Consider the following 230,686-nt stretch of genomic DNA (forward strand, 5'->3'; position numbering starts at 1 on the left):
AGCCGTATACTTTGGCCATGATGCTCCTAAAATACATGCCGCCCTCCCAATTCAGTATTTTGGCGACCGATATTGATGATATCGTCCTAAATCATGCGAAAGTTGGCCGCTATGATGAACGATCGCTAAAAGAGCTGCCGGTTGAATATAGGCAGAAACACTTTACACAAAACGGCCATTTTTATACCGTAAATGACGATGTGAAAAGATGCATAACGTTTAAGAAGCAAAATCTATTACGTGACCCTTTTGAGTCTGATTTTGATTTAATAGTATGCAGAAACGTCCTCATTTATTTCACGGAGGAAGCTAAGGATATGCTTTATAAAAAATTCAGTACTTCTCTTAAGAGCAATGGCGTCCTTTTTGTTGGGAGCACGGAGCAAATTTTTAATGCCGGACAGTATCAGTTAGAAAGTGAAGAAACCTTTTTTTATAAAAAGATATAATGGATTACATATTAATTAAATGACAATAGGGAAAGACCTATGTTATATTGTTACATAAAAGCTTTAAAGCACTAAAAGGAGATGGATAATTTGCGATATTTAACAGCGGGGGAATCGCATGGACCACAGTTGACGACCATTATAGAAGGAATGCCGGCTGGGCTTCCTGTTACGTCTGAAGATATTAACAAAGACTTGGTGCGGCGCCAAAAAGGACATGGCCGCGGCAGGAGAATGAAGATTGAAAAAGACCAGGCTCTGATTACATCAGGGATCAGGCATGGTAAAACCCTTGGTTCCCCAATTGCACTTGTAGTCGAAAATAATGACTGGAAGCATTGGACGAAAATCATGGGAATTGAGCCGGTTGAGGAAAAGGACATGGAGGATATGGCGCGTGTTGTTACCCGTCCCCGTCCTGGACATGCAGATTTAAACGGAGGATTAAAGTATGGACATAGGGATTTGAGAAATGTCCTGGAACGATCTTCTGCCCGTGAGACAACAGTTCGTGTCGCTGCTGGCGCCTTGGCTAAAACCTTGCTGGCCCATTTAGGGATAAAAGTAGGTTCGCAAGTGGTGAAAATCGGGGGTATCCAGTCGAATGTGACAGCTTATAGTTCGATTGAGGAGCTGCAGCGAATTACAGAAGAATCTCCAGTCCGTTGCCTTGATCCAGAAGCTGGGCAAAAGATGATGGATGCAATCGATGCAGCCAAAGAAGCTGGCGATTCCATCGGTGGAATCGTCGAGGTTGTTGTTGAAGGGATGCCAGCGGGCGTAGGCAGCTATGTACACTATGACCGCAAGCTTGATTCCAAATTAGCTGCAGCCATATTAAGCATCAATGCATTTAAAGGGGCTGAAATCGGCATTGGTTTTGAAGCTGCTGACCGTTTTGGTTCGGAAATCCATGATGAAATTGCGTGGAGCGAGGAAAAAGGATACTATCGCCTTTCCAACAGGCTCGGCGGCATAGAAGGCGGAATGTCAACAGGGATGCCGATTGTAGTAAGAGGGGTCATGAAGCCTATTCCTACCCTGTATAAGCCCTTAAAGAGTGTTGATATTAATACAAAAGAAGTTTTCCAGGCGAGTGTTGAACGATCTGATAGCTGTGCCGTACCGGCAGCTGCTGTGGTTGCGGAGGCTGCTGTGGCATGGGAATTGGCGAATGCCATCATGGAACAGTTCCCAAGCGACAACTTTGACGGTTTGAGAGATTATCTGCAGGTATACAGAAAACAGCAAAAGGAGTTTTAAACATGATGAAAGAACTTGCCATTGAAACATCCGACAAAACATATCCCGTCTTTGTTGGCCGGGAAGCGTTGGGTCATTTGCCTGCGTTTTTGAAGGAACAGATGGCAGATGCCTCAAAAATTTGGATCATAGCGGATGAAAAAGTAGCATCTCTGTATATGGATAAATTGATTCATGTTTTATCGCCTGCCTATAGCGATAAAATGGTCATTACCATTGTTCCGCCAGGGGAATATGCCAAAACGTTTGCCGTGTATGAAAGCTGCCATAAGGAAGGCTTAGAGCATCAAATTAACAGAAAATCTGTTGTGCTGGCTTTTGGCGGGGGAGCAGTCGGAGACCTGGCAGGATTCGTAGCGGCAACTTATATGAGAGGTATTCGCTTTATCGGCATACCAACCACGCTATTGGCACATGACAGTGCAGTAGGGGGAAAGACGGCCATCAATCATCCGCTCGGAAAAAATATGGTGGGGGCCTTCCATCAGCCTGAAGCCGTTTTTTATGACTGGAGTTTTATCCATAGCCTTCCTGAAAAGGAATTACGCTCTGGTTTTGCCGAGGCTGTCAAGCATGGGCTTATTCTCGATGAAGAATTTTACTACGAAATGATGGATAATGTTTCTGCAATGGATGACCTGAAGGGGGGCTTCCTGGCCTATATTCTCACAACTGGAATTTCGATCAAGGCTTCAATTGTCAAACAAGATGAAAAAGAACAGGGTGTAAGGGCTTTTCTGAATTTTGGCCATACGCTGGGACATAGTATAGAGGCAAATGCAGGTTATGGAAAGGTGACACATGGCGAAGCAGTTTGGATCGGAATGCTATTCGCACTTCATTTAAGCATGGAAAAAACAGGCCTTAAGTTTGACTTGGATCATTTTATAGATTGGAGTAAACAGTTGGGATACAGCCTGTCGGTGCCTGAATGCAGGTTCGAAGATTTGGTTGAAAGCATGAAAAAGGACAAAAAAACAACGGGCGAAGAAATTACGTTTGTTCTACTGGAGGCATTAGGGAAACCGGTGCTGGTGACATTGCCGGAGGATGAAGTGTTACATAGTTTGCAGACATTCTTTAGATGAAGAGGGGGAGAACGCATGACACGAGGTGTTAGAGGAGCGACAACTGTAGAAGAGGACAAAGAGCAGGTTATCGTTAGACAAACGGAGGATCTGCTTAGGGAGTTGATCGGGCAAAACGGGATAGAAGCAGAACATGTCTGCTCTGTAATCATTTCGGCAACGTCTGATTTGACGGCAGCTTTCCCTGCAAAGGCATTAAGAAATATAGATGGTTGGACTTATGTTCCGGTTATGTGCGTACGTGAAATAGAAGTGCCTGGTTCATTGGAGAAATGCATTAGAATCATGCTGCATTGGAATACGGAGAAAAGCCAGCAGGATATTAACCATGTATATTTAAACAGAGCAGTTTCACTGCGTCCTGATTTGATTAAATGAATGAAGGAATAAAACACCCCTTTATGGGTGTTTTGCTATATAGTTAAAGAAAAAATATTTAGTATCTTCAGTCAACATGTACATCCGTTTTTGTTGCCGCTTAAGAGGGGCAGTTATATGGTTGTTTGAAAACTATGATTAAAAGGGGAAGATGAAAATGAAATGGAAACAAAAAATTATTGGTTTGAATTCCTACCAGCCAGGAAGAACTATCGACGAAGTGAAAAAAGAGTATGGCCTCGATAAAATTAGTAAACTGGCAAGCAATGAAAACCCATATGGTTACTCGCCGCTCGTTTCTGAAGCGCTTCGGCAAGGAACTACACATTTCGAATTATACCCCGATGGTGCAGCTTCAAATCTAAAACAAGCCCTATCCAAATATACGGGCCTTCCGAAAAGCCAGTTGATTTTGGGCAATGGCTCTGATGATTTGCTTAGCATTATTTCAAGAAGCTTGCTGCAACCAGGCAATAATACGGTAATGGCAGCTCCATCCTTCTCACAATATAAACATAATGCCTTAGTGGAAGGAACCGAAATTAGAGAAATTCCGCTTATCGATGGTAAGCATGATTTAAATGCCATGCTGGCAGCAATAGATGAAGAGACAGCTGTTGTATGGGTCTGTACGCCTAATAACCCTACCGGTGTCTATATCACTGAATCTGAGTTGATTCCATTCCTTGAAGCAGTGCCTGAAGATGTCCTTGTGGTATTGGATGAGGCTTACCGTGAATATGTAGTGGCGGATGATTACCCGGATAGTCTTGAATTAATCAAACAATATCCAAATGTTATTGCACTCCGGACATTTTCTAAAATCTACGGCCTGGCATCTTTCCGTGTCGGCTACGGTTACGGAAATGAAGCCATCATCAGCCAATTGGAGCCAGTCCGGCAACCATTCAATGTCAATACACTTGGCCAGGCGGTAGCTGAAATTGCATTGGAGGATCAGTCTTTCATCAGCCAATGCTCCTCCTTAAACCGTAAAGGTATGGAAAAGCTATATGCCTTCTGTGAAGAAGAAGGACTTCATTATTTTCCATCTCAGGCGAATTTCATTTTAATGGATGTTAAAAAAGACGCAAATGAAGCATTTGAATATCTTATGAGCAAAGGATTCATTATCCGTAGCGGCCAGGCGCTCGGCTATCCGACCTATATCCGCGTAACGGTAGGGACAGAGGAAGAGACAGAAGGATTCTTATCGGAGCTTCGCGGTTTTTTGGAAAAACAGAAACAAGCAAACTAGCATAATAAAGGAGTTGGCTTCAGTGAGAGGAAGAGTCTTTATCATCGGCCTTGGTTTAATCGGCAGCTCAGTGGCGCTGGCCATTAAGAACACCCATCGTGATGTTGTCATGAGCGGTTATGATATAAACCAAAACAGTATGCAGCTTGCCAAAGCTCTTGGTATAATCGATCTCATTCCCTCTACGGTCCAGGAAGGTGCGGAAGAAGCAGATCTTATAATCATTGGGACCCCGGTTAAGCAAACAGAGGAAATATTGAACACATTAGCGGAGTGCTCCCTTAAGGAACGGTGCATAATCACTGACGTAGGCAGCACAAAACAAAAAATCACAGAGACTGCACAGATATTGGAAGTGACTGGGGCCACTTTCATTGGAGGCCATCCAATGGCGGGGTCCCATAAAACGGGCCCTGCGGCAGCGAAGGCTCATCTTTTTGAAAATGCCTTTTACTTATTGACCCCGGGAGAAAAGGTGGAAGAAAAAAAGACAGCCGAATTAAAAGCATGGCTTCGCGGTACAAAAGCGAACTTTTTGGTTGTCCCACCAGAAATGCATGACCAATTGACTGGCGTCATATCCCATTTCCCGCATATTATCGCAGCAGGACTCGTTCATCAGGCCAAAAAGACCACTATCGGAAATAATCTGGTAACTCGTCTGGCTGCTGGCGGATTCAGGGATATTACCCGGATAGCCTCCAGCAGTCCTGAAATGTGGAGAGACATCCTCTTGCATAATAGAGAAAATCTATTACAATTAATGGACGAATGGGTGGACGGAATGCAAGCTGTCAAAGGGTATTTGTTGGAAGAAGATAGCGACAGCATCTATTCCTTTTTTGAAGATGCTAAGACTTTTCGGGATGATCTGCCGATCCGCTCCCAAGGAGCTATTCCTTCCTTTTATGATCTGTACGTAGATGTGCCCGACTATTCAGGTGTCATCTCAGAAATAACAGGCTACTTGGCGAAAGAGCATATTTCCATAACCAATATTCGTATTTTGGAGACTCGTGAAGAACTATATGGAGTGCTTGTTATTTCTTTCCAAAACGAGGATGATCGAAAAGAAGCGGAAGCCTGCATCGAAAAATATACAAATTATGGCGTTTATATAGCCTGAGGAAAGTGTTGGGGTAAAATGACAAATCAAGTCCTACAAACAAGAGTGAAAGAACTCAATGGAACGGTGTCCGTCCCTGGTGATAAATCGATTTCCCATAGGGCAATCATGTTTGGTTCGCTAGCTGATGGACAAACAGTAGTCGATCATTTTTTAGAGGGTGAGGATTGCCTGAGTACGATATCCTGCTTCAAAAAATTAGGGGTCGATATTGAACGAGAAGGCTCGAAAGTGGTCATTAACGGAAAAGGATTCGGCCAGCTGAAGGAATCCAAAGAGGTACTGGATGTCGGCAATAGCGGTACAACCATTCGCCTAATATCGGGTATTTTGGCTTCGCTTCCTTTTCATTCTATCTTGATCGGTGATTCATCCATCGGAAAACGCCCGATGTCTAGAGTGGTAGACCCGCTTAGGGAAATGGGCGCACTGATTGATGGAAGGGAGAATGGCAAGTATACGCCTCTCAGCATCCGTGGAGGTTTGTTAAAAGGCATCACATATGAGATGCCTGTAGCGAGCGCTCAGGTTAAATCTGCAATCCTTTTAGCGGGGTTGCAGGCAGAAGGCAAGACGACAGTCATTGAAAAAGAATCGACCCGGGACCATACTGAACGAATGCTCCGCAATTTTGGAGTGGATGTCCATAAAGAAGGGAAGTCCATTACTCTTGCAGGAAAGCAGACATTGAGGGGCACTGCTATTAAGGTGCCTGGAGATATTTCTTCAGCTGCATTTTTTATGGTTGCTGCCGCCATTGCGCCAAAGGGGTCCATCAAGCTGGAAAATGTAGGTCTTAACGATACAAGAGCGGGCATTATAGAGGTGTTAAAGGCAATGGGGTCCCACATAATTGTTCAACAAATGTCGGGCGAAAATGAAATGGAACCGTATGGAACGATAACCGTACATTCTTCCACATTGACAAGTACTGATATAAATGGAGATTTGATCCCTCGCTTGATTGATGAAATTCCTATTATTGCCTTGCTGGCCACGCAAGCAAAAGGACGGACAGTCATAGCTGATGCAAAAGAATTAAAGGTTAAAGAGACAAATAGAATCGATACGGTCGTTTCTGAGCTTCGGAAAATGGGGGCTGATATAACCGCAACTGAAGATGGCATGGTGATCAATGGTCCGACACCTTTGCACGGGGCGGAAGTGGATAGCCATGGCGACCATCGGATAGGAATGATGCTTTCTATCGCTGCGTTGTTTGCTGATGGAGATGTCAATCTTCAAAGAGCGGAAAGTATCGCAGTTTCATATCCTACTTTCTTTGAAGATCTAAAACGAATTACAGATGAAGAAAAGAAGAACCAATAGGGGTTCTTCTTTTCTTTCATTATGCAGTTCCTGTTTTTAGGTATTTATAACCTGTCCGAAAAGTGTTATCCTGTTAAAAGCTTTTCGTAATCAGATATAATTGAAATGAATAGGATTCCTGTTTTTTTGAATAATGGGAAAGCTACGTTCATATATTGACATATAACCGAAAGGGAGCGGTCATATGTCGTATATTGTTGAGCAATTATCTCTTTATGAAAACGGCCAAGTGAGAAAAACAAATTTGGTGATGAAGGATGACTTGGTATACGCAAGAGACATACCGGTAAATAGAATGAGTTTTATGCGGCTAAATTTGGACAACCACATTTTACTTGCGGCAGAGACAATCTTCGGAAGTGTGGAACAATGGCTTCATGGAGGAAACAGATATGCGGATGCTTGTATCCGCATGGGGGCAACAACTGTCATATTTGCTATGGAAATAGACTATGAACGCCAGTTTGACAATCTGTTAAAGAAAACCAGGAAAGCTCTGGCTTCCTTTCCTTTGGACTATGTCATTATCGCTAAGGTGCCTATGGCACTGGTCAGGCCTTCTCTTTTAAGGCGCTGCAAACAAAACCATATTCCAGCTGTAATTGTAGCAATTGAAGCAGGGGGAGAAATAGGGAAAGTGGCTTGGAGCAGAATGAGAGAAGCCATTTTTCCGTACAAAATGGTTTTTGTTCCTGAATATGCAGTATGTTCGGACAAGCAGAAATATGATTGGCAGACATGCATGCAAAAGGATAAGCTTCCGCATTTGCAAGAACCGCTAAGACTAAATGAACATTTGCCAAAGGATGCGCTCAAAAAATTCGGCATCTACCCTTTTAAAGGAATTATTCGCAACAATGGAGAAATATCGTATAATGTCATCAAAGAAAATGACCTGAATTGTTTAATTCCATTGAAAACGACGTATCATGATTATATACAATATACAGTATTCCACAATAAAGTTATCCGGGCTGGCAATGAAACGTTTATCCCAGAAAAGCCAGGTGCACAAATGGACATTGCCGTACCCGGTTTTTTTCAATAAGATATGTTAACCGCGGTTGTTGATCTTCTGAAAAAAGACCAGGCGGAAACCTTGGCGGTTGCTTAACCGAAACCGTTGTTTGGGTCAGGGATCGACAATTGAACACTACAAAATAGAAGCCGATGGCAGGGAAGGATATATATGATAACAGTTGATAAAGTAATAGAAAAAATAAATAATGGCGAATTTGAAGAAGCATATAAACATATACATACAATACAAAACAGCGGACTTGAAGAAGATATATTTGTATTGGCAGAAAAACTTTCCGAGATGGGATTTCTTGAACAAGCCTCTGCGCTTTATGAGCAATTATTGGCAACGCATCCCGATGAAGGCGAATTATTATTGTCGCTCGCAGAAATACAAATTGAAATGGACCATGAGGATGAAGCGCTTGAGCTGGTGAAGAAGGTTGGAAAAGAAGACCCTGTTTATCCAAGTGCCCTGCTTTTGGAGGCGGATCTGTATGCTCTGACTGGAATGGAAGAAGTGGCATACAACAAATTAAAAGAAGCAAAAAAAATCATGCCCGATGAACCGTTGATTGATTTCGCCTTAGGTGAACAATGTTATATGCAAGGAAGTTTTTTAGAAGCAATCGAGTGCTATCAAAATGTTCTTAATACAGAAAAAGAAGTGGCCGGGATTAGCATTCACCAGAGAATAGCTGAGTCATACAGCAATATGGGCCAATTTGAAGAAGCATTGCCATACTATGAAAAAAGCTTGAAGCAGAAAACGGAACTGCATACTTTGTTCCAATACGGGTTGACAGCATTCCAAGCAGGTCAGTACCAGACAGCTGTTGACAAGTTTACGGAATTGAAGGAAATGGATCATGAATACCATTCCCTCTATTTATATCTTGCATCTTCATATGAGCAATTGAACGATTATAAGAATGCATACAACACCGTCAAAGAAGGAATTAAACAGGATGAATTCAATAAAGAACTTTATTTTAAAGCGGGAAAAATGTCATTGAAGCTGCAGAAAGAAGAGCAGGCGGTCTCTTATTTCCGTGAAGCAATTGCTATTGATCCAGGTTATTTGGAAGCAAACATTACTCTTTCCAAATTCTTAATAGCGAAGGAAATGTTTGAAGAATGCATTGAAACAATTGAAAGTGTACAGGAATATGGTGAAAATGATCCTCAGTTTGCTTGGCTGCTAGCGTTGAGCTATAACGGGCTTGAGGAATACGGCCGAGCAGAAAGTTGTTATAAGGAAGCTTATGAAACATATAAAGAAAATGATGATTTTCTTCGTGATTACGGATATTTTTCAATGGAAGAAGGAAACCGGGCAATGACTCTCGAACTATTTAAGAAATTGCTTGAAAATGATCCTTGGAATGAAGAATACCTTTCTGTTATCGAACAGTTTGAGAATAGGTAAAAAAGGTTGAATAAAGCTGGCAAGGCTGCATGGATACCAATCCAATTAATTCTGCAGAGGAGGGAAATACAATGGCAGCCCCTGTTTCTGTTAATGAGAAAAAGGAATTTATCCGATGGTTTCTCAACCATTACCAGTTAAAAAGACGTGAATGTGTTTGGATTTTAAACTATTTGATGAGCCATGACCAGTTGATGAAAAATGTGCACTTTGTGGAAGATGCGCAATATTGTCCACGAGGTCTTGTGATGGCAGCTCATTGTGTAGAAGAAGCTCCGTTCAAGTTTTATAAATCGAATGTCATGACAACAGATGCGGAGAAATCCTTCCATGATATCCGGTTAAACCGCGATGAAGATATTTATATTACCCTGCATTTCCGTTCGGCATATTCTTCATATCACTATGCAGCAGTATTGGAGAAGAATCCCTACCTTCCAGAGAAGGCGGAAAGCAATGAAAAAGACAAGATGATCGCGGAACAATTGCTTGAGCAATCATTGACACAGTATCAGCAAAATCTTTTATTGCAGCAAATTGACGATGCGCTGGACCGTAATGATATTGATGCGTTCAAACAATTGACCGACCGTCTAAAACAATTCCAGTCAAAATAAATGAGTAATGAGCCTTTTCATGGCAGCATGAAGGGCTCATTTTTTGTTTCTTTTTCTTTTACTATTTTGGCATAGCACCAAGAAGGAAAACTATTTTTCTTTCTTGATAATAATATATTTTCTGGATAGAAAGTGTTATTATGGAATTGTTTTACAATGTCAGGAGGGAAACTTTATGAAATGGACAGCAAAAGACGTGGAATTGTATTTGAATACGAAAGAATACGTAGACACCGCTATCATTCCCTTAAACGGGATCGATTTTCAGGAACAGGCCATCATGAGCGGCTCCATGCATGAATATACCGCTATCATAGTGCAGGAAGTGGAAAGGCAGTTTAAAGGAAGAGTCCTCTTGCTGCCGCCATTGACATATAGTATGGAATGGGACGAAGTGAAAAAAATACACTTTTTCACAGAGTGGCTCGATACATTAAAAAAACAGGAGATTCCGTTTATCTTTTTTATCACTTGCGATACAGAGTGGAAGAAGGTAAGCGCTGGCATGTCAGATCATCTAATAACAGTCCCTTTGTTGCCGTTGGATACGATGGAAGATGAGTATAAGCAGGACCTTATCGGAGGGCAGGTAAAAAAAGTATTGAATACGATCATTGACTCCTGGGCAAATTGATTATTTATGGAAAATAATACATATGACACATTCTTGCCATTTATTGTGTTATCAGAATATTGACCAAATATTCATATTGATATAAGATTGTAATGTCCTAGTTTTATAGAATAATTTGGTAAAGATGGGTAGTATTAGTTTTTTGACGGAAGGGGGAAAATGTATGAGCAAACAACGTGTTTCCAGACGTCAGTTCCTTAATTATACTCTAACTGGAGTAGGCGGTTTCATGGCTGCTGGAATGCTGATGCCAATGGTTCGCTTCGCCGTTGATCCCGTTTTGAAAACGGATGCAAAAGGAAGCTTTGTGGCTACAAAGTTGAAGGAAAGCGAATTGACTGAAGAGCCGCAGCGTGTGAATTTCAAGGTTGACCAAGTGGATGCCTGGTATGAATCCGAAGAAACGCGGACGGCTTGGGTGTATAAGAAATCAGATGGTGAAATCGTTGCGCTGTCACCTGTCTGCAAGCATCTTGGCTGTACGGTCGATTGGAATACGGACAAGAATAACCCGAACGAGTTCTTTTGTCCTTGCCATTATGGCCGCTACAAGAAAAATGGCAAAAATATTCCTGGTACACCGCCGACCGGACCGCTGGATATGTACGAAGTTAAGGTGAAAAAGGGAATTCTTAATTTAGGACCGATCATCCCTAATAAGGAGGTGTAATCTTTGCTGAACAAAATATATGATTGGGTCGATGAACGATTGGAAATTACGCCGTTATGGCGAGATGTGGCTGACCATGAGGTACCTGAGCACGTCAATCCAGCCCACCATTTTTCTGCTTTTGTGTATTGCTTCGGAGGTTTAACTTTTTTCGTTACAGTCATTCAGATACTATCAGGGATGTTTTTGACCATGTATTATGTACCTGATATCAAAAATGCCTGGGAATCCGTTTATTATCTTCAGAATGAAGTTGCATTCGGACAAATTGTCCGCGGGATGCACCACTGGGGTGCCAGTCTGGTTATAGTCATGATGTTTTTACATACTTTACGTGTATTCTTCCAAGGAGCTTATAAAAAACCGCGTGAACTGAACTGGATCGTAGGCGTACTCATTTTCTTCATTATGTTAGGTCTCGGTTTTACAGGTTACTTATTGCCTTGGGATATGAAAGCGCTGTTCGCAACAAAAGTTGGTTTGCAAATTGCCGGTTCCGTACCTTTGATTGGCGAGCAGATCAAGATCCTGCTGGCGGGCGATTCGACTATTATCGGAGCCCAGACATTGACTAGGTTTTTTGCCATCCATGTATTCTTTTTGCCGGCAGCATTGCTTGCTTTAGTGGCGGCGCACTTCCTGATGATTCGTAAACAAGGTATTTCCGGACCGTTGTAAAATGTTAGAATGTTTTGATTTTAATTAATAACCTTTTATGAACAAAGGAGGGGATTATCCTATGCATCGCGGTAAAGGGATGAAGTTCGTAGGGGACTCTCGTGTCCCAGTTGAACGAAAACCTAATATTCCAAAGGATTATTCGGAATATCCCGGGAAGACGGAAGCTTTTTGGCCAAACTTTCTACTGAAAGAATGGATGGTTGGAGCTGTTTTCCTGGTAGGTTTTTTATGCTTGACGGTTGCACATGAGCCTCCGTTAGAAAAGATGGCAGATCCATCTGCCAGTGGATATATTCCACTGCCTGACTGGTACTTTTTATTTTTGTATCAGTTGTTGAAATACTCGTATGCTTCAGGACCGTACAATATCGTCGGTACTTTGATTATTCCTGGCTTGGCATTCGGTTCCTTAATGCTTGCGCCTTTCTTGGACCGGGGGCCGGAACGGCGTCCTTCCAAGCGGCCATTTGCAACTGGCTTTATGCTGTTGGCGATCGTGGCGATTTTTTATCTAACTTGGTCTTCTGTTGCCCATCATGACTGGGCAGCTGCCAAAAAACAGGGTGAAATCGTCAAAGGCCCAGAGATCAATAAAGATGATCCTGGCTACCAAGTCTTCCAGGCTCAGAGCTGCATTGGCTGCCATGGCACTAATTTAGAAGGTTCTGCTATGGCTCCGAAACTAAGCGGCACAGGTTTGCCTGCCGATGAAGTGGCTAAGATAGCCAAAGAAGGTAAGGGATCAATGCCTAAAGATCAGTTTAAAGGCACAGATGAGGAATTGAAAAGCTTGTCCGAGTTTATTGCCAACTTAAAAGACAAATAAGAAAAAAAGCCGATGATGCCTTAAACTGTACCCTATAAGATAGACACTTTAAAAAAGTCTATCTTATAGGGTACTTTTGTTTATAATGAGAAAAAAGATATCGGAGCGGGATGAAATGGCAAAGAGATATTTTACTAAAAAAGAACAAGAACAATTAAAATGCAATCCGTATGTGCAAGCAGTTAGTGAGAAAGCAATTACGTATAGTGATGAATTTAAACGTCACTTTATTGCGGAAAATGAAAAAGGTAGATTACCAAGAGAAATTTTTGAAGAGGCCGGCTTAGATGTTGAATTAATCGGTATAAAACGAATCCAATCTTCAGGGAAACGTTGGCGATCTGCTTATCGCCGAGCGGGGATAGAAGGTTTACAAGATACACGGAAATTGAATTCAGGCACACCATCTGAGCGTGAATTGACATTGGAAGAGAAAATTGCACGATTAGAGGCGAAAAATAAATTATTACAAGCAGAGAATGAACTCTTAAAAAAGCTCGATCTACTCGAAAGGCAGATGTTGAAGAAGAAATCATAATCCCAACAAAATTAAGGTTTGAACTGATTTACAAAACGATCCAAAAGTATAAATTAAAACGACTCGTTAATTATTTATGTGAACTAATGAGTGTATCACGTTCAGGCTACTACAATTATTTTAGTAATCACTCGGTTCAAAAAAGGATGGAACGTGAATTAGCAGATGAAGCAGTGAAAGAAATCATTTTAAAGGCGTATCAATTCAGAGGACGTAAAAAAGGAACACGCCAAATAAAAATGACATTACAAAATCAATATGGGATTACGTATAACTTAAAACGTATTCGCCGCATTATGAAGAAATTTGACATCATCTGTCCGATTCGAAAAGCAAATCCAGCGCGACGTATGGCAAAAGCGACAAAAGAACATCGCACGTGTCCAAATGAACTACAACGCAACTTTAAACAAGGTGTGGCAGGAAAAGTATTATTGACGGATATTACGTATTTAACGTACGGAGGCGGTAAACGTGCTTATTTATCCACGATTAAGGACGCAGAAACGAATGAAATTTTGGCGTATGAAACGTCGTCTTCGTTAAGTTTGGACATTGCCCTCGATACGCTTCGTAAATTGAAGAAACACCGCCATTTAACAGAAGATGCCTTTATTCATTCAGATCAAGGGTTCCACTACACCAATCCACACTATCAAAAACTTGTGAAGAAAATGAAATTAGGACAATCTATGTCACGTCGCGGGAACTGTTGGGATAATGCCCCCCAAGAATCATTCTTTGGACATTTTAAAGATGAAACGAGTATAAAAGAATGTCAAACACTAGAAGAAGTAAAGCAAGAAATTAAGAGTTATATGATTTATTACAATCATTATCGGGGGCAATGGAACTTGAAAAAGCTGCCGCCTGCAAAATACAGACAGCAGCTTCTAGAAGTTGCCTAGCTTTTTTCAAAATGTCCTTTACAAAGGGTACAGTTTACCTAGTCATCGGCTTTTTTGATATGTTAGATGGTTGTTTTCCAGTAACGGGAAGGGACATTCTATAGTGAGTTGGGGATAACGGTTTAAGAAGGAATTCTTAGGACTTATTCGGAGAGGAGTTTCTTTTTAGGTTATGGTTGTTTTATGATGGAATAGAGGATGTAGAATTCTTATTTTCAAGTTGAAAAGAGAGAAATACATAAAGATAACCTGAAAGGAAGAGGAATGCAGCAATGATGAACATTTTAGTAGCGGATGATGACCGCCCAATCCGAGAATTAGTGGCACAATTCCTTAGAAGTGAAGGATATAACGTTTTTGAAGCAAGTGATGGACAAGGGGGGATGGAAATTCTAGAGGAAAAAACAGTCCATTTAGCGGTGGTCGATATTATGATGCCCAACAAAGATGGCTATCAAATGTGTAAAGAAATCAGGGAAGATTTCGATATACCGGTAATTCTTTTAACGGCAAAGGATCAATTAATAGATAAGGAGAAGGGTTATCTGGTAGGTACAGATGATTATTTAACCAAACCGTTCGAACCAAAAGAGCTATTGTTTCGGATTAAGGCGTTGCTGAGAAGATACGAAATGGCAAGCGCCGAAAAAATAAAAATGAACCAAGTGGTTATCGACCGTAAAAGTTATGAAGTCAATTGTCATGGAAGGATTTTAATGCTTCCAATGAAGGAATTTGAATTACTCTATCAATTGGCAAGCTATCCAGACCGTGTTTTTACTCGTGAAGAATTAATAGAGTTAATTTGGGGGCAGGATTTTGAAGGGGATGACCGAACTGTTGACGTACATATAAAACGCTTGCGTGAGCGTTTTGCACAGTATGATGATTTTAGAATTCAAACCGTTCGCGGTGTCGGCTATAAAATGGAGGTATCGTGAAGTGAAGACGCTGTACCATCGGATCATAGTGACGACATTTGTCGTCATGCTGGGGAGTTCGACATTAGCATTTATTATTTCCAATGCCTATTTTCAATACAATCTTAAACCGCAGAATGATAAGAAGGTTACAAGAATGGCCAGTGATATCGCTGATTTTTATCATGATAATCCAGAGGTATCCCCCCGTGATTATTTCGATAGTGTCGGAAAATTGGGTTATCAGTTGTATTTGACCGGTAAAGACAATGAAGGAACCTTTTATGGAGGATCATTCAGGGTAAAACATATAGACCAGAAGGTGATTTCTAAAGTCATTTCTGGAGAGATCTACCATGGAATAGCTAATTTTCCTTCCAGTGTCTTTATTACTGGTTTCTTTGATAATACGCTTGCAAATACTGTTGGCGTACCAATTACAATCGATGGGCAAAAGTATGCATTGTTTGTCCGCTCCGATACAGAGGTGCAATTTGGCGAGCTGCGCGTGTTTTTTGCTTTGTTGATGGCTTTGACAGCTATTTTTAGCATAATGGCATTTGTAGTGAATACACGGTACATTGTCAAACCAATCACAAAATTAACGGCTGCAACAAAAAAAATTGCAAAAGGCCAGTATGATATTCAACTGCAAGTAAACCGGAATGATGAAATAGGCGCTCTTGGCGAACAGTTTTCTAAGATGGCCAATGAATTAAGGCAAGTGGAGGCCATGAGGCAGGAATTTGTTTCAAATGTTTCACATGAAATCCAAACGCCTCTCTCATCCATAAAAGGGTATGCAAATATGCTTCAAGATGACCAAATCAATGATGAACACCGAAAAAAATATCTGTCCATCATTGAGTCCGAAAGTGCCCGGCTGTCACAGTTAAGCAGGCAATTGCTTGTCCTTGCATCGCTTGATAAGGAAGATCATTATCTGGATAAAAGAGAATTTAATTTGTCTGATCAGATCAAACAGGTAGTCTCAATGACAGAATGGGCTTGGCGGGATAAAGAAATGATGCTCGAACTTGATTTGGAGCCCGTCACATACAAGGGAGACCAACAATTGCTTTATCAGGTTTGGGCGAATTTGATAACAAACAGCATTAAATACAGCAATGAAGGGGGCAGTCTCTATCTTGCTGTCCGATCGCTCAAAGGCTCTTGCTCTGTTGTGATTAAGGATACAGGAATCGGCATATCTAAAGAAGAGCTTCCGCATATATTTACCCGGTTTTATAAAGCAGACAAGGCAAGGAGCCGAAGCAATGAAAACAGCAGTGGATTGGGGCTTGCTATCGTCAAAAAAATCATCGATTTACATGGCGGCCAAATATTAGTTGATAGTGAATTAGGCAAAGGAACAACCTTCCAAATCCTTCTGCCTAAATGTAACTGACCGTTCATGCTCCGTTCATATTCAATTTATATACTGTAGTCAAGTTAGAAAATACTACTTTTTATAAAGCAGTGCACTTACTTGAATGTATATAAATAGAAATGGAGATGAATATGCATGTTTCTGGCAATCAGAGAAATGAAACATAGTAAATTCCGATATCTATTAATCGGATTAATCATGGTGCTGATTTCGTTTCTTGTCTTATTCGTAACTGGGTTGGCAAATGGATTATCGGCAGATAACGCATCCGCACTTCAAGAAATGAAGGCAAGCCACTTTGCGGTGGATAAAAATGCCGACCAACGCTTAACCCGTTCCCAGATTTCAGAAGGGCAAAAAGCCAAACTTGAGAAAATGGCTGGAAAAAACAATGCGGTACCGTTGAATGTATCGATGACAACTGTTACAAAAGGATCTAAAAAAATGGATGCCACCTTTTTTGCTATCGATACGAACAGTGATTTAATGCCAAAAATCACTGAAGGAGAAGGGATAACCAATTCAACCAAAAAGGAAGTCGTGGCTGATGCTTCTCTAAAAGAGTCCGGATTAAGGATTGGCGATAAAATAAAGGATCAACGAACAGGTAAGGAATTTATGATCAGCGGTTTTACAGAGAATGCCTCTTTTTCACATTCTCCCGTTATATTCATGAACTTTGATGAATGGCAGCAGTTACAGCAAAGCCAAACAGTCCAAGGGCAGGATCAAATGGTTAACACTGTTGTTCTTCAGATTAGTGATGAAAAAGCCGACAAGCTGGCGAAAGAGAATAAACATATTGAAATCATTACAAAGGATCAGGCACTTAAGGGCATTCCGGGTTATTCGGAAGAACAAGGGTCACTATTAATGATGATTGCCTTTTTATTCGTCATAGCTGCATTTGTGCTGGCTGTATTCTTCTACGTGATTACGATCCAAAAATTAAACCAGTTTGGCGTTTTGAAGGCGATTGGGGCAAAAACAAAGTATTTGGCTGCAAATTTGATTTCACAGGTTTTATTAGTCACTGTTATTTCATTGGCTGTCAGTATCGCGTTAACCTATGGAGTAGCATACTTGCTGCCGGCATCCATGCCTTTCCAGTTAGGCCTGTCTCTAGTCGGTTGGTGTTCATTGTTATTCTTGTCAGTATCGATAATCGGTTCGTTGATTTCGCTCTATAAAGTGGCGAAAATTGATGCAATCGAAGCTATTGGGAGGGCTGCATAATGTCTGCGAAATTAGTATTGGAGCATGTGACGAAAGAATATGGCGACGGCCAATCAACCATCAAAGTGTTGAATGATGTCAATCTTGAAGTGAAAGAAGCGGAGTTCATTGCGGTGGTTGGCCCATCCGGATCCGGAAAAAGTACATTCCTATCTATCGCGGGAGCTCTATTATCACCTACCAAAGGATCTGTTCTATTGGACGGTAAGGAAATACAGCACATGTCAGATAAACAATTGAACGATATGCGCTTAAGCCAAATTGGTTTCATTTTTCAATCGGCTAATTTGATTCCATATCTGACTGTCAAGGATCAGTTGTTATTGATCAGTAAACTGGATGGGGAAAAATCCCGAGATGCTGAAAAGAGGGCTGATGATTTAATGCAACGGCTCGGTTTGGCCCATCGCCAACACCAATACCCTGAAATGCTGTCAGGAGGGGAACGCCAAAGAGTTGCAATTGCCCGTGCATGGATGAATAATCCAGAAATCATTCTAGCGGATGAACCGACTGCCAGCTTGGATTCAGAACGTGGGCGAGATGTTGTGGAGATGCTTGCCCAGGAAGTAAAGCGGAGCAAAAAAGCTGCAGTCATGGTTACCCATGACCATCGTATGCTTGATTTATGCGACCGTGTCCTTTACATGGAAGATGGACGACTTACACCATACGATCCAGAAAAAATAGAAAAGCATTAAAGTAAAGAGATAACCAGAAGCGGAAAGCGCGCCTACTCCCGAAAAGGGTGAGATCTCGAGGGGGTGGAGCTTGCAGCTGGTTGAAAATAAACTTTCAATTGAAAGTTTTATAAAAATCCAAACAATGTGAAAGTGTGTTTTGATTCATTCAAAGCACACTTTTTTTCTCCTTTTAATCGAAGACAAACGGGTTCCGGTTGGCGATGGAACTAATTTGGTATATTATGCAAGTAGGCTCAATCTTCATTTAGGGGCTTAGATAGGAGTATAGGATGAAAGAGAGAAAATCTAAAGGGGAATAATGAAAGGAATAATTCGTGGAAAGAGGTTGGCTGTATGACGTTGATTTATACTGTGTTAAGGAAAAAATCAGTAGTTTGGCTGTTGCTGGTTATCAATATAGTGGGCACTGTGTACGGATATTACTGGTATAAGGATCAATTAGCCTTCAGCAAGGGCATTTTTATGCCATTTATCCCTGACAGTCCAACGGCCTGTTTATTTTTTGTTTTAGTATTGATCGCATTTTTGCTGGGGCGGAATTGGGGATTGTTCGAAGCGCTGGCTTTGTCTTCTTTATTCAAGTATGGGGTCTGGGCGGTAATCATGAACCTATTGATGTTAAAAGTCACCGGGTCCCTGCATTGGATGAATTATATGCTGATGTTTTCCCATTTGGCTATGGCTATACAAGGGTTGCTTTATGCGCCGTTTTACCGGATAAAGCCATGGCATTTGGTTGTCGCAGCCATTTTTACTGTACATAATGAAATGATCGACTATGTTTTTCAACAAATGCCTTGGTATGGGGATTTGGATATCTATTTAAGGGAAATTGGCTATGGAACTTTTTGGCTTAGTATTGTCTCCTTGTTTATCTGTTATTATGTCGGAATGAAATTGCCACGCTGGAAATTGAAATTCTAGCATTTGATTTGGTCTACTCTTGTCCTTCCTTTCATATAAGTAGAATGAAAGAGGAGGGACGCAGAAATGCCCAAAAAAAGGATTGTTGTCGTTTTGCTTGTTTTTCTAACGTTATTGCCAAAAGTCGATGTCAGTGCCTCTTCGCAATTGGAAATATTCGATAAAAAAAGTGATGAAGCATTGCAATTGGCAAAATTGCAAAGGTATGAAGATAGCCTAGCTGTTCTACAGAGCTATTCGGATGGATCTGTCGGAAAAATTGCCAAGCAAGCAGGGTTAAGCAAAGAGGTGCAGGAAGTTGTGGATGCCGCTTATGTTCAAGCGGTTGAAAGCTTGCAAAATAATAATGTGGAAATGGATGGAAAAGTAACCTCGCTTACTCGCCTCCGGCTAGCTGCTGATGCTGCCCATTCTGTCCGCCATCCATTATGGACGGAAATGGAAGGAGAAATGATGGAAACGTTTAACCAAGCGAAACAAGCATTGGATGAAAAAAATAAGCAGCAATTCAATCAATCGCTTAATTCACTGATGCTTCAATACAGTCTCATATATGATGGGATGAAAGTGAATTTAAATAAAGAAACCATCCAAAGCCTTGACCAGCAGTTTGCCTATCTGGATGCGTTTCGGCCGCAATTGTTAAAGCAGGCCCCAAATCAAAAGGAACTGAGCACGTTACAGTATGATATGAAAACCATTTTCGATAAAATGAAAGAAGATGATGCGGATCCATCTTTATGGTGGGTTATTTTCACAACCGGAGGGATCATCATTTCCACATTATCTTATGTAGGTTGGAGAAAATATAAAGGGACGAAGGAAAAGGTTAAGGGAGAAAATGATTTGAATGATTGACATCATGAATACTTTATTACTAGAATAGTGTTAATATCTTTTTTAGGAGGTTACAATGGGTAGCTATCTAATTTACTTGGCGATCATCATTTTGATTCCAATCTATGCACAAGCTAAAGTAAAAGGAACATATAATAAATACTCTAAGGTTGCTTCTTCAACCGGAATGACTGGGGCTGAGGTAGCAAGAAGGATACTGGATGAAAACGGCCTTTACAATGTTCATGTGGAAGAAACAAGAGGGTTTTTAAGTGACCACTACGACCCGCGCTCGAAAGTAGTACGGCTATCCTCAGGGAACTACCATGGCCATTCATTGGCTGCTACAGCCGTATCTGCCCATGAAGTCGGACATGCCATCCAAGACCAACATGATTACGCATTCCTTCGTTTTCGTGCAGCGATGGTACCGGTAGCCAACTTTGGCTCTAATATCTCATGGGTACTGCTCTTGATTGGCTTTTTAGCTAACATTACAGGATTGGTTTTGCTGGGAATCTTTGCGATGCTTGCAGCAGTGTTATTCCAGGTAGTCACACTTCCTGTTGAATTCAATGCTTCGAGCAGGGCTATGGATCAGGTGGTTTCATTGGGGATCATCTCGAACCGCGAAGAAAGAGAAACGAAGAAGGTCCTGAATGCAGCGGCAATGACGTATGTTGCAGCAGCAGCAGTAGCCATTTTGGAATTAGTGAGATTGGTATTGATTTATACCGGCATGACTAGAGACGAATAGACCTGTATATATGCAAAAAGCCTGCGGCCATCCAAGTTAGGATAGTGCAGGCTTTTTTGTTCATGCATTTACCGCTCAATCGGATTTTTGTTTTCATCGAGGGTGAATCCTTCACCGAGCACATCATGGACAATCGAAACCGAAACAAATGCATGCGGATCAACTGCCATGATGCAGTTGCGAAGGCGGACAATTTCATTCTTGCCGACAACGCAATAAAGCACTTCACGGTCTTGTTTGGAATATGAGCCATATCCCTTTAGGACAGTTACTCCGCGTTCCATTTCCTTCATGATGGTATCAGCAATTTCATTGTTCTTTTCAGATATGATCATCGCTCCACGCGCTGCATAAGAACCTTCCTGCATGAAGTCAATTAAGCGGGCGCCGATGAATACTGCAATCAATGTATACATGCCTTGGCGCAGTGATAGGTATGTGACCAAAGAGAGAGTGATAACGCATGCATCAAACATAAACATCGTTTTTCCCATTCCCCAGCCTACATACTTATGGACAAGCCGGGCGATAATATCCACGCCTCCAGTAGTCCCTCCATACCGGAATATGATTCCTAGCCCAATACCGATAAAGCTTCCTGCAAATAATGAAACAAGCATCAAGTCATTTTCCAACGGGATATGGAATTGATATTTTTGGAAAATCCATAACCAAACAGATAATCCAACCGTTCCAAGTATGGTATAAATAAACGAAGTCCTTCCTAAATACTTCCATCCGATGAAGAATATCGGAACATTCAGTATGATGTTCGAATAGGAAGGGTCGATTTTAAACAATTGATACAGAATAAGGGTAATCCCTGTAAAGCCGCCTTCCGCCAAATGATTCTGCATGTTGAAATGCACAAGGCCGAACCCAAAAATGCCGGCGCCCAAAATAATAAAAAAGATGTTTTTGAATCGTAAACCAAATACCATAGACATTACCTCCTGACCGTCAACGTTGCAATGCAATACGATCATCATTATATAGGAAAAAACATGAAATAGCCAATGCGAGGGGTCACTTGGTTGTGGCGCCATACATATTGCCTGCCGCTGCTTGGCTCTTTCTGGGCAGTTTATGCATATGTAACTGAAGAAATAGAAAAAAGAATCTTACTATAGTTTAAGGATTATTGCATATTTCATGCGTTACGTTCTTAAGTTGGTGTGAAGATTTGCTATAATGGTCATGGATGCTTTTCTTTCGTAAGAGGGATTCTGAATAGAGAATGCGAATAAGAATAAGATGCACCGGATTTGGGTTTTATTTCCGGTTGAAAAGGGTGTTTAATATGGCGAAAAGCATGGAGGAATTACAAAAAGAAGTAGATGAATATATCGGCCAGTTCAAGGAAGGATATTTCAGCCCATTGGCAATGCTAGCCCGAATGACTGAAGAACTCGGTGAATTGGCCCGGGAAGTGAACCATTATTATGGTGAGAAGCCTAAGAAAAAGAGTGAAGGTGAAAAGGAAATAAAAGAAGAAGTAGGCGATATGCTATTTGTTCTTATTTGCTTTGCGAATGCTCTTCAAATAGATTTGGCTGAAGCCCATGATCTTGTCATGGAGAAATTTCGAACACGCGACAAAGATAGATGGACAAAAATAGAAGATGGGAAAGGATTGAGCTAATAGTGGAAACAGTAAGAATCATTGTGGCCGGCCCAAGAGGGCGAATGGGACAAGAAGCGGTTTTACTCGTACATAATACCGAAGAATTTGAATTAGCTGCAGTAATCGACAGGCAAAATAATGGAATGGATCTTGCTGAAATCAATGGTTTCGAAGGAATTGCCGCACCGATCTACAGTGATATCGACCAATGCTTGTCAGAAGTGGATGCTGATGTATTGATTGATTTGACAACTCCTGAAGTTGGCATGAAGCATACTGTTTCAGCTCTTTCACATGGAGTCCGCCCGGTTGTTGGAACAACAGGTTTTACAAAGGAAAACCTAGCTGAATTGGATGCTCTGTGCGAAGAGAAAGGACTAGGATGCATTATTGCGCCGAATTTCGCTGTTGGAGCAGTTTTGATGATGAAGTTTTCTCAAATGGCTGCTAAATATTTCCCGGATGTTGAAATTATCGAAATGCACCATGACCGTAAGCTGGATGCGCCATCAGGCACTGCAGTCAAAACAGCAGAAATGATTGCAGAAGTGCGTGAAACGAAAGAGCAGGGTCATCCGGATGAAAAGGAATTGATGAAAGGAGCAAGAGGAGCCAATTTAGATGGCATGCATATACATAGTGTCCGATTGCCGGGATTGGTTGCCCACCAGCAGGTTATGTTCGGAGCCGATGGGCAAACTCTTACATTGCGCCATGATTCCTATAACAGGGCTTCATTCATGTCAGGGGTCAAGCTTGCGGTCAATGAAGTAATGAAAATCCAGGTACTTGTTTACGGACTTGAAAATATTATTGATTAATTCAAGGGAGTGAAGCTTCATGAATATCGCCTTAATAGCACATGACCAGAAAAAAGAGGACTTGGTAGGATTTGTGACAGCCTATCAACATATTTTTAAGAAACATACTTTATTCGCTACAGGAACGACCGGCTTACGTATACAGGAGGCCACAGGACTTCCAATCACCCGGTTCCAATCAGGGCCGCTCGGTGGAGATCAGCAGATAGGGGCCAGGATCGCTCAGGATGATATGGATATCATCCTGTTCTTCCGCGATCCATTGACTGCACAGCCGCATGAACCTGACGTCTCTGCACTTATTCGTTTGTGCGATGTGTATTCAGTACCCTTAGCGACCAATATGGGGACAGCTGAAGTACTCATCCGCGGTTTGGAAGAGGGAGATATCGATTGGAGACAGATTAAAAAGTAAGGTGAGATAGAATATGCATACAGATATAGACATCCTTGCGTTCGGAGCGCATGCCGATGATGTAGAAATCGGCATGGCTGGCACGATCGCCAAGTACACCAAACAAGGGAAAAAAGTGGTCATTTGCGATTTGACCAAGGCGGAGATGTCCTCTAACGGGACAGTCCAGCGCCGATTAGAGGAAGCGGAAAAGGCGCGGAATGTACTCGGTGTGGAGGAGCGGATCAATGCGCAACTTCCGGATAGGGGGCTATTCCTGACAGACGATCATATAGCTGTAGCTGCCAGTGTCATCCGAAAATATAAGCCTAAGATCATATTTGTTCCGTATACAGTTGACCGCCACCCAGACCACGGGAATTGCGCCAAAATTGTGGAGGAAGCTTACTTTTCGGCAGGAGTGCGCAAATATGTGGACAAGGAAGACCAAGCGCCTCATAAAGCGGAAGCCCTATACTATTATATGATTAACGGATTCCATAAACCGGATTTTGCCATTGATATATCAGCACATATAGATGAAAAGATCAATAGTCTTAAATCCTTCAGAAGCCAATTTGAAATAAATGATAACAGTTACCAAACCCCTTTGGTCGGCGATTATATCGATAGTGTCGTATCGAGGGAAAAAATGATTGGAAAAGAAGTAGGCGTCAACTATGCAGAGGGTTTTTTCAGTACTAAGCCACTTTTACTTTCAAATGATTTATTAGGAGGAATCAAATGAGTTTAAATATAGGAATTATCTGTTACCCTTCAGTAGGGGGTTCGGGAGTAGTGGCAACAGAATTGGGAAGATTGCTTGCGGATAAAGGCCATAATATTCATTTTATCTCAAGTTCGATGCCGTTTCGTTTGAAAAAAGTGCATCCCCGCATTTTCTTTCATGCAGTTGATATGAATTTTTATTCTGTTTTTCAGTATCCGCCCTACGACCTGTCGTTAGCAAGCAAAATTGCCGAAGTGGCCAAGCGTGAAGAACTGGATATCCTTCACGCCCATTATGCGATTCCACATGCAGTTTGTGCCATTTTGGCAAAACAAATGGTGGACCATGAACTCAAAATTGTAACTACTCTGCATGGTACGGATATTACCGTACTTGGACTTGAACATAATATGCAATCGCTCATTAAATATGGAATAGAGAAATCCGATTATGTGACTGCTGTATCCGATGCATTGGTTGAAGAAACAAAGGAATTAATCCAGCCTGATAAAGAAATACATACTGTGTATAACTTTATTGATGAAAATGTTTATAAGAAACAGCCGTCAAGCTCATTGAAAGCCGATCTTGGGATGAGCGACGAGAAAGTGCTCATACATGTTTCCAACTTCCGTGAAGTGAAACGGGTCCATGATATAGTCCGCGTTTTTGCCCAAGTTCAACAAAGAGTCCCTTCTAAACTGATGCTCGTTGGCGATGGCCCAGAAATGACATCCGTTTGTGAATTGGTCGATGAACTGGGGATCCGTGATTCAGTATTGTTCATGGGCAAGCAGGATAATTTACAGGAATTATACAGTATAGCCGATTTGATGCTCCTTCTTTCTGAAAAAGAAAGTTTTGGGCTTGTTTTATTAGAAGCAATGGCATGTGGTGTGCCTTGCATTGGAACAGATATAGGCGGGATTCCCGAGGTTATAGAACATAACCGCACAGGATTCATTTGTGATTTAGGGGATATAGACCAGATTGCGGACCACGCGGTACGTTTGTTGATGGATGAAGAAATGCATGCCCGTTTTTCAGAGGCATGTATGGACAGTGTCCATAACCATTTTAAATCTCACCGAATTATTGAACAGTATGAAGGCATATATCACTCCTTGCTGTCTGGAACGGAAGTGGGAAATGTTGAATGATTTGTTTCTGAAGGCAGTGCCGCTGCTTAAAGCGATTGAGGCAAGAGGATTTGAAGCAGTCTTTGTCGGAGGGTCTGTCAGGGACTATATTCTTGGCAGGGACATCCATGATGTTGACATCGCTACTTCCGCGCTCCCTGAAGAAGTAAAAGCCATTTTTCCTTCCACCATTGATATCGGCATCCAGCATGGGACTGTCATGGTCCTGTACGGGGGTGATTCATATGAAATAACAACCTACCGTACAGAGGGTGAATATAGCGATTTTAGAAAACCGAATGAAGTCACGTTCATCCGTTCGTTAAAAGAAGATCTGAAACGTCGTGATTTTACGATGAACAGTATGGCTCTGGACAAGGCTGGCGAATTATATGATCCGTTCGGCGGCAAGAAGGCTATTCTGGAAAAGAGGATAGATACCGTCGGAAAGGCGAGTGAGCGATTCAGCGAGGATGCATTAAGAATGCTGAGGGCTCTGCGGTTTGCAAGCCAGCTGTCTTTTTCGTGTTCAGGTGAAATAGTGCATTCTTTGAAAGAAAACCATGCCCTGCTTGATCATATTTCCGTCGAAAGAATCACTTCGGAATTTGAAAAATTGATAGATGGCAGAAATGCCATTCAAGCCTTCAAATTGTTGATTGAAACGGACCTGTATATGCATCTTCCCGGGTTTGCCAAAAAGAAAGAGGCGCTAATAAGCGCTTCTCAAATCCCATTTCATCATTTATCGACTGTGAATGAAAAGTGGGCCATCCTTCTGTACAAGATGGTACAAAGCGATGAGGTGGAGTCTCTATTGCGGCAATGGAAACTTCCGGTCAAACAAATCCGTACAATACGAACGATTGTCCAATTGCTGGAAGAGTCATTTTCCGGGGACCCCTACAGCATGATCATGAAAGGGATTGAAGCTTCTCAAAGTGCAATCCGCATCAATTGTCTCCTTAAGAATGAAAAGGAAGATGAAGCACTTGCCCATTTACAAAAGAAGTGGCAGGCTTTGCCGATTCGTTCCGCCGCTGAACTGGCTGTCAACGGCAGAGACTTGATTGAATGGTCTGAAAAGAAACAAGGGCCGTGGATGAAGGATGTCCTGCATGAACTCGTGAAACGGGTTGTGGAGGGCCATGTGGGCAACACGAAAGAAGAGATCTTCAGGGAGGTGCGGAAATGCAATCTCATATAAGGAAAAAATTAATTGAAGCTCTATCCCAAGGAGATCAATATGTATCAGGGCAGCACATTGCTGAATTGACGGGAGCTACCAGGACTGCTGTTTGGAAACATATCGAAGATCTTCGTAAGGATGGGTATGAAATTGAAGCTGTCAGACGTAAAGGCTATCGCATTATTTCCGTTCCTTCTGCCATGTCAGCGGACAGTATCCGTATGCACATTCAAAGCGATGTATTTGGACAATTGATCGATTATGAGGATTCAATTGGTTCCACACAAAAAAAAGCGATTGAAATGGCCAATGAAGGCGCGCCGGAAGGAACGATTGTCGTCGCGGATGAACAAACAGGCGGGAGAGGCCGTATGGCCAGAAAATGGCATTCTGCGAAGAGAACCGGCATTTGGATGAGTGTATTGGCAAAGCCGAATATTCCGATACAGCAAGCCCCACAGTTGACTTTACTGACTGCAGTCGCAGTAGTGCAGGCAATAGAGGATGTAACTGGTGTCCAAGCTGAAATCAAATGGCCTAATGATATCTTGATCAAGGGCAAAAAAATGACAGGCATATTGACTGAAATGCAGGCTGAGGCGGATGGCATACATTCGATAGTGATTGGCATCGGGATCAATGTCAATCAATCCATTGAGGATTTCCCGGAAGAACTTCAGGAAAAAGCCACTTCCCTTCGAGTTCAATGTGGACAGATGGTATCCCGTGAAGCGCTTATCGGAAGCGTCTTGAAAAGATTTGAATCATTGTACCAAATCTATCAATCAAAGGGTTTTAAAGTGATCAAAACCCTTTGGGAAAGCTATGCGGTTAGCATCGGCAAAACAATCACAGCTACCACTCTTCAAGCGAGGGTGACCGGCATCGCAATGGGGATAACCGATGAAGGTGTCCTTCTCATTAAAGACGGGAGTGGAACCGTCCATTCGATTTATTCAGCCGATATTGACATTTAACTATTCAATGAAAAACGGGCTGGAACAAAAGCTAGGCCAAACTGTTATCGGTTCGGCCTAGCTTTTGTTATGTATAGGAATCGTAATGAGGGTAAGCAATTGATATAGCCATTTTTTCGGTTGATTGTTATACTGAGTGTGGGCAGTATCAAAAATTGAACTGCACCTAGCGCTGTTTGTCTGTTTAAAATGTACATGACAAGTCTGCCTAGATCCGTTTAAAGGACAAGGACAGAGGGATGAAACGTATGCTTTTGGCCAACAATCCTTCTGTTTTGCAGAAGGTTTTTTTGTTGCATAAAGCGGCATAGTTTTGTTTTATCTCCTCTCATCAAAAAGGAGGAAGGAATTATGAAACTCAGTGGAAAGTTCATGAAAATGAAGGAACGCAATGAAAAGATTGTAATGCTGACGGCTTATGATTACCCATCGGCATTGCTTGCGGAAGAAGCGGGGGTGGATATGATCCTCGTCGGTGATTCCTTAGGTATGGTCGTACTCGGATATGATTCTACTATACCGGTAACTGTTGAGGATATGATCCACCATACGAAGGCGGTCAAAAGAGGAGCGAAGTCTACGTTCACTGTGACAGACATGCCATTCATGAGCTATCATTTATCCATTGACGAAACCCTGAAAAATGCAGCACGCATCATGCAGGATGGGCAAGCGGACGCTGTAAAAGTCGAGGGCGCTGGTGAAGTGCTGTATAAGATAGAAGCCTTGACGAATGCAGGAGTTCCAGTTGTTGCCCACTTAGGGCTGACACCCCAATCCGTAGGTGTGCTGGGAGGTTATAAAGTACAGGGGAAAAATGCAGAAGAGGCCAAAGCGCTGATTGAGGACAGCAAGAAATGTGAGAAGGCTGGTGCAGTGGCTTTGGTGCTGGAATGTGTGCCTCATCAGATAGCAGCAAAAATTAGCGAAGAATTAAACATCCCGACCATCGGCATCGGTGCCGGAATAGGTACAGACGGCCAAGTGTTGGTTTATCATGATGTCATTCAATACGGAGTGAAGCGATTGCCAAAGTTCGTTAAGCCTTTTGCGGATGTGAATGAGAAGATTCTTTCAGGGCTGACAGCTTATGTGAATGAAGTTAAATCAGAAAAATTCCCATCTTTAGAAGAATCTTTTTCCATGAAAGAGGAAGAGCTTACGACACTATATGGAGGCAAATAATGAAAATAGTAACGAAAGTCAGAGATATACAGAGTGATATGATGCTGTTGAAGAACAATGGCATGAGAATAGGTTTTGTTCCGACAATGGGCTATCTTCATGAAGGCCATGAAGCATTGTTGGCGGAAGCCAGAAGGGAAAATGACATTGTTGTGCTGAGCATTTTTGTGAATCCTCTTCAATTCGGGAAAGATGAAGATTTGGAGAAATACCCGCGGGATATTGTAAGGGATGAACAAGCAGCCCAGAAACACGGTGTTGATTATATATTCTATCCAACCGTCCAAGAAATGTACCCCGATCATATGTCGGTCGGTGTAACCGTATTTAGAGGAACAGATGTATTATGCGGGAAATCACGGCCAGGGCACTTTGATGGAGTAGCGACTGTTTTGACGAAACTATTCAATATCGTCCAGCCAAATAAGGCTTATTTTGGAATGAAGGATGCACAGCAAGTCGCAGTCGTAAAAGGCATGGTACGCGATTTCAATATTCCCGTAGAAATTGTTCCGGTCGATATTGTCAGGGAAGAGGACGGCTTGGCCAAAAGCTCCAGAAATGTTTATTTATTGCAGGAGGAACGGCAAGAAGCCGCTCAATTATTCCAAAGTCTTCAATTGGCTGTGCGCTTGATTGAGGAAGGGGAAAGAGAGCCGGCCAAGGTGATTGCAACCATTAAACACCATATAGAACAAAATACAGCCGGTAAAATTGATTATGTGGAAATTTACAGCTATCCGGCTTTGGATGCAGTGGAAAAGTTGAAGGGTGAAACCATTATTGCCATTGCTGTCCGTTTTGCTCATGCAAGATTAATAGATAATGTAACCATACAACTATAAGTCGTAACAGAACTGAGGGAGGAATCACAGTGTTTCGGACAATGATGAAGGGGAAAATCCATCGCGCTACAGTAACGGAGGCAAACCTCAATTATGTCGGCAGTATCACAATCGATGAGGATATTATTGATGCGGTGGATATGCTGCCCAATGAAAAAGTGGCTATTGTAAATAATAATAATGGTGCCCGTCTGGAAACGTATATAATTGCGGGTGAACGTGGCAGCGGTGTTGTCTGCCTAAATGGGGCAGCGGCCCGGCTAGTCCAACCGGGAGATGTAGTCATCATTATTTCGTATGCCATGTTAACAGAGGATGAGGTACAGAGCCACCGACCGAGAGTAGCAATCATGGGTGAAGGAAATAAGATCGAACAGATGATGAACCACGAACCGGAAGCGACGGTCCTATAAAGATTTGGATGGATCGTTAAACTTTATAATGCTTTATCGAAGCTGACTGCATTGTATTAAAGCCTTATAATCTGTATTATAGATTATAAGGCTTTAAACGCTTTGCGGCCGGCTTTTTAAGCTTGCCATATGATAGAAATATTAGATTGCTGTTTTAGAGCGGAAGGCTAAGAAAGCCCTCAATTAGGACAGCCAGCGATTTTGAGGTGTACATTCATGACGCAACGTTATGTTGTTGTGGATCTAGAAACTACCGGAAATGCGGTGAAGAAAGGCGATAAAATCATTCAGTTTGCAGCAGTGGCTATTGAGGATGATTGTATTGTTGAAACGTATTCCACATTGATTAATCCACAACAACCCATATCACCATTTATAGAAGAATTGACAGGAATTAAAGAAGAAGACGTGGTCGGCGCACCACTATTTGAAGATGTCGCGCCGAAAATTATGGAGTGGCTGCGGCATTCCACTTTTGTGGCGCATAATGTATTGTTTGATCTCACGTTTTTACAGGATCAATTACAAGAGGCTGGTTACCATGGTTTTTACGGCTCGACCGTGGATACTGTGGAACTGGCAAAAATCATGCGGCCATCTGCAACAAGCTATAAATTATCACACCTTGCGGAAAGGGAAGGATATGAACATGACCGTCCACATCAAGCGGATAGTGATGCTTATGTGACAGCAGAGTTATTTCTTTTATTCAAGAAGGAATTGAGCGACTTGCCGCTTGTCACCTTGAAGCAGATGCATAAGTTATCTTATTCATTAAAGAGTGATTTGAATGAATTGCTCGAGCATCTTTTGCAGCAAAGGATGACTAAGAGCCCTATCCATCATCCATATTTATTGATCAATAAAGGGATTGCTTTCTCCAAGCCGGAGCAGGAAGCTATTTTAATGGAGAATGATGGACAAGTCTATCCTGAAAACGATATAGAGAAAATAGAGTTGCTTTCGGACGCTTTTCGGCCTTTTGAATTGCGTGAAGACCAGCTGAAAATGATGGATCTTGTTTATAAAGCGATGAATGATGGGCAAATTTCTTTGATTGAAGCGGGAACAGGGCTGGGAAAAACGATCGGATATTTAGTGCCGGCTGCTTATTACGCGATACAGCATTCTGAAAGCATTATGATCAGCACATATACGATTGATTTACAGAATCAGCTTTTACATAAAGAACTCGCTAATTTGAAGCGGATTTTGCCATTCCCTGTCAGGTCTGTTGTTCTTAAAGGACGTGCAAATTATTTATCATTGGCCAAATTTGACCGTGCATTAAGAGCCAAGGATGATAACTATGATAGTGCATTGACAAAGATGCAAATACTGGTTTGGCTGCTTCGGACTGAAACAGGCGATAAAGATGAACTGAATCTTTCCAGCGGAGGGGAGCTTTTTTGGGAGAAGCTCCATTGTGCACCCGGCCTTGCAAGCGAACACCAGAGTGCTTGGGAGCACTATGATTTTTATGAGCGGGCCATAAAAAAAGCGGCTGGAGCGCATATCATCATTACGAATCATTCCTATTTGATGTCTGATTATTTTTCCAAGAAAGCTCCACAGCTGCAGTCAACTACATTGATCATTGATGAGGCCCATCACTTAGAAAATGCCGCATTAAAGCATCTGGGTGCTTCCATAGATTATGTAAGTATTAAAATGATGATCAATAAAATGGGGTCATTGGACCACAACCAATTATTATTCAAACTTGAAAAAATGATCCTTGACATTAATGATGGCCAAAAAAAGACCATCGGAATGCTTGATCGGCTTGTGCAGGAATCGATTTATGAATTAGAGCAATTTTTTCAGCTGCTATCGATTGTATGCGAACAGGCAGGGACGAATCAAGCTGCTAAACAGGCAATGCCATTGCAGACAATTCTTGAAGGAAAGAAAGAGGCACAGCCATTATTTATGCTGGCGGAGCGTCTGGCAGAGCATTTTAAGCGTGTTGCTTCGATATTAACTGAGCAAGTTCGGTATATTATGGAAAATGGGCAGCCTGGAAAGGTGCAGCTGTATTATTTAACTGAAATAGAAAATATCGCTTCGTCACTGATAGAATATGGCCGTTTGTTGAGAGAATTCATTATGAACAATAAAGAGGATGTTCTCTATTGGGTTGAGTGGAACAGGAATAGCCCAAGCCAGTATGTCTATTTATTTTCACAGCCGATATCTGGAGGAAGCGAAATGTGGCACCGCTATTTCTCTAAACTGCGCTCGGCGGTATTGACCTCTTCTACATTAACTGTAAAAGGGACATTTGACTATATGGAGAAGAAGCTCGGCCTAAATGGGCAAAAGGTGGAAAAGGCGATTTATCCTTCTCCTTTCGACTATGAGAAAAAAGTGAAATTGCTTGTTGCGGATGATATACCGGATGTGAGCACAGTGACGGCAGATCAATATGCTTCCCATATCGCCTCGTATATCGAAAAATCTGCAATCGCAACGAAAGGAAGAATGCTCGTTCTGTTCACGTCCCATGAAATGCTGAAGTTGACCAATGATCATTTAAGGCAGAATCAGGAGCTTCTCGACTTTACTATTCTATCCCAGGGAATTTCCAGTAAAAGTAAAACACGGCTTATTAAGTACTTTCAAAACTATGATAAATCTATCCTATTAGGGACTGCGAGCTTTTGGGATGGCTTGGATTTGCCGGGAGAAGCGCTGCAATGCCTGATGGTAGTGAGGTTGCCGTTTTCTCCTCCCAATGAACCGATTACGGAAGCAAGGTTGAAGAAGTTAAAAGAGAAAGGGGAAAACCCATTCCTTTCTTATTCATTGCCTGAAGCGATCGTCCGTTTTCGCCAAGGATTTGGACGATTGATCAGGACTGCCGAGGATAAAGGGGTATGCATTATTTGCGACCGCCGCATCCTTTCCGGTTACTATGGGGAAGATTTCCTTCGGTCCATCCCGAAAGTGGAAGTGGAGACGACCGTTGAAAATCAATTGCAGGAAAAAGTGAAAGCTTGGCTCTATGGATCTAAATGATGAAGTGGTGATAAGGAAAGGGAGTAGGGAGGATTTTTAGCGGGCAATGCAATTTTTTGATTAAATTTTTATTTTTTCAACAGAAAAACTGTTATAATGTTCACAGAATCATCATGTAAGTAGATGAAGGAATAGGGATACATATTTCTGTTGCCGGGGGGCATTTATCATGCAAGATAAACCAGAAGTGATTTCAACGGTCAAGGTTCAATATCAACCAGATCTTTATAAGATCGTCGATACATTGAATCGGAGCTTGAAATATGATCAACTCATGTTCGGCTTGGCTCTTGACCGGGAGAATCAAGAACAGGCTGTCATTACGATCTATCGAACATAAAAGTGAGTGGTATTTTTGAAAAAATGGATTTGGATTATCAGTTTTATCATTATTCTGATTATTGGATATGTGATTGCAAGTTATATGGTCGGAGTGAATGCCCAGACCAAAGATGAAGAAAAAGGCGCTGCAATTGCCAAAGATGAAGGCGGCCTTGCAAGCGTTAGCGAAAGTTATGTATTCCGCGGCAAAAAAGCCTATTATATTGTTACTGGCAAAGATTCCGAGAGCGTCAAGCAAGTACTGTGGATCCCAAAGGATGGAAAGAATACCCATATTGCAAAAAGGAAATATTCTGAGGGTGCCACCCGTAGCGAGATCTTGGAAAAAGTAAAGTCTACCGGACTTCCGGTGTCAATCGTTTCGGCTAAGATCGGTATGATTGAATTCAATAAAGACAAGAATAGAGAAATTTGGGAAGTCGTCTTTAAAGATGAAAAAGGAAAACTGAATTATTATTATTATGATTTCTTTACTGGAGACATGTTAAGAAATTATGAAAACATATAAATTGGGGGAGAATTTAGAATGAAATTGGCAAAACGTGTTCAAGCTCTTACACCATCATCTACACTTGCAATTACTGCTAAAGCGAAGGAGCTGAAAGCACAAGGACTTGACGTCATAGGATTGGGGGCAGGGGAACCTGACTTCAACACACCGCAGCACATTATTGATCAAGCGGCAGCATCGATGAATGAAGGCCAAACGAAATATACCCCTTCTGCAGGCCTGCCAAGATTAAAGCAAGCGATAGTCGATAAGCTGAAGCGAGACCAACACCTGGATTACAAGACTTCGGAAGTGATTGTCACAACGGGTGCCAAGCATGCTCTTTACACGTTATTCCAAGCTATTCTGGATGAAGGGGACGAAGTAATCATCCCGACTCCATACTGGGTCAGCTATCCTGAACAAGTGAAGCTTGCTGGAGGGAAACCTGTTTATTGCGAAGGGAAAGAAGAGAATCAGTTTAAAATTACACCTGAAGCTCTTGAGGCTTGTCTCTCAGAAAGTACTAAAGCGGTTATATTGAATTCGCCAAGCAATCCTACCGGGATGCTCTATACTAAAGATGAATTGAAAGCCCTTGGAGAGGTTTGCTTAAAGCATGATTTGCTAATCGTTTCGGACGAAATTTATGAAAAACTTGTTTATGGCGAAAATAAACATAGTTCGATTGCCGAATTATCCCCAGAACTAAAAGAACATACAATCATCATTAATGGTGTATCAAAATCGCATAGTATGACAGGCTGGAGAATTGGCTATGCTGTTGGAAATGAAATGATCATTAAAGCTATGACAAACCTTGCAAGCCACAGTACTTCCAATCCGACTACACCAGCCCAATTTGGGGCTATTGCAGCCTACGAAGGGCCTCAGGATGCAGTTGAAGAGATGAGGCAGGCATTTGCTGAACGATTATCCATTATTTATGAGCAATTGACTGCTATACCTGGCTTTACATGCATTAAGCCTCAAGGAGCCTTCTATTTGTTCCCGAACGTCAAGGAGGCGGCATCTTCCTGCGGATACAGCTCTGTGGATGAATTTGCTTCAGCACTTCTAGAAGAAGCGCTTGTTGCGGTTATCCCTGGATCTGGATTTGGAGCTCCGGAAAACATTCGGCTGTCGTATGCTACATCATTGGAACAATTGGAAAAAGCAGTAGAACGCATGTCAACATTTGTCCATTCAAAAATGAATGGCTGAGCAGGTTCTTGAAAGCTAAGCGGATGCTTAGCTTTTCCTTTGCCCTGCGTTTTTGACCAAAATAGAAGGAAACTGTTATGACAATCATTGATTGAAGGAAGACACAAAGGTATAATGGTATAGGTAAAGAAGTGCTTTTGTAAAATTTGGAGGGAATATTGCATTGAAAACAACTATTTCGCAAGTATATAAATACGTAGATCAAGAAGTGACAATCGGTTGCTGGATCGCCAATAAACGTTCCAGCGGTAAAATCGCTTTCTTGCAGCTTCGTGATGGAACTGGATTCATCCAAGGTGTTGTAGTAAAAGCGGAAGTAAGTGAAGAATTATTCCAAAAAGCAAAATCGGTCACACAGGAAACATCACTGTATGTGACAGGTAAAGTGGCTGTCGATGAACGCTCGCCATTTGGCTACGAATTGCAAGTAACGGGCCTGGAAATCATCCATGAAGCGACTGATTATCCGATCACACCAAAAGCCCATGGTACAGAGTTTCTTATGGACCACCGCCATTTATGGCTTCGTTCTAAGCGCCAGCATGCGGTAATGAAAATCCGAAATGAGATTATTCGTGCTACATATGAATTTTTCAACGATAACGGATTTACTAAAGTAGATCCGCCAATTCTTACTGGAAGCGCCCCTGAAGGAACTACAGAACTGTTTGCAACTAAATATTTTGATGAAGATGCTTTCCTTTCACAAAGCGGTCAGCTTTATATGGAAGCCGCGGCGATGGCTCTTGGAAAAGTATTTTCTTTTGGGCCGACTTTCCGTGCCGAGAAATCAAAAACAAGACGCCATTTGATCGAATTCTGGATGATCGAGCCTGAGATGGCCTTTGTTACTTTTGATGAAAATCTGGAAGTACAAGAGCAATATGTTTCTTATATCATCCAATCTGTCCTTAAGAATTGCGCGTTGGAATTGAAAACATTGGATCGCGATGTGAGCAAGCTGGAAAAAATCACTGCTCCGTTCCCGCGCATTACGTACGATGATGCATTGAAATTCTTGCATGAAAAAGGATTCGATGATATCGAATGGGGAGATGACTTCGGTTCACCCCATGAAACAGCTATCGCTGAACATTATGAAAAGCCAGTGTTTATTACGCACTATCCGACTTCTTTGAAGCCATTCTATATGCAGCCTGATTCGGAGCGTCCGGAAGTGGTGCTTTGCGCCGATCTGATCGCACCTGAGGGCTATGGAGAAATCATTGGAGGCTCAGAGCGTATCCATGATCTAACTATGCTTGAAGCCAATGTTGAAAAACACGGCCTTGATGCTGCAGCATATAAATGGTATATGGAATTGCGCCAATATGGCTCTGTTCCGCATTCAGGATTCGGATTGGGTCTGGAACGCACGGTTGCCTGGATCAGTGGCGTCGAGCATGTACGGGAGACCATCCCATTCCCGCGTCTGTTGAACCGTTTATACCCTTAATGAACGACCTATACCCGACAGCTATTATGGCATGTCGGGTTTTTAATTTTTATACGCATAGTTAAAGGCAGTGAAAGCAAGATTTACTTGTTCTTACTTGTTTGCCTTTCATGATATACTAAGTAAGAGGTGTCTCGAAATGATAAAAGAACAACTACTATCTTGGCTTCAGGAAGGAACGGTTACAATTCCTTCTTTTCTTTTGGTGCATTATGCGGAAATGGGTTTGGATGAGCAGGAGTTATTGCTTTTGCTGCAATTGGACCACTTTCAGAAAGAAGGGAATAGGTTCCCTACCCCTATGGAAATCAGCGACAGAATGTCATTTACAGCCGCTGATTGTGCTGGCCTTCTCCGTAATTTGATTCAAAAAGGATTTTTGGAATTGAATGAAGACCAAACACAGGAATCTGTGATAGGTGAATCCTATTCTTTGCAACCATTGTACAGTAAAATGATTGAGCATTTTTTATATAAACAAAATAGGGAAATCCACCTACGCCAGGAAAAAGATGAAAAGAGCCTATATACCATATTCGAACAGGAATTTGGACGTCCTTTGTCTCCGTTTGAATGCGAAACGTTGGGCATGTGGCTGGATGATGACCACCATGGCAGTGAAATCATTATGACTGCGTTAAGGGAAGCTGTCGTTGCCGGAAAATTGAACTTTAGATACATCGACCGTATCTTATTTGAATGGAAAAAGAATGGAATTAAAACAGTTGATCAAGCAAAAGCGTATGGCGAAAAGTTCCGCACTTATCCCAAAAGGGAGCAGAAGCCCAAGCCTCGTACTTCAACTAAGGAAATCCAGTTTTATAATTGGCTGGAGAAATAAACTGAAACAAGGATGAAGGGGAAGACCGCATGCTGAATAAAACGCAAACGTTATACTGCATAGATAAGATGAAGGAAATGTTTCCGAATGCGCACTGTGAACTGGTGCACCGCAATCCCTTCGAATTGGTGATTGCTGTTGCATTATCCGCCCAGTGCACGGATGTCCTTGTAAACAAGGTAACGGCTACTCTCTTTCAGAAGTATAAAACGCCTGAGGACTATTTAGCTGTGCCTCTTGAGGAACTTCAGGATGATATTAGATCCATTGGGTTGTTCCGTAATAAAGCGAAGAATATCCAAAAGCTATGCACAATGCTGATAGACGACTTTGATGGAATCGTCCCTTCAACCCGCGAAGAATTGGTTAAATTGCCGGGAGTGGGAAGAAAAACCGCCAATGTCGTCATGTCGGTCGCTTTTGGGGAACCGGCTATCGCAGTCGATACCCATGTGGAACGGGTGAGTAAACGCCTTGGAATATGCCGGTATAAGGATAATGTACTTCAGGTAGAGGAAGCATTAATGAAGAAAGTGCCGATGGAAGAGTGGTCGTTGACGCACCATACAATGATTTTTTTCGGCCGTTACCATTGCAAGGCACAGAACCCTAAATGTGAAATCTGTCCATTGAATTCGTTATGCCGAGAAGGCAAGAAAAGACTTAAGGCGAAATAGAGGGAAAAAGGAAAGTGAAGAGAATGGGAGAGAAAGGATATACCATCCCAAGGGAGCTGAATGTGGAATACTTTTTTAATTCCTCCTTATGTGCAGGAATAAGTGAAAGTGATTATAAAGAGCTCCAATTGAATGAAGTTGAGTTTTTCCCGTATGAATTATTATTTTATATGGGGAAAAATGGGTATAAGCCTTGGGAACATACAGAAGAAGCAGTTCCTGCTTTATTTGAATATTGGAAAGGCCTGCATGCCCAATTGGAGGAATTATTCCGCGCTAGGAAGGCGAAAGAAACAGCGCCTCTAATGAGAAAAGGCATTGCCTGTTGTTTTTCTTCTCTATTTTGGATAAATGAGATGCCTGTCATGTTAGAAGGGTGGGAGGCAGAGGCTGCATCGCTGCCATTTGCCAATGTCAATTTTTCGGAACGAATGGGGTTCATTCTGCAAAGGCCGGCATTATACCAATCATTCAAAACGTTGGAGCAAATCATGATTGAATTGGAAAAGGTATTTGCTCGAAGCCTAATCAAGAAAAAAAGGAAAAAATAAAAGGCCGAACCAAACATAGCGCAGTTATTACTGATTGTAATACTGCGCTTTTTCTAATGGAGAAGCGGCAATTTGAGCCTAAGAAAAGCCATGCACATTTGTGCATGGCTTTTAGCATTTCTTATAAGACATTATAACCATGGAAAGAGTTTTTCAACCGGCAATCCAAATGGGAATAACATGATTTGCTGCAGTACAGAAGACCTTGTGTTGGAATGAGTTTGGGTGTTAGCCCCTGGAGTTGTTCCAGCACCGTTTGTTCCGCTGCCAGTACCGCCAGTACCGCCAGTACCGCCAGTACCGCCAGTACCGCCTGTTCCGGATCCTCCTGTATTGCCTGAGCCGGTATCAGTACCGCCATTTCCAGTGCCTGAACCAGTTCCTCCTCCTGAAGACCCATTGCCGGATCCTCCATTGTTTGATCCGGAGCCGTTTCCTGAAGACCCATTGCCGTTTCCTTGTCCACTGCCATTTCCATTGCCTTGGCCGTTGTTATTTCCATTGCCTGGATTGGTCGTACCCTGATTGTTTCCATTGCCTTGGTCATTGCCATTGTTATTTCCGTTGCCATTATTGCCTTGCTGTCCGTTATCCGGTGCTTGTGTATTGTTATCATCCGGATTATCAGGCTGTTGGCTATCGTCCGGTTTATCCTGATCGTCCTCGTCTTCGCCAGGCTGCTCATCCTCTTCTCCACCTGGGATCTTGATTGAGGCTGAAGTTGGATCGCTCTTCTGCCCATCGACAATTGCCCTTACATAGAACTTATAGATCGAACCTGGTGTAGGGTTTGCGACACTGAATTCTTTCTCCGTTGTTGTTGTCAATGTTTGCTCAGAACCGTCATCTACCTTTTGGCTTATCTGGAAGCTTACTTGTTTGTCCTCCTGGTCAGGGTAGCTCCAAGAAAGCTTGGCAGACTTGCTTTCATCATCATAATGCACAGACAATCCGCTAGGTGCTGCTGTTTTCTTATTATATTTATTCGATTCCTTCGCTGGTCCATGACCACGTACAAAGTATTCGTATGTGACTTGATCCTTTGGTGTATTGGCGCTTGCTTTTGCCGGAGGATTGCTTCCTTTTTCAATTGCATGGGCTTCTACAGACTTAGGCTTTGTGAAATCCTTAGTATGCTTATCCTCTGAAACATGGCTCATAAGGTCCTTGAAGATGAGCTTCGCAATCCGCTGTGAATTTGTTCCTAGATAGTCTTTTTTCTTTTCATATCCAGTCCATACGGCTATCGTATAATTCGTCGTATAGCCCGCGAACCAGGAATCGGGAACAGCATCTCTCTCGTTTATGCCGTATTTTTGGCGTTCTTCCTCTGTATAGTTGGTTGTCCCGGTCTTACCAGCGACAGGCAGTCCTGGAATGTTGGCCAGTGTACCTGTACCGGATGTCATGACTGATTTTAACATATCGGTAATCATGAAGGCTGTATAATCCTTCATGGCTACTTTCGGTTCAGGCTTCAAGTCGATCGTTGTTTCTTTGTCGCCAAGAACAATTTTTGTGACGGCATAAGGCTCGTTGTAGACACCTTCATTGCCGAATGCGCTATAGGCACCTGCCAGCTTCAGAGGGGACATATTTGCCACACCGCCGATGCTTGAGGATTCGAAGAAGTGATCCTCTTGGAATCCAAGGTTCAATTTATTCCCGAACTCCATTGCTTTATCTTTTCCTGCTGCCTGGAATGCTTTTAAAGCAGGGATGTTCAATGACTTAGCCAAAGCCATTCTAATGGTCATTTCACCTTGGTGACGGTCATTGTAGTTGTTAATAGGTGTTCCGTCAGAATAGCTGTATGGCTCATCGACAATCGGCTGTGCAGTAGGCCATTTCAAGTATTCGATAGCAGGGCCGTAATCAAGGATCGGTTTGATGGTAGAACCCGGCTGGCGTTTTAATTGTGTTGCATAGTTAAAGCCACGTTTAACAGTTTGGTTTCTGCCGCCGCCGATTGCTTTAATTTCCCCCGTTTTTGTATCAAGCAATGTGACGCCAGCTTGTAAAGTTTTATTAGGATACGGTATGCGGTCATTTTTGTTCAATAAGTCGTATAGATATTCTTGTGCATCTTTATCTAAGGACGTATATACTTTAAGACCGTCCGTGAAAATATTGTAATCCGTTTTGTCGCTGACTTCTTTTATGACTTGGTCAATAAATGAATCATATGGATCTGTGTTGGATGAAATATTCCGTTTGCTTGCCGGCACTAACGATTTTTCCAATGATTCGCTTTGCGCTTTTTCCATTTCACTCTTTGAAATATATCCATGTCTGTTCATCAATTGAAGGACGACATTCCGCCGTTTTTCCGCCCGGTCGGGATGTTCGAAAGGATTATAGCGCGTTGGGCTTTGCGGGAGTCCAGCCAAGGTGGCCGCTTCTGATAATGTCAGGTCCTTCAAGTCTTTATCGAAATAGGTTTTGGCTGCAGTGGCGATACCGTTTGCCCGTTCGCCATAGAAAATTTTATTGATATACATTTCGAAAATTTCCTGTTTGGAATACTTTCGTTCCACTTTTAGGGAAAGCCATAATTCCTGCGCTTTCCGTTTCAGTTTCTTTTCATTCGTCAGGAAAGAACGTTTCACAAGCTGCTGGGTGATCGTGCTGGCCCCTTGTGAGCCGAAGCCGTTTGTTACGTTGGCCCATACGGCACTGCCGAGTCTCAGTACGTCGACTCCGTGGTGCTTGAAGAAACGGGAATCCTCTGTGGCCAGTACGGCGTCCACAACAGTGTCTGGTATTTCATCATAGCTGACATAATCACGCTTTTCCCTGCCCACTTCGGCAATCAGTTTTTTGTCCTGCGAGTAGATTTTGGAAGAAACCGGATCTTTTAAGAGTGCCTCGTCCAGCTTAGGGGCAGTGCTGGCGAAATAAGCAAATGCAGCGACTCCGCCAATCAGCCCGATTATGACTAATGCCATAAGGCTAAGCATGATTTTTTTGAAAAGGCCTTTTGGTTTCTTTTTTCTATTTGAATTGTTGCTTTTCCTCTGTTGTTGCATATTTTTGCGTCGTTCTTCTCTAGTTTGAAAATTATCAGCCATTACAGCTAACCTTCCTTTCTCAAAACCCTTCTATTCTTTCCCTATCAGCTTATCTATGACTTTAAGATAGTCAATCCTAGGTTGAAAGGTGATAGGGATCTTATGCGAAGTGGATTCCACTTCCTCTTTTGTAATAGATTTTCTCCCTCCGGATAGCATTCGATTCCAAAAGTAGATGATATGTTTTGCTTCCATCAGGAATATTTCCTCAAGGGTTGAAAATCGGATAATGATAAATGCAATCCCTTTTTGTTGAATAACTTGATCCATATGGTGTATCTGATGTTCGTGGAAGTTCTGCAAAGGGAAAGATGTGTGGTTTTTTGTTTCCTTTGCTTCAAAATCAATGTATCTTCCGCGATACACACCATTGTAATCGGTTGTTGAAGCTTGTTTGAAATAGGCTTCTTTAATGACAGCGGCGCTCCTTTTCGGATAATGGACATCCACAATCTGTATGGGCGTAGGCTTCTTGTGTATGACTGCGATCGATTGGGAAAGATAGTACTCATTGCTTTCGTTAAGATCCTCTTCTAGCGTCATCCCGCGCCTTCCGTAGTTAATCTGCAATGCCTTAGGTGTACTTGCAAGCCCGGCCTTAGTGCCGGCAGAATATTTCCTGCCATTCGGATAATGAAAGACCATTTATTTACCCCCTTGACCACTAATCTATGATAACAGATATAGAATTGAAATGTTGAATAAAATTATTGGAATTCTTTCAACCTATAGATGATTATACACTTTTTATTTTTTAGATAGAAAGGAGATGGCATTTTGTCGGTATTTCGTTCAAATAATGGGCAACAGATGGATTCTTCTGCAATAGTTTCGTCCATTTTTAGGCATACGAATACATGGAATCGAGATAATATTAGCAGAACAGCTGCCTATTTGTCTTTTTTTAAGCAACATCCTGAAATCCGCTGGTCCTTTCTTGCGAGTATGGTGTCCCGTAACGCTGGCTGGAATATGTGCGATTTGGAGGGGGCTACCCTTTCCAAAGCATTGCCGCTACAAGTCAGAAGAGAATTATTCATGGCTTATGAGATGGCGAATTACTTAATTTTCCGTGATGCCTATCCACAGTTGTTGCTATACCATTATTCGACGAAAAAGCAGTCCAGTTTGTTTCATTTATTGCCGGCATTTTTTGTGTCGAATTTTATGAAAGAGGAATGGGAGGCCTTTGTGAAGGGGCGAGAGAAGGAAAGATTAATGCGTGCAATGATCATTAATGAACAAAATGTCATACAGAGACAGGTTATAGAAGGGGAGGGGAAGAACAAGAATATCTTTGAAACTGCGCTATTTGCCATTCAGGACAGGCTTCATTTTAGTACAGTCATCTTTCCTACTAAGAGGGGAGAGTTATTCGGTTCCAGTGTGTCAGGATTCAAAAAAGTAAGCGCGAGGATCTATTTAGGGAAAAAACTTGCTTCCATCTTATTTTCAGCGGAATTGTTTCCTGCGTTTTACCAGTTTGCACTTGATACAGAGCACACGGGGAGCAGAAGGGATTATGAGCAGTATTATTCATACAGGAAACAAAGAGAAACCCCTTATCTAAGGGCTTGTTTTCCAATCATACACCATGAGCTTCTGCATTTGGAAAGCTGGGATACCTATACACCGATTAAACGCAAATGGATGAATCCTGTTGTTGGTACTGCCAATTGGAATATGACTGAACAGTATGAGAAAAAGCAAAGGGAAATCCGCCTGTTTGCTTCCCTGAAAAATATATTGAGGTAGCTGATTCCGATTCCGATAAAAAAGCCGGCCCCGAAAAATCGACAGGCGATTTCTGGAGCCGGCTTTTTCATTTACAGGGAGCAATGGTAAAACCCTTAAGTGGACGGGCGGTCTGGCCCGGATAGTTTAGGGTTGCCTTGACCTGCTTTTGTTGATGTATGATTTTTATTTTTTTGCTCTTTTAATTCTTGCTCTTTGGAATCGTTTCTACCCATGATCAACACCTCCTGTGAATAGTGTTCCTGACTCTTTGTAAAACATGCAACCAAAATGTCGAACCAACCATTTGTTTCACTTTCTTTGGCGATATAGTTCTAGTTTTGTCAATGCCAAAGGGTTCGCCCATTAAAGAGAGAATAAAGAGGTATCAAAGATACGGGGAGGAACGGAGAATGAAGGATAATATGACGATGGCGAGTGAAATGATCAGTATGATTGATGAAATGACAGACATTCTCGATGGACTGGAGGAGAAGCTTCAGCTGGCTATTGAAAAAGAACAAACAGTACTGTATGCGAAACAACTGGCCTCCTTGGAAATGTTGGCTGACGAGTGCAGCGATTTGGAGGAAGCGAGCAAGAAAGAGTTGTCCAAACATGCCAAAACAATTAATCGCACCAATACCTCAAGACCGGAATACAGTTATCGAAATGCCCATTCACTCTAAATAGATAAATTGCGTATGTTTTGTGGAAATAATCTCTTTCCATTATCCTAGATGATAACGGTATAGAGAGGTGGTCTATAATGGAACAAGCCATTCAAGAAACGAGAGAATTAGTAGTGAAGCTGGAAGAAATGGACGGCATTTATGAAAATGCCCGCCAGACAAAAGAGGAATACGATTTTTATACAGTTATTGAACCGTTCGCGAACAAAGTAAAGGATATGGCTGAAACATGGCGAGAAAGCATAGAAGAATGCATTGCTAAGCAGGATGGATATGTTTTCGGCGAACGGCAATTAGATCAGGTAGTGGACAATATGTGCCAATTAAGCGTACAAGCGTTTCAGCATAAATCCAGCTATAAGCGATTCAAAAGCTATGTCCAATCGACTAGATTTTTGTTGGGAACCCTTGTACGGCAGTTGGACAAATGACCTTTTAACCTTTCTCTCATAGAGACAATATCACCTATTAGGTTGTATCTTCATACAATAAGGTATAGAAGTCTGAATGTGTAGAAAGGAGAATATGCAAATGAGAAGACCGATGAATAGGATATTTCCGAATCCCCCTGGCAGATTTTCCAACACGCAGCAGGAAAGTGTTTTTCAGGTTGGCAATCAGCCATATAATATGCAGCATTACGATCATATTCAACAACAAATGCCCATCCATATCGATGATTCGATTGCGGCGAATGTGTCGCCGCAAATGGGGATTCCCATGCCTTATAACCAGCAGTTTCAACCTTTTCAAATGCCTCATGCAGAATATATGCCGAACTATAATGAGTATGCACAGGGACCATACCAAGGACAGCAGAATAATTCCTATATGAGTTCATATCCTAACCAGCCGATGTATGAAAGCTATCCGAACAATCAAGGAATGAATGCTTACTCCAATTCAAGTCCATTTCCGGGAGCCGCCTATCCACAAGGCTTTCAGCCATATCATGGACCGCAGATGAATAAAGGGCATTCTCCGTTTGCCAATCCATTGCAAAAACCGAAGCAACAAGTTCCCCAAACAGCTGTGCCCCATCCATACCCTAAACAGGGCAGTTTGCAAAAAACACAGCCTTCCGGTGTAAAATCGATTATGAATCAGTTTAAAACGCAGGATGGTTCAATCGATGTGAATAAAATGATGAATACGGCTGGCCAAATGATGGGGACTGTGAACCAAGTACAGAGTATGTTCAAAGGGCTGGGAGGAATATTTAAAACAACCGGAGCGTAAAAAACGACAAGCTGCTTAGCTTGCCGTTTTTTATTGTTTTATTTGTACTTCTTTTCCTTTTAGCTTCGGGACTGTTATTTCTAAGAGTCCATCCCGATGTTCTGCTGTAATTCCCTGATCGTCGATAGGCTTAACGAATGTAATATTTCGCTGGATGGCTTGGATTGACCTTTGTGAACGGACTGTTTCGCCAGATGGACTTTTCTGTTCCAATGATTCTTCGTTATAAATGGCAATATTCATCATTTGATTGATAACTTCGATATTGATCTGCTGCTTCCGGATGCCGGGCAGCTTCGCTTTCACTACATAATGTGTCCCTTCTTCGATCAATTCAATAGGGAAACTTCTATTAATGGAAGAGTTATGGAAAAAGCCGTCCATCGATTGAAGGATATTACCCAGGGGCTTTCCGCTGAATAATTGATCCATGTTCATGACAAAGTCTGAAAAAAATTCAGGGTTTTTCCTTTTTGACAAGTGATTTTGTTCGTCCTTAGACATATCCTGCTCTCCTTTATTGAAAGATGTAGGCTAGTGCCTGATACAGCATATGCCGGGCGGTAATTGTTGGTGACTGCAAATAGGGCTGGAGTTGTATTTATCATAGACAGTGAAAAAAGTCAAAAATATATGTTGTTGGCATACATCAGAACGTGTAGAATGGATGAGGTTATAACCATGTATAAATTTGAAGTGAGGGTTACCCATGCATAAAACCATTTTTGTGTTGTTTTTCTTTGTCCTTTGTTTAACACTTGTCCTATTTTCCGTAATGAAAGGAAGTTCATACGCTTTCTTGCAATAGATCCTTTGCCTGGGCGGCACTCTTAATTCTATAACAGCATATCCTGTTAAAGAAATGAGAAAAGAAGGAGAGAACAAAATGCGGAAAAATCGCGGTTTTGCTCCCAAAATGAAGCATAGGCCAATGAACGGCTTTCACATGGCAGCATCGATGCAAGTCCCGTTTCAGATGGGCCACCATCCAACTGAAAGTGGAATGTACCCTAAAGCAGAGCCTGGAAGACCAGCGAATAATGGCAATATGGCTCCGTTTTTTATTCATCCAGTCAATCATAGGGTAAAAACAAACGTCATTACTCATATCGTTCCCCACTACCACAAAAATAGGAATGAAGCTATACGTGCTGCCGGTGAAATGGATGGTAACATAGCAACAGACGGTAGGCGCATGATCTATCCAAATCCTGATTTCGGCATGATGCATGGATTGCGATATCCGCGCAGACCTTTTTTTTGAGTTTTTAGGGCTGGACACCAGCCCTTTCCATTGATCGGCCGATATGTTACACTACTTCGATGATAGGATCATTTTGTATACAGTTTCTTAAGGGGCAGCTTTCCGTAAAAGGAAGGAGTTTACCAGAAGGAAGTGGGACCAATCAAGGTTTTATATGTTACAGGTTATAAAAGTACGGAATTGGGTATATTCAAAAATGATGCACCTGAAGTTGCCATTATTAAAAAGGCGCTATACAATCGAATCGGTCAGTTAGCAGAAGAAGGCTTAGAGTGGGTCCTTATTTCAGGCCAGCTAGGGGTTGAACTCTGGTCAGCTGAAGTGGCCATTTCTTTGCGGAACGTATACCCTGACTTGAAGGTGGGCGTATTGACCCCGTTTTTAAACCAAGACTCTAATTGGAATGAAAAAAATAAAGAGTATTATGAATACATAATGGCAGAGGCAGATCTAGTCGATTCTATCAGCAAGAAAGGTTATGAAAGCCCCCAGCAGTTTAAAAACAGAGATCAATTCCTTTTGCATAAAAGCGATGGCATTCTCATTGTATATGATGAAGAGAATGAAGGAAGCCCAAAGTATATTTGGAATGCAGCTAAACGCTATCAGGATAAACATCATTATCAGGTTATCCAAGTTGATTTCTATGAATTACAGCAACTAATAGAAGAAGCGGGCTTGGAGCATACTAATGAATGGGATTAGAAGCATACTTTGAATAAAACAATAATAATTTTCATGATTTGCGAAAGATAAATTGACAAAGTCTGATGTTTTTGAAAAAATAAAAATAAAGTCAATGAATGGCGTATGTATAGAGGTGAATTCAATGCTGTCAGATAAGATTAAATTAACGGCGAAAGATATATTAGAAAAAGAATTTAAGTCAGGAATGCGTGGATACAAGCCTGAAGACGTGGATCAGTTTTTGGATTTGGTCATCCGTGATTATGAAACATTCCATCAAGAAATTGAAGAATTAAGACAAGAAAACATGAAATTGCGCAAAAAAGCAGAGGAGGGCGGAAGCCGCCAGCCTGCATCGTACCAGCAAGCAGCACCGGGAACAACGAATTTTGATATCCTGAAGAGGTTATCCAATTTGGAAAAGCATGTTTTTGGCAATAAATTGTATGAATGATGAAAGCTTCCTATTAAGATGATAGGGATTCCATAAAAAGGATGCTTTAGTTTTACTGTTTTACTTGTATTTTATGTGCGGACCTAATATAATGAATGATGTTATGTTTGAAACGTTCGGGTAATCGCTGCCGGCGCTTTTTGCAGCCGGTAGAGGAAAGTCCATGCTCGCACAGGCTGCGATGCCTGTAGTGTTCGTGCCTAGTGAAAAAATAAGCTAGGGCAGCCATGATTGGCTGACGGCCGGGTACACGCCTAAGTCCTTTTGGATATGGCCTGTCCCTATAAAAGTGCCACAGTGACGTAGCCTTTCCAGAAATGGAGAGGGTGGAACGGGTAAACCCCACGAGCGAGAAACCCAAATTTAGGTAGGGGCACCTTTCACCGCGGAAATGAACGAGGTAAAGGACAGAACTTGTTCTGTAGATAGATGATTGCCGCTTTTGTACGAGGCTCTTAGGGTCGATTGCAGTACAATAGAACAAAACATGGCTTACAGAGCGTTTTCAAAAATAATGACATTTATTATTCAACAAAAGGCTCTCCTTTTAGAGGAGAGTCTTTATTGTTATAATAATGAAGATAACGAATAAAAAGAAACCAACAGGTTTGCTAACTATAATTAAAAGGTGATGTAATGGCTCAATATACGATAATTGCAACAGCTGCCATGGGACTTGAAGCAATTGTTGCCCAGGAAGTAAGAAATCTCGGCTATGATTGCACTGTTGAAAATGGCAGGGTTACATTCAAAGGCGATGAAAAGGCGATTGTCCGCGCCAATATGTGGCTTAGGACCGCGGACCGCGTAAAAATTGAAATCGGCAGTTTCAAGGCGTTTACGTTTGAAGAATTGTTTCAGCAAACAAAAAAGTTGCCTTGGGAACAATTTATTACGGAAGACGGGGAGTTTCCTGTTTCAGGTAAATCTGTGAAATCAAAACTTTATAGCATTTCCGACTGCCAAGCAATTGTGAAGAAGGCAATAGTTGAGCGGTTGAAAGTGGCGTATAAACGTATTGCCTGGTTCGAGGAGAACGGACCTTTATTTAAAATTGAAATTTCTATGTTGAAAGATGTTGCCACCATTACATTGGATACATCCGGAGTTGGCCTCCATAAAAGAGGCTACCGGGTCGAACAAGGCGATGCCCCGCTCAAAGAAACGCTTGCGGCCGCATTAATCCTAATCAGTAAATGGACACCCGACCGGCCTTTCATTGATCCTTTTTGTGGATCAGGCACCATTCCAATCGAAGCAGCCTTAATCGGACAAAATATTGCCCCGGGCTTTAACCGAGAATTTGTTTCGGAACAATGGCCATGGATTTCTGCGCAGCTGTGGGAAGATGTGCGGGATGAAGCCGACCAGCTTGCAAATTATGATCAGCCTTTACATATCACAGGCTGCGACATTGATCATAAGATGATTGAAATCGCCAAAAAGAATGCCATGGAGGCAGGACTCGGGGATTTAATCACATTCAAGCAAATGCAGGCCAGCGATTTGGCAATAAATGAAAAGTACGAGCAATCAGGTGTGATTATCGGTAATCCTCCATATGGGGAACGCCTGAGCGATAAGCCGAACGTGGAGAAGTTATACCGCGATATGGGCCGTGTTTTTTCACAGTATGAGACTTGGTCTGTCTATATGCTGACTTCTCATGAGGGATTTGAACGTTTTTATGGAAAACCGGCAACAAAAAAACGTAAATTGTTTAATGGTTTCATCCGTACAGATTTCTACCAATATTGGGGCAAGCGTCCAAGACGAACAGAACAGGCTTAATACATAATCCTTCCGATATTGGCATAAAATGATCATATTGCTAATAAGGGAGAGAAAACAGTGATTAATCAAACACATGATTTTCAATGTATTTTAAAAGCTATTTCCAGTTCGCAAAGCCAGCTTCAAACAACGGATGGCCCGGCCTCGTTAGGAGTCAGGAATTTAAATATGGCTCAAGAAGATGCCGCTAGGGCGTTAGCTCATTTGTTAACGAAAAAAGGATATCAGTGACAGACAGTTGAATTGGCAGGAAGTCCTTCTTGCCAATTTTTCTTTGTGTTACTTTAAATGACTATTAGGATCGAAAGGAAATCATATATGCTAAAAACTCTTCCATTTTCTGTAACGAAAAACGATGCTTTCTATGACAAACTTTCCGAATGGATTGGCGATGTCTTTTATGACATTCTTCCTGAAAAGGGTTTTGAACTAAGGGATGAACAAATTTTTATGGCATTCCAGCTTGAAAAAGCCTTTAAAGATAGAAAAACGATATTTGCAGAGGCTGGTGTAGGAACCGGGAAGACGATTGTTTACCTTCTATATGCCATCTGTTATGCACGCTATAAAAACCAACCAGCGGTTATTTCTTGTGCGGATGAAACGCTTATTGAACAATTAGTCAAAGAAGAAGGGGACATAGCGAAAATCTCTGAGGCATTAGGGTTGGATATCGATGTACGGCTTGCTAAATCAAGGGACCAATACGTCTGTCTGAATAAGCTAGAAAAAGCGGTGATGAACGAAGACAGCGAAAATATAGATATGCTTCATGATTCATTGCCTGATTTTGTCCATGACCGTACAAGCATGAATGCATTTGAGGTGTATGGCGACCGGAAAGGCTATTCTTATCTAAGCAATGATGAATGGAATAAAGTCGGCTGGGATTCTATGCAAAATTGCTTTTCTTGTGAAAAACGCCACCGTTGCGGACAAACGCTATCAAGGGATTATTACCGAAAATCACAGGATTTGATTATTTGTTCGCATGATTTTTTCATGGAGCACGTCTGGACAAAAGAATCGCGCAAGCGTGAAGGCCAACTGCCTTTATTGCCTGAATACAGCACGGTTATTTTCGATGAAGGGCATCTACTTGAATTTTCAGCCCAAAAAGGGTTAACATATAAAATTTCTGAGGATATGATGGATGACGTTTTGACGGCATTGTTGGCAAATGATATGAGGGAAGAGACATTATTGCTTATAGAAGATACCATTTATTTAAATGAAATGTTCTTCCGCAACCTAAAGGAAAGCAGTAAACGGATCGCCGGTTCACACCGTTATGAGCTTCCGCCAGCAATCTCACTTCAAAAGCAGGCAAAGGAATTGCAGGATCATATCGAAAAAGTGCTTGAAAGCTTGGTTTTTGAAGCAGAGTTGCACACAGTCGATGAATATAGTGTAAGAATCAGCGAAGAATATCTGGAACAAATTTCATATTCTTTCTCCTTATTTTCGCGAGGCCAGAATGCAGTCGTTTGGCTTGAAAGGGACGACACGAAAAGCAGTCTAGTAGTCATGCCGCGCTTAGTGAGCGATATTTTGGCTGAAGAAGTCTTTTCAAAAGATATTCCTTATATTTTTTCATCTGCCACTTTATCTGAAAAGGGTTCCTTTGACTATATAGCCGGTTCACTCGGAATTAAGGATTATGCGCATTTCTCTGTTGAATCGCCGTTTGATTATGAGGAAGTGATGAAGATCTGGCTTGCTTCATTCCCGGAAAAAGAGAGCGAAAGAAAAAATGAGGCAGCCGCTAAGGCAATTATGGAAAATAACGGATCAAGCCTTGTCCTGTTTCCCTCATTCGAGAGTATGAATCAGTTTAAGGAATATATGAAAGGCCATGATCTCCCGTTCCCTATCTACTTTGAAGGAGACGAGGAAATTAGCGAAACGGTCAAGAAATTCCAAACACATGATGAATCTGTTTTCTGTACGCACCATTTATGGGAAGGACTTGACATCCCGGGTAAATCATTGAATAATGTGATTATTTACGGGCTTCCGTTCCCTCCTAACGATCCTGTATTCCAGGCTAAGCGCCAAGCAGTCGAGAATGCATTCGAAGAAGTGGACCTGCCGTATATGCTGTTGAGGTTAAGACAGGGTATAGGACGCCTGATCAGAACGAGCAGTGACCATGGCCAAATCCATATTCTGCTGGATGATGAATTGCCACAAGAAGTGCGGCAGTCCATATTGGATGTTTTGCCTGTTGAGCCAATTGTACGATAGAAAAAATGCAAGTTTTTCATGAAGCGAGCTGAGCTAGGAATGCCAGCTCGCTTTTTGTTGTTAAAATAGAGGATGGTATCTGTTTGAATAAGGTCTACAACGAATTGTTATTTTGGGCTGTGAGGGTTGATATCAGGCCGGATAAAGGACCTTGGAATGGCTATGACGTCCAAAGTCATAAGATGCTAGACACGTTATACGAGGAATAAGGATGGGATGCATAAAATGACTATGGGCCATTTGTAGACCATCCATTTTGGGGTATGGATGGAAAATTCCATAAAGGATGTCGATGGTTATATGATTGGATTTGAATCCGGCCTTTCCATGATTAGGGAGGTGTGATAAGTGGGTTCAGCAATTACGGAATGGAAAATAAAATAACATGGCAAGAAGGCGTTTATGTTAAAATGGAAGAAAAAAGGGGGAAAAAGAATGACAATTAAACAAACAGAATCTTTATTTCTTGAACATGTCAAAAAAATGACTGCATACAATGAAGCTCTTTCATTGATTTTCTGGGATTTGCGCACAGGTGCTCCAAAAAAAGGAGTAGAGCAGCGTTCTGAAGTAATTGGGATGCTATCATCGCAGGTGTTTGAAATGAGTACATCGGAAGAAATGAAATCTTACATAGAGGAACTAAGTGCAGAAGAAGCCAAAAAAGAATTATCTGAAATTACGAATAAATTAGTGGCGGAATGCAAAAAAGAATATGACCGCAACAAAAAAATTCCGGCAAATGAATACAAGGAATATACAATGCTTGTTTCCAAATCGGAAAGTGCATGGGAGGAAGCAAAGAAAAATGCTGATTTCCCTTCTTTTCAGCCATATTTAGAAAAGATCGTCGATTTTAACCGCAAGTTCATTGAATATTGGGGTTATGAAGGCAATAAATACAACACATTGCTCGATATGTATGAACCTGGTATGACGGTCGATATTTTGGATGACGTTTTCGGCAAACTCCGTAAAGAAATTGTCCCTTTGGTTCAACAATTGACAGAAAGCGATCATAAACCGGAGACAGGATTTTTGTTCAAGCATTTTCCGAAAGAAAACCAAAAAGAGTTCAGCCTAAAAATTCTGGAACAGCTTCAATACGATTTTGAGGCCGGCAGATTGGATGAAACCGTCCATCCCTTTGAAATCACGATTAACCGCAATGATGTCCGGATTACGACTAAATATGATGAAAATGACTTCCGTTCAGCCGTTTTCGGGACAATCCATGAGTGCGGCCATGCCATTTATGAACAGAATGTATCACCTGATTTGATTGGGACGCCGTTGGCTTCGGGTACATCTATGGGAATCCATGAATCCCAATCCTTGTTTTTTGAAAACTTCGTGGGGAGAAATATCGGCTTTTGGAAAAAGAATTATAAAGATCTGCAAGAGGCTTCCCCGCAGTTTGACGGAGTATCAATGGAAGACTATTACAGAGCGATCAATGAAGCTAAACCGTCCTTAATCCGGATAGAAGCAGATGAATTGACATACCCTCTGCATGTAATGGTCCGTTATGAAATTGAAAAAGCATTGTTCAACCAAGAAATTGAAGTGAAGGATTTGCCTACTGTATGGAATGCTAAATACAAAGAATACTTAGGCGTTGAACCAGGCAATGATGGGCAAGGTGTCCTACAGGACGTCCACTGGGCAGGAGGAAGTTTTGGCTATTTCCCTTCTTATGCACTAGGGTATATGTATGCAGCGCAATTCAAACAGACCATGCTGAAGGATATTCCTGAATTCGACCAATTGCTAGAAGAAGGAAACATTAAACCGATAAAAGATTGGTTGAATACCCATATTCACCGGTATGGAAAAATGAAAGAGCCGCTTCAATTACTGAAAGATATTACAGGCGAAGGCTTGAATGTACAATATTTGATTGATTACCTGAAAGATAAATACAGTCGGGTTTATGCGCTGTAAATGACCTAAAGGGGGATGGATCCATCCCCCTTTTCAATTATGATGCTGAATATGGGGGATGGGGATCTTGGCGAATGCAACATACAAATACAGTGTAATGGTTATTACGGCAGCCTTTTTTTGGGGCATGATTGGGTTGTTTGTAAAAGGCTTAAGCAAATTAGGCCTCTCTGAGCTGGAAATTGTTACAATAAGAGTGTTGTTTTCAGCCATCATTTTGTTTTTGATCGGATTGTTGACATATCGGAACCAGCTGAAAATAAAGTGGAAAGATACATATTTGTTTATAGGCACCGGCCTTTGCAGTATTGCTTTTTTTAATTGGGCCTTCTTCACTAGTATTAATATGCTTAATCTGTCGATTGCAGTCATTCTTCTTTATACAGCTCCTGCATTCGTCATGGTTATGTCTGTGCTCTTTTTAAAAGAACAAGCTTCTTTTACGAAAATTGTGCTCCTTATTCTGACATTGGTCGGCTGTCTGATGGTGGTTGGACTGGAAGGGTTGGCAGGGATGGGAAATAAATGGGGATACATTATCGGGCTTAGTGCTGGATTTGGGTATGCGCTTTATAGTATTTTCGGAAAATTCGCACTGGTTAAATATTCGTCTTTCACTATTTCTTTTTATACATTTTTGGTTGCTTCGCTCGTCCTTGTTCCAGCAGTGAGAATTTGGAGGGTATTTCCTGTTTTAGTGAATCCACATGCGCTTCTGTACATTGGAGGGTTATGCTGTTTATCGACTGTTGCTGCATTTTTATTATATACAGAAGGCCTTAAGGGAATTGAAAGCAGTAAGGCATCTATCTTATCTACCGTAGAGCCACTCACTGCCATGCTGATCGGCCTTTTTCTATTTGGAGACCGCTTAACGTATATTCAGATGCTTGGAGGCGTGATTATCTGTTTATCGGCAATAGGAGCAAGTGTTGAGAAAAAACCGTCATGGCTTAAAAGAAACCAAAGTACATACAAAAGGCCATTCCAATAACCGGATGGCCTTTTGCATGAATTAGAATAATTTGTAGCCTTTTGAACCTGGAGGAGCATTTTGGATCATGTCTATAAAAGGAATGGTGTAGGCAAAAAGTATTAAAACAACTGTTATACCTAGCCATAATTTCCAATTTTCAAAAACCATTGGCGCTTTTTCTGCTGCTTCATCACTTTCGCCTACGGGGAACTCCTGCTCCCCTTTAGGAGCGAAGAAAGCCAGTTTGATAAAAATGTACAGAACTAATACAATGCCGATGAATAGAATAGTTCCGCCGATTGCTTGAGCGATTTGATAAGGAATCCAATCAATCGCCTGGGCCGAATCTCCATAAGTGGAATAAGAAGAACGGCGAGGCGCTCCCAGTAATCCAGCTGCATGCATGGCTCCCGACATGAATGCCATGCCGATGGACCAAAGAATGGCCTGGATAATTGCCAATTTGTTCATTTGCGGCGTTAATACTCGGCCGGTCAAATGTGGGACAAGCCAATACATAATGCCAAAGAACGTAAGGACTACCGAAGTTGCCAATGTTAAATGGAAATGGCCGGTTACCCAAACTGTATTATGGACTACCTGGTTCAATTGGTTGGAAGCATTGACTATACCTCCGGCACCGGCAGGGATAAAGGCGACCATGCCAATGAATGGAACAACAAAACGGGCATCTCCCCATGGGAGCTTCTTGATCCAGCCAAAAAGCCCTTTTGCTCCTTTGGAGCGGCCATACGTTTCAAATGTCCCAAAAAGGGAAAAGGCAGTCATTAAGGATGGAATGACAACCAAAAAGGTTAGAATTACTTGCAGGAACTTCCAAGCAGGGTCAATGCCGGGCTCCATTAACTGATGGTGGAATCCGACAGGTACTGAAAAGAGAAGAAACAGAATAAAGCTCATCCGCGCAAGTGAATCAGAGAAAACTTTTGTTCCCAGCACTTTCGGAATGACGACATACCAGCACATATAGGCAGGCAATAGCCAAAAGTAGACGAGCGGATGCCCGAAATACCAAAATAAGGTTCTGCTAACAAGTACATCGATCGTATCAACAAGTCCTAGTGACCACGGAAGCATTTGAAATAAGACAGTGGCTGCTACGCCGATCGTAGCAACAATCCAAAGTACCGTATTTATGACAGCCATGAAGGTCAACAACGGGCTTACTTTTCCTGGATTTTGTTTTCTCCAGCGAACATAGTTCGAAATAAGAGCTCCGCCTGATATCCAGCTTCCTACAACAACCAATGTTAAACCGATATAAAAAATAGGGTGTGCCTGTAAAGGTGCGTAGAAGGTGAATAAGACAGAAGCCTCGTTAAGTAAAACCATGGCAGCAGCCATGGCAGTCCCGATGGTCATGGTAATGAAACCAATCCATCCGGCCGTCCTTGCTTTGTTACTAAATGCCCCAGTTGTCCGGCTGACGGCAGCCAATTGGAAACCGATAATAAAGAATGTAGTTAGGATAAGTCCCAATAATACACCATGAACAGTAAGAATTTGATAATACGTAATACCAAGCGGCAATTCAAATTTCCCCGACCGAACAAGGACCTGCAATAACCCGGCTAACCCCCCTAGAGCAAGTGCAGTGAAGGCAACGTAAAAGTGTGCCATGGATAACTTTGCGTCTTTTGGGTCCACCTTAATCAGCGTACTATTTTGCATTGTCAACCACCTCAATTCTAGAATTCATTGTATGGTGTCCGACACCACAATACTCATTACAAACAATCAGATGTTCGCCTACTTTATTGAAGGTCGTCACATATTCTGAAATAAAACCGGGCTCAAGCATCATATTTATATTGGTTCCGGCTACTTCAAAGCCATGTATCACGTCTTTGGTGGTAGCCATCACTTTGACCTTTGCCCCTCTTGGTATTTCCACTTTCATTGGATTATAGGAAAAAGCCTGCGCTACATATACTAGCTCGTAATCCCAATCTTTTCCTTTCACTTTATGCAGTCCCGGTTTATCGAATGGTTCCGTTTGATCCACTTTTTCAGGATCGATGGTGGCGAGGCAGCTCGGCGGCTGATTCCCTAAATAAAATGCACTGATTCCTAAAACGGTAAGAAACACTAGCAATGCTCCCACCCCAAAAATTAGCCATATTTTTTCATATTTATGCATGGCATGGTCCCCCTTAACGATCTATAAACGATTGACAAATAAAAAATACACACTTACCCACGTCACAAGAATAACTGCACCGACAATAGACACTGATGCGAGTGTCCCTTTTAAAGAGGAATGCGATTCTTTGCGGGCATCCGTTTGTTTCTTCAATTGAGTCTGTGCCATATTTTTCACTCCTTTCAAAAAACAGGAAATTAAATGATTACATGTTTATCATACAAAAGTACACAATCATTACTAGTTCCTTTTTGCCACTTCACAAATTATTCAATTGTTGTATTTTCACTATTTTTATAGGGTAAAACTTATTCCACAAGGGTTGATATCCCTTTTATTGGAAAATGAATTGTGAAAATAATGTGAAGTGGCCATCGGGAAGGAAACAAAGGGGAGATGAATAAAGCATGCATAAAGATAGGCACATGAAAGGAGTGTTAAATGGATTCACAAAAAAGAGGCATATATGCTTTTTGACAAACCTCTTCTTAGAAACAACGTATGTAAGAGAGGCTCGTTCTGAAAAATATAAGGTAAATACGAACAAAATGGAAAAATGAAATGAAATACTTCGGCTTTCTAACTTTACAAATCAATATTTTGCTAGTATAATTCGAACATAACTTAAATAAGTACAACTCTCATATAATAGTGGGGATAAGGCCCACAAGTTTCTACCAGGCTGCCGTAAATGGCCTGACTATGAGTGGACATTTTTTCCTGAGATGATAAGGGCTCGGGCTTGATTGTTGCACTCTTTTTAAAGAGAGGGCGGCATGAAGGCCCGAGCTTTTTTGCATATAAGGATCAAACGATGGGGGTAACGAAAAATGGAAGCATTAAAGAAGAAGATTCATGAAGAAGGGAAGGTCCTGTCGGATACCGTATTGAAGGTGGACTCTTTCATTAATCATCAGATGGATCCAGTTTTGATGAAGGAAATCGGAAAGGAATTCGCCGATCGCTTCAAAGAAGCCGGAATCACGAAAGTGCTGACCATCGAGTCTTCTGGCATTGGCCCGGCTCTAATGGCCGCTCTTGAATTGCAGGTACAAATGGTATTCGCGAGAAAACGAAAGTCATTAACGCTGACAGAAGGCTTAATAACAACAAAGGTATACTCATACACGAAACAAGAAACAAATGATGTGACCATTTCCAGCCACTTCATTAACGAAGATGACAAAATTCTTATTATCGATGATTTCCTTGCCAATGGACAGGCTGCTTTAGGCTTGATCGATATTGTCAAACAAGCAGGCGCGGAGCCGGTCGGCGTAGGCATTGTGATAGAAAAGTCATTCCAGGAGGGGCGCGAGCTCGTTTTGGAAACAGGTGTCCAGCTTGAATCTTTGGCAAGAGTTGCATCTTTAGCGGATGGAAAAGTCGAATTCGTAGATTAATAGTTCTGAGGGGGATATGAAATGAAGATGAGTCCGTGGAAAGTAGCATCACTTGGAATCCAGCATGTACTTGCTATGTACGCAGGAGCGGTCATTGTGCCATTGATTATTGGGGGCGCTGTCGGCCTTTCAGCAGAAAACCTGACTTTTTTAGTATCAGTTGATATTCTTATGTGTGGAATTGCCACTATTCTGCAATTATACCGCAATAAATTTATGGGCATAGGGTTGCCAATTATGCTTGGCTGTTCATTTACTGCTGTTGCTCCAATGATCCAAATCGGAAATGAATATGGCATCGGTAGCATGTATGGAAGCATTATTGTATCAGGTATTATCGTAGTGTTAATCAGTAAATTTTTCGGAAAATTAGTTCGTTTTTTCCCTCCTGTTGTAACAGGCTCCGTTGTCACGATTATTGGGATTACACTTATTCCAGTGGCCATCAATAATTTAGCAGGCGGACAAGGAGCAGAGGATTTTGGTTCGCCAACCAATTTGCTATTGGGGTTTGGCACGTTATTATTAATTATTGTTTTATACCGATTCTCAAAAGGATTTATGCGCTCAATCGCTGTTTTGGTTGGACTGGTACTGGGAACAGTAGCTGCTTATTTCATGGGCATGGTGAATATGAGTTCAGTGATGGATGCATCATGGTTCCATATGCCTAAACCATTCTTCTTAGGTACACCAACCTTCCATTTCACACCGATCCTTACAATGACACTGGTGGCGATAGTCAGCTTAGTTGAATCGACTGGCGTCTACTTTGCACTTGGAGACATTTGCGATAAAAAGATTACGGAAAAGGACTTATCAAAAGGCTACCGTGCCGAAGGGAGTGCCATTATTTTAGGAGGACTTTTCAATTCGTTCCCATATACGACTTTTTCGCAAAATGTCGGCTTAATTCAAATATCAGGCGTGAAAACAAAGAATGTTATTTATGCGGCAGCGGGATTCTTGGTTGTATTCGGCCTCATCCCGAAAATTGGCGCTTTGACGACGATTGTTCCTTCCTCCGTATTGGGAGGGGCGATGGTAGCGATGTTCGGAATGGTTGTTGCTTCGGGTATCAAAATGCTAAGCCAGGTTGATTTTTCTTCGCAGGAAAACTTGTTGATCATTGCTTGTTCCATAGGGATTGGATTAGGCGTAACTGTAGTTCCTGATCTATTTGCACATCTGCCGAACAATATTAAAATCTTAACAAACAACGGAATTGTGGCGGGAAGTGTGACCGCTATCGTCCTGAATATTGTATTCAATGTACTGAAACTGAAGAAGAAAGAAGATATCACTAGCATCCAAGCGCAAAAAGCATCATAAATGAATCATTCTATAAACATTTCTGTTATTTAGTCAAAATGGTCTATTGGTTAAAAAAAATGTGCTGAAATAATTGAAAGAACCGTTGTCAGAAAGCATCGAAAATCTGTTGGCGGTTCTTTTTCGTATGTGCAGAATGATGGTTGTTTAGAAGATTACTAACTGAAATAGATATTTTGAAAAATTGGACCTGTATTAAGGAAAGAGATGAATTCAAATTTGCTGTCCTTTTTAAAAAGTGCTAAAATTAGCACATATTAAAAAGGAGAGTATATATTTCGATCATGGCCCAATTAAAACGATTTGGATTTGCAGTTCAGGCATTGCTTATCTTGGCAGAAAAATCGACTTTACGTTCAAGCATTGAAATCGCCGAGGAAATCAGCTGTGAACCTACCGCTTTACGTAAAATAATGTCACAGCTTGCAGAGGCAGGGTTTGTGAGAGTAAAACAGGGAAGGACCGGGGGATACATGCTTGCTGTTTTACCAGAAGAAATAACCCTTTTTCAGGTGTATGCTTCCGTGTATGAAGAAGAGCCTGCGTGGGACCGCATGCTGGATACGACTGGTAATCATCCGTTCGGTATAAGAGTAAATGAATCATTTCGGGGAATTATGGAGGAAATCCGTACGCAGGTGGAAAGGGTGTTAGGCGATTATACATTGGCTGACCTATTATAAGCGAAATGCCATAGTTTAAAATGTGCATTTTTTTGCACGTTTATGCATCGGAGATTTGTTTGTTTATTTATTCGTTGGCTGAGGTCCTTTTCACTGTTTATAGGATGGGGAACAAGGGGGCTTGAGGGGTAATGAAGTACAGATTTTTTTCGTTGTTTATAGGAATGGCGGGGGCTCTATTGTTTAGCGTTCTGAACTTGCCGGTACCCTGGTTGCTTGGTCCGATGATTGCTGTATTGATAGGGTCAAGTATTTTTAAAGGAAGGTTGTTATGGTCGAAAAAGCTTAGGGACGGAGCTATGATTGTTATCGGATATACGATTGGGTTGAGCATGACTGCCACTGCTTTGTATTCCATGGTCAAGCAATTGCCGTTTATGTTAATAATGACTCTACTGCTGCTGTCCTACAGTGCAGGAATTGCCATTCTGGTTTCCAAAATATCCGGGATTGATTATAAGACTGCTCTTTTAGGAAGTATTCCCGGGGGGCTAACACAAGTGTTGATTCTTGCTGAAGAGACAGAAGGAGTTAATTTGACGATTGTTACAGTGACTCAAGTTCTGAGGCTAATGATGATTATCATTTTTATTCCTCTTCTTGCATTCAGCTCTCTTTTTTCTGGTGGAAATGCCGTTACTGCTGCTGTACATGCTTCTGCAGCAACGTCCGCTTCATGGGAAGGCCTATTTCCGAATATCCTGCTTTTTGCCCCGGTAGCCATCGTGCTGGCATTGCTGGGGAATAGAATCCGTTTTCCTACAGCCTTTTTATTAGGGCCAGCCATTGGAACAATCATTCTGCAAGTAGCCGGGATACAAGGGCAGGAACTGCCTCCTGCCATAACAGATGCCGCACAGCTGATGATAGGCATTCAGGTTGGATTAATGTTAAAGCCTGGGGAATTGTCCAAAAAGATGCGCACGCTCTCTCTTGCTGTTGTCAGTGGATTGCTGCTGATGGTAGGTGCAATAGGCTTAGGTTTTCTTCTGACAAAGTTAATACACATTTCATCTGCAACAGGGCTGTTAAGTTTAGCGCCAGGTGGAATGGACCAGATGAGCATCATCACGCAAGAAATTCATGCGAATCTCTATATAGTGGCAGGATATCAATTATTTCGCACGTTTTTCATATTCTTTGCCATACCTCCATTATTGAGGTTTTTATTTAAAGCAGTGCCATTAAAAGCTAGCCATAGTAATGGGTAGAAAAAGGAAGGGAGTTTTCAACATGACTATCGATTTCAAAAAAACAGCATTGGTGATCATTGATTTGCAGAAGGGGATTGTAGGGCTTTCGCCGGAAGGATCGGCAATTGTTGGGAGGGCTGCCAAACTGGCGGATGTATTCCGCAGAGAAGGGGGCTTCATTGCAAATGTACATGTAGATTTTTTGGATGGACGGGATAAACTCGATCCTGCAACGGATTATATGGCCAATTCTTCTACAGCACCCGCGGATTGGTCCGATTTTGTCCCAGAGCTGAAAGTGGGCAAGGGGGACTATGTTGTCACTAAACGGCAATGGGGCGCATTTTTCGGAACAGATTTGGATCTCCAATTACGGAGAAGAGGAATCGATACCATTGTTTTATGCGGGATTGCCACGAATATTGGAGTAGAGACGACTGCTCGGGAAGCATTTCAATATGGATACAACCAGATTTTTATTACGGATGCTATGGCAACATTTAGTAAGGAAGAGCATGAGGCCACCTGTGTGTATATTTTTCCGAAAATAGGAAAGGTTAGAACCCTTGAAGCATTCCTGGCTGAAATAGAAGCATAGGAGAGGTTTTTTGCCACTTGGTTTCGTTCCTTTGCATATAATCAAAAAGGCAGCCTCCATAAGGAGACTGCCTTGAATTAGTATGGTAAGCTATTACAGTTTTACAACGTTAGTAGCTTGAGGTCCGCGTTGACCTTCTTCTACGTCAAAAGAAACGCTTTGACCTTCGTCTAAAGTTTTGAATCCGTCAGTTTGGATAGCTGAGAAATGTACGAATACGTCTTCTCCGCCTTCGCGCTCGATGAATCCGAAACCTTTATCTGCGTTAAACCATTTTACTTTACCTTGTTCCATGTTTGTTGCCTCCTAGTGCTTTAGCACAATGTATTACTATCTTTGTATCTTTTTTGACGAAAAGTGCTACACTTTTACCATTCAATTCCGAACAAAAATAATTCTTTTTTAGAATAACAGAAAAAACGATGGAATGCAAATTGATTCCTTTCTATTTTTGCAGTAAACCTATAATTGTGTCAGAAAGAGTCAGAAAGCTTAATGGTGAAGAAGGCGTATACATCTTTTTTGAATAGGCAATGGCCGATTCCTTTTTGAAACGTATAAATAAGAAAGAATGGGTTATTGTGGTATAATATATATATATCATTATATTGGGATAGAAGGGATTAAGATGAGAATCATTTGTTTTGGAGATAGCCTCACTAGAGGTGTTTCGATTGTAAAAGGCCGAATGCGCATTCTAAAGGATAATTATCCAGCCCTATTGGCGGATTTTTTCCAAAAAAAAGAGAAATCGGTGGAAGTTTTGAATAAAGGCGTTTTTAATGACAATTCCGATTTATTATTGGCAAGGCTTGAAAAAGATGTTATCTCATTAAAACCGGATTTAGCTATAATCGGAATTGGCGGGAATGATTGTAACTTTCGTTGGAAAGAAGTTGCCCGGTTTCCGGATCGAGAACATGAAGCAGTTGTCCCTTTGCAACGGTATATTCACAATTTAAAAGAAATCGTTTCCAGGTTGAAGCAAGAGCAAATCTTTCCATTGTTTTTAACATTGCCTCCCTTGGATCCTTCTTGCTATTATGCGTTCTTAAGCGCGCAATTCTGCTCGTCGCTCGGTCATTGGATCAGTAAGGTCGGGGGAATTGAGCATTGGCACGGACAATACAATCGCGCATTGAACAAGTGGATTGAAGAGGAAGGCCTGAAGAAGATTGACGTACGGAATGCAATTAAACAATCGGGTGAACTTAGCCATTTAATCAGTGATGATGGCATCCACTTGACCTCAGAAGGCTATCATGCACTAAGCAAGGCTATCATTGAAACGATAGCTCCTTTTGTTCATAACATGCAAAGAGCATAAGACAAGTGTCTTATGCTCTTTATGTTGAAGCGGAAGAGGAAGCTGCTTGCTGTGAAAGGATGGTGTACATGATGCTATTGTAGGCAATAGCAAGTACTATGTCTTCTATTTGCTCGGTATCATCCATTTCCAATGCAGTGAATACTGTTCCGAATAAAGCGCGGAACCTGTTTCCTACGCTCCACTTGCCCATCCCCTTTACCTTTTCTAATGCTTCCATTTTCTCTTTCACGCTCTGGACCATTAATTCGGCAGGTTGCCTGCTGGCCGCCAATAGGGCGATTAACGGCTGGGCTTGAGTTTGCATGACAATGCCATTGGACTTGAATGTATCATGGCAAAGCAATATAGCCTCGGATGTTTTAATCGGTTCCCATTTCAATAACGTTGCCATATGGGAAATGGTTTGAAGAGACTGCCCGCGTTTGTAACCTGTTTTGTTTAAAATATGATAAAAGTGTTCAATGTTCCTTGTTGTGTGTTTGATATTTGAATGGAACCGGGCAAGCATGGCTGCGAATATGGCATCTTCACCAGAAGTCAGCCAAAAATGCTCTTTTTTCATTGTTTTGTAATAGGAATAGATTAGTTCCGTTTTCACAGATGGTGTTCCGTCCGTTTCTTTGGAAGCCAGGTATCCTGATACATATGGGAGGTATGAACTTCTTTTGAAACCTGCTTCCTTTAAGTCCGCGTATCGATTGATGATTTTCTTCATTTGCCCTTCTCGATCGGGAAAAGGAAGGGCTAATGAAGAAACAGGAAGTAAGTTCTCATTCCTGAATGGCGAAAGAATAGTGGTTTGTTCTTTCAGTCTTTTTATATTTTCGGTTAATCCGCTTTCGTTGAATTCACATTGCCTGGCAGCGAGCTGCATGGCAGAAAAAACACGCATCATTTTGGAATGCGACCGAAAAGACTGAAGTGCCCGAGAAAGGTTTGATAGAAATAGAGAGAAAGAACGGTGCTCCATTTTATTGCCTCCAGACTGTTTTTCTTCAGTATACGATAAGTGTAAAGGATTGTGTTGTTATGGTGTAAATCGCTGGTGATTGAATTCATTCGTCTGGTGGACGTTTTCTTCGAATAACGATTCTAAAGGTGAGAACAGAAGCATATGGCTAAGAATACAATGTAGAAAAGGATGTGTAGTAGATGGAAAAAAAATATTGTGTTCATTGCCGCAGGTTAATTAATGATGAATGTGTGTGTGGAGGCTGTGGGAATAATCAATTTAAAGATATTGTCATTTCAGTACAAGCTCAAGGAAATAAACTAAAACAGCATCACGACTTGTAGACTTTTTTGAAGAAACGATATTTGGCTATTTTGAAAGAGCTGCCTGATCAAGCAGCTCTGGAAAATTGGTACTTTTGCTCGATAGTTCACATATTTGTCGGGAATAGATAAGAAAATTTTTTTGATTCACATTGATAATGATTATCATTTTTGTTAATATAAATGTAATGATAAATATTCTCAATAAGAAAATGCAGGAAGGTGAATTAAATGACTGTTGTTCTGGTAGTCGGTACAGTGGCGGTATATTCGTTTGTAACAGCGCATGTGTTGAAACATGTTGGTAAACCTTCTAATGTCCAATAAAATGCGAACAATTGATTCGCTCAGAAAAGAGGCTTATCCAAAAAGTTGTAAAATCAACTTTTTGGATAAGCCTCTTTGATTTTTGTCTCTCATGTTTATCCATGCTTAAGGCTTCCTGCCCATTGACGCCTGAAACTGGCCGAAGCTATACCGGCGGCCTGCGCTTTTATTCTAGGAAACAGGTTAAAAATGGATTACAATAGAAGAGATGAAATTTGGGGAACAAGGGGAATGATTCATGACAAACACAACAAAGAATCATACAGGGATTTTACAGGTGCTTGCCGGCTTATACAGTCAATTAGAAAGCAGACATGATCGTGTCAACTGCGGAAAGATGAAACAGTTGATCAAGAAGGCTGAGGAAGAGGAAGTACAATTGGCTTTCTGCGGCCACTTTTCCGCAGGCAAATCCAGTATGATCAATTATTTAATGGGGCAGCAAGTGCTTCCTTCCAGTCCGGTGCCAACAAGTGCCAATATCGTAAAGGTTAAGAAGGGCGAAGATGCGGTCATTGTTTATTTTTTCGATGGCACTCATACTATTTTTAACGGACAGCATGATATGAAAGAGATTAAAGCCTTTTGCCGAAATGGTGATCGCATACAAGCCATACATATACATTCGGACCACTTTCCATTGCCGGATGATTGTGCGGTGCTGGATACTCCTGGGATTGATTCCACCGATGATGCCCACCGCATATCCACTGAATCGACACTGCACTTGGCTGATATTATTTTATATGTGATGGATTATAACCATGTCCAGTCACAGGAGAATTTCCTGTTTGCCAAAAAAATGCAGGAGAGTGGAAAGAAACTCTATTTAGTCGTAAACCAAATTGATAAGCATGATCCGGATGAATTGGATTTTGCGTCTTTCCAACATTCGACAGCTGAAGCATTCAGCCAGTGGGGAATAGAACCTGAAGGTATATTCTATACTTCATTAAGAGACTTGGATAACCCTACTAATCAAATAGCTGAGGTTCAAAGGTTTATTCAAGATCGGATTGCCTATGAAAGAACCCATTTGGACCAATCGATACTAACGTCTGCAGCCCAGCTATCAAAAGATCATCTGGCCTTTCTGGAAGATAATCAAGAAGAACAGCGAAAAGAAGCAAGTGACATCATCGAGGGGCTATCTATTGAACAAAGAGAAACGATTTCCTCAGTAAGGCAGCAAAAAGAAGAAGAGCTGGCTTCGTTGAGAGCATTGCCTGGAAAAATGCACCTTGAGTGGATCGACAGATTGGATGATTTGTTAAAGAATGCTTATTTGCTTACAGCAGAGAGCAGGGAATTGGTAAAATCCTTCCTTGAATCACAGCAGCCACAGTTTAAGATGGGACTCTTTTTCAGCAAAGGTAAAACAGACACTGAAAAAATGAACAGAGAAGATACATTGCGGGCCGAATTGGAAGAGAGGGTGAAAACGCAATTAATCTGGCATCTTCGTGAATTCGCCAATTCCATCCTTAGCCAGTCTAACATTGACTCTGCGGAGCTGGAAGCGGCTGCCCAGGAGCTGGACGTTGAAGTAAATATGGAACAATTAAAATCATTGGTAGCCAAACAGAGTGATATTACTGGACAATATGTGTTGCGTTTTAGTGATATCATTTCAGATCATCTAAAGGGCACTGCAAAAAAGATAGCTTTGGCCTATCTTTTGGAAGTACGAAAAGTGATGGCACAGCAGCTTGAAGGAAAGATACAGGCGATGGAAGCCATAGTCCGCCAATACCATAACCAAGAGGAAGCCATAATACTGCTTGACCAACTGGATGCCTATTGTGAGGCTGTGCAACAAGAAATGAAAAGTACGCTTGAAAATGAGCATGCTGGCGATTGGAATGAAACAGAAGCTCTTTTGAAGCAATTCCGCGATGAAGAAAAAAGCAGGGAAATTCAGTTTGAAAGAGAAGCAGCTGATGAAGAACCGGATTCTCCAATTGTTTCTTATCATGAGGAAACACCGGAACAACTCTCCTCAGGGATGGAAGAAAATTCTCTTTCCGAGTGGCATTCCAAGCTGAGGGCGGCAATGGGCGAAATAGGCCAGTTGGCCGGATTCACTTCTTTACTTGAAGATATGGAAGATAAAGCGGAACGCTTGGCCAATCAAAGCTATACAATCGCTTTGTTCGGAGCATTCAGTGCGGGGAAATCCTCATTTGCCAATGCGCTTTTGGGTGAAAAGGTTTTGCCGGTTTCACCAAACCCGACAACAGCGGTAATCAATAAAGTAATGGCGCCGCCGAGTGCTGATGTCCATAAGCATGCGAAAATCGAAATGAAGAGTGCAGACATGCTTCTTGAAGACGTTTCAATCGCTTGTAAAGCATTGGGATATACACCTGCGGATTTGGAGGATGCCTATCAATTTGGCTTGAAATTCGATGATCATGGATCAATAGGAGATGGAAGCGAAAAAGCCCATCTATCATTTGTTCGTGCTTTTTGCAGTGGCTATAGTTCTCTTAAGCAAAAGCTGGGGACGGTATTCACTGTAGATTACCATGAGTATACTTCCTTTGCTGCTGAGGAAGCGAAATCTTGTTTTGTCAGCGAAATCAGCCTATACTTTGATTGCCCGATGACGAGGGAAGGCATTGTATTAGTTGATACACCGGGAGCGGATTCTATCAATGCCAGACATACGAACGCAGCTTTCCATTATATAAAAAACAGTGATGCTATTTTATTTGTTACCTATTACAACCATCCTTTTGCAAAGAGCGACCGTGAATTCTTGATTCAACTAGGCCGGGTGAAAGATTCTTTTGCGATGGATAAGATGTTCTTTTTATGCAACGCTATAGACTTGGCACAAACGGAGGATGAGTTGGCTGATGTCATTGGATATATCAGGCAGCAATTGGAAAGCTTCGGGATACGGTTTCCGCGGTTGTTCCCAATTTCCAGCAAAGAAGCGTTGAATGAATTACAGGGCGGACATTCACCAATGTCCCATCCGTTTTTAAAAGATAGCGGGATGCCACAGTTCCACCAGGCGTTTGCCCACTTTATCCAGCATGAACTGGTTGAACTGGCTTGTGCTTCAGCTCGTGCGGTCATTAAACATGCAGAAGGCATGCTGATGGAAATGATTGAGGCAGCATCGTCCTCGAAAGAAGAAAAAGAGCAAAAATTAATGAAGCTGGCACAAGAGCATTCATCGATGAAACAGGAAATAGTGGAATCAACAACTGAAATTGAAGAGAGTAAAATGTCGAAAGAAAGCGACGAGTTGCAATACTATATTTTTCAGAGGGTCTTTCTGCGCTATTCGGATTTCTTTAAAGAGTCATTCAATCCCGCTGTTTTGCAGGATGATGGGAGAGATTTGAAGCAAGCTTTGCGAAAAGCCATCAATGAATTGATTGAAAGTGTAGCCTTTGATTTTGAACAAGAGATGAGAGCCACTTCTCTGCGCCTGGAACGCTATATGAATAAGCTGGTAGTCGATAAACAGGCACAGTATCAGCAAATAATCAGCCACCATTGGAAGGCTGTCCAAATTGGAGAGTACCGCTTGAACGCTTATGAGGTACCTGTCTATGAGAAAGCATTCGTACAATTGACCGACCGTGATTTTAAGAAAGAATTATCATTATTTAAAAATCCGAAATCTTTCTTCGAAAAAAACGAGAAGCAAAAGATGGCTGATGCCTTGCAACAGTCTCTTCAAGTACCAGCTAAGCAGTATTTGGATGGACAAGGTGCAATAGCTAAGCAATTCTATACAGAAAGTTTAGTCTTTGAATTGGAGGGGCTTAAAAATCAGGCGCTCAAAAAGATTGATGAAGCATTGACAGGCTATCGAGCTGTTTTACAGGACCATATTGATATTGGAAGTTTGGCAACTAAAGAAGAGGCTCTTCGACATCTTTTGGAATAATAGATATAGAATAGAAGGAGAAGTGAGAATGTTAAAATCTGTTGATTGGCTGAAAGCACATTTGAGTGATGAACATATATCGATAGTGGATTGCCGCTTTCAACTGCAAAATCCTGATTACGGACAGATGGAGTTTGAAAAGGGACATATCCCCGGGGCCGTTTTTATCGATTTAGAAAAGGATATGTCCGGCCTAGTTCAAGAGCATGGGGGGCGGCATCCGCTTCCTGATATGGAGGTATTCCGTAAAAGGCTTGAATTAGCCGGAATCTCCAGCGATCAGACGATTGTGGCCTACGATAACGGAGAGTGCACCTATGCATCGCGGTTTGTCTGGATGCTGCATTATATGGGCCATACTGATTGCTATTGCTTAGATGGAGGATTGTCTGCTTGGTTAAAAAAAGGATATCCAATCGGCACAGAAGCCCCTGCCCCCGAAACCGGCCAACTTAACACCGAGCTTCAGCCAGCTTTACTGGCTTCATATGACGAAGTGAAAAATTGGAGCGAGGATCGAAATAGCAACATCATATTAGTTGATTCACGCGATTCACGCCGTTATGCGGGCATTGAGGAACCGATTGACAGAATTCCCGGACATATCCCCGGGGCAGTCAATTATCCATTTACGGATGGATTCACTGATCACTCTTTTCTTTCTTCAGCAGATATGAAAAAGAGATTCCAACAGTTGAACCCAGAAAAAGAAATCATTGTTTACTGCGGATCTGGAGTGACTGCAGCACCTAATTTCATTGCTTTGAAGCATGCAGGATATGAACATGTAAAGCTCTATATAGGAAGCTACAGCGATTGGGTGTCTTATGTTGAAAATCCAGTCGAAAAAAATGAGGACTAATGTTGAACGCTTATAGCCCAAAGGGGGCTATGGCGTTTTTCCTTTTTCTTGCGTTATTCTTTCTATTAAAACTATGTTAAGATGGGATAAAGATTGATAGAACTTAGAGGTGACAAGATTGAATAAGATCGAAAAGCCAACTTTCATGATTGTAGATGGAATGGCACTGTTATTCCGTGCCTTTTATGCAACGGGCATGTCAGGGCAATTCATGATCAATTCGAAGGGAGTTCCTACGAACGGCGTCCAAGGGCTGCTAAAGCATCTGCTGTTGGCGGCAGATGAATTCAGTCCCGATTATTTAGCTGTTTGCTGGGATATGGGAAGCCAAACATTTCGTACGGAAATGTTTCAGGATTATAAAGCTAACCGCAGTAAACCCCCTGTTGAAATGATCCCGCAATTCGACCTGGCCAAGGAAGCCGTTGCTGCATTTGATATACCTAATCTCGGAATAGTTGGTTATGAAGCGGATGATTGTATAGGCACGCTTGCAAGACAGCAGAGCGAATCCTTCCAAGTTAGTATTCTAACGGGGGATCAGGATTTTTTACAATTGATCGATGAGCAAATTTCAGTTATTTTGCTCAAAAAAGGATATGGCAATTATGAAGTCCATAACGAGCATTCATTTTTTGAATGGAAAGGGATCAAGCCAACACAAATGATAGACCTGAAAGGCATGATGGGTGATTCTGCTGATAACTATCCAGGCGTAAAAGGAATTGGGGAAAAAACAGCAATCAAGCTATTGCAGCAATTCGATACGGTTGAAGGTATCTTGGAGAATCTCCATACATTGACAAAGGCACAAAGAGCTAAATTTGAAGCTTCTTTGGATATGCTTCACCTATCACGTGAATTGGCTGCGATCAAATGTGATATTCCTTTAGAGTGCAGTTTAGAAGATGCCCGTTATGAATATGATTCTAATAAAGTGAACGATATGGTCAGAATGCATGAGTTTAAGAGCTTATATTCAAGATTTTCATAAAGATCAAGAACCATCCCTTTTTTTATGGGATGGTTCTTGTTTGAACCAGCAAAAAAACAAAATCGGAAAGATGAGGAAATATCAGCTGTACACGTGTTAGAATGCAGATTGTAGCTAAAGGCGAGTGAACCATAGGAACTGAAAACAAAAGCGAACCTTAGCGATAATTATAAGGAGCTTTCATTCAAAAAGCAGAAATTAATAGTAATTTGTCTTATATTGCGATAAGATAATTGTAATAAATCGAAGATTGTCGAAAGGGTTGCCGCAAGGATGACAGTAGATCAGTATATTGAAAAGCTATCACATAAAGGTTTTTCATTTGGAGAAGATGCACTGGGGTTTATCTATTTTGGTAAGGAATTGACAGGTTCTGATGATATTTTGGTCATTACTGCAATTGAAATAACATTAAAGGCGCAGAAAACATTTGATGGGAGTTTTTATATTGCATTGCTTGAAGAATTGGCCAAAGAAACGATAAAGACAAGAAGAGAGGCTATTTTTTTTGCCGAAAAACATAATTTGCTATCTTAATAGGATTACTAATTGGATATGAGCTGGAATACATATTCTTTTTTTTACATAAGTAGATATATCAACTAAAGGAAGTTCAAACCAATATGGGGTGAACTTCCTTTTTTATTAACCGACTTCTTCAATGATTTCTTCATCCTGATTGTCAATCACAACCCGCTTTTTCACTGGGATTTCTGCCGCTATAATGCCTGCAAAAATGAAGAGGCAGCCGATGACCATACTGATGGTGAATTTTTCGCCGATCATGACATATGAGGTTAATGCGGCAAAGACAGGCTCCAATGCAAAAATAAGCGCAACCCTTGAAGCGGTTGTGTAAGTCTGGAAGTATGTTTGTGCCAGGAAAGCGAATGCTGTTGCGAACAATGAAGTAATCAATAAGGCGATGATGACTTCCTTTTTCATTAAAACATCCAAACGGTACATTTCAGCAGGATGTTCAAACAGCAGGCTGAAAACAAAAGACAGAATTGACACGGTCGCTATTTGAATAAGTGTCAATGGAAGGGCTGCATATTTTTGGGCATAACGGCCTGTCGTGATGATTTGCATAGCAAAACAGACAGCACTCAACAACACGAGGAAATCTCCCGTTCCGAAAGCGGAAGCCTGAAGCATAGTGATCATGTACAAACCGACTGTTGCACTGATGACACCCAAGACCATGTTCCGGTTCAAATGCTGTTTGAAAAGAAGGAATGATAATAAAGGGACAAGCACAACGCTTAATCCAGTGATGAAGCCTGCTTTAGCAGGCGTAGTATACAATAAGCCTAAGGTTTGCAATCCATACCCAAGACATAGCCAAAAACCCAATATGAAACCCGATTTTAAGGCCCCCTTTGAAAAATGCCCCTTTTTCTTTTCTGAGAAGAGGAGATACACAATTCCAAGTGCGGCAAACCCGAGAAAGAAGCGGATCGCGTTAAAACTGAAAGGTGCCAAAAAGGAAATGGCATCCTGTACAATAACAAACGTCGCGCCCCACACAAAAACGACAGCCAACAGCGATAAATCAGCAGTCAATGATCTATTCATTCATGAAGTCACTTTCCTTCCCTTTAAGAATGGCTCTTCTAGCCAATTCATCGGCACTTTTATTTTGAGAGCTCGGAATCCATTTAATGAAAAACAGCGGAATTTTTCTGCTTAACCTGAGAGCTTCCTCAAGGAGCGGCGCATACTTTTTATTTTTGGCAAACTCTTTTTCCATGGCAGACCAGATTGCTTGGGAATCTGTGCGAAACGACACCGTCTGTACGTCTTTTTCACCGCATATTTCCAATGCTTTAATCAATGACCAATATTCCGCCTCATGGTTATCCATCATGCCTAGAGGGATAGAGTGCCTTTCAACGGAGCCGTTATCATTAATGAAAATGCCAGCCCCGCTTGGACCCGGGTTTCCAGCACTTGCCCCATCTATATACACTTCGATCACTTGCAATCCTTCCTTTCATTGTATGTATATTGTATTTACTATAGCTGATAATTTAACCGTTTAAAAGGGTAAAGCTTAGAATGTACTAAATTGTTTGAAAATGAATAAAAAGGAAGCATTAAGCTTCCCTTGCGGTTTCTTCTTTGAATGTAAACCGTTTGGCAATATAGCCAAATGGTGTATCCAAAACGGACACGATGAATTTCAAAACATACGTAGTAATGAAAATCTCGAACCAAACATCTATCGGATATTCGCCTAAAAAGGCGATGCTTGTAAAGACGAGCGTATCAAAAAACTGGCTGATCAGCGTACTTCCATTGTTCCGTATCCAAAATTGCCGATCAGAAGGAAACTTTTTACGGATCCAAGAAAAGAGATGCACATCTAGGAATTGGCTGACCAAAAAAGCGGCCAGGCTTCCTGCGGCCAAACGGGGTAGTAAACCAAACAATGTTTCCATCGGACCTTGGGCAATATCGCTGCTTCCAGGTTCAAAAAGTAAAGCAAGCTGCATGATAAGAGTCATACAGAATAAGGTGAAAAAGCCCATCCAAACAGCTTTTTTTGCTTCTTTAGGCCCGTATCTTTCATTAATGATATCTGTAACCAAAAAGGCGCTTGCATACATTGCGTTTCCCAAAGTGGCAGTCATGCCAAAAATTTCAATCGTTTTTACCACTTGAAGGTTTGCGAGCACTGTTGCAAATCCTACCCAGACAAATAATCCCGTTTTTCCGAAAAAACGATAAAACAAAAGGACGAGTGAAAAAGTGATCAAGGTGAAAACTAAGCCAAATAATTCGTTAAACATATGTGCCTCCTTAGTTTTGGTGACGGGGGAGTTTGCGAACCTCGGTATTGTGATTGCTTAAGAAAAGCCGTGTGAAATATTGATATATATGAGTTTGTCCAGCTTTTTGGATTTATAGAAAACCTAAACCTTACTGGTTTATACTGATGATTTCTGAGGTTTTCAAAAAACGTGACCACTTATGTGACCATACTCTATAATTATTTGGCTAATTCTAAGGCAACATTACTAATAATAGTGCAGCAAAAAAATTATTACAACAATTATTTCAATAGGCAATTAAAGGAACATAGTATTGTTACGGTATCCTCCCTTACTTTTATGAGACGAGACAATTCGTCTTTTTTATTTACATTGAATAAGAACGTGTGTTCTGGTATATTATATAAGAACGAACGTTCTGTCGAGGTGGGATAAAAATGAAGGGGATATTGATAAGAGGTTTTGAAACAGGAGAAATTGTAGAAATGATTTATATGGCGAAGGATAATACTATCAGTCAAAGGAAAATCAAAGTGCTGCAAATCAGCAATACATATATACGTACTTATTGTTACCTAAAAAATCAAATAAGAGTCTTCAAGCTTGAAAATATCTTGTCAATATCTCCGTCTGTGAAGAGAGGTGCTTAAGATGAGCGATTATCCATTTAAGCGAATTAATGATAGAGGAATGATGAAATGGCAAGGTTTTGTACTGTCTGAGCATAATGAGGATATGGTTTATCATAATCGGGCTAAGACTACTGCCATTATATTAGATGAGCAAACAGTTGAATTATTTAATGAATTACTATTGCTTTCTTATAAAAATCAAACAGTTATTCACATTGAGTACGCTAACGGAGGTAACCCGTATGAGCCTATTACATGTGCTATTGGCTATGTTTATAAGCATGATGCCCTATTGAAAGGTGTCTATCTTAAACTCACTGATGGATCAAAAAGCAAGATAATTCCTATTTCAGAAATACGTTCGATTACGGAGGTATTGGAGAATGGAATATGATATAGCTTCCTTACCAAAACGTGATATTCTATGCGTAGATATGAAGTCCTTCTTTGCTTCAGTTGAATGTGCTAGTCGAAATCTAGATCCTCTCAATACTCATTTAATCGTGATTGGTAAGAAGGAACAAAAAGGATCAGTGGTTCTGGCGTCTTCTCCTTCAGTAAAAAAGAAATTCGGTATAAAGACAACTAATAGACAATATGAGATTCCTGATGATCCAAGTATTATCGTCACTGAGCCACATATGAATTTATATTTATCCATGAATCGTGTCATCCAAGACATTTTCAGAAGATATGTGAGTGATGATGATTTACATATTTATTCGATTGATGAATCCTTTCTTGATGTAACAGCTTCTAGAAAACTGTTCGGTGATAAGCTTACAATTGCTAAAAGGATACGAGATGATATAGCAAACGAATTAAGGCTATGCGCTACAGTCGGTATTGGTGATAATCCATTATTGGCAAAACTATGCCTGGATAATGACGCAAAATATCGCCCAGAAGGAATTGCCTACTGGGGATATGAAGATGTACCCAATACTGTCTGGAGAATTAAAAAGCTATCTGATATGTGGGGGATAGGCTCCCGAACAGTCAAAACACTAAATAGCATGGGAATCTATACTGTCCATTCCTTAGCTCATTGTGAACTGCAATTACTGCAGAAAAAGCTGGGTGTAATAGGTGAACAGCTGTATTATCACGCTTGGGGTATAGATTTTAGTCGTTTGAATGAAAAGGTAAAGCCTAAAGAAACGTCTTATGGAAAAAGCCAGGTTCTTTTAAGAGACTATTTGGATGCAGACGAAATAGAAACGGTTATATCTGAAATGGCTGATGATGTGGCAGCACGGTTACGGAGACATCGTGTAGTTACGGAAGTTATTCATTTAACCGTAGGGTTTGGATGGCAAGAGCAGGAAAAAGGTTTTTCTCAACAAGTGAAGTTAGAAAGCGCTACTGACCTAACAAACAGACTAGTTGAAACGTGTCTGACTATTTTTCGTAAACGTTATAAGGGACAAATAGTGAGAACAATAGCGATTAGTGCAGGAAAGATTTCTCCTAAAAGGTGTATGCAGCTTAATCTTTTTGCAGATACAGAGAAACTAAAAAAAGAAGAATCATTGGATGCTGCCATTGACCTAATAAGAAATAAATTTGGTAAGACGGCTGTTTTAAAGGCTTCATCATATATGAGTGGTGGGACTGCATTAAAGAGAGCAGGTCTTGTCGGTGGACATCAGGGGTGATCTTTTTCACTTATTTGGGGGATTTATTCAGTCACCTGAATGTTATTGGGTAACTTTTTTTTATTCCACAAACGGAGCAGGATAGTTCAGTAAAAAAAAATAATGATATATGGGAGGGAAATTGAATGAAACTTGAAGACATTTTTAAAGAATTACCAACGCTTGAAACCGAAAGATTAACCCTTAGAAAGTGTACAATTAATGATGCACAAGATATGTTCGACTATTCTTCTGAACCAGATGTTTCAAGATTTTGTCCCTTGGGAAACCCATGAAAGTATTGATGACACAAATCATTTTTTGAATTATATACTGAACCAGTATAGTCAAGGTAATTTATTTCCTTGGGCAATTGAATACAAGGAAAATATGAAGGTTATTGGAACTATTGATTTTGTTGCTTAGTCAACCGCACATCACAGGGCTGAAATAGGCTTTATATTATCAAAAGATTATTGAGGAAAAGGTCTTATAGTTGAGGCCGCTTCTAAGGTAATGAAGTTTGGATTTGAAAAAATGGAATTAAATAAGATTGAGGCACCGTGTATGGTTGAAAATATTCAATCTCAAAGAGTTCTTCAGAAATTAAAAATGAGATTAGAAGGTATATCAAGAGAAAAATACTTAATCAAGGGGAAATTTAGGGATATGGCTACTTATTCTATTCTAACTAAGGAATTTCTATCATAAAAAAACTTGTTAAGCTAACAGGTGCTAGAGCTAAAGATCAAGGCTGTCATTTAGGTAGCCTTTTCTTATGTAGCTAATAGTGCAGAATAGTTGAATATGGAATGTTATAATTTGGATATAGATATTATACGAAGTATTGGGAGAAAATTTAATAAATAAAAAATGGGTCAATTAGGATTATTTTTATTTATGGTTGGCATCTACATTTCACAATGGACGCCATTCGGTGTGGCGATTAGTACAGGTGGAGCGCATTCAAATTATTTAATTAGTTATTGAACAAACGGGGGAGTGTAGTTAAAAATCGATGTTAAACTTATGTTCAACAATCTGGCCCGATTGTTGAGTAAACTCTTTTTTATTAATATGGATGTAATAAGTACATAAAGAGGAATGGATATGTCGAATGTAACTGCTTACGAATGGCTAAGAAATAAAGGTTTTTCTATTACGGATATTGATTTCGTTGAATCAGTTTTGACTTTTACATCTACTGCTAAAGCGCTTAACAATAAAATGGTTGAGATTAACCAAACGTTTCAAATGTCTTTTCCTGATAAAAAAGCAGAGATAGTTCCAAATTTAACCTTCCAACAATTTGATGAAATACTACATAATAATGGATTATTCGTTGATTTAAATGAAATGTTGATTAGATATAAAGTGCAAGGTTTTTGTGTGAACATCTGTAATCAATTATTAGAAAATCAGATGGATCAATAATTATTCCAGTAACGAGCACGATGGTTGAATAAAGGGATTTCCAATATTTTTAAAAAAGTAGAGCAAAAATGATATGATTTTAATATGTACGGATATATTATGGGAGGAGAAATATCCTTAAAACGTCAAGAATTATCCTAACAATAATTACTGTAGGTTTATCGGCTTACGCGCTGATAACTGAAAAGTATGATTATAATTCTTATACACTTTTGTTGTTAGGATTTATTATGTTATTTATGAGATTAGAAGAACTTCAAAAAGACCGAAAAAACTTTTAGGGATACATAGGTATTATTGCTTCGTTATTTGTTTTTTGTTTCTGTTAAGCTGTTTTTCTTCAACTAACAGGTATTCTCTTTTCTCGAAATACTGAACGACAGGCAGATGATAATGCCCCGTAGACTCCAAAACAATGGGTGGTTGTGAGCCTGACTGTTCTTCCACTGCTTTGATAAAGGTGTGTAATTCCTGTAATCCATCCAATGTATGTGCGACTTTAAAGCTCTTTTTGTAAGGTTTCTTTTTCTCCAAGAATGCTTGAACCTGACTTGCTCCTTTTGCGACATCTAGACCAATGACTGGATTCATGATATCTCCTCCTCATCAATGAATTAGCTGGTAACCCCTAAATGGCTCCTTATAGTGTCATAGCTTCGCTTGTTATACGAGATCTAAGTCCCAACCAGCTTCAAGCATGTTTCTATAAGTAGGGGGCGAACAGTTTAGTTGTCGGGATTGAATCCCACAGGTGCGGACGTCTACCCCAGCTACCATTAGTATTCTAGAACCTAAACAAAAAGGTCAACCAATAACATTGGCTAACCATATAATACGAACTGGTGCGAGAGTTGATTAGGGCTGTCAATTTGACAGCTTTTTTTATTACACAAACGTGGCAGAATTGTTGAATAAGAAAAGTGGATTGATAAACTAAAATAAATGTTTAAGTTTAAATAAAATTTTTAGAAAAACTAAATGGATATGAGGAGTTTCAGATGACATTAATTTGTTTAGAAGGTGCGAGTGGCGTAGGTAAAACTACAACGTGTAAAGAATTGGAACAGAGGTATAATGCTATATATAGTTCCAGAAGTGAATTTTTTATTTGAACGTCCTATTCCTGAATCAAAAAGCTGGTATCTTGAAAGACAAGTTGATCGTTGGCAAATAGCACAGGAAAAACTAGAATCACATAATCTAGTTTTGTTTGATGGAGATCCTTTTCAACCTCTATGGTATAACTGGATCTACCAAAATGATTATCCAGGTAGTCTTCCTTTCCTAAACGAATTTTACTCAAGTCAAATTCAAAAAGGAAATATTGAATTTCCTGACCTTTATATTCATCTCTCTCTCAATGAGAAAGAACTAAGAAAAAGGAAAGAGAATGATAAGACTCGAAGACGACGTAATTTTGAAAAACATTTAGGTCTAATTGAACCACAAAAACGTTTTTTTCAACATATGAATGCTATATCCCCTGGTTTGGTAAAGTTTGTTGATGCAGTTAGTATCGAAGGAAATATAGACATTATAGAAGGATTTATAGCTTCTGAAAAGAAAATCAATCAAGATTCACTGTATATACTTGAAAACATAATGAAATGGTTAAAAGATATAGAAGTTAACTGATGGGTGTTTTACTGTTGGAATCAGCTTCTATTTATATTCCACAAACAGGGCAGGATAGTGCAAGAAGGATTTTTTATGCTCAATGAAGAACATCTAATCACTATACAATTTTAAAAAGATACCAATTTAATAAAGACTAAAAAGAACATCTGATTCTTAATAAATTTTTGAAGTGTGGGGTGAATTGTTATTGAGTGTAAACATTAGATTAGCAAGAATAGAAGACGTTACGACAATTCAATTCAACAAATTGCTAAACAATCTTGGGCAAAAACATATGAAAATCTGCTTCCTATTTCTGTTCAAGAAGCGTATTTGAATGAATATTATTCAACGGAACAACTATATCATAAATTGAAAATTACGCTTTTTTTTGTTGCAGAAACTGAAAATGTGATTGTTGGATTTGCTAATCTTTTTCAAAGTGAAATTATATGGGTATCGTTATTACACAATCAACCAATGCAAAGTTAGTTCACGACTTGATGAATCAAGCCTTTATGGAATATAAGGATGAGGTACCCCCTTCAAGTGCATTGGAAGAAACTGTTGAGTCTATAACAATTGCATTAGAAGGTAATGAGCAAGCGTTAATTTGTTACCTTAATAATAAGCCAATAGGAATGGTTAGATTTCAAGTGAAAAACAACCATGTTTACTTTTCAAGATTATCTGTTCTACCAGAGAAACAAGGAATAGGCATTGCTAAAGCTTTATTGAAAGCGTTAGAAGAATATGCTACGAAGAAAGAATTAACTAAAATACAATGAAAGGTTCGTATGTATGTACCTCGAAATATTAAATTATATAATTCGGTAGGATATAATATTTTTGATGAAGCAATTGTACATAAACCAAAGGGTATAAATATAAAAGATGTTGCTTTGGAGAAACAACTTTTATAAGTTTGGTTATTGAACTAAGTAGTACATTACTTCAAAAAAGGGCTGTAAACAATTTCATTTTTGTTATGCTGCTAAACTAGCTAATAGTTAGTTTGTGAAAAAATACACTTAAACTATGGGGTGCATTACTTCAATATCCAGGGCTGTAATCAGCTCTTTTTTTGTTATTCCACAAACGGGGCAGGTGTGCGGCCGAGCCTAGGTCGTATCATATAGCGGGTGGGATTCCCGTCGAGTAAGAACTAGCCATTCGCTCGTAGCGAGTCTTGGAGGGCTAATGGTAACATTAGCCTTTAAGCGTAGACAGTTAGGTAGCGGGCCGAAAGCCAAATGGTTGAAGGGATTGAGCTCCATAAGCGTTAGTAAACCGAGAGGGCTGATGCCTTACCTGCGTGCAGAAAGCAACATTTTATCCTTTGTTAAAGGCAAGAAGGATAAAACCTCTCTGGAGTCAGAGACCTTGGCACGCTATACATTGATATGATTCGGCAACTCGGGAGACCCTACGGGTCTTTTCTTTTTTCAGAAGAGTATGGTCTACAAGTGATAACAAGCAAGGAAACCAAATGCCGTGTAGGGAGTCGGATAGCAGCGTAGTACCAATGAAGTTGGGTAATGCTAATGGAGGGAAGGCTAGCTACCAGTTATCACCCTTACTAGGGACACATTTACTACACACAGAGGTAGGGATAATAAATGGAAACAAAACTACTAAGGATAGCAGAATTAGCAAAATCTGAACCTAAAATGAAATTCACATCTCTTGTACATCTATTAAATGAGCAGTCACTTATTCAATGTCATCATGAGTTACCTAATAAGAAGGCAACTGGCGTGAACGGCACGACTAAAGAACAATACAATGAAGAGTTGGAAGGTAACATAAAGAATTTAGTAAGTAGACTTAAAGACAAAAGTTATCGTCCAGTTCCAGTGAGACGAAAGTATATACCAAAGCTCAATTCGAGTAAGAAAAGACCTTTGGGAATACCAGAACATGAGGATAAGATTGTACAGAAAGGCATTGCCAAAGTGCTAAATGCAATCTATGAGAATGACTTTTTAGATTGTTCATTTGGGTTTCGACCAAACAGAAACTGTCATGATGCGTTGAAAATACTCAACTTTTATATTGAAAAGAGATTAGTAAGCTATGTAGTAGATGTAGATATCAAAGGTTTCTTTGACAATGTTGACCACAAATGGATGATGGAGTTCTTGAAACATAGAATTACTGACCCCAACCTTCTGAGAATAATCAGTAGGTTTCTCAAAGGTGGATACATGGAGGAAGGTAAGAAATACAAAACACAAAATGGTACACCGCAAGGTGGAGTAATATCTCCGATATTAGCCAATGTGTATCTCCATTATGTTCTCGACTTATGGTTTGAGAAAGTGGTTAGGAAACAATGTGAAGGACAGGCATATATAGTAAGATATGCAGATGATTTTGTTTGTTGTTTTCAACATAAAAGGGAAGCACAACAGTTCTATCAGTCTTTAATAAAGAGATTGAAGAAATTTAACTTGGAGATAGCAGAGGATAAAACTAAGATTATTCCTTTCGGGCGGTTTGCGGATAATAATGCAAAACGATCAGGGAATGGGAAACCAGCAACCTTTGATTTCCTTGGGTTTACCCACTATTGTGGAAGAAGTAAACAAGGGAAATTCCGCGTAAAACGGAAATCGAGCAGGAAGAAAGTCCAAGGCAAACTCAAAGAGTCTAAAGAATGGCTGAAGGCTAATAGAAATAAAGATATTCATATAATCATGGATAGATTTAAACGTTCTCTAATAGGATACTACAACTATTACTGCATAACAGACAATACTCAAACTGTTAATGGATTCAAAGAGAAAATCGAAAGCTTACTATTTAAATGGCTAAATAGAAGGAGCCAAAGAAAATCCTTTACATGGGATAAATTTAGGCTTTTCCTTCAGAGGTTTCCACTTCCTTCTCCAAGAATTAAAGTGAATATTTATGAATTAAGAAAAGAGATTAGCTATATTCTGTAAATGATGACTAGGAGGAGCCGTGTGCGTTAATAGCGCAAGCACGGTTCTGTGAGGGGGGAGGAGTACAATTTACCGTAAGGTAGAAAGTCTCCCTTCTACTCGACTAACGGAAGAAGGAAAAAGAAAATGTTAAATTTTGTATCTGTAAAAAATCGACATGTGATAAAATTGGGGTATTGAGAAAGGGGATGAAAAATGAATTTAATTATATTATATCTAACGAAAATGGTAGGATATATTATAGTTGCTTCGCCTTTTTATTGAATAGGCAGGATTATTTTCGTAAAGAAAAAGAAGAGGCAATTATTATTCAAGAATTAAATTTTATTGTTGCTTTTTGCTATGTATATTATTGGTTTAGCATCACAAACAGTGATTCCTCAATGGTCTATGGGCATATACAGTAACACAAGAGAATTTTACTTTAATGTTAATTTATCCAATGCAATTTCAACAATGAACTTAATACCTTTTAATACTATCTTTCATACTTCTTTGAAATAAACACAAATGTGGATAATTGGGGCAGTGTCTCCTTATTGAATTTAACTGCAAACACCCTGTTATTCTTCCCTTTCGGATTTTTTCTTCCACTTATATGGGATACATGTAATTCCTTTAAGAGAATGTTATTTATTGTTTTAATCGTTACAATTTCTGTTGAAATACTACAATTTTTTATAGGACGTAGTACGGACATAGATGACGTTATTTTAAATACGTTTGGTGCTATTATGGGCTATGGAATATATTCGTTACTCAAATGGTTTATTGCGAAAACTTCATTTAATAGAAACCCAGTAAAAGATTTCTAATAGTAGATAAATTTGTTGGGTAGACAAGATAGATTTCTTAAATTAACTGTGGCGTTGATCCAAACAGGATTAATGCCCTTTTTTATTGAAGATCTTATTGGACAAACGGGGCAGTTTAGCTCAATTGAATTTTTGGCAATCTAATCTTTTGGTGTTATAATATGGAAAAAGGAATGAGTTTACAGAATTTTTATTTGATTTAAATTTTAAAAGGAGTTTTTTATGTCCCAGAAATTAAGCTATTTAGTCAACTTGTTAATAACCGTAATTTGTATTTTTATTTTTCCTATATTTATATTGAAAAGTCATCCAGCAATTGCCTTTGTCATAGGTGTAATCATTGCTACCATAATAAATTCATTATTAGGAGCAAAATGGAGACCAGTAAAGAATATTAAATCAAGTTAGTTCAATTACCTACAATAAGAACTTCTTTGCTCAATATAGGAGGAGTATTCCTGTAACGAGCAACCAAGTTTGCGAATCTATACATGTACACAAATGGGCTCAATAGTAGAAGATCAGACTTTCAAATTGGCGGTCTTTTTTTATGCAGCTAAAGGGGCAGCATTTCTGTAATAAATGATTCCAAAAAGGATAAACGATTGCCTTATCGGACAAACGGAGCAGATTGGTTAAATCGGAATTAGAACTATAACACTTCAATAATTGGACTATTTTTCTTAAAGGTAGGCAAGATAATATTGAGGTGGAATCATTTGATAAAAATGTTAACTATTTTAATTATTACTATTCCGATTCTGTTTTTTGGTTCACTTCAAGGAAATGCACAACCTAAAGAATGTCCTGTGCTAAGTGAATTAGAGCAAATACCCATTAAGAATAGAAAAGAAGTAATAGAAGCATTACATACTTTAATACCAAAAACTTACGGAACTGGAATAGTTGATTTTCCTGATATGTACACTAAGTGGAATGTAGTAACTGCCAAACCTTTTCCTAAAACAGTTGGTGTTAAAGAAGAAAATGACTATTTTGGAATGGCAAAAACCTTTTGTGGCAAAGAAATTGCTGAAAAATCGTGGCTTGTACGTTTGGATTTCCCCAAAGCACCTGGAGCTGATTTAGCTCAAGGTCAAATATTTTTAGCTAAAAGTAAGGAGAAAGGATGGTTTGTTTGGTTTCAATACCATTAAACGGCTATCCCATATAGAACTAATTGGGACATTACTTCCATATCAAGAGCTTTTATCAGCTCTTTTTTCTTATGCAACAAAAGGGGCAGGTTCGGATTATATAGTTCAGCCAGAACTTTCTGGTTGAACTTTTTTCATATGAATTTAATCTATCAGTAGCCAGGGTAGAACGTAAGGGGCAGTGGGACAAATGATCCCGTCCGCTAAACTGTTCACCCCCTACTTGTAGAAATATGTTTGAGGCTGGTTGGGACTTCGATCTCGTATAACAAGCGAAGCTATAATACTACTTGGAGGATATAGGGGTACTGGTGAATTTATTAGAGGAGGAGAAAGAATGAACCCAGTTGTGGGTATAGATATAGCCAAAGAAGAAAGTGAAGTACAGGCTTTTTTAGATAAAGGAAAGCCGTATGGAACAAGTTTTTCGATTAAGCATAATCGTGAAGAGTTGGGAAAGTTTATCGGTTTCTTAGGAGAGGTGAAGGCAATGACTGGGCAGATGCCTGTCATTATATTGGAATCCACAGGCCATTATCATACACCCGTTGTTCAATGTTTAGAAGAGAATGACATACTTTATATCTTATTGAATCCCATCATTTCTCATCAAGCGAAGAAATCCAGTTTAAGAAAGGTGAAAACTGACGCATATGATGCGTATCAACTGTGTGTTCTCTATTACAAAGAAGAGTTTGAACCTCAAAAGAGAAGAGGAATTAAGTTCTTAAATCTTCGAAATCTATCGAGACAACAAGAAATAATGACAAATATGTATGTCGAGGCAAAATTGCATTTTCATACGATTTTAGATCAGGTTTTTCCTGAATACAGAAAGGTCTTTGGAGATCTTTTTTCGAAAGTATCTTTATCGGTATTAAAGGAATACCCTACCTCGGAGAAGGTTCTAAAGGCTGGAAAGGAAGAACTAGAAGATAAAATACGAGAACATTGTCCAAGTCGGTCTGTACAATGGGCCAAAGAAAAAGCAAGAAAGCTCATTCATTCAGCTTCTCAGAATCCTTTTCAGAAAGTTCAATATGAAAGCCATCTTATCAATCTTAGTATGTATATCGATATTTTATTTCACTACCAAGGACACCTAACGGATTTAGAGAGCCAAATGGTATCCCTGGCAAATGAAATAGAAGAATATAAGATTATCCAATCGATTCCTGGTATCGGTGAAAAGATTGCGGCAACAATCATTTCAGAGATTGGAGAAATTGATCGGTTTAATCACCCTAAGAAGCTAGTGGCCTTCGCTGGAATTGATCCTAGTGTCCATTCATCTGGAAAGTTTACTGCGAACATAAATCGCATAACTAAAAGAGGTTCCAGTAGACTAAGGCATAGTTTATATTTAGCTGTTTTATGTGGAATAAGAAGCTCTAGAAATAAAAAGCTCAAAGAGTTCTATGATAGAAAACGTTCAGAAGGAAAACCTTCAAAAGTTGCCATTGTAGCTTGTATCAATAAGCTGCTTCATTGGATTTATGCTTTATTGAAAAAGAACGAGAATTTCCTGGATTTAAATTAGGAAATCATATTTATCCAACATAAGAAAAACCTTCCAAAACGAAATTGGAGGGTTATTTGTCATACCCAAAAACAGTATAGCATATAAAAAAATGAAATATATAGAGAGATATTGACAACCTATTAGCTGGTTTAGTGGAATAAGATACTAATACTAAACGGGGTAAAAAATACACCATCTTACTCTAAAAATATAATTGAGTGAAATGGTGTATTATCCATTCTTATTCACAATAGATATAACAGACCGTTAAATATTTGTATTTTCATCTAAGAAATTAATATAATCCATTATTGCCTTTTCAAAATATTCACCCAAGTAAATATCAAAATGCCCGCAGTTATATTTTTTTATTACACCGTTTCTAGACTGCTTAACATAGTCTAATGTTTTTTTAGCAGGAGCTATTGTATCAGTCATACAAACACCGTATAAAATCGGAGTCTCAATATTTTTAGCATATTTACCTGGCGAGTATTTAAAAAATTCAAGAACTGTTCGTGCAGGCGCTCTATTCTCAAAACGAGATCCTTCGGGTATTAGCTTATAAAATGTTTTGTAATCAGGTACAGGCATTAACGCAGCTTTTCCAGGTGCGTCCCCTAACTTTAGCATTATTGGATGATATCCAGTAATAGAAGATGCAATATCAGCAACTATCAAAGGAGACATTTTTAATACAGATAATAACGGGATCGTTCTAATTGTGGCAAAAGTACTTGTATATGGACACTGTGATATCGTTGCCAGAATATCGTTACGTTTAGCAGAGAGCGTTATGACGTGACCACCACTAAAGGAACTGCCGAATAATAATATTTTACGATTATCAATCAAGTCATTTTTCTTAATAAAATCTATTGCACTGTCCCAATCTTCAAGTTGCTCTTTCACATTTATTTTTTGCCTTTTATCTCCGTCACTTATTCCGAAATTACGGTAATCAAATAAAAGACAAGCATACCCTGCATTAGCAAATCTTTCAGCATAGACGTCTAATCGCATATCACGAACGCCACCCAGCCCGTGCGCCATTACAATAACTGGACATTTTTTATCTATATTAGGCAAATAAAGCCACGCACCACATTTTGTGTTGTTTGAGTAAAAGTTAACGTCAATACGCTTAAATGTAACGTTCATATCCAACCTCTCCTTCTATTTAATAGTATTTTATAAAAACTTTCATATCATACTACAAAATAGAACAAATGTTTAATTTTGTTCTCGAATAAAGTATATATAACCTCATAAATGAGGACAATGTTCAATTTCCACGTATTTGTATAACTTTGAACATTTTTTTATAATAATGTACAAGCTTGTAAATATTTTTAGAGGGTGTTACATATTGAATAGGAAAGCTGAATACAAAAGTGCTATTCGTTCAAGAAAAATGATTAGGCACGCATTTGTGGAATTAGTTTTAGAAAAAGACATAGAGAAAATCACCATTAGAAACATTGTAGAAAAAGCTGAAATAAGTAGGGGGACATTTTATGCTCATTACTCGGATATATACGCTGTTTTTGAAGAAATTGAAAATGAAATAATGGGAGAAATAGCTGTTATTCTTAATGAATTCAAAAGTGCAGATATCATTCAAAATCCTAGACCCTGCTTAGAAAAAATGGCTCTCTTTTTTAATCAAGATATTGAATTTTATCGAAAATCAATAAACACTAAATATACACCGAACTACGTTAAGAATATAAAAGAACTTCTCGTTGTAAAAATACTGAGTTATGAAGAAACACACTCTTCCATTCAAAAGAGTAAAGAATTTACCTTACGTGTTCATTTTTATGTAGGAGGATTAATTTCTTTATTCCAAGAATGGCTTGAAGGAACATTTGAATGTACACTAAACGAACTAACTGCAACTATTACAAAATTTATGGTTCAAGGACTTCAATCTAATACTTTAAAATAAAAAACAAGATTTATAGGTTATTTCATTTCGAGAAAATAAGCCTTATTTCTAAGGAAGAGAATGGTGTAATAAATCAAGTTAAAAGTAGCAAAACCAGCAAAAATTGTGAATAATTACACTTAAACAAACAGGTGCATTACTTCATTAAAGGAGCTGAGACGTTCAGCTTCTTTTTTTGTTATGGCACTATCGTGGCAGTTTAGCTCAAGAAGCAGGTTAGTTCAAGCAGGAATTTGTCCTATTTGAATCGAAAATAAATTAAAGCCGTTTTTTAGAAGTGGTCTTTAAATATAAATGGAGATGGTGAGTTAAAAATGAACCCTTTATTGCTTGAATTTCCAACTGAATTTTATACTGAGAGATTACAAATACGGATGCCGGAGCCTGGAGATGGGAAAGTGATCTTTGATGCGTTTCAAGCCTCCATTAATGAACTTAAACCTTGGATGCTTTTTGCGCAGAAAGAACAATCCGAAGAAGAGGCAGAAATTATTATTAGAGATTCTTATGTGAAATTTATAAAACGTGAGGATTTACAACTGCTTGTTTTTCATAAGGATACAGGTGAGTTTATCGCTTCTTCTGGGTTACACCGAATTGATTGGTCTGTCCGAAAGTTCGAAATAGGATATTGGATTGATTCTCGTTATAGTGGAAAAGGATACATAACAGAAGCAGTACAAGGAATCGCTACATTTGCATTTAATGATTTAAAAGCTCGTAGAATTGAAATAAGGTGTGATTCCAGAAATGTGAAAAGCCGTAAAATCCCTGAAAGAATAGGGTTTACGTTAGAAGGTATTTTAAAAAGTAATGCCATTTCTGTGGATGGAAATGGACTTAGAGATACTTGCATTTATGCCAAGGTAAAATAAGTTTCCATAGGGAGATATGTTTGAATTGGGAAGTATCTTATTTAAATTAACACGGTGTTGAGCTGAAGAATTGGGCTGTCATTTAGACAGCTTTTCTTATGCTGTTAACAGGGCAGGTGAGTTGAAGAAAGAGGATTTTTTATTAACTTGAAGAATAGTAACTATTTCAGATTTATTAAGGGGGATTGAATATGCAATTAACTGATCCTACAACTTTTACAGATTGGATACAGCCACATTTGTAAATGTCAACATAAATATGTACACTTTCGCTTGGATAAGGATGTACAGAATTACTCGTTCTCTTTTGCTAAATGATCCTTTAATCGGTATGAATCACCTATCATAGGCACAACTGTCGCATGATGTAAAATGCGGTCTAATATGGCATTGGCCAGTTTAGGTTCCTGAAATATTTCATCCCACGCTTTGAAATTCACATTGGTTGTTAAGATGGTACTTCTTTTTTCATATCTTCGATCAATCAGCTGGAAAAACAACTTAGCGTCTTCGTGATCAATCGGTAAATAACCGATTTCATCGATGATTAACAGTCTGTATTTGCTGTAATGCTTCAAACGGCTCTCTAACCGATTTTCTAATCGAGCTTTCCTCAAATTTTGAATCAAGTCATGGCACTTAATAAAATAGGTACTCGTCCGTTTCTTTGCTGCCGCAATCCCTATTGCTGTGGCCAAATGGGTTTTACCGACACCACTTGGTCCTAAAAACACAATATTTTCATTCTCCTCGATAAAACGCAATGTAAGGAAGTCTAGAATCTGCTGTTGGTTAATCGATGTTTGAAAGGTAAAATCGAAATCTTTCACCTCCTTAAAATGAGGGAAAGCTGCGACCTTCACCATCGATTGCGTCATGTTTTTCTCCCGTATGTCTATTTCATACGCAGTCAACTTGATTAATGTGTCGATAAATGACATCTGATGCTTTACGCTGAAGTCTACGATTTCATTTAAATGTAAGCTCATTTGCTTTAACTTTAGATAGTCAAGATTCCATAATAATTGTTGATAGTTTGTAGTTGGATTCATTATTTATACACTTCTCCAATCGTTGCTAAATTCCGTTTTGCTAAATCGTCGATTTCAGGATAATGAGGGGTGGAAACAAGTAAGCTTGCCTTATAATGTTCCTCTTGATAATTAAGTTTAGCGTTACTAATTGGATGTTGGGCGATCAGTTTCATGTTATAATAAATCCACAAGTAGTCATCATACACCTGTAAGCCTACTTTTTTTCCTTGATATTCTGGTGGTACAGAGTATTGATTCGATTTGTAGGAAATCATGTTTGATGCATTGACTTTTACATGTGTATGTTTGATGCGATAGGAATCTCTTACTTTGTCAGTTGGTAGCTGGAGTAAGTGGTTCCTTTCTTTTTTGAATTCCATAATCGGTATTTTCCCCGTTCCTTGATGGATCTGGTGATTCATTCTATTCCCTAAATCCTGTATGAATAGATGAAGTTCCTCCATTGTCAGTTGACCTTGGTACGCATGAATTTCATCAAGGAGTTTCATTGTGGATTCAATTTTCCCCTTGGTTCTCGGTCGTCCTGCAATACATGGTTTGACTTTAAAATCAAAGTCCCTCGCAAACTGATCAAATTTCGCATTCACTTTCCCAGGTTGATAATCAGTCCTCGCTTCATCCATTACCGTTTTCATATTATCCGTAAGGATTTCAGCTGGAACTCCGCCAATTGCTTCAAAAGTATCTGTTAAAAAAGAAAGTAAGGTACTCTGTGACTTAGAAAGACTTAATTGAAATGTTCGGAATCTGGAATTTGATAAAATGAAAGCCGCCACATTGACTTCTATCTTTTCTCCCTCTTTGGTTTCGAATAAAATGTTTTCCTTCCAATCTAATTGGGCCTGCTTACCTGGTGGCGTTTCAAATCGGACTGTCCCTTTGGGTGAAGAAATACGTTTATCCTCTTCAAAGTAGGCATTAAATTCAGGTGTACGAGCTATATACGCACGGAAGGTTGAAGCTCCACATTCCAATCCATGATTGTCTTTTAGGTACTGCCAAAGCATACGACGGTAATAAAATACCTGTTTTGAATCTTCTGATAACAATGCGGCTATTATTTCATAATAAGGATCAATCTTTGAGGGCTTTTCCCTTTTTCTTTTTGGGATAAAGCCATTTAGATATTTATCAATTGTCCGCCGATCCACACCCAATTCCTTTGCTAGCTTACTTTTATTGATTTTCATTTTCATATGCTCCATAATCTGTTTGAATTTCGGTAAGTCTGAAAGACTTTTAATCTCAAAATCGATATCAATATTCATTGTTATGTACATACTAATCCCCCCAAGATTAGTATGTAGATTCATATCAAATTTGTACATATTTATTCGAGCAATACTGTACATATTTAAATTAGCATTTCTAACATTCGATAGAATGGTACAAACACCTTAGTGATACTCAGGGTAAATACATATATTCTTGGAATTCTACACTTACAGAGCTTAATGGAGAATCAATTTTTGATGAAGAAGTAACTCAAATCATAGCTAATAAGAAAGTATTAGATGTTGGATGTGGTCACGGCGATTTTACAAATAAGTGTAGTTTGGTAGCAAAAGAAATAACAGGCTTTGATGTAACAGATAATTTCTTACAATCTGGATTAGAAGATAAAAAAATTTGAAACATCAATCGGAACTCCTATTTTAAACCTAATTAATAAAAGAATTGATCTTAGCAATTTCTCTTTTACTATGGTTGAAGTAATAAATAGTACAGAGTATCTTAAATCTCCATTGGATGTTTTGAAATTACGTTGTTTTGGTCAACACCCTTCCATTTATAAAACGTTAAAAGAAAAGGATTTGTATGAAATCTCTAAAATTTTTGAGCGGAATGCTACAGAAAATGGCTTGCCTACAACATTTTCACGTTATATAGTTCGAGCAACTGTTTAATCTACATCTTACTGAACTAACAGTGGCATTACTCCAATTTCGAGGGCTGTGTGATCAGTTCTTTTTTTGTTTTACAACTAAATGGGCCGGTTGAATATGGATTTTACGTTATGAGGAACGAAGAAAAAGTAATAAATAATATGATTTTTCTATTTAACAGGCGCTTAATCTTAAAATTATTCCAAAACTTCAAATTAATGTATACTTTTTGTGTATCATATTTTATTCATATAATTCATAAGAAAGAAGGATAATTATGAAGAAAGCAGTACTTGTATATCAAGCTACAACAGTGCTTGGCGGAAATGTAATGACTGGTGGTGGGATTTTCGGAATGTATCGGGAAAATAAGTTTGTGAAAAAAGTAAATTCACATCTAAAAGAATTAGATAGTGATTGGATTGAATTTAGATAAAACTGAATCAGATATAGAGAAATTAATGGAAGAGAAAGTCGATGCAATTATATGTGTTCCAGGTCTACAAAAGCAGTTCTATTTCGATAATTTTTCAAAGGAAAAAATCTATTATTTAAATTCATTAGATTACTCAAGGTATGATATTTCTAAAGCTATAAGTTTTATAAATTCTTTAAATTGAAATTTACTAAAACGGGGCAAGTTTGTTGAATAGAGATAATTAAAGTGTTTTGAATTTTTTGTCTATTAGGTTCGTGAAACAGGTATAAATTAATAAGACTAGAAAGGAATGGTTTTGTGAAGAATATTGTAATACTTGCTAAAGTAATTGTTGGAGTTAGACCAAATCCATTTGGGATGGATGGGGGATTGAATATATTTAAAAAATCATTATCAGACAAGCTAAAAAATAAGATTAAAGAAAGACTTGTTCAGGAAAATATGGATTATGAAGTATCAGTTGATACAACTTATGATTCTTGTGAATCCATAATTAATAATGTAGCAAATCTGATTTTAATATCCCCATATATAAAGAATAATGTAGAAGTAAATAATTTGAATCCAAAAAGTTACTATTTGTTAAATGAAAATGAATTTAACGAGGCTTATGTTGAAGATATTATAACTTATATAAAAAATTTGTAAGTAATTTTTATCTGTGAATGATTTCACTTCAACTAAACCAGCTAAGTTGTCAAACATTTCGCTAAATAATAAGATTCTAGCGTGCTATACCAAAAGTAAACATGACAAATAAGCTTCCTCTAACGTTGAGGAAGTTTCTTGAAGATATGTGAAAAAATTATTTTAAGTAACATCTTGGAATGTTGTTTTGTTTTTCAAAAGAGCGTAAATCCAATGTAAAAGCTTGTTAGAACAGGTCAAGCGAATAAGCTTATACAAGCAGCTGGTCGAAATCCATTTCAGCAGACTCTTTACTCTTTATACAAAAAAAGGGGGGAAACAGGAGGAGGTGAGTGTTTTGTCCATCGGGATTCTTGCTCTTGTAACTATAGCGGTATGGACTACAAATTTATGAACTAATTAAACCTAAAGAAAGGCAAGACAATAGAAAAACAATAGTCTTAACTACCTTTGGGTGCTTATTTACAATAATTTTGACCGTACATCTTTTTCAAAATTTCACCGCTTAAAAAGTAATCACAACTGCACCTATACTACGAACAAGTTTTATTAAACTAACGAGTGCGTTGATCCGAGAAGGATTAACGCTTTTCTATTGAAGCCTTATTGGACAAACGTTGCAGGACGTTCTACCCCAGCTACCATTAGTATTCTAGAACCTAAATAAAAAGGTCAACCAATAACATTGGCTAACCTTATAATACGAACGGATGCATTACTTCAATATCAAGAGCTGTGATCAGCTCTTTTTTTCTATTGTTCACTAATAATCATCGCACCATATAGTAAACAAATATTGCTGAAAAATAAATTTCCTCGAGCAGCAAATATTTAACTGTTCGAGGTCATTTGGCATAAGACACATTCCAGTAATTGGTTTAGTTTACTAATCACCTCCTTAAGTTGGTGATATAGATGATTGAAAGGGAGGGGAGGGACAAATAAAAAGACGACTGATTTGTCGTCTTCGATTCATCCCTACACTTTAGAAGTAATACTTAGTGATTTGTACAGCGGTAATGACCGCAATAGGGCTACATATAGCGTAAGCAAAATCAATATAGTATATTTTGGAATTCACAAGATATTTTCTATTTAGGATGCCTTTATAGAGAAAGTATACAAAAAGGATTATAGAACCCCAAAAATATGCTGGAATAGGAAACAACGTTTTTTCACCGATTGTAATGGAATAATCCCAATAATTCCTAAGAGAACAATTATTCTTTGAATAAATTTCTGTTTATGTGTGAGTATAATTTCGTCTAATTGATCTCGATTAATGTTATACATATATTTTATGGCAGGTTCAATTAATACCATACTTAACAGTAGCAGAAAAGAGATACATATTATTATAAGCATTAGTCACACTCCCTTATATAGGATGGTTCCAATATACCACAGAACAATGATAAAATTACAATTTATGTATATATCTATAGGTTTAGTTGTCTATTTGGACAAATGTTTATAATCTAATAACTCGATGTTGAATCCATGTTTACACACCATCTGATTAATCTTATTACTGTCACAGGATGGAGAAATCCTTATTTTAGCTAAGTTTTCAAGGGGAATGTCTCGTTTATTGACATTTAAAGGATCGATTGCGATTTTCACTTCTAAATCATATGAGTGATTACTGTTATAATTAATCCCCATAATTCCGATGAATTTCCAATCGACCATATGATCATGATATTCTTTCTGGATTTTCTTATCTATGGTTGGCATTACTATATCTAAAATTATATCCTCTGTTGTGACATACATATCTTCCTTAGTAATGGAATCTGCATTTACCGCCTGAATGGGGAACAGAGCGAATGATAGTAATAATAAACAAACTTTAAACATAAAGAATCACCTATTTTTATACAATTTTAGAATTCCTATTAAGACAATCTGGATGGCCGTATGTTTAGGGACATCCTTCTTTACCAGCATGCTTATCTTAAAATTCTCTATTTAAAAAATAAGCTTCTAATGGTTGATAAAAGGTTTATTCGAATAATTATGTATAGGATGTCTTAGTTGATCTCGCTTTGAATAAATGTTATTTGGCGGCGTTGTCATTGGGAAGACTTTATGGATTGCAGAGTGAATTACTATTCAAAAGTACAGTAAGAAGAAGGAAGCCCCATTATAAAAAATGAGGCAGCCTCTCCGGTTAATGGGATGAATTCATTTTATGTTCCAGTTCATTCAAAATGTCGTTGGCAGACAATCCGTTCGCATCAATGACCGTTGCCTGTGTAAATGTGTCCTGCATGCCCATCATATTAGAATCGAGCCCTGTAACGATACAGCAATCAACGTTTTTAGCATCCGCCTCAGTTTTTAGTTGGATAACCTCATACCCATTTTCCTGCAAAGCTTCCTGAATATTGGTTAAAGACTCCTCAACGCCAATCCTTTTCATAGCTACACCTCCTCATATATTTTTATCTTTCCATTTAGAATAAGTACTATGTATGGAAAATCAGTTCTTTTTCAAATGGCGGGGAAGATTGCTTGAGTTGCCAGTGTATCCGGATGGAGGATAATAACAGCTAGGTACATCCTATTTTTTCAAAGGGGCAAAGAAAATGGCTTTAGATTGCTACATTTATGATAAAAAACGGTATTGAAGATCTTAAACAGTTCATTCCGCTTATAAAAGAGGAATACCGGCGAAATTGGAAACCTTTATAGGCATGCTTTCACATCCTAAAGCTTATAAAGTCGTTTTTTACGGAGATTAAATAGGGGATAGGTGAACTCTTTTGGATGGCTTTTTTTGCTTGTGATGTCTTCAATTGCCATTAGAAAGAAGGCATACTATCAACGAAAAGATCCGTAGACAATAAAAAAACCAGTCATTTGACTGGTAAGGGGGATTTATATGAAAAGACAGATTGTCTTGTCTTTGTATCGTATAAGAACAATCTTAATTTTTCATTAAAATCTATACAAAAAGAAGCTATTCGCTTTCTTTTATCGCAGCTTCTTCCAATGCCATAAACAGGCGGTGAATGCTGATCTTTTGAGCTCTTTCACGATCTATATCTTTGCAGAATCCCATCACGTTTTGATCTGGCAGCTCTGCGGTATAAGCCCATTCATGTGTATCTTCATCGTGTACAAAAGATAAATGAACGGTTTTTCCTTGAATAATCATCTTTTTATTCCCTGACATAGATATCTCCTCCAATAGATGTATATACCCATAATAGGGCATTTAGTAACCGGCCTGCTTTAAGAGGCTTCTATTTGTCCATTTAAATTCTCTGCAGTATCAAGGGTAAACAAGCTCTGCTGAACAGTTGATTATTTAGTATGTATTGAAAACGATGTTCATTGGATGGTGTTATTGATTGATAAATGGTACATCCAGTTGATTGCTCAGTTTTTGCCCCAGTTCAAGGGCCGTCTCTTTTGTTAATTTTGTTGCTACAATTTCACATGTACATTGAGGAAGTTTATCAATTACTGCCTCGTCTATAGCATGCCAAGTATAACCGGGACTGCAACATTTTCTTACAACAGAATAATCATTCACTGAATAAACGGCAATACAATATGGTTTATTATTCATAATGACACCTCCTTTTTGTCTCGAATCCTATAGTCTTTTTATTCTTGATGGGGGCATGATTATCCTTTTATTATCCTCGAGTTAGACTTATGGATTTCTTAGATCCATAGGTTAGAGGGTGAATGCATCATTTGTAGGCTTGTAATGCCTTTGTAAATCAATTATTGGTTCTAGAATTTTTTCACTTTCTGTAAAAGAGATTGAGGTGCAAATGATGTGTTTGAACTTGGTCAAATAATCAACAACATGAGTGGAGTGAAGAGGTGAATCAAACCGGTTGATCTTGCGGGAGGTCCGCCGCAATATATGCAAGTCACATAATAAATGTAGAGTCTCGGCAAGTTCCCCGGCAAAATGTCCATCTTCATCTTTTATAAAAAAATCCATCAAAAAAGCTAACTCTCTTTCCGTTAAACAAATAAGAGTTTTATCGCAATAGGTATAAGTTTCAGTACGGTTAGGCTTTTTTTTCATTTTTGCCATAGCTCCAGTTGCAATAACATACTAATGTAAATATTCGTTCACGATTCATGGTCTATTCAACACCTCTGGTAACTGTTTTAATAAAGGAACGTACAAGTTATTGGCACAGTGTGGCTCTTATAACAAATCAATAATTTTTTGTAATTTGGACTGCAGCAGATATTCTTGTCTCGCGACCATCTCCAACGTGTCTTTTACGCTTTCGTTAATCTTAAGAATATCTTCCATTGATGGCGAGTTGGTGCTGATGCCCGGCAAGGTACCTAGTACATATTGAATTTTTTCACCTTCTGCATTCAAAATATGGGCCAAGCCCATTTCCTCCATAGCGATTGAAGCAAGCAATAGATTCAGAGCGTCCTCCTTGCTTAATGAAATGGCCGGTGTAATGTTCGGTATATTGGGCTGGGACAATGATATGACCTCCTCCTTGTTAAAGCTGATGCTACAATATATGGGTGAAATGGCAAAAGGGGATACCAAATGCCCATATGCCCGACCAGGGACAATGTGTTTTTTTGAATGCATAATGGAGCTTAAGGTAGGAGTATTTGGCTGCTTTGATGATCAAGATGCTGCAAATCAAGTCACTGACCGTGATATACTGTTTTATAAGCAGAAAAAAGGAGTGCTTGCACTTGTGGCATATATCGAATTTTAATGATTTGACCAAAAAACAATTATATACAATCATGCAGGAGCGAATCGCTGTTTTTGTTGTTGAACAGCACTGCCCTTATCCTGAAATAGATGGGTTGGATCTATCTTGCTATCATTTATTCTACGAAATGGATGGCGAAATCAGAGCCTACCTTCGTGTTATTCCTTCAGAAAGCCATGCTTCATTGGGGCGGGTTTTGGTAAAGAAGGATTACCGTGGAAAGGGTCTGGCGAAGGAACTAATTAGTAAGGGCATAGACTATTGCATCACGAATCTTGAAGTGAAACAGATTAATATACAGGCACAGGCTTATTTGAAGGATTTTTATGGAGCATTCGGCTTTTTGCCTGTATCCGATATCTATTTGGAAGACAATATTCCCCATATGGATATGGTTCTCAAGCTTTAAATATCGGTCTGAAGATGATTTTTTCTGGAACTAGGGGAAATATGTATAAATGACTTGCTTTTTCCGTAGAGTATAGAAAACGGATTAACACCACCCAGGGAGGTTTTTGCATGAAAGTGTATATGAACTGGACATATAAAGGGAATAAAAAACCGACCTGCGTATTCCACTCTGATGTGATGGATGCAAAAGATGCGCTTGCTATAGCAGTCGATTTGGAAAAAACGGGAAGGGCTTTCTCTTTTCAATTCATTGATGAACAAAGTGTTTCTTGGAATAAGAAGGAATTGAATAAATTACTGGAGGAAATTCAAGATGAACCGCAGGAAGTAAAAGTGTACTTCGACGCCGGTTATTTAAAAGATGAAAAACGAGCAGGGATAGGCGTCATCGTTTATTACAAACAAAATGAAAAGTGGATCCGCAAACGCGTGAACAAGGAATTGGAGGGGCTGGTATCGAATAATGAAGCTGAATATGCGGCTTTTTATGAAGGCCTATGCCAATTGGAAGAATTGCAGGTCCATCATCAGACCTGCGAATTTTTTGGGGATTCCCAGGTTGTCCTTAATCAGCTGGCAGGCGAATGGGCTTGTTTGGATACTGGATTGAATGCTTGGCTGGACAGGATAGAAGAGAAAATAAGGCACCTTTCTATACGGCCTGTCTATAGTCCCATTTCAAGGAAGCTGAACAAAAAGGCAGATTTGCTTGCAATGCAAGCTTTGCAAGGGACTATCATAGACAGTATGATGTCCATTGAAGAGAAGGAGTTATTATGAGAGAAGATATGTCAAGAACAGATATTTTGAAACAGCTGGAATCAACATTGTCAACGTATTGTTCCGGTTGTTTTTTGTATGCGCAAAACCGGAAAGATGTTGGCAGGGCTAAAGCCCATCAATTTTGTTTATCTTCCTGCACGGTAGGCGAACAATTGAAAGAAATAGGCAATGAATTGTTAAAATAGCCCCGTTTCCCATTCTATGTAATTATTTGGATTTTTTTTAGTGTTTTTGCTAGAATGGAAGAAAAAAAGAATGGCGTGATGAGATGTCACTCGATCTGAATCAGGAAGCATTGCAGAACTTGGAACCATTAACAATGGATGAAATAGAAGAGTTATTATTGCAATATGATATAAATAACGATTTGAATGAATCAGTTGAGGAAATGATCCCGGATGATCCATATCGGCAAAAGCTGCAAACGATTGCTAAGACAGTGGATGAAGCCTCATCCCAAATAGAAGGGATTTTTGATTTCGTCAAAAGAACGGATTCTTTGCCTATAGAGGAAATTAAGAAGGAAATCATTCCTGTACTTGAGGAAGTGACAGATATTCCCCACGTATATCACCTGTTCAAGGAACTCCATTCCAAGGATGAGTATACATACCGCCATAATATTTGTGTCGGGGTTATTGCGGGTTTGATCGGCAAGTGGCTTGGGATGGAGGGCCAAAAACTACAGGATCTTGAATTGGCCGGATTGCTTCATGATATCGGTAAAACCAAAATTCCTGGCTATATACTCACAAAGCCAGGGAAGCTGACTGAACATGAGTATGCAGAGATGAAGAAACATACAGTGTATGGCTATCAACTGATCAAAAAATCCGAAGAATTGCCTGAGGAAATAGCCTTGGTGGCTCTTCAACACCATGAACGGGAAAATGGAAGCGGGTTCCCATTCCGATTGACAGGGGCTAAAATCCATCCATTTGCTAAAATCATTGCGGTTGCCGATGTATTCCATGCATTATCTTCCGAGAGGGTGTATAAACCCGCTTTTCCGTTTTATCAGGTCATTGCTCAAATGAATGATGGCATGCTTGGGCAATTCGACCCTACAGTCCTGACTATCTTCATACATAATATGATGGCAACATTAGTCGGGAAGAATGTTGATTTATCAAACGGCAAGTCAGGGCGTATTATTATGAATGATCCGTATGAACCCATGTATTCTTTAATCCACACTGAAAATGATGAATGGGTGGATTTAAGAAAAACAAAAGATATTTTTATCAGCAAGGTCCATTCTTGAATTTGAACAAGAATACATTGAATGGAGGGAACCCTAAATGACCGCCAAAAATCAAAACAACCCGAATACAATAACCAGCATGATAAGGGAGTTGCATCAATTAGGTGTTGAAAAAGGGATGACTCTAATTGTTCATTCCTCTTTAAAATCACTAGGATGGGTATGCGGCGGAGCGAATGCCGTAGTGGAGGCTCTCATGTCCGCAGTGGGTGAAGAAGGTACCATTGTCATGCCTACCCAGTCAGCAGAGCTAAGTGATCCTTCTTATTGGCAAGAACCTCCTGTGCCGGAGGAATGGTGGGATACCATTCGGAAAGAAATGCCCGCATATGACCCGAAAACGACTACGACCCTAGGAATGGGAAAGATAGTAGATTGCTTTAGGACATATGAGGGTGTAATACGCTCTTCACATCCAACGACTAGTTTTGCTGCATGGGGACGGAACGCAGAGAGAATCACAAGCGACCATTCATTGTCTTTTTCGTTATGCGAAGAGTCTCCGCTGCAGAAAATCTATGATATGAAAGGATCCATCCTGCTGATAGGAGTCGGATACGACAGGAATACCTCGCTTCATTTAGCTGAATGCCATGCAGATGCCTGTTTTTCCTGCCAGCAGGGTTCCCCTATCATAGAAGACGGAAAACGTGTTTGGAAGGAATATGAGGAGTTTTTATATGATACCGAGAGATTTAATGAGATCGGCTATCTATTCGAACGGAAGTACCCGGTGAGGGTTGGGCTCATCGGTTTGGCGGAATGCAGGTTGATCCCGCAAAAACAACTAGTGGACTTTGCTTCTCTATATTTACAGAAAAGAAAATATGTATACACGGAATAATCATCTGCCGGAAAGGCTCCCTTTTATAAAAGGGGCCTTTTTTTATAGAATGAAAAAACTGAATAATGCTGGAAATTTGAATCAGGCAACATGATTATGCGGCATTTTGGGTAAAGTATACAGAATACATACGGAGTAGACAGTTTGTCGGTCGTTGCAGAAGGAGTGTTTGAAATGAAGAAAGTATGGGATGTGTATAGACTGGATTGGCGGAGGGTGTTTCGCTCTAAGGCAGCCATTTTCTTGATGGTTGCCCTGATGGTTTTACCATCCCTATATGCTTGGTTCAATATAAAAGCGTTATGGGATCCATACGGCAATACGTCCGGAATAAAGATTGCAGTCGCAAATGATGACAGAGGCGCCGATATCCAGACGGGAATCGATGAAGAGAAACAAATCAATGTCGGAGACGAACTGGTCAAGAAGCTAAAGAAAAACCATAGCCTTGGTTGGACCTTCGTCAGTAAAAAAGAAGCAGACAGCGGCGTGCTGAACGGAGATTATTATGCCAGCCTGTATATCCCGAAAGACTTTTCGGAAAACCTTTCTAGCATTATGGGCGACCATCCGAAAAAAGCAGAGATCGTATTTACCATCAATGATAAGATTAATGCAATCACACCGAAAATAACGGCTACTGGAGCGAATACGGTGACAAAGCAAGTCAGCTCAGAATTTATAGATACTGTTTCAAAATCGTTGCTGGCTGAATTCAATAAGGCAGGCATACAGCTTGATAAGGATCTGCCGACTATCCGCCGGCTTGAATCCAAGCTATATGAGGTTAGGGATGCCCTGCCGGAAATCAACGCATTTGGAGAGGAGGCCAAACAGTTAAAAGAGCATCTGCCCTTAATTCAAGAAAAAACGAATAAATTGCTCTCTTTAACAGAATATATTCCAACGATCAATTCAGCCGGTCAAAGCATTTTAAAAGTGAAAAACGCTTTGCCGATGATTAATCAGGCAGGCCAGCAAATTCTGCTGGTTCAGGGCAAAATCCCTGAAATCCAGAATATGGCTGGAAAAGTAAATGAATTGAATGATAACTTTGGAACAATTAAGCAAACATTGAATGATGGATTGAACGAAGCTACACAGGCAATGGATGTCATTAATGGGACACAGGCTTTATTGCCTAAAGTCCAGGACCTGGCAAACCATAGCCAGGGATATGTGGATGTTGCGAATGATTTCTTAAACAGTCTTGATGGATCATTTGACCAAATAGCCAATGCCGCCAAGCTTAACTTACAATTTGTGAACCAGATTTCTGGAAGTGTTGCAGCGGTTGCAGACCAATTGGCCAATAACAGCATTACACCGCAGCAGGCATTACAATTACTGAATAATGCTAATTCCTTATTAAGCCAGGAAAGCGCCATACTGAATAGACAGATTACTTTTGTTCAAGGGTTGATCAACAACGGGATTGACGCTCAGCCTGTACAAAATCTATTGGCAACGTTGACTACCTTGTCTCAACGGGTTCAATCGCATCAAAGCTTAGTGCAGGGAGCCATCAGCGACATAAAAGCAAACCCGAATGCTTTACCCGACAGTTTAAGCCGGATTAGCGATATCGCAAACAAAATCCAGCAGGATACAGGCAATATTGTCTCCAATTATGACAGTGCGGTCTTGCCTGCTATCAAGGGGAAACTTGGCCAAATAAAAGGGGATATCCAAAATGCGAATGAAATTGTTTCAGCTGCACAAAAGCAGTTGCCTACTGTTTCGTCGCTTTTGGACAATACAAAAAAAACATTAAGCGATGCCATTTCCATGCTTGAAAAATATAAAGCAGATTTGCCGGAGCTCGAAAAGTCATTGAATGATGCAACCAATCTGATTAACACCAATCTAGGGAAAGTCATCGATGAGGTTAATTTTGCCGCTAATTTTTATAAAAATGACTTTCCAGCCATGCAACAGCAAGTGATCAAAGGCGCCAATTTTGTTCAGAATGATTTACCGGGGCTAACCAAGGAAATGAATCGTGCTTCTGATCTTATTAAAGAAAAAATGCCGCAAGTAGTCGATGCCATCAACCTTGCCAATGGCCTTTCACAAAATGAGCTGCCTGAATTCAATCGGATCGTCAAAAATGCCGCAACAAAGCTCGATGACATAAAAAGTAAAACGAATTTGGAAGAGATTATCCACATGCTGCGGCGCGATGTAAAAGCAGATAGCGATTTCCTTTCAGATCCAGTCCAGTTAAAAGAAGTGAAAGACTTTCCGATTGCCAATTATGGTTCGGCTAGTTCCCCCTTTTATACTGCTCTGGCTATCTGGGTAGGGGCATTACTATTGGTTTCCCTGCTTTCCGTTGATGTAGAGATGCCGCGCGAAATGTATAAGCCGCACCATTATTACTTTGGGAGAGGTTTAACTTTCCTTACAATTGCTTTAATCCAAGCATCCATTGTGTCACTGGGGGATATATTCCTCCTACATGTAGACATACACAACAAACCAGCTTTTTTCCTTTTTAGCCTTTTGATCAGCTTTGTTTTCATGTCAATTGTCTATACATTGGTTTCAATCTTTGGGAATATAGGGAAAGGCTTGGCGATCATATTGCTTGTTCTGCAAATTTCCAGTTCGGGAGGGAACTTTCCAATTGAAGTTTCTTCTTCCTTTTTCCAGCATATTTATCCATTCCTTCCTTTTACGTATGCAGTCAATCTATTAAGAGAAGGACTTGGAGGTGTACTATGGCATAATGCCATTGTATGTATATTGCTCTTACTATCGGCTGCTGTTGTTAGCATACTGCTCGGCACAGCCCTTAAAAAGCCTTTAATGAAATTAGTATCAAGATTTACGGAAGATGCTAAGAAAAGTAAATTATTTCATTAGCCACTATTCGAAAAGGGCCGCCATTTGAAGGGCGGCCCTTTTCCTGCCTTTCATCCTTCCCTTCAGAGGCACACAAGATGGAACAATGATATAATGGGTTGGCAAAGCTTGCAGGTTAAGCGGGCGAAGGCGCATAGAGGAGGAATATGAATGAAGGCGGTCATTATAGCAGAAAAACCTTCCGTTGCTAAAAATATTGCAGACGCATTACACATACGCAATCGACTAGATGGATATTATGAAGGGGAAGATTATATAGTTACATGGGCATTCGGCCATTTATTACAGCTGTATGATGCAAAGGATTACGACAGCAGCCTAGCAAGGTGGAAAATGGAAAATTTTCCTTTCATCCCTTCAAAATTTGAATACAAAATAAAAAGCTCGCCGAAGAACAGAGAAAAAAGTGATCCTGGCGCAAAGAAACAGTATAAAATCATTTCTTCATTGCTTTTCAGGAAAGATGTTGACCGCATCATTTCAGCCTGTGACTATGATCGTGAAGGGCAGGTAATCGGTGACAGCATCATCTATAAGATTAAAGCGCCGAAAGAAGTGTACCGTTTATTGTTGAACGAGTGGACGCCAGAGGAAGTCAAGAAGGGATTACAGGCGATCCGTCCGAATACGGAGCTTCGTTCGTTGCAGGATGCAGGAGTAAGCAGGCAGTGGGCGGACTGGGTCATTGGGATTAACCTTACTTCAGCTGCGACACTAAAGTATCAGCAAGGACGCGGCAAGGTCCTGAATGTTGGACGCGTCATTTTTCCTACTCTGAAGATCATCTATGACCGGGACCAGGAAATAAAAAGGTTTGTGCCTGAGACGTATTACAAGTTGTCTGCTACATTCGAAACCGAAAAAAGAGCCAGCTTCGATGCCATCTATCAGGAAGGCAAGAAAGAAAAGTTCCCAACCCGCGAAGAATTGGATGCTCTTCAGTCTTTGATTCAAGCGAGTACAGGTATAGTGAAGGATAAGCAGACGGAAAGGAAAAAGGAATATCCCCCTTTTTTATTCAACCTTTCTAACCTTCAGGGTTATATCACTAGCAAATTCAAAGGCTGGACATCTGATAAGGTTCTAAAGGTAGCACAATCACTGTACGAAAAAAAATTCATCACATATCCGCGAACAGCAAGCACAGCATTGGAAGAAAGCTTAAAAGAACGGACGGCTAAAGTGCTCCATGCTGTCAAAAAAGGATTGCCGTATGAAGAGGAAGTTGCATTTACAGCATCAAAAAGATTATTTAATAATGCGAAAGTAGAAAGCCACAGTGCCATCGTCCCTACATACGTGCTTCCTAAATCACTAACAACGGACGAGCACATTGTCTATACGGCAATCAAGAACCGATTCATCATGCAGTTCATGCCGCTTGCCGAACATGAAGAAACAAAAGCGGTTATCGCCATAAAAGATGAGCAGGTAAAAGGGCTTTTCCATGCAAAAGGAAGAGTGCAGATAATAGAAGGATGGCGCAAGGTTGAGAAAATCGAATCAAAGGATGCCATGCTTCCGGCATTTGAACAAAATGAAGAATTGGCTGTCAAAAAAGTAAAAGTGACTTCGCATGAAACGAAGCCGCCTAAGCACCATACAGAAAAAACGTTGCTTCGCGTAATGGAGACATGCGGGAAGCAGTTCGATGATGAAGAAGCCATATTGAGCGGTTTCAGCATCGGGACACCGGCCACTCGTGCTGAAACGATTAAAAAATTGAAAGATATCGGCTATATTTATGCGAGCGATAAAAGTCTTCTTTGCAGTGATCTCGGTATAAGGCTTGTCGAAATGTTTCCGGTTCAGGAATTGTTTGACCTGGAGTTTACGGGCAAGCTGGAAAAAGCGTTGGCGGATATGGAGAAAAAACAGTATAGCAGGGGTGTTTTCCTAAACTTCATTTTCGATTTTACTAGAAGATCCGTCGAACAGATTAAAGGCGATAAAGACATAGTCATTCAAAGGGTAGAAGAAGGTAAAACAGCGAGCAGCAAAGGAGACTTCCTAGGAAAATGTCCGGCATGCGGAGGAGCTGTAATTGAAGGGCAAAAAGGATTCGGCTGTTCGCAATGGAAAGAAGGATGCAAATTTGTTATTTGGAAAAATGATAAATATTTGGCATCCATGAAAAAGAAGCCGACAAAAACGATGGTAAAAGCGCTGTTGAAAAACGGAAGTGCCCCTGTTAAAGGGCTGGTCAGTAAAAAGGGGAATAAATTTGATGCCATCCTTTCATATGAAAAAAATGCCGACAATGACTATTATGGTTGGAAAATGGCCTTTCCGGACGATGGAAAAAAAGATGCAGCACCAAGTGTGGAACAAAATAACTAATGGACATAAATCCGTGGGGGCATTGCTTCGACGGGTTTATCTTTTTACGCGGCAATGTGCATTACTGGCGTTTAGCAGTAAAATTTGGCTGATTCCAAGAAATCCAATCCTTATAAAAGAAAAATCAGTTGAATATCTCCACTAGCGGGCACTCTAAAAAGGATGGCATGATAAAGCTTCACTCCTAAATAATCAACCCGTGCATATATATAGTAGCACAGAGAACGTTGTGAAAAAGGGCATTTTCAAATCGTGTAATTTAAAGGTATAATAATGTTAGAATATTCTCTCAAACATTATTATTGTCATTTGTAAGTGTTTAGTGATAATTTTAAAAGGATTCCACTTACAAGAAAGAAAACTCCTGTATAGAAGGAAGAAGCAAGTGTTGTTAGAGGTGCTCTCTGCATACACGTTTAGGTGAATGAAGAAAGGGGGTACAGACATGAAGAAAGATGCCAATAACCAGTTTAACATCATCAGTGGTGATGCAACAAAAGGCGATGGAGGATTTGGTGCAGGTACATTTAGCTTGGACAATATCACGCCCATAATTATCGATGCTGAAAATGAAGATGTCTATATTGATATGGATGCACTTCATGGCCGAAGTAAAATTGAGAAGAAAGTCCGGTTCCATGGTCAGAGGGAAGAGTTCCTTAGTGAGAATCCAGATGTCCATCAGTATTGGATTGCATGGATTAAGTTGGACCGGAAGGAGGCAGGCCCCTATTATTCCGGGCTTGGGGTATGTGAAGTCCTAGTTTCAAATGAGGAAAGAAGGATCCGCCAAGGCTATAAATCCATGCCGGAGCATGTAAACTCGTTAGATAAAGCATTGAAAAATAGAATAGTGCTGAATGGAATGGACCAACGCTCACGGGCTTTGCTGAAACAATTCTTGATTGGATTCAATGAAGATTACTGGAGCCATGCCATCAATGAACTCAAAGACGGCCTTTCTTAATAGACTGTTGGCGAAATAGGCTTCTTCTGCAGAAGCATTTATTTTTATAAACATGTTTTATCTCTTGGTTTCACTTAGCGGATGTCATCGTTGGCATGAACGCGGGTGGGCCTTTTAATAAAAAATCAAAGTTAAAGGAGTAATTTATCATGTCATTTGTTATTACATCTCCTTGCATAGGGGAAAAAGCGTCTGATTGTGTTACTGTATGTCCAGTGGATTGCATTGTTGAGGGAGATGATCAATACTTTATTGATCCTTCCATTTGTATAGACTGTGGAGCATGTGAAACGGCTTGCCCGGTAGAGGCAATCTTCCATGAAGATGAACTTACAGATGAAGATCAAGTATTTTTGGATAAGGCAAAAGCCTTCTTTGAACAGCAATAATAGATTATATGTATAATAGAGGGCTTGCCGGAATGTTCCGGCAGGCCTTTTTTGTCTCTTGAGGCAGCTATTTTGATTTATTTGAACCTCTAAAATAGAGTAAAGATGATCGGTTTAGAAGTCATTAAGAATATGGGGTGAGAAAAATGGTTTATTTATTACAAGTAGATTTTCATATGGAAGGGCCATACGGTGAGGCGATGTCCAATGAATTTACTGATCTGGCGAGAAGCATTATTGAAGAACCTGGCGTCATCTGGAAAATATGGACAGAAAATGAAGCCCGCAAAGAATCAGGCGGGATCTATTTATTTCGGACCAAGGAGGATGCAGAAAGCTATTTGGAGATGCACACTAAGCGTCTTCATGGATTTGGCATCACAGATATAAGGGGGAAAATATTTGAGGTAAACGAGCCATTATCGCTCATCAACAACGGACCGATTTCCTGATGATACAAAAAAGCTGCCCCATTTGATAGCTGGCAGCTTTTTTTCGTTCACGATGAAAGTTTTTTGTTCAATAAGATGATTTCTTCAGCTAGTGCCTCTATCCGGATTAATACGTCGTGGTCAATTATTTCGTTTTTCTGGTTAAAGCATTCACTTTGCAGAAATACAGAGTTGGCAGCCACATAGGCTCTAAAGAAAGAAAGGATTGGCTTGAACTGATACTCGGTAACCAGCAAATGATTTTTGGAACCGGCTGTTGTAACCATACCGACAACTTTGGATCTCAAAGCAGTGGTCGGTAAATGATCCAGCAGGTTTTTTAGGGCCCCGCTTATAGAGGCCTGATAAACAGGTGTACCGAAAATGAGTGAATCCGCTTCGATGATTTTTGATACAACGGTTTGAGTATCTTGATTATAGGATGGCAATGGTTTGCCAATGACGAATTCCATATCGAAGTCCTTTAAATCGATCAGTTCAATTTCGATTGAAGGGTCTGCAGCCTGGGCTGACAGCAATACCTTTTTTACAGCAGCCGCTGTTTTATTACCTATCAATGCTCCGGATACTCCAACCAATTTCACACTATCTCCTCCAATTTATGTTACAGGATGAATGATGAAGAGAAGACTTCTTTCTATCCTCACAAGAAAAACGATAACTCTTCTTCAATTGCTTCTTTTATTAATGGAATGCATTCGGAAATGGAAGCCGCATAGATTTGGTTTCCATTCACTAGCGCATAAGGACGCATTTTGCATAAAGAACATCTATTTAAGCATTCATACCGCATGACTGTCACTTCAGGATATTCGCTCAATAATCCTTCAAGATCTGCGGATGACAGCAAGTTAGAATCACATATCTCTACAATAATAATACCCATCTGTTATCACTTCTTACTTTTTTGTTTTCTCGAAAACATTCGTATAATTGAGAATTAGTTCCATCTGAATTATACATGGTTCAATTGGAAATGTCAGTTCTAGTGAATCGATATTTGTTTGAAGTATGTCACATTTGAGTATTTTTATTCTTAAAACAACATAGAACACTTGCAATTGTTAGAATAAAAACGTAAAATTCTTATGTGCTTTTTGTAATTTCCTTATGAAAAGCGGGTGGGATGGCTATTATTAATATATAAATAATTCTATTGAAATAATGAAAGAGATAAGGGGTAATGAACATGTCAGAAACGAAACCATTTAGAGTGCTATTGTATTATCTTTATGTGCCGATTGAAGAACACGAGGCTTTTGCCGCACAGCATCTAGCATACTGCAAAGAGCTTGGGCTAAAAGGCCGGATTTTGGTCGGTTCAGAGGGAATCAATGGAACGGTTTCAGGAACGATCGAACAAACTGATGAATATATGCAAACTATGAAGGGAAATCCATTATTCAGCGATATTGTTTTTAAAATAGATGAAGCAGATGGCCATGCATTCAAGAAAATGCATGTACGTCCACGAAAGGAAATTGTTTCGTTGCGTTTAGAGGACGATGTCAATCCAAATGAGACAACAGGTAAATACTTAAGTCCGAAAGAATTCCATGATGCAATGAATCAGGAGAATACAATAGTCATTGATGCGCGCAATGATTATGAATATGATCTCGGGCATTTTAAAGACGCCGTGAAACCAGATATCCGCAATTTCCGTGACTTGCCTGATTGGATCCGTGATAATAAACAAATGTTTGAAGGCAAAAAGATTTTAACGTATTGCACAGGCGGCATCCGTTGTGAAAAATTCTCCGGATGGCTATTGAATGAAGGGTTCGATGATGTAAGCCAGCTGCACGGCGGAATCGTCACTTACGGTAAAGACCCTCAGGTACAAGGCGAGGATTATGATGGACAGTGCTATGTATTTGATGAGCGCATCGCTGTACCGATTAATCATAAGAATCCGGAAATCGTGGGCAGAGACCATTATTCCGGGGAACCGTGCGAACGCTATGTAAATTGCGCAAACCCTGATTGCAATAAACAAATTCTTTGCTCTGAAGAAAATGAACATAAGCATCTGCGCGGTTGTACGTATGAATGCAGCGCATCCCCCCGCAACCGCTATGTCATCGAACATAAAATGACTACTGAAGAAGTCAAAGAACGATTGGAACAAATTAAACCGTCGTACCAAAATAATTAAGATGCAAAAGAAGCGGAATGCCCGCTTCTTTTTTTTCATTTAGCTACAAGCGCCACCCCCTCGAGGTCTTAAGCCGTACCACTGTCAAAGGCAAAGGGCAGCCTTTGTCATTGCCCCGTCTTAAGCTTGTCGGGGGTAAGCAGGCGCTTTCCGCTTTTGTTTACATCCAGCTACAAGCGACACCCCCTCGAGGTCTTAAGCCGTGCCACTGTCAAAGGCAAAGGGCAGCCTTTGTCATTGCCCCGTCTTAAGCTTGTCGGGGGTAAGCGGGCGCTTTCCGCTTTTGTTTACATGGGATAGGTGGAGCATATTGTTTGAATGGGTATCAATTTATTAGTAAACTGATGATGAAAAGGATTTAGTAAACTGATGATGAAAAGGATATACCGGTATTTGATTTTTAGCATTAGAGGAGGAATGTAGATATGGCTTTTTTAGGTATACACCATGTGTCCGCTATGACAGCATCGGCTAAGAAGAATTACGATTTTTATACAGAAGTCTTAGGGATGAGATTAGTGAAAAAAACAGTCAACCAGGATGATACATCAGTTTACCATTTGTTTTATGGAGATGAAAAAGGCAATCCAGGTACAGAATTGACATTTTTTGAAATTCCTATGATGGCCCGTAATTTGCCCGGAGTCAATAGTATATCAACCGTTTCATTACGTGTGGCAAGTGATGATGCACTAGGTTATTGGGAGAGCCGGTTTCATGAATTAAACGTAGAGCATGAAGAAATCAAGGACCGAGCGGGAAGAAAAACCTTGGCGTTTAAGGACCCAGAAGGGCAAAGGCTGATTCTGGTCTCTGATGAGAATAATAGCGGGGTTGCTGGTGGTACACCTTGGATAAAAAGCCCCATCCCGCAATCATTCGGCATAATAGGGCTAGGGCCAGTCCAATTGACTGTCCGCGAAGCAGAGCCAACAATCCGTGTCCTTAGGGATATAATGGGGTTCCGCTATAAGTCTAGCTACCCACCCTATCAGAAGGGACAGCCAGATATTGAGGTGTATGAGACAGGTGAAGGAGGTTCAGGTGCGGAAATACATATTGAACAGCGATTGGATCTTCCTCCTGAACGGTTGGGAAGAGGCGGTGTCCATCATGTGGCTTTCCGTGTGGAAACGGAAGAGGAATTAAGGGAGTGGATCGGCAAGCTAAAAGAGGCACGGATAGCAAGTTCCGGTTTTGTCGACCGTTTTTATTTCCGCTCATTATATTTCCGTGAGCCGAACGGGATCCTTTTTGAAATGGCTACAGATGGGCCTGGTTTTGCAACGGATGAAGATCCGATGCATTTAGGGGAAACATTGGCCCTTCCTCCTTTTTTGGAACATAAAAGGATGCATATTGAATCAAAGTTGCGTCCGTTGAATACTAACAAATGATTGAAAACTGCCCGACTTTCCTGCTGAAAGTTGGGTATTTGCGTATCATAGACTCGTCAGGAGGAATGAAAATGAATAACCCGATTGAAAAGGCGCTAGAAATTGCGCTTCATGCCCATGCTGGACAGACTGACAAAGGCGGAAAGCCTTACATATTGCATCCGTTGCGCGTCATGAACTCGGTTGAGGGAGACTATCTCCAGATTATCGCTATACTCCATGATGTTGTTGAGGATTCTGGCTGGTCGCTCAACGATCTTTCTGAGGTAGGGTTTTCAGCATCCGTTATCCGCAGCGTGGATTGCCTTACCAAGAGGGAGGGGGAGGATTATCAAACGTATCTATCAAGAGTAAAAAGCGATCCGCTGGCTGTACAAGTGAAACGCGCTGATTTAATGGATAACAGTAATCTCTCAAGAATTCTGCACCCCACCGATGAAGATCTGCAAAGAGTTGCGAAATATGCCGGGGCACTTGCTTTTTTGGACCAGTGAACCCTAGAATTAACGAGCTGTAAATAAAATGAGACTTCCTCCCAAAGTAGTGAAAAGTATATCCTTTCTTGTGAATCAGGTGGATATATAGTAAAATTTTAATGATATGCTTTGAATGGGAGGATACAGGATGGCAACACCTAGTATGGAAGATTATATTGAACAAATATATATTTTAATTGATGAGAAGGGCTACGCCAGAGTATCGGATATAGCTGAAAATTTAAATGTACATCCATCCTCAGTGACAAAAATGGTACAAAAACTAGACCAGGAAGACTATTTGATATATGAAAAATACCGTGGCCTCATATTAACGCCAAAAGGAAAAAAAATCGGCAAAAGCCTAGTGTTTCGCCATGAACTTCTTGAAAAGCTGTTGAGAATCATCGGTGTAAAAGAAGAACTGATATACGGTGATGTTGAAGGGATTGAGCATCATTTAAGCTGGGATTCCATTGACCGTATTGGCGATTTAGTCCAGTATTTTGACGAAAAGCCTGAACGGATAGCTGAATTGAAAAAAGTACAAAGCGAAAAAGATGAACATACACTCTGATTCAATATAAATCATAGACAACAGGACTCTGCATGGTGAATGGACATGCAGAGTCCCTTTGTTTATGAGGAGAAAGGCGATAATAAGGGGGACTGGTTAAATGGCAAACTGGCATAGGTCGGCAGAGGAACAATGGAATTCTTTTTCGGAATCATGGGCAAAGGATTCGGTGGCCATGTGGGAAAATGGAAGCAGGAAAAAAATTATTCCCCTTATGGAAAAATGGATAATGCCAGGAGCTAAAGTGGCCGATCTTGGCTGTGGTGATGGATATGGCTCTTTTAGGCTCGCCGATAAAGGCTTTCAGGTAACCGGGATTGACTTGTCAGGGAAAATGATTGAAGAGGCACGGCGAAGGGGCTCTTTGAATGGCATACAATTTCTGCAAGGAGATCTGGTGCAGATCCCTGTAGAAACAAACTCTTTTGATGGGATAATGGCGATTAATTCCCTTGAGTGGGTGGAAGTCCCATTCAGGGCTTTGGATGAAATTAAACGGATAGTGAAACCTGGAGGCTATGCCTTGTTCGGCATTTTGGGGCCTACAGCCGGACCTAGGAAGTACAATAGCTTTCGGAGGTTATACGGTGAGGAAGTGATAATGAACACGATGCAGCCATGGGAGTTCCAGAGGCTGGCTGAAGAAAATGGCTGGGAGCTAAAGGATGAACAAATGGTGGAAAAGAGAAAAGGAAACTGTGAAGCCCTTTCTGGACTGCCGTTCGATTTGCAGCAGGCTCTTTCGTTCATGTGGCTTTTTATGTTCAAGAATGCTGAGTAGCTGATTTTGAAGAATAGGGTTCCTTGCCTATGAAGAAAGAAGCGGCTTGAGGTGACCTAAAAGGTAGAGATTTGTATGACGCCACTAATTGGCTGGCATGCATACCGTATTGAACCGGGCTTTTGCCGGCTATTTTTGTTTGTTTATATAGGTTTGATTTTTCACTTTAAGTTCAATATATACTTGCACAGGGCTTCTCCATGGTGCGTCTCATGTTTAAGCCAAAAAACCTTCCGCCTTCATTGGCTTCGGTGGCGCGAGCCTTCTTCCGCGAAGCATTCATAGGAGGTTTCGCGTCTCAAGAATGCGGGGGTGTTTCAGTTTCTGAAGAACCGGTTCTTTTCATAAAGCGTAATACGTTACCTTTGAACTGAACCGGGTGCTCCTCATTGCCTTTTTTCTCATCCCTCCTTTCCGAATATCTCCTAGCTATTCACTCGCCTTAAATGAACTTGGCGGCATTCATATTTTGGTGGCAAAAGGCGTATATCCTAGTGTGATTCTAGCTATTTTTTCACAACCATTCATTTGAATGGTTCACTAAATTTAAGCATAAATAAACATCCTAAAAGGTAGGTTTCAACGTTACCTTTTAGGATGCAGTACATGTTTTCCGCTTCTTGTATTGTTTAGGTCCGGATTAATCCCATTGAAAAGGCGTTTCTTGGTATACATAATAATTAAGCCAGTTCGAATACAGCAGATTGGCATGGCTGCGCCATTTTTGGGTTGGTTTATACTCTGGATTGTTTTTCGGAAAATAATTGCGTGGCATGTCAACGGAAAGCCCTTTTTCCTTATCGCGTTTGTATTCTTCCAGGAGCGTATTCGAATCATATTCTGGGTGGCCGAAAACCATGATATGTTTTCCGTCCTTAGAACTGACTAAATAAGTTCCCGCTTCCTTGGATCCAGCCAATACGATTAGCTCAGGGCGTGATTTGATTATGGCGGTATCCACATCTGTATGGCGGGAATGAGGTGCGTAAAATTCATCGTCGAAGCCCCTTACTAACTTTTCTTTCTTTTGGAATAGTGTATGTAAAAAGACCCCTGAACATTTTTTGTTTAATTCATATTTATCAATGCCATAATGATGGTAAAGTGCTGCCTGTGCACCCCAGCAAATATGGAGTGACGAGGTGACATGAGATTTTGACCAGTCCATTATGCACGCCAGCTCTTCCCAGTAATCAACGGAGCTAAAAGGCAGCTTTTCAACAGGTGCTCCTGTTACGACCATTCCATCGAATTTCCGGTTCTTCACTTCATTGAATGTGCTATAAAATTGATCCAAATGATATTTGCTTGTATTTTTGGATTGGTGTGAATTCATCTTAAGGAAAGTGACATTAACCTGAATAGGAGTATTGCCAAGCAACCGCAATACTTGCGCTTCTGTTTTTTCCTTTTCAGGCATCAAGTTGACAATCAATATATTTAAAGGGCGGATATCCTGCTTGGTTGCGCGGGTTTCATCCATTACAAATATATTTTCGCTTTCCAATATATCTTTGGCTGGCAATAATGATGGCAATTTAATCGGCATAATAGTTCCTCCAATATCTCTGTTTATAAACAAGGTATTTTAATGACATTATAAAGAAGTCAAGGAAAAAGTAAATAGAAATAGATATATTATTTAGAATATTTAAATCTTTTAGAGCGTACGTGGTTTTTTGTCCTAATTATGAATAGGCATGGTAAAATGAATGAAAGAAAACGACATCAATTTGGAGGGAAATCATGACGAAAACGACTTTAAAAACGTACAAAACTGATTTGGAAATAGCAGATAGTTCGGAAATGAAACGGATTGATGAAATTGCCGAATCCGTTGGCCTACAGCCGGAGCAATATGATATGTACGGCAAATATAAAGCAAAGATATCCTTGGATGTAAAAAAAGATGCCCCGGTAAAGAAGGACGGAAAACTGATATTGGTAACAGCGATTAATCCTACTCCTGCCGGTGAGGGGAAATCCACGGTTACAGTCGGGTTGGCTGACGCTCTTAACAGATTGGGCGAAAAAGCAGTAATTGCAATGAGAGAGCCATCTCTAGGGCCGGTAATGGGTGTAAAAGGAGGAGCTTGCGGCGGAGGATATGCACAGGTTCTGCCGATGGATGAGATCAATTTGCACTTTACAGGTGATCTGCATGCAATCACTACAGCCAATAATGCATTGGCAGCTATTATAGATAACCATATCCAGCAAGGAAATGAATTGAATATTGATCCACGCCGGATTGTTTGGAAGCGGGTAGTTGATTTGAATGACCGTGCTCTTCGAAAAGTTGTTGTCGGGCTTGGCGGGCCGATGCAGGGTGTTCCTCGCGAAGACGGCTTTGATATTACCGTTGCATCAGAAATCATGGCTATCCTATGCTTGGCAGAGGACTTGGATGATCTAAAACGCCGCATTTCTAAGATTGTGATTGGTTATACATATGGTAAGGAGCCCGTTACAGTCTCCCAATTGGGTGTTGAAGGAGCTTTGACTTTGTTATTGAAAGAAGCGATTCTTCCAAACCTGGTACAGACAATTGAACATACGCCTGCTCTTGTCCATGGGGGGCCTTTCGCGAATATCGCACATGGGTGCAATTCGGTTATCGCCACAAAAACAGCGCTGAAGTTAGGGGATTATGTAGTGACTGAGGCAGGGTTCGGTGCGGATTTGGGTGCGGAGAAATTCCTGCATATAAAGTCCCGGAGTGCCGGCATCCAGCCAGATGCAGTCGTGATTGTAGCTACTATACGTGCATTGAAGATGCATGGGGGAGTCGATAAAGCTGATTTGACCGAAGAAAATCCGGGCGCATTGAAGGAGGGATTTGCTAACCTTCAGAAGCATTGCAGCAATATCGCTTCATTTGGCCTTCCGTTCGTTGTGGCGCTTAATCGTTTTGTAACGGATCATGAAAGCGAATTGGCGTCCTTTGATGCATTATGTAAAGGGAACCAGATTCCTTACGAGCTTACAGAAGTTTGGGAAAAAGGCGGGCTTGGCGGTGAACAATTAGCTAAGAGCGTAAAGAAACTAATGGACAATAATGATCATTATTTTAATTATTTATATGATTTAAGTGATTCGATTGAAGAAAAAATAAAAACAGTAGCAAAGGGAATCTACGGTGCAGATAATGTGGAATTCTCTCTAAAGGCCAAAAAACAATTAACCCAAATTGAAGAAAACGGCTGGGGCCATTTGCCTGTCTGCATGGCAAAAACACAGTATTCGTTATCTGATGATCCCGGCAAATTAGGCATGCCAGAAGGCTTTACGATTACGATCCGGGAATTGAAGCCTTCGGTCGGCGCCGGATTTATTGTTGTCTTGACAGGGGATGTCATGACTATGCCTGGATTGCCTAAAAAGCCGGCAGCGCTAAACATGGATGTTACCGCTGATGGACGGGCCCTTGGATTGTTTTAAAGGATGTGATGTAATGTTTGACCCGACCGCCTATGAGAATTTTAAAGTGATTTTGGAAGGCTCTATTTACGAGCATGATTTTACGGGTGACATTAAGGTCATTGACCGTTCGGAAACGATTGATCTATCCATCTTATCACGGTGTTTTTCCATGACATTCGTCAAGATCGGCCAAGAAAAAGTGAAGGGGAGAGTGATCCTTCATTCTTCATTGGCTGATTTGGCAGATGAAATTTTGGAACAAGATCGGATGTTGCCCGGGGCCTTTATTGATATCCATTTTTTATATGGATCTAAGGAACAGGAAACCCCGAAAGGCCTTAAGCAGATTAGGGATTGTCTGCTCGAGGTATGGGGAAAAGAGCGCCAAGTGGTTATTACAGAGCGGCGAAGTTTTGATGGGGATACCTTTTCGCCCTATGAATATTGTGCGCAGCTGTCATTCAACAGAAAAATTTCTGAGGGCCAAAGTGAAGATCTGTACGATCTTATTACATATTGCATGAAGTCCTTGGACCGTATTTACAGGTCTATAAAAGCATAATAATCCCTAATTGAATCTCTGCAGTTGTGGTGACAGCCTGTTTTTTCGTACAATGTAAGAAGAAGGCGAGGAGAGTTGTTGTATGATGACGATTTATGATTTTGAAGCAAAGCGGATCGATGGGGAATCTGTTTCCATGAATGAATATCGAGGGAAAGTCATCATGATTGTCAATACTGCAAGCAAATGCGGCTTTACCCCACAGTATGAACAACTGCAAACAATCTATGACCGTTATAAAGATGAAGGGCTTGTCATTCTTGGGTTTCCATGCAACCAATTCATGGGGCAGGAGCCGGGGGATGAATTGGAGATTGCCGGGTTTTGCCGCTTGAATTACGGTGTAACCTTCCCGATGTTTGCCAAGGTGGATGTAAAAGGGGGCAGTGCCCATCCGATCTTCAAGTATTTGACCCATGAAGCTCCGGGAGTATTAGGATCTAAAGGCGTGAAATGGAACTTCACTAAGTTTTTAATTAATAGAGAAGGCAAGGTGGTTAAGCGTTTCTCTCCGCAGACTAAACCATTCGATATTGAATCTGAAATTAAATCATTGTTATAATGAAAGGGAAAAGCTTTTTACATTGGGTAAAAAGCTTTTTTCTTCGCATATAAGCGACAGAACTGTTTTAAATAAATGAGAGTATGCTATCCTTGAAAGAGACCGTTTAAAAGAGACATGAAGGAATTAGGAGAAGGTGCACGAATGAAAATTTTAAATGCTGAACATCTTACAAAACAAATGGCGGAAAAGACGTTATGGTCCGACATTTCTTTTTCTATATCAGAAGGTGAAAAAATAGGTATTATCGGAGTGAATGGATGTGGAAAATCCACTTTGATGAAAATGATAGCCGGGATGGAAGAGAGCGACCAAGGTGAAATTGTAAAGCCTAAAGATTATACGATATCCTTTCTATCCCAAGAACCGCAATACGATGATCACCTATCCATCATGGATTACCTTTTCGCAAGCAATACACCCCTTTTTTCCTTAATCAGGCAATACGAAGAGGCATTGAACAACCTTCAAGCCCACCCCGAAGACGATACATTGCAGGAAAAGTGGATGATGCTCCAGCAGCGGATGGATCAGGAAAACGGCTGGGATAGAAGCGCCGAAGGAAAAACAATTTTGACTAAACTAGGGCTCAAAGAATCCAGCCAGCTGGTGGGCAGCCTTTCGGGCGGCCAAAAAAAACGGGCTGCATTGGCAAAGGCATTAATTGAACAGCCGGATCTGCTCATACTAGATGAACCGACCAACCATTTGGATGCGGGCAGTATCAAATGGCTGGAGGAATACTTAGTCAAATATCCAAAATCAGTCCTGTTCGTCACGCACGACCGATATTTCCTTGATAATGTCACAACGAAGATATGGGAATTGGATCAAGGTTCACTATATGAATATAAAGGGAACTATGAATCTTTCTTGGAAGGGAAAGCGATTCGGGAAGAGAACGAAGAAAGCACAGCGGCAAAAAAACAGAGCCTATTCAAAAATGAATTGGCTTGGATGAGACGTGGGGCAAAAGCGCGGACAACCAAACAAAAAGCAAGAATCCAACGGTTTGAGCAAATCGAACAAGATGTTCGCCAAACATCTTCCAGCGATAAACTGGAAATTGAACTGGCGGGTTCACGATTGGGCAGGAAAGTCATAGAATGTGTAGATGTTTCTAAACGGTACGGCAATAAAGTGCTATTGGACCATTTCTCAAGGCTGTTCAAACGTGGTGACAGAATCGGAATCATCGGGAATAACGGCACTGGAAAATCGACCTTCCTAAATATCTTGGCTGAGCGTGAAGGCGTTGATTCTGGTGTGATTGAACATGGCCAAACAGTCAAAATCGGTTACTATACACAGGAAAATGAAGAGATGAATGACCAGCTGCGCATGATTGAGTACATCCGTGAAGAGGCTGAAACCATACAATTGAAGGATGGCAGCTTCCTTTCCGCTTCTGCGATGCTCGAGAAGTTTTTGTTCCCGATGAATACGCATGGAACGCCGATTTACAAATTGTCCGGTGGGGAAAAAAGACGTTTATTTCTTTTGCGCATATTGATGTCTTCTCCAAATGTATTGTTGCTCGATGAGCCCACCAATGATTTGGATACACAGACCTTGACCGTACTCGAGGAGTTTCTCCATCATTTTTCTGGTGTTGTCGTAACCGTATCGCATGACCGTTATTTTTTGGATAAGGCGGCAACAGAGCTATTGATTTTTGAGGGGAATGGAAAGATTGATGGTTATTTTGGGGCATACAGCGACTATTTATCGATAGTCTCAAAAGAAAAATCCGCAAAAGAAATGCCTGTCAAATCAACAAAAGAGGAACCCGTTACCAAAGAAAAGAAAAAAAAGCTCTCCTATATGGAGAAAAGAGAATGGGAAACCATCGAGGAGGACATTCAACACTTGGAAGATGAGCTAGCCAGAGTCGATGAGGAATTGGCTTCTATCGGAAGTGATTTTGAAAAAGGCCAGGCTTTAATGGATGCACAAGCAGAATTGAACCAAAAGTTAGAAGAAAAAATGGAGAGATGGGAATACCTTTCCGAATTGGCTGATGCCTGACGGGCTGATCTTCATGGGGGCCAATTACATGATTGAAAAGCAAAAGGAAGCCTAAAGAAGATTCGTTGCTTTTCAGAAAAAATCATTTATAGTATGCTTATATTATTTAGAAATACGATTTGGAGTGAATATACATGTCTAATGCATATGAAGAATATATGAAGCAAGTTGCGCAGCCAATGCGCCAGGAATTAACAAATGCCGGTTTTAAGGAACTTACATCAGCTGATGAAGTAGATTCTTTTTTTGACGAAGCCGATGGTTACTCTTTTGTAGTGATAAATAGTGTATGCGGCTGTGCTGCAGGCTTGGCGAGACCGGCTGCTATCCAGGCAGTTGCCGATAGCGAGAAAAAACCAGACCATGTTGTTACTGTCTTTGCAGGTCAAGATAAAGAAGCGACGGCCAAAATGCGCGAGTTGATTACAGGGCATGCTCCATCTTCCCCAAGTATGGCATTGATGAAAGGAAAAGAATGCGTCCATTTCATTCCCCGTGATGAAATTGAAGATTTTACAGTGGAAGAGATCATGGAGAATATCAAATCCGGCTTCGACGCAAACCTTGTCTGAGCAGGCATGATAAACCGTACAATCGTGACGACTGCTGGCAGGCCGGATGAAGGCATGGTGGCTTGCGCAGAACAGACCGCGTTGGATTTGGATATTCCTTATGTTCCTCGCAGGAAACGGTCTGTATCTTCCTTTTTCCCTGCGTATGATGCTGTATTGGTCAGAAGTAAAGAAAAAATCCAATTATACCATCAACACTCGCCTGAGCCATTCTTTTTCCATCCTAATTTGGCAATGGTCAGAATCAAAAGAATAATGGCAGGCGAGCAGGATCCTTTCATAGAAGCCGCTCAGCTTAAGCAGGGCGACAGTATATTGGATTGTACTTTGGGCTTCGCTTCTGACAGTATTGTTTCCAGCTATGTTGTTGGAGAATCAGGGCGTGTCATAGGGCTTGAAAGCAGTAAATGCATTGCCTATATCACCGGCTTTGGCCTGAAAAGGTGGAACGATAGTCCAGAAGCTGTTTCAAATGCCATGAAGCGTATAGAGGTCGTCCATCAAACCTATTACGAATACTTAAGGGATTTGCCTGAAAATGCTGTAGATGTTGTCTACTTTGATCCGATGTTTGACAGCAGCATTGAGGAATCGAATTCCATTCAGGCGATGGCCCCGTTTGCCTGTAAAGAAGGCCTGCCCCAACAAAGCATTGAAGAGGCCAAACGTGTCGCCAGAAAAAGAGTCATTCTTAAGGACCACTTCCGAAGCACGCGGTTTCTAGAGCTTGGTTTTACCCAGCAGGTACGGAAAACAAGCAAATTTCATTATGGGATTATTGACTTGCAGAATTCCTCCCATAAATAACGAAAAAGGTGGCGGCCAATGAGTGCCGCCACCTTTTTATCTTAATTTGATGTGGAACATAAGCATACATTTTTAAGGTCTTAAGCTTTTCGGGGATAAACGGGCGCTATCCGCTTTTGGGTTCATCCAGCTGCAAGCGCCATCCCCTCGAGGTCTTAAGCTTTTCGGGGATAAACGGGCGCTATCCGCTTTTGGGTTAATCTGCGAAGTTTAGGTAGATGAAGTAGGCGATCAGGACAAAAGTCAGAGCGACGAAGAGATAGGACCATTCCATGTTAACACTTCCTCTCGTGTTTTTTTACTTTCTTTTATTTTACATTTTCGGTAAGGATTATATTCTTTTATCCCCGCTTAAAAATAAATGAAACCTTTAGGAGTTTTATTCGTAATACAGGCATAGATCATGTATAGTAGAATAATAGAATGAAGTAAGCGAGGGATTCAATTGACAAATGTACCGAAATGGATGAAGAAGAGTTTTGTTATTCTTTTATCCATCCTGACACTTGGTTTAGTTTCGCCTGATGATTTTCACTGGCAGAATGAGGCTGCGGCACATAAGTCCGGAAAGAAAAGCTTACAGGCGGAAGAAAGACCTGAAGAATCTTATACTTTACAAACAACTATTGAAGAAACCGAACTCCCCGTCGATCGTAGCCTGTTGATAGAGCAGTTTGTCAATCAGGCAGAAGAGACAAGTTATGTGAAATTTGGGGAACGGATCAAGCCAAAAATCGAAGATGAGTTTACAACTATCATTCTGCCGGAAATGCAGAAAGCTATCGCCTCTTATATTGAAAAATGCCCTGAACAGGATTTAACCCATTTAGCTATTTCGCAGAAACCTGCTTCGGGCTATGGCGAAAAGATTTTTAATGTGTATAATGAAAAGACCGGAGAAGACATCATCCGATTCCATGTTCGAAGAGAAAACCCGCCGCAACAAGGTTTTTGGTTCAATTTTCATTATCATACCGACATGGATAAGTTTGTCGCCCACCACGATTTAGGCAGCATTTACTGGGATAAAAACACACCTCCTAAATGGTCAACATTGCAATAATGGAATCCGTTAGGAAGAAGTGCCTATCCTGGTCGAATAAAGGAACAGAAGATACTATGGTCCATTAAGGAGTGTAGTATCTTTTTTTATGTACATAGTATAGAAAAGAAATGAAAAAAAGAGGCAATCATTGCTTTCGGGGAGGTTTAATATGAGCATTATTCTTGCATTGCTTGCGGCTGTCTTCGCTGCATTAACGTCCATATTGGCGAAGCTTGGCATTGAGGCAATCAATTCAAATTTGGCAACAGCAGTAAGGACAGTCGTGGTTGTCATAATGGCATTCATCATTGTGGTGGTTACGGGGCAATTTTCAACTATTGTGGGCTTGTCTTCCCGCTCTTATTTATTCTTAATCTTGTCAGGCATTACAACAGGTCTTTCCTGGCTCTGTTATTTTAGGGCAATCAAGCTTGGAGATGTGTCGCGTGTTGTCCCTATTGATAAATCTAGTGTAGTGTTGACCATAATACTTTCTTTTTTGATTCTTGGCGAGCCAGCAAATACTATGGTTATCATGGGCGGAGGGCTAATTACGATTGGCACTTTCCTGTTGATTGGCAAAGTTAAAAAAGACCATCTGAAAAAGCCTTCCCAATCATACATATTGCTGGCTGTCCTATCGGCAGTCTTCGCCGCAATGACATCTATTCTGGCGAAAATAGGCATTGAGAATGTCGATTCGAATGTTGCCACGTTTATCCGCACAATCGTCATTCTGTTGTTTGCGTGGGGAATTGTCTTTTTCCAAGGGAAGCAAAAAGAATTAAAGGGAATTACACGGAAAGACTATCTATATCTTATTTTATCAGGTGTCGCTACAGGATTATCTTGGCTCTGTTATTTTGGGGCCATCTCAATCGGCAAAGTCTCCATTGTTGCCCCAATTGATAAGTTTTCAGTTGTATTAACAATGCTTCTCGGGTTTGTATGGTTGAAGGAAAAGCCTAATAAACAAACGATTATAGGCGGTGCAGTCATAACAGCAGGGACGGTTTTGCTGATTTTATAGGGAGCCGCTGGAGAACATCTAATAGGCTTCATCCTTAAGGTGAAGCCTACTAAGAGGTTCGTTTTTCTTTGAAGAAAACGTTAAATACAACGATGAAGAAAAAGAAAAAAAGGATGGAGATAACAACGGGAACCACCCAATATCTGATTTGTGAATAAAGAAGGAAGCCAAGGAAAGTCGACAGAAGGACCAAATCCAGATAGACAAATAATGGCCAATTCATCACGATATAGACATCATTGATTTTTTCCAATTCTTGATTGGAGTCAGTATGTTTATTCATTGAGTTCACCTATTCAAGTAGTTACAAGTATACTATGTGCTTTTTGGGAAAAGGTGATTCAAATTCTTTTTAAAAAAATGAGATGGCCGCCGCATTTACAGTCCGATGAACCGAATTGTTTGGGGAAACGCTGTCCTAGTTGGGCGTATTTTTCAGCGAGGGCGCATTCACCTTCATGTTCAGGAAATGTTTGGACATTGGCAATATCACAGTAAGGACGGAAATAATCTATATGCCAACGGAGTTTCTTTTCGATAGCCAAGTGCCTCTCTATGCGCTTCTGGATATTTTTTTTTGCGCTGCCGATATAGCAATACAATCCAGGGGGAAATGTAAAGACTCCAAGAGCGCCAATTGATATTGTGGCTTCATCGGAAAGTGTATAAGTGATACAATATAGCGTATGTGAATGGTCAATGACCCATTTCATTTCGGATACCCCTTTACTATTGGTTTATGCCTAACATTATATCAGTAAAAGAGGTTACGGAACGGTCGGGCTAAGTATTTATAAGTAATTGAGGTGCATGGATAGTGAAACAATATTTGGAATTGTGTGAGCATGTGTTGGCGAATGGGGTAAAAAAAGAAGATCGGACAGGAACGGGTACGATCAGTACATTTGGTTATCAAATGCGATTTGATCTGCAGAAGGGGTTTCCGCTAGTGACAACCAAAAGAATCCCTTTTCGGTTAATTGCAAGTGAGTTGTTATGGTTTATTAAAGGAGATACAAATATCCGTTATTTATTGCAGAACCGGAATAATATCTGGAATGAGTGGGCCTTTAAAAAATGGATTGAAAGCGGCCAGTACAAGGGTCCTGACATGTCTGATTTTGGTCTGAGATCACAGCAGGATGAGACATTTGCTGTACAATATGAGGAACAAATGGCCGAGTTCATTAAGCGCGTATTGGAAGATGAAGAATTTGCAGCCACTTTTGGCGAACTGGGAGATGTCTACGGCAAGCAGTGGAGAAATTGGAAAACAGCCAGTGGAGAAACAATTGACCAATTGAAGGATGTGATTGAAACGATCAAAACGAATCCTGATTCAAGGCGTTTAATTGTTTCTGCCTGGAATCCTGAGGATATCCCTTCTATGGCTTTGCCTCCATGCCATACTTTATTCCAATTTTACGTACTGGAAGGAAGGCTTTCGTGTCAATTATATCAAAGAAGCGGCGATGTATTCCTTGGAGTGCCTTTCAACATTGCAAGTTATGCACTTCTGACCCATTTAATCGCCCACGAGTGCGGGCTGGAAGTCGGGGAATTCATCCATACATTGGGCGATGCGCATATATACAGCAATCATATCGAACAGGTTAAGAAGCAACTGGAAAGAGATCCGAAGCAGCTGCCGATTCTACATTTGAATAAAGAGAAGGAAACTATTTTTGACTTTGAGATGGAAGATATTTCGATAGAGGGGTATGAGCCACATCCGGCTATTAAAGCGCCGGTTGCGGTTTGACATAAGAATCCGAGGGAGGGAATAGCAGCATGATCGTATCAATGATAGTTGCCATGGATTCAGACCGTGTCATAGGGAAGAATAATCAAATGCCTTGGAGGATTCCGAGGGAACTGCAATATGTTAAATCTGTCACCATGGGCCATCCGATTATTATGGGCAGAAAAAATTATGAGAGTATTGGACGTCCACTTCCGGGAAGAAAAAATATTATTATGACACGCGATAAGAATTATGAAGCTGCTGGTTGTGAGATCGTCCATTCAAAAGATGCCGTTTTTGACTTGTGTGAAGGCGAAGAAGAAATATTTATCTTTGGAGGCGAACAGATTTATAAGCTTTTCCTGAAGGATGCCGATCGTTTATATATCACAAGGATCAACCATTCTTTTGGAGGAGATACGTTTTTTCCTGAGATAAAGGAATCGGATTGGCAAGAAACATCTTGTGAAAAAGGGATCCGTGATGAAAATAATGATTACGATTATTATTACCACATTTATGAAAAGAAGTAATGGAACAGGTAGTAAACCAATTGCGCACCACCTAATAAAAGGCTTCTCCATTTTGGGGAAGCCTGTTTTGATGGATTATATGAGGCAATAGCCAACGATGGGCGGTCCGATGATAAGGACAGCTGCAATTGTGCAAATGCCGATGGTGGTGCCCCGTGAAAGCTTATGCATTTCTTTTCCTTTATAGTAACCAGAAAACTGCCATTTGTTTCGATACAGGATAAAAAGCAGCAGGTAAACGCCTATCCCCCCTATCCACTTGAACGAGTTCATCGGTATAGAAAGGTGTGCATACGTGTACATTAACAATTGACCCAGCAGGCTTCCCAATATGCAAAAAATGAGGATAATCCTGCCAAGCTCCATTACTACCTTCATTCCATTCAGTTCCCTCCTTTCCTTCCTAGCAATTATAGCATAGTTGCCCATTTTACGAATTATTTAATCAATTCAAATTTAATAGTGTTTTGTCGGATGTTTCGAACAGTATAGTCATAATAGGCATCTTTATATATAATGGTTTAGGTATTTAGTATCAGGAGGTCAATTAATGAGAACCATCGTGTTTTTTCTTTATTTTTTCGGCTATTTAGTATATAGCATCCCTTTTCTTGGCAGGGCCAGGAAGTATGAAGACCCAACCCAATCAATAGAAAAAAATGACGAGTATAAACATACTTTGGCAAAGCAGTGGGCGAAAACCCTTGTGAACATTTCAGGGGCAGATGTCACTGTCAGAGGAGAGCAACACATGCCTGAAGGTGCTGTGTTGATTGTTTCAAACCATGAAGGAAATTTTGATATTCCTGTTTTATTAGGTTTCCTGAAGAAGCCATTCGGTTTTATTTCCAAAATTGAAGTGTTGAAAATACCGATTGTCCATAAGTGGATGGACGTCATGAATTGTGTTTTTATGGACAGAAAAGACCGCAGACAATCCATTAAAGCGATCAGGGCAGGGATACAATGTATTAAGGATGGCCATTCCCTCGCTGTTTTTCCGGAAGGAACAAGAAGCAAGGGTGGGCCGGTAGGCGAATTCAAAGCGGGCAGCCTCCGATTGGCTGTTGATGCCAAAGCTCCTATCATCCCTATAGCCATCAAGGGAACATCAGGCTTAATGGAAAAAAACAATGGTTGGATTAAGCCTGCTCAGGTATCCATCTCCATCTTGCCGGCTATAACTTATGACGAATATAAAGATATATCTAATGGCGAGTTGGCGGCTGAACTTGAACGGAGAATATCGGAAGAGAAAGAGAATATGGATGAACATAAAAGCTGAAAAGTTTCAGCTTTTTTTTGACTGATAAAGTGGAGTTTTTCCCACGAATGTAAACGTATTGTCGGATTTTGTTTATTTTGAATTATTAGAAAAATCTGTTGATTTATTGCGGCAGAGTGATATAATTTACGGAATTAGCAGACAAAAGTTTTTCAGGGAAGAAGGGAACGTATGAATACAGCTGTCAATACAAAAAAAACGTTACATGTAGAAGATATACTTATTGCATACCAACAATTGAAGGAAGTGGTGCTGCATACACCGCTGCAAAGGGACCGCCGTCTTTCTGAAGAATTCGAGTGCTCTGTTTATTTGAAGAGGGAAGACTTGCAGTATGTCCGTTCCTTTAAATTAAGAGGCGCTTATTATAAGATGAAAAGCTTGAATGAGGTAGAGAGAGCTAATGGCGTCGTGTGCGCTAGTGCTGGCAACCATGCACAGGGAGTGGCCTACGCATGCCGAAAAATGAATATTCAAGGGAAAATTTTTATGCCGGCAACGACACCACGGCAAAAAGTGAACCAGGTGAAAATGTTCGGTAAAGATTTAGTGGACATATACTTGACAGGAGATACGTTTGACGACTCTTTTGCTAAAGCAATGGAATGCTGTGAACAAGAAAAAAGAACGTTCATTCATCCATTTGATGATGAAAAAGTGATGGCTGGGCAAGGAACCGTTGCAGTTGAATTTATGCATGATTGTGACGAGCATGTTGATTATGTATTCGCTGCAATCGGCGGTGGAGGGTTGATGGCAGGTGTATCCACCTATTGTAAAAGTATTTCGCCAGATACGAAGTGTATAGGCGTCGAGCCAAAGGGAGCAAGCGGCATGCACGCCTCGATAAAGCAAAAACAAGTGACTGCACTTGAGGAGATCGATGGTTTTGTTGATGGTGCGGCAGTGAAATGTGTCGGTGGGAAAACATTCGAAATGTGCAATCAGAATGTGGAAGATATTGTAGTGGTTCCTGAGGGGAAAGTATGTACAACGATTTTAAAATTATATAATGAACAGGCAATCGTTGCTGAACCGGCAGGAGCGCTTTCTATTGCAGCATTAGACCAATACCGTGACCAGATCAAAGGGAAAAATGTTGTTTGCATCATTAGCGGCGGAAACAATGATATCGACCGTATGCAGGAAATCAAGGAGAGGTCTTTATTGTACGAAGGCTTTCTTCATTATTTTATTGTCAATTTTCCACAGCGGGCCGGTGCGTTAAGGGAATTTTTGGATGAAGTCCTCGGACCTAATGATGATATTACCAGATTTGAATATACGAAAAATAATAATAAAGAATCCGGTCCAGCACTTGTCGGCATTGAGCTCAAAAAACCGGGAGAATACAACGATATGATCCAGCGGATGAAAAAGAAAGGCTTTCATTATGTTGAGGTCAATAAAGATGAGAAATTATTTAATTTATTGATATAATCTGGAAATTAAAGCGAGTGTAGTATACAATGGTTACGAAGGCACCCTCACCTGAACTTTCAAAGAATAACAATCAAAGTATGTCTTTTATATGAAGATGGCTGGTTTATTTACCCAATCAATGATTAAAATACTATAATAATAGTGGAGCATCGTTCTACTATATTTGAAAGGGATGTTTATCATGTTTCAAAATATTGGGGTACCGGGTTTAATTCTAATCCTTGTATTGGCACTTATTATTTTTGGCCCTAAGAAACTGCCCGAAATCGGCCGGGCTTTTGGACAGACTCTGCGTGAATTCAAAAAATCAACACGCGAACTTACAAGCGATGTAATGGAAGAATTTGAAGACGAAAAGAAAAAAATAACGAAATAAAAAGCGTCACGGGTGTGGGATGGTATCATCCTGCACCTTTTTTGAGGAAAAGTGTACCGAAAAAAGGCTCATCTGCCATTCAAAGCTTCATTGTAACAGATAAGCCGATATGTTTGAGTATAAAGGTGGTTATGGCGTCTATGGCGGATAAAGAATTAAATGTGGTGGAGCACCTTGAGGAATTGCGCAAAAGGATCATATGGACTGTCTTGTTTTTTATCCTCTTTTTTATCGTTGGTTTTGTATTTGTTAAAGACATCTACCATTGGTTTGTTAGAGACCTGGATGTGAAGCTGATGGTTCTAGGTCCAAGCGACATCATTTGGGTATATTTTGCGCTTGCGACTATTGTGGCGGTTGCTGGCACTATTCCTGTTTTAGCGCTGCAGATATGGCTGTTCGTCAAGCCTGCGCTACATCCAAATGAACAGAAGATAACACTTTCTTATATACCGGCTTTATTTCTTTTATTCGTAGGAGGGTTAAGCTTTGGCTATTTTGTCATATTTCCGAATGTCTTGCGATTTTTAATGGATCTCGGCAACGATTTATTTGTTACGAATTTTACGGTCGATAAATATTTCGGTTTTATGATGAATATGACAATTCCGTTTGGCGTGTTATTTGAATTGCCTGTTATCGTTATGTTCCTTACGTCGATTGGATTAATCAATCCTTTTGTCCTTTCTAAAATCAGAAAATATGCATATTTTGTATTGGTGATCATAGCTGTTGTCATTACTCCCCCTGAATTCATGTCTGATTTTTTAGTAACTGTTCCATTGCTTCTTTTATATGAAATCAGTATTTCCTTATCGAAGATTGTGTATAAGAGAAGGTTGAAAAGGATGGAGGCACTTGAGATTATGGACGAGGAAGAACATTATGGGTCTGCATAACATAAAAAAGGATGGAAAACCATCCTTTTTTTGCTGTCAAGCATGTGGCATTGGTGTAGGGGTAGGCTTTGCGTAGCCTTCTTTGTATGTTTCATCTATATAGGCGCGAATCTCTGCCGGCGAATTGCCTTTATTGTATCGGACAATGCTTTCAGCGGCGATATCCAGGCAAACCTTGCATTTTGTTCCATGGTCGTCCCAAATAATGCTTCCATCCTTTTTAGTATCAGCTACAAAGCAATTCAAATTGCTTTTATGGCCCGCTGATTCGCCACAGCCGCAATAGCACGGAATGGATGCCAGTAATTCGGCGCTTTTGGCAGAAGCAGAATAGATGGTTTTCATTTGATCCGGTTTATCATTCAAAAAAGCCGGCAATTGATTAATTCCGGAAGTCTTCTCCTGAATGTCACGGTTTTCTGATTGGCTGGTCTTGCCATTATGGGCCTCGTTTGCTGTGTTCTCATCGTTGCTGGAGCATCCGGCAAGGACAAGCATAAGAATGGCCATCAAAGGGATAATCCGTTTTTTTATCATAGCAGCTCACCTTCATCATTATTTAATATTTATACTTATTTTACCATAGAAACATGCAGATTATATGGAGTTTTCCATATAAATGGATGCATCTGCTGGTTGGAGGCAATTACAAGCCTTTTATTTTTTGAAATAGTTTGATAGAATGTTACGGAATGTAAACGACTTTAAAAGGATGATAGAGATGATTTCGAATGGGAAATGGGTTCTGGGCCTCTTGCTGTCCGTTTTCTTTGTAATGGCGGGGTGTGCAGACAAAACGATTCCAGACAGTACGGACTGGCCGGTAAAACCATTCACATTTACCAATCAAAACCAACAGGATATATCATCAGAAGATTTGAAGGGGAAAATATGGGTGGCGGATTTTATGTTTACAACGTGCGCGGATGTATGCTTGCCGATGACTTCAAATATGGCTAAGCTGCAAAAAAAGCTGAAGGAAGAAGGCATTAAGGATGTCGAATTTGTCTCATTCAGTGTCGATCCCAAAGTGGATACTCCTGCCGTCCTGAAATCATTTGCCGATCAATTCAATATTGATTATGCTAATTGGCAATTTTTGACCGGTTATGAGCAATCCTATATAGAAAAATTTGCTGCCGATCAATTCCATACCCTTGTTAAGAAGCCGGAAACAGGAGATCAGGTGATTCATGGGACGGATGTTTATTTGGTGAACCAGGAAGGGAAAATCGTTAAGAGCTACTCTGGTGTCAAAGATTTTCCTTTGGACGAAATCATAGAGCATATCCATATTCTCCAAAAATCTTAAACAGGCGGCTTTAATGCCTGTTTTTCCGCTTGCAGCAAGTAAAACGCTTCAAGGAAGAGCATGGGGCATTTGTAAGCATTGAACGAATAAAATGGAATAAACTTAAAACAATACATACATGTATTAAACTGAAGAAATAGGGGTGCGAGACTTGATAAAGAAAGCCATACTGCTATTGATTGCATGCTCCCTGTTATCTGCTTGTTCATTGTCGGATTTAAAATCAATGAAATCTTCTTCCGACAAGAGAGGACTTAACCTGGAGGAAAAAGATCAGGTGTATGAAAAATACTCACCTGTTAATTTAAATATTACTGCGATTGGCGATTCTTTGACAGAGGGGGTAGGCGACCATACGAAGAAGGGCGGTTATCCATCTGTCCTTATCGATGATTTGGAAAAGGAGCCAGCCATTAAAGATATCCATTTGACGCAAAATGGAAAAAGAGGGCTTACATCGACGGAGTTGATCCCCAAAATCCACAAAAAAGGAGCCGTCCATTCCATAAAAAATGCGGACATAGTCATGATTACCATTGGCGGAAACGACGTTATGGATGTAGTAAGAAACCATTATACCCATATTAAAGTATCCCACTTCAACGAAGGGCTGGATACATACGAAAAAAACGTAAAAAACGTTCTATCTTTTATTAGAGAAGAAAACAAAGATGCGGATATCTATTTAATAGGTCTTTATAATCCTTTCCAGAAGTGGTTGGCCAATATTGATGAATTTGAAGAAGTGCTGGATAAATGGAACGATACGAGCAAAAAGATTGTCGATACATACAAAAACGCTTATTTTGTAAGTATCAGTGATTTATTTGCCAAAAATACTGAAAACCTTATTTATGAGGAAGATTATTTTCACCCGAATACGGACGGATACGAAAAGATTGCGGGAGCCGTGTTTGATTCGTTGAAAAAACATAGTATCCCAGCCATTAAAGAAGAAGCAGGGAAAAAAGGAGAATGATTCATCTGAGAGGAGAACGAAGAGTGAAGAAAGAGCGTGCAAAGATATGGAAATATAGTTTTTTTGGCCTGCTTGGCCTTATGGTGCTTGCCTTTCTCATTGTGCTTTCCATGGTGGGGATTCCAAAGGATAAACCCTTTCCAGAAGCGGAGGTCACAAAGACAAGCCAGGAGAAATCAGCAATAGAAATCAAGGCAGAAAAAGATACATTGAATAAGTTGATTGCCAATTACATTCAAAAGGAAGAAAGCCCCGAATCTTTCAAATACCAGGTTATACTGGATAAAAGCATCGAATTCTATACAGAAATCCCTGTGTTCAGTAAAAATCTCCAACTGAAAATGACGTTTAAGCCAGTTCCGCTTGATAACGGGAATCTAGTTTTGAAGCAACGTTCCATGGAATTGGGGAATATGAACCTTCCGGTGGCTTATGTGCTCAATTTTATCGACAAAAAGAAATCTTTCCCTGAATGGCTGGACATTAATCCAAAGAAAGAGGAAATTTATGTGAATTTCAGGGATATGGATTTAGTGGGAGGATCCATTTTAAAGGTGAATACATTTGATCTTAAAAAAGATGATATTTCGTTTAAATTGATCGTGCCGACAGAATAAATGACAGAAACGCCCTGCTGAATGCTGCCGGGCGTTTATTTTTATCTTATTTGCATAATCTAAGCGTGTGAGAGACAGCTACGGAACCATCATCAGTGCTTCCAAAGGAGCGCTTCCTTCAACAGTCCCTACTGCATAGATGGTGTATGGTGTATCCTGTTTAAGTGACACATTCGGTAAGGGTAAAATGACATCTTTTGTACCTGAGGGCCTGATTTCAAGGTCAAGCTCCATGGGTGTCACCCCTATATAGTCGGTTGCTTTTCTGAATGGTATATCCTCGAAGACAACATCACTATGCGTTACAGCGACATCCACTGGCGGTGCGTCAGGCGAAAGGTGGATAAAACGGAATTTTGATTCGCCATGCGGTACAAAAGGCTGGTCTTCAAAGGCTAAAAGCCTGTTATCGGTACCTATACCTGCAACAGCAACGGTGTATAATTTGCTTGGCTCAACATCAATCTTGCGGCTTGCCACTGTGGATGTTTGATCTCCGGCTGGATACACATCCATTTGGTATTTTCCTGCAGGGATAGTTAAGTAATCAGATGCCTTTTTATATGGGAAGTCCTTTAGAATACGGGTGCCATTGATGTAGATATCCACATTCGGACCATCAGGTTTAGCGTGCAATAGTCTAATCCTTCCCGTGTGATCTCTGCCAGTAAGCGCAGTGTGGCCCCTTTCGGCATTCAGTGCTCTTTGTATAGCGTGCAATTGTTTATGATAATAGTGAATATGCAAATTTGGATTGGTATATTTATAAAAGTCTGCCAACAAAGCATACTTGGAGGCTTTTTCAAAATAATGGTGAGCGTTTCTTGATTCCATGAGAATACTCCTTTCGTTGGGCGTTCATTCGTATTAAATGTATGCTAATTAGGTACTATTGGTGAATACATAAAAAGAATGCGTTTACATCCTGGATAGTTTAAAAAGCTTCCCTAAGGGAATCGTTATACTTTAATAACACAGGGATAAAAGGTAAAATAAGGCTGTGGAATTGTATTCCTGACGTCTGAAAAATAAATGGGAGGGAAAAGCAGTGGGAGAGAAAAGAGCAAAGGCCACTTTTGCAGGTGGTTGTTTTTGGTGTATGGTTAAACCATTCGACCGCTATGACGGAGTTGAAAAAGTGATGTCAGGATATACTGGGGGACATACTCAAAAGCCCACCTATGAAGAGGTATGCAGTGATACGACGGGCCATTATGAAGCTGTCCAAATTACATATGATCCGGATATCATTTCCTATAAAGAATTATTGACTATTTTTTGGATGCAAATCGACCCTACGGATGAGGGCGGCCAGTTTTATGATCGGGGCACGTCTTATAAAACAGCCATTTTCTATCATGATGAGGAACAAAAAATAGAAGCGGAACAATCGAAACAAGAACTTCAGGCAAGCGGCCGTTTTTCTAAGCCGATTGTAACGCCCATCATTCCTGCTGCTGCCTTTTATGAGGCAGAAGAGTACCATCAGCAATATTACGAAAAAAACCCAGCCCATTATAATGCGTATCATCAGGGGTCGGGAAGAGCTGGTTTTATTAAGAACCATTGGGGGAATAAAGATGAATAAAGAAGAGCTGAAGAAACGCCTGACACCCATGCAATATGAGGTTACGCAAAATAATGGGACAGAGCCTCCATTCCGAAATGAATATTATAATAATAAACAGGATGGGATATATGTTGACATCGTATCTGGGGAACCTTTATTTTCCTCCAAAGACCAGTACGACGCAGGCTGTGGGTGGCCGAGTTTCACAAAGCCGATCGATAGCCAGGAAATTATGGAGAAGTTCGATACAAGCCATGGCATGCGCCGTACCGAGGTTAGAAGCAAAAGTGCGGACTCCCATCTTGGCCATGTATTTCCTGACGGGCCAGGACCTTCAGGGACGCGTTATTGCATTAATTCGGCAGCGTTACGATTTATACCAGTTGAATCTTTAGAGACTGAAGGATATGGTATGTATGTGAAACTGTTTACATAAATAATATTTTTGTGGTAAAGTATTATTTTGTGAAATGTATAAACTACTTAATACAGATTCAGACATTCAGAAAGGCGGAAGTTTTATGTTCTTTAAAAAACTTTTCGGAAAAAACGAAGAGACTAACAACGATGTATTGGCAGCTCCTGCTACTGGGAAACTTATTCCTTTGGAAGAAGTACCAGATCCAGTTTTCAGTGAAAAAATGATGGGAGACGGAATTGCAGTTGAACCTTCTGAAGGTGTAATCGTGGCACCAATCGATGCAGAAGTGCTTCAAGTATTTCCGACTAAACATGCAGTTGGTCTAAAAACCAGCAATAATACAGAAATCCTTATCCATATCGGGTTAGAGACGGTTGCTCTAAAAGGAGAGGGCTTTGAAGCTCACGTAAAAGAAGGAGATAAAGTGAAAAAAGGCGACAAGCTGATTTCATTCGATCTTGATATCATCCGTGAAAAAGCGAAAAGCATCGTAACACCGGTCATTATTACGAATACAGATGCAGTAGGTTCTATTGAAAAAGGGACTGATTCCGCTTTAACAAAAGGTGAAACAACAGTAATGACAGTTAACCCTAAATAATATGGTTACATAATAAAAGCCCTTCCTCTAGAATAGGAAGGGCTTTTATGTATTTATTTGTCGGCATCAGGATGAATATACGATTTTCCATCCCATTTTTTTGTCATGATAACAGAAGATAATTGGATAATGGATTGATTAGTCATATTCTTTTTACTGCTTTCACCAGTCGCTTCAAAGCGTACGGTATGTTTTCCGGGATTCAAGCCGCTGGTTATATAAATAAAACGTTCCCTTTGAAACGGCCACCAGGTGGAAATAGTGGTGGTGTATTGATTATCGATATAAATGTTTACCTTTCCGCCTTCCGGAGATCGGAGAAGCTTCATGCCCAACATGCTTCCATAGAAAGCGAACTCAATGTAGCTTCCTTTTTTCTGCGCAGTATAGTAATGATTTTGATGAAGAAATCCTTTTTGTTTAGAGACATCCGAATACAGGTCAAAGGTAATGTCGCTATCTTTATACAAAGGGATCGTTAAAGCTGCCACTTTCTTTTTTTGTACGGTGTTGGCTAACAACGCTTTATAGATTTGGTCAGCGTATATTTGGTAGCCTTCATCATTTGGATGGATGCCGTCCACTGATAGCTCCTCTGTTTTTTTGCCGCTTTGCCGGAATGCTTCTGCCATATTGACATTGGTCGCTTGATAATACGCAGAAAGAGTTTCAATACTGTTAATGAAAGACTTATTATCAAGCGGGCTTTCCGTAATTGTTATGACATCAGCCTTTGGGTAATCCTTTTTTGCTTGCCGAAGCAATGCTTCATACATAATACTGAATTCGTGCGCATTCATATACTTCCGGTCGTTTTCCCCGAATACAATAAAGATAAGATCATATTTTCCCGGATAGCTCTGTTTAGCCAATTGTAGCTTGTAAAGCCCTTCGAATGCTGTTGATCCGCTCTGGACAATGTAATTGCCTTTCAAATTCACCATAAGTTGCCGCTGCATTTTATCCTCAAGCTGTTTAAACCATTTTTGTGAAGTATTGCTTGCACCGCTGCCCCTTCCTATACTGTCGCCTATGACAAGGTATGAAACGATTTTGTGTGACTCGATCCGGTCATAAACAGTTTCATGATTCTGTCTTTTTTCCTGTGCGCTATAGCATTTGCTTAGATACATACTGCTTCCGATCATGGCAAATGCAGTAATGCCGATTGCTGCGTATTTAATCCATTGAGTTTTCATTGAACCATACCTCGATTTTCATTGCTGTTTTTTTCTATTATAAATATGTACCCTATTCATTTCAAAAGAAGCAGGATGTCCCGATAAAATAATGGTTTTTGCAGAAAAAATGGGCGAATGCACATGCAGACACAAGCCCAGCCTCATAATGTATCAATGTAGTAACAGTTCAAAGAAACCTTGAGGAGTGAAACAATATGTATGGATACGATGGATGTGGCGGGTTTGGATATGGCGGCGGCGGTTGCGGTGGATACGGATATGGCGGCGGCGGTTGCGGTGGCGGCTGTGGCGGATGGGGCGGCGGTAGCTTCGCTCTAATCGTAGTATTGTTTATCTTGTTAATTATCATCGGGGCTTCCTTCTGTGGAGGCTACGGCGGCGGAAACTGCGGCTGTTAATTGAATTAAGCATGCAATACGGCTTGGAGAAAATCTCCAAGCCTGTTTCTTTTTCCTGAAAGGCGAAGAAGCCCTTGGGGAAATTATGTTAGCAAGATAAGGGCGACTTGTACATATAGTAATAGAGTATAAGAATTGGAAAAGGAGAAATCAAAATGAAAGATTCTTCGCTTATTAAACCAATGCTTCATGATTCATACCCTATGGCCTCTTTCGGTAAAGGGTCATTTCTATATGACAAAAGCGGTAAGGATTATCTCGATGCTTCATCTGGTGCAGTTACTGCCAATATCGGACATGGCGTCGATGAAATCCGCGAAGCCGTAAACGAACAGATGAAGAAAGTATCATTTGTTTACAGATCGCAGTTCACAAGCGAGCCGGCTGAAGAACTGGCAGCCAGAATTGCTGGCCAGACACCAAAGGGGCTTCAATATTGTTTTTTTGTCAATAGTGGTTCAGAAGCCACTGAAACGGCCATGAAAATCGCCATTCAATATTGGCAGGAAAAAGGCAGCCCTAAAAAGACGAAAATCATTTCGAGATGGATGAGCTATCATGGCATTACAATGGGCGCGTTATCCATGTCCGGCCACTCATTCAGGAGGGATCGGTTTGTTCAACTATTGGAAAGCTATCCTTCTATATCTCCTCCTTATTGCTACCGTTGTCCATACGGCAAAGAGTTTCCAGGCTGCGGTCTAAGCTGTGCTGCTGAGCTGCGGACAATGGTTAATAGAATCGGAAAAGATAACATTGCCGCTTTTATTTGCGAACCTGTCATCGGTGCGGCAGGAGGTGCTATTCCTTCACCTCCGGGTTATCTGAAAGAAATCCGCCAAATATGCAGTGAGAATGACATTCTGCTTATCTGCGATGAAGTCATGACCGGCATGGGAAGAACGGGAAAAATGCTTGGATGCGATTACGATGGAGTCATTCCGGATATTATTGCACTCGGCAAGGGATTGAGCGGAGGCTATACCCCTATTGCTGCAGCTGTTGTCCATGAACATATAATCGAAGAGATTAAAAATGGTTCGGGAAGTATTATGAGCGGGCATACATTCAGTGCAAATCCGCTGTCCTGTGCAGCATCCGTTGCCGTTATGTCTTATATAGAAACACACCAACTGATCGATAAGGTAAATGCAAAGGGAGCGATTTTGAAAAAAGCTTTACAGAATCTGCAAAAAAAATACCCCTTTATGGGTGATATCCGCGGACAAGGGTTAATGATCGGTGTTGAATGCGTGCTGGATCCAAACACAAAAGAACCTTTTCCAAGAGAATGGAAGGTGACGGACCGGCTGATCGGGTATGCACAGAAAAATGGTTTGTTGCTGTATCCTGCACAGGCCGGACAAGATGGCATATTTGGCGATGCGTTTATTATTGCTCCTCCACTTACGATATCGGAAGTGGAAATACGGATGCTTCTGGAAAGGCTTGAGGTGACCTTAGATCATTTGAACAATGAAATAAAGCAAAAAATGCAGTAGGGAGTGGAAGTCTATGCAAAATGTCTTTGGAAAAGTGGTGGATATCGAAGAATTAGCCCCTTTTTTTATGAATGGCATGTCAATCATGTTCGGTGGTTTCGGTGGTGTAGGCAATCCGCCTACACTTATTGATTTTATTCGGAAATGTGATTTGAAGGACCTCACTTTAATCGGGAATGATACAGGATTTCCGGATATTGGCATCGGCAGGCTTATAACGGAAAAAAGAGTTAAGAAATTGATTGTATCGCATATAGGATCGAATCCGAATGCCGGAAAACAAATGCATGAGGGAACGCTGGAGATAGAATTTTCCCCGCAGGGCATTCTTATGGAACGTATACGGGCAGGAGGTTTTGGAATTCCTGCCATATTGTCGGATATAGCAGTCGGGCATGAAGCGGTACGTTTGAATAAACCGATTATAGAGTGGGATGGGAAAGAGTATTTGCTTGAAAGTGCCCTAAGGGCTGATGTCAGTATCATTTTTGCGAAAAAAGTGGATGAATTCGGAAATGCAGTGTATGACAAAAGTGCGAGAAATACGAATCCTTTAGTAGCGACTGCATCAGATATTACCATAGTGGAAGCGGAGTCGATTGTGCCAGCAGGTGCTATTGATCCCGAAGAGATTGTAACGCCTGGCATATATAATCAATACATTGTTCAATCGGAAGGGGTGAACTGGCGATGGGCATGGGAAAAGATGTGAGGGTCGCCATTGCCAAAAGAGCAGCACAGGAAATCCGGCCGGGAATGGTGGTGAATCTCGGGATCGGCATCCCTTCTTTAGTCCCGGATTATATGTCAAGTAAACAGCATGTCTTTTTCCATAGTGAGAACGGGATCCTTGGCATTTCCGACGTTCCCGGGAAAGGGGAAGAAGATGAAAATCTTTGCAATGCAGGCGGGTTCCCGGTGACGTTGCGAAACGGGGGGAGCTATTTTGACAGTTCAGCAGCCTTTGGTATGATCCGAAGCGGAAAAATTGATGTAACCATATTAGGAGCACTTCAGGTCAGTACAAAAGGAGATTTGGCAAATTGGATCGTTCCCGGAAAAAAAGTGCCCGGCATGGGCGGAGCAATGGAATTGGCTGCTAAGGCCAAAAAGGTCATTGTCACGATGAGCCAGTCAGATAACAAAGGGCTATCGAAAATAGTGGAAGAGTGCACTCTTCCCTATACAGCGAAGAGTTGTGTATCCATGATTATCACGGAGATGGCTGTATTCACAATTGGGCCAGAAGGATTCACCCTTAGGGAATTATTTTCCCCATACAGCATTGAGGAAGTTCAAAAACAAACAGATGCCGACTTTGCTATAGCGGATAAAATAATCACTCTTTGAAGGGGGAAAAGGAATGACTGATAAAGAAGCGGTACAACACTATATACGCAGCCAAAGAAATGAAATGGTATGGTTGCTTCGGAAACTGATTCAGCAAGGCTCAGTAAGAGGGAAGGAAGGAAAAGCGCAGGCGGTTGTTGTAGAGAAATGCAGACAATTGGGATTAGTGATTGATTTATGGGATTTAGATGAAAATCCGAAGTTAAAAGAGCATGAAGGATTTCATTGTGACCGTGATTCTTTTGAAGGAAACCCGAATCTTGTAGCTGTCCTGAAAGGGATGGGAGGCGGCAGATCAATCATCCTGAACGGCCACATTGATGTTGTGCCTGAAGGCAATCATGAAGATTGGGATGTGCATCCTTTTAGCGGCAAAGAAATCGATGGGAAATTATACGGACGCGGCACAACAGATATGAAGGGAGGAAATGTAGCGCTGTTATTGGCAATAGAGGCTATCCTGGCATGCGGACTCAAATTGAAAGGCGATGTGATTTTCCAAAGTGTCATAGAAGAAGAAAGCGGTGGTGCAGGTACTTTGGCAGCTGTTCTTCGCGGCTATCGAGCAGATGGGGCCATTATCCCAGAACCGACATCGATGAAAATATTCCCCTATCAGCAAGGTTCATTATGGTTTCGTTTATTGATTAAGGGGCAGTCGGCCCACGGCGGTACCCGTTATGAAGGTGTGAATGCAATCGATCTTTGCTACGATGTGCTTGAGCAGGTGAAAACATTAGAAATGGAGCGAAATAAAGAATTAAAGGAAGATCCTTTGTATAAGGGGATACCAATACCAGTGCCGATTAACATTGGCGTGTGCAAGAGCGGCGACTGGCCATCTTCGGTACCTGATTTGGCAGTATTGGAAGGACGTTATGGCGTTTCTCCTTATGAGACAGTCGAGCAGGCCATGAAGGGCCTTGAAGGCTGTATTCACAAGCTAAACCAAACGCATTCCTGGTTTGCGGCCAAACATATAGAACTCGAGTGGTTTGGAGCAAGATGGCTGCCAGGGAAATTGGAGGGCGGACATCCCCTCTTGGAAACAATCAAGAAAAATTTCCAGGAGGTGATGAAACGGGAAGCAAAGATAGAAGCGTCACCGTGGGGAACGGACGGCGGCATCCTCTCTACTTACAGTGATACCCCTGTTATCGTTTTTGGCCCAGGAGTGACGGAAAAAGCGCATGACAGCAATGAATATATTGAAATTGAGGCTGTTTTGGAAGCAGCGGAGGTCATAGCGACTACAGTCATGGACTGGTGTGGGGTAGAAGAATAATGATACTGGGAGGGGAGGTGTGCGGATGAATCAGCTCGCTTATATAATCGAGGAAATCGGGGCTCATTTTAGGGCCGTAATGACTGTTGATTTATTCAATAAACGCCTCAGAGTGGATCAATATTACGGGAACATCGACAAAATTGTAGAAACGGCCGAGCTTGCCGCCGAAAAGCATGGTTGTGAAAAAATCATTTTCAAAGCAAAAAGAGAAGAGTATATAAGCCTTTTAAGCAAAGGATTCGTATGTGAAGCAATGGTAGACCGTTTTTTTGCAGGCAGCGATGCTTTTTTCTTTTCTAAATTTTATGCCCATGAAAGAAGAAACAGCAAGTTTTGGGTCGAAGAAGACCAATTATTGGTTCAAATTGAAAAAGGGGCGGCCCGACCGGAGAAGCCTAATCCTCCCTTTACGATCGTTACTTGTACGAAGGAGCATGCAGAACAGCTGTCGGCGCTGTATAAACACGTTTTTAAGGTATATCCTGTCCCGATGGATGATCCTGCCTATGTGGCTGAGTGTATGGATAAGGGAAGCGTATTTATTGCCTATTTACATGAAGGGCGATTAGTCAGTGCCGTTTGTGGGGACATTTCAAAGGCAGAATGGAATGCGGAAATAACCGACTGTGCCACATTGCCAGAATATAGGCAATACGGTCTCATGCAACGGTTGATCAGCTTATTGGAGAAAAAGTTGGCCGAGAAGCACATTCTTTGCCTCTATTCCATTGCAAGAGCAAAGTCATACGGCATGAACGCCGCCTTTAAAAAATTGGGCTATTCTTATAGAGGGAGACTGGTGAACAATTGTTATATTTTTGAGGATTTGGAGGACATGAATATGTGGGTGAAATTTTTGTAGAGCCGATTTTCGGGCAGAAAGGTGACAAGAATCCGGCACTTTTTCATATACATATAGAAATAGGAATAAAGGAAGTGAAAAAGTGGCTGAGTCAACCGTATTTTCACAGAAAAACCTGGAGTTGCTCCTTAACTCGATCGACGAAGGAATACATGCGGTCGATTTAACTGGCCGGACAATCGTGTATAATTCGTTTTCTGCCCAATTGGACGGTATGAGGATCGATGAAGTGATGGGAAAGCATATCTTGAAGGCTTTCCCTTCTTTAACCAATAAAACAAGTACGCTATTGCAGGTGATCAAAACCGGTAAACCGGTGTACCATCACCAGCAATCTTACTTGAATATGCACGGCAGGAAAATCGACAGTGTCAATACCACTCTGCCAATCAAATTGGACGGCGAAATGATTGCGGCAGTTGAGGTTGCCAAGGATTATAGCCGCATAAGACAGCTTACTGAGCGTGTGATGGAATTGGAGAATAAAAGAAATCGGAAGCCGACCAAAAAAACGGCTTCCCATACAGCCACCTATGTTTTTGAAGACTTAAAGAGTAATGACCCGGCATTTCTGCAAGAAGTGGAACGGGGCCGCAAAGCTGCCTGCTCTGCATCGCCTGTCCTTCTATATGGTGAAAGTGGAACTGGCAAAGAATTGTTTGTACACGGCATCCATAATGCCTCTTCCCGGGCAAGCGGACCATTTATTGCCCAAAATTGTGCAGCGTTGCCGGAATCCCTTTTGGAAAGCCTGCTTTTCGGAACGGCAAAAGGAAGCTATACGGGTGCGGTTGACCGCAAAGGACTATTTGAACTGGCGGACGGAGGGACGTTGTTTCTGGATGAAATCCAATCCATGAGTATGGGTATACAAGCCAAACTACTTAGAGTTCTGGAAGATGGAATCATCCGAAGGGTAGGTGGGACAAACGATAAGCAAGTCGATGTGAGAGTGATATCAGCCATGAATATTGATCCTGAGAAAGCAATGGAAGAAAAAAGCCTGCGTCCGGACTTATATTTTCGGCTGAACGTGCTTAGTTTCTGTCTGCCGCCATTAAGGGAGAGACCGGGTGATATCTCTTTATTGACCGTACATTTTATGGAGTTTTTCAATCGAAGGCTAAACAAACGGTTTTCAACAGTTTCGCCTTTAGTTATGGAAACGATGAAGCAGTATAGGTGGCCGGGGAATGTCCGTGAACTTAAACATTGCATTGAATTCATGGCAATACACAGTGAGGGAACATTATTGGAAGAGCTGCCGCCATTTTTGAAAAATAAAAAGGTTCCCTCTTGCCTTCCCGAGATCCCTTCTTTAAGACAAGCCTTGATGGATAAGGAAACAGAGCTGGTAGAAATGGCTATGGAACGAACAAACGGAAATGTCTTGCAGGCAGCAAAATTGCTTGGCATTCCCCGCCAAACGCTGCAATATAAAATGAAAAAGCCGGGATTCAACTAAATTTCGCCCGCCTCAATAGAATCTGGAACGGCTCTTGCATAGTAATATAACAAAGTGCAGGGAGGTCTGGAAAATGAATCAATTATTATATAAACCTAAAAGGCATTGGAAAGATATTGAGTTGTGGAAAGATGTCACAGATGAACAATGGAACGATTGGCTTTGGCAATTGACTCATACCATACGTACGCTGGATGATTTGAAAAAGGTCATCAACTTGACTCCAGAAGAGGAAGAAGGCGTTTTTGTATCAACTAAGACAATTCCCCTGAATATTACCCCCTATTACGCTTGGCTGATGGATCCGGATGATCCTCGCTGCCCAATCCGTATGCAATCTGTACCGGTCGGGAAAGAAATATATAAAACGAAATATGATTTAGAGGACCCCCTTCATGAGGATGAGGATTCACCAGTTCCCGGACTGACCCATCGCTATCCGGACAGGGTGTTGTTTCTGGTGACCAATCAGTGTTCCATGTATTGCCGTTATTGCACCCGGCGGCGTTTTTCAGGACAAATTGGAATGGGTGTGCCAAAGAAGCAAATCGACGAGATGATTGCGTATATCCGTGAGACGCCTCAAGTGAGGGATGTATTGATTTCCGGTGGGGACGGCCTCCTCATTAATGACACAATATTGGAATATACCTTGAAAAATCTGCGAAGTATTCCACATTTGGAAATCATTCGGATCGGTACGAGGGCTCCAGTCGTATTCCCTCAGCGAATCACTGAAAACTTATGTGCAATATTAAAGAAATACCATCCAGTTTGGCTAAATACCCATTTCAACACAAGTATTGAAATAACAGAAGAGTCTAAAAGAGCATGTGAAATGCTGGTTGACGCCGGTGTGCCGGTCGGCAATCAATCTGTTATTCTTGCGGGGATTAATGATAGTGTGCCAATCATGAAACAACTGGTGCATGATTTGGTCATGATCAGAGTCCGGCCGTATTATATTTACCAATGCGATTTATCGGAAGGGATTTCCCATTTTCGGGCACCGGTATCCAAAGGCTTGGAAATCATTGAAGGTTTAAGGGGGCATACTAGCGGTTATGCTTGCCCGACTTTTGTGGTGGATGCCCCAGGAGGAGGAGGGAAAATTGCCTTGCAGCCTAATTACTTGCTTTCTCAATCCCCTGGCAAAACAGTCCTCCGTAATTTTGAAGGGGTCATAACAACCTATCCTGAACCTGAGTCATATACTCCCGGTACGGCGGATGATTATTTTAATTCTGTCTACGGTAATCGAAAAACAGTCCATCAATCTACAGGGATTTCGGCACTAATGCAGGATAAGGCATTCAATCTGGTGCCGAAGGACTTACCGAGGTACCAGAAGCGCGAGTCCTATACACAGGATCCCGGGCATGCGACCATAAAGGATAACCGTGAACGGCGTGATAAAATCAGGGATAAAAAATTCAACGCCCAGATATCAGAGAAACAGCCAGAAAATGTGCCGGGCAGCACGCAGGAGGGATGAAGATGGATGAATTATGCATGTGGTGCGAGGAAACTGCGGTCCAAAGTGTGATGGACACCGTCTATTGGGAATTGCCTGATGGCACGAGGGCGATCGAAATAAAAGAAGTGCCGTCATTTTATTGTCCTGCATGCAGCTGCACCTATCAGGAGCATGGAATTATTAAAGAGATAGAGAATCATTTGTTCATCATCAATACGTCTATTTTAGACCAAAGCCTTACTTATACTGAATTGATGAAGCAGCCAAAATTGTTGAAAAGGAACTATTTTGATTTTTCCTAAAGCAGCCTGGTTTTTCTCTTTTTCGTATTTTCCCATTTTTCACAAATAATTCAAGTTTCATTCTCTGCCTTGCCTCGATTCTTTTATACAATATGGAATAGGGGTTGAGTGTGGCGAAGGGGAGGATGGGAATGTATTTTGCGATTACGTTCATGATGGTTGCCGCCATGTTTGTCTTGTTCATGTGCGGTTATTATGCGGGAGTCATTAAAGAAAAGTACGGGAAGAATTGGTTGTTTGCAGTTCCCTTTACCGTGGCATTATTAATGTTCAATGTGATATGGGCAATCGTTGAAATGGGAAAGGCCGGTAGATGGTAAGGGAAAGCAGAAGAGCGAAAAATGGAGGAAGCGGTCCTTTCGGGACGGCTTCTTTTTATATGCATAAAAAGAAATGTACTAGACTCTGAGGCAAACATCGTCTATATTATTAAACAATCATACAGCCGAAAAAAGGAGTGACGAAATTGAAAACATTTTATCAATTTCTGCAGACATACAGACAACCGAAGGAGATTGATGCCCTGACTAAATTCGCAAACGATGCTTTTAATGACCATAGTTTTCCGAAGCAGTCGGCGGACTACCATGAAATCAGTTCCTATCTTGAAATGAATGGCTCCTATCTAGCCAGCATGAGCATATTTGATGATGCCTGGGAGAAATACAGCCAGCAAAACCTCTCTTCTTGATTTACTTATTCTTTATTTAACGGGCATGGAAAAGGCAGATGAAGGTGGACGCCTATTACCCTCAATATTGATAACCTGTCAAGGAATTATGCATATACTATCGTAAATACAGTATCAGCCTTGGGGGATGCCTTAAATGGGTAATAAAAAGAAAGCGAGATATAAAGTTGGTGATACAGTTGTCATTACGATGTATGGGACGGTAGGCAAAGTGACGGATGTGAAATTCATTGAAGGTTCATTTGTTTATGAGGTCAATTATAGTGAAGGCTTGTACTTAGAGCCCTTGCTGGTTTCAGTGGATGAATACGACGGGGATTTGCTGCAGGATAAGGAAGAAATCAATATTGAATACCAGTTCTTCTTTGGGGATTTGGTCCAGGTTGAGGGTTATGATGAAGAGTACTTCAAGGTAATCGGTTTCAGGACGGAAATCTGGAGATATAAGGAAAATGCGTGGGAAGATGTGGTATATGAATTATCCCGCCTTTCCGATGGAGAATGGCTTGAAGCCCATGAAGATGAATTAATCCTTATTGCCGATGCTGAAAGTGCAGATACGTATTTCCAGAATCTTGATTTAGTGAAACCAATCAAGAAAATAAAGACGGCAAAAGATGCCAAAGCCCAGACCGCCGCAACAAAAGCTGAACAAAAAAACCTTCAGGAACTGCTGGAGCAAAAGCAGTTAATTGATCAGCTTCTTGACCTCTATAATGATTATGGCAGCCTTTACAAAAGTTTCCGGGATGAAGAGTATAAAAAAGTCATGCTGCTCACACTATTGAAGCTGAAGAACCTTTCCGCCCAAGGCGCCATGAAGGCGAAGGATAAACACGTGAAATAGGAGAAAACCATTTGGAAAGCGATGCTTTTTCCCTAGTCGGGCCGTTTATACATTTTTGTAATAACGCTGAATGACTTCACATAAAGGTATATAAAGGGGGGCGGTTTTTTTGAGAGATATTGAGGTTGTTATCGATACCGAAGAAATTGCTGAATATTTCTTTGAAGAATTGACTAAGCGAGGGTATTCACCGACTTTAGAAGAACTCGAAGAAATTGCCGATATTACGTTTGAATATTTGCTGGATAAATGCATTATTGATGAAGAAGTGGAAGAATAAACAGATCGTACGGTAGCATAGAAGCTGCCGTTTTTTATGTTTAAGGATATAATTTCCTTTTTAAATGATTAAGGAACTGTTAAAAATATAATGGTATATTATCTTTATGGCAAAAAACTGCACAATGCAAACATCTTACAATTTAACTAGTTGATTAAACTATGGTATAGTGGTGTTTGGAAAACGTTTTTAGGAGGAATTATTAATGAGTGTACATATTGGAGCAAAAGCTGGAGACATTGCAGAAACGGTATTATTGCCTGGCGATCCGCTTCGTGCTAAATATATTGCAGAAACATTTTTGGAAAACCCAGTTTGTTATAATGAAGTAAGAGGGATGTATGGATATACAGGTACATACAAAGGGCATAGAATCTCTGTACAAGGGACAGGCATGGGTGTTCCTTCTATTTCCATCTATGTGAACGAGTTGATCCAAAGCTATGATGTGAAAAATTTAATCCGTGTCGGTACATGTGGAGCAATCCAAAAGGATGTAAAGGTGAGGGATGTCATCCTGGCTATGTCTGCTTCGACAGATTCCAAGATGAACCGCGCAATATTCGGAACAGTCGATTATGCGCCGACTGCAAGCTTCGACCTTCTTAAAAAGGCTTATGATGCAGGAATAGAGAAGGGGCTTCATCTAAAAGCCGGAAACATTTTTACGGCTGATCAATTCTACAATGACTACGCAGAACATGAAAAATGGGCGCAATATCAAATCCTTGCCATTGAAATGGAGTCTTCTGCCCTATATACACTCGCTGCAAAATTCGGCAGAAATGCTTTGTCTGTACTGACTGTCAGTGATCACTTGCTTACAGGGGAAGAGACTACAGCTGAGGAAAGACAAACAACATTTAGCGATATGATTGAAGTGGCATTGGAAGCTGCAATCAAAGAGAAATAAACCTCTAAGATGAGAATGTCCCTATCACTAAGCTGGCATGACGAAATGTTTAGTGAGCGGGCATTCTCTTTTCCATTCCAAATCGGTATGAAGGTGTAAAAAGTGAGGATTGAAAATGATGAAAAAGCAGATAACAACTGCAATGGCAGCTTTACTACTGCTTAGTGGATGCCAATCGCAATTCAATGTTTCCGGAGATGAAAACCAATCTCATCCAAAGAAGCAAGAACAACAAGATAAAGCAGAAAAAAAGGAAACTTCCAGTGGCTTTTCCATTCCCGCGAAGGATTTCAACTCTATTAAAGAGGCAGATGGGAAAAAGGTCATTCAAAATCCTGAAAATTTGCTGGCACTGGTAAATAAGACCTATTCTTTGCCTGAGAATTATATCCCGGGCGATCTTGTCCGTGCGGATGTGGATTATTCATTCGGAGATGCACAGATTGAAAAAGCGCTCATGAGAAAAGAAGCGGCAACCGCTTTATCTGACATGTTCAAAGGAGCGAAACAGGAAGGGATTGAACTGTTTGCTGTGTCAGGTTACCGTTCCTATATCAGACAGCAATCTGTCTTCAACAATGATGCAGCGAAAAAAGGCATTGATGAGACAAAAAAATTAGTCGCCGTTCCTGGGGAAAGCGAACATCAAACGGGTTTATCCATGGACATTTCAGCCCATTCAGCCAATCTGGACTTAGTCCAAAGCTTTGAAAATACAGCCGAGGGCAAATGGCTGGCTGCCAATGCACACAAATATGGCTTTATCCTCCGTTACCCAAAAGGGAAGGAAAACATTACGAAATACGAGTATGAGCCTTGGCATTTCCGTTATGTTGGGAAAAAGTATGCTGCAACCATCTATGAAAATAATCTGACTTTAGAGGAATTCATCGAACGCGCGGAGAAAGAAAAGTAAGTTAAAAAAGCATGCTTGTGAAAGTGGTGAAGACATGGATAACGAAAGCAAACAGCCTGACAGTGGCAATTCGAATAATTATATTAAGTTCAAAAAATTCCACTTTATAATGGGTGTGTTTTTTATCGTTTTTGTAACGGCAGCTGTAACGACAATCGCTCTGACATTCGGTGATAAAAAAGTCCAGCCTGTCGCAACAAATACTGATCGTGCAGAGTTCAATAAACTGTATGATACATTCGATACAATCAAAAGCGAATACTACACAAAAGTGAAGGATGCTACATTGGTCAACGGAGCAATTAACGGCATGCTCGAATCATTGGACGACCCTTATTCGGATTATATGAATGAGAAAGAAGCGTCAAGCTTCCATGAACAGATTTCGGCCTCTTTTGAAGGAATTGGCGCAGAAATACAGGAACAAAACGGCCAAATTTCAATTGTGTCCCCTATTAAAGGGTCTCCTGCTGAAAAAGCCGGTCTGAAGGCTAACGATATAATCGTCAGTGTCAATGGCAAAAGCCTTCAAGGAATCAGTTCAACAGAAGCCGTTACGAAAATAAGAGGGAAAAAGGGTTCAAAGGTCGACCTGATGATTAAAAGAGGAAGTCAAGATCCGTTTAAGGTCACTTTAACTCGGGATACGATACCGATTGAAACAGTGTATGGTGAAATGCTGCAAAATAATATTGCACGCATCCAAGTAACTAGCTTTTCTGATAATACCTCTACAGAATTGGCGAAATCGCTAAATGAAATGAAGGAAAAGGGCATGAAAGGCCTTGTGCTGGATTTGAGGGGAAATCCAGGTGGAATCATGCAGGAAGCAATCAAGATTTCAAGCATGTTCGTCCCAAATGATGAAGTAGTCCTACAAGTCCAGGATCGTGCAGGAAACAAACAAGTCTTTAAATCGAATAATAATGGACAGAATAAGTTTCCGATGGTTGTCCTTGTGGATGGCGGAAGCGCAAGTGCTTCAGAAATCGTTGCCGCCGCTCTAAGCGAATCCGCTGATATCAAGCTTGTCGGGGAAAAGACTTTCGGAAAAGGAACTGTCCAAAATGCGAAAGATTTCAAAGACGGTTCCAATATTAAATTTACGACAGCTAAATGGCTGACACCTAAAGGGAACTGGATCCATAAAAAAGGAATCCAGCCTGATGTCAAGGTAGAACTGCCTTCATATGCCCACTTAACCGTTATTTCGCCTGAGCAGGAAATGAAGGTCGGTACAAGTTCTACAGAAACAAAGGTCGCTGAGCAAATGCTGGAAGCTCTGGGCTACCAAACAGGTACAGTTGACGGCATCTATGATAATCAGACAAAAACTGCAGTCATGCAGCTGCAGAAAGATTTGAATATCAAACAGGATGGCATCCTGAAAGGAGACTCTACGACCGGGCTAATGAATAAGCTCCGCGAGAAAATCCTTAAGAATGACACTCAATTGAAAAAAGCGGTAGAAGTACTGACCGGAGAAATGAATAAATAAAGGATTGGAATGGAGCTATTGGCTCCATTCTTCTTTTATATATGGAAATGTAGCGAAATGAGGAAAAGATGCTATTATATATTTGTGCAAAATATGCTAATCTCTTAGTAAGCTTTATGGAGGTTTTATTTGGGAGGGGATTGCGCACAATGGGAATGGCAGATAGAAGATTTATCCGCAGTGTTGCTTTGAAGAAAGGTCATGGCTGGAATGCTAAGGAATTTCCATTTCATTTGCCGGCGGTCAAGCAACTGAACAAACTGACACTACATAAGAATGTGACTTTTATTGTCGGCGAAAATGGGAGCGGGAAATCAACCGTTCTGGAAGCGATTGCTGCTTCTTACGGCTTTAACCCGGAAGGCGGGACGAAAAATTTTATGTTTTCTACCTTTGATAGCCACACAAATCTACACGAACATATCAGTCTTATAAAAGGAAGCGCAAAACCGGATGATGGCTTTTTCTTCCGGGCTGAGAGCTATTATAATGTTGCTACCCATATTGAGGAGCTAGATAAAGAGCAAGGAAGCGGAAACAGGATTATCAAGAGCTATGGGGATACTTCCCTTCATAAGCAATCCCACGGAGAGTCGTTTATGTCTCTTTTCCTGCATCGATTCGGGCCAAACAGCCTATATATCCTGGACGAACCTGAGGCAGCCTTATCTCCTTCCAGGCAGCTGACTCTTATATCGCGTTTGCATGAACTCGTTGAAGAAGGCTGCCAATTTATTATTGCAACACATTCCCCGATCTTGCTGGCTTACCCCAATAGCGTTATATACCAGTTGAATGAGGGGTATGAGAAAGTAACATATGAAGAAAGCGACCATTATCAAATAACGAAATCGTTTCTTGATTATCCAAAGAGAATGCTAGATGTGCTGATGTCAAAGCCAAAATAAAGAGTGAAACATTTCCCTTTGCGGATGCACCTGGCATATAATGCACAGTATAGCGATTATCCTTTATAGGATGGTAATACATATATGAAAACAGCTATTTATAGATATAGATTGTAATTAGAAGAGGTGCAAGAGAATGAAAAAAACGGAAGTTTATATTATTGGAGGATTTTTAGGGAGCGGAAAAACTACATTATTGCAGCATATTATTAAGCAGGAACAAAAGGAAGGAAGAAAAATTGCTGTCCTGCTGAATGAATTGGGAAGTATTTCAATCGACTCAGCATTAATCGGTAATGAGGGTGTTCCGTTTAAAGAGCTTTTCGATGGATGTATCTGTTGCACCATATCTGATAAAGTGGAAGCTCAGCTGCAATCGTTGACAATGGAAAATGATTTGGATGCCATCTATATTGAAACAACAGGCGCAGCCCATCCTGTGGAGGTTGTGGACAGCATCATTTCGCCATTGCTTGTCGATTCGCTTGAATATAGAGGCATTATAACGGTTGTCGATATTTCGCGTTGGGCCGACCGAAGTAAGCTAACTCCGCAAATTAGACAATTAATGATTGAACAAATTGCCCATGCCGATACGGTTGTATTAAATAAGGTGGATTTGGTCAGTGAACAGCAAAGTAGTTCCATATTATTTGAAATCCAATCACTCAATAATGATGCATTATGCTTGTTTACGAGTGAAGGCAAGATTGCTTTGGTTGATTTCCAGCAGCAGACTGTCCATAGCGGACAAAAAAAAGGGAATGGGAAACATAGTATCGCTGATTTACATCTGCAAACAGTCATTTATACTTTCAGTACTTCTATCCAATATGAATCCTTTGAAAAATGGCTGCGCGCGTTGCCGGAGACTGTATATCGGATCAAGGGATATATTGGCTTTACACATTCGCAATATCCATTTTTATTCCAATATTCATATGGTACGCCTGTCATGATCCAGGAACTGATAAAGATGCCATTGAACATTGTCATCATAGGGCAGGATATGGATAGGGAACAAATGCTTGGGGAATTGAAGGCATTGGAAAAGGAAATGGAAGTTTGATGGACAGAAAGCCAGGTTTTTTCCTTATTCAGGCGGGTATGTAAGTACCATATACTTCACTAATCAGAGGAGGAATGGGAATGCCTTGGAATAACCACGATTATCCGCCTAGTATGAAACATTTGGATACAGCTGTGCGCCATAAAGCAATCGAGATTGCCAATGCGTTACTTGATGATGGATATGAAGAAGGAAGAGCGATCAGTATTGCCACAAAGCAAGCAGAAGATTATGTGGAAACGCACCATAATGGCAATGAACCATATGAAGTAAAACCGCATGGAGATGGCTGGCAGGTCATAAAGAAGGGGAATGACCGGGCAAGCTATGTTTCTGAGAAGAAAAAAGATGCTGTTGAAAAGGCAAGGGAGCTCAGTGGAAAACATAAAACTACATTTGTGCAATATAAACAGGACGGTACGAAACAATCCTCATAATAAAAAACTGCTTTGCCCAGTATTGCTGAGCAAGCAGTTTTTTTGGTGTCGACCTCTAATCTGTGGGAATTGACAGGGAATTTGATGTCATTTATACTTATCTCGATATCGAAATAAATGAATTTATAATAATTTCACTGAACTTTGAAATAAATGTTCAAATGCAATCGATAATGGGGATGAAAAAGCTATGAAGAAAATGTATTCAATTGATCCGGCAACGATGAGTGAGAGAGAGAATTATAAGTTTTTGACAGGTACAATTGTGCCTCGCCCAATTGCATTCGTAACCACTGTGGGAACAGATGGAACTATAAATGCTGCACCGTTCAGTTTCTTCAATATTGTATCTTCCAATCCGCCGCTAGTTAGCTTATCTGTCCAAAGGAAAAACGGGAAACAAAAGGATACGGCCCGCAATATCGTTGATTCTGGTGAATATGTGATTCACATTGTGGATGAGTCAAATGTCGACGAAGTAAATAAAACTGCCGCTTCCCTCCCTGCCTATGAAAGTGAATTGGATTTAACCAACTTCACAATGATTACTAGTTCAGTTGTCGGCACACCTGCTGTCCAGGAAGCAAAAGTGAGGATGGAATGCCGGCTGGAAAAAGCCATTCCGTTAGGTGGGGATAACAAGGATGGATGTGATTTATTGATAGGGAACATTGTTGCCTACCACATTGATGAAAATTTGTACGATTCAAAAGGCCATATCAATCAAGAGGAACTTGCAGCCGTTAGCCGTCTGGCTGGAAACCAATATGCTAAGATGGGAGAATTTTTTTCTATCGAAAGACCGGAATAGAGATTCATTATTCCATATAAAACCAGCGGATATGTCTGCTTCCGCTGGTTTTGTGTGTAAAAAATGCAAGTTTTTTTAACTGAAACAGCAGCTGCAGCCTTAAGTAAGGGCCCATTTCGTTTGCTGTTTTTCCTTTGTCTTAGCTTGTCGGGGCTAAGCAGGCAATCTCCGCTTTTCTTATTCCATACTTCCGTAGGCTTCGAATGTTTGGGCGCTGTCTATTAATCCACATGCTGCGCACTGGACGCGTATATCAGGGCCGTTGTATGTGATATGAAAGGGTTCTGTTTGTCCGTTTGAGTATTCTTGGATAATGTCCCCGGTTTGAGGATCGAGTTTTACGGGATGCGGCACCTGCTCCAATAGATTGAAGCGCGTCCGATTTGTTTTGCATTGGGGACAGCGGTATTTTTTGCTCATAGATATTCTCCTATACTGTAGAATTCTTTGCTTTTATCGTATAGTCTGACTATATAGCAAGGAAATTATGTGGAATAATTTCCTTTATTTTTCTTGGAAAAAATTATAAGTTTTCGAAAACACTACATACTTTTTTCACATTTTTCCGTTAGACTGGTGAGGGGATAAGGGTGAGGAACAATATATGAAAAAAAAAGGGGCAATTTTGTTAGTGATTTTATGCTTTTTGGCAAGTTGCACACATACAAATGTGAAACCTGTTATGAAAAGCATGCCTTTTATAGCCAGTGTCAATTTAAAGGACCATACACTGACCTTTTTGAATGCTGACACGTTGAAAAAATCGGTAACGTGGAAGATTGATACATTCGCAACAGGCGCCTGCTTGTTGCCTGATAAGGATCATTTAGCTATTTTTGGGAAAACGATGGACCATATACAAATTTTTTCTTTGAGTCAAGGGAAATTGGTGGATAAATGGGATACCGGGCAAGGCATTGTTTTTATGTCCATCCTTAAAGATAGGAATAGGATTGGTGTAATCGATCAGCATACCAACACCATTCGTATATTATCCTTAAATGGGGAACTATTGAAGAGGCAAGAGGTAGGAAATCAGCCAATTTCATTTTTGGAAAGAGGCGGCAACTTATATGTGATCAATTTTAATGATCAAAAAATAAGTATTTTGGACACTAAAACATTGAAAGTGCTTGATGAAATGCCAGTAGGCCGTTATTCCACTGGCATCATGACCAGTAAAGACGGCAAAACACTTTGGCTTGGAGGGCATGGAGAAGGAAATAAAGTGGAGGAAGATATACATCTTTATTCCTTGGAAACAAAAAAGCTCGTCAAGAAGCTTCACGCTCCTTCCATGCCTGTAAAATTTTTAACAATTTATCAATCAGTATTTATTATTAGCCATGGCAGTAGTACAATCTACAAGTGGCAGACTGGAAATCAGAGCCTGCAATCGTTGAAAGTGGGCATTAACCCATTTGAAATCGGAAAGAGCAAAGATTATATTGTTGTAGCCTCATATGATGATGACCGAATATACATCATAGAACCTGAGCCATTGTCCATCAAAAAGGTGGTTAAAACAGGCAAAGGACCATTTCAACTAGTGATAAGGGAGTAGAACACATATGTTAGATTACAAGGTTTTAGTAGTAGACGACGAAGAAGATATGAGGCATCTTGTAGAGATGTATCTTTTGAATTCAGGCTATCAATGCATCCAGGCAAGCAATGGCCATCAAGCGCTTGAAGCAGTGAAGACGGAGCAGATCGATGTGGTGCTGCTGGATATCATGATGCCTGAGCAGGACGGCTTCGAGGTGTGCGAGAACATCCGTACCCTTTCTGAAGTGCCGATCATTTTTGTAAGTGCCAAAGGGGAAGAGTGGGACAAGGTAAAGGGTTTAAAACTTGGCGGGGATGACTATGTCGTGAAGCCGTTCAGTCCGGGGGAACTGATTGCACGGATTGAAGCGTTATTGAGAAGATCCGGCAAAAAGAATGACCCGGTTGATTTAGATTTGGTTGTGTACGGCGAGATATCCATTAATAAGAAATCAAGGAAAGTGTTAGTTTCGGAACAACCTATTTCACTCACATTAAAAGAATATGAACTTTTAAATTTCTTGATCGGCCACTCAAATCAGGTATTGAGCAGGGAACAATTGCTTGAGCGGATTTGGGGGAATGATTACAGCGGTTCATTACGGACAGTCGACACACATGTGAAAACATTGCGTATGAAGCTGAAGAACGCCGACTATATCCAGACTGTTTGGGGCATAGGCTATAAATTTGAGGGTGGCAATGAAGCGTAGAAAACTCTCGTTGCAGCACAAATTATGGTTGACTATTTTTTGTATCATCTTATTGAGCGTAGGTTTTGCCTATTATTTGTCTCAATTGTTTTATGAAAAATTGTATGTTGATTATGTAAAAGAGAACCTCTATTCACAGGCAGAGCAATTGGCCCAGGATTATCAGGGAGGTCCACTGACAGATGAATATAAAGAGCATGTCAAATGGCTTAACAGCAAGACGCAAGGGGAGATTTTCGTCGTAAACAATCCCAGGGAGCTAAGTGCCTGTGTGCCTTTTGATTTAGATTATCACACACTTATTTCAGATAAAGAGAGACAGACACTTCTTGACGGCAACCCCATCTTTAAAAAAGGATTTGAAGAGCGGTTCCAAAGGGATATCGTTGCCGTTATATACCCTTTGCTGGACAATGGGGATCTAAAAGGCATTATTTACAGTTACATCCCATTAACCAGCATAAAAGAATTAACAAAGGAATTTACATTTATTTGGATTATTGCAGGCATTCTGTATATGACCATTACTCTTTATTTAGGTGTAAAAATTATTAATAAAATTGTAAAGCCATTAAAAGAAATCGAACAGGCTGCAAATAAGGTATCGCAAGGGGACTATTCAACTGTCCTGAATGATAGCAGCGATGACGAAATTGCCAGCTTGGCAAAAGCATTCAATAAAATGAGCCACGCTATTAAGGTTGAAGATGAAAGGAAGCGGGACTTTCTTGCTGATATTTCCCATGAATTGCGAACTCCACTAAGCTATGTTAAGGGATATACACAGGCTTTATTGGATGGTTTGGTTAGGGACCAAAAGGAACAAGTGAAATATCTCAATCTAATCGATAGGGAAACAAAACAATTGCAGAATCTGGTCCAGGATCTCCTTGACCTGACAAAAATGGAGTCAAATACGTTTGTTATAGATCCGGAGCCAATTGCTTTCTCGCAGTTTGTTGAGGACACATTGGATAAGTATAAAACAATCCTGCTTGATAAGAATTTAACGTTAAAAATGGACCTGGATCCTGAAGCAATCATCCTAGGTGATGGGAGCAGGTTGGAACAGGTGATTCAAAATATTGTGGAGAACTCAATCCGGTACAGCAAGGATGGAGGGTCAATCCATGTGGCATTATCCATTAAGGATAATCACTGTTATTTGGAAATCAGCGATAACGGCATCGGAATCAGCGAGGAACATTTGAAAAGAATCACTGAGAGGTTTTACAGGGTCAACAAAGCCCGCTCCCGTTTCAACGGGGGTACAGGCTTGGGCTTATCCATTGTCGAGAAACTTATGCAGCTGCATAATGGAGAAATGACGATTGAAAGCAAATTAAATGTGGGAACAAGGGTAAACCTGATCTTTCCTCTTCTGGAAGATTGGTAATGATAGGGGGATAAAGAGGGACCTCCCTCTTTTACATAAAGTCACTAAATCAAAGGGGTAGTGCTATGAAAAAAGTATGGATTGCTTTATTGTCTTGCGTATTTATTCTTGCTTTAGGGGCATGCGGAAAGGAAGATAAGCCCTCCGGCGTGAAGGATGGGGAATTATTGGACCTTGATGTGGAGTTATCCGTTAATCCTGAACAAGCGCAGGTGAATGAAAATATTACGTTTACAGCCAAGGTGAAATACGGTGGGAAGACTTTAAAAAAAGCGGATGAAGTCAAATTTGAAATTTGGCGCTCCAAAAGTGATCATCATGATAAAAAAGAAATTCAGCCGAATGAAGACGGGACCTATTCCTTGACCCGTTCTTTCACAGAAGAGGGTACTTATTATATTTATTCGCATGTTCAAGCAAAAGGTATACACAATATGCCAAAGAAGGAATTCACGGTTGGAAAGCCAAGCGAGCCTGAAACAAAAGAAGACGCCGCTAAGAACATGGATATGAATATGAATATGGAAAATAGCGACCATTCGAAATAACGTAAGTAAAGAGCTGTATCCGAAAGGATGCAGCTTTTTTGTTTTTACTAATGCGCTGAAGGATGTTCTTTCTTTTTGCTGAATTGAATATGTATATAGTACCCGACTTGTATTGTGAGGGAATGGAATGAATGAAAAAATGTTTCCTGAAGAAGAGCAGAGAATTACATACAAAGAAGCAGTGAAACAAGAGGTGCAGATTGGGGAGGAATTTCCGAATCAATGGTCACTAAAGCTTAAAACGATCGAGAGTATTTTAATCCCCGATTCTTCGTTTTCTTACCGCGAGAGTTCGCCGGATTTGCCTACTGTGGATATCAAGCGCCATGTTTTGTTGAAAAAAGATGGAAAAGCATCTATTACGTACGATGTTTCCCAACTGGACCGATACACTCTTTCAATCATTAACGAAAGTGCTCTCGCTATTTCATACAAGGTAGAGATCAGCCCGGACCAGTTTCATTACCGTGCGGTCTCAACTATTTGTACCATTAACCCAGGAGAGATGGAATGCTTCTTTTCCAACGAATATATGAAATACGCAAGGGTGCTGATTATGGGGGAACAGGTGGCATCTGCCATTATTATCTTGCAGGGAAAACGATAAATGATTGTATCATTGTAATTTATTTGTAAAATAAGTAATAAAATAGGGCGTAAAAATAATCTGTCAAGCTATTTATGCTAGTGTCTAAATGGAAATTGCTCAGCACAATTACCTGTGATACCTCTAATTCCTTTTGGAGGAAAAAATAACAAATCATGTGAGAATGCCAATTTAATAGGCATTCTCATTTTTGTATTTCTATATACTTCTAGTTTAGGAAGAAAAAAATAGTTCTTGTTCAGATGTGTAAAAATATGGTTCTTATATTACAAAAAAGCCATGTTACGATTTGTAGGCAAGCAAAACACAACAACAGGAGGATGTTTATTTATGAAGAAAAAAGCAATCGTATCATTAGCTGCGGCAACAGTACTTAGTTTAGGGTTAGGTAGCGCAACAAGCACATATGCAGCCTCAAAAACAATAGATTGCCAGGTTAACCAGTACAATCAATTTAAGCAGCTACAAAATGCTGCTGCAAATAAGAACACTATTAAGTTCGTTCCATTAAAAAATGGTTTCATAGTGGGCGGGATGTTCACTATTAAAAATAACTGCATCACTGTACCGCCTGTAACAAAACCGGAACAGAACCAGCCAGAGGTTGAAAAACCAGAACAAAACCAGCCAGAGGTTGAAAAACCGGAACAAAACCAGCCAGAGGTTGAAAAACCGGAACAAAATCAACCAGAAATCAATAATCCGGAACAGAACCAGCCTGAACAGGAACAGCCGGAAGTAAATGAACCGGAGCAAAACAAACCTGAACAGGACAAGCCTTCTGACTCATATGAAGTGAGTGCGTTTGAACAAAAAGTGGTTGAATTGACAAATGTCGAGCGCCAAAAGCAAGGGTTGCAGCCGCTTACTTTGGATACTGAGCTAAGTAAAGTAGCACGCATCAAATCACAGGACATGAAGGATAAAAACTATTTTGACCATAACAGCCCAACTTACGGTTCACCTTTTGATATGATGAAGCAATTCGGGATCTCATACCGCAGTGCTGCAGAAAACATTGCACAAGGACAACGTTCACCAGAGGAAGTTGTTAATGCATGGATGAATTCATCAGGCCACAGAGCAAACATCCTGAATGCAAGCTACACTCATATCGGCATCGGACATGTTAGCGACAATAATTATTGGACACAAATGTTCATTGGAAAATAAATGATACAAGAAAAAGACTCAACTGTCCCAGTTGGGTCTTTTCTATATTTCCGTAACATTGATTTCGGAATATTGAAGGTCATTTGCCTTTGCCAGCCGTATTTCGAGAATATGATCACGGTATTGCGCAGTAGCTCCTTTTTTTTTGACAATTGCGGGAAGAGTGAATACATGATGGTCTTCTTCTGAAGGATAACCCTCTATAATTGATGTGTTTGATGTATGAAAGATTTTTATGTTTTTTAAGCTGCCTTTCTCTTTAATAGGCATTCTGATGAATACATCATTATGCGTTTCAAAGATTTGTACATCCATCTTTTCTGAAACGGATGTATGCTTATTAAGATTGAATGCTTCAAAGAAAGGATTGCTGAAAGTTGAAGGGGATGGCTCCTCTGAAGTGGATTGCGCTGAATGCTGTTGCTTTTGCCATTCTGTAAACATATTTTTCAAAAAGGATTCCATATCTTTTGACTGTGGCATGCCCGAAACATTTTTCATGAAATGTTGAAACGGAAAAAGAACATTCCACGGATTCATTAGAAGGTTCCTCCCTTACAGCAGAAAACACGTTTTAAGACAGTATATGCAGTAGATGGCCCATTTGCCATGAAGTTTATGGTCTCCTTTTAAATGTAATCAAAAGCGGAAAGGGCCTGTTTATCTCCGGCATGCTTAAGACGTTGCCTTGTGAAAGGCTGGTCTTTCGCCTTTGACAAGGCACTGCATAACAATTCAAGAGGGAGGCATTCCTTTTTATGATGTAAAATTCCATTGGGCTGTAACAAAATGCTACTATAATAAATCCCGGACTTATTTGTCCGGGACTGAATAGCGTATTGGGTATTCTCCAGTGCTTTTTGGGACAGCAACTTCCAAAACCCCATTCGTGTAGGTAGCCTTAAGCTGATTAGGTGCAATGGCGAAAGGGATGATCACTGAACGGTGTATATGGCCAGAGAAGCGTTCTGTAAGCAACTGATTCGTTTCATCTTCTTTATACGGCCTTGATATGTGGCCTTCAATCAGTAGATGCTGGCCTTTGATGGCCAATGAAAGCTCCTCCGGTTTTTGTATGCCGGGTAGATCAATGAAAATGTAGCCGTGTGTTTCAGTTTCAATAATATCGATGGCAGGGTGTTTTTTTGGAAAGATATGTTCAAAATCCTTCCAAAAATCATCTCCAAGGATCGCTTGAGATTCATGGCTTAGCTTGCTCCAGTCAAACGGTTTTTGCTGTTCATTGGACATGGCGATGTCCTCCATTTCATCTAATGGCTATCATTATATGAACAGATGTAAGCGATTATGATTCTAACTGGCTCTTTTCTGATTTGATTGTATATATCCTTTTTTGGACCATGTACAGACGAGACGCAAGAGTAATGGCTCCAATCGCGAGTCCGATAATTAAACCGACCCAGTACCCATAGGCTTCTAGGGAGGTATAGTTGGCCAGTATGAATCCTGCAGGCAGCCCAAGTGCCCAAAAAGAAATAAGGGACATGACAAAGGTTACATTCACGTCTTTATATCCCCGCAATGCCCCCTGAATAGGTGCCATTATGGCATCCGACAACTGGAAGAACAATGCGTATATCAAAAAACTCGATGCCATGCTAATAACCTGTGGTTCATTCGTATAAATGCCCGCAACTTCGGTCCGAAAGAAAAAAAGAACACATCCGAACAATAATGCCATGCCGACAGCGAAAAAAGTACCGATTTTGCTATACGCTTTAGCATCATTATACCGTTTGCCTCCTACTTCAAATCCGACAACGATGGTCATAGCCATTGAAATGCTGAGTGGCACCATATATAGGAAAGAGGCGAAGTTCATGGCTGTCTGATGTGAAGCAATGGTTATTGTATCATAATTGCTCATTAGTAAGGTTACAGCAGAGAAAATGCTTGTTTCAAAAAAGATGGATAGCCCAATAGGCACGCCAATCTTCATGATACGGATAATCTCTCCGAATGAGATGTGAATGAAACGCGCAAAAATCCCATAAGCTTTGAATGGACGCACCTTCATGATGACTGCAGTTGCAATGAAGAGGATAACCCAATATGTGATGGTTGATGCAACACCCGATCCGACACCGCCCAGCTCAGGGAAATTCAGTTTTCCGAAGATGAATAAAAAATTCAAGGCAACATTGACAGGCAGTGCGGTCAATGTGATGAACATGGAAATCCGTGTCTGGCCCAACGCATCAATATAAGAACGCAAAACGCTATAAATAAATAAAGGAATGATTCCACCCGATAAGGCAATTAAGTAATCGCGGGCAACTTTGCGTACATACGGCTCCAAGTCCATCATGTTTAAAAGCGGATCCAATGCAAAAAAGCCGACTGCCAGAACAAGGAGAGATAAGATGATAGCTAAATAGATTCCTTGTATGACAGAAGCAGAAACATCCTTTGTTTTTCTCGCACCCACTAGCTGGGAAACGATAGGTGTCATAGCGATAAGGATACCGCTTAAACCGGTATTGACAGGCACCCAAATAGAACTGCCGATTGCTACACCTGCCAGGTCATCCGCTGAATAATTGCCTGACATGACGGTGTCGGCAAATGTCATTGAAAACATGCCCAGCTGCGTGACCAAAACAGGCAGCATAATGGCTAGGAAAAGTCTGATTTTTTCTTTTGTATTTTTAGTTGTATTCATGGCAATCCTCCGATTCATATGGCATCAGAAGATTATATCATATTCTTTCATGGGCAATGGCTGTTTTTCGAAAAAGATATTTGTTGGTGCGTTCTATATAAAGTTCATAAGCATAGATATAGAAGTAGATTATTCAATTGGCGAGGGGGATTCAAATGGCGTACAAGCATTCAAAAGGTTGGTATGTGGATCAGCTGAGGGAAAGGGGCATTACAAAACACCCTGTGGAACTGAAAAAATTGCAGCTTTATCGGACATATGTCGTCCGTAACCTGTATTTTGAAACAATCCGTGAAGAAACGAAATAAAGTGAATACAAAAAGGCATTCCTTTCGTATAATACTATAGAACTAGTATTTTAAAAGAAAGGAGTGGCATTGTCATGGCATCTCGTGATGAAAGAGTGCTAGCAGCTTTGATTTATATCGTCAGCTTCTTTACTGCATTTATTGGACCTTTATTAATTTGGCTTTTGCAAAAAGACAAATCATCTTTCATTGATTATCATGGACGTGAATATTTGAACTTCCTTATTTCATATACGGTTTATTCAATAGTGGCTTCCATCTTGATGATTGTACTGATTGGTTTTATCCTTTTGCCTATCGTCGGCCTAGCCGCTTTTATCCTGACCATAATCGGGGCAGTAAAAGCGTATAATGGGGAAGAATATAGATTTCCATTAATCTTCCGTTTATTGTAGAATAAGTTTAAGAACAATCCTTGGTGTATTACATCAGGGATTGTTTTCTACTTCTGTTATCTCTTCCAAACCATCCAAAGAACTTCCTTCATTTGCCGCATAAGGGATACGTGAAACTAGGTGATTTCCATTCATATTAAACAGTATTATCGGCAAACAGCCCAACAGTGCTTGAATATGGCCTTTTTTTCTTTATTGGTCAGCAGCATTGTATTCGTCATCAATCATTTCTTTTTTCCTAAACAAGCCATATGGGTTGCTGTTATCCCTTTTATTGCCTTTTCCATTCTTTTCTTTATCCAATTCCGCATCAATTATAAACGCTATAAGGATATCCCAGGAATCGGGCCTGAAAGTGGGGCCGATCTTTTACGTGAGAAGCATATATTAATGGCATACATGCCTGCCCCGACATTAAGAGTCCTTCTTTATAGTAAGGAAGGATTATTCCAGGGAGAAATAGCCGATCAAAACACTTCGTGGTATAAATGGTTCATACCGGATTCAATTGCGGAAATTTTGCCAACCGTTTATGTATTGCTAGATGCGAATGGTGAAAGAATAGCAACTTTTAGCCATACCCGCTTTTTTTCTGGTACATGGTCCATTAAAGGGAGGGATGGTAGACCTCTATATACATATAAGGAAAATTGGAAAAAATCGCTTTTTCGTTATAGCGGAGTTGTGGAAGATGAAACAGGAAAGCCCATACTGGATATAGATGCAGGCGGTTTTCTTCAGCAGTTCACGATCCCATTTAGCGGAAGCTCCAAAGAGGCTGCCACTTTTCAGAAAGGGTGGATGCCGCTTGAATGGGCAGAAAGATTCAAAGAATTGAACACGCCTATCCTTACCTTTTCATCCGAGGCATCTGAAAATGAAAGAGTTGCTATTTTCGGTGTTTGTGCAAGACTGCTTAAAAACCGCAATAATTGAGATCGCAGAGCATATTATGAGGCCTCTTCATCTTTCTTTGATATAATATACGTTAAAAAAAGAAAAGTGGGGATTTATTGTGAGAACATTGGATGAAATCATGTCATTTAATGAAGGGTTTGTACATAATAAAGAATATGAAACATTCCAAACGGATAAGTTTCCAGATAAGAGAATGGTTATTTTAAGCTGTATGGATACCAGACTTGTAGAGTTGCTTCCAAAAGCGATGAATATTAGAAATGGCGATGTGAAAATTATTAAAACGGCTGGTGCCATTGTATCCCATCCTTTCGGCAGCGTGATGCGAAGCATCCTTGTGGCAATCTATGAATTGAATGCGGATGAAGTGTTTGTCATTGGTCACCATGACTGCGGCATGTCTTCAGTTGATGTAGATAAGGTCGTCGAGAAGATGAGGGACCGCCATATCGAACCCGGCACCATTTCAATCATTGAACGGTCAGGCATCCATATCAAGGAATGGTTACGAGGCTTTACGGATGTCCGCGAAAGTGTGAGCAACAGTGTCGATGTCATCCGGAACCATCCACTGATTCCAGCGGATGTGGCTATCCATGGATTGGTCATCGCACCGGATACTGGCAAGCTGGATATTATTACAAATGGATACGAACAATAATCAGTGAAGCCAGACCCTTCTGCGAAAGCAGCAGGGTCTTTTTTTATAAGCCCTTGTATCAGCTTATTGATTGCATCATTCGTTCTTCACCAGGCTATGGAGCCGGTTTAAGCAAAGAGCTTTAACACCTCCCAAGGCTTCATTGCGTTCTTTAACAAGAGTTTTATTTGATGATCGGGAATGGTTTTTCTGCTTTCCAATCACTAATAAACGACTTGTGCTGAGGGTTCAGGTTTTTTGGTAGGTTATTTCGTTTGAAGAAGCGGTGTTCACGGCAGCTATGGTCTAGTATTTTCACTTTCCCGCTGAATTTGGTTGTGAAAAACATAACTTGAAGAATGACTGCTTTGTCTCCGAATTTATTTGTGACAAGGCAATCCCTTCCGGACAGCATACCGTAGAACTGCATCTTTTCAATGGTTAAATTGGTTTCTTCCATTACTCCGCGAATCGCCGCTTCCTCGTATTTTTCATCGTGCTGCATCATCCCTCCAGGGATCTGCCAATGGGTTTCTCCTGGGTTTCTTTGCAATAAAATCTTATCGTCTTTTTCAATAATGACTCCACAGTTCAATAACATAGGGTCTTTCGTGAAAGATGGATGGAACAATATATAATCCTCCCTGTGTGTAAAGTTTTCCTGACTGCCATCCTTTTTACTATACAAGAATGAGACTTCAATAGCGGAAAAGGATTTGAAGATTGTCCGAATATTATGGTTGACTCTAGCTATATGGAGTATGAAAAATGTATATGCCTTCTTAAAGCCATTAGGTGGATCTATTAAAATACAATTGCCTAAGAGGGGAGGCCAGCGCGCTGTTAAGGTCATTCAATTGCCAATGGCCAACAATTTTACAGGAATAAAGCAGCAGTTAGGATACAATAATTGGAGACCGGTTGGTTGATATAATCGGTTTCCCGTTCAGGGTAATTGACTTGGCTTGAGGGAAAACATCAATCTCTATATCATATGAAATGCCTGTTAGGTTTCACATAACGGCGCAATTCGATGAGAAGCATACGTTTACCCGACATAGGGAGATTGACGTCTGCCATGTCCTTCGGATCCGGATAGATGCCTATATGGTTCCATTTTACTGAAATGGGGCCTTCCCAAAGCAGTTCTTTATCGCCAGTAAATACTTTTGTCTGCACGACTGCTTCCTTTGACCCGAGTTCATCCTCCAAGGGAACAGCATCTTCGACAAAAAAATCAAAAATATATGTAAAGCCTTTCCATTCTCTTTTTATTCTCAAAATGATCTCACCCTGTAGTATTATTTGCTAGAATTATATAAAGTAATACATATAATATCAATATGTTTAATTGACGAAGCGGGGGAAAAGCGATGAATATTAAAGCAATTAAATGCCATGGGTCAGGGAATGATTTCCTGTTGATAGATGAATTCAATAAGGCTTTGAATATGGCAGATTCAGAAAGAGCTTCTATGGCAAAGAAGCTGTGCGATCGAAGCAGGGGATTGGGAGCTGATGGCATACTGTATTTCCAAAACAGTGAAGTAGCGGATGGACGGATGCGCGTGTTTAATTCTGACGGATCAGAAGCATCCATGTGCGGAAACGGATTGCGGTGTGTTGCTAGATATGCATGTGAATTGCTTGGCAAACAGAAGCTGGCGATTGAAACGATGAAGGCTGTCCTTGAGGTGGAAGAAATGGAGCCGATTGCTGATCAGGTGAAAACGTATAAGGTTGAAATCTCACCAGTTTCATTTAATACTGGCGATCTTCCGATGCTAATTGATGGTGAAACATTCATTAATCAATCATTGAAAAACTGCGGAGAACTTTTATGGACGGCTGTTGCTGTTCCGAATCCACACCTTATATCCATTGTGGGGCAGTCTGTCATGGAGAGTGATCTCCAAAAAGAAATTGCGGTCTACTTGAATGGAGATAATCCATACTTCCCGGATGGGGTGAATGTCAGTTTCGTGGAAATAAAAGATGAACAGGCCATTTTTGTCCGTACATTCGAACGAGGAGTGGGCTTCACGAATGCTTGCGGAACGGCAATGAGTGCTTCTAGCCTGGTGACATGCATGCAGGGATTGAATGAGTATGAGAAGGATATCACGGTCTATAATCCAGGCGGCAAGGTCAAATGCAATGTCCATAACATGGATGGCCTTTTTACAATTGACCTGATAGGCAATGCCACATATGAATATACAGTAGACATTGATTATACATCTGCTGATTTCAGTGAAATAGGGCGAAAAGAGTACCCGGAGGAAAAGCGTGCTTACGATGCCATGGTTTCAAGCATTTCAAAGAAATAGAACGCAAAGCGGGCGGATGGGGAATCCGCTCTTTTTTATGGGGTTCATGCGTAAATGTATGAAAAGTGAAGCAATTTTTACTTTTCTTGTTGCAGTGCCTTTAAATCCACATTTCGGACAAATTGTTATATGATATGGGTTATATTGCTTTGTTTTTATCGGGGATGACTTAATAAAGGAGAATAGTACATGAATATATATGAAACACTGCCGAACGGCGTCCAAAAGCTGATAGACCAAACGAGAAAAGCTGATACTGTACATACTGAATTAATCGGGCGCAAGGAATTCATTGCTCCCGACCAAGAAATGATGATAGATGCCGCTGCTGCTTTGGCCCAAAGAAAGAATATCCTCCTAAAAGGGCCGACAGGGAGCGGAAAAACGACTTTTGCTGAAACTCTGTCTAAACTATTCAATAATCCGATGCATATGGTGAATTGCTCAGTAGACTTAGATGCGGAAAGTCTGTTGGGCTTTAAAACGCTTGAATATAAGGATGGGAAGCAAGAGATAGTATTCGTTCCTGGACCTGTAATGAAGGCTATGCAAAATGGCGAATTCCTTTATATTGATGAAATCAATATGGCAAAGCCTGAAACGTTGCCGATTTTAAACAGTGTACTTGATTACAGGAAGACCATCACGAACCCTTTTACTCAGGAAGTCATTGTTGCCAAAGACGGATTCGGAGTGATTGCTGCAGTCAATGAAGGCTATATTGGTACAACGCCTTTGAATGAGGCGCTGAAAAACCGGTTTATTGTAATAGACGTACCGTATATTGAAGGTGAAGCTTTACGGAATGTCCTCCTTCATCAAAGCTTGCTTACAGATGAGAAGGAGATTGAATTCTTCCTTGCGCTTTCGTGTGATTTGATCCAGGCAACCAAGCAGGGCACTTTGTCGGAAGAAGCCGCTTCTGTCAGAGCATTGCTTGATGCGGCTGATCTTTCATCCGCCATTCCGCTGGAGAGGGCAGTCAAAAGGGCAATCATCGATAAATTGGATGAAGACCGCGAGAAGGAATTTGTCGGCAATATTGTTGATATGCTATTGCCATAAAAATGGGGAGATGATGCAGTGAAATATATCAAATTCAATGATTCTGTCGTCGATGCGTCAATGGCGATCAGCTTAAGGAACATGGCAAGGCTTCTTTCGAAGAATGAAGAGCTGCAATTTGAGTTTGGATTCGGCCATCAGGTCATTCCTGCAGACCATCGCATAACTGCGAGCCATTTTTGGGACCATTACAATGACATGGAGCGATCAGCCGGATATAAAAGTGATATCGTCCTGCGGGCGTTGGGAACCTATCATCATACAGATGTAAATGCTTTGCGGTCATTCGGCAGGGTTTCTAAAAAGATCAAGGCGAAGCATTTTTCCATTTCACTTTTCACCTTATTGGAAGATTTACGCCTGGAGGAAATATGCAAGGAACTGAAGCCAGGCACAAGGAAATGGTTCAATACCCGCAGAAGACTTTTGCTCGCTTATTATCAATCTCAAAGTGATGGAAATGCCACAAGAGGCTTTCCTTTTGATCTGTTCTTCTGTATGATTGCCATTTCCCTTTTGACGGAGGAAGGGAACGCGTCCTATCGGGCGGAAGTGCCATCTGAGCTGCAGGATTTAGTCGATCAGATTAAACCGGAACTGTTTAAGGTTTATGAAGCTGCAGGCACTGCTGACATAATAGCGATTGTTGAAACGGTCCTAATCCGCTCAACTGCCTTCTTTAATGAAGATATGCTGAATACATACCTTGTGATGCCTATTGAGGAACTTTCCGGAAAGCTTGACGAACTGGACCATACATTTTCCAATCTGAAAAGAAAAGATTCTCTTCGCAATGATGATCGAGATGATGAAAGCAGCGATGAAAACGAAGTGCTTGATGAAGCCTTTTCCACATGGCACCGCGAGCAGAAGAACGAACAATCTAAGCAAACCTTTCTCCGTTTTGAGTTGGAAAAAGGAGTGAATACAGCGATTCTAGGCCAAGGAGCCCGTGAAGGAAGCGATGCGGACCAGGCGATGGCCTCCGTCCATGGTTCTTCCCACCAATCCAAAAAGAAAGAATATGAAGACTTAGAGGCGTTGGAAGAGCAAAAAACAGCTAGCGAAAAAGAGAGTAAAGTCTATCCTTACGGAGAAAGAAATCAATTTGCAGTCCATATTTTGAAGAAACCGGAACAACCGACTGCTGATGATATCGAGCAATATACAGAAACAAAGAAAGCCATCCAGCAAGAAATGAGGACTTTGCAAAGGACTATCCAAAAGAGCATTGAGCAAAAAAGAAACAATAGGCGTTCGGATTTATTATATGGCAGATTATCTCATAAACTAATTCCGTTACTTACAGATCCGCTGCCCCGTGTCTTCCATAAGAAAACCGCTTTGGCAAAAGAACAGGATGTTACATTTACTTTGCTGGTCGATTGCTCTGCATCCATGTTCGATAAAATGGACGAAACAAAAAAAGCAGTCACCTTATTCCATGAAGTGCTGAAAGATTTGAGGATTCGCCATAGCATAGCAGGTTTTTGGGAAGATGCGAACGAGGTGAAAAAAGAGTATTATCCGAATGTGTACCATGAAGTCGCTTCATTTGCCGATTGCCTGAATCCCTCAACCGGCCCTGCCATCATGCAATTGGAGCATCAAGAGGATAACCGCGATGGCTTTTCTATCCGCAAAGCAGCCGAGCAGCTAAGAATGCGAAATGAAAAGCATAAATTCCTGCTTGTCTTTTCCGACGGAGAGCCTTCAGCGGAAGATTATGAACAAAATGGAATTGTGGATACGTATACAGCCGTTAAGGAAGCGCGTAAAATGGGCATTAATGTAATGGGAATGTTTCTGGCTGATGGGGCCTTGCAAAACGGGGAAGAAACGATGATGAAAAATATTTATGAAAAAGAGTATATGATCATCCCACAAATGGAGGATTTGCCTTATTTGTTTTCGCAGCTGTTAAAAAAATTGCTGGTCAAGAATATGTAAGCGGCTTTTATGTGTTTGTCTTTCTGGAGTTATGGGAACCTATGAATAGTAAATGGCTTTTACCTAACCCATTCATGACAACTAAGGAGTTTTGTTCAATTGAAACAGACATACCATTTCTTTAAAACATATAAGAATCAGCTTTTCGTAGGGCTATTGCTGATTCTGATTATTGCCTTCATGGCTATTTTCATTGATGTACTGACCGATTTGCAAGAAGATGAGCTTAGGCAATTCGACCACCGTGCCATTGCATACATGCAGGGGCATGTTACGGATAATCTGACAGGCATTATGAAAGCCATCACATTCTTTGGAGGAAAGGTTTGGATTATATCGGCAGTTCTGATTGCCTCGCTTTTGGTAGGATTTAAAAAGAAAAGATATGCTCTTTTCCTGCTATTTGCATCCGGATTGGGCAGCCTCTTCAACATAGCTCTAAAGGAATTCATTCAACGGCAGCGCCCGGATATATATCCGATTATCCAAGAAAGCGGCTATAGTTTCCCAAGTGGGCACAGTATGGGTTCTATCATTTTTTATGGATCTTTAGTCATCATTCTGGCGAAAATTTCCCGCCGGAAATGGTTGGATGCCGTGTTTATACTTTTCTTCATCGTACTTGTTCCGGCAATCGGCATCAGCAGAATCTATCTTGGGGTCCATTATCCGAGTGATATTATCGGAGGCTTCAGTGCAGGAGCTTTCTGGCTGCTTATTTGCTGGCTGATTTTTCACTTTTATGAGAGCTGGTTCGATAAAAGGGCGGACAAACAGAACATCCATAAATCCTGATGCATAGTATGGAGAAAGGCTCTTTTGAACATGTATACAACAAAAAATGCCTGTTAAACAGGCGTTTTTTGTTTCAACTATGATTCGTTTACAGGCGAACCTTCTGCCTCATCCTCCTTTAGGAATGACGTACAATTCGGGCATCTTGTTGCATGCAAAGGGATTTCCGATAAGCATTCCGGGCATTCTTTCGTTGTTACCGGCTTTTCCGGCTCCGGCTTTCTGAACTTATTCACCTGCCGGACCACTATGAAAATGGCAAATGAAATGATTAGGAAGTTAATGAGTATATTAATAAAGGATCCATAATTGATTGTGACATCCCCTGCTTCCTTTGCTGCAGCTAGTGATTTATCTTGATCGCCTGTCAGATTGATATACAGGTTTGAAAAATCGACTTTCCCGATGATCAGGCCAATCGGGGGCATAAGTATATCGTCCACAAAAGAGGTAACGATTTTCCCGAATGCTCCGCCAACAACAATCCCGACAGCAAGGTCGATCACGTTGCCTCTGTCTATGAACTTTTTGAATTCTTCCCACATAGCTTCTTCCTCCTGCAACTTAACAAAATAGATAGTCTCTCTTTTTCTCTCTACTTTACCTTAATGTGATTTTAAAAAGATAGTCAAGCGAAGAGTATTGACAAATGCACAGGAAGTCTTTATGATTATAAAAATACAATATTTTGAATTAATTGAATAATTACTCTTATCTAGAGGAGTCGAGGGATATGGCCCTAAGACACTCCGGCAACCATCATATTCTTGAACGGTGCCAATGCCATAAGAAATTCATTTCTAGTCGATGAGAGAGAAGCCGAATAGCTTTTTTAAAGGCGCTCTTTCTCTGAAAGGGTGCCTTTTTACCGTTCAATTGAAAACCTGTTTGGAGGAGAAAAAATGAGAATTGAAACTAAATTGGTGCAATCGGGAGTCAAAAAAGATTCAGCTACAGGGGCAATCAGTATGCCAATCTATCAATGCGCAACATTTGAACATCCGGAACTGGGCAAGAGTACTGGATTTGATTATTCAAGAACATGCAATCCAACGAGAAAAGCGCTTGAAGAAGCGATTGCCTCACTTGAGGGAGGAGACCGAGGGTTTGCCTTTTCCTCTGGCATGGCTGCTATTACAACTATTTTGTTTTTATTGAAACCCGGCAGCCATATCGTTATTTCTGATGACTTATATGGAGGAACGTACCGTTTGCTTGAAGAAACATTCAGCCTATATGGGATTAAGGCTTCTTACGTGGACACCTCCGATCTTGAAGAAATTAAGAATGCCATTAAAGCCGATACGGCTGCCCTATTTATTGAAACACCTTCCAATCCGTTGATGAAGGTAACAGATCTGGGAGCTGCCTGTTCCCTTGCGAAAGAGCATGGCTTATTGACAATAGTGGACAATACATTCCTGACGCCTTATTTACAGCAGCCAATCGTATTCGGGGCAGATATCGTAGTCCATAGTGCTTCAAAGTACATTAGCGGGCATAACGATGTGATAGCAGGATTAGTGGTAACCGCGTCACCTGAATATAGCGACCAAATTGGCAAACTCCAAAATGGGACAGGGGCCATTTTAGGGCCACAGGATGCATGGCTATGTTTGCGGGGAATCAAGACCTTGGCCATCCGAATGGAGCAGCAGCAAAAAAATGCTGCATCCATCGCTTCGTGGCTTAGCTCTCATGATCTGGTCCGCAAAGTTTATTATCCTGGAACTGAAGATCATGAACAGCGAAAAATCAGTTTGAAGCAAAGCAGTGGTTTTGGAGCGATGCTTTCATTTGAAGTAACAGAAACCGTGTTAGTGGAAAAGGTGTTGAAGCAAGTCGGCTTAATCTCCTTTGCAGAAAGCCTAGGGGGTGTGGAGTCATTACTAACATACCCTGCCACACAAACACATGCGGATATACCTGAAGAAGTAAGAAGAGCTAAGGGAATAAGTGATTGTTTACTCCGCCTGTCGGTCGGTATTGAACATATTGATGATTTGATTGCCGACCTTACCCAGGCGTTGAGCCCGGTGAAAGAGGCTGCATACTAATAAAGGAAAAATAGGTATGAATTCAATGCAATAAAGGGGAATGCAAGATGGAGTTTAGAAAAGAGATGGAAAAAAGGATATTGATCGGGGAAGGGGCAATGGGGACACTTCTGTATGCTACTGGATCAGACCAATGCTATGAGGAATTGAACCTGACCCATTCCGATCTGGTTAAAAATATCCACCTTGCCTACGTAAAGGCCGGTGCAGATATCATTCAGTCGAACACATACGGAGCCAATCATTATAAATTAAAAAGGTATGGACTTGAAGAATACGTCTCATCCATTAACAGGGAAGGAATGAAAATCGCTAAAAGTGCGGCAGGGCCAAACTCATTTGTATTCGGCACGATCGGAGCTTCACGAGGGCTAAGGAAATCAGATCTTACACTAGATGAAATCAAAAGGAATTTCAGGGAACAGTTATTTAGCCTTCTGTTGGAACAGCCAGACGGTTTGCTATTGGAGACATATTATGATTTTGAAGAAATGGAAACCGTTTTGCATATTGCGAAGCAGGAGACGGATTTACCGATCATCGCCAACGTCTCTATGCACGAGGTAGGCTATTTACAAAACGGCATGACTTTAAGTGAAGCATTGCTTCGGTTAGAGGATCTGGGTGCGGATGCTATAGGAGTAAATTGCCGCCTCGGCCCTTACCATATGATCAAGGCGCTTCAATCTGTGCCCATTCCTCAGCGTGCTGTACTCTCTGCTTACCCGAATGCCAGTTTGCCTGAATACAGTGATGGCATATTGACCTATGAAGAGAATCCGGATTATTTCGGGAAGAGCGCTCTGGAACTAAGGGAACAGGGGGCAAGAATAATCGGAGGCTGCTGTGGTACAACACCGAACCACATCAAAGCAGTGAAAAAAGCGCTTGATGGTTTGCCGCCGATCACAGAAAAGAAAATTATCCAGCCAAAAATTCAAGTCAGCGATCAACATGCCGGGATCGTGGCGGAAGCCTTTTATGAAAAAGCCAAAACGGAGCGGACTATTTTAGTGGAGCTTGATCCACCAAAAACGTTAGATACTTCCCTTTATTTTGAAGGGGCAAAGGCATTGATGGAGGCAGGGGCGGATACAGTTACGTTGGCCGACAATTCGCTTGCTACACCGAGGATCAGCAATATGGCAGTCGGCATGAAACTTCAGAATATGGGGATTAACCCGCTCATCCATCTGACTTGCCGTGACCATAACTTGATCGGCCTGCAATCCCATTTGATGGGATTGCATACCTTAGGCATGGAGGAATTGCTTGTCATTACTGGAGATCCATCAAAAGTAGGGGATTTTCCGGGTGCCACATCTGTTTATGATGTTTCATCGATGGATTTAATCGCCCTCATTAAGCAGTTTAATCAAGGTGTGTCGTATAGTGGAAAGCCTCTTGGGAGAAAAACGAACTTTAAAGTAGCCGCTGCTTTTAACCCGAATGTGAAGATACTCCATAAAGCAGTGGCGAGGATGGAGAAAAAAATCAAATATGGAGCGGACTCCTTCCTGACTCAGCCTATTTATTCGGCTGGACAGGTGGAAGAAGTGTATCAGGCGGTTAAGCATTTGGATGCACCAGTCTTTATTGGCATCATGCCGTTGACAAGCTACAGGAATGCGGAATTTATACACCATGAAGTTCCTGGGATAACCTTGCCGGACGATGTACTTCGTGCAATGGGCAAAGCAGGAGATTCGCCGTTTGCCGCAGAGAGGGAGGGAATTGCTATAGCGAAGGAACTCATAAGTGCGGCGATGGACAGGTTCAACGGAGTTTATTTAATTACACCATTTTTAAGATATCGAATAACGGTTGAATTAACCAAATATATAAGAGCACAAGATGCGATGGTGAAAAAAGGGGCGGTTCTCTATGAGTAAGCATACAATTGAAGAATTAATGAAAGAGAGGATTCTCATCCTCGACGGAGCAATGGGAACCATGATCCAAGATGCAAATCTCTCTCCGGAAGATTTTGGAGGGGAAGAATACGATGGCTGCAATGAATATCTTTCTGAAACGGCACCGGATATTATACGAAATATACATGAAGCCTATTTGGCCGCCGGTTCTGATATTATCGAAACAAATACCTTCGGGGCAACAAGAATTGTTTTGGACGAATACCAATTAGGTCACCTTGCCTACGAATTGAATGTGAAATCTGCCCGGTTGGCAAAAGAGGCATGCCTGAAGTATGCCAGCAATGACAAGCCGCGCTTTGTAGCCGGCTCCATGGGGCCGACAACCAAAACTCTCTCATTAACGGGAGGAACCACGTTTACTGAATTACAGGACTGTTATCAGGAGCAAGCAAAAGGGCTGATCGATGGAGGAGCTGATGTGCTGATCATTGAAACAAGCCAGGATCTATTAAATGTGAAAGCTGCATTCAATGGCATTCAAGGCGCATTTGAGCAGACCGCCGTACATCTACCTATCATTCTTTCAGGTACCATTGAACCGATGGGGACAACACTTGCTGGACAGCCGATTGATTCATTCTATTTATCGTCCGAATTTATGAAGCCGATAGCCGTAGGCTTGAATTGTGCGACAGGTCCTGAATTTATGAGCGATCATATCCGGACTTTATCTGCCTTAGCAAACACAGGAATCAGTTGCTATCCGAATGCCGGATTGCCTGACGAGGAAGGCCATTATCATGAATCGCCATCTTCATTGGCTGAAAAAGTGAAGCAATTCGCAAGTAAGGGATGGATTAATGTGGTCGGCGGCTGTTGCGGAACAACACCGGCACATATTGCCGCCATCACTGAAGCAGTAGCAGATATACCGCCAAGGCCTATTCCTGAAAAGCGGGAACATCATGGCGTTTCCGGCAACGATGCCCTTTTGTATGACGAGAGTATGCGTCCTCTATTCGTGGGTGAACGAACAAATGTCATTGGATCAAGAAAATTCAAGGATCTGATCAGAAATAAACAATTTGAGGAAGCAGCTGAGATTGCAAGGGCACAGGTGAAAAAAGGGGCACATGTCATTGATATTTGCCTAGCCGATCCAGATGACGATGAAAAAGGGAATATGGAGGATTTTGTTCGGGAAGTAGTCAAGAAAGTCAAGGTGCCTTTAGTGATAGACAGCACAGATGATGCTGTTATCGAACAAGCATTAAGGCATTCCCAGGGGAAAGCCATCATCAATTCCGTCAATTTGGAGGATGGCGAGGGCAAATTTGAATCTGTCTCAGAGCTATTGCACCGTTATGGAGGGGCGTTGGTGGTAGGCACGATCGATGAAAAGGGGATGGCTGTAACGGCAGAAAATAAAGTAGCCGTCGCAAAGCGATCTTATGATTTGTTAGTGGATAAGTTCGGTGTGCATCCGAACGACATTATTTTTGATCCTTTAGTGTTCCCGGTAGGTACGGGCGACGAGCAATATATCGGGGCAGCCAATGAAACGATCAAAGGCATCAAAGCAATCAAAGAATTATTGCCTGAATGTTTGACTATACTCGGTATCAGCAATGTGTCCTTCGGGTTGCCTCCGCGCGGAAGAGAGATATTGAATGCTGTTTTCCTTTACCATTGCACGAAGGCGGGGTTGGATTATGCGATTGTCAATACGGAAAAGCTAGAACGGTATGCCAGTATCCCGGATGAGGAATTGCAGCTTTCCAATGAATTGATTTTCCAAACAGGCGATGAAACGCTACAGCGTTTCATCCGTTTTTACCGGGGGAAAAAAGCACAAAAAACAACAGAAACCAAACAATTGCCTCTTGAAGAGCGGCTTGCCAGCTATATAGTAGAGGGGACGAAAGAAGGATTAATCGCAGACCTGGATGAAGCATTGGGAAAAGGTCTTGCGCCGCTTGAAATCATCAATGGCCCGCTTATGAAGGGAATGGCACAGGTCGGGGAATTGTTTAATGATAATCAATTGATTGTTGCGGAAGTGCTACAAAGTGCAGAAAGTATGAAAGCTTCTGTATCCTATTTGGAAGGGTTTATGGAAAAAGGAGATGCCGGCGCGTCTTCGAAGGGGAAAATTATTTTGGCCACGGTCAAGGGCGACGTCCATGATATCGGGAAAAATTTAGTAGAAATCATTTTGGCGAATAACGGCTATGAAATCGTCGATTTAGGCATTAAAGTCCCGCCCCAGCAGATTATTGAAGCTATCAGAGAACATGAACCAAGCATGATCGGCCTTTCAGGTTTATTGGTGAAATCCGCCCAACAAATGGTCCTAACCGCCCAGGATTTGCGTGAACAACATATCGAAACTCCGATTATGGTCGGCGGGGCAGCCCTTTCAAGAAAATTCACCGATACGAAAATTGCGCCGCAATACTCTGGAAGCGTACTATATGCTAAAGATGCCATGGAAGCTCTATCACTGGCAAATACGATGCATGATAATGAGAAAAAGGATCAATTTTTGCAAGAACTATCTGAAAAGCGAAAAAAAACAGCTGCGAAAGCCGGGGGTGAAACAGCCTCATCCGTTGCTGTTCTTGAAAAACCTGTTGTTACTGTCCCTCCTGCAAAGGTGATGGTGCCAGCCAGTTTGAAAAGGCAGGTGCTAGCGCGTTACTCAATGGATCATTTAATGCCTTACATCAATAAACAAATGTTGCTCGCCCATCATTTAGGACTAAAAGGAAGGGTGGATCTCCTGCTTGAGAAGAGAGATGAGAGGGCTATGATGCTGAATGATTTGGTCAACGGTCTATTTCAGGATTTGATTGAAGACAAGCATGAAGTGAATGGGGTATATCAATTTTTCCCTGCCCAAAGCGATGGAGATAACGTATTGATCTACAATCCTGAACGTCCAGGGGAAGTGCTGGAAACCTTTCATTTCCCCCGCCAACATAAGCCTCCTTTCCTATGTCTTGCAGATTATTTGAAATCGGTTGAGTCAGGCGAAATGGATTATGTCGGATTTTTTATCGTGACAGCCGGGAAGGGAATCAGACAAAAGAGTGAATGTCTGAAGGAGCAGGGGGAATTTTTGAAAAGCCATGCCATTCAATCTTTAGCCTTGGAGACAGCAGAAGGCTTCGCTGAACGGATCCATCATATAATGCGTGATAAATGGGGCATACATGATCAGGTCGAAATGACAATGAGGGACCGTTTTGCTGCCAAATATACCGGCCAGCGCTTTTCTTTCGGTTATCCCGCATGCCCGAATCTCGAAGACCAGGCGAAGCTGTTCCGCTTGTTGAAGCCGGAGGATATTGGCATCCAGTTGACAGAGGGATTCATGATGGAACCGGAAGCATCTGTATCAGCAATGGTCTTTGCCCATCCTGAGGCTAGGTATTTCAACGTGGAAAATTAAGTGGGCATATCAATATTTTAGAGATGTCTTAATGGGTATATCTGAATTTTTGTCTAAAAATGATTTCGGATTGTGAAAAACCTTCTTTTATCTAATTAGAAAATTGGGTAAAAGAGGTTTTTTTTATTGGTTGGAAAAGTAATTTAATTCATGCAGTTAATGCTGTTAAGAGGTATTCAATAATGTGAAATGTTGAGAAATGCGTAAGAAAAGCCCTCCATAATGTGAAGTTCTTATTTCTCTGTACTCTCTAATTTCTTATAGTAATTCTCTACAATCGGAAGATTATCTGGGTTTGAATCATAATAGGTATTACCAATTTCATTTAGAGTAAACTTAAAATCCTTTTTACCATCAAAAAGGGTAATACCATACCGCCATCCAACACGGTTTTCTTGATTTTTTTGAGGAGTAAACTCTATGTATTGATCAGAGATAGAAAATCATCAATTTGTTCTTGCGCAGTGATTGTTTTTGAAGCACCAGTCGAACCTTTCTGAATGATTATTTTATCAATTGTACTAATAGTAGCCTTCTTATAGATTTCTTCTAATGATCTTGTTTTTTCATTTGTGCAAGCGGAAACAAAAAATAGACTTAGGAACAACGATAGGAAAACAATTGATTTTTTCATTTATACACCTCAAAAGATATATTCATTGCCATTTAGATGTGTTGGGTTTACAAATAGTTACAATCTTATAAATGATTGTTGGTGGAGATTACTATGGCGATTAATTCCACCAATAGTTAGCTCAACATTTTTGATGACAACCAAATCATCTGCACTCCAATAGGCAGGTATAAATGAATCGTTGAAGAGATCGTTTTGTTTTTAATGATATAGTAACTGTGATTATGTTGAACAGAGCTATCTAAAAAAGGAGGTAAAATACTTATATATAATCCGCAGCTAGATTATAGATAGAACTCCACTATCCAAAAAAGAAAAGGCTGGAAAATTGAACTGATCCTCATAGGATAGGCATATCGGACATTTGAGGTACAGTTTTTTTTGCGATTTGTGCAGGAGTTTTGACCCATTCATAGTTGGTTGCATGTATGTACATCCTATATGGAACGATGGAACCGGCAACAATAAAGATAGTTCTTTCTATTTATAGTAGCTATAATAGATTAATTGTTAGAATAATGAAACAACTATAAGAATATTTTCCATCTTTTGGAATAGTGATTACATTCATGTTAATGATGAAAGGGGCGAAGAAGTTGGCAAAATTCTTAAAGGGTATGCTTGTGTGTATGTTAATGGTTGTTTGGCCGACGCTTGGGAATGGGCTTAATGTAAAAGCGGCAGGGAATTCCGAAAATCGCTTGGGGTTGCCGGTGGAGTTAGGAAAGCCTTTTGCCATTGAAGACGTACCTGCAAACCATCCTAATGACGATATGGGCATGCCAATCGGAACAAGGCAAACCATAGATGCTGCATATGGTGTCGAGGATGGAATGAATGTGATGTACACTACGGTGACTGGAAGCCCGTCAGCGGGGCAATCAGCTGCATTCAATGTAGTGGATCTTGACAATCAACGTTTGCTCGGTGTATATCCGCTTACGGGTACAGCAAATGCATGGACACATGTGGTATCCGAAAAAGGGAAGGTCTATATTGGAGCGTCTACAAAGGTTTTTGTTTATGATCCAGTGACAAAGTCCGTAGAAGACCTTGGTATGCCTATAGGAGGGACGGGGGCCATCTACTCGATGGTTAGTGATGAAAGCGGGAATGTGTACGGGGGAATATATTCTGCATCTAGTGGAGGCAGAGTCTTTAAGATTGATGCAGTAACAAATGAAATCACGGATGTTCTTGGAAAACCAGTCGATGATGGAACAGCCACTGGAGATGATGGCAAGAAAGAAGATTATATCCGCTCATTGGCTTATTACAAGGGACACCTATATGCAGGGACAGGCTCCAGCAACGGAAGAGTATGGGACATAAATCTGGAAACGAAAGAACATACTGCTTTGGATTTGCCAGGGGATGCCGCTGACCCTATTTATGCAGGGAAATACAATAGCATGGGCTTTGTATATGGAATGACGGTGGTCGACCACTATTTATTTGCCTTCTTTAATGGCCCTTTTGCGATGCTGGTGTATGACTTGGATAAAAAGGAATGGAGGGAGGGCGGCATTACCAATGTGAGGGGCTTGCTGGCGGTCACACCTTCATACGACGGTAAAGTGTATACGAGTAAAAAAGATGGATACATGTGGAGGATTGACGTTGAAACCCTTGAAGAAGAAAAAGCCTATGCATTCGATGGAAGTGCGAGAAGCTCCGCTTGGATGAATATCCAAAATCAGCCGGAATTTCCAGGTACTTCGATGGTGACTGTCTCATTCGATGGCAAAGCAGTGCTTTATAATCCAGTAACAGGCAAAAGGGAAGCGATGGAACCATTGGTTGAAAAGCAGGCAAATAATATACAGGCTCTTGAAGCGGCTCCGAATAATGAATTGTTTATGAGTTCTTATATGGGCAGCCTTGGAGCCCATTATGATCCGTCTGCTGAAAAATTCACGACATTCAGCCTGGGGCAAGCTGAGGGAATCGGCTTTCTTGATCAAAAGGCCTATTTTGGAGTATATCCGAAAGCTAATATAAGAGCATTGAATTTAGAAGCGCCGATAACGGAAAACTCAACTACCAGTTCGCTTTTTAATATGGGTGAATCACAGGACCGCCCTTTCGTTTTAACTGGGGCAGAGGGCAAGCTTTTGGTCGGGACCATTCCGGAATATTCCCAGCTAGGCGGAGCCATAGCGGTTTATGACCCTAAACTCCCTGGTGAAGTGGATGTCACAAGAAATGTTGTACAAGATCAGAGCATTACCGGGCTCATCTATCATAATGGGCTAATTTACGGGTCCACGTCCATTCATGGCGGTTTGGGCGGAGCACCTTCTGCACAAAGAGCAAAGCTATTTGTATGGGATATGGAAACAAAGCAAGTATTGTACGAGTGGGAACCGGATCTGCCTGGGACAAAAGGAGAGATGATCAGTGGATTGACTTTGGGGAAGGATGGGCTCATGTATGCAGCAATGGATGGATACGTATTTGCCTTTAATCCTGAGACCAGGGAATTGGTGAAAAGCGTAAATGCCTATCCAGATGTGAAAAGCTATGGGATGTGGCGGCCGGTTCATCAGCGCTGGAGCGATGACGGACTCCTATATTCGGATGTAGCAGGAAAACTGACAGTCATCAATACCGAAAGCATGCAAAGCAAAAAACTGCTCGACAATATTGCACTCTTTACAATTGGCGATAAAGAAAGGATTTATACAGCCCTTGGACCGACTATTTCACGTTATGAAGCAGTGAAACCTGACGGACTGTCAATCGATTTGCCTGATACTTTGGAGATCGGTCATGCTGTGCCTTTGGCCGTTAAAGGCACTATATTTGACTGGCAAGTGGATGTAGGCAGTTCAGCTACTATTGAAGTTTCCGACACAAGCGTGGCAAAATGGGAAAACGGTATGCTTCACGGCCTTAAAGAGGGCATAGCGGAAGTAACTGCTACTTATAGAGGAGTAACTGCTTCAGCCCTAATAACGGTTGCTGAAAAGGAAGCTGGGATACAGGTGAAGAATGGGGATTTTGAACAACCAATGATTGACGGGGCCATTCCTGGATGGTCAAGCTATCGTTTTCAGGATGAAAAATCGTTGGTCAGCATTACTGGAAACCAAGTGCATTCAGGGCTTAACTCTCTAGAAATAACAGACAGCAGCGATCATGCCAAAGACTTCACAGCCGTAAAATCGGATTTGATTGATATAAGCCCCAATACGCTATATAACACAAAAGTGCACATATATCTCGACAATCCACCGGAAAATAACCATCCTGGAAAGCCATATACAATCAGTGATGCAAAAGTAATGATTCAGTATTATGATCGGAACGGTAAAGAATTGATGGATGGGAAAAAGGCAGAAAAAACAATCCGGGATCCTCAGCACAGCTGGTATCCGATTGACATGGACAGCACTTCGCCGGCACAGGCTCATTATATGGCGATCATCTTGGCTGCGGGAGAGAAAAAATTAGCGACTGTCCATTTTGATGATGTAACTGTAACACCAGCCATCGAATAATTGCGAAGGACCTCCTGAACGATTGCGGGAGGTTCTTTATCTGTTTAAGGCAACGTGATCCCAATTGATCGTGTGCATAGAAAACCGGTTAGCTAGTGAAAAAGGCATTGTTTGATGATCGAAACCCCTTCTTTTTTCCTGTTTTTGAAAATAACTATTGAAATGTATAAAATTTTCAGATACTATAATTACTAAATCGATTTATGAAAGCGATTTATTTTTTATCAAGTTTACTAAACCGGTTTAGTAAAAGGAGAACTTATATGAAAAAAATCACCATGATGGACGTTGCCGCCCGGGCAGGCGTTTCAAAAAGTACTGTATCACAATATTTAAATAAACGTTTCGAGTATATGAGCAAAGATACGAAAAAAAAGGTGGAAGAAGCGATAGCTGAATTAGGCTATGTGCCGAATTATATCGCTAAAAGCTTGAAACAGAAATCAACTTCGACTATTGGAGTCATAGTAGCCAATATTCTTCATTCATTTTCAACGAAAGTCATCAGAGCAATAGAAGATGTCTGCAATAAGAATAATATCCATGTGATTGTATGTAACGCCGATGACCAGCCAGAAAAAGAAAAACGATATATAGAGATGTTGATGGCAAAGCAAGTGGATGGCCTGATTGTTTTTCCTACAGGAAGCAATCAGGATCAATACAAGTCATTGGTGGAGGCCAGCTTTCCGATTGTATTCATGGATAGAAAAGTGGAGGATCTTGACATCTGCACAGTGCTGTTGGACAACGAAAAGGCCATTAAGCTGGCAGTTCAGGCCTTGCACCAAAAAGGTTACGACCGGATTGCCATGGTCACTACACCAATCCTGCAAAACATTACTCCACGTGTGGAGCGGATCGAAGGGTTCAGAGACAGCCTCGATGAGTTGGGTCTGCCGGTAAACGAGAAGTACATAAAGTCAATGGAGCTCATTGATATCCAAGAAGGCCTCCAGGAACTTTTTGGCTCTAATGAACCACCGGATGCCCTCATTGCTGGAAATGATTTAGTCTTAATGGAAATACTTCGATTTTTGAAAAAATATTCCATTTCTGTTCCGGATGAAGTAGCGCTAATTGGAATAGACGATGTTGAATATGCTGAAATATGGTCTCCTTCCATAACAACTGTCGCACAGCCTGCCAAAGAAATGGGGAGATTTGCAGCTGAGGAACTATTGAAGCAAATCAGAAAAGAGGGGCTTGAAGACAGCCAGCTCCTGAATCGCTTTGAACCACAGATAGTCATCAGAGAGTCGTGCTGATGAGAAACAATTAAAAGGGATGATGGTGGAATGCTAGATGTAATAACGATCGGGGATGCAATGATTACGTTTAATCCGGTCTCAAAGGGGCCGCTTAGGTTTGTGCCGGCTTTTGAAAGGAAAGTGGGAGGTGCAGAAATCAACGTCGCAGTCGGTTGTTCGAGGCTGGGCCTAAAAGCAGGCTGGATCAGCTGTCTTGGAAATGATGAGTTCGGCCGCCATATTCTTCACTTTGCTAGGGGAGAAAATATTGATACCCAGTATGTCAAGCTGATAGATGAATATCCGACCTCCTTGAATTTTAAGGAAATAAGAGAAGGAGGCGCCTGTCGTACATTTTATTACAGGCATCAGTCTCCAATTAAGGCGATGTCTGAAGAAATCCTGGAAGAGTCCTATTTTAAAGAAGCAAAGTTGCTTCATCTTTCAGGTGTTTTCATGGGGATAGATGAGAATAGCAGAAAAATAGTCCGAAGAGCGATTGCGCTGGCCAAAAAGAATGGATTAATCATATCCTTCGACCCGAATATCCGGTTGAAATTATGGACTGCGGAAGAGGCTTCTAAGGCTATTAAAGAAATATTGAGCGATGTGGATATTTTATTGACCGGTGAGGAGGAAGCTGAGATCCTGTTTGGAACCTCTGTTCCTGAAGAAATCATCTCTTACTGCGAATCATTCGGGATTTCCAATATAGCCATCAAACAAGGAGATAAAGGAGCGATCGGCTTTAAGGACGGCGAATGGATCCGGATTGAACCGGTCATTCCATCTGCGGTAGTTGATACAGTTGGGGCCGGCGATGGTTTCAATTGTGGTTATATTTATGGAATATTGCAGGGATGGACACAGGAAAGAACGATGGAACTGGCCAATCGGATTGGATCCATGGCCGTTAGTGTGTCAGGCGATAATGAAGGCCTGCCATTAATAGAAGAAGTGATGGCTGAGATGGATCAAATAAAAAGGATCGAAAGATAGTAAAACACTCTATGAAGGAGGAAGCTAGATGTCACTTTTGGAAAAAGCTAATGTGGTTGCGGTACTGCGGAATATTGACCAGCATTTTTTGGAATGTGTGGAAGTCATGGTTGAATCAGGGATACATGTTCTTGAAATTACAATGGATAACATTGACGGCCTTCATTGGATTACTGCAACAAAAGAGCATTTCGGAGATGCTGTTTGCGTGGGGGCTGGAACGGTTTTGCAAGTGGAGCAGGTGGATCAATGCAAAAAAGCAGGAGCAGAATTCATAGTTTCCCCGCATTTTGATGAAGGAATAGTAGAGAGAACAAAACAAGAAGGATTAGTCAGTATACCAGGCGCCTTTACGCCGACAGAAATAATGCGCGCACTTCGGGCAAAGGCCGATTTTGTGAAGGTATTCCCGGCAACGACGCTTGGATTGCCGTTTTTCAACAATCTTGTCGGTCCATACAAGGAACTTCCGTTGATTGCAACAGGAGGAATCACCCATCAAAATGCATCTGATTATCTGAAATCCGGCATCCGGGCAGTTGGGATTGGTTCATGGATCATGTTGCAGCCGAATGAGAATATGGGGGACTATCGCAAGCGGATTGCCGCATTTGGCCAGAAAATGAAAGGAGTGAATAATGATGCAGACTCCATACATAGTCATTGATGAGCAACAAGTAAAAAACAATATTCTTGATATGGCTCAATATGCAAAAGAGAATAAAATTAGGCTCCGTCCACATTGCAAGACACATAAAATGCCACATTTCGCCCGCATGCAAATGGAGTCGGGAGCAAGCGGCATTACGGTAGCAAAGCCATCCGAAGCGGCCGTGATGGCAGAGCAGGGAATCCAGGATATTTTTATCGCTTACCCAATCGTAACGAGGGATAAGGCTGAAATGGTAAAGAAACTGAATCGGTCGATAAAGCATCTGATCGTCTCTATAGACAGTATCCAGTCTGCCGCTCTATTGGATGGCTTTTGCGAAGGAGAAGAAAAAAGATTGCAAGTCCGTATAGAAGTAGAGACAGGCTTAAACAGAACGGGCGCTTCTATTTCTGATGTGGCGGATATTGCTGACTTTATTCTTGCCCACACAAAGCATTTAGAATTAGAAGGGATTTATACCTTTAAAGGAGCTGTACTCGGTGGCATATCTACATTAGATATTAAACAGGCAGGTATTGAGGAAGGTACCGTGATGCTGGAATTGGGCAAAGTGTTGAAGGGGAAAGGGATCGATCTTCAAACTATAAGCATCGGTTCGACCCCGACAGCCAAAACGGTCCTAACAGAAGGGGATCATTCAGAAATACGGCCGGGAACATATATTTTCTATGATGCCATGCAAGCCAAACTCGGGGTATGCAGGTTAGAGCAATGTGCAGCTGTTGTAGTGGCTACTGTGGTCGGGAAATATGACGGACATTTGGTTATCGATGGAGGCAGTAAAACATTCGCCACCGATGTCCAGCCTCAACAACACCCATTGGATTTAGAAGGATTCGGAATCGTGATCGGACATCCTGAATGTATTTTCTCACGTATGAATGAAGAACACGGAGTTATTGAATTTACAGGAGAAACAAATTTGGGAGTGGGCGATGAGCTGCATATCATACCTAATCACATATGCAGCACAATTAATCTCCATAACCATGTATATATTAAAAAAGAAAATGGAAAATACGACAAAATGGATGTAGCAGCACGGGGCCAACTATATTAATGAACGGGAGAGATGAAACAATGGCAGTAATAGAGAGTAAATTAGAGCAAATGGGCATCCATTTGCCTGTACCGGGAAAACCGAAGTTTGTTTATGTATCAGCAAAAAGAACAGGAAATCTAGTCTACACATCTGGTCAGGATTGCCGTGTCAATGGCGAATTAATTTTAGAGGGCAAGCTCGGCAGCGATTTGACGATCGAGCAAGGAAAAGAAGCCGCCAAGCAATGCATTATTAATTGTTTGGGTGTCATTAAGGCGGAAATCGGCGATTTGGATCGGATTAAACAAGTTGTCAAAATGCTCGCTTTTGTCAATTCCGCACCTGGCTTCGCAGATCAGCCATTTGTCATAAACGGCGCATCTGAATTGTTGGAGGAAGTGTTGGGAGAAAAGGGGAAACACGCCCGTTCTGCTATTGGTACAAGTGACTTGCCTTTCCATACACCTGTTGAAATCGAACTGATCGTAGAAGTAGAATAGCAGTTGTTGAATGAAAGGATCATTATAGCCTTCAGCTTGACTAAAAATTGAAGCAGAAACACGACCTAGTTTTAGAAAAACATAGTTGGACATCGTTGCGGTATATTAGGGGAAAGGATGGCCTTTGCTGCCCTTTCCTCTATTAATCTATGCACCTGAGTATGATTACATCATAGTAAGAGAAATATTTTCTGAATATTTAGAAAAAGGGTGATGGGAATGTCAGTTAGTTATTTGCTTATTCTGACTCTGCTTTCAATTGGAGTCATTATTGTAGGGGTCTCGGTGTTTAAATGGCACCCGTTTATTAGTTTGCTGGTTGCCAGTCTATTTTTGGGAATTTGCACGGGCTTGGATGTCAATAAATTAATAGCTTCCTATGAAGCTGGCGTTGGTGATGTGCTAGGCAACTTAGCTGGTATTATTGGCCTGGGCACCATCCTTGGAAAAATGCTTTCTGATTCTGGTGGCGGTTACCAGATTGCTAATTCATTGACAAATAAATTCGGCGTTAAGAATATCCATTGGGCTATGCTTTTTTCAGGTTTTATCATTGGCATCCCTGTTTTCTTTGAAGTCGGTTTAGTTATTTTACTGCCTCTAGTTATCGCTATTTCAAAGGGTTCCGGGCGTTCTATATTATTTATAGGATTACCGGTGCTGGCAGGTTTATCAATTGTCCACGGGCTTGTTCCTCCCCATCCTGGTGCAATGATTGCCGTGACAGCGTACCATGCTGACACAGGAAAATTACTTTTGTATTCATTGGTCATTGCATTGCCAACAGCCATGATCGCTGGCCCCATTTACGGAAAATGGATTGATAAGCGCTTGAAGCCTAAAGGGAAGCCGACTATATTCGTGGGAGAAACCGCTTATGAAAAGGTGCCTACCTTTGGTATTTCCTTATTCACAGTCATTCTTCCTGTCTTGATTATGATCTTGTCAGTGGCCAGCACTGCCCTTCCAATTGGGGATAAAATGGAGAGTCTATTATCCTTTTTGGGCAATCCCCTTATTGCATTGCTGATATCCGTTTTTGTTGCTTTTTTTACATTGGGATACCATCAGGGGATGACAAAGGAAAAGATCAACCGATTGTCCGAAGAATGCCTCATGCCTTTAGCGACCATTCTTTTAATTATGGGAGCGGGCGGCGGATACAAACAAATATTGATCGATAGCGGAGTAGGGAGGGCAATTGCCGACCTTTCAGGGAATCTCCACTTATCTCCAATCGTTTTAGCCTTTTTTGTAGCCGCTTTCATTCGGGTGGCTACTGGATCTGCTACAGTAGCTTTGACAACTGCAGCAGGGATCGTTTCCCCTATTGTGGAGCAAATGACAGGCGTGAATAAAGAATTGCTCGTTATTGCAACTGGAGCCGGCTCTTTGATCTTCTCACATGTGAATGATTCGGGTTTTTGGATGGTCAAGGAATATTTTGGATTGACAGTCAAAGAAACGTTTAAATCTTGGACAGTCATGGAGACACTGCTCTCTTTAATTGCTTTCGGCCTGGCGTTATTGTTTGATTTTATTATGTAATAGGCCCTGTGTTAAACAATGGAGTAGCTTTTGGTTAAGAATAAGGGACATATGAATTTCGATGTCCCTTACATTTTAGTTTAATTCACCTAGAAACCATATTTCTCCTTCATAATGGTATCCATCCTCATCATTAATGATTTCTTTATAACCTGATATCTGCAAATCATCGGGAATGGATAATCCTAATACGGGTTGAATATTTGCGTTTTTAGGTAGTCGGAGCCATTTTTGGTAGTCGTCATTCCTGTTGAAAAAATGTTCAAAATGGGCGTTTCCTTTAAAAACAATTAGTTGTGAATCCCATAAATTAGGTAAACTTATTGCAGCAACTACACGATATATTTCCTCTTGATTTGGCTTTAATCCAATTAGATATTCTGTTCTCTCTACTAATGATTGAATGCAGAGTTGTTTGATTTTCTTGGGAGTTTTACTGGAACGTATAAAGTCTTAAACAACTGGCAGGTGTAGATGCCAATAACCATTGTAAAACTTTGTTGGGAACTCCGCTGTGTTTTCTTCTATCCGTGTAATGACATTATTATACTTCCGTTTAATCCCTCGAACTTTTTTCTCACGCATACTGTCCTCTCCTTATATTCACTCTAACGCCGTTTGAATCCTTTCTCTGTTGCATCTGGTTTTAAATGCACTCTGCTAATCTATACAAAAATGAAGAGGTGCACCTATTTATTTCTGGGGACTTGCTAAAAGAATATCCTTAAATGATATACGTAATTTGCGATTAAATGAAATAATAGGTAGTTTTCGAACGTAATAGAAAGTTCGAGGGGGAAGCTTGATTGATAAAATGAATAATCAACTTATCCGTAGCTACTGCCATCGTTGCGACGATAATAGGGTGTTCCAAAGAAATATCTCACAAGTATGACTTTAAACAACTGACTAGAGTGGATGTATAATATCAAATAATTGAGAACAAGAGTGTTGTTGAAACGATCGCCAAAGAAGAAAAAACGAAGGTTCTAAGACACGTATTTGCCAGAATGGAATGGGGACAAAATGTAAAAGCAGAAATGTCACGATAAGAAGGTGTGATAGCTACCTTATTCTTCACTTATGTGTAGAGTGATCCCCAAAGGGATTATTTTAAAAAATTGCTTTTAGCTCTATTTTAGTTGTATTTGTATTGTTTCTTTTATTTTATGTTTTAATGGCAGTTTTGTGGAGTAATCCATAATTCTTATTCTAGATTAAATATGGATATGAAAAAAATAAGAAGCGACATTTCTGCTTCTTTTTCTTATGTTACAAGGGTGTTGATTCAAAAAGGATCAACATTTTTTGTTGAAGTTCTTATTGAACAAACGGTGTAGGATAGTTATAAAAGGAATATGAATAGTTTGAATTGAATTATTCATTTAGTGATTTAAAAGGAGATGAAATAAATAATGACAACTAGTAAAAATCAAAATGATCAATTTTACTTTATCAATGCTTTCACTAATAAGGATTTTAAGGGGAACCCCGCAGTCATTGTTTTTTTGAATGAAGATAGATCGGAAGAATGGATGAAATCTTTCGCTAAAGAAGTCAGCCAACCTATCACCACTTTTATTTTTAAAAAAGAAGAAAATTTTTTTCAGCTAAGGTGGTTTACACCTAATCAAGAAATTGATTTATGCGGACACGGTACTTTAGGTGCAGCACATATTCTATGGAGTGAGGGGTATACATCAGAATCAACAATTGATTTTGATACTAAGTCAGGACTTTTGCAAGCAGAACAATCAGAACGGCACATAATGTTGAGACTCAATGTAAAACATTCAATTGAAACCGATGTAACTGATCACTTAAAACGTGCTATTAATTTTCCAATAAAGGCTGTTGCTTGGGCAGAAGATAGATATATTTTAGAGTTAGATAATCAACATATGATTCATGATGTTATACCTAACTTAGAAGTAATAAAAGAAATTGAGGGTCCAGGTATAATTATTACTAGTCAGGGATCGGATGAATATGATTTTGTATCAAGATATTTCGCACCGAAAATTGGTATTAGTGAAGACTATGTAACAGGTTCTGCGCACTGTGCGTTAGCATCCTATTGGGGCAATCTCCTAAATAAAACTGAATTTACAGCATATCAAGATTCTGTACGGGGTGGTGAAATAAAGCTTAGAATGAAAAGGGATCAAATAGAATTGATTGCAGACTGTGTAACCATCTTAAAAGGGCATATTCAAAATTAATGTTTTAGTAATGGGAGCTGAGATCAGCTCTTTTTGTTAGTCTACAAACGGGGCAGGATAGCTCTATAAGAAAAGTTCTACTAATTAAAACAATTAAAAAGCATTAGCTCCGCCTTGTTTTTATCTAATTGAACTGTTTGATATACTTATTACAAATTGTTCATATAGGCTTAAACAAATAAAACAGTCAAAATATACGCAATTTTTGAAAAGAGGTGTAGGTATGAATGTTAAAGAAAAACTACATAGTTTTATTGAAAACAACGAATATGAATTACTTTTGCTAGATTACTTTCCAAATAGTGAAATTGATCCAACAACAATTAAAGCAATAATGATTAATGAGGTTGTAGCTTCGATACCAGAAGATGATTTTTATAGTAGCAATTTAAACTCCTATTATATGTCAACAGTCATTCCTTTATTTAAAAATGCTGGAATTGAAGTTGAAACGATACAAGATATTCTTGAACAAGGAATCTATATTACTAGTGCAATTAAAATGCCAAAAGGTAATGAGTTAATCAAAACAGATAAGATAAAGAAGTTCTTACCAATCTTAGAGAAGGAGCTCGATCTCTTTCCAAATGTTAAGGCTATTATGTTGAATGGTGATATTGCCAAAAAAGCATTTAATTATATTAGTAAGAAGAAATATGGTAAAAATGCAGTGCCTGCTGGTTCAACATATAAATTAAGAAAATCTGATATTTTTATTGGTGATATCAAGATTTTTCCTGCTTATATTTTAACTGGTAAGAACGTTTTGATTGAAAAGTCTAAGTTTGATATGAACATAGAAGATTTAAAGCGAATGATTAAAAGAATCGAAGCAAAATAAGGAATTGTCGATTTTAAAAAGCACCTAGGAACATTTTGTCATGAATGGGTATGCTTACTTATCTATGATTGTGAATAAATACACTTAAACAAATGGGGCAGCATTCCTGTAATAAATGATTCCAAAAAGGATTAATGATTGTTTATGAAGTCCTTATTGGACAATCGGGGCAAGATAGTGCAATTAAGTGCTTTATGATAAAATATCACTAATAATTAATAATGTTTAGAATTTCACAAAAAGAAATTGGAGGTCTTTTCTTTATGAAACAATATCAGAAAGTATATGATGCCTTAAATAAAATGAATATTCCATATGAAGTTGTTGAACATCCTCCTGCTTTGACAACAGAAGAAGCAGACAGCTATATTGTTGGGAAAGAAGGTGTACGTACTAAAACACTTTTTCTTACAAATAAAAAAAAGACTACATACTATTTAGTAATTATGGATGATGCGAAACGACTTGATATGGAACATCTCGCAGAAATCCTTAATGAAAAACGTATAAGCTTTGGTTCACCAGAAAGATTGATGAAAAAAATGGCTTTACCTCCTGGTGTTGTTTCCATTTTTGGATTGCTAAATAATGATGAACACGACATAAAAGTCTATTTAGATAAAGAGATGCTCTCAGAAAGATTTATGAGTTTTCACGCAAATGACAACACCAAAACGATTTTTATTTCTACAGAGGATATGTATAAATTTATAACTACAATTGGTTATGAGTACACAATTGTAGAACTGTAAGAAAACTAAGTTTATGAAATGATACTCTTAAACAAACAGGTGCGTTGATCCAAGAAGGATTAACGCTTTTCTATTGAAGTCTTATGGGACAAACGGGGCAGTTTAGTTGAACAAGAAATGATAAAATGAAAGAAAATATAGTTATGTAGGGGAGAGTAATATGGTTATTCGCAAACTAAGTATAGATGAAGAGCCCCCAATAGATTTGTTGTTATTAGCTGACCCTTCTAGAATAATTGTTGAGGAGTATATTCGAAGAGGAGAATGCTTTGTAGCCGAAAGTGATGGTCAAATTATTGGGGTTTATGTACTACTGCCGACAAGACCTGAAACAGTGGAGTTAGTGAATATTGCAGTATTAGAAACGCAGCACGGTAAAGGTTTTGGGAAACAACTAGTAATGAATGCAATTGAAGTAGGTAAGTCAAAAGGATTCAGAACCATAGAAGTTGGTACTGGAAATTCAAGCATTGGACAATTAGCCTTTTACCAAAAGTGTGGTTTTAGAATTACTGGTGTTGATATAGATTTTTTTATTAGGCACTATCCAGAAGACATTTTCGAAAACGGTATACAGTGTAGGGATATGATTCGATTATCTCAAGATTTGTAGATTAAAAAAGGAAATCCTTGTTGAACGATTAGGTGCGATTCTTCATTGTGGAGAATCGCTTTTCTTATGCAACGAACGTGGCAGTTTAGTTTAAGTAGTGAATCTATTTTCCGAAACTTCTGTTAATGAACAAACGTATAAAAGAGTACCAAGTATATCTAACCATAAAAAGGATATATGTAGTTGTTCAAACTAGTAAGGGGGCATAGAATGGATGAAACGAATTATTAGTGGAGTGATAACTTTATTGGTTTTAGTGGGGACTTACTTTATCGTTAGTAAGAGCACAAATACTAACTTTATTGATTTTTCCTTCGGTGTGGGATTAATTATGAATGTAATTATTTGGTTTTTCACTTCAAAAGGAGGTGTCACATCAACGTATACAGATGTGACGATGCAATCACAAACAACCAACTGGAAGATGAAAAACGAAAAACATAAGTTTAATCCTAATATTGCATTTTACACAGCAGTTTTATATACACTAGCATCTATTGTGTTTACTTTTATATATTATAAAGACTATTTTATTAATTGATATGCAAATTGTTTTTACACTAGCAGTTGCTAGAGCTGAAGAACACAAAAATTGAATTATTTACATTAAACATCCTATATTAGATTTGGAAGGTGATATTTATATGGTGGAGTTAAGAAAAATTAATGGGGACAATTATGAAGAATGTTTAAGCTTGCGTACAACTGATAGCAATGTGGACTTTGTAGACCCTGTAGCGTGGTCTTTAGCTGAAGCGTGGGTGTTTTATGATGATTCACGCCCCTTTGCAATTTATACCGATAATGTAATGGTGGGCTATGTTTCAATGTATATTGGTGATAATAACCCCCAAATCATAAATTTTATGATAGATAGCCGTTTTCAAAAAAGAGGCTATGGAACAGCAGCCGCAAAGCTTTGTGTTGAATATTTGTGTAAAGAATTCAATGCACGTAGGATTTCCTTACCAGTTAATCTAGAAAATATCTCTGCACAAAAATTTTGGAGCAACTTAGGCTTTGAAATGACAGACGATATGGAGGATGGTTACCTTTTTATGCGGTTGTACATATCAGAAAAATATGTTTGAGTATATAAAAATGGAATCGCTTTCCATAAAGTGCGTGATTGTTTCATAAGCATTCTTGTTTCACTAACTGGGGCATTACTTTATTAAGAAGCTGATCTATTCAGCTTCTTTTGTATAGCACTATCGAGGCAGTTTAGTTCAATAAGAATGTTGAAGTTTATAACTTATAATAATAGAATTACTAACTTTTTACTAAATTGCTGTTGGTAGCTTTTTATAAAAATAGTATTATTGAATCAAATGTTTATTAATGGAGGAATAGCGAAATTATTATGAAGGTGAATTATGAACAATTATATTCATTTGAAGACCCAGTAGACTTTTTTGAACCAGCTTTCAGGGTAGAAAGTATCGAGAAAAATAATATCGATAACTCAATTCCTATATTAAAAGGAGAATTCAAACCTGACAATCAAATACCTTTTCAGTATTATATGGGTAATACTAAACCTTCTAGCATTATATATTCTGGAATGTTTGATGTACTTATTGAAAAGAACATTGTGGAATTACTAAGAGAAAACGGAATTACAGGATACAGATTATATGACGTTATAGTTTTTGTGAAAATATGGAGAGATATGAAAATTATTATGTTTTAAGTGTTACTGGGCGCTGTAATAGCCGCGATTATTATAGAAGTAAGCTAATTTATTTAGGGTTAGCCAACGTCCCGAACCTTAAAGGTGTATTTTTTGTAAATGATTATTGGGATGGTAGTGATTTCTTTGTTGAAGAAGCTGATGAAGAAGGAAATTATAATATGAGCATATATGTAAGCGAGAAAGTAGTTAATTTGTTTAACAAGTACAAAGTGCAGAATATAGAATTTGAGAAATTAAGTGAAAGCACAACCAGTTTAGATACTGTACAAAGTGGAAAAAAATACAAGTTGCCACCAGAACTACGAGATATGCATTAAATTTTAATAATACAACCCGGAAAGGTTGAAAAAATTGTTTAAATCGAACATTATATTTGTGAAGAATTACACTTAAACAAACGGGGTTGATCCAAGAAGGATTAACACCCTTTTTTGTTGAATTCCTTCCTTATTGTAGAAAGGGTGCAGGTTTGCTTTAAAGAGTAGTTAAAGTGAAACTTTATTAGTAATGTTTCGTATAAGAATTAAAGAGGTGGAAAAATTTGAAAAAATATGGTGTGTTTTTAATTAGTTTTGTCTTGGCGTATCTGGCATATGAAATTTTTACTGGTTGGATTTTAACAGCACTTTATACTCCTAATTTTTCTTTAATGAACGCTAATTCAAGTCAAGAAGCATCGTTTGTTGGGCAGAATTCAATAATTCCGTTGCTATCAGCTTTATTAATAGCAACAATAGCCTACTTTTTGTCGGAGGTTATTTGTAAAAAAACAAATAGAAATAACATATATAAATGAGTTAAAGTTTAATCGGCTTTACTCTTTCTTATTCATTTAACAAAGATATTCGTGAAAAATTATACTTAAACAAACTGGTGTGATGATCCAAGAAGGATTAACGCATTTTTTTATTGAAGCCTTATGGAACAAACGGTGCAGGATAGCTTTATAAACAAGCATTAATATTAACAAGGTGATTGGGAATATTATTAGGGAAATCAACAAATACTGGAGGTTTTCCTTTGAAGAAAAAAATATTTTGTGTGATTGTCTTGATGTTTTCACTTACAATAACTCGTACAGTTTTAGCGAATAGCACTAATAATGCACCCATAAAACCATCGTTTGAAAGCGCCTATACTTTTTACAAGAACTCTGTTAATGAAAAGGATTACGAAGAATTTGCCGATGCAGAATTAAAAGTTAAAAAATTAATAATAGTTGAAGCCCTCCCCAAAATATTTGAGGATAAGGAATGGATGAAGTACCCTTCTGTTTGGAGAAATATTCATAAAACTAGTGTTATTGAAAAGACTAAAGAACTTGCTCCAGAACAAAAAGTTTACTTTTTCTTTTCTCTAAAGAACGACGGTAAGGGCATTTATTTCCGAAGTGCAATTTATGATGCTACTACCAAGGAATTGATTGGGAAAAGTAGTGGGAGTTGGACAAAGAAGCAATTTAACAGGAAGTTTGAGCAAAAATAAGGACTCTCTAGAACTTTTATTGATAAAGGAACTGTATTTGCAGTTCCTTTTGTTATACAGCTAAAGGGGCAGGTTTGGGGAAGAAGGAATATACAAACCGCTTACAAAATATATAAATAATAGTAAATATTGTTTATTTTTCATTCCTGGAGTGAAGGAGGATATTTGATGAAGAAAGTTCTCTTTATGGGTTTGATTATTTTAGTCATAGATATGTTAATTAGTTTAATTTTTAACAAAATAAAACTAATCCCAATTTCTACTGGTATTACTGGTATGCTCTTTTTATGTTTAGCTGCACTAATGGTGGGAATATTTGTTCCAGCGGATTCACGAAGAGTTGATGTTGCTACTGAATCCAATGAAAGTTTAAATAGAAGATCGAAGTGGTCTACAAATTTTCTTTTAATATCACTTCCAAGTTTAATTGTCTGTGCCATATCATTTATTTTAATTTATAAATAAATATCTATTTCCTTATTTTATACTTCAAAAAGTAAACCCCTTTAATATCCTTATCTGAAAAAACTGATTAACGTCAAGATATAATATTGTACTTAAACAAATAGGTTGCCTTAGCAAAAAATCAAAGCTGTTATCTTGACGGCTTTTTCTTATGCTGCTAAAGTCGCAGTTTAACTGAAGAACAATTTTAGAAAACACAAGCTTGAAAATGATTATTTATGAATTTTTCTTCGGCTTCAAGGAGTGATTAATTTACTTTGATAATGGATTACTTTATATGGTTTATTTGTGTGATCCCCACTTGGAGTACGGATAGTCATAGTAATCATTTTATAGGCTGGATTCATTGCTCCTTTGTATCCAATTACTTTAAGAGAAACATCGTAATAATCCTGTTCAATGTTACGTGCGATTTTTAATATTCTTTCATCAGTGAAAAGTTGCCTATCTCCGTGTTCAGCCATTACGGTAAGAATTGTTGGACCAAGGAATCTTAAAAAAGAAAGTTCTAGGTTGGTTGGAGGATTTTTTGTATCAATAACCTCTGTGGTTGCTTTTACATTAAAGGGGAAAACTAGCAACATAATTAAAAAGAAAAATGAGATTTTTTTCATAGGTGTTCCTTCCAATCGTTTTTTATATAATGTACAAATTATAAACATCTATACATTGACTAAGGATGGGAACACTTAAACAAACAGGGGCGTTGATTTAAGAAGGATTAATGCCCTTTTATATTGAAATTCTTATTGAAGAAACGGGGCAGGTCAGCGGAAAAAGGATTTTATAATTTTAATATTGAATAATTATAACAACTGCCCTAATTACTTGAACAAGAGGTCATTACTTAAAAGTAAATCTTTATCGTACTATCGAGGAAGACTGGTACAATAAGGCATTATTCTATATTAATAAAGCGCTAGAGAGGACGATAATATGGCAAGTTGGCTAAAAGGGGATTATTAGGTTGGGAGCAGAATAAAATAACCTAATGAAGGGGTGAATTAGGGTGTATGAATTATATGCAGTAATTATTTTGGTAGTAGCGATATTGATTGGAATTTGGAAAAGTTTTAATAAATCTAGAGATGCTAAATATAGGGTTTGGGGAATAACGACAATGTTGATAATCGCACCTGTATTTTCCTGGTTAATAGGTATTTTATACGGGGTACACGAGGGAAGTGGATTTGCTACGATAGGAGTATTAATTATTGCGTTTCCACTTATTTTTATAATTGGCGGGGTTCTTTATTGGATAGGTGGCAAATAAAATTTACTGCTTAACCGTTTATAAATCAAACATTTATAATAAAGTATCGTATTAGTTCGCTGATGTTTACCTAAATGAAGATATTACCCTTATTGCATTTGATAGCTGATTGTGAAGTGTTTTATTAAACAAACAGGTGCGTTGATCCAATAAGCATTGACGCTTTTTTATTAAGTTCTTATTGGACTATCGGGCAGGATAGCTCAATAAGTTGCATAGTATAGGTTATGCGAAATAGTGGTAAAACGAATAATCTTATAAAGGGAAACAGTTTGCTGCTACCCTTTATAAGGTCTTTATTCTTTATTTCCACTCTTTTTTTTAGAGTATTCAGGAATTAAAAATATCCCTATTAAAAATAAAGCATATGAAATCCATCGGACTATATCATACCATTCTGATTCTTTAAAAAAAGAAATATTAATCATTATTGTAATTGCACCTATAATTGCTAGCATTATTCCTAAAACTTTTCTCGACATAATCATCTCCTTTTATGTAATATTTTAACATTTATATACAGAGTTAGTAAGTTAAAGGTTTCCATAATAACTCAAAAAGGATGTTAAGTTTGTGAAAAATTATACTTAAACAAACAGGTGCATTACTTCATTAAAGGAGCTGATACGTTCAGCTTCTTTTTTTGTTATGGCACTAACGGGGCAGGTGTGCGGCCGAGCCTAGGTCGTATCATATAGCGGGTGGGATTCCCGTCGAGTAAGAACTAGCCATTCGCTCGTAGCGAGTCTTGGAGGGCTAATGGTAACATTAGCCTTTAAGCGTAGACAGTTAGGTAGCGGGCCGAAAGCCAAATGGTTGAAGGGATTGAGCTCCATAAGCGTTAGTAAACCGAGAGGGCTGATGCCTTATCTGCGTGCAGAAAGCAACATTTTATCCTTTGTTAAAGGCAAGAAGGATAAAACCTCTCTGGAGTCAGAGACCTTGGCACGCTATACATTGATATGATTCGGCAACTCGGGAGACCCTACGGGTCTTTTCTTTTTTCAGAAGAGTATGGTCTACAAGTGATAACAAGCAAGGAAACCAAATGCCGTGTAGGGAGTCGGATAGCAGCGTAGTACCAATGAAGTTGGGTAATGCTAATGGAGGGAAGGCTAGCTACCAGTTATCACCCTTACTAGGGACACATTTACTACACACAGAGGTAGGGATAATAAATGGAAACAAAACTACTAAGGATAGCAGAATTAGCAAAATCTGAACCTAAAATGAAATTCACATCTCTTGTACATCTATTAAATGAGCAGTCACTTATTCAATGTCATCATGAGTTACCTAATAAGAAGGCAACTGGCGTGAACGGCACGACTAAAGAACAATACAATGAAGAGTTGGAAGGTAACATAAAGAATTTAGTAAGTAGACTTAAAGACAAAAGTTATCGTCCAGTTCCAGTGAGACGAAAGTATATACCAAAGCTCAATTCGAGTAAGAAAAGACCTTTGGGAATACCAGAACATGAGGATAAGATTGTACAGAAAGGCATTGCCAAAGTGCTAAATGCAATCTATGAGAATGACTTTTTAGATTGTTCATTTGGGTTTCGACCAAACAGAAACTGTCATGATGCGTTGAAAATACTCAACTTTTATATTGAAAAGAGATTAGTAAGCTATGTAGTAGATGTAGATATCAAAGGTTTCTTTGACAATGTTGACCACAAATGGATGATGGAGTTCTTGAAACATAGAATTACTGACCCCAACCTTCTGAGAATAATCAGTAGGTTTCTCAAAGGTGGATACATGGAGGAAGGTAAGAAATACAAAACACAAAATGGTACACCGCAAGGTGGAGTAATATCTCCGATATTAGCCAATGTGTATCTCCATTATGTTCTCGACTTATGGTTTGAGAAAGTGGTTAGGAAACAATGTGAAGGACAGGCATATATAGTAAGATATGCAGATGATTTTGTTTGTTGTTTTCAACATAAAAGGGAAGCACAACAGTTCTATCAGTCTTTAATAAAGAGATTGAAGAAATTTAACTTGGAGATAGCAGAGGATAAAACTAGGATTATTCCTTTCGGGCGGTTTGCGGATAATAATGCAAAACGATCAGGGAATGGGAAACCAGCAACCTTTGATTTCCTTGGGTTTACCCACTATTGTGGAAGAAGTAAACAAGGGAAATTCCGCGTAAAACGGAAATCGAGCAGGAAGAAAGTCCAAGGCAAACTCAAAGAGTCTAAAGAATGGCTGAAGGCTAATAGAAATAAAGATATTCATATAATCATGGATAGATTTAAACGTTCTCTAATAGGATACTACAACTATTACTGCATAACAGACAATACTCAAACTGTTAATGGATTCAAAGAGAAAATCGAAAGCTTACTATTTAAATGGCTAAATAGAAGGAGCCAAAGAAAATCCTTTACATGGGATAAATTTAGGCTTTTCCTTCAGAGGTTTCCACTTCCTTCTCCAAGAATTAAAGTGAATATTTATGAATTAAGAAAAGAGATTAGCTATATTCTGTAAATGATGACTAGGAGGAGCCGTGTGCGTTAATAGCGCAAGCACGGTTCTGTGAGGGGGGAGGAGTACAATTTACCGTAAGGTAGAAAGTCTCCCTTCTACTCGACTAGCGGTAGAAGAAGGGAAAATAGTTGCTATAATCGAATAATTAATACAGTTTAAGTAACATTCGTATTGGGGGTTATCTTTATGTTTATAGTTAATGTAGAGGGTGCAATTTATCGTAATGAAAAATGGCTATTAATACGTCGTAGTGTAAAAGAAGAACACGCAGGGGGCTCGCTTTCTCTTGTTGGTGGAAAGTGTGAAATAGAGGGTGATTCAAAAGATATTTTGGAAAGAACTTTGGGAAGGGAAATTCTTGAAGAAGTTGGAATTGAGGTAACGGTTTGTGGTTATGTGAATAGTTCATCATTTGTTACTGCTTCTGGAGTGAATGTGATAGACATAGTGTTTCTATGTAAGCATAAATCAGGAAATCCTTATGCTAAAAGTATTGATGAAGTTGATGATGTTATTTGGTTGACAACTTCAGAGATTTTATCACGAACAGATTCTCCAAATTACTTAAAAGTAAATATAGGTCTTGCGGATAAATTATTAAGAAAAACCCAGCAAATATATTAAAAACTCTTCAATTAGCAGTAGCCATTGTGAAATACAGTCACTTTTGTACTAACGGGGCAGCATTCCTGTAATAATTGAACCGATAAATTATGCAAATATCAACTAGATTTTTGAAAAAATGCACTTAAACAAACGTGGCAGGTTAGTGGAAGAAGGAAATCGAAAACAAAGGCAGAATCTATTTAAGAAATGAGAATAATGAAAAAAGCATTACTGGTTATAGACGTTCAAAATGGAGTATAGACAATCCTTCAAAGGGTCAATGTGGTGTAACTGCATTAGAAGTAAATGATATATTAGGTGGATATATACTGAAAACCAAAATGTCTGATGGATGGCACTTTTTTAATGTACTTAATAGAACACGTTGCGACTTTACAGCTTCCCAATTTAAAGAGGATATTCTGTATATGGATATCATCAAATAGAACTGAAGCATATAAGGATACTAATAAAAAGCAGTATAACTATCTTAAGAAGAGTGTTTTAAGAAATTTAGAGATGATGTTGTTCTACTAACGGTGCAGGTTTGTTGAGTAACTTAGGTTAAAGAGTTAAAAGAATACTGGAGTTGATTAAGTAGTGTTGAAAGATAGGTTACCAAACGTGTGGGAGACAAAGAAGCTCACAATTAAAGACCTCACTGAAGAAGAAATTCAAACTGTTCAAAAATTATATGACCAAGGAAGTTTTATTCATCAATGGGATGGTGGTAACTTAGATAAAGAGTATGTTTATCGTTGTTTTACCGTTGGTGACTTACCGCCTAATGGAAACAAGGACCAATTTAAAATCCAAGTTATACGAACGAAAGAAACAGGACTCATTATTGGATTAATTACTACGTATCACGGATATCCAATGCCTGAGACATTTTATATAAACTACCTGTATATTGTCAAAGAGTATCATAAACAAGGACTTGGACAAGAAGTTGTTAATGAATTGTTAAATGTATTAAAACGGACTAAATATAATGAAGTGCGGGCTAATGTTGCAATAAAAAATTGGCCAGCTCTTAGGTTTTGGACCAAACTTGGCATTAATACAATACAAGGGATTTTTGGAGACAAAGAGTACGGTGTTGATAATTACGCAGACATAAAGTTAATAAAGTATTTGTGAGTTATTTCTTATTCAATTAACGTACTTTTAATTTAATGAATTTATTAAATAAGCGTAGCAGGATTGTGGAATAATCTTTTAGTTTTAAAGGTAGTTAAAGGATTTTGAGTTACTCAACTTTAAAAGAAGCCCCGAAGTGCGCATAGATACTAAAGAATTTGAGAAGATGTTAGCGGAGGATTTTTTGAGTTTGGTAGTCAGGGAATATATATTTAAGATAAGACTGTATAAAAGGTGGCGGAGTAAGTGTTAGAGAGATGTCACCTATTGATTTTGAGATACAATTTTTAATTAAAACAAAGGTGGAGATTCATATTAATATTGCAATGGTTGATGTAAATATAACAATGAACAATCATAATTTATGTGAACGGGAAATCAAAATTATTGAAGTGCTTTTTCTTAATTTATGTGCTCAAACTAATGCTCTAGTTACCAAGGGTGGTATGGCCCTTAATCCTTTAGAAATAAGTAAAAAAGATTCTATTTTCAATTACAGATTTGCTTGGCAGTCTTCTATTTCCCCCAGACAGTACGGGGAAATAGAAGAAGGAATAAAAGAGCAAATTAGTAATGCAATTAAAATGTGTGGATTACCTGAAGTTGGTATAGGTTTTAAAGAAAATGCTTATTTAAGTAAATAGCTATACGTTAATGTTCTTACAGGGATTTACTCTTTAGTTGTGTAAATCTTTTTTCTTTAATTAGGTAGAAGTATTAAGATTAATCCTTAATTCGTGAAGATATGTACTTAAACAAATGGTGGCTTTAGGTGAAGAAGAATTAAAGAACTTTATTATCTCTGCACATTATGATAAAAATGAGCCAGAGAGATTATGTGATTACCTAATTTGGTTCAAAATTGAATTAGCTTCGATAATGGACAAAGAAAAGAACGCCCTATGCAAATAGATAAAGAAAACGCAAAAATAGTAAAAGATATTCTGATGAATAACTTAAAAAGGCTGGGACTTAACAGAATTGCTTCGATTTAATGACGAAACATCTTACATGAATAAGACCATTAATAAAAAAACGAACTATTGTGAAACTCTACTAAGAATTTCACAATAGTTCGTTTTTTTGCTTACATCCTTTTATCCAAGGCTCTTTTTGGTGGTGTCATATGCTCATTAGACTGCTTTGTTCCTGTTAACCTGCAAGATAAGAGGCTACGTTCCTTCACAGAGGAGACCCGTTATTCGATAAGTGCCCGCCTTTATAGATGAATGCGCCTTACAATAAAGATGATAAATCATTGGCAGGGGAAGGGTATGCAAAAAGAATATTCTGCAAGTCGTCGCCTTTCATTCCTGCTTTTATCATGATAGCCAAATAATTGATCATAAGATCGGCTTGTTCACTGATCATAGCTGCTCCAACGAGTTCATTGGTTTTTTTATCCGTAATGATTTTTGCTTTAGCTACAGGTTCATTTGTACGCCGGTAGGAATACCAACCTGTCATATCGATTTCTTGGATGTTATATAAGTCGGGCTCCTGTTCTGCTTCATCTGTACGTATACCGATAAGGGCTAGTTTTGGACTGGAAAAAACAGCGCTCGCCATTGCTGGATAGTTTGTTTTTGTCGTATTTCCGTTTAGTATATTTTCACTGACAATTTGGGCCTCGTAGCTGACAACAGGTGTTAATGGCAGCCCTTCACTGTCAGCCGTATCTCCGCATGCATAAATATGTTCTGCTTTTTCGGCTTGTAAGTATTCATTCACAGGAATGCCTTTCTTATTGGCTTCAATGTCTGCCTTTTCGAGGGACAGGTTGCCAATGTTGGCTATTCTGCCGGTTGTTCCGAAAACCATACCGACATTCAGGTTAAATCCATTCTCGCCTTTAAGCAGAAAAGAAGTATTTTCTTTTTCGATACTGGTGATATTCGTATCAAAATGAAAAATAACGCCTTGTTCCTTTAGCTGCTCAACAAGAATATGTACATGATCTTTATCGAAACCTTTCAGAGGGCTGCTGTTATGATGGATTAAATGGACCTTTGTACCGGCTGCATTCGCGATTGCCGCAAATTCAAAGGCAATATATCCTCCGCCCACAAAAGCGATGCTGTCAGGCAATGAATTCATCGAAAGAAAGTCATCGCTGTTTTTGAAGTATTCTTTGCCTTTTATGTCCAATAAAGAAGGTTTTGCGCCAGTAGCAATCACAATTTGTTTTCCGGTGATTACCTGGTTGTTAATCAAAATATCATGGGCGGAAACAAATTTGGCTGAACCGTGAAAGGTTTCAATGCCTGCTTTTTGGTAGCTTTTCAGCCGGCTTTCAGGGACATTTTCGACAAAGCCTTCTTTAAAAGACATTAGATCCTGCCAATCGACTTCTATCGAACCTTGTATCCCTTTTCCTTCCATTCTTTTCGCCCAGTTCTTCACTTCCATTGCACCTGCTAACACTTTTTTCGGATCGCATCCCCGTAAAACGCATGTTCCTCCCCAATCACGCTCTTCAACAAGTGCTACTTTTTTACCTGCCGAACTGCAATTGAATGCAACAGTGCTGCCTCCATTGCCGCTTCCGATGACGACTACATCAAATAATGATTCTTTCATTTTATCTTCCTCACTTTCCATTCTGATTGATAAGTATGATTCATATCATTAACAACGATTGATTTATGAAGTGTTATCCATTTGTTTTATAGCCTGCTTATTTTTTTTCAAACATTTGGATTAGAGGCAAGTTAAATAAGTAGCGGTCGGTTACTGGCTGATCTGGCTTCTGCGGATACTAATTGTCCATTGCAGAAAGAGTTACCTGTATATTCCTTTGAATAAGATAATTTAGTATTTTAGAATAATAATTACAATAATCCGGAAAGAGGGATGCGATTTGGAGTATTATCAGAAACATAAGCAAGATGTTCTAGATGAAACCGGCTCGTCGGAATGGGGGCTGTCTGATGAAGATGTACAGCGGAGACGGCAAGCACAGGGCTACAACGAGTTGGAAACGAAGTGGGAAAAGCCAATATGGAAACTAGTGCTTGAAAATGTGAAAGATCCGATGGTCATTGTCCTCCTTATAGCAGCAGCTATCCAATTCACATTGGGGCAAGCGGTCGAGGCTTCCATTATAGCTGTCGTCCTAATCATCAATGCGGTGATTTCCGTGGTGGAAACGAAGAAGGCGGCGAGTTCACTGGATGCACTGAAGCAGTTGTCGGCTCCTTTGGCAAAGGTAATGAGAGATGGGAAGAAGTGGTCTATTCCTGCCCGTGAGCTTGTCCAGGGTGACATCGTTCTTCTGGAAGCAGGCGATTATGTACCTGCAGATGGCCGTTTACTGGAAACAGGGAGTTTAAAGGTAACCGAAGGAATGCTGACGGGTGAATCTGAATCGGTTGAAAAAACGACTGAGGCGATCGCTGAAGAAATCCCTTTAGGCGACCGCAAAAACATGGTGTTCAGCGGTTCGCTTGTTTCCTATGGCAGGGCTACGATGGTTGTAACTGAAATTGGGCAGAAGACAGAGATCGGAAAAATCGCTTCCTTGCTTGACAAGGCACAAGAGAAGCAAACGCCTTTACAGAAAAAGCTTGAAACATTCAGTAAGAAGCTGGGTGTAGCCATTCTTGCTCTTTGTGTGTGCATTTTCATTATAAAAGCCTTGCAAGTCGTATTTTCAGGACATCAGGAGGACATGAAACTGGCGTTGTTCAATGCACTGATGTTCTCTGTTGCGGTGGCTGTTGCCGCGATTCCGGAGGCTCTTTCTTCTATTGTCACCATTGTTCTGGCGACTGGAATGAATAAAATGGCCAAAAAACATGCTATCATCCGAAAGCTCCCTGCGGTCGAAACGTTAGGCTCAGCCAGTGTCATTTGTACAGACAAGACAGGCACTCTAACCCAAAACAGAATGACAGTCGTTGATCATTTCCTTCCTGAGGAGGGAAATGAGGACCCGATGCTGTCTACGATTTGCTCGCTATGCAACGATGCGTACATAAAGGATGGAAAGGAGCTAGGGGATCCCACTGAAGTAGCACTTCTTTCTTTTGCCGAGAAACAAGGAATCAAGCCTGAGCAGCTAAGAGAAACATTTCCTAGGTTGTCTGAAATACCATTCGATTCGGACCGGAAGCTAATGAGCACACTTCATACAATAAATGGCCGCACGTTGATGATGGTCAAAGGAGGGCCGGATGTGGTTTTCAGCCGGTGTACGCATATTATAGCCAACGGGGAAGTATCACCGATGGACCATGGGCATTTGAGAAGGCTGCATGAACAGAATGAAGCCTTTTCAAAAAAAGCATTGCGTGTTTTGGCATTTGCGTATAAAGAAATGAACGAGGAACAGGAAACCCTCTCTTTAGAAGATGAATATGGCTTGACGTTAGTCGGTCTTACGGCAATGATCGATCCGCCCCGTGAAGAAGTCCCGGGCAGTATACAAAGGGCAAAAGCTGCCGGTATACGGACGGTTATGATTACGGGTGACCATAAGACGACCGCAGAAGCAATTGGCAAACAAATCGGAATGATGGCCGACGGTGATATGGCCCTGTCCGGCCAAGAACTTGATGCGCTCTCCGACATAGAGCTTAGCGGCATGTTAGAGCGAATATCCGTTTATGCGCGTGTTTCACCGCAAAATAAAATCCGAATTGTTGAAGCTTGGCAAAAAAAGAACCATATTGCGGCAATGACTGGAGATGGGGTCAATGATGCACCTGCATTGAAGCAAGCGGATATCGGGATTGCTATGGGAAGTGGAACAGATGTAGCAAAGGATGCATCAGCTATGATTCTGACTGATGATAATTTTGTTTCCATTGTGTCTGCGGTAGAAGTAGGCCGAACGGTATTTGATAATATTAAAAAATCGATATCCTATTTGTTTGCCGGCAATTTAGGTGCAATCATTGCTATTCTATTCGCTCTTGCATTCAATTGGGTCAATCCATTTACTGCATTGCAGCTCTTATTTATTAACCTGGTAAATGATTCGCTGCCTGCCATTGCACTTGGAATGGAAAAAGGAGAACCTAATATCATGGAACGCGCTCCCAGAAATGTGGATGAAGGGATTTTCGCGGGCGGATTGATGCAAACAGTGATTGTCAGGGGAGTATTAATCGCAGCGGCAGTCCTTTGTTCACAATGGATAGGGTTGCAGGATTCAGAAGGCATGTCGGTGGCAATGGCGTTTACAACATTAATACTTGCCAGAACGCTGCAGACTTTTGCAGCAAGATCCAATTCACAAACCATCTTTCAAGCTGGGATTGCCAGTAATAAATATGTATTGGGATCGGTGGCGGTTTGTTTTTGCCTATATGCCATTACTATTCTTCCGGGAGTGCGTCCATACTTCTCCATTCCTGAACAATTTGGCTGGAATGAGTGGGCAATCGCAGCATCTTTGGCATTGGCAGCTGTACTGGCGATGGAGGCTTTCAAGTGGGTAAGGAATAGGTTGAGATAAAGAAAAGAGGAACGTACTGGACGTTCCTTTTTTTTATGGGCAATACCGAATAAGAATACAGCTTCCGTTCACAATAAGTGGTACGGAAAGGAGAACACGAACATGCCCAAAATAATGAAAACCACCTTATGTTTTTTGCTCCTATCGGCACTTGTCCTTTATGGAGAGGCTGCCGGCCATTGTGGAAAAACATATGCTGAAACAAATGAATCCAATGAAATGATGGATGATAACGGATTCTTGCCAAGAGATGGGGCGGGCAACGGAAAAGTCGCCTATTTAACCTTTGATGACGGTCCATCTTTGAATACGATTCCTATTCTGGATATATTGGATAAATACAAAATAAAGGCAACTTTCTTTGTAATGGCGAATCCGTCTGAAGAAGGGATACTGGGGTATGAGGAAATGATCAAGAGGGGACATGCCATAGCTCTCCATACATATACTCATGATTATACAAAGATTTATACGTCTACTGATCAATTCTTTCAGAATATCTCCCATTTAGAGTCTTTTCTTTGGAAAAACTTTTCGATTAAAACAAAAATTCTCCGCTTTCCGGGCGGTTCACGCAATTCCTCAAGTAAAATATATGGGGGTCCGGGTATAATGAGGGACATTATTAAAGAATCCAAGGAAAAGGGTTACACATATTTTGATTGGAATATCGACTCGAAGGACGGAATATCGCCAAACATTTCAATTTATACGATTACCTCACAAGTATTGAACGGAGCAAGGGGAAAAGACCAAGCGATTATTCTTCTGCATGATATTAACGCAATGGATAACACGGTTAAAGCATTGCCTACGATAATAGAAGGGTTAAAAGAACAGGGCTTTACATTCAGAGTCATCGATGAACATACAGAAGCCGTACAATTCAAGTGAATTTGCTTTCAAAAAGGGTTTCTTTCCGAATGAATCCCTTTTTGAAAGCGTTTTATTTATCTTTTGATGTGTAATATAATAAATTTATGTAAAAATTGAATTTTCTTGTGTCAATATTTTGAACTCCAATGCAAGAAATGGTAATATATCATTGAAAACGTTTTATCCCTTTTTGGTTGAATATTTTTATTTTCATTATTATCTTTGCATAATGAAATGAGCATATTTATCTCTAAGGTTTCTATAATGAGCAAAGGGTCAATTCTTGACCAATAGAGGGCTAGGTTTTCATAACTTCATAAGGTGGGGGTTTTTAAAATGGCCAGCCAGAAAACAGGCGGGAATCCATGGGAGAGTTTAACTGGACCAAACTATGCGTATTTGTTAGAACAGTATGACAAGTATGTCCAAGATCCCAATTCTGTAGAAGAAGATGTCAAAGATGTCTTTGAAGAATGGGGAGGTCCAACTGAAAATGTAAATGCATGGTTAGAACAAGGGGAAAAAGGAGCTGCTCCAACGATGAGCGCTGCTAACATGAGAAAAATTATGGCTGCTGTCAAGCTAGCGGACCATATCCGCACGTATGGGCATCTTTCGGCTAATATTTATCCATTATCCGAGGAGAGGGATGACAAGGAACTGCTGAACCTGAGTAAATACGGGTTGACTGAACAAGACTTGCGATCCATACCTGCATCATTATTATGCGAGCATGTGCCGGGATCGGTACAGGATGGCTATGAAGCTATAAAATATTTAAAAGAATTGTATACAAAAACCATTGCTTTTGAATTTCACCATGTACATGAATTGAAAGAGCGCATGTGGTTGACAGAAATGGTTGAATCAGGAAAGATGTTCCCTTCCATATCTGATGAGAAGAAAAAATCAGTCCTTCGCCGTTTAAGCGAAGTAGAAGATTTTGAAAAGTTCCTGCATAAAACATTTGTTGGGCAAAAACGCTTCTCGGTCGAAGGCTTGGATGCACTGATTCCCGTTTTGGATGAATTGATATCAGAATCCGTACAAACAGGTACGAAAAATATAAATATCGGCATGGCGCACAGAGGGCGCTTGAACGTGCTTGCCCATGTCCTCGGTAAACCGTATGAAATTATCTTTTCGGAGTTCCAGCATGCCCCTAATAAGGAATTAGTTCCTTCAGAAGGCTCAATCGGCATCAATTATGGCTGGACCGGTGATGTGAAATACCACCTTGGGGCCGACAAACAAATCAAGGATGAAAATGTCCTGAAAGCACGCCTTTCATTAGCCAATAACCCAAGTCATTTGGAGTTTGTGGGAGCGGTTGTGGAAGGGTATACAAGAGCTGTACAGGATGACCGGGAAGAAGCTGGTTATCCGAAGCAGGATTTCTCAAAATCGCTAGCTGTCCTTATTCATGGCGATGCAGCTTTCCCTGGAGAAGGAATTGTTGCTGAGACGTTGAATTTAAGCAGATTAAGAGGTTACCAGACTGGCGGATCCGTTCATATCATTACCAATAACATGATCGGTTTCACCACTGAAAGTGAAGATTCCCGTTCGACAAAGTATTCAAGTGACCTAGCGAAAGGATATGAAATTCCGATTGTCCATGTGAATGCGGATGACCCGGAAGCATGTCTGGCAGCTGTTCAATTGGCTTTCTTGTATAGACAGGAATTCCAGAAGGATTTCTTGATTGATCTTCTTGGCTACAGACGTTTCGGACATAATGAAATGGATGAACCTTTGGTAACTCAGCCACAGATGTATCAATTGATACATAAACATCCGACAGTGAAAGAAATCTATGCTAAGAAACTTATCAGTTCAGGCATCCTTTCTGAGGATGAGTACAAATCTATGGATGGATCTATCCAAGACCGTCTGAAAGCGGCATATGACCGGATAGCTAATAATAAGAAAGAAAGCATGTTCAGCATGGTTGCACCAGAAACGGTAGAACACGGCATTCCAAAATTGGATACAGCCGTAAGTATGGACAGACTGAAAAATATCAATAATTCCTTATTGAAGTGGCCTGAAGGCTTTAATGTATTCAAAAAAGTTGAAAAAATACTCCAAAGACGCTTGGATGCTTTTGAGGCCGAAGGAAAAGTGGACTGGGCACTCGCTGAAACATTGGCATTTGCCTCTATTAATGAAGACGGAACGGCAATCAGATTAACCGGACAGGATTCTGAACGCGGTACATTTTCACAACGCCATTTAGTGCTGCATGACAGTGAAAATGGCAAGAAGTATTCACCGCTTCACATATTGCCTAATGCAAAAGCTTCATTCGATGTCCATAACAGTCCTTTATCTGAGACTTCTGTATTGGCTTTTGAATATGGATACAATATTTTCTCCCCTGAAACACTTGTTTTATGGGAAGCACAATATGGTGACTTTGCAAACGTGGCACAAACGATCTTTGATCAATTTATTTCTAGCAGCCGGGCAAAATGGGGGCAAAAATCAGGTCTAGTCATGCTCCTTCCTCATGGGTATGAGGGACAAGGCCCTGAGCATTCTAGTGCACGACTTGAACGTTATTTACAGCTTGCTGCCGAAAATAACTGGACTGTCGCTAACTTATCCAGCGCAGCGCAATATTTCCATATTTTAAGAAGACAGGCAAAAGTGCTTAAAATGGAAGAAGTCAGACCGTTAGTACTGATGACTCCTAAGAGCCTATTGCGCAATCAAAATGTGGCATCATCACCTGTAGAGTTAAGTGAAGGGGAGTTCCAGCCGTTCATGGAAGACCCTATTACTAAGGATAAGGATGCATCAACCGTTACACGGATTGTCATTTCAACAGGTAAGATGAGCATTGATCTTCATGAGTTTGCTTCTTCATTGAAGGAAGATGTGAAAGGCATTAAATTAATTCGGCTTGAAGAGATTTATCCTTTCCCATTCCATGACATTAAAGCATTCTTTGAACAATTTACATCTCTTGAAGAAATTGTCTGGACTCAAGAAGAACCGAAAAATATGGGAGCTTGGTCTTTCGTTGAACCTCGATTGGCTGCAGCGGCTCCATCAAATGTGACTGTTTCTTATAATGGAAGAAAACGCCGTTCAAGTACAGCTGAAGGCGATCCATTGATTCATAAAGACGAACAAGCCCGTATCATTAAAGAAGCACTTCAACAATAAAGCGAAGAGGGGAAACCAATTATGGCAGAAATTATTGTACCAGAATTAGCGGAATCTATTTCAGAGGGAACTATTGCTCAATGGCTTAAACAGCCTGGCGAAAGCATTGAAAAAGGGGAATACATTGCTGAGCTTGAAACGGACAAAGTCAATGTTGAAATCATTTCTGAACATAGCGGTGTCGTTGGAAACCTTTTGAAAGAAGAAGGCGATACTGTTCAAGTAGGAGAAGCAATTGCAGTTGTCAATGAAGGCGGCGCTAGCAGCGAGCAAGCTCCTAACCCTTCAGAACCAAAATCTTCTTCTGCGGAAAATACCCAGGAGAAACAAGGGGAAATTGAGGCAGCCAAAGAAGCAAGCAAGCAAGTGGAAGAACCCATTAATGAAGAAAACAAAAAGGGCAATACATTCATCGCTTCTCCTGCAGCCCGCAAGCTGGCAAGAGAAAAAGGAATTGATTTAGCAACTATTTCTACTAATGATCCTATGGGAAGAATCCGCGTCCAAGATATTGAGCATGCAGGAACCCAAAAAGCCCAACCTCAAGTTCAACAGACAAAACAGGAGAAAGCTAAGCCTGCTGCTGTGACTGAAGATCAATTCGCTAAGCCAGTTGAGATTGTGAAAATGTCCAGAAGACGCCAAACAATCGCAAAACGCCTTGTGGAAGTTCAACAAACATCTGCCATGCTTACTACATTCAATGAAGTCGATATGTCAGCTATCATGGATTTGAGAAAACGCCGAAAAGACGCTTTCCAAAAAAATAACGATGTTAAATTAGGATTTATGTCATTCTTTACAAAAGCAGTTGTAGGAGCTTTGAAAAAATTCCCATTATTGAATGCTGAAATCCATGGCGACCAATTGGTAATCAAGAAGTTCTATGATATCGGCATCGCTGTTGCTGCTCCGGATGGACTTGTCGTTCCAGTTGTTAGAGATGCTGATAAATTAGGATTTGGCGGAATCGAGAAGGAAATTGGCGAGCTTGCAACAAAAGCGCGCGATAATAAATTGGCACTTTCAGATTTGCAGGGTGGAACATTCACCATTACAAATGGCGGAACATTCGGTTCATTAATGAGTACGCCAATTTTGAATGCGCCACAAGTCGGAATCTTGGGTATGCATAAAATCCAAATGCGCCCAGTAGCGATTGATGACACTACCATGGAAAACCGCCCAATGATGTACTTGGCTTTGTCATATGACCACCGGATCGTCGATGGAAAAGAAGCTGTTAGTTTCCTTGTGAAAGTGAAAGAATTGCTTGAAGATCCTGAACAATTATTGTTGGAAGGCTGATTCCAATAGATCGAATATGAATAAGTAAGCATCCGGGGAACAGGAGCCCCGGGTGTTTTTTTGTATTGTTGGGTGTCATAAGATTTCGACGTGTGGTTAATCGGAGCTTTCTGCTTTCGGTCCATTCGTTGTACTCTTTTCATGAAATAATACATCCAATTTAAGGTAATGAAGAATGCCGATGGACGGTTTTGATAATGGGTCATCCATATTTTTCTATACTCTGCAAGCCGCTTGCCATGTACATCAGCGGAGGGTTATAGGATTATTTTCTCTTTTTTGTTATATAAAGAGGAAAAAATCTGAAATCTAACTGGAAATTTTTTGGTAATGAACCCCTCTTTTTCTTTTGTTAAGGTTAGGTGGACTTAGAAAAGAGGAGGAAAAACAATGAAAAAAACAGTAGCTATAATCCTTGCTGCATGTGCTTTACTCCTTGTTTCTATTGCGCCGAACCATACAGATGCAGATTCAAAAACAAAGTCATCATCTGTGAAAAGGAACAATAAAGGAGAAATAATCCATACTGCAAAAGGAACGGAAAAGATAGCGGATATTGCTATTAAATACGGTGTGCCTTTGGAAGAGTTAAAGGAAAAAAATAAAATTAAATCAAATACGATAGATACAGGCAAAGAGATTATTTTGCCGAAAACATTAGCATCACAGGAAAAAGATTTAATGGCGCGATTAGTACAAGCAGAAGCAAAAGGGGAACCATATAAAGGGAAAGTCGCCGTAGCGACGGTTGTCCTGAATAGGGTGGACAGTAAAAAGTTCCCTAATAGAGTTGATCAAGTTATTAAAGCAAAAGGCCAATTTACGCCTGTTTCGAACGGACAAATCAAAAAACCCGCTTCAGCAGAAAGTAAAAAAGCTGTCAACGAAGCCATTGCTCTTCAAGACGCATTGACTGAGGCAACTTTCTTTTACAACCCAGACAAAACAAATGATAGATGGATTAAATCATTGCCTGTCATTGAGCGGATCGGACACCATAATTTCGCTGTTTCCAAATCATAGAACCGCATGACCGTTTATAGGAAGAAAGGGTACTAACTTTTGCGTGGGTAAACAAACGCATGCTATACTTTCTACATGCCAAAAAGCTCTTACTCAGGAGGGCTTTTTGGCGTTTACATAAAATCGGTTTTTTAGTCTGTCTTGTAATAAAGAGCCAGATATCAGAGGGATAGAAAATATGGAATATACATCAAATCAATATATAAACGTTTGGACAAAAGCTTTACAGGCAGAAATTGCCCACCTGAAGAAATATGGAAGCACTAAATATATCCTTCTGAACGGAAGAAAGATGAGCGGCTTTGAGGAAGAGACCTATTATTTTGAAAGCCGGCAGCCAATCAATATACCTGCCGGTTCGACTATAAAACTTCAATGGGGGAAAAAGACAGCGGAAGGCAGAATCTTATCCTCTGAAGGCAAGGGGATTATTCTCGAGATTTCAGAATCATTGGGCGATCTGGTAACGGAGGCATATTTAATATATGATCCTTGGCAATTGCTTGATGAACTAGCAAGCAGATTGAGCGATATCAAGAAAAGTAAACTAAAGAGGGCGAGAATCAAACGTTTGATGGAACCAAATATGCCTTCCAAGCACGTTGCGAAAGAGAACGAAACCCATGTAAAGGAATTATATTCCCGTTCCAAAGTGAATCCTGTTACCTATGTATGGGGTCCTCCCGGAACTGGTAAAACATATACATTGGCCAGAGTGGCGGCGAATAAATACCTTCATAATAAATCGGTGCTCGTCCTTTCGCATAGCAATGCAGCAGTGAATGTATTAATGTCTGAAATCTATTTTTTTCTGGAAAAGATGAACCGTTTTAAAGAAGGAGATTTAATACGGTATGGGGCGCAGCAAGACGCCGCTGTCCCTGCTCAAATGACCATTAATTACCTGCTGGAGCAGAGTGATCCATCTCTTATCCAGCAAAAGAATGATATTGTGCATGATAAGCAGATGCTTAAGCATGACTTACAGCAATCATTCAGCAACCGTGATTCTCAAAAGCTGTTGAAGCTAGAAACTAAACTTGCCGGCTTGATGGAAAAGATGAAAAGGAAGGAACAACATCTTTTAAAGGACGCCAAAGTAATCGGGACAACTTTGGCACGAGCGGCCATGGATGCATCGATTTATGAACATCAATATGATTTAGCGATTGTGGATGAAGCGAGCATGTGCTACGTTCCACAGGTTGCGCTTGCTTCATCGCTGGCTAAACGAATCATTATCTGTGGAGATTTCAAGCAACTTCCTCCCATTGCCCAAAGCAAGCATCCGGATGTGATTGAATGGCTCAAGGAGGATATATTCCATAAATCAGGTGTGGCGGATACGGTCCAACAAAGATCATTGCATCAACATTTGCTTCTATTGGATGAACAGCGCAGAATGCATCCTGATATTTCTTCTTTTACAAATAAACATATCTATCACTCCCTTGTCCACGACCATCCAAAGATGAGGGCGAATACGGATGAAATCGTCCAGCGCCCCCCCTTTGCCGGTGAGGCTTCAATTTTGCTGGATACGAGCTTTACAGGGCATTACTGCTTGAATGACAGATCATCTAAGTCTAGATGGAATCCATGGCATCTATTCCTAGCTTTCCAATGCATGCATGAGGCTTATTTGGCCGGGGCAGGAAGCATTGGCTATGCCACTCCCTATCGCATACAGGCACAGCTGATGAATGATCTGCTTACAGAACTGTATCCGAATGAACGGGATGCCGGCCTCTTTCTTGCAGCAACTGTACACAAATTCCAAGGAAGCGAGAAGGAGGTTATGGTTTTTGACAGTGTGGATGCCTGGCCTTTTGACAAACCAGGGTATTTATTGGCGGGAAAAGATAGTGAACGGCTTATTAATGTGGCAATTACAAGGACTAAAGGGAAATTCATCCATATTGTCAACCGCGATTATACAAGCCGTAAAACTGGTAGAATGAAAACACATAGACGCTTGGTAGAACACCAGTTGTCTGCAGGCAAGCAGGTAACGCACCAAAAGATAGGCATGTGGGCAAAGAATCACCATCCGATTATTCGGTTTATCCACGCAATAAAAGAAGATCAGCTATTAAAGGAAATAAGTTCAGCAAAAAGAGAGATTATTCTTTGTTTGCCAAAAGAGCATCAGCTTTCTCAGGGATGGATCGGTGCAATAGAAGCTTCAAACGTCCAAGATGTGAAAATTTTATCGGATCTGCCAAGTGAGATGGAAATAGGAGATCCCTACTTTGCTGAAATGTCATTTCCCTTTACCATTATTGATCGGAAAATATTATGGCTTGGCCAGCCTTTCGGGCAATCAAAAGGGATTCTGCCTCCTTTGGTAGCGGTCCGCGCAGAAACTCCCTTGTTCATTAATCAATTCCTAAGCCGCCTTCCAATAGAGGGACTGTCTTAATGATTGTATATTTTTGGGAAAAACATACAAACTAATCTTACATAGAAATTCGTTAGGGGTGTAAGATGATAATGATAAAAAAGTTCTCTTTACTATTGGTACTTATACTTTTTTGTTCGGCATGTTCCTTAAAATCTCCGCCCTCTGCTGATCCGGGGAAAAGCGGCAAGGAAGAAGCTGAAGCTAAGGATCCTGTTTATATCCTGATCCTTGGGATTGATACAAGAGGGGAAGAGAGGTCACGAAGTGATGCCATCCTGGTCGGACAATATGATATCAGAAAACGCAGTGTAAAACTGGTTTCTTTGATGAGAGATACGTATGTCCGCATTCCCGGCTACACAAAGGGATACAATAAATTGAATACAGCGTACTATCTCGGAGGAAAAGAACTATTAATAAAGACCATTAAAGATAATTTCAATATTCCTATTGATCATTATGCAATTGTGGATTTTAATGGCTTCACGGAAGTGGTGGATGCAATTGCGCCTGAGGGGTTGAAGTTGCAGGTGTCCAAAGAAATGGCAGAGGATATGAAATTGGATGTGCAGCCAGGCAAGAATGTGCTCCATGGAAAAGATGTTTTGAAATATGTCAGGTTCCGCCATGATGACGACAATGATTTCGGAAGAGTGAAGAGGCAACAGGAAGTCATGTTGAAACTAAAAGAAAAAATGGCTGGTGATGTGAGTTCACTTCAGCAAATTGCAGTGATGCCAAAGCTGATTGAAGGAGCAATGAAGTATGTAGAGACAGACCTGGGCATTTCAGACACCTTGTCATTAGCTTCATCTCTTATTATGCATAAAGTTAAATCAGTCGAAACAATGACTATTCCGATATCCGGTGCATTCGAAAACAAATCATATGACCATGCCGGTTCTGTGCTTCAGATGGATAAACAGAAAAACGTAGAGGCTCTACACGGTTTTTTTAATCATACAAAAGCAGTCAATAAATGAATAAGTATAAGCAAACGTGTATTGCTATCCTGCAAAAGCGTTTGCTTTTTCACTTTCTCATAGAAATCGGCATATTCTATTGTATAATAAACATAAGTCAGATGAACCGAAGCGAGGAGTTGAAAATATGAAAGATACACATGTCTATACAAAGAAGGAAGAAATAGTCAATGCAGTTACACATGGAATAGGTGTTCTTTTGAGTATAACAGCTCTTGTTTTCTTGATCATGAATGCTGTCAAAGAAGGAACCGCGTGGCATGTTGTTTCTTTTACCATTTACGGAGTGTCCATGCTGCTTCTTTATCTCTCTTCAACATTAGTACACAGTTTTCCAGAGGGAAAAGCGAAGGATATTTTTGAAATCTTTGACCACTCGGCTATTTATATTTTTATTGCCGGGACATATACACCATTCATGCTTGTTGTTATAAATGGTCCGCTTGGCTGGACATTGCTGAGCATCGTTTGGGGAATTGCATTGGTTGGAATCGTCTTTAAATCGTTTTTTGTTAAAAAATTTATGATGCTCTCCACCATTTTGTATGTGGCGATGGGCTGGTTGATCGTCATAGCTTGGGGGCCATTGACAGCAACACTTCCTGCTGCAGGGATCACATTGCTTGTATGTGGAGGGCTACTCTATACAGTAGGCGCTGTATTCTATGTGTGGAGAGGATTTTTATTCCATCATGCTGTCTGGCATTTATTTGTCCTTGCCGGCTCGGTTGCCCATTTTTTCGCTGTCTTATTCTATGTAACACCCATACGTTTTTAACCCTAAAACATCTCCAATAGGGGATGTTTTTCAGTTTGATGCTGTGCAAATGAAGACAACTCTTTTTCTTGCGAGACAAGGAAAACTACTTGGGACGAAGATGTTGATAGTTGGTAAATGCTTTAATGGCAATTTGATTGTGATTCAATTCACATAATTGTCAAACTTTAAACAATATTATATAATAAAATAGAACAATGGAACTGGGAACGGTTAAGAAAAATGGGGATGTTTTTCTTAAAGAAGGGGTTTTATATAATATAGGATTTTTTACTGAGTACCTTATAGTTGATTGGGATTTTTGATTGCAGAATATGTCAATGAACTATAATGTATTGATGAAAGAATCATTATGCTATTGGTACAATACCAATCTTAGCTACGGAATGGTTTTTTTACGTAAGCTTGCCTTATATTTTAAGGCAGGCTTTTTACATATACAAAGAATGTTGCTTATATTGTTTGAATATATAGAATTTAACATTATACTGTATGAAAGCCTATGAAAGAAGGGATTCGATGGAAACGGAAGTGGAGGTATTATTTACGCAGCAAATTATTGAATACGGTGCGGATTTGTTTGGGATGAATAGCCAATCTCTAAAAAAGCTGGGTGAGTACGAGAGTTATATTTTCGAGGGTGAAAGGCAAATGCGACAGGTGATCCTGAGGTTTACCCACAGCAGCCATCGTACATTGGATCAATTGGAAGCAGAGTGTGATTTTGTACAATATCTAAAAGAAAATGGAATCCATGTATATAAACAATTTAAGTCTAGAAATTATAAGTTTGCTGAAGGGTTAGAAACAAAAAATGGGAGTCAGTTCTACGTCACCTGTTATGAGAAACTCTCAGGCCGCCGTGCTGAAACCGCTGATATGGAAAACCATAGATTTTTGGAACAATGGGGAAATACAATCGGAAAAATGCATTCTTTGGCAATTGGATACGAGCCAGTGGCATCTATACCGAAAAGAAAGAGTTGGAGAGAAGAAGAACTGCTGAATTTACAGTCAAATGGTGATAAGATACCTATCCATATTCTGGAATATGCAGATTCGGTCGTCAGTGAACTAGATGCCTTCCCTGTAACAAAAAATAATTACGGGCTCATCCATTCAGATCTTCATACAGGCAATTTTTTGATAGAAAATAACCATTTAAATGTTTTTGACTTTGACGATTGCACGTATCATTGGTTTGCGAGCGATATAGCTATTCCGCTCTATTATTCTCTTGTGAGGGCCAATTTATCAAGTAAAGAGGCAACAAGACGGTTCACGGAGTTTTTTTTAACACATTTTCTGGAAGGCTACCGGAAAGCGAAGGACCTGGAACAGACAGAAATAGAAGCCATCCCCCTTTTTCTTCGCTTAAGAGATATCACTTTATTAAGCTTCATGTATAAAAAATTTGATTTTGATCAATTATCGATCAATGAGAAATCATTATTCGACCAGGTTTTTGAGAGAGTAAACACACAATCTACTATTACGCCTTTAGATTTCTTGGGATGGAAATAGCCATGGGAGGCAGCCTCTCTTTAGGAGGGGGTGTCTCATAAGAAAAGGAAGCGCTTTCTGTTTTTGCATTTTTTGTTCAAATATGAAAATGACATAGTTTGTTCAATATTTCACAATCTTTTCTTCATAACTCTCGCTTATAATAAAGCCTGTAGAGAGAGAAGCAAGACATAAAAGGAGAGATGATCCATGTTGATTTGTGAATGGAAACCATTCAGTACAGATTTGAAAATGTACAATCAAGATGAATTTGAACAGATGATGAATGATAAGTTTGAAGCTATGCAGTTTGAACAGAATGAAGAGATTCCAAGCATAATCTGGACTAAGAATTATGTTTGTCTGATCAAAAAGAATGCAAGAATCATTAATGATATCTCTATCACTAAAATACCTCGAAATCCTGAGTGCAGATCGTGTGGATGAAATAATCTGAAGCCGATAAACCCATCTGTACAGAAACATGCTCAATATTTCACAAACTTTTTGTATTACACTATGTATTTATTCTTAGGAGGCAAGATGTACAATGACAGTTGCTGTAAAAGATAATAAACCAGAAGTAATGAAAGAAGAAAATAATGTTGAAACAATGATCAATGACTTAGCGAAAAAGGGGAAACAAGCCCTAAATGAGTTTATGGAACTTGATCAAGAAACAATAGATAACATCGTGAAAGAAATGGCGCTTGCAGGTCTTGACCAGCATATGAGATTAGCTAAAATGGCTGTTGAAGAAACGGGCAGAGGCGTGTACGAAGATAAAATCATAAAAAATATGTTCGCCACTGAATATGTTTACCATAATATTAAGTACGATAAGACAGTGGGTATCATTAACGAGCGCACTCAAGAAGGTCTTTATGAAATCGCTGAACCAGTTGGGGTTGTAGCTGGGGTTACACCGGTAACGAATCCAACATCCACTACGATGTTCAAAGCGATCATCTCTATTAAAACAAGAAATCCTATTATTTTTGCTTTCCATCCATCTGCACAAAAATGCAGCTCAGAAGCTGCGCGTATATTAAGAGATGCTGCTGTAAAAGCAGGCGCTCCTGAAAATTGTATCCAGTGGATCGAAAAACCTTCCATTGAAGGCACAAAACTATTGATGAACCATAAAGATGTAGCGCTAGTGTTGGCTACAGGAGGCGCAGGAATGGTAAAATCAGCATACAGTACAGGAAAACCAGCGCTTGGCGTAGGGCCAGGGAACGTTCCATGCTACATAGAAAAAACGGCAAACATCAAACGTTCTGTCAATGATTTAATTCTTTCAAAAACATTCGACAACGGTATGATTTGCGCTTCTGAGCAAGCGGTCATCATCGATAAAGAAATCTATCAGGAAGTAAAAGATGAGTTAATCAGCAATAACTGCTATTTTGTAAAACCTGATGAGAAGAAAAAATTAGAAAAATTAGTCATTAATGAACAGTCCTGCGCTGTCAATGCCGATATTGTCGGTAAACCAGCAGCTGTGATTGCAGAAATGGCAGGTATAAAAGTGCCGGAAGATACAAAAATCCTGATTGTTGAGTGTAAGTCTGTAGGTCCTCAAGAACCGTTATCAAGAGAAAAGCTTTCTCCAGTACTTGCTTGCTTCCAATCCAAGAGCACTGAGGACGGAATCCGTTTAGCGGACGAAATGCTTGAATTCGGAGGCCTCGGCCACTCTGCTGTCATCCATTCAGAAGATCAGGAAGTAATCGAAAAATATGGCCTACGCATGAAAGCTTGCCGTATCATCGTCAATGCTCCTTCTTCACAAGGTGCTATCGGAGATATTTATAACTCTTATATGCCTTCCTTGACACTGGGCTGTGGTTCTTACGGAAATAACTCTGTCAGCACAAATGTTACATCTGTCCACTTATTGAATATCAAAAAAATGGCGAAAAGAAGCGTAAATATGCAATGGTTTAAAGTTCCGCCTAAAATTTTCTTTGAAAAGAATTCCATTCAATATCTGTCTAAAATGCCTAACATTTCAAAAGCCTTTATCGTAACAGATCCTGGAATGGTTGATTTAGGATACGTAGACCGCATCCTCTACTATTTAAGAAAGCGCCCTGATTATGTCCATTGTGAGATATTCTCAGATGTTGAGCCGGATCCATCCATCGATACAGTAATGCGCGGCGCTAAAATGATGGAGGAATTCAAGCCGGATTGCATCATCACATTGGGTGGCGGTTCAGCAATGGACGCTGCAAAAGGAATGTGGCTGTTCTATGAGCATCCTGAAATTCCATTCCATGGCTTGAAACAAAAATTCTTGGATATCCGCAAACGTGTATTCAAGTATCCTAGTCTTGGAAATTCAGCTCAATTTGTTGCAATCCCTACTACTTCCGGAACGGGTTCAGAAGTAACAAGCTTTTCAGTTATTACGGATAAAGAGAATAATGTCAAATATCCATTGGCTGATTATGAGTTGACTCCGGATGTGGCGATCATAGATCCGCAATTCGTCATGACCGTACCGCCATCTGTTACCGCTGATACAGGCTTGGATGTGTTGACACATGCGATTGAAGCATATGTATCAAATATGGCAAATGATTATACGGATGGTTTGTGCATGAAGGCAATTGAATTAGTATTCAAATATCTTCCTCGTGCATACCGCAATGGAAGCACAGACGAATTGGCTAGAGAAAAAATGCATAATGCATCTACGATTGCCGGAATGGCTTTCGCCAATGCATTCTTAGGCATTAACCATAGCCTTGCGCATAAGATGGGAGCAGAGTTCCATATCCCACATGGAAGAGCGAATGCCATCTTAATGCCTCATGTTATTAGATACAATGCAACTAAACCGAAAAAGTTTACTGCATTCCCTAAATACGAGCATTTCATTGCAGACCAACGTTATGCACAAATCGCCAAGATGCTTGGACTTCCATGCAAAACCACTGCAGAAGGTGTAGAGAGCCTTGTACAGGCAATCATCAAGCTGGCAAAAGAAATGAACGTAACAATGAGCATTGCTGATTGTGGCGTATCTAAGGAAGAATTCAACAGTAAAGTTGATTATTTGGCTGATAAGGCATTTGAAGATCAATGTACAACAGCTAACCCTAAATTGCCTCTTGTTACTGAGTTGGCAGAAATCTATAAAAAAGCTTATAAGGGAGTGTAATACCTCCTTTATATATACATCATCATCTCCTTTGGCCCTATTCATATGAATAGGGTCCTTTTTGTGAGAAAATGAATACATAGTTTTAAAAGAGTTTACAGAATAGGATTATCTCTGGAACGATAGAAAAAGTGGCGGAAACGGTGATCTGTTCATCATTTCTATTGGCCAGCAGCAACTTAAAGGCGGAAAGGGAAATCGTTATTATGGTAAACCGCTTTAAAACATGAAAAATGGAACCGGAAATCGTCAAACAATGGACGTCCATCTGTGAATTCATATGTTTCGAGGAAAGAGCGAAGGACCTCTAGATCATCTTCTTTTATTAATTGTGAAAGATAAAGAGGGAGCTTGATATGCTCCAAAAGGCTCTCGTAGCCTATAAAAGTATCTTGAACTGGTTTTGATAGCATAAATGAAACCTCCTATAATCTGTATTGCCTTATCCTAACGGCATTATTCAAGATGAGAAAATATAGGCGCTCAAAATAATAAAAGGGTAAATCCGGTTTCATTAAATGGCAGGCAGCGTAGTGAAGGATCTTAGCGGAAGAGAGAATCATTAATATGCCATTCAGGCTGTTAATGTTATAGTTAATCAGAAACGTTTAGAAGCTGCATCAAGAGGATAAGGCCATTGTTAGTTGAATAATCCTTGTTCATTTATGGATCAATTAGAAGCATAGAAAAAACAGAGACTCGCTAAGTCTCTGTTTTTTCCTGCCTTTATTGGCTAGCTTATTTATACATTTCAGCTATCTGGTCTTGAAGTTCTTTATTATCCAGATATTCATCATATGTCATCATCTTATCGACAACGCCTTTAGGGGTAATTTCGATAATACGGTTTGCGATTGTTTCAACAAACTGATGGTCATGCGATGCAAAAATCATAGAACCCTTATAAGAAGTCAATCCATTATTTAAGGCTGTGATCGATTCAAGATCCAAGTGGTTCGTCGGTTCATCCAACAACAATACATTCGCTCCACTGAGCATCATTTTTGATAGCATACAACGGACTTTTTCTCCTCCAGATAAAACGCTGGCTTTTTTCAACACTTCTTCGCCAGAGAACAGCATTCTGCCGAGGAAGCCGCGCAAGAAGCTTTCGCTATCATCTTGTGGCGAATATTGGCGCAGCCAATCCACCAATGTAAGGTCGCATCCTTCAAAATACTCGGAGTTGTCATTAGGGAAGTATGCCTGGGTTGTAGTTACACCCCATTTATAGCTGCCACTGTCCGCTTCCATTTCTCCGGCAAGAATCTTGAACAAGGTAGTCTTAGCTAATTCATTTCTGCCTACGATGGCAATTTTATCGCCTTTATTCATAATAAAGTTTATGTTATTGAGCAATTGCTCGCCTTCGATTGATTTAGAGATGTTTTCGACACGCAATAAATCATTTCCGACTTCACGGTCCTGAGTGAAGTTCACATAAGGATAACGGCGTGAAGAAGGTTGGATATCATCCAAAGAAATTTTGTCAAGCAGCTTTTTTCTTGATGTTGCTTGCTTCGATTTAGACGCATTGGCGCTAAATCGTGCAATGAAGTTCTGCAATTCTTTAATTTTTTCTTCTTTTTTCTTATTGGCTTCTTGTGATAACTTCAACACTAACTGGCTTGATTCGTACCAGAAATCATAGTTGCCCACATAAATTTTAATTTTTCCGAAGTCAAGATCGGCAATGTGCGTACACACTTTATTTAAGAAGTGGCGGTCATGGGACACAACGATGACTGTGTTTTCAAAATTGATCAGGAATTCCTCCAGCCATTGGATTGCCTTAATGTCCAAGTGGTTGGTAGGCTCATCTAGAAGTAATACATCAGGCTTGCCGAATAAAGCTTGAGCAAGCAATACTTTCACTTTTTCAGAACCGGTCAATTCAGCCATTTTCTTCGAATGAAGATCCTCTCCGATGCCAAGGCCTTTCAGAAGGATTGCTGCCTCTGATTCTGCTTCCCATCCGTTCAAGTCTGCGAATTCTCCTTCCAATTCTGCAGCGCGGATGCCATCTTCGTCGGAGAAGTCTTCCTTCATATATATAGCATCTTTTTCAAGCATAATATCATAAAGCTGCTTATGGCCCATAATAACGACTTTAAGCACTTCGTCTTCTTCATATTCAAAATGGTTTTGTTTCAAAACGGCTAATCGTTCATTCGGACCCATGGACACATCGCCTGTTTGCGCTTCTATTTCACCTGAAAGGATTTTCAGGAAAGTAGATTTTCCTGCGCCATTAGCTCCGATCAACCCGTAGCAATTTCCTGGTGTGAATTTAATATTTACATCTTCAAATAATTTACGGTCACCATACCGCAAGCTGACATTACTTACTGTAATCATTCAGTGCATTCCTCCATAAAACGTTAATATATCAAGTTTTTTGAGCATATAGAAATGTAGATGAGCAAAGGCTCAAAAACCATTGTTCACGATTGTGTTTATATTCATCTATATCGTCAAGTTATTGTATCATTTACAAAGCGTCACGTAAACATTGTGAGGCGCGGCTTTTAGGGAAACAAGCCGCTTTTTAAGGCGGTTTATATAGGATTGGCATTGCAGAAGAGGGCAATTTACAAGAAAGGAGCCTTTTCCATTTTGGAAAAGGCTCACTTTATACAGATATGAACGGACATATTATTGTCTCTGCCATAGTTCAAAACGGATAATATTTTTCTTTGGGCTGCAAGCGCCATCCCCTCGAGGTCTTAAGTCAGTCTCTGTTAAAGGCAAACCCCAGCCTTTAAGCAGAGCCCACCTTAAGCTTGTCGGGGATAAACAGGCGCTTTCCGCTTTTGTTTATATATGTTCAATTTCTTTTAAGGCTTGGGCAAGGGACGATGTTGTGTGTACCTGGCTAAAGGTCAGCCCGAGTTGAATGGCCGTTTGGGCTATTTCAGGTCGGATGCCTGAAATGGTAGAGCTTACTCCTATTAAACGCAATGCTTTAATAAGATTGAATAGTTCATGGGCGACCATGGTGTCAATGATGGCGACACCTGATAAATCGATGCATAAAACTTCGATGTTTTTATTGGCGCATTGATTTAGCGTTTGTTCCATAATAATTTTGGCTCTTGCTGTATCGATATCACCCACTAATGGCAACAATGCTTTTTGTTCCTGAAGCAGAATGATCGGTGAACTTAGCTCGGCAATCATTTCTTTTTGGGCTTCCATTTGCTTCATTGTATTTTTATGATAGTTTTCGATGAAGATCGTTACAGAAATATCAATTGCCTTGACAACAATATCAAACCATCGGAAGAAATCCTCAGTGGATAGCTCTTTGCAGTGGATATCCACAAATTTCTTAATATATTTCAAAAGGATATGTTGACAATTAATATACTCTCGAACCACATGCTGTAAAGGCGTGTTCAAATGCTTTGGATCACTGGCCAAATCCTTGGACCATTGTTTGAATTCATTATCGAGATAGGATTCTTCACGAATGAAGATTTGATATACATGTCTGAAATAATCCTGGTTTTGTTGCTTAAGCTCCTTGATTACTACGGGATCTTTTGCAGCATAAACTGATTTTGGATCATCTTCATTCAGTGAACTATACCATTCTTCGGTCAGTTTGTCTGTGTGTTGCTTAAGATACTCGTATAAATCGGTATTTCTATGCATGTTTCTTACTCCTCGCCAATTGTATAAGATGGATGTAACTAAAATGAAGACGGTTGTTTGTTCCGCGATAGAGCAGAACGGTAAAACGATAACTATAATTTCATTAAACCAGTTTCTGACTTATGACACAATTTTTAAGGTATGCTTACTAAAAAAAGAAATAGCAAGGCTAATGTTGGGTGTAGTGTTAATCAAGTTTTTCACTTAGAATACACGCTTTAGGAATAAGGTAGATATTTAATTCTTATTGAATAGATATGTAATTGAATTGAAAAAGGATTATCTTATTTTATGGCGAAATGAGTATAAAAAAGGATTTAACTGGAGCAATGCTGAAGAAAGTGAAACGAATGTTCTCTATTAATGTATGGTAGAAAACCAAACGATTTGTAACTTAATCAAGTTTTGTCACTTAGATAAAGGAGTATTTAACAATGATTTTGAGACTGTAATGTAAGAAAGGATAAGAAAAATAATGAAATTAAGATTGGAATTATTTGTTGAAAGTATAGAAAAATCATTGGAGTTTTATGTTGATGTTTTGGGGTTTAATGCCCCAAAAGAGACTAAAGGAAATTACACATCCGTTACAAAAGGAGATGTAGTATTAGGCTTAGGGAAAATGGAAACATTACCAGCATTTCATCCCCTCAAAGTTTCATCTAACGATCAATAAATCGGTTTAGGAGTTGAAATCGTTTTCGAAGTTGAAGATGTAAAAGATGTATATAATACCGTACTTAGAAAAGGGTATGCCATCCAGGCTGGATTAACCAAAAGGCCTTGGGGAATGATTGATTTTAGAATCATCGATCCAGATGGATACTATCTAAGAATTACATCATGCGAATAATATGGTTTTTTGCTTATGGGTAAGATAATTTAACGTATTTTGTTGTGGTTTCTATTAGATAAAAATGGTATTTTAGTTGAATAAAGAGATCTATGTATTTAAATTCTATTATTAGAAGAGTTGTTAAATGAAGGGCTAAGTTCTTATGGGGGAGTTAGAATGTACAAGCATATAATTTGGGATTTTGATGGAACGCTTTTTAATACATATCCGGTGATGGCAAGCATATTCCAGGAAGCTCTTAAAGAACAAGAAATAGAAGAGCCTTTAGTGGGAATAGTTAAACAAATGAAGATATCTGCGTCATCTGCAATGAACTACTATGAAAAAAAGTATCATATTGATAACAATTTTATTATTAAATATAAAAGGCGAAAAAAAGAAGCAGAATTAACATTATCCAAACCATTTGATGAAATAATCGAAATTTGTAAATATATTCATACAACCAATAGAAAAAATTATTTATTTACGCATCGTGGAGATTCTTCGATAGAATTACTTAAAAAGTACGGTTTATATATTTATTTTTCTGATTTTATCACAGCTAAACAAGGATTTGAAAGAAAACCAAGTCCGGATGCAATTCATTACCTAATAAACAAATATAGTATGGTCCGTTCAGAATCTATTATGATCGGTGATAGGGATTTAGATTTATTATCTGGAAAAAACGCGGGGATAAGTGCTTGTTATTTTACCGAAGGAAATAATGAAAATAACTATGCAGATTATACAATAGATCACTTTCAGCAATTGTACTCCATTATTTGACTTTACGATAACATAATAGAAAGATAGGTGATGCGAGATATGAAGACACATAGAATCGATCATATTGGTGTAATTGTTAATGATCTTACTGCCGCTACAGACTTTTTTATTGAGCTAGGACTTAAAGTGCTAGGGGAGGCAGAAGTAAAAGGAGAGTGGGTAGAACGGATAATTGGGCTGAATGACGTTAAAGAGACGGTTATAATGTTAGGGATGCCAGACGGCCAGGCAACTTTGGAACTGGTCAAATTCCATAATCCGACCGCTGAAAAAGGTAGTCAGCAATCAAATGTAAATGCCTTAGGCAGCACACATATTGCATTTGCTGTTGAGGATATAGAAGCTGTTGTTAACAAACTGAAAAAGAAAGGAGCAGAACTTTTTGGGGAGATTCTAAACTACGAAAACGCTTATAAATTATGCTACGTTCGTGGCCCAGAAGGGATCATTATAGAATTAGCGGAAAAAATGAAATAAGTGAAGAACGGATGAAGTGATAGCCATCACGTAAATATATTGGGTATTAGTAAACCTATATATGACTTCAATGGAACTTAAGGATCATAAGGCCGATTTAAATAATCAGGTGCTAAAGATTAACACCAAGGCAGCTTATCGGCAGTAGTTTTTGTGTGAACAGCTATCGGAGAAGAATATGGGACTAAATATAATTAATAGGAGCGATAATGCACCTAACTATTGGGGGGAATAACTTCTATTGATGGAGTTGTGGCCAGCTTCTTTTTTTAAAAGTATTTTGTTTTGGTGATACTAGTAAGAAGATGATTTAGGGAGGGGCTTACATGAAAAATACATTGTTAATGAGAACGGAAGCTTCTTATTCGTTCAATTTTTTAGTGTATATCCAAAATATATACTTAAATCAAAATAATAGTGGTGATAAAGTAAAGTTCCCTTTCATGCCAACAAAGTATGAGTTTCGAAAGGATTTCGAGATATGTTATAGACGGTTGTGGGAAGGTATATCGATGCGGATATCTGAGAATCCATTAAATGACTTAGTTTTTTTTATTGAAAAGAAAGCCTTATTTTATCAGCATTTATTCGTTGAAAACAATGACACTCTAAATGATTTTAATGAGATATATGATTCCTTTAAGGTATGGTGGAACAGTTTTGCCGGGCGTTTTTCAATAGAAAAGTCTATTGATGCATATGAACAAAATATGTATGCAGAATTAGCGAATACGCTAATGGAAAAAAGAATGACGCCTAAAAAAGAATTGAATATTAGTTTAATCTATGATGAATGTTTACTACTCGACCTTGAACCCTCCTCTTATTTCGCAGTTCTTTCCATTAGAGATTGTATCTTGAAAAACAAAGAGTTCATTGCAAAGTTACAGGTTAGCATCAATTAAGCCAATGGATATAAGAGCTGAACAAAGCAGTCTTTTAGGCAGCTTTGTTCTTATGCTTTTATCGGTGCAATTCAGTGGGAAAAGCATGTTCAGTTGCGTGTGAGATAAAAAAAGCATACCAGTTGCTATGCAATTAACAGGCATTTTTTATATAGGTACAGGGAAAACACCTTATCTATCGAATGCAACATAATAGCCTTATACCATAAAAGGGGAGATCTAATTTGGAACAGTATCATTGGGATACCAAACTTGAGTACCTCAAGAGAACGAGAGAATTATAGTATAATGATGATTATTTAGAGTTATTAGTTAAATACGTTTGGAAGCTTTCTAAACCAGTACATATTGTTGATTTTGGTTGTGGATATGGTTATTTAGGACTTACGTTACTACCTTTACTGCCAACTGGTTCAAGATATACAGGAATAGATAAAGCTCAACAACTTATTCATAAGGGGAGAGAGCTCTTTCATAATTTGAATTTTAAAGCTGAATTCTTTGAAGCTGATATAAATGAGATTGAAATTGAGCGCAAGTATGATATTGCCGTTTGCCATGCTTTTCTTTTACATAAGTCCGAACCCAAAAGAATGCTTCAAAGAATGGTCGAATCTGTTGTTAACGCTGGCAAAATTATTTGTTTTGAACCACATTGGATTTCAAATATGTCATCCTACCATGTAGGTGGGATTGAATAAACCTATATGATCAAACTTGGCATACTTCAAAAACTCTTTGAAGAGGATGTGAAACAAAAAGGAACAGATGGAAATATAGGAGCGAAAATTCCACTATATTTAACAGAAATGGGTGTGGAGAACATTGAATGCAGAATTAGTGATAAAGTACATGTTCTCAATCCCAATATGAATCAATTAGATAAACAAAAACTATTTAATTCTTTAAAAGAAGAAGGCTTGGTAGATCGAGGGATCACAGGGGAGGATGCTCAGGATCAATATGAAGCTGAGCAACTGTTTTCACACGTATATAGTATAGATTCCTCCTTTGTATACACTCCAAGTATGAATATAACGTTTGGAGATATAAAAAAGGTATCTAACCAGTAATTTTCCCCCTTTTCTTCAATTAACAAGGGCGTGTTGAAAACAAGAACTTATACTACTGTATAAAGAATTTAGAATATAAGGGCATTTTTATGGATAAAAAGGTACTAGCCTTGCTCCTTTTTAAAGTAGCAAGGCTAGTATAGTTTAAGTCAAGATTTAATCGATTCATTTCGTTAGCTCTGTTTGGCTATTTCAATCATGTTTCTTTGCTGGAAGCTGAATTCTGCCTTTTCCCATAAGGAAAACAAACAATCCTGCACATAAAACGACGAAGAAGGCAATAAAGAAAACACCTGTTATGGAAGCTGACATAGCGTTTACGATGGCTTCGAGAATCGCTCCCGGGATCATCTTCCGTTGGCTGCTTTCGAAAATCGTACTAATATTCTGATGGCCATCCATAAAACGATTTGCCATATCGTTTCCTTTAAACGCTTCTTTCATTTTATCTGCAAGGATGGAAGATTGGATGCTGCCGAATACCGTGATGCCTACAGTCATGCCCAATGAACGGAAAAATGCATTTGTACTATTGGCTGATCCCCGGTGGGCCGCATCGATATCATGGATGCTCGATGTAGGGAGAAGCGAAAACGAAAATCCTACACCAAATCCCGATAGAGCCATATAGACCGTTACCAGTGCACGGCTTGTTTCGGGATCCATTGTGCTAAGCAGGAACATACCGATGGCAAAAGAGATAACGGACAAAGTCATGAGGCTGCGGAAACTTGTCTTCGTCTGGAAAACACCGGAAATGGCACTGCCGACGACAGATCCCAGCATCATAGGTGTTAATATTAATCCTGCATTTGTTGCGCTCCCTCCAAAAACCGCCTGGACAAAAATAGGGATATAGACAGTCAAAGGAATGAAAGTGGCGCCATATAAGAATGCCAACGCTTGTGAAGTGGCAAACAGGCGCTTCTTAAATAAAGAGAAAGATATGATCGGATCCTTTGCCTTTTTTTCTATAAAGATGAATATAAGGAAGGCGACTGCAAAAATGGCAAAAAGGGTGATGATCTGTGGTGATGACCAAGCGTATTTGTCACCCCCAAGCTCCAAGGCAAACATAAAACTAACGACTGAAAGGACGAGTGTGGCTGCACCGCCCCAATCGATTATTTGCT

Annotated in this window: 237 protein-coding genes, 1 other RNA gene, 5 pseudogenes and 2 riboswitches (2 of these 245 cut by a window edge); of the genes and pseudogenes, 196 read left to right on the forward strand and 47 right to left on the reverse strand. The window is 40.1% G+C overall.

Translation table 11 applies throughout. The features are described from left to right. The 22 genes from ABC357_RS06620 to ABC357_RS06725 form a co-directional block, all read left to right on the forward strand. On the forward strand, positions 1 to 449 hold the 3' portion of the coding sequence (locus tag ABC357_RS06620) for a CheR family methyltransferase (protein ID WP_412886741.1). 325 nt of this gene lie to the left of the window's left edge; only the last 449 of its 774 coding nucleotides appear in the window; the start codon falls outside the window, past its left edge; the stop codon is at positions 447 to 449. 90 nt (positions 450 to 539) lie between these two features. After that, positions 540 to 1,712 (forward strand): chorismate synthase, encoded by a 1,173-nt coding sequence (aroC, locus tag ABC357_RS06625; protein WP_412886742.1) that lies wholly within the window; start codon positions 540 to 542, stop codon positions 1,710 to 1,712. 2 nt (positions 1,713 to 1,714) lie between these two features. Further along, positions 1,715 to 2,800, forward strand: a complete 1,086-nt coding sequence (gene aroB / locus ABC357_RS06630) for a 3-dehydroquinate synthase (protein WP_412886743.1) — start codon at positions 1,715 to 1,717, stop codon at positions 2,798 to 2,800. A gap of 15 nt (positions 2,801 to 2,815) precedes the next feature. Next, positions 2,816 to 3,178, forward strand: a complete 363-nt coding sequence (aroH, locus tag ABC357_RS06635) for a chorismate mutase (RefSeq protein ID WP_412886744.1) — start codon at positions 2,816 to 2,818, stop codon at positions 3,176 to 3,178. 157 nt (positions 3,179 to 3,335) lie between these two features. Then, positions 3,336 to 4,436, forward strand: a complete 1,101-nt coding sequence (hisC, locus tag ABC357_RS06640) for a histidinol-phosphate transaminase (protein WP_412886745.1) — start codon at positions 3,336 to 3,338, stop codon at positions 4,434 to 4,436. A 22-nt stretch (positions 4,437 to 4,458) separates the two neighbouring features. After that, positions 4,459 to 5,562: a prephenate dehydrogenase gene (locus tag ABC357_RS06645; RefSeq protein WP_412886746.1), complete on the forward strand. Its 1,104-nt coding sequence runs from the start codon at positions 4,459 to 4,461 to the stop codon at positions 5,560 to 5,562. A gap of 18 nt (positions 5,563 to 5,580) precedes the next feature. Beyond that, positions 5,581 to 6,891, forward strand: coding sequence for a 3-phosphoshikimate 1-carboxyvinyltransferase (gene aroA, locus ABC357_RS06650; protein WP_412886747.1), 1,311 nt, complete (start codon positions 5,581 to 5,583; stop codon positions 6,889 to 6,891). A 184-nt stretch (positions 6,892 to 7,075) separates the two neighbouring features. Then, the gene (locus tag ABC357_RS06655; RefSeq protein WP_412886748.1) at positions 7,076 to 7,939 is read left to right on the forward strand and encodes a hypothetical protein; all 864 of its coding nucleotides are present in this window, start codon (positions 7,076 to 7,078) and stop codon (positions 7,937 to 7,939) included. 141 nt (positions 7,940 to 8,080) lie between these two features. Further along, positions 8,081 to 9,340 (forward strand): tetratricopeptide repeat protein, encoded by a 1,260-nt coding sequence (locus tag ABC357_RS06660; protein ID WP_412886749.1) that lies wholly within the window; start codon positions 8,081 to 8,083, stop codon positions 9,338 to 9,340. A 71-nt stretch (positions 9,341 to 9,411) separates the two neighbouring features. Further along, on the forward strand, positions 9,412 to 9,957 hold the full coding sequence (locus ABC357_RS06665) for a ReoY family proteolytic degradation factor (protein ID WP_412886750.1): 546 nt from the start codon (positions 9,412 to 9,414) through the stop codon (positions 9,955 to 9,957). Positions 9,958 to 10,132: 175 nt separating this feature from the next. Beyond that, positions 10,133 to 10,591: a YpiF family protein gene (locus ABC357_RS06670; protein WP_412886751.1), complete on the forward strand. Its 459-nt coding sequence runs from the start codon at positions 10,133 to 10,135 to the stop codon at positions 10,589 to 10,591. Between the two features lie 163 nt (positions 10,592 to 10,754). Further along, on the forward strand, positions 10,755 to 11,261 hold the full coding sequence (locus ABC357_RS06675; protein ID WP_412886752.1) for a QcrA and Rieske domain-containing protein: 507 nt from the start codon (positions 10,755 to 10,757) through the stop codon (positions 11,259 to 11,261). 3 nt (positions 11,262 to 11,264) lie between these two features. Then, positions 11,265 to 11,939 carry a menaquinol-cytochrome c reductase cytochrome b subunit gene (gene qcrB / locus ABC357_RS06680; RefSeq protein ID WP_412886753.1) on the forward strand — a complete coding sequence of 225 codons (675 nt, stop codon included), beginning with the start codon at positions 11,265 to 11,267 and terminating at the stop codon, positions 11,937 to 11,939. Between the two features lie 61 nt (positions 11,940 to 12,000). Beyond that, the gene (locus tag ABC357_RS06685) at positions 12,001 to 12,768 is read left to right on the forward strand and encodes a menaquinol-cytochrome c reductase cytochrome b/c subunit (protein ID WP_412886754.1); all 768 of its coding nucleotides are present in this window, start codon (positions 12,001 to 12,003) and stop codon (positions 12,766 to 12,768) included. Positions 12,769 to 12,883: 115 nt separating this feature from the next. After that, positions 12,884 to 14,214 (forward strand): IS3 family transposase gene (locus ABC357_RS06690; RefSeq protein WP_412886755.1). Its coding sequence is split into 2 segments (ribosomal slippage): positions 12,884 to 13,268 and positions 13,268 to 14,214, totalling 1,332 coding nucleotides; the frame shifts between segments, so codons are not numbered across the junction. Positions 14,215 to 14,486: 272 nt separating this feature from the next. Beyond that, positions 14,487 to 15,155 (forward strand): response regulator transcription factor, encoded by a 669-nt coding sequence (locus ABC357_RS06695; protein ID WP_412886756.1) that lies wholly within the window; start codon positions 14,487 to 14,489, stop codon positions 15,153 to 15,155. Between the two features lies 1 nt (position 15,156). After that, complete coding sequence (locus ABC357_RS06700; protein ID WP_412886757.1) at positions 15,157 to 16,542, forward strand: sensor histidine kinase; 1,386 nt, start codon at positions 15,157 to 15,159, stop codon at positions 16,540 to 16,542. Between the two features lie 117 nt (positions 16,543 to 16,659). Next, positions 16,660 to 17,760, forward strand: a complete 1,101-nt coding sequence (locus ABC357_RS06705; protein ID WP_412886758.1) for an ABC transporter permease — start codon at positions 16,660 to 16,662, stop codon at positions 17,758 to 17,760. Continuing rightward, entirely contained in the window at positions 17,760 to 18,461 is a 702-nt protein-coding gene (locus tag ABC357_RS06710) for an ABC transporter ATP-binding protein (RefSeq protein WP_412886759.1), read from the forward strand. The genes ABC357_RS06705 and ABC357_RS06710 overlap by 1 nt, the downstream gene beginning before the upstream one ends. Positions 18,462 to 18,797: 336 nt before the next feature. After that, positions 18,798 to 19,388: a lipoprotein heptaprenylglyceryl N-acetyltransferase LhaT gene (lhaT, locus tag ABC357_RS06715; protein WP_412886760.1), complete on the forward strand. Its 591-nt coding sequence runs from the start codon at positions 18,798 to 18,800 to the stop codon at positions 19,386 to 19,388. Positions 19,389 to 19,454: 66 nt separating this feature from the next. After that, positions 19,455 to 20,246 (forward strand): sporulation protein YpjB, encoded by a 792-nt coding sequence (locus tag ABC357_RS06720; protein ID WP_412886761.1) that lies wholly within the window; start codon positions 19,455 to 19,457, stop codon positions 20,244 to 20,246. A gap of 55 nt (positions 20,247 to 20,301) precedes the next feature. After that, the gene (locus ABC357_RS06725; protein ID WP_412886762.1) at positions 20,302 to 20,982 is read left to right on the forward strand and encodes a zinc metallopeptidase; all 681 of its coding nucleotides are present in this window, start codon (positions 20,302 to 20,304) and stop codon (positions 20,980 to 20,982) included. A gap of 68 nt (positions 20,983 to 21,050) precedes the next feature. Here the strand turns inward: ABC357_RS06725 and ABC357_RS06730 are convergent, their stop codons facing one another. Then, on the reverse strand, positions 21,051 to 21,923 hold the full coding sequence (locus ABC357_RS06730) for a YitT family protein (protein WP_412886763.1): 873 nt from the start codon (positions 21,921 to 21,923) through the stop codon (positions 21,051 to 21,053). 359 nt (positions 21,924 to 22,282) lie between these two features. On the opposite strand from ABC357_RS06730, the gene ABC357_RS06735 reads away from it, so the two are divergent. The 18 genes from ABC357_RS06735 to ABC357_RS06820 all read left to right on the forward strand — a co-directional run bounded on the left by ABC357_RS06735 (position 22,283) and on the right by ABC357_RS06820 (position 38,901). Next, a complete protein-coding gene (locus ABC357_RS06735; protein WP_412886764.1) occupies positions 22,283 to 22,624 on the forward strand; it encodes a nucleotide pyrophosphohydrolase in 342 nt (113 codons plus the stop codon). 2 nt (positions 22,625 to 22,626) lie between these two features. Then, positions 22,627 to 23,427 carry a 4-hydroxy-tetrahydrodipicolinate reductase gene (gene dapB, locus ABC357_RS06740; protein ID WP_412886765.1) on the forward strand — a complete coding sequence of 267 codons (801 nt, stop codon included), beginning with the start codon at positions 22,627 to 22,629 and terminating at the stop codon, positions 23,425 to 23,427. 19 nt (positions 23,428 to 23,446) lie between these two features. Further along, positions 23,447 to 23,842, forward strand: coding sequence for a methylglyoxal synthase (gene mgsA, locus ABC357_RS06745; RefSeq protein ID WP_412886766.1), 396 nt, complete (start codon positions 23,447 to 23,449; stop codon positions 23,840 to 23,842). A gap of 13 nt (positions 23,843 to 23,855) precedes the next feature. After that, the gene (gene bshB1 / locus ABC357_RS06750) at positions 23,856 to 24,569 is read left to right on the forward strand and encodes a bacillithiol biosynthesis deacetylase BshB1 (RefSeq protein ID WP_412886767.1); all 714 of its coding nucleotides are present in this window, start codon (positions 23,856 to 23,858) and stop codon (positions 24,567 to 24,569) included. After that, positions 24,566 to 25,711: an N-acetyl-alpha-D-glucosaminyl L-malate synthase BshA gene (gene bshA / locus ABC357_RS06755; protein ID WP_412886768.1), complete on the forward strand. Its 1,146-nt coding sequence runs from the start codon at positions 24,566 to 24,568 to the stop codon at positions 25,709 to 25,711. The genes bshB1 and bshA overlap by 4 nt, the downstream gene beginning before the upstream one ends. Next, positions 25,701 to 26,897: a CCA tRNA nucleotidyltransferase gene (locus tag ABC357_RS06760; RefSeq protein WP_412886769.1), complete on the forward strand. Its 1,197-nt coding sequence runs from the start codon at positions 25,701 to 25,703 to the stop codon at positions 26,895 to 26,897. Before bshA ends, ABC357_RS06760 begins: the two co-directional genes overlap by 11 nt. Then, a complete protein-coding gene (locus ABC357_RS06765) occupies positions 26,882 to 27,856 on the forward strand; it encodes a biotin--[acetyl-CoA-carboxylase] ligase (protein ID WP_412886770.1) in 975 nt (324 codons plus the stop codon). Before ABC357_RS06760 ends, ABC357_RS06765 begins: the two co-directional genes overlap by 16 nt. 351 nt (positions 27,857 to 28,207) lie before the next feature. Further along, positions 28,208 to 29,041 (forward strand): 3-methyl-2-oxobutanoate hydroxymethyltransferase, encoded by an 834-nt coding sequence (gene panB / locus ABC357_RS06770; RefSeq protein WP_412886771.1) that lies wholly within the window; start codon positions 28,208 to 28,210, stop codon positions 29,039 to 29,041. Continuing rightward, the gene (panC, locus tag ABC357_RS06775; RefSeq protein ID WP_412886772.1) at positions 29,041 to 29,886 is read left to right on the forward strand and encodes a pantoate--beta-alanine ligase; all 846 of its coding nucleotides are present in this window, start codon (positions 29,041 to 29,043) and stop codon (positions 29,884 to 29,886) included. The genes panB and panC overlap by 1 nt, the downstream gene beginning before the upstream one ends. 29 nt (positions 29,887 to 29,915) lie before the next feature. Next, positions 29,916 to 30,299: an aspartate 1-decarboxylase gene (panD, locus tag ABC357_RS06780; RefSeq protein WP_412886773.1), complete on the forward strand. Its 384-nt coding sequence runs from the start codon at positions 29,916 to 29,918 to the stop codon at positions 30,297 to 30,299. Between the two features lie 216 nt (positions 30,300 to 30,515). After that, positions 30,516 to 33,320 (forward strand): ATP-dependent DNA helicase DinG, encoded by a 2,805-nt coding sequence (dinG, locus tag ABC357_RS06785; protein WP_412886774.1) that lies wholly within the window; start codon positions 30,516 to 30,518, stop codon positions 33,318 to 33,320. Between the two features lie 169 nt (positions 33,321 to 33,489). Next, entirely contained in the window at positions 33,490 to 33,660 is a 171-nt protein-coding gene (locus ABC357_RS06790; protein WP_412886775.1) for a YpmA family protein, read from the forward strand. Positions 33,661 to 33,675: 15 nt separating this feature from the next. Beyond that, on the forward strand, positions 33,676 to 34,170 hold the full coding sequence (locus ABC357_RS06795) for a cell wall elongation regulator TseB-like domain-containing protein (protein ID WP_412886776.1): 495 nt from the start codon (positions 33,676 to 33,678) through the stop codon (positions 34,168 to 34,170). An 18-nt stretch (positions 34,171 to 34,188) separates the two neighbouring features. Next, complete coding sequence (locus tag ABC357_RS06800) at positions 34,189 to 35,376, forward strand: pyridoxal phosphate-dependent aminotransferase (protein ID WP_412886777.1); 1,188 nt, start codon at positions 34,189 to 34,191, stop codon at positions 35,374 to 35,376. 163 nt (positions 35,377 to 35,539) lie between these two features. Next, complete coding sequence (asnS, locus tag ABC357_RS06805) at positions 35,540 to 36,832, forward strand: asparagine--tRNA ligase (protein ID WP_412886778.1); 1,293 nt, start codon at positions 35,540 to 35,542, stop codon at positions 36,830 to 36,832. Positions 36,833 to 36,971: 139 nt separating this feature from the next. Beyond that, a complete protein-coding gene (locus tag ABC357_RS06810) occupies positions 36,972 to 37,673 on the forward strand; it encodes a DnaD domain-containing protein (RefSeq protein ID WP_412886779.1) in 702 nt (233 codons plus the stop codon). A gap of 29 nt (positions 37,674 to 37,702) precedes the next feature. Further along, positions 37,703 to 38,350, forward strand: coding sequence for an endonuclease III (gene nth, locus ABC357_RS06815; protein ID WP_412886780.1), 648 nt, complete (start codon positions 37,703 to 37,705; stop codon positions 38,348 to 38,350). Positions 38,351 to 38,373: 23 nt separating this feature from the next. Beyond that, entirely contained in the window at positions 38,374 to 38,901 is a 528-nt protein-coding gene (locus ABC357_RS06820) for a YpoC family protein (protein ID WP_412886781.1), read from the forward strand. A gap of 131 nt (positions 38,902 to 39,032) precedes the next feature. Here the strand turns inward: ABC357_RS06820 and ABC357_RS06825 are convergent, their stop codons facing one another. Both ABC357_RS06825 and recU read right to left on the reverse strand, forming a co-directional pair. Continuing rightward, positions 39,033 to 41,972 carry a PBP1A family penicillin-binding protein gene (locus ABC357_RS06825; protein WP_412886782.1) on the reverse strand — a complete coding sequence of 980 codons (2,940 nt, stop codon included), beginning with the start codon at positions 41,970 to 41,972 and terminating at the stop codon, positions 39,033 to 39,035. A gap of 30 nt (positions 41,973 to 42,002) precedes the next feature. Further along, positions 42,003 to 42,617 (reverse strand): Holliday junction resolvase RecU, encoded by a 615-nt coding sequence (gene recU, locus ABC357_RS06830; RefSeq protein WP_412886783.1) that lies wholly within the window; start codon positions 42,615 to 42,617, stop codon positions 42,003 to 42,005. A gap of 132 nt (positions 42,618 to 42,749) precedes the next feature. Here recU and ABC357_RS06835 point away from each other — a divergent pair, with 132 nt between their 5' ends. From ABC357_RS06835 to ABC357_RS06850, 4 genes are all read left to right on the forward strand, one after another. After that, a complete protein-coding gene (locus ABC357_RS06835; RefSeq protein WP_412886784.1) occupies positions 42,750 to 43,727 on the forward strand; it encodes a DUF2515 family protein in 978 nt (325 codons plus the stop codon). Between the two features lie 392 nt (positions 43,728 to 44,119). After that, entirely contained in the window at positions 44,120 to 44,395 is a 276-nt protein-coding gene (locus ABC357_RS06840) for a hypothetical protein (protein WP_412886785.1), read from the forward strand. An 80-nt stretch (positions 44,396 to 44,475) separates the two neighbouring features. Continuing rightward, complete coding sequence (locus ABC357_RS06845) at positions 44,476 to 44,829, forward strand: DUF1798 family protein (RefSeq protein ID WP_412886786.1); 354 nt, start codon at positions 44,476 to 44,478, stop codon at positions 44,827 to 44,829. Positions 44,830 to 44,929: 100 nt separating this feature from the next. Continuing rightward, positions 44,930 to 45,637, forward strand: coding sequence for a YppG family protein (locus ABC357_RS06850; protein ID WP_412886787.1), 708 nt, complete (start codon positions 44,930 to 44,932; stop codon positions 45,635 to 45,637). A 30-nt stretch (positions 45,638 to 45,667) separates the two neighbouring features. On the opposite strand, the gene ABC357_RS06855 is transcribed toward ABC357_RS06850, so the two are convergent. After that, positions 45,668 to 46,141 carry an Hsp20/alpha crystallin family protein gene (locus ABC357_RS06855; RefSeq protein WP_412886788.1) on the reverse strand — a complete coding sequence of 158 codons (474 nt, stop codon included), beginning with the start codon at positions 46,139 to 46,141 and terminating at the stop codon, positions 45,668 to 45,670. Between the two features lie 382 nt (positions 46,142 to 46,523). On the opposite strand from ABC357_RS06855, the gene ABC357_RS06860 reads away from it, so the two are divergent. From ABC357_RS06860 to ABC357_RS06900, 9 genes are all read left to right on the forward strand, one after another. After that, positions 46,524 to 46,901, forward strand: coding sequence for a hypothetical protein (locus tag ABC357_RS06860; protein ID WP_412886789.1), 378 nt, complete (start codon positions 46,524 to 46,526; stop codon positions 46,899 to 46,901). 141 nt (positions 46,902 to 47,042) lie between these two features. Continuing rightward, complete coding sequence (locus ABC357_RS06865) at positions 47,043 to 47,606, forward strand: SLOG family protein (RefSeq protein ID WP_412888599.1); 564 nt, start codon at positions 47,043 to 47,045, stop codon at positions 47,604 to 47,606. 124 nt (positions 47,607 to 47,730) lie between these two features. After that, entirely contained in the window at positions 47,731 to 48,042 is a 312-nt protein-coding gene (gene gpsB, locus ABC357_RS06870; protein WP_412886790.1) for a cell division regulator GpsB, read from the forward strand. Between the two features lie 112 nt (positions 48,043 to 48,154). Then, an RNA gene (gene rnpB, locus ABC357_RS06875) (RNase P RNA component class B) lies at positions 48,155 to 48,542 on the forward strand. A 136-nt stretch (positions 48,543 to 48,678) separates the two neighbouring features. Then, positions 48,679 to 49,833: a THUMP domain-containing class I SAM-dependent RNA methyltransferase gene (locus ABC357_RS06880; RefSeq protein ID WP_412886791.1), complete on the forward strand. Its 1,155-nt coding sequence runs from the start codon at positions 48,679 to 48,681 to the stop codon at positions 49,831 to 49,833. A 60-nt stretch (positions 49,834 to 49,893) separates the two neighbouring features. Then, positions 49,894 to 50,067 (forward strand): hypothetical protein, encoded by a 174-nt coding sequence (locus ABC357_RS06885; RefSeq protein WP_412886792.1) that lies wholly within the window; start codon positions 49,894 to 49,896, stop codon positions 50,065 to 50,067. 87 nt (positions 50,068 to 50,154) lie between these two features. Further along, positions 50,155 to 52,083 carry an ATP-dependent DNA helicase gene (locus tag ABC357_RS06890; protein ID WP_412886793.1) on the forward strand — a complete coding sequence of 643 codons (1,929 nt, stop codon included), beginning with the start codon at positions 50,155 to 50,157 and terminating at the stop codon, positions 52,081 to 52,083. 435 nt (positions 52,084 to 52,518) lie between these two features. Further along, positions 52,519 to 54,027: a carboxypeptidase M32 gene (locus ABC357_RS06895; RefSeq protein ID WP_412886794.1), complete on the forward strand. Its 1,509-nt coding sequence runs from the start codon at positions 52,519 to 52,521 to the stop codon at positions 54,025 to 54,027. 67 nt (positions 54,028 to 54,094) lie between these two features. Beyond that, positions 54,095 to 55,021, forward strand: coding sequence for a DMT family transporter (locus ABC357_RS06900; protein WP_412886795.1), 927 nt, complete (start codon positions 54,095 to 54,097; stop codon positions 55,019 to 55,021). Positions 55,022 to 55,042: 21 nt separating this feature from the next. Here ABC357_RS06900 and ABC357_RS06905 read toward each other — a convergent pair whose 3' ends face one another. Genes ABC357_RS06905 through ABC357_RS06915 form a run of 3 tightly spaced genes read right to left on the reverse strand, consistent with a single transcriptional unit; the run spans position 55,043 to position 57,335 of the window. Then, positions 55,043 to 56,695, reverse strand: coding sequence for a b(o/a)3-type cytochrome-c oxidase subunit 1 (locus ABC357_RS06905; protein ID WP_412886796.1), 1,653 nt, complete (start codon positions 56,693 to 56,695; stop codon positions 55,043 to 55,045). Then, positions 56,685 to 57,164: a cytochrome c oxidase subunit II gene (locus ABC357_RS06910; protein ID WP_412886797.1), complete on the reverse strand. Its 480-nt coding sequence runs from the start codon at positions 57,162 to 57,164 to the stop codon at positions 56,685 to 56,687. Before ABC357_RS06910 ends, ABC357_RS06905 begins: the two co-directional genes overlap by 11 nt. 21 nt (positions 57,165 to 57,185) lie before the next feature. After that, positions 57,186 to 57,335 (reverse strand): cytochrome c oxidase subunit 2A, encoded by a 150-nt coding sequence (locus ABC357_RS06915; protein WP_412886798.1) that lies wholly within the window; start codon positions 57,333 to 57,335, stop codon positions 57,186 to 57,188. A 453-nt stretch (positions 57,336 to 57,788) separates the two neighbouring features. Next, positions 57,789 to 57,890, forward strand: a riboswitch (purine riboswitch). Between the two features lie 107 nt (positions 57,891 to 57,997). Between ABC357_RS06915 and ABC357_RS06920 the strand changes: the two genes are divergently transcribed. The 5 genes from ABC357_RS06920 to ABC357_RS06940 all read left to right on the forward strand — a co-directional run bounded on the left by ABC357_RS06920 (position 57,998) and on the right by ABC357_RS06940 (position 62,376). Then, positions 57,998 to 58,570 carry a xanthine phosphoribosyltransferase gene (locus ABC357_RS06920; protein ID WP_412886799.1) on the forward strand — a complete coding sequence of 191 codons (573 nt, stop codon included), beginning with the start codon at positions 57,998 to 58,000 and terminating at the stop codon, positions 58,568 to 58,570. A gap of 21 nt (positions 58,571 to 58,591) precedes the next feature. Further along, entirely contained in the window at positions 58,592 to 59,902 is a 1,311-nt protein-coding gene (locus tag ABC357_RS06925) for a nucleobase:cation symporter-2 family protein (protein WP_412886800.1), read from the forward strand. Positions 59,903 to 60,186: 284 nt separating this feature from the next. Continuing rightward, positions 60,187 to 60,585 (forward strand): Rrf2 family transcriptional regulator, encoded by a 399-nt coding sequence (locus ABC357_RS06930; protein WP_412886801.1) that lies wholly within the window; start codon positions 60,187 to 60,189, stop codon positions 60,583 to 60,585. A gap of 131 nt (positions 60,586 to 60,716) precedes the next feature. Further along, positions 60,717 to 61,796, forward strand: coding sequence for an AbrB family transcriptional regulator (locus ABC357_RS06935; protein WP_412886802.1), 1,080 nt, complete (start codon positions 60,717 to 60,719; stop codon positions 61,794 to 61,796). A 22-nt stretch (positions 61,797 to 61,818) separates the two neighbouring features. Next, the gene (locus tag ABC357_RS06940) at positions 61,819 to 62,376 is read left to right on the forward strand and encodes an isochorismatase family protein (RefSeq protein WP_412886803.1); all 558 of its coding nucleotides are present in this window, start codon (positions 61,819 to 61,821) and stop codon (positions 62,374 to 62,376) included. A 93-nt stretch (positions 62,377 to 62,469) separates the two neighbouring features. On the opposite strand, the gene ABC357_RS06945 is transcribed toward ABC357_RS06940, so the two are convergent. Beyond that, on the reverse strand, positions 62,470 to 62,670 hold the full coding sequence (locus ABC357_RS06945) for a cold-shock protein (RefSeq protein WP_412886804.1): 201 nt from the start codon (positions 62,668 to 62,670) through the stop codon (positions 62,470 to 62,472). Positions 62,671 to 63,004: 334 nt separating this feature from the next. Here ABC357_RS06945 and ABC357_RS06950 point away from each other — a divergent pair, with 334 nt between their 5' ends. Continuing rightward, on the forward strand, positions 63,005 to 63,703 hold the full coding sequence (locus ABC357_RS06950; protein WP_412886805.1) for an SGNH/GDSL hydrolase family protein: 699 nt from the start codon (positions 63,005 to 63,007) through the stop codon (positions 63,701 to 63,703). A gap of 19 nt (positions 63,704 to 63,722) precedes the next feature. Here ABC357_RS06950 and ABC357_RS06955 read toward each other — a convergent pair whose 3' ends face one another. Further along, on the reverse strand, positions 63,723 to 64,676 hold the full coding sequence (locus ABC357_RS06955; protein ID WP_412886806.1) for a DUF4003 family protein: 954 nt from the start codon (positions 64,674 to 64,676) through the stop codon (positions 63,723 to 63,725). Between the two features lie 182 nt (positions 64,677 to 64,858). Between ABC357_RS06955 and ABC357_RS06960 the strand changes: the two genes are divergently transcribed. The 5 genes from ABC357_RS06960 to ABC357_RS06980 all read left to right on the forward strand — a co-directional run bounded on the left by ABC357_RS06960 (position 64,859) and on the right by ABC357_RS06980 (position 71,611). Continuing rightward, the gene (locus ABC357_RS06960) at positions 64,859 to 65,002 is read left to right on the forward strand and encodes a hypothetical protein (protein WP_412886807.1); all 144 of its coding nucleotides are present in this window, start codon (positions 64,859 to 64,861) and stop codon (positions 65,000 to 65,002) included. 544 nt (positions 65,003 to 65,546) lie between these two features. Beyond that, positions 65,547 to 69,218 (forward strand): dynamin family protein, encoded by a 3,672-nt coding sequence (locus ABC357_RS06965; protein WP_412886808.1) that lies wholly within the window; start codon positions 65,547 to 65,549, stop codon positions 69,216 to 69,218. 28 nt (positions 69,219 to 69,246) lie between these two features. Further along, positions 69,247 to 70,080: a sulfurtransferase gene (locus ABC357_RS06970; protein WP_412886809.1), complete on the forward strand. Its 834-nt coding sequence runs from the start codon at positions 69,247 to 69,249 to the stop codon at positions 70,078 to 70,080. A gap of 127 nt (positions 70,081 to 70,207) precedes the next feature. Next, the gene (locus ABC357_RS06975) at positions 70,208 to 71,074 is read left to right on the forward strand and encodes a 5'-3' exonuclease (protein WP_412888600.1); all 867 of its coding nucleotides are present in this window, start codon (positions 70,208 to 70,210) and stop codon (positions 71,072 to 71,074) included. Positions 71,075 to 71,347: 273 nt separating this feature from the next. Next, the gene (locus ABC357_RS06980; protein ID WP_412886810.1) at positions 71,348 to 71,611 is read left to right on the forward strand and encodes a DUF6123 family protein; all 264 of its coding nucleotides are present in this window, start codon (positions 71,348 to 71,350) and stop codon (positions 71,609 to 71,611) included. A gap of 108 nt (positions 71,612 to 71,719) precedes the next feature. On the opposite strand, the gene ABC357_RS06985 is transcribed toward ABC357_RS06980, so the two are convergent. From ABC357_RS06985 to ABC357_RS06995, 3 genes are all read right to left on the reverse strand, one after another. Further along, positions 71,720 to 72,652, reverse strand: a complete 933-nt coding sequence (locus tag ABC357_RS06985; protein WP_412886811.1) for a DMT family transporter — start codon at positions 72,650 to 72,652, stop codon at positions 71,720 to 71,722. Further along, positions 72,645 to 73,055 carry a reverse transcriptase-like protein gene (locus ABC357_RS06990; RefSeq protein WP_412886812.1) on the reverse strand — a complete coding sequence of 137 codons (411 nt, stop codon included), beginning with the start codon at positions 73,053 to 73,055 and terminating at the stop codon, positions 72,645 to 72,647. Before ABC357_RS06990 ends, ABC357_RS06985 begins: the two co-directional genes overlap by 8 nt. A gap of 118 nt (positions 73,056 to 73,173) precedes the next feature. Then, positions 73,174 to 73,869 carry a queuosine precursor transporter gene (locus ABC357_RS06995; RefSeq protein ID WP_412886813.1) on the reverse strand — a complete coding sequence of 232 codons (696 nt, stop codon included), beginning with the start codon at positions 73,867 to 73,869 and terminating at the stop codon, positions 73,174 to 73,176. 419 nt (positions 73,870 to 74,288) lie between these two features. Here ABC357_RS06995 and ABC357_RS07000 point away from each other — a divergent pair, with 419 nt between their 5' ends. From ABC357_RS07000 to ABC357_RS07025, 6 genes are all read left to right on the forward strand, one after another. After that, a complete protein-coding gene (locus ABC357_RS07000) occupies positions 74,289 to 74,501 on the forward strand; it encodes a hypothetical protein (protein ID WP_412886814.1) in 213 nt (70 codons plus the stop codon). A gap of 1 nt (position 74,502) precedes the next feature. After that, positions 74,503 to 74,877, forward strand: coding sequence for a YolD-like family protein (locus tag ABC357_RS07005; protein WP_412886815.1), 375 nt, complete (start codon positions 74,503 to 74,505; stop codon positions 74,875 to 74,877). Next, complete coding sequence (locus ABC357_RS07010; RefSeq protein WP_412886816.1) at positions 74,867 to 76,141, forward strand: Y-family DNA polymerase; 1,275 nt, start codon at positions 74,867 to 74,869, stop codon at positions 76,139 to 76,141. Before ABC357_RS07005 ends, ABC357_RS07010 begins: the two co-directional genes overlap by 11 nt. Positions 76,142 to 76,266: 125 nt before the next feature. Continuing rightward, a complete protein-coding gene (locus ABC357_RS07015) occupies positions 76,267 to 76,416 on the forward strand; it encodes a GNAT family N-acetyltransferase (RefSeq protein WP_412886817.1) in 150 nt (49 codons plus the stop codon). 241 nt (positions 76,417 to 76,657) lie between these two features. Continuing rightward, positions 76,658 to 76,831 carry a GNAT family N-acetyltransferase gene (locus ABC357_RS07020; RefSeq protein ID WP_412886818.1) on the forward strand — a complete coding sequence of 58 codons (174 nt, stop codon included), beginning with the start codon at positions 76,658 to 76,660 and terminating at the stop codon, positions 76,829 to 76,831. Positions 76,832 to 77,230: 399 nt separating this feature from the next. Then, positions 77,231 to 77,554 carry a hypothetical protein gene (locus ABC357_RS07025; RefSeq protein ID WP_412886819.1) on the forward strand — a complete coding sequence of 108 codons (324 nt, stop codon included), beginning with the start codon at positions 77,231 to 77,233 and terminating at the stop codon, positions 77,552 to 77,554. Positions 77,555 to 77,848: 294 nt separating this feature from the next. Here the strand turns inward: ABC357_RS07025 and ABC357_RS07030 are convergent, their stop codons facing one another. After that, positions 77,849 to 78,145 (reverse strand): IS110 family transposase, encoded by a 297-nt coding sequence (locus tag ABC357_RS07030; protein WP_412886820.1) that lies wholly within the window; start codon positions 78,143 to 78,145, stop codon positions 77,849 to 77,851. A gap of 483 nt (positions 78,146 to 78,628) precedes the next feature. Between ABC357_RS07030 and ABC357_RS07035 the strand changes: the two genes are divergently transcribed. The 7 genes from ABC357_RS07035 (at position 78,629) to ABC357_RS07065 (ending at position 85,631) form a co-directional block, all read left to right on the forward strand. Then, positions 78,629 to 79,189: a chloramphenicol acetyltransferase gene (locus ABC357_RS07035; RefSeq protein WP_412886821.1), complete on the forward strand. Its 561-nt coding sequence runs from the start codon at positions 78,629 to 78,631 to the stop codon at positions 79,187 to 79,189. Between the two features lie 434 nt (positions 79,190 to 79,623). Beyond that, a complete protein-coding gene (locus tag ABC357_RS07040) occupies positions 79,624 to 79,959 on the forward strand; it encodes a GNAT family N-acetyltransferase (protein ID WP_412886822.1) in 336 nt (111 codons plus the stop codon). Positions 79,960 to 80,371: 412 nt separating this feature from the next. Further along, positions 80,372 to 80,578, forward strand: coding sequence for a hypothetical protein (locus tag ABC357_RS07045; protein ID WP_412886823.1), 207 nt, complete (start codon positions 80,372 to 80,374; stop codon positions 80,576 to 80,578). Between the two features lie 212 nt (positions 80,579 to 80,790). Beyond that, positions 80,791 to 82,119, forward strand: coding sequence for a group II intron reverse transcriptase/maturase (gene ltrA, locus ABC357_RS07050; protein ID WP_412886824.1), 1,329 nt, complete (start codon positions 80,791 to 80,793; stop codon positions 82,117 to 82,119). A gap of 512 nt (positions 82,120 to 82,631) precedes the next feature. Beyond that, positions 82,632 to 82,934 (forward strand): VanZ family protein, encoded by a 303-nt coding sequence (locus ABC357_RS07055; RefSeq protein WP_412886825.1) that lies wholly within the window; start codon positions 82,632 to 82,634, stop codon positions 82,932 to 82,934. A 728-nt stretch (positions 82,935 to 83,662) separates the two neighbouring features. Then, on the forward strand, positions 83,663 to 84,091 hold the full coding sequence (locus tag ABC357_RS07060; RefSeq protein ID WP_412888601.1) for a hypothetical protein: 429 nt from the start codon (positions 83,663 to 83,665) through the stop codon (positions 84,089 to 84,091). A gap of 337 nt (positions 84,092 to 84,428) precedes the next feature. After that, complete coding sequence (locus tag ABC357_RS07065) at positions 84,429 to 85,631, forward strand: IS110 family RNA-guided transposase (RefSeq protein ID WP_412888602.1); 1,203 nt, start codon at positions 84,429 to 84,431, stop codon at positions 85,629 to 85,631. A 249-nt stretch (positions 85,632 to 85,880) separates the two neighbouring features. On the opposite strand, the gene ABC357_RS07070 is transcribed toward ABC357_RS07065, so the two are convergent. Next, positions 85,881 to 86,774, reverse strand: a complete 894-nt coding sequence (locus ABC357_RS07070; protein WP_412886826.1) for an alpha/beta hydrolase — start codon at positions 86,772 to 86,774, stop codon at positions 85,881 to 85,883. 208 nt (positions 86,775 to 86,982) lie between these two features. On the opposite strand from ABC357_RS07070, the gene ABC357_RS07075 reads away from it, so the two are divergent. After that, entirely contained in the window at positions 86,983 to 87,564 is a 582-nt protein-coding gene (locus ABC357_RS07075) for a TetR/AcrR family transcriptional regulator (RefSeq protein ID WP_412886827.1), read from the forward strand. A gap of 314 nt (positions 87,565 to 87,878) precedes the next feature. Beyond that, a complete protein-coding gene (locus tag ABC357_RS07080) occupies positions 87,879 to 88,439 on the forward strand; it encodes a GNAT family N-acetyltransferase (protein WP_412886828.1) in 561 nt (186 codons plus the stop codon). Between the two features lie 293 nt (positions 88,440 to 88,732). Here the strand turns inward: ABC357_RS07080 and istB are convergent, their stop codons facing one another. Then, entirely contained in the window at positions 88,733 to 89,491 is a 759-nt protein-coding gene (istB, locus tag ABC357_RS07085) for an IS21-like element helper ATPase IstB (protein ID WP_412885551.1), read from the reverse strand. Continuing rightward, the gene (gene istA / locus ABC357_RS07090; RefSeq protein ID WP_412885845.1) at positions 89,491 to 90,774 is read right to left on the reverse strand and encodes an IS21 family transposase; all 1,284 of its coding nucleotides are present in this window, start codon (positions 90,772 to 90,774) and stop codon (positions 89,491 to 89,493) included. Before istA ends, istB begins: the two co-directional genes overlap by 1 nt. A gap of 883 nt (positions 90,775 to 91,657) precedes the next feature. Between istA and ABC357_RS07095 the strand changes: the two genes are divergently transcribed. Both ABC357_RS07095 and ABC357_RS07100 read left to right on the forward strand, forming a co-directional pair. Next, positions 91,658 to 91,816 (forward strand): hypothetical protein, encoded by a 159-nt coding sequence (locus tag ABC357_RS07095; protein WP_412886829.1) that lies wholly within the window; start codon positions 91,658 to 91,660, stop codon positions 91,814 to 91,816. Positions 91,817 to 92,116: 300 nt separating this feature from the next. Then, a complete protein-coding gene (locus ABC357_RS07100; protein ID WP_412886830.1) occupies positions 92,117 to 92,467 on the forward strand; it encodes a hypothetical protein in 351 nt (116 codons plus the stop codon). 1,455 nt (positions 92,468 to 93,922) lie between these two features. Here the strand turns inward: ABC357_RS07100 and ABC357_RS07105 are convergent. The 6 genes from ABC357_RS07105 to ABC357_RS07130 form a co-directional block, all read right to left on the reverse strand. Then, a complete protein-coding gene (locus ABC357_RS07105) occupies positions 93,923 to 94,327 on the reverse strand; it encodes a hypothetical protein (RefSeq protein WP_412886831.1) in 405 nt (134 codons plus the stop codon). Between the two features lie 313 nt (positions 94,328 to 94,640). Further along, positions 94,641 to 94,892 carry a YkuS family protein gene (locus tag ABC357_RS07110; RefSeq protein WP_412886832.1) on the reverse strand — a complete coding sequence of 84 codons (252 nt, stop codon included), beginning with the start codon at positions 94,890 to 94,892 and terminating at the stop codon, positions 94,641 to 94,643. Positions 94,893 to 95,432: 540 nt separating this feature from the next. Then, a complete protein-coding gene (locus ABC357_RS07115; RefSeq protein WP_412886833.1) occupies positions 95,433 to 95,648 on the reverse strand; it encodes a hypothetical protein in 216 nt (71 codons plus the stop codon). 171 nt (positions 95,649 to 95,819) lie between these two features. Beyond that, a complete protein-coding gene (locus tag ABC357_RS07120) occupies positions 95,820 to 96,047 on the reverse strand; it encodes a hypothetical protein (RefSeq protein ID WP_412886834.1) in 228 nt (75 codons plus the stop codon). Between the two features lie 111 nt (positions 96,048 to 96,158). Continuing rightward, positions 96,159 to 96,530, reverse strand: coding sequence for a hypothetical protein (locus tag ABC357_RS07125; protein WP_412886835.1), 372 nt, complete (start codon positions 96,528 to 96,530; stop codon positions 96,159 to 96,161). A 117-nt stretch (positions 96,531 to 96,647) separates the two neighbouring features. Further along, complete coding sequence (locus ABC357_RS07130; protein WP_412886836.1) at positions 96,648 to 96,944, reverse strand: alpha-helical endospore appendage domain-containing protein; 297 nt, start codon at positions 96,942 to 96,944, stop codon at positions 96,648 to 96,650. Between the two features lie 49 nt (positions 96,945 to 96,993). On the opposite strand from ABC357_RS07130, the gene ABC357_RS07135 reads away from it, so the two are divergent. From ABC357_RS07135 to ABC357_RS07185, 11 genes are all read left to right on the forward strand, one after another. Continuing rightward, entirely contained in the window at positions 96,994 to 97,191 is a 198-nt protein-coding gene (locus ABC357_RS07135; RefSeq protein ID WP_412886837.1) for a hypothetical protein, read from the forward strand. Continuing rightward, complete coding sequence (locus tag ABC357_RS07140; RefSeq protein ID WP_412886838.1) at positions 97,169 to 97,600, forward strand: GNAT family N-acetyltransferase; 432 nt, start codon at positions 97,169 to 97,171, stop codon at positions 97,598 to 97,600. The genes ABC357_RS07135 and ABC357_RS07140 overlap by 23 nt, the downstream gene beginning before the upstream one ends. 110 nt (positions 97,601 to 97,710) lie before the next feature. Further along, the gene (locus ABC357_RS07145; protein WP_412886839.1) at positions 97,711 to 98,382 is read left to right on the forward strand and encodes a reverse transcriptase-like protein; all 672 of its coding nucleotides are present in this window, start codon (positions 97,711 to 97,713) and stop codon (positions 98,380 to 98,382) included. Next, positions 98,379 to 98,570: a zinc-finger domain-containing protein gene (locus tag ABC357_RS07150; RefSeq protein ID WP_412886840.1), complete on the forward strand. Its 192-nt coding sequence runs from the start codon at positions 98,379 to 98,381 to the stop codon at positions 98,568 to 98,570. Before ABC357_RS07145 ends, ABC357_RS07150 begins: the two co-directional genes overlap by 4 nt. Before the next feature lie 83 nt (positions 98,571 to 98,653). Continuing rightward, complete coding sequence (locus ABC357_RS07155) at positions 98,654 to 99,649, forward strand: HD-GYP domain-containing protein (RefSeq protein ID WP_412886841.1); 996 nt, start codon at positions 98,654 to 98,656, stop codon at positions 99,647 to 99,649. A 37-nt stretch (positions 99,650 to 99,686) separates the two neighbouring features. Continuing rightward, entirely contained in the window at positions 99,687 to 100,493 is an 807-nt protein-coding gene (locus ABC357_RS07160) for an AAC(3) family N-acetyltransferase (RefSeq protein ID WP_412886842.1), read from the forward strand. Positions 100,494 to 100,667: 174 nt separating this feature from the next. Beyond that, positions 100,668 to 103,361 carry a YhgE/Pip family protein gene (locus ABC357_RS07165; RefSeq protein ID WP_412886843.1) on the forward strand — a complete coding sequence of 898 codons (2,694 nt, stop codon included), beginning with the start codon at positions 100,668 to 100,670 and terminating at the stop codon, positions 103,359 to 103,361. 150 nt (positions 103,362 to 103,511) lie between these two features. Beyond that, on the forward strand, positions 103,512 to 105,701 hold the full coding sequence (locus ABC357_RS07170; RefSeq protein ID WP_412886844.1) for a type IA DNA topoisomerase: 2,190 nt from the start codon (positions 103,512 to 103,514) through the stop codon (positions 105,699 to 105,701). Between the two features lie 445 nt (positions 105,702 to 106,146). Beyond that, a complete protein-coding gene (locus tag ABC357_RS07175) occupies positions 106,147 to 106,668 on the forward strand; it encodes a YwhD family protein (RefSeq protein WP_412886845.1) in 522 nt (173 codons plus the stop codon). A gap of 149 nt (positions 106,669 to 106,817) precedes the next feature. After that, the gene (locus tag ABC357_RS07180) at positions 106,818 to 107,057 is read left to right on the forward strand and encodes a ferredoxin family protein (protein ID WP_412886846.1); all 240 of its coding nucleotides are present in this window, start codon (positions 106,818 to 106,820) and stop codon (positions 107,055 to 107,057) included. A gap of 146 nt (positions 107,058 to 107,203) precedes the next feature. After that, complete coding sequence (locus ABC357_RS07185; protein ID WP_412886847.1) at positions 107,204 to 107,509, forward strand: monooxygenase; 306 nt, start codon at positions 107,204 to 107,206, stop codon at positions 107,507 to 107,509. 47 nt (positions 107,510 to 107,556) lie between these two features. On the opposite strand, the gene ABC357_RS07190 is transcribed toward ABC357_RS07185, so the two are convergent. Then, positions 107,557 to 108,093, reverse strand: a complete 537-nt coding sequence (locus ABC357_RS07190) for an NADPH-dependent FMN reductase (RefSeq protein ID WP_412886848.1) — start codon at positions 108,091 to 108,093, stop codon at positions 107,557 to 107,559. A gap of 59 nt (positions 108,094 to 108,152) precedes the next feature. Next, positions 108,153 to 108,395, reverse strand: a complete 243-nt coding sequence (locus tag ABC357_RS07195; protein WP_412886849.1) for a YuzB family protein — start codon at positions 108,393 to 108,395, stop codon at positions 108,153 to 108,155. A gap of 303 nt (positions 108,396 to 108,698) precedes the next feature. Here ABC357_RS07195 and trhO point away from each other — a divergent pair, with 303 nt between their 5' ends. The 5 genes from trhO (at position 108,699) to ABC357_RS07220 (ending at position 112,898) form a co-directional block, all read left to right on the forward strand. Beyond that, the gene (gene trhO / locus ABC357_RS07200; protein ID WP_412886850.1) at positions 108,699 to 109,667 is read left to right on the forward strand and encodes an oxygen-dependent tRNA uridine(34) hydroxylase TrhO; all 969 of its coding nucleotides are present in this window, start codon (positions 108,699 to 108,701) and stop codon (positions 109,665 to 109,667) included. Positions 109,668 to 110,092: 425 nt separating this feature from the next. Then, positions 110,093 to 111,064 carry a ring-cleaving dioxygenase gene (locus tag ABC357_RS07205; RefSeq protein WP_412886851.1) on the forward strand — a complete coding sequence of 324 codons (972 nt, stop codon included), beginning with the start codon at positions 110,093 to 110,095 and terminating at the stop codon, positions 111,062 to 111,064. Further along, the gene (locus ABC357_RS07210) at positions 111,061 to 111,558 is read left to right on the forward strand and encodes a GTP pyrophosphokinase (RefSeq protein ID WP_412886852.1); all 498 of its coding nucleotides are present in this window, start codon (positions 111,061 to 111,063) and stop codon (positions 111,556 to 111,558) included. The genes ABC357_RS07205 and ABC357_RS07210 overlap by 4 nt, the downstream gene beginning before the upstream one ends. Before the next feature lie 130 nt (positions 111,559 to 111,688). Continuing rightward, the gene (gene mntR, locus ABC357_RS07215) at positions 111,689 to 112,117 is read left to right on the forward strand and encodes a transcriptional regulator MntR (protein ID WP_412886853.1); all 429 of its coding nucleotides are present in this window, start codon (positions 111,689 to 111,691) and stop codon (positions 112,115 to 112,117) included. 100 nt (positions 112,118 to 112,217) lie between these two features. Then, the gene (locus ABC357_RS07220) at positions 112,218 to 112,898 is read left to right on the forward strand and encodes a class I SAM-dependent methyltransferase (RefSeq protein WP_412886854.1); all 681 of its coding nucleotides are present in this window, start codon (positions 112,218 to 112,220) and stop codon (positions 112,896 to 112,898) included. Between the two features lie 640 nt (positions 112,899 to 113,538). Here the strand turns inward: ABC357_RS07220 and metA are convergent. Then, positions 113,539 to 114,447 (reverse strand): homoserine O-acetyltransferase MetA, encoded by a 909-nt coding sequence (gene metA, locus ABC357_RS07225; RefSeq protein ID WP_412886855.1) that lies wholly within the window; start codon positions 114,445 to 114,447, stop codon positions 113,539 to 113,541. Between the two features lie 197 nt (positions 114,448 to 114,644). On the opposite strand from metA, the gene ABC357_RS07230 reads away from it, so the two are divergent. The 8 genes from ABC357_RS07230 (at position 114,645) to ABC357_RS07265 (ending at position 122,927) form a co-directional block, all read left to right on the forward strand. Beyond that, entirely contained in the window at positions 114,645 to 116,339 is a 1,695-nt protein-coding gene (locus tag ABC357_RS07230) for a formate--tetrahydrofolate ligase (protein ID WP_412886856.1), read from the forward strand. 13 nt (positions 116,340 to 116,352) lie between these two features. After that, positions 116,353 to 116,883, forward strand: a complete 531-nt coding sequence (locus ABC357_RS07235; protein ID WP_412886857.1) for a hypothetical protein — start codon at positions 116,353 to 116,355, stop codon at positions 116,881 to 116,883. 85 nt (positions 116,884 to 116,968) lie between these two features. After that, the gene (locus ABC357_RS07240) at positions 116,969 to 117,445 is read left to right on the forward strand and encodes a glutathione peroxidase (protein ID WP_412888603.1); all 477 of its coding nucleotides are present in this window, start codon (positions 116,969 to 116,971) and stop codon (positions 117,443 to 117,445) included. Positions 117,446 to 117,589: 144 nt separating this feature from the next. Next, positions 117,590 to 119,473, forward strand: a complete 1,884-nt coding sequence (locus tag ABC357_RS07245; protein WP_412886858.1) for an ABC-F family ATP-binding cassette domain-containing protein — start codon at positions 117,590 to 117,592, stop codon at positions 119,471 to 119,473. A 134-nt stretch (positions 119,474 to 119,607) separates the two neighbouring features. Beyond that, positions 119,608 to 120,045, forward strand: a complete 438-nt coding sequence (locus tag ABC357_RS07250; protein WP_412886859.1) for a BrxA/BrxB family bacilliredoxin — start codon at positions 119,608 to 119,610, stop codon at positions 120,043 to 120,045. A gap of 6 nt (positions 120,046 to 120,051) precedes the next feature. Then, positions 120,052 to 120,852 (forward strand): class I SAM-dependent methyltransferase, encoded by an 801-nt coding sequence (locus tag ABC357_RS07255; RefSeq protein ID WP_412886860.1) that lies wholly within the window; start codon positions 120,052 to 120,054, stop codon positions 120,850 to 120,852. 445 nt (positions 120,853 to 121,297) lie between these two features. Beyond that, complete coding sequence (locus ABC357_RS07260) at positions 121,298 to 121,915, forward strand: YpjP family protein (RefSeq protein ID WP_412886861.1); 618 nt, start codon at positions 121,298 to 121,300, stop codon at positions 121,913 to 121,915. Between the two features lie 151 nt (positions 121,916 to 122,066). Beyond that, positions 122,067 to 122,927, forward strand: coding sequence for an EamA family transporter (locus ABC357_RS07265; protein ID WP_412886862.1), 861 nt, complete (start codon positions 122,067 to 122,069; stop codon positions 122,925 to 122,927). 49 nt (positions 122,928 to 122,976) lie between these two features. Here ABC357_RS07265 and ABC357_RS07270 read toward each other — a convergent pair whose 3' ends face one another. Together ABC357_RS07270 and ABC357_RS07275 are read right to left on the reverse strand one after the other, a co-directional pair. Beyond that, positions 122,977 to 123,210, reverse strand: coding sequence for a hypothetical protein (locus ABC357_RS07270; protein ID WP_412886863.1), 234 nt, complete (start codon positions 123,208 to 123,210; stop codon positions 122,977 to 122,979). A gap of 58 nt (positions 123,211 to 123,268) precedes the next feature. Beyond that, positions 123,269 to 123,640, reverse strand: a complete 372-nt coding sequence (locus ABC357_RS07275; RefSeq protein ID WP_412886864.1) for a GIY-YIG nuclease family protein — start codon at positions 123,638 to 123,640, stop codon at positions 123,269 to 123,271. A gap of 104 nt (positions 123,641 to 123,744) precedes the next feature. Here ABC357_RS07275 and ABC357_RS07280 point away from each other — a divergent pair, with 104 nt between their 5' ends. After that, positions 123,745 to 124,689, forward strand: coding sequence for a thymidylate synthase (locus ABC357_RS07280; protein WP_412886865.1), 945 nt, complete (start codon positions 123,745 to 123,747; stop codon positions 124,687 to 124,689). Positions 124,690 to 124,718: 29 nt separating this feature from the next. Continuing rightward, positions 124,719 to 125,204 carry a dihydrofolate reductase gene (locus ABC357_RS07285; protein WP_412886866.1) on the forward strand — a complete coding sequence of 162 codons (486 nt, stop codon included), beginning with the start codon at positions 124,719 to 124,721 and terminating at the stop codon, positions 125,202 to 125,204. Positions 125,205 to 125,279: 75 nt separating this feature from the next. Here ABC357_RS07285 and ABC357_RS07290 read toward each other — a convergent pair whose 3' ends face one another. After that, positions 125,280 to 125,582, reverse strand: a complete 303-nt coding sequence (locus ABC357_RS07290; RefSeq protein ID WP_412886867.1) for a hypothetical protein — start codon at positions 125,580 to 125,582, stop codon at positions 125,280 to 125,282. Positions 125,583 to 125,754: 172 nt separating this feature from the next. On the opposite strand from ABC357_RS07290, the gene ABC357_RS07295 reads away from it, so the two are divergent. From ABC357_RS07295 to tatC, 4 genes are all read left to right on the forward strand, one after another. Then, positions 125,755 to 126,489: a lysophospholipid acyltransferase family protein gene (locus tag ABC357_RS07295; protein ID WP_412886868.1), complete on the forward strand. Its 735-nt coding sequence runs from the start codon at positions 125,755 to 125,757 to the stop codon at positions 126,487 to 126,489. Between the two features lie 171 nt (positions 126,490 to 126,660). Beyond that, positions 126,661 to 127,929: a threonine ammonia-lyase IlvA gene (gene ilvA, locus ABC357_RS07300; RefSeq protein WP_412886869.1), complete on the forward strand. Its 1,269-nt coding sequence runs from the start codon at positions 126,661 to 126,663 to the stop codon at positions 127,927 to 127,929. Between the two features lie 184 nt (positions 127,930 to 128,113). Further along, positions 128,114 to 128,308, forward strand: coding sequence for a twin-arginine translocase TatA/TatE family subunit (locus tag ABC357_RS07305; protein WP_412886870.1), 195 nt, complete (start codon positions 128,114 to 128,116; stop codon positions 128,306 to 128,308). Positions 128,309 to 128,448: 140 nt separating this feature from the next. After that, on the forward strand, positions 128,449 to 129,207 hold the full coding sequence (gene tatC, locus ABC357_RS07310) for a twin-arginine translocase subunit TatC (protein ID WP_412886871.1): 759 nt from the start codon (positions 128,449 to 128,451) through the stop codon (positions 129,205 to 129,207). Between the two features lie 36 nt (positions 129,208 to 129,243). Here the strand turns inward: tatC and ABC357_RS07315 are convergent, their stop codons facing one another. Then, positions 129,244 to 129,741 carry a PCYCGC motif-containing (lipo)protein gene (locus ABC357_RS07315; protein ID WP_412888604.1) on the reverse strand — a complete coding sequence of 166 codons (498 nt, stop codon included), beginning with the start codon at positions 129,739 to 129,741 and terminating at the stop codon, positions 129,244 to 129,246. 187 nt (positions 129,742 to 129,928) lie between these two features. Between ABC357_RS07315 and ABC357_RS07320 the strand changes: the two genes are divergently transcribed. From ABC357_RS07320 to ABC357_RS07330, 3 genes are all read left to right on the forward strand, one after another. Continuing rightward, positions 129,929 to 130,519, forward strand: a complete 591-nt coding sequence (locus ABC357_RS07320; RefSeq protein ID WP_412886872.1) for an SCO family protein — start codon at positions 129,929 to 129,931, stop codon at positions 130,517 to 130,519. 151 nt (positions 130,520 to 130,670) lie between these two features. Next, a complete protein-coding gene (locus ABC357_RS07325; RefSeq protein WP_412886873.1) occupies positions 130,671 to 131,498 on the forward strand; it encodes a DUF459 domain-containing protein in 828 nt (275 codons plus the stop codon). Positions 131,499 to 131,521: 23 nt separating this feature from the next. Next, the gene (locus ABC357_RS07330) at positions 131,522 to 132,115 is read left to right on the forward strand and encodes a YpmS family protein (RefSeq protein WP_412886874.1); all 594 of its coding nucleotides are present in this window, start codon (positions 131,522 to 131,524) and stop codon (positions 132,113 to 132,115) included. A gap of 78 nt (positions 132,116 to 132,193) precedes the next feature. Here ABC357_RS07330 and ABC357_RS07335 read toward each other — a convergent pair whose 3' ends face one another. Beyond that, positions 132,194 to 132,949, reverse strand: coding sequence for a DUF4397 domain-containing protein (locus ABC357_RS07335; protein WP_412886875.1), 756 nt, complete (start codon positions 132,947 to 132,949; stop codon positions 132,194 to 132,196). Between the two features lie 265 nt (positions 132,950 to 133,214). Here ABC357_RS07335 and msrA point away from each other — a divergent pair, with 265 nt between their 5' ends. The 3 genes from msrA (at position 133,215) to ABC357_RS07350 (ending at position 134,707) form a co-directional block, all read left to right on the forward strand. After that, a complete protein-coding gene (msrA, locus tag ABC357_RS07340) occupies positions 133,215 to 133,703 on the forward strand; it encodes a peptide-methionine (S)-S-oxide reductase MsrA (protein WP_412888605.1) in 489 nt (162 codons plus the stop codon). Continuing rightward, positions 133,690 to 134,121, forward strand: coding sequence for a peptide-methionine (R)-S-oxide reductase MsrB (msrB, locus tag ABC357_RS07345; RefSeq protein WP_412888606.1), 432 nt, complete (start codon positions 133,690 to 133,692; stop codon positions 134,119 to 134,121). The genes msrA and msrB overlap by 14 nt, the downstream gene beginning before the upstream one ends. An 85-nt stretch (positions 134,122 to 134,206) precedes the next feature. Further along, on the forward strand, positions 134,207 to 134,707 hold the full coding sequence (locus tag ABC357_RS07350) for a PTS sugar transporter subunit IIA (RefSeq protein ID WP_412886876.1): 501 nt from the start codon (positions 134,207 to 134,209) through the stop codon (positions 134,705 to 134,707). Positions 134,708 to 134,760: 53 nt separating this feature from the next. Here ABC357_RS07350 and ABC357_RS07355 read toward each other — a convergent pair whose 3' ends face one another. Next, complete coding sequence (locus ABC357_RS07355) at positions 134,761 to 135,906, reverse strand: SGNH/GDSL hydrolase family protein (RefSeq protein WP_412886877.1); 1,146 nt, start codon at positions 135,904 to 135,906, stop codon at positions 134,761 to 134,763. Positions 135,907 to 136,199: 293 nt separating this feature from the next. On the opposite strand from ABC357_RS07355, the pseudogene ABC357_RS07360 reads away from it, so the two are divergent. The 20 genes and pseudogenes from ABC357_RS07360 to ABC357_RS07455 all read left to right on the forward strand — a co-directional run. Beyond that, a pseudogene (locus tag ABC357_RS07360) lies at positions 136,200 to 136,307 on the forward strand (YjcZ family sporulation protein); the annotation flags it as partial. A gap of 155 nt (positions 136,308 to 136,462) precedes the next feature. Further along, positions 136,463 to 137,809: an aspartate aminotransferase family protein gene (locus ABC357_RS07365; protein WP_412886878.1), complete on the forward strand. Its 1,347-nt coding sequence runs from the start codon at positions 136,463 to 136,465 to the stop codon at positions 137,807 to 137,809. A gap of 13 nt (positions 137,810 to 137,822) precedes the next feature. Next, the gene (locus ABC357_RS07370) at positions 137,823 to 138,521 is read left to right on the forward strand and encodes a CoA transferase subunit A (RefSeq protein WP_412886879.1); all 699 of its coding nucleotides are present in this window, start codon (positions 137,823 to 137,825) and stop codon (positions 138,519 to 138,521) included. Beyond that, a complete protein-coding gene (locus ABC357_RS07375) occupies positions 138,500 to 139,159 on the forward strand; it encodes a 3-oxoacid CoA-transferase subunit B (RefSeq protein WP_412886880.1) in 660 nt (219 codons plus the stop codon). The genes ABC357_RS07370 and ABC357_RS07375 overlap by 22 nt, the downstream gene beginning before the upstream one ends. Before the next feature lie 13 nt (positions 139,160 to 139,172). After that, the gene (locus ABC357_RS07380) at positions 139,173 to 140,444 is read left to right on the forward strand and encodes a peptidase (protein WP_412886881.1); all 1,272 of its coding nucleotides are present in this window, start codon (positions 139,173 to 139,175) and stop codon (positions 140,442 to 140,444) included. A 25-nt stretch (positions 140,445 to 140,469) separates the two neighbouring features. Further along, the gene (gene ablB / locus ABC357_RS07385; RefSeq protein WP_412886882.1) at positions 140,470 to 141,309 is read left to right on the forward strand and encodes a putative beta-lysine N-acetyltransferase; all 840 of its coding nucleotides are present in this window, start codon (positions 140,470 to 140,472) and stop codon (positions 141,307 to 141,309) included. A gap of 82 nt (positions 141,310 to 141,391) precedes the next feature. Beyond that, complete coding sequence (locus ABC357_RS07390) at positions 141,392 to 142,774, forward strand: sigma-54 interaction domain-containing protein (RefSeq protein WP_412886883.1); 1,383 nt, start codon at positions 141,392 to 141,394, stop codon at positions 142,772 to 142,774. A 73-nt stretch (positions 142,775 to 142,847) separates the two neighbouring features. Further along, positions 142,848 to 144,269 carry a lysine 2,3-aminomutase gene (gene kamA / locus ABC357_RS07395; RefSeq protein ID WP_412886884.1) on the forward strand — a complete coding sequence of 474 codons (1,422 nt, stop codon included), beginning with the start codon at positions 142,848 to 142,850 and terminating at the stop codon, positions 144,267 to 144,269. A gap of 17 nt (positions 144,270 to 144,286) precedes the next feature. Beyond that, positions 144,287 to 144,553, forward strand: coding sequence for a YokU family protein (locus ABC357_RS07400; RefSeq protein ID WP_412888607.1), 267 nt, complete (start codon positions 144,287 to 144,289; stop codon positions 144,551 to 144,553). 131 nt (positions 144,554 to 144,684) lie between these two features. Beyond that, on the forward strand, positions 144,685 to 144,873 hold the full coding sequence (locus tag ABC357_RS07405; protein WP_412886885.1) for a hypothetical protein: 189 nt from the start codon (positions 144,685 to 144,687) through the stop codon (positions 144,871 to 144,873). Positions 144,874 to 145,019: 146 nt separating this feature from the next. Then, positions 145,020 to 145,244, forward strand: a complete 225-nt coding sequence (locus ABC357_RS07410) for a YozE family protein (protein WP_412886886.1) — start codon at positions 145,020 to 145,022, stop codon at positions 145,242 to 145,244. A 136-nt stretch (positions 145,245 to 145,380) separates the two neighbouring features. Beyond that, positions 145,381 to 146,091, forward strand: coding sequence for a hypothetical protein (locus ABC357_RS07415; RefSeq protein ID WP_412886887.1), 711 nt, complete (start codon positions 145,381 to 145,383; stop codon positions 146,089 to 146,091). 109 nt (positions 146,092 to 146,200) lie between these two features. Continuing rightward, the gene (locus ABC357_RS07420; RefSeq protein WP_412886888.1) at positions 146,201 to 146,371 is read left to right on the forward strand and encodes a YozD family protein; all 171 of its coding nucleotides are present in this window, start codon (positions 146,201 to 146,203) and stop codon (positions 146,369 to 146,371) included. 205 nt (positions 146,372 to 146,576) lie between these two features. Next, entirely contained in the window at positions 146,577 to 147,284 is a 708-nt protein-coding gene (gene deoD / locus ABC357_RS07425; RefSeq protein ID WP_412886889.1) for a purine-nucleoside phosphorylase, read from the forward strand. Between the two features lie 118 nt (positions 147,285 to 147,402). Continuing rightward, the gene (locus tag ABC357_RS07430; RefSeq protein WP_412888608.1) at positions 147,403 to 148,200 is read left to right on the forward strand and encodes a M15 family metallopeptidase; all 798 of its coding nucleotides are present in this window, start codon (positions 147,403 to 147,405) and stop codon (positions 148,198 to 148,200) included. A gap of 34 nt (positions 148,201 to 148,234) precedes the next feature. Further along, the gene (locus ABC357_RS07435; protein ID WP_412886890.1) at positions 148,235 to 149,698 is read left to right on the forward strand and encodes a lmo1851 family serine protease; all 1,464 of its coding nucleotides are present in this window, start codon (positions 148,235 to 148,237) and stop codon (positions 149,696 to 149,698) included. Between the two features lie 149 nt (positions 149,699 to 149,847). Then, complete coding sequence (locus tag ABC357_RS07440) at positions 149,848 to 150,606, forward strand: AAA family ATPase (protein WP_412886891.1); 759 nt, start codon at positions 149,848 to 149,850, stop codon at positions 150,604 to 150,606. Positions 150,607 to 150,742: 136 nt separating this feature from the next. Next, positions 150,743 to 151,675, forward strand: coding sequence for a CobW family GTP-binding protein (locus tag ABC357_RS07445; RefSeq protein WP_412886892.1), 933 nt, complete (start codon positions 150,743 to 150,745; stop codon positions 151,673 to 151,675). Between the two features lie 80 nt (positions 151,676 to 151,755). Continuing rightward, a complete protein-coding gene (locus ABC357_RS07450; RefSeq protein ID WP_412886893.1) occupies positions 151,756 to 152,112 on the forward strand; it encodes a DUF2188 domain-containing protein in 357 nt (118 codons plus the stop codon). A 199-nt stretch (positions 152,113 to 152,311) separates the two neighbouring features. Beyond that, positions 152,312 to 152,923, forward strand: a complete 612-nt coding sequence (locus ABC357_RS07455) for a flavin reductase family protein (RefSeq protein WP_412888609.1) — start codon at positions 152,312 to 152,314, stop codon at positions 152,921 to 152,923. A gap of 177 nt (positions 152,924 to 153,100) precedes the next feature. On the opposite strand, the gene ABC357_RS07460 is transcribed toward ABC357_RS07455, so the two are convergent. Further along, positions 153,101 to 153,343: a DNA alkylation repair protein gene (locus ABC357_RS07460; RefSeq protein WP_412886894.1), complete on the reverse strand. Its 243-nt coding sequence runs from the start codon at positions 153,341 to 153,343 to the stop codon at positions 153,101 to 153,103. 184 nt (positions 153,344 to 153,527) lie between these two features. Between ABC357_RS07460 and ABC357_RS07465 the strand changes: the two genes are divergently transcribed. The 6 genes from ABC357_RS07465 to ABC357_RS07490 all read left to right on the forward strand — a co-directional run bounded on the left by ABC357_RS07465 (position 153,528) and on the right by ABC357_RS07490 (position 158,908). Continuing rightward, positions 153,528 to 154,487 carry a YncE family protein gene (locus tag ABC357_RS07465; protein WP_412886895.1) on the forward strand — a complete coding sequence of 320 codons (960 nt, stop codon included), beginning with the start codon at positions 153,528 to 153,530 and terminating at the stop codon, positions 154,485 to 154,487. 7 nt (positions 154,488 to 154,494) lie between these two features. Next, the gene (locus ABC357_RS07470; protein WP_412886896.1) at positions 154,495 to 155,184 is read left to right on the forward strand and encodes a response regulator transcription factor; all 690 of its coding nucleotides are present in this window, start codon (positions 154,495 to 154,497) and stop codon (positions 155,182 to 155,184) included. After that, positions 155,174 to 156,580 carry a sensor histidine kinase gene (locus ABC357_RS07475; RefSeq protein ID WP_412886897.1) on the forward strand — a complete coding sequence of 469 codons (1,407 nt, stop codon included), beginning with the start codon at positions 155,174 to 155,176 and terminating at the stop codon, positions 156,578 to 156,580. Before ABC357_RS07470 ends, ABC357_RS07475 begins: the two co-directional genes overlap by 11 nt. 65 nt (positions 156,581 to 156,645) lie before the next feature. Next, entirely contained in the window at positions 156,646 to 157,128 is a 483-nt protein-coding gene (locus ABC357_RS07480; RefSeq protein WP_412886898.1) for a FixH family protein, read from the forward strand. A gap of 127 nt (positions 157,129 to 157,255) precedes the next feature. Then, on the forward strand, positions 157,256 to 157,735 hold the full coding sequence (locus ABC357_RS07485; RefSeq protein ID WP_412886899.1) for a DUF6385 domain-containing protein: 480 nt from the start codon (positions 157,256 to 157,258) through the stop codon (positions 157,733 to 157,735). A gap of 330 nt (positions 157,736 to 158,065) precedes the next feature. Further along, positions 158,066 to 158,908, forward strand: a complete 843-nt coding sequence (locus tag ABC357_RS07490) for a CAP domain-containing protein (RefSeq protein WP_412886900.1) — start codon at positions 158,066 to 158,068, stop codon at positions 158,906 to 158,908. A 42-nt stretch (positions 158,909 to 158,950) separates the two neighbouring features. Here ABC357_RS07490 and ABC357_RS07495 read toward each other — a convergent pair whose 3' ends face one another. From ABC357_RS07495 to ABC357_RS07505, 3 genes are all read right to left on the reverse strand, one after another. Continuing rightward, positions 158,951 to 159,448 carry an Hsp20/alpha crystallin family protein gene (locus tag ABC357_RS07495; protein WP_412886901.1) on the reverse strand — a complete coding sequence of 166 codons (498 nt, stop codon included), beginning with the start codon at positions 159,446 to 159,448 and terminating at the stop codon, positions 158,951 to 158,953. A 273-nt stretch (positions 159,449 to 159,721) separates the two neighbouring features. After that, a complete protein-coding gene (locus ABC357_RS07500; RefSeq protein ID WP_412886902.1) occupies positions 159,722 to 160,159 on the reverse strand; it encodes an Hsp20/alpha crystallin family protein in 438 nt (145 codons plus the stop codon). Positions 160,160 to 160,214: 55 nt separating this feature from the next. After that, positions 160,215 to 161,591: an MATE family efflux transporter gene (locus ABC357_RS07505; RefSeq protein ID WP_412886903.1), complete on the reverse strand. Its 1,377-nt coding sequence runs from the start codon at positions 161,589 to 161,591 to the stop codon at positions 160,215 to 160,217. A gap of 155 nt (positions 161,592 to 161,746) precedes the next feature. Here ABC357_RS07505 and ABC357_RS07510 point away from each other — a divergent pair, with 155 nt between their 5' ends. From ABC357_RS07510 to ABC357_RS07525, 4 genes are all read left to right on the forward strand, one after another. Continuing rightward, a complete protein-coding gene (locus ABC357_RS07510) occupies positions 161,747 to 161,899 on the forward strand; it encodes a DUF2639 domain-containing protein (RefSeq protein WP_412886904.1) in 153 nt (50 codons plus the stop codon). A 74-nt stretch (positions 161,900 to 161,973) separates the two neighbouring features. Further along, positions 161,974 to 162,294, forward strand: a complete 321-nt coding sequence (locus ABC357_RS07515; RefSeq protein WP_412886905.1) for a DUF4870 domain-containing protein — start codon at positions 161,974 to 161,976, stop codon at positions 162,292 to 162,294. A gap of 120 nt (positions 162,295 to 162,414) precedes the next feature. Next, positions 162,415 to 163,230 (forward strand): hypothetical protein, encoded by an 816-nt coding sequence (locus tag ABC357_RS07520; RefSeq protein WP_412886906.1) that lies wholly within the window; start codon positions 162,415 to 162,417, stop codon positions 163,228 to 163,230. 100 nt (positions 163,231 to 163,330) lie between these two features. After that, positions 163,331 to 163,873, forward strand: a complete 543-nt coding sequence (locus ABC357_RS07525) for a beta-class carbonic anhydrase (RefSeq protein ID WP_412888610.1) — start codon at positions 163,331 to 163,333, stop codon at positions 163,871 to 163,873. A 163-nt stretch (positions 163,874 to 164,036) separates the two neighbouring features. On the opposite strand, the gene ABC357_RS07530 is transcribed toward ABC357_RS07525, so the two are convergent. After that, positions 164,037 to 164,483: an NUDIX domain-containing protein gene (locus ABC357_RS07530; RefSeq protein WP_412886907.1), complete on the reverse strand. Its 447-nt coding sequence runs from the start codon at positions 164,481 to 164,483 to the stop codon at positions 164,037 to 164,039. A gap of 130 nt (positions 164,484 to 164,613) precedes the next feature. Here ABC357_RS07530 and ABC357_RS07535 point away from each other — a divergent pair, with 130 nt between their 5' ends. After that, positions 164,614 to 164,781: a hypothetical protein gene (locus ABC357_RS07535; RefSeq protein ID WP_412886908.1), complete on the forward strand. Its 168-nt coding sequence runs from the start codon at positions 164,614 to 164,616 to the stop codon at positions 164,779 to 164,781. 61 nt (positions 164,782 to 164,842) lie between these two features. Here the strand turns inward: ABC357_RS07535 and ABC357_RS07540 are convergent, their stop codons facing one another. Next, a complete protein-coding gene (locus ABC357_RS07540) occupies positions 164,843 to 165,133 on the reverse strand; it encodes a diaminopimelate epimerase (RefSeq protein WP_412886909.1) in 291 nt (96 codons plus the stop codon). A 92-nt stretch (positions 165,134 to 165,225) separates the two neighbouring features. Between ABC357_RS07540 and dapF the strand changes: the two genes are divergently transcribed. From dapF to ABC357_RS07560, 4 genes are all read left to right on the forward strand, one after another. Continuing rightward, the gene (dapF, locus tag ABC357_RS07545; RefSeq protein WP_412886910.1) at positions 165,226 to 166,182 is read left to right on the forward strand and encodes a diaminopimelate epimerase; all 957 of its coding nucleotides are present in this window, start codon (positions 165,226 to 165,228) and stop codon (positions 166,180 to 166,182) included. Positions 166,183 to 166,371: 189 nt separating this feature from the next. After that, complete coding sequence (locus ABC357_RS07550) at positions 166,372 to 167,247, forward strand: ATP-binding protein (RefSeq protein ID WP_412886911.1); 876 nt, start codon at positions 166,372 to 166,374, stop codon at positions 167,245 to 167,247. Between the two features lie 18 nt (positions 167,248 to 167,265). After that, positions 167,266 to 169,197 (forward strand): vWA domain-containing protein, encoded by a 1,932-nt coding sequence (locus ABC357_RS07555; protein WP_412886912.1) that lies wholly within the window; start codon positions 167,266 to 167,268, stop codon positions 169,195 to 169,197. A 99-nt stretch (positions 169,198 to 169,296) separates the two neighbouring features. Next, positions 169,297 to 169,992, forward strand: coding sequence for a phosphatase PAP2 family protein (locus tag ABC357_RS07560; protein ID WP_412886913.1), 696 nt, complete (start codon positions 169,297 to 169,299; stop codon positions 169,990 to 169,992). A 77-nt stretch (positions 169,993 to 170,069) separates the two neighbouring features. Here the strand turns inward: ABC357_RS07560 and mscL are convergent, their stop codons facing one another. Beyond that, a complete protein-coding gene (gene mscL, locus ABC357_RS07565) occupies positions 170,070 to 170,537 on the reverse strand; it encodes a large-conductance mechanosensitive channel protein MscL (protein WP_412886914.1) in 468 nt (155 codons plus the stop codon). Positions 170,538 to 170,700: 163 nt separating this feature from the next. Next, positions 170,701 to 170,806, forward strand: a riboswitch (SAM riboswitch). A gap of 88 nt (positions 170,807 to 170,894) precedes the next feature. On the opposite strand from mscL, the gene ABC357_RS07570 reads away from it, so the two are divergent. The 3 genes from ABC357_RS07570 to metH are packed head-to-tail and all read left to right on the forward strand — an operon-like array spanning position 170,895 to position 177,380. After that, a complete protein-coding gene (locus tag ABC357_RS07570) occupies positions 170,895 to 172,049 on the forward strand; it encodes a trans-sulfuration enzyme family protein (protein WP_412886915.1) in 1,155 nt (384 codons plus the stop codon). Between the two features lie 47 nt (positions 172,050 to 172,096). Beyond that, the gene (locus ABC357_RS07575) at positions 172,097 to 173,941 is read left to right on the forward strand and encodes a bifunctional homocysteine S-methyltransferase/methylenetetrahydrofolate reductase (protein ID WP_412886916.1); all 1,845 of its coding nucleotides are present in this window, start codon (positions 172,097 to 172,099) and stop codon (positions 173,939 to 173,941) included. After that, on the forward strand, positions 173,934 to 177,380 hold the full coding sequence (metH, locus tag ABC357_RS07580; RefSeq protein ID WP_412886917.1) for a methionine synthase: 3,447 nt from the start codon (positions 173,934 to 173,936) through the stop codon (positions 177,378 to 177,380). The genes ABC357_RS07575 and metH overlap by 8 nt, the downstream gene beginning before the upstream one ends. A 418-nt stretch (positions 177,381 to 177,798) precedes the next feature. On the opposite strand, the gene ABC357_RS07585 is transcribed toward metH, so the two are convergent. Next, on the reverse strand, positions 177,799 to 178,014 hold the full coding sequence (locus ABC357_RS07585; protein ID WP_412886918.1) for a hypothetical protein: 216 nt from the start codon (positions 178,012 to 178,014) through the stop codon (positions 177,799 to 177,801). 596 nt (positions 178,015 to 178,610) lie between these two features. Between ABC357_RS07585 and ABC357_RS07590 the strand changes: the two genes are divergently transcribed. From ABC357_RS07590 to ABC357_RS07620, 7 genes are all read left to right on the forward strand, one after another. Then, positions 178,611 to 181,517: a ligand-binding sensor domain-containing protein gene (locus ABC357_RS07590; protein ID WP_412886919.1), complete on the forward strand. Its 2,907-nt coding sequence runs from the start codon at positions 178,611 to 178,613 to the stop codon at positions 181,515 to 181,517. 263 nt (positions 181,518 to 181,780) lie between these two features. Continuing rightward, positions 181,781 to 182,785 carry a LacI family DNA-binding transcriptional regulator gene (locus tag ABC357_RS07595; RefSeq protein ID WP_412886920.1) on the forward strand — a complete coding sequence of 335 codons (1,005 nt, stop codon included), beginning with the start codon at positions 181,781 to 181,783 and terminating at the stop codon, positions 182,783 to 182,785. Between the two features lie 30 nt (positions 182,786 to 182,815). Further along, positions 182,816 to 183,766, forward strand: a complete 951-nt coding sequence (locus tag ABC357_RS07600) for a sugar kinase (protein ID WP_412886921.1) — start codon at positions 182,816 to 182,818, stop codon at positions 183,764 to 183,766. A 28-nt stretch (positions 183,767 to 183,794) separates the two neighbouring features. Continuing rightward, positions 183,795 to 184,433 (forward strand): bifunctional 4-hydroxy-2-oxoglutarate aldolase/2-dehydro-3-deoxy-phosphogluconate aldolase, encoded by a 639-nt coding sequence (locus ABC357_RS07605; protein ID WP_412886922.1) that lies wholly within the window; start codon positions 183,795 to 183,797, stop codon positions 184,431 to 184,433. Further along, on the forward strand, positions 184,405 to 185,499 hold the full coding sequence (locus tag ABC357_RS07610; RefSeq protein WP_412886923.1) for an alanine racemase: 1,095 nt from the start codon (positions 184,405 to 184,407) through the stop codon (positions 185,497 to 185,499). Before ABC357_RS07605 ends, ABC357_RS07610 begins: the two co-directional genes overlap by 29 nt. A gap of 20 nt (positions 185,500 to 185,519) precedes the next feature. Continuing rightward, positions 185,520 to 185,981: a RidA family protein gene (locus ABC357_RS07615; RefSeq protein ID WP_412886924.1), complete on the forward strand. Its 462-nt coding sequence runs from the start codon at positions 185,520 to 185,522 to the stop codon at positions 185,979 to 185,981. Positions 185,982 to 186,200: 219 nt separating this feature from the next. Continuing rightward, positions 186,201 to 187,529 carry a GntT/GntP/DsdX family permease gene (locus ABC357_RS07620; RefSeq protein ID WP_412886925.1) on the forward strand — a complete coding sequence of 443 codons (1,329 nt, stop codon included), beginning with the start codon at positions 186,201 to 186,203 and terminating at the stop codon, positions 187,527 to 187,529. Positions 187,530 to 187,604: 75 nt separating this feature from the next. Here ABC357_RS07620 and ABC357_RS07625 read toward each other — a convergent pair. Further along, positions 187,605 to 188,114: pseudogene (locus tag ABC357_RS07625) on the reverse strand (DUF3916 domain-containing protein). A gap of 830 nt (positions 188,115 to 188,944) precedes the next feature. Between ABC357_RS07625 and ABC357_RS07630 the strand changes: the two are divergent. From ABC357_RS07630 to ABC357_RS07680, 11 genes are all read left to right on the forward strand, one after another. Further along, the gene (locus ABC357_RS07630) at positions 188,945 to 189,751 is read left to right on the forward strand and encodes a PhzF family phenazine biosynthesis protein (RefSeq protein WP_412886926.1); all 807 of its coding nucleotides are present in this window, start codon (positions 188,945 to 188,947) and stop codon (positions 189,749 to 189,751) included. 223 nt (positions 189,752 to 189,974) lie between these two features. Then, positions 189,975 to 190,592 (forward strand): uracil-DNA glycosylase family protein, encoded by a 618-nt coding sequence (locus ABC357_RS07635; protein WP_412886927.1) that lies wholly within the window; start codon positions 189,975 to 189,977, stop codon positions 190,590 to 190,592. 263 nt (positions 190,593 to 190,855) lie between these two features. Next, positions 190,856 to 191,344 carry a prolyl-tRNA synthetase associated domain-containing protein gene (locus ABC357_RS07640; protein ID WP_412886928.1) on the forward strand — a complete coding sequence of 163 codons (489 nt, stop codon included), beginning with the start codon at positions 190,856 to 190,858 and terminating at the stop codon, positions 191,342 to 191,344. A 160-nt stretch (positions 191,345 to 191,504) separates the two neighbouring features. Continuing rightward, positions 191,505 to 191,957, forward strand: coding sequence for a GNAT family N-acetyltransferase (locus ABC357_RS07645; protein ID WP_412886929.1), 453 nt, complete (start codon positions 191,505 to 191,507; stop codon positions 191,955 to 191,957). A gap of 214 nt (positions 191,958 to 192,171) precedes the next feature. Further along, entirely contained in the window at positions 192,172 to 192,498 is a 327-nt protein-coding gene (locus ABC357_RS07650; protein WP_412886930.1) for a hypothetical protein, read from the forward strand. A gap of 103 nt (positions 192,499 to 192,601) precedes the next feature. Beyond that, a complete protein-coding gene (locus tag ABC357_RS07655) occupies positions 192,602 to 193,048 on the forward strand; it encodes a GNAT family N-acetyltransferase (RefSeq protein ID WP_412886931.1) in 447 nt (148 codons plus the stop codon). Positions 193,049 to 193,320: 272 nt separating this feature from the next. Continuing rightward, positions 193,321 to 193,650 (forward strand): hypothetical protein, encoded by a 330-nt coding sequence (locus ABC357_RS07660; RefSeq protein WP_412886932.1) that lies wholly within the window; start codon positions 193,321 to 193,323, stop codon positions 193,648 to 193,650. After that, positions 193,620 to 193,970: a hypothetical protein gene (locus tag ABC357_RS07665; protein ID WP_412886933.1), complete on the forward strand. Its 351-nt coding sequence runs from the start codon at positions 193,620 to 193,622 to the stop codon at positions 193,968 to 193,970. The genes ABC357_RS07660 and ABC357_RS07665 overlap by 31 nt, the downstream gene beginning before the upstream one ends. 224 nt (positions 193,971 to 194,194) lie before the next feature. Next, positions 194,195 to 194,449: a hypothetical protein gene (locus ABC357_RS07670; protein WP_412886934.1), complete on the forward strand. Its 255-nt coding sequence runs from the start codon at positions 194,195 to 194,197 to the stop codon at positions 194,447 to 194,449. A 224-nt stretch (positions 194,450 to 194,673) separates the two neighbouring features. Beyond that, positions 194,674 to 195,138 carry a hypothetical protein gene (locus ABC357_RS07675; protein WP_412886935.1) on the forward strand — a complete coding sequence of 155 codons (465 nt, stop codon included), beginning with the start codon at positions 194,674 to 194,676 and terminating at the stop codon, positions 195,136 to 195,138. A 168-nt stretch (positions 195,139 to 195,306) separates the two neighbouring features. Next, positions 195,307 to 195,603, forward strand: a complete 297-nt coding sequence (locus tag ABC357_RS07680) for a DUF5316 family protein (protein ID WP_412886936.1) — start codon at positions 195,307 to 195,309, stop codon at positions 195,601 to 195,603. Between the two features lie 236 nt (positions 195,604 to 195,839). Here the strand turns inward: ABC357_RS07680 and ABC357_RS07685 are convergent, their stop codons facing one another. Beyond that, positions 195,840 to 196,217 carry a DUF3888 domain-containing protein gene (locus ABC357_RS07685; RefSeq protein ID WP_412886937.1) on the reverse strand — a complete coding sequence of 126 codons (378 nt, stop codon included), beginning with the start codon at positions 196,215 to 196,217 and terminating at the stop codon, positions 195,840 to 195,842. 395 nt (positions 196,218 to 196,612) lie between these two features. On the opposite strand from ABC357_RS07685, the gene ABC357_RS07690 reads away from it, so the two are divergent. Then, entirely contained in the window at positions 196,613 to 196,876 is a 264-nt protein-coding gene (locus ABC357_RS07690; protein ID WP_412886938.1) for a hypothetical protein, read from the forward strand. Between the two features lie 296 nt (positions 196,877 to 197,172). Here ABC357_RS07690 and ABC357_RS07695 read toward each other — a convergent pair whose 3' ends face one another. Beyond that, on the reverse strand, positions 197,173 to 197,358 hold the full coding sequence (locus ABC357_RS07695) for a hypothetical protein (protein ID WP_412886939.1): 186 nt from the start codon (positions 197,356 to 197,358) through the stop codon (positions 197,173 to 197,175). Between the two features lie 277 nt (positions 197,359 to 197,635). Between ABC357_RS07695 and ABC357_RS07700 the strand changes: the two genes are divergently transcribed. From ABC357_RS07700 to ABC357_RS07725, 6 genes and pseudogenes are all read left to right on the forward strand, one after another. After that, positions 197,636 to 197,842: a hypothetical protein gene (locus tag ABC357_RS07700; protein WP_412886823.1), complete on the forward strand. Its 207-nt coding sequence runs from the start codon at positions 197,636 to 197,638 to the stop codon at positions 197,840 to 197,842. A 212-nt stretch (positions 197,843 to 198,054) separates the two neighbouring features. After that, entirely contained in the window at positions 198,055 to 199,383 is a 1,329-nt protein-coding gene (gene ltrA, locus ABC357_RS07705; RefSeq protein WP_412886940.1) for a group II intron reverse transcriptase/maturase, read from the forward strand. A gap of 186 nt (positions 199,384 to 199,569) precedes the next feature. Beyond that, positions 199,570 to 200,007, forward strand: a complete 438-nt coding sequence (locus tag ABC357_RS07710) for an NUDIX hydrolase (protein WP_412886941.1) — start codon at positions 199,570 to 199,572, stop codon at positions 200,005 to 200,007. Between the two features lie 176 nt (positions 200,008 to 200,183). Then, positions 200,184 to 200,526: pseudogene (locus tag ABC357_RS07715) on the forward strand (YunG family protein). Between the two features lie 63 nt (positions 200,527 to 200,589). Further along, complete coding sequence (locus tag ABC357_RS07720; RefSeq protein WP_412886942.1) at positions 200,590 to 201,132, forward strand: GNAT family N-acetyltransferase; 543 nt, start codon at positions 200,590 to 200,592, stop codon at positions 201,130 to 201,132. A 257-nt stretch (positions 201,133 to 201,389) separates the two neighbouring features. Beyond that, positions 201,390 to 201,776: a hypothetical protein gene (locus ABC357_RS07725; RefSeq protein ID WP_412886943.1), complete on the forward strand. Its 387-nt coding sequence runs from the start codon at positions 201,390 to 201,392 to the stop codon at positions 201,774 to 201,776. A gap of 592 nt (positions 201,777 to 202,368) precedes the next feature. Here the strand turns inward: ABC357_RS07725 and ABC357_RS07730 are convergent. Continuing rightward, on the reverse strand, positions 202,369 to 203,712 hold the full coding sequence (locus ABC357_RS07730) for a dihydrolipoyl dehydrogenase family protein (protein WP_412886944.1): 1,344 nt from the start codon (positions 203,710 to 203,712) through the stop codon (positions 202,369 to 202,371). A gap of 280 nt (positions 203,713 to 203,992) precedes the next feature. On the opposite strand from ABC357_RS07730, the gene ABC357_RS07735 reads away from it, so the two are divergent. The 11 genes from ABC357_RS07735 to adhE all read left to right on the forward strand — a co-directional run bounded on the left by ABC357_RS07735 (position 203,993) and on the right by adhE (position 221,814). Next, positions 203,993 to 206,593, forward strand: coding sequence for a cation-translocating P-type ATPase (locus tag ABC357_RS07735; RefSeq protein ID WP_412886945.1), 2,601 nt, complete (start codon positions 203,993 to 203,995; stop codon positions 206,591 to 206,593). Positions 206,594 to 206,695: 102 nt separating this feature from the next. Then, a complete protein-coding gene (locus ABC357_RS07740) occupies positions 206,696 to 207,487 on the forward strand; it encodes a polysaccharide deacetylase family protein (RefSeq protein WP_412886946.1) in 792 nt (263 codons plus the stop codon). 318 nt (positions 207,488 to 207,805) lie between these two features. Further along, positions 207,806 to 210,643, forward strand: coding sequence for a 2-oxoglutarate dehydrogenase E1 component (gene sucA / locus ABC357_RS07745; protein ID WP_412886947.1), 2,838 nt, complete (start codon positions 207,806 to 207,808; stop codon positions 210,641 to 210,643). A 21-nt stretch (positions 210,644 to 210,664) separates the two neighbouring features. Further along, positions 210,665 to 211,951, forward strand: a complete 1,287-nt coding sequence (odhB, locus tag ABC357_RS07750; protein WP_412886948.1) for a 2-oxoglutarate dehydrogenase complex dihydrolipoyllysine-residue succinyltransferase — start codon at positions 210,665 to 210,667, stop codon at positions 211,949 to 211,951. Between the two features lie 390 nt (positions 211,952 to 212,341). Continuing rightward, positions 212,342 to 212,974 carry a cell wall hydrolase gene (locus ABC357_RS07755; protein WP_412886949.1) on the forward strand — a complete coding sequence of 211 codons (633 nt, stop codon included), beginning with the start codon at positions 212,342 to 212,344 and terminating at the stop codon, positions 212,972 to 212,974. Positions 212,975 to 213,152: 178 nt separating this feature from the next. Further along, positions 213,153 to 215,396, forward strand: coding sequence for a DEAD/DEAH box helicase (locus tag ABC357_RS07760; protein ID WP_412886950.1), 2,244 nt, complete (start codon positions 213,153 to 213,155; stop codon positions 215,394 to 215,396). A gap of 65 nt (positions 215,397 to 215,461) precedes the next feature. After that, positions 215,462 to 216,361 (forward strand): LCP family protein, encoded by a 900-nt coding sequence (locus tag ABC357_RS07765; RefSeq protein WP_412886951.1) that lies wholly within the window; start codon positions 215,462 to 215,464, stop codon positions 216,359 to 216,361. A gap of 127 nt (positions 216,362 to 216,488) precedes the next feature. Further along, a complete protein-coding gene (gene trhA / locus ABC357_RS07770; RefSeq protein ID WP_412886952.1) occupies positions 216,489 to 217,139 on the forward strand; it encodes a PAQR family membrane homeostasis protein TrhA in 651 nt (216 codons plus the stop codon). A 519-nt stretch (positions 217,140 to 217,658) separates the two neighbouring features. Beyond that, positions 217,659 to 218,663 (forward strand): phosphotransferase enzyme family protein, encoded by a 1,005-nt coding sequence (locus tag ABC357_RS07775; protein WP_412886953.1) that lies wholly within the window; start codon positions 217,659 to 217,661, stop codon positions 218,661 to 218,663. A 189-nt stretch (positions 218,664 to 218,852) separates the two neighbouring features. Further along, entirely contained in the window at positions 218,853 to 219,089 is a 237-nt protein-coding gene (locus tag ABC357_RS07780) for a hypothetical protein (protein ID WP_412886954.1), read from the forward strand. Between the two features lie 139 nt (positions 219,090 to 219,228). Beyond that, complete coding sequence (gene adhE / locus ABC357_RS07785; RefSeq protein WP_412888611.1) at positions 219,229 to 221,814, forward strand: bifunctional acetaldehyde-CoA/alcohol dehydrogenase; 2,586 nt, start codon at positions 219,229 to 219,231, stop codon at positions 221,812 to 221,814. Between the two features lie 179 nt (positions 221,815 to 221,993). Here the strand turns inward: adhE and ABC357_RS07790 are convergent, their stop codons facing one another. From ABC357_RS07790 to ABC357_RS07800, 3 genes are all read right to left on the reverse strand, one after another. Further along, complete coding sequence (locus ABC357_RS07790; protein WP_412886955.1) at positions 221,994 to 222,227, reverse strand: hypothetical protein; 234 nt, start codon at positions 222,225 to 222,227, stop codon at positions 221,994 to 221,996. A gap of 325 nt (positions 222,228 to 222,552) precedes the next feature. Next, complete coding sequence (locus tag ABC357_RS07795) at positions 222,553 to 224,172, reverse strand: ABC-F family ATP-binding cassette domain-containing protein (RefSeq protein WP_412886956.1); 1,620 nt, start codon at positions 224,170 to 224,172, stop codon at positions 222,553 to 222,555. Between the two features lie 459 nt (positions 224,173 to 224,631). After that, positions 224,632 to 225,471, reverse strand: coding sequence for an STAS domain-containing protein (locus ABC357_RS07800; protein WP_412886957.1), 840 nt, complete (start codon positions 225,469 to 225,471; stop codon positions 224,632 to 224,634). Between the two features lie 475 nt (positions 225,472 to 225,946). Between ABC357_RS07800 and ABC357_RS07805 the strand changes: the two are divergent. From ABC357_RS07805 to ABC357_RS07825, 5 genes and pseudogenes are all read left to right on the forward strand, one after another. Beyond that, positions 225,947 to 226,324: pseudogene (locus ABC357_RS07805) on the forward strand (VOC family protein). A 159-nt stretch (positions 226,325 to 226,483) separates the two neighbouring features. After that, positions 226,484 to 227,098 carry an HAD-IA family hydrolase gene (locus tag ABC357_RS07810; RefSeq protein ID WP_412886958.1) on the forward strand — a complete coding sequence of 205 codons (615 nt, stop codon included), beginning with the start codon at positions 226,484 to 226,486 and terminating at the stop codon, positions 227,096 to 227,098. Positions 227,099 to 227,137: 39 nt separating this feature from the next. Continuing rightward, entirely contained in the window at positions 227,138 to 227,575 is a 438-nt protein-coding gene (locus ABC357_RS07815; protein WP_412886959.1) for a VOC family protein, read from the forward strand. Between the two features lie 326 nt (positions 227,576 to 227,901). Next, complete coding sequence (locus tag ABC357_RS07820) at positions 227,902 to 228,480, forward strand: hypothetical protein (RefSeq protein ID WP_412886960.1); 579 nt, start codon at positions 227,902 to 227,904, stop codon at positions 228,478 to 228,480. A 224-nt stretch (positions 228,481 to 228,704) separates the two neighbouring features. Continuing rightward, positions 228,705 to 229,553 (forward strand): annotated as a pseudogene (locus tag ABC357_RS07825) (methyltransferase domain-containing protein). A gap of 192 nt (positions 229,554 to 229,745) precedes the next feature. Here the strand turns inward: ABC357_RS07825 and ABC357_RS07830 are convergent. Next, positions 229,746 to 230,686 carry the 3' portion of an MDR family MFS transporter gene (locus ABC357_RS07830; RefSeq protein ID WP_412886961.1) on the reverse strand. Its footprint extends 574 nt past the window's final position, so the window shows 941 of its 1,515 coding nt (coding positions 575-1,515); the start codon falls outside the window, past its right edge; it ends in the stop codon at positions 229,746 to 229,748.

The organism is Bacillus kalamii (assembly GCF_047238185.1).
In the GTDB taxonomy this organism is placed as follows: Bacteria; Bacillota; Bacilli; order Bacillales; family DSM-1321; genus Bacillus_AD.

Coding starts and splice junctions, on each gene's coding strand:
- ABC357_RS07470 (WP_412886896.1), top strand. CDS start 154,495: ATGTTAGATTACAAGGTTTTAGTAGTAGACGACGAAGAAGATATGAGG.
- ltrA (WP_412886824.1), top strand. CDS start 80,791: ATGGAAACAAAACTACTAAGGATAGCAGAATTAGCAAAATCTGAACCT.
- ABC357_RS07635 (WP_412886927.1), top strand. CDS start 189,975: ATGAATGTTAAAGAAAAACTACATAGTTTTATTGAAAACAACGAATAT.
- ABC357_RS07685 (WP_412886937.1), bottom strand. CDS start 196,217: ATGAAAAAAATCTCATTTTTCTTTTTAATTATGTTGCTAGTTTTCCCC.
- ABC357_RS07365 (WP_412886878.1), top strand. CDS start 136,463: ATGAAAGATTCTTCGCTTATTAAACCAATGCTTCATGATTCATACCCT.
- dinG (WP_412886774.1), top strand. CDS start 30,516: ATGACGCAACGTTATGTTGTTGTGGATCTAGAAACTACCGGAAATGCG.
- ABC357_RS07730 (WP_412886944.1), bottom strand. CDS start 203,712: ATGAAAGAATCATTATTTGATGTAGTCGTCATCGGAAGCGGCAATGGA.
- ABC357_RS07250 (WP_412886859.1), top strand. CDS start 119,608: ATGTCTAATGCATATGAAGAATATATGAAGCAAGTTGCGCAGCCAATG.
- ABC357_RS07110 (WP_412886832.1), bottom strand. CDS start 94,892: ATGAAAAGGATTGGCGTTGAGGAGTCTTTAACCAATATTCAGGAAGCT.
- ABC357_RS07350 (WP_412886876.1), top strand. CDS start 134,207: ATGTTCTTTAAAAAACTTTTCGGAAAAAACGAAGAGACTAACAACGAT.
- deoD (WP_412886889.1), top strand. CDS start 146,577: ATGAGTGTACATATTGGAGCAAAAGCTGGAGACATTGCAGAAACGGTA.
- ltrA (WP_412886940.1), top strand. CDS start 198,055: ATGGAAACAAAACTACTAAGGATAGCAGAATTAGCAAAATCTGAACCT.
- ABC357_RS07175 (WP_412886845.1), top strand. CDS start 106,147: ATGAAGAAAGATGCCAATAACCAGTTTAACATCATCAGTGGTGATGCA.
- ABC357_RS07045 (WP_412886823.1), top strand. CDS start 80,372: ATGGTAACATTAGCCTTTAAGCGTAGACAGTTAGGTAGCGGGCCGAAA.
- ABC357_RS06980 (WP_412886810.1), top strand. CDS start 71,348: ATGACAGTAGATCAGTATATTGAAAAGCTATCACATAAAGGTTTTTCA.
- ABC357_RS07740 (WP_412886946.1), top strand. CDS start 206,696: ATGCCCAAAATAATGAAAACCACCTTATGTTTTTTGCTCCTATCGGCA.
- ABC357_RS07510 (WP_412886904.1), top strand. CDS start 161,747: ATGGCGTACAAGCATTCAAAAGGTTGGTATGTGGATCAGCTGAGGGAA.
- ABC357_RS06950 (WP_412886805.1), top strand. CDS start 63,005: ATGAGAATCATTTGTTTTGGAGATAGCCTCACTAGAGGTGTTTCGATT.
- ABC357_RS07760 (WP_412886950.1), top strand. CDS start 213,153: ATGGAATATACATCAAATCAATATATAAACGTTTGGACAAAAGCTTTA.
- ABC357_RS07080 (WP_412886828.1), top strand. CDS start 87,879: ATGAACCCTTTATTGCTTGAATTTCCAACTGAATTTTATACTGAGAGA.
- aroH (WP_412886744.1), top strand. CDS start 2,816: ATGACACGAGGTGTTAGAGGAGCGACAACTGTAGAAGAGGACAAAGAG.
- ABC357_RS06860 (WP_412886789.1), top strand. CDS start 46,524: ATGCGGAAAAATCGCGGTTTTGCTCCCAAAATGAAGCATAGGCCAATG.
- ABC357_RS07665 (WP_412886933.1), top strand. CDS start 193,620: ATGGAGAGATATGAAAATTATTATGTTTTAAGTGTTACTGGGCGCTGT.
- ABC357_RS07795 (WP_412886956.1), bottom strand. CDS start 224,172: ATGATTACAGTAAGTAATGTCAGCTTGCGGTATGGTGACCGTAAATTA.
- ABC357_RS07180 (WP_412886846.1), top strand. CDS start 106,818: ATGTCATTTGTTATTACATCTCCTTGCATAGGGGAAAAAGCGTCTGAT.
- ABC357_RS06720 (WP_412886761.1), top strand. CDS start 19,455: ATGCCCAAAAAAAGGATTGTTGTCGTTTTGCTTGTTTTTCTAACGTTA.
- ABC357_RS06910 (WP_412886797.1), bottom strand. CDS start 57,164: ATGCATAAATATGAAAAAATATGGCTAATTTTTGGGGTGGGAGCATTG.
- mntR (WP_412886853.1), top strand. CDS start 111,689: ATGGCAACACCTAGTATGGAAGATTATATTGAACAAATATATATTTTA.
- ABC357_RS06920 (WP_412886799.1), top strand. CDS start 57,998: ATGGAAGCATTAAAGAAGAAGATTCATGAAGAAGGGAAGGTCCTGTCG.
- ABC357_RS07820 (WP_412886960.1), top strand. CDS start 227,902: ATGAAAAATACATTGTTAATGAGAACGGAAGCTTCTTATTCGTTCAAT.
- msrA (WP_412888605.1), top strand. CDS start 133,215: ATGGTTAAACCATTCGACCGCTATGACGGAGTTGAAAAAGTGATGTCA.
- ABC357_RS07765 (WP_412886951.1), top strand. CDS start 215,462: ATGATAATGATAAAAAAGTTCTCTTTACTATTGGTACTTATACTTTTT.
- ABC357_RS06965 (WP_412886808.1), top strand. CDS start 65,547: ATGACAAACACAACAAAGAATCATACAGGGATTTTACAGGTGCTTGCC.
- recU (WP_412886783.1), bottom strand. CDS start 42,617: ATGGTCTTTCATTATCCGAATGGCAGGAAATATTCTGCCGGCACTAAG.
- ABC357_RS06845 (WP_412886786.1), top strand. CDS start 44,476: ATGGAACAAGCCATTCAAGAAACGAGAGAATTAGTAGTGAAGCTGGAA.
- ABC357_RS06705 (WP_412886758.1), top strand. CDS start 16,660: ATGTTTCTGGCAATCAGAGAAATGAAACATAGTAAATTCCGATATCTA.
- trhA (WP_412886952.1), top strand. CDS start 216,489: ATGAAAGATACACATGTCTATACAAAGAAGGAAGAAATAGTCAATGCA.
- ABC357_RS06905 (WP_412886796.1), bottom strand. CDS start 56,695: ATGCAAAATAGTACGCTGATTAAGGTGGACCCAAAAGACGCAAAGTTA.
- ABC357_RS06935 (WP_412886802.1), top strand. CDS start 60,717: ATGAAGTACAGATTTTTTTCGTTGTTTATAGGAATGGCGGGGGCTCTA.
- ABC357_RS07810 (WP_412886958.1), top strand. CDS start 226,484: ATGTACAAGCATATAATTTGGGATTTTGATGGAACGCTTTTTAATACA.
- ABC357_RS06665 (WP_412886750.1), top strand. CDS start 9,412: ATGGCAGCCCCTGTTTCTGTTAATGAGAAAAAGGAATTTATCCGATGG.
- bshB1 (WP_412886767.1), top strand. CDS start 23,856: ATGCATACAGATATAGACATCCTTGCGTTCGGAGCGCATGCCGATGAT.
- sucA (WP_412886947.1), top strand. CDS start 207,806: ATGGCCAGCCAGAAAACAGGCGGGAATCCATGGGAGAGTTTAACTGGA.
- lhaT (WP_412886760.1), top strand. CDS start 18,798: ATGACGTTGATTTATACTGTGTTAAGGAAAAAATCAGTAGTTTGGCTG.
- ABC357_RS07030 (WP_412886820.1), bottom strand. CDS start 78,145: ATGAATCCAGTCATTGGTCTAGATGTCGCAAAAGGAGCAAGTCAGGTT.
- ABC357_RS07460 (WP_412886894.1), bottom strand. CDS start 153,343: ATGAGCAAAAAATACCGCTGTCCCCAATGCAAAACAAATCGGACGCGC.
- panB (WP_412886771.1), top strand. CDS start 28,208: ATGAAACTCAGTGGAAAGTTCATGAAAATGAAGGAACGCAATGAAAAG.
- ABC357_RS06930 (WP_412886801.1), top strand. CDS start 60,187: ATGGCCCAATTAAAACGATTTGGATTTGCAGTTCAGGCATTGCTTATC.
- ABC357_RS06880 (WP_412886791.1), top strand. CDS start 48,679: ATGGCTCAATATACGATAATTGCAACAGCTGCCATGGGACTTGAAGCA.
- ABC357_RS07210 (WP_412886852.1), top strand. CDS start 111,061: ATGATTGAAAACTGCCCGACTTTCCTGCTGAAAGTTGGGTATTTGCGT.
- ABC357_RS07610 (WP_412886923.1), top strand. CDS start 184,405: ATGATGCAGACTCCATACATAGTCATTGATGAGCAACAAGTAAAAAAC.
- ABC357_RS07465 (WP_412886895.1), top strand. CDS start 153,528: ATGAAAAAAAAAGGGGCAATTTTGTTAGTGATTTTATGCTTTTTGGCA.
- ABC357_RS07480 (WP_412886898.1), top strand. CDS start 156,646: ATGAAAAAAGTATGGATTGCTTTATTGTCTTGCGTATTTATTCTTGCT.
- ABC357_RS07430 (WP_412888608.1), top strand. CDS start 147,403: ATGAAAAAGCAGATAACAACTGCAATGGCAGCTTTACTACTGCTTAGT.
- istA (WP_412885845.1), bottom strand. CDS start 90,774: ATGTACATAACAATGAATATTGATATCGATTTTGAGATTAAAAGTCTT.
- ABC357_RS07255 (WP_412886860.1), top strand. CDS start 120,052: ATGATAAACCGTACAATCGTGACGACTGCTGGCAGGCCGGATGAAGGC.
- ABC357_RS07020 (WP_412886818.1), top strand. CDS start 76,658: ATGGAATTAAATAAGATTGAGGCACCGTGTATGGTTGAAAATATTCAA.
- ABC357_RS07115 (WP_412886833.1), bottom strand. CDS start 95,648: ATGTCAGGGAATAAAAAGATGATTATTCAAGGAAAAACCGTTCATTTA.
- ABC357_RS07655 (WP_412886931.1), top strand. CDS start 192,602: ATGGTGGAGTTAAGAAAAATTAATGGGGACAATTATGAAGAATGTTTA.
- ABC357_RS07320 (WP_412886872.1), top strand. CDS start 129,929: ATGATTTCGAATGGGAAATGGGTTCTGGGCCTCTTGCTGTCCGTTTTC.
- ABC357_RS07015 (WP_412886817.1), top strand. CDS start 76,267: ATGAAACTTGAAGACATTTTTAAAGAATTACCAACGCTTGAAACCGAA.
- ABC357_RS07150 (WP_412886840.1), top strand. CDS start 98,379: ATGAGAGAAGATATGTCAAGAACAGATATTTTGAAACAGCTGGAATCA.
- ABC357_RS07485 (WP_412886899.1), top strand. CDS start 157,256: ATGAATGAAAAAATGTTTCCTGAAGAAGAGCAGAGAATTACATACAAA.
- ABC357_RS06675 (WP_412886752.1), top strand. CDS start 10,755: ATGAGCAAACAACGTGTTTCCAGACGTCAGTTCCTTAATTATACTCTA.
- ABC357_RS07120 (WP_412886834.1), bottom strand. CDS start 96,047: ATGAATAATAAACCATATTGTATTGCCGTTTATTCAGTGAATGATTAT.
- ABC357_RS06960 (WP_412886807.1), top strand. CDS start 64,859: ATGGAAAAAAAATATTGTGTTCATTGCCGCAGGTTAATTAATGATGAA.
- ABC357_RS07415 (WP_412886887.1), top strand. CDS start 145,381: ATGGGTAATAAAAAGAAAGCGAGATATAAAGTTGGTGATACAGTTGTC.
- ABC357_RS07355 (WP_412886877.1), bottom strand. CDS start 135,906: ATGAAAACTCAATGGATTAAATACGCAGCAATCGGCATTACTGCATTT.
- ABC357_RS07305 (WP_412886870.1), top strand. CDS start 128,114: ATGTTTCAAAATATTGGGGTACCGGGTTTAATTCTAATCCTTGTATTG.
- metA (WP_412886855.1), bottom strand. CDS start 114,447: ATGCCGATTAAATTGCCATCATTATTGCCAGCCAAAGATATATTGGAA.
- ilvA (WP_412886869.1), top strand. CDS start 126,661: ATGAATACAGCTGTCAATACAAAAAAAACGTTACATGTAGAAGATATA.
- bshA (WP_412886768.1), top strand. CDS start 24,566: ATGAGTTTAAATATAGGAATTATCTGTTACCCTTCAGTAGGGGGTTCG.
- ABC357_RS07780 (WP_412886954.1), top strand. CDS start 218,853: ATGTTGATTTGTGAATGGAAACCATTCAGTACAGATTTGAAAATGTAC.
- mgsA (WP_412886766.1), top strand. CDS start 23,447: ATGAATATCGCCTTAATAGCACATGACCAGAAAAAAGAGGACTTGGTA.
- ABC357_RS07270 (WP_412886863.1), bottom strand. CDS start 123,210: ATGAATAAACATACTGACTCCAATCAAGAATTGGAAAAAATCAATGAT.
- mscL (WP_412886914.1), bottom strand. CDS start 170,537: ATGTGGGAAGAATTCAAAAAGTTCATAGACAGAGGCAACGTGATCGAC.
- ABC357_RS06825 (WP_412886782.1), bottom strand. CDS start 41,972: ATGGCTGATAATTTTCAAACTAGAGAAGAACGACGCAAAAATATGCAA.
- ABC357_RS07295 (WP_412886868.1), top strand. CDS start 125,755: ATGAGAACCATCGTGTTTTTTCTTTATTTTTTCGGCTATTTAGTATAT.
- ABC357_RS07570 (WP_412886915.1), top strand. CDS start 170,895: ATGAGAATTGAAACTAAATTGGTGCAATCGGGAGTCAAAAAAGATTCA.
- ABC357_RS07495 (WP_412886901.1), bottom strand. CDS start 159,448: ATGAATCCGTGGAATGTTCTTTTTCCGTTTCAACATTTCATGAAAAAT.
- ABC357_RS07645 (WP_412886929.1), top strand. CDS start 191,505: ATGGTTATTCGCAAACTAAGTATAGATGAAGAGCCCCCAATAGATTTG.
- ABC357_RS06925 (WP_412886800.1), top strand. CDS start 58,592: ATGAAGATGAGTCCGTGGAAAGTAGCATCACTTGGAATCCAGCATGTA.
- ABC357_RS06985 (WP_412886811.1), bottom strand. CDS start 72,652: ATGAATAGATCATTGACTGCTGATTTATCGCTGTTGGCTGTCGTTTTT.
- ABC357_RS07640 (WP_412886928.1), top strand. CDS start 190,856: ATGAAACAATATCAGAAAGTATATGATGCCTTAAATAAAATGAATATT.
- ABC357_RS06710 (WP_412886759.1), top strand. CDS start 17,760: ATGTCTGCGAAATTAGTATTGGAGCATGTGACGAAAGAATATGGCGAC.
- ABC357_RS06760 (WP_412886769.1), top strand. CDS start 25,701: ATGTTGAATGATTTGTTTCTGAAGGCAGTGCCGCTGCTTAAAGCGATT.
- ABC357_RS07060 (WP_412888601.1), top strand. CDS start 83,663: ATGTTAACTATTTTAATTATTACTATTCCGATTCTGTTTTTTGGTTCA.
- ABC357_RS07660 (WP_412886932.1), top strand. CDS start 193,321: ATGAAGGTGAATTATGAACAATTATATTCATTTGAAGACCCAGTAGAC.
- ABC357_RS07700 (WP_412886823.1), top strand. CDS start 197,636: ATGGTAACATTAGCCTTTAAGCGTAGACAGTTAGGTAGCGGGCCGAAA.
- ABC357_RS07230 (WP_412886856.1), top strand. CDS start 114,645: ATGACGAAAACGACTTTAAAAACGTACAAAACTGATTTGGAAATAGCA.
- ABC357_RS07515 (WP_412886905.1), top strand. CDS start 161,974: ATGGCATCTCGTGATGAAAGAGTGCTAGCAGCTTTGATTTATATCGTC.
- ABC357_RS07265 (WP_412886862.1), top strand. CDS start 122,067: ATGAGCATTATTCTTGCATTGCTTGCGGCTGTCTTCGCTGCATTAACG.
- ABC357_RS07125 (WP_412886835.1), bottom strand. CDS start 96,530: ATGGCAAAAATGAAAAAAAAGCCTAACCGTACTGAAACTTATACCTAT.
- ABC357_RS07170 (WP_412886844.1), top strand. CDS start 103,512: ATGAAGGCGGTCATTATAGCAGAAAAACCTTCCGTTGCTAAAAATATT.
- ABC357_RS07650 (WP_412886930.1), top strand. CDS start 192,172: ATGAAACGAATTATTAGTGGAGTGATAACTTTATTGGTTTTAGTGGGG.
- ABC357_RS06685 (WP_412886754.1), top strand. CDS start 12,001: ATGCATCGCGGTAAAGGGATGAAGTTCGTAGGGGACTCTCGTGTCCCA.
- trhO (WP_412886850.1), top strand. CDS start 108,699: ATGTCAGAAACGAAACCATTTAGAGTGCTATTGTATTATCTTTATGTG.
- ABC357_RS07405 (WP_412886885.1), top strand. CDS start 144,685: ATGTATTTTGCGATTACGTTCATGATGGTTGCCGCCATGTTTGTCTTG.
- ABC357_RS07240 (WP_412888603.1), top strand. CDS start 116,969: ATGACGATTTATGATTTTGAAGCAAAGCGGATCGATGGGGAATCTGTT.
- ABC357_RS06800 (WP_412886777.1), top strand. CDS start 34,189: ATGAAATTGGCAAAACGTGTTCAAGCTCTTACACCATCATCTACACTT.
- ABC357_RS07375 (WP_412886880.1), top strand. CDS start 138,500: ATGGGCATGGGAAAAGATGTGAGGGTCGCCATTGCCAAAAGAGCAGCA.
- ABC357_RS06970 (WP_412886809.1), top strand. CDS start 69,247: ATGTTAAAATCTGTTGATTGGCTGAAAGCACATTTGAGTGATGAACAT.
- ABC357_RS07585 (WP_412886918.1), bottom strand. CDS start 178,014: ATGAAAAAATCAATTGTTTTCCTATCGTTGTTCCTAAGTCTATTTTTT.
- ABC357_RS07525 (WP_412888610.1), top strand. CDS start 163,331: ATGTCATTTAATGAAGGGTTTGTACATAATAAAGAATATGAAACATTC.
- ABC357_RS07155 (WP_412886841.1), top strand. CDS start 98,654: ATGTCACTCGATCTGAATCAGGAAGCATTGCAGAACTTGGAACCATTA.
- ABC357_RS07035 (WP_412886821.1), top strand. CDS start 78,629: ATGCTATATATAGTTCCAGAAGTGAATTTTTTATTTGAACGTCCTATT.
- ABC357_RS07380 (WP_412886881.1), top strand. CDS start 139,173: ATGACTGATAAAGAAGCGGTACAACACTATATACGCAGCCAAAGAAAT.
- metH (WP_412886917.1), top strand. CDS start 173,934: ATGAGTAAGCATACAATTGAAGAATTAATGAAAGAGAGGATTCTCATC.
- ABC357_RS06810 (WP_412886779.1), top strand. CDS start 36,972: ATGATAAAAGAACAACTACTATCTTGGCTTCAGGAAGGAACGGTTACA.
- adhE (WP_412888611.1), top strand. CDS start 219,229: ATGAAAGAAGAAAATAATGTTGAAACAATGATCAATGACTTAGCGAAA.
- ABC357_RS07435 (WP_412886890.1), top strand. CDS start 148,235: ATGGATAACGAAAGCAAACAGCCTGACAGTGGCAATTCGAATAATTAT.
- ABC357_RS07165 (WP_412886843.1), top strand. CDS start 100,668: ATGAAGAAAGTATGGGATGTGTATAGACTGGATTGGCGGAGGGTGTTT.
- ABC357_RS07065 (WP_412888602.1), top strand. CDS start 84,429: ATGAACCCAGTTGTGGGTATAGATATAGCCAAAGAAGAAAGTGAAGTA.
- ABC357_RS07800 (WP_412886957.1), bottom strand. CDS start 225,471: ATGCATAGAAATACCGATTTATACGAGTATCTTAAGCAACACACAGAC.
- ABC357_RS07040 (WP_412886822.1), top strand. CDS start 79,624: ATGGGTATCGTTATTACACAATCAACCAATGCAAAGTTAGTTCACGAC.
- ABC357_RS07185 (WP_412886847.1), top strand. CDS start 107,204: ATGGTTTATTTATTACAAGTAGATTTTCATATGGAAGGGCCATACGGT.
- ABC357_RS07680 (WP_412886936.1), top strand. CDS start 195,307: ATGAAGAAAGTTCTCTTTATGGGTTTGATTATTTTAGTCATAGATATG.
- ABC357_RS07285 (WP_412886866.1), top strand. CDS start 124,719: ATGATCGTATCAATGATAGTTGCCATGGATTCAGACCGTGTCATAGGG.
- ABC357_RS06945 (WP_412886804.1), bottom strand. CDS start 62,670: ATGGAACAAGGTAAAGTAAAATGGTTTAACGCAGATAAAGGTTTCGGA.
- ABC357_RS06655 (WP_412886748.1), top strand. CDS start 7,076: ATGTCGTATATTGTTGAGCAATTATCTCTTTATGAAAACGGCCAAGTG.
- ABC357_RS07400 (WP_412888607.1), top strand. CDS start 144,287: ATGTGGTGCGAGGAAACTGCGGTCCAAAGTGTGATGGACACCGTCTAT.
- odhB (WP_412886948.1), top strand. CDS start 210,665: ATGGCAGAAATTATTGTACCAGAATTAGCGGAATCTATTTCAGAGGGA.
- ABC357_RS06660 (WP_412886749.1), top strand. CDS start 8,081: ATGATAACAGTTGATAAAGTAATAGAAAAAATAAATAATGGCGAATTT.
- ABC357_RS07475 (WP_412886897.1), top strand. CDS start 155,174: ATGAAGCGTAGAAAACTCTCGTTGCAGCACAAATTATGGTTGACTATT.
- ABC357_RS06940 (WP_412886803.1), top strand. CDS start 61,819: ATGACTATCGATTTCAAAAAAACAGCATTGGTGATCATTGATTTGCAG.
- ABC357_RS07135 (WP_412886837.1), top strand. CDS start 96,994: ATGGCAAAAGGGGATACCAAATGCCCATATGCCCGACCAGGGACAATG.
- ABC357_RS06855 (WP_412886788.1), bottom strand. CDS start 46,141: ATGTCTAAGGACGAACAAAATCACTTGTCAAAAAGGAAAAACCCTGAA.
- ABC357_RS07450 (WP_412886893.1), top strand. CDS start 151,756: ATGCCTTGGAATAACCACGATTATCCGCCTAGTATGAAACATTTGGAT.
- ABC357_RS07005 (WP_412886815.1), top strand. CDS start 74,503: ATGAGCGATTATCCATTTAAGCGAATTAATGATAGAGGAATGATGAAA.
- ABC357_RS07595 (WP_412886920.1), top strand. CDS start 181,781: ATGAAAAAAATCACCATGATGGACGTTGCCGCCCGGGCAGGCGTTTCA.
- ABC357_RS07455 (WP_412888609.1), top strand. CDS start 152,312: ATGTATTCAATTGATCCGGCAACGATGAGTGAGAGAGAGAATTATAAG.
- ABC357_RS06735 (WP_412886764.1), top strand. CDS start 22,283: ATGGCGAAAAGCATGGAGGAATTACAAAAAGAAGTAGATGAATATATC.
- ABC357_RS06850 (WP_412886787.1), top strand. CDS start 44,930: ATGAGAAGACCGATGAATAGGATATTTCCGAATCCCCCTGGCAGATTT.
- panC (WP_412886772.1), top strand. CDS start 29,041: ATGAAAATAGTAACGAAAGTCAGAGATATACAGAGTGATATGATGCTG.
- gpsB (WP_412886790.1), top strand. CDS start 47,731: ATGCTGTCAGATAAGATTAAATTAACGGCGAAAGATATATTAGAAAAA.
- ABC357_RS07710 (WP_412886941.1), top strand. CDS start 199,570: ATGTTTATAGTTAATGTAGAGGGTGCAATTTATCGTAATGAAAAATGG.
- ABC357_RS07275 (WP_412886864.1), bottom strand. CDS start 123,640: ATGAAATGGGTCATTGACCATTCACATACGCTATATTGTATCACTTAT.
- ABC357_RS06820 (WP_412886781.1), top strand. CDS start 38,374: ATGGGAGAGAAAGGATATACCATCCCAAGGGAGCTGAATGTGGAATAC.
- ABC357_RS07725 (WP_412886943.1), top strand. CDS start 201,390: ATGTCACCTATTGATTTTGAGATACAATTTTTAATTAAAACAAAGGTG.
- ABC357_RS07205 (WP_412886851.1), top strand. CDS start 110,093: ATGGCTTTTTTAGGTATACACCATGTGTCCGCTATGACAGCATCGGCT.
- ABC357_RS06725 (WP_412886762.1), top strand. CDS start 20,302: ATGGGTAGCTATCTAATTTACTTGGCGATCATCATTTTGATTCCAATC.
- ABC357_RS07370 (WP_412886879.1), top strand. CDS start 137,823: ATGCAAAATGTCTTTGGAAAAGTGGTGGATATCGAAGAATTAGCCCCT.
- ABC357_RS07440 (WP_412886891.1), top strand. CDS start 149,848: ATGGGAATGGCAGATAGAAGATTTATCCGCAGTGTTGCTTTGAAGAAA.
- ABC357_RS07095 (WP_412886829.1), top strand. CDS start 91,658: ATGAAGAAAGCAGTACTTGTATATCAAGCTACAACAGTGCTTGGCGGA.
- ABC357_RS07815 (WP_412886959.1), top strand. CDS start 227,138: ATGAAGACACATAGAATCGATCATATTGGTGTAATTGTTAATGATCTT.
- ABC357_RS07220 (WP_412886854.1), top strand. CDS start 112,218: ATGGCAAACTGGCATAGGTCGGCAGAGGAACAATGGAATTCTTTTTCG.
- ABC357_RS07010 (WP_412886816.1), top strand. CDS start 74,867: ATGGAATATGATATAGCTTCCTTACCAAAACGTGATATTCTATGCGTA.
- ABC357_RS07775 (WP_412886953.1), top strand. CDS start 217,659: ATGGAAACGGAAGTGGAGGTATTATTTACGCAGCAAATTATTGAATAC.
- kamA (WP_412886884.1), top strand. CDS start 142,848: ATGAATCAATTATTATATAAACCTAAAAGGCATTGGAAAGATATTGAG.
- ABC357_RS06670 (WP_412886751.1), top strand. CDS start 10,133: ATGAAATGGACAGCAAAAGACGTGGAATTGTATTTGAATACGAAAGAA.
- ABC357_RS07605 (WP_412886922.1), top strand. CDS start 183,795: ATGTCACTTTTGGAAAAAGCTAATGTGGTTGCGGTACTGCGGAATATT.
- ABC357_RS07000 (WP_412886814.1), top strand. CDS start 74,289: ATGAAGGGGATATTGATAAGAGGTTTTGAAACAGGAGAAATTGTAGAA.
- ABC357_RS07105 (WP_412886831.1), bottom strand. CDS start 94,327: ATGTTTAAAGTTTGTTTATTATTACTATCATTCGCTCTGTTCCCCATT.
- istB (WP_412885551.1), bottom strand. CDS start 89,491: ATGAATCCAACTACAAACTATCAACAATTATTATGGAATCTTGACTAT.
- ABC357_RS07600 (WP_412886921.1), top strand. CDS start 182,816: ATGCTAGATGTAATAACGATCGGGGATGCAATGATTACGTTTAATCCG.
- ablB (WP_412886882.1), top strand. CDS start 140,470: ATGAATCAGCTCGCTTATATAATCGAGGAAATCGGGGCTCATTTTAGG.
- ABC357_RS07620 (WP_412886925.1), top strand. CDS start 186,201: ATGTCAGTTAGTTATTTGCTTATTCTGACTCTGCTTTCAATTGGAGTC.
- ABC357_RS07630 (WP_412886926.1), top strand. CDS start 188,945: ATGACAACTAGTAAAAATCAAAATGATCAATTTTACTTTATCAATGCT.
- ABC357_RS07245 (WP_412886858.1), top strand. CDS start 117,590: ATGAAAATTTTAAATGCTGAACATCTTACAAAACAAATGGCGGAAAAG.
- ABC357_RS06730 (WP_412886763.1), bottom strand. CDS start 21,923: ATGGTATTTGGTTTACGATTCAAAAACATCTTTTTTATTATTTTGGGC.
- ABC357_RS07145 (WP_412886839.1), top strand. CDS start 97,711: ATGAAAGTGTATATGAACTGGACATATAAAGGGAATAAAAAACCGACC.
- ABC357_RS07070 (WP_412886826.1), bottom strand. CDS start 86,774: ATGAACGTTACATTTAAGCGTATTGACGTTAACTTTTACTCAAACAAC.
- aroB (WP_412886743.1), top strand. CDS start 1,715: ATGATGAAAGAACTTGCCATTGAAACATCCGACAAAACATATCCCGTC.
- ABC357_RS06915 (WP_412886798.1), bottom strand. CDS start 57,335: ATGGCACAGACTCAATTGAAGAAACAAACGGATGCCCGCAAAGAATCG.
- ABC357_RS07550 (WP_412886911.1), top strand. CDS start 166,372: ATGAATATATATGAAACACTGCCGAACGGCGTCCAAAAGCTGATAGAC.
- hisC (WP_412886745.1), top strand. CDS start 3,336: ATGAAATGGAAACAAAAAATTATTGGTTTGAATTCCTACCAGCCAGGA.
- ABC357_RS07695 (WP_412886939.1), bottom strand. CDS start 197,358: ATGTCGAGAAAAGTTTTAGGAATAATGCTAGCAATTATAGGTGCAATT.
- ABC357_RS06895 (WP_412886794.1), top strand. CDS start 52,519: ATGACAATTAAACAAACAGAATCTTTATTTCTTGAACATGTCAAAAAA.
- ABC357_RS07790 (WP_412886955.1), bottom strand. CDS start 222,227: ATGCTATCAAAACCAGTTCAAGATACTTTTATAGGCTACGAGAGCCTT.
- ABC357_RS07445 (WP_412886892.1), top strand. CDS start 150,743: ATGAAAAAAACGGAAGTTTATATTATTGGAGGATTTTTAGGGAGCGGA.
- ABC357_RS06890 (WP_412886793.1), top strand. CDS start 50,155: ATGCTAAAAACTCTTCCATTTTCTGTAACGAAAAACGATGCTTTCTAT.
- ABC357_RS06695 (WP_412886756.1), top strand. CDS start 14,487: ATGATGAACATTTTAGTAGCGGATGATGACCGCCCAATCCGAGAATTA.
- ABC357_RS07160 (WP_412886842.1), top strand. CDS start 99,687: ATGACCGCCAAAAATCAAAACAACCCGAATACAATAACCAGCATGATA.
- ABC357_RS06765 (WP_412886770.1), top strand. CDS start 26,882: ATGCAATCTCATATAAGGAAAAAATTAATTGAAGCTCTATCCCAAGGA.
- ABC357_RS07290 (WP_412886867.1), bottom strand. CDS start 125,582: ATGAAGGTAGTAATGGAGCTTGGCAGGATTATCCTCATTTTTTGCATA.
- ABC357_RS06790 (WP_412886775.1), top strand. CDS start 33,490: ATGCAAGATAAACCAGAAGTGATTTCAACGGTCAAGGTTCAATATCAA.
- ABC357_RS06840 (WP_412886785.1), top strand. CDS start 44,120: ATGAAGGATAATATGACGATGGCGAGTGAAATGATCAGTATGATTGAT.
- ABC357_RS06995 (WP_412886813.1), bottom strand. CDS start 73,869: ATGTTTAACGAATTATTTGGCTTAGTTTTCACCTTGATCACTTTTTCA.
- aroA (WP_412886747.1), top strand. CDS start 5,581: ATGACAAATCAAGTCCTACAAACAAGAGTGAAAGAACTCAATGGAACG.
- ABC357_RS06955 (WP_412886806.1), bottom strand. CDS start 64,676: ATGGAGCACCGTTCTTTCTCTCTATTTCTATCAAACCTTTCTCGGGCA.
- ABC357_RS07500 (WP_412886902.1), bottom strand. CDS start 160,159: ATGTCCAATGAACAGCAAAAACCGTTTGACTGGAGCAAGCTAAGCCAT.
- ABC357_RS07505 (WP_412886903.1), bottom strand. CDS start 161,591: ATGAATACAACTAAAAATACAAAAGAAAAAATCAGACTTTTCCTAGCC.
- ABC357_RS07755 (WP_412886949.1), top strand. CDS start 212,342: ATGAAAAAAACAGTAGCTATAATCCTTGCTGCATGTGCTTTACTCCTT.
- ABC357_RS07335 (WP_412886875.1), bottom strand. CDS start 132,949: ATGGAATCAAGAAACGCTCACCATTATTTTGAAAAAGCCTCCAAGTAT.
- tatC (WP_412886871.1), top strand. CDS start 128,449: ATGGCGGATAAAGAATTAAATGTGGTGGAGCACCTTGAGGAATTGCGC.
- ABC357_RS07490 (WP_412886900.1), top strand. CDS start 158,066: ATGAAGAAAAAAGCAATCGTATCATTAGCTGCGGCAACAGTACTTAGT.
- ABC357_RS07615 (WP_412886924.1), top strand. CDS start 185,520: ATGGCAGTAATAGAGAGTAAATTAGAGCAAATGGGCATCCATTTGCCT.
- ABC357_RS07575 (WP_412886916.1), top strand. CDS start 172,097: ATGGAGTTTAGAAAAGAGATGGAAAAAAGGATATTGATCGGGGAAGGG.
- nth (WP_412886780.1), top strand. CDS start 37,703: ATGCTGAATAAAACGCAAACGTTATACTGCATAGATAAGATGAAGGAA.
- ABC357_RS07235 (WP_412886857.1), top strand. CDS start 116,353: ATGTTTGACCCGACCGCCTATGAGAATTTTAAAGTGATTTTGGAAGGC.
- ABC357_RS07025 (WP_412886819.1), top strand. CDS start 77,231: ATGTCGAATGTAACTGCTTACGAATGGCTAAGAAATAAAGGTTTTTCT.
- ABC357_RS07195 (WP_412886849.1), bottom strand. CDS start 108,395: ATGGGTATTATTATTGTAGAGATATGTGATTCTAACTTGCTGTCATCC.
- ABC357_RS07535 (WP_412886908.1), top strand. CDS start 164,614: ATGAAAAATGTATATGCCTTCTTAAAGCCATTAGGTGGATCTATTAAA.
- dapF (WP_412886910.1), top strand. CDS start 165,226: ATGAATATTAAAGCAATTAAATGCCATGGGTCAGGGAATGATTTCCTG.